207 protein-coding genes, 4 tRNA genes, 1 other RNA gene and 3 pseudogenes (2 of these 215 running past the window's edge) are annotated in these 226085 nt (G+C 73.4%); 98 read left to right on the top strand and 117 right to left on the bottom strand.

Going from position 1 to position 226085, the window contains the following annotated elements:
- Nucleotides 1-1395, bottom strand: partial view of a bifunctional [glutamine synthetase] adenylyltransferase/[glutamine synthetase]-adenylyl-L-tyrosine phosphorylase gene (locus AC0B61_RS11365; protein WP_471740393.1) — the beginning only. The gene continues 1677 nt to the left of window position 1, outside the view; 1395 of the gene's 3072 nt are visible here — the first part of the coding sequence; it begins with the start codon at nt 1393-1395; the stop codon falls past the left edge of the window.
- Between the two features lie 224 nt (nt 1396-1619).
- Here AC0B61_RS11365 and AC0B61_RS11360 point away from each other — a divergent pair, with 224 nt between their 5' ends.
- Entirely contained in the window at nt 1620-2798 is a 1179-nt protein-coding gene (locus AC0B61_RS11360) for an acyltransferase family protein (protein WP_471740392.1), read from the top strand.
- Here the strand turns inward: AC0B61_RS11360 and AC0B61_RS11355 are convergent.
- Together AC0B61_RS11355 and glnA are read right to left on the bottom strand one after the other, a co-directional pair.
- On the bottom strand, nt 2765-3988 hold the full coding sequence (locus tag AC0B61_RS11355) for a hypothetical protein (protein WP_471740391.1): 1224 nt from the start codon (nt 3986-3988) through the stop codon (nt 2765-2767). The genes AC0B61_RS11360 and AC0B61_RS11355 overlap by 34 nt on opposite strands.
- Nucleotides 3989-4177: 189 nt before the next feature.
- Complete coding sequence (gene glnA / locus AC0B61_RS11350) at nt 4178-5539, bottom strand: type I glutamate--ammonia ligase (RefSeq protein WP_471740390.1); 1362 nt, start codon at nt 5537-5539, stop codon at nt 4178-4180.
- Nucleotides 5540-5713: 174 nt separating this feature from the next.
- Between glnA and AC0B61_RS11345 the strand changes: the two genes are divergently transcribed.
- The gene (locus AC0B61_RS11345) at nt 5714-7480 is read left to right on the top strand and encodes an NAD+ synthase (protein WP_471740389.1); all 1767 of its coding nucleotides are present in this window, start codon (nt 5714-5716) and stop codon (nt 7478-7480) included.
- Between the two features lie 21 nt (nt 7481-7501).
- Here the strand turns inward: AC0B61_RS11345 and AC0B61_RS11340 are convergent, their stop codons facing one another.
- The 3 genes from AC0B61_RS11340 to AC0B61_RS11330 all read right to left on the bottom strand — a co-directional run bounded on the left by AC0B61_RS11340 (nt 7502) and on the right by AC0B61_RS11330 (nt 11192).
- Nucleotides 7502-8554, bottom strand: coding sequence for an endonuclease/exonuclease/phosphatase family protein (locus AC0B61_RS11340; RefSeq protein WP_471740388.1), 1053 nt, complete (start codon nt 8552-8554; stop codon nt 7502-7504).
- 202 nt (nt 8555-8756) lie between these two features.
- The gene (locus AC0B61_RS11335; RefSeq protein WP_471740387.1) at nt 8757-9404 is read right to left on the bottom strand and encodes a TetR/AcrR family transcriptional regulator; all 648 of its coding nucleotides are present in this window, start codon (nt 9402-9404) and stop codon (nt 8757-8759) included.
- Nucleotides 9405-9584: 180 nt separating this feature from the next.
- Nucleotides 9585-11192 carry an MFS transporter gene (locus AC0B61_RS11330; RefSeq protein WP_471740386.1) on the bottom strand — a complete coding sequence of 536 codons (1608 nt, stop codon included), beginning with the start codon at nt 11190-11192 and terminating at the stop codon, nt 9585-9587.
- A 304-nt stretch (nt 11193-11496) separates the two neighbouring features.
- Here AC0B61_RS11330 and panB point away from each other — a divergent pair, with 304 nt between their 5' ends.
- From panB to AC0B61_RS11315, 3 genes are all read left to right on the top strand, one after another.
- Entirely contained in the window at nt 11497-12366 is an 870-nt protein-coding gene (panB, locus tag AC0B61_RS11325; protein ID WP_471740385.1) for a 3-methyl-2-oxobutanoate hydroxymethyltransferase, read from the top strand.
- A gap of 160 nt (nt 12367-12526) precedes the next feature.
- Nucleotides 12527-13552, top strand: a complete 1026-nt coding sequence (locus tag AC0B61_RS11320) for an ATP-binding cassette domain-containing protein (RefSeq protein WP_471740384.1) — start codon at nt 12527-12529, stop codon at nt 13550-13552.
- Nucleotides 13549-14364 carry an ABC transporter permease gene (locus AC0B61_RS11315; RefSeq protein WP_471740383.1) on the top strand — a complete coding sequence of 272 codons (816 nt, stop codon included), beginning with the start codon at nt 13549-13551 and terminating at the stop codon, nt 14362-14364. The genes AC0B61_RS11320 and AC0B61_RS11315 overlap by 4 nt, the downstream gene beginning before the upstream one ends.
- A gap of 154 nt (nt 14365-14518) precedes the next feature.
- Here AC0B61_RS11315 and AC0B61_RS11310 read toward each other — a convergent pair whose 3' ends face one another.
- Complete coding sequence (locus tag AC0B61_RS11310; RefSeq protein WP_471740382.1) at nt 14519-17863, bottom strand: ATP-binding protein; 3345 nt, start codon at nt 17861-17863, stop codon at nt 14519-14521.
- A gap of 197 nt (nt 17864-18060) precedes the next feature.
- On the opposite strand from AC0B61_RS11310, the gene AC0B61_RS11305 reads away from it, so the two are divergent.
- Nucleotides 18061-18876 (top strand): site-2 protease family protein, encoded by an 816-nt coding sequence (locus tag AC0B61_RS11305; protein WP_471740381.1) that lies wholly within the window; start codon nt 18061-18063, stop codon nt 18874-18876.
- Nucleotides 18877-18909: 33 nt separating this feature from the next.
- Here the strand turns inward: AC0B61_RS11305 and AC0B61_RS11300 are convergent, their stop codons facing one another.
- Together AC0B61_RS11300 and npdG are read right to left on the bottom strand one after the other, a co-directional pair.
- Nucleotides 18910-19098, bottom strand: a complete 189-nt coding sequence (locus tag AC0B61_RS11300) for a hypothetical protein (protein WP_471740380.1) — start codon at nt 19096-19098, stop codon at nt 18910-18912.
- 122 nt (nt 19099-19220) lie between these two features.
- Nucleotides 19221-19913: an NADPH-dependent F420 reductase gene (gene npdG, locus AC0B61_RS11295; protein ID WP_471740379.1), complete on the bottom strand. Its 693-nt coding sequence runs from the start codon at nt 19911-19913 to the stop codon at nt 19221-19223.
- A 47-nt stretch (nt 19914-19960) separates the two neighbouring features.
- On the opposite strand from npdG, the gene AC0B61_RS11290 reads away from it, so the two are divergent.
- Nucleotides 19961-20566: a hypothetical protein gene (locus tag AC0B61_RS11290; RefSeq protein WP_471740378.1), complete on the top strand. Its 606-nt coding sequence runs from the start codon at nt 19961-19963 to the stop codon at nt 20564-20566.
- Between the two features lie 22 nt (nt 20567-20588).
- On the opposite strand, the gene AC0B61_RS11285 is transcribed toward AC0B61_RS11290, so the two are convergent.
- Entirely contained in the window at nt 20589-20816 is a 228-nt protein-coding gene (locus AC0B61_RS11285; protein ID WP_471740377.1) for a hypothetical protein, read from the bottom strand.
- A 199-nt stretch (nt 20817-21015) separates the two neighbouring features.
- On the opposite strand from AC0B61_RS11285, the gene map reads away from it, so the two are divergent.
- Entirely contained in the window at nt 21016-21861 is an 846-nt protein-coding gene (map, locus tag AC0B61_RS11280; RefSeq protein ID WP_471740376.1) for a type I methionyl aminopeptidase, read from the top strand.
- 39 nt (nt 21862-21900) lie between these two features.
- Here map and AC0B61_RS11275 read toward each other — a convergent pair whose 3' ends face one another.
- Nucleotides 21901-22602 (bottom strand): bifunctional DNA primase/polymerase, encoded by a 702-nt coding sequence (locus AC0B61_RS11275; protein ID WP_471740375.1) that lies wholly within the window; start codon nt 22600-22602, stop codon nt 21901-21903.
- Between the two features lie 500 nt (nt 22603-23102).
- On the opposite strand from AC0B61_RS11275, the gene AC0B61_RS11270 reads away from it, so the two are divergent.
- The 4 genes from AC0B61_RS11270 (at nt 23103) to AC0B61_RS11255 (ending at nt 24402) form a co-directional block, all read left to right on the top strand.
- Entirely contained in the window at nt 23103-23333 is a 231-nt protein-coding gene (locus tag AC0B61_RS11270) for a hypothetical protein (RefSeq protein ID WP_471740374.1), read from the top strand.
- Between the two features lie 40 nt (nt 23334-23373).
- The gene (locus tag AC0B61_RS11265) at nt 23374-23571 is read left to right on the top strand and encodes a hypothetical protein (protein ID WP_471740373.1); all 198 of its coding nucleotides are present in this window, start codon (nt 23374-23376) and stop codon (nt 23569-23571) included.
- Nucleotides 23572-23638: 67 nt separating this feature from the next.
- Nucleotides 23639-24037: an ACT domain-containing protein gene (locus AC0B61_RS11260; protein WP_471740372.1), complete on the top strand. Its 399-nt coding sequence runs from the start codon at nt 23639-23641 to the stop codon at nt 24035-24037.
- Nucleotides 24038-24144: 107 nt separating this feature from the next.
- Nucleotides 24145-24402, top strand: a complete 258-nt coding sequence (locus AC0B61_RS11255; protein WP_471740371.1) for a Prokaryotic metallothionein — start codon at nt 24145-24147, stop codon at nt 24400-24402.
- 38 nt (nt 24403-24440) lie between these two features.
- Here the strand turns inward: AC0B61_RS11255 and rnpB are convergent.
- The 4 genes from rnpB to AC0B61_RS11235 all read right to left on the bottom strand — a co-directional run bounded on the left by rnpB (nt 24441) and on the right by AC0B61_RS11235 (nt 28220).
- An RNA gene (gene rnpB / locus AC0B61_RS11250) (RNase P RNA component class A) lies at nt 24441-24838 on the bottom strand.
- Nucleotides 24839-24851: 13 nt separating this feature from the next.
- Nucleotides 24852-26348, bottom strand: coding sequence for an MFS transporter (locus tag AC0B61_RS11245; RefSeq protein WP_471740370.1), 1497 nt, complete (start codon nt 26346-26348; stop codon nt 24852-24854).
- Between the two features lie 109 nt (nt 26349-26457).
- Nucleotides 26458-27933 (bottom strand): RNB domain-containing ribonuclease, encoded by a 1476-nt coding sequence (locus tag AC0B61_RS11240; RefSeq protein ID WP_471740369.1) that lies wholly within the window; start codon nt 27931-27933, stop codon nt 26458-26460.
- Nucleotides 27934-27974: 41 nt separating this feature from the next.
- Nucleotides 27975-28220 carry a hypothetical protein gene (locus AC0B61_RS11235; RefSeq protein WP_471740368.1) on the bottom strand — a complete coding sequence of 82 codons (246 nt, stop codon included), beginning with the start codon at nt 28218-28220 and terminating at the stop codon, nt 27975-27977.
- Nucleotides 28221-28419: 199 nt separating this feature from the next.
- Between AC0B61_RS11235 and yaaA the strand changes: the two genes are divergently transcribed.
- Nucleotides 28420-29205, top strand: coding sequence for a peroxide stress protein YaaA (gene yaaA / locus AC0B61_RS11230; RefSeq protein ID WP_471740367.1), 786 nt, complete (start codon nt 28420-28422; stop codon nt 29203-29205).
- 12 nt (nt 29206-29217) lie between these two features.
- Here the strand turns inward: yaaA and AC0B61_RS11225 are convergent, their stop codons facing one another.
- Genes AC0B61_RS11225 through AC0B61_RS11215 form a run of 3 tightly spaced genes read right to left on the bottom strand, consistent with a single transcriptional unit; the run spans nt 29218 to nt 31962 of the window.
- Nucleotides 29218-30354 carry a bifunctional RNase H/acid phosphatase gene (locus AC0B61_RS11225; RefSeq protein WP_471740366.1) on the bottom strand — a complete coding sequence of 379 codons (1137 nt, stop codon included), beginning with the start codon at nt 30352-30354 and terminating at the stop codon, nt 29218-29220.
- 4 nt (nt 30355-30358) lie between these two features.
- Nucleotides 30359-31102, bottom strand: coding sequence for a zinc ribbon domain-containing protein (locus tag AC0B61_RS11220; protein ID WP_471740365.1), 744 nt, complete (start codon nt 31100-31102; stop codon nt 30359-30361).
- Nucleotides 31103-31125: 23 nt separating this feature from the next.
- Nucleotides 31126-31962 carry a Nif3-like dinuclear metal center hexameric protein gene (locus AC0B61_RS11215; protein ID WP_471740364.1) on the bottom strand — a complete coding sequence of 279 codons (837 nt, stop codon included), beginning with the start codon at nt 31960-31962 and terminating at the stop codon, nt 31126-31128.
- Between the two features lie 543 nt (nt 31963-32505).
- Between AC0B61_RS11215 and lanL the strand changes: the two genes are divergently transcribed.
- The 5 genes from lanL to AC0B61_RS11190 all read left to right on the top strand — a co-directional run bounded on the left by lanL (nt 32506) and on the right by AC0B61_RS11190 (nt 38577).
- Nucleotides 32506-35481, top strand: coding sequence for a class IV lanthionine synthetase LanL (gene lanL, locus AC0B61_RS11210; protein WP_471740363.1), 2976 nt, complete (start codon nt 32506-32508; stop codon nt 35479-35481).
- The gene (locus AC0B61_RS11205; protein ID WP_471740362.1) at nt 35478-37469 is read left to right on the top strand and encodes a S9 family peptidase; all 1992 of its coding nucleotides are present in this window, start codon (nt 35478-35480) and stop codon (nt 37467-37469) included. The genes lanL and AC0B61_RS11205 overlap by 4 nt, the downstream gene beginning before the upstream one ends.
- A gap of 209 nt (nt 37470-37678) precedes the next feature.
- A complete protein-coding gene (locus tag AC0B61_RS11200) occupies nt 37679-37822 on the top strand; it encodes a VenA family class IV lanthipeptide (protein ID WP_350630852.1) in 144 nt (47 codons plus the stop codon).
- A gap of 242 nt (nt 37823-38064) precedes the next feature.
- Complete coding sequence (locus AC0B61_RS11195; RefSeq protein WP_471740361.1) at nt 38065-38238, top strand: hypothetical protein; 174 nt, start codon at nt 38065-38067, stop codon at nt 38236-38238.
- A gap of 168 nt (nt 38239-38406) precedes the next feature.
- The gene (locus AC0B61_RS11190) at nt 38407-38577 is read left to right on the top strand and encodes a hypothetical protein (RefSeq protein WP_471740360.1); all 171 of its coding nucleotides are present in this window, start codon (nt 38407-38409) and stop codon (nt 38575-38577) included.
- 177 nt (nt 38578-38754) lie between these two features.
- Here AC0B61_RS11190 and AC0B61_RS11185 read toward each other — a convergent pair whose 3' ends face one another.
- Complete coding sequence (locus AC0B61_RS11185; RefSeq protein ID WP_471740359.1) at nt 38755-39837, bottom strand: alcohol dehydrogenase catalytic domain-containing protein; 1083 nt, start codon at nt 39835-39837, stop codon at nt 38755-38757.
- Nucleotides 39838-40003: 166 nt separating this feature from the next.
- On the opposite strand from AC0B61_RS11185, the gene AC0B61_RS11180 reads away from it, so the two are divergent.
- The 5 genes from AC0B61_RS11180 to AC0B61_RS11160 all read left to right on the top strand — a co-directional run bounded on the left by AC0B61_RS11180 (nt 40004) and on the right by AC0B61_RS11160 (nt 45782).
- A complete protein-coding gene (locus AC0B61_RS11180) occupies nt 40004-41401 on the top strand; it encodes a M48 family metalloprotease (protein ID WP_471740358.1) in 1398 nt (465 codons plus the stop codon).
- Between the two features lie 134 nt (nt 41402-41535).
- Nucleotides 41536-42189 carry a class I SAM-dependent methyltransferase gene (locus AC0B61_RS11175; RefSeq protein WP_471740357.1) on the top strand — a complete coding sequence of 218 codons (654 nt, stop codon included), beginning with the start codon at nt 41536-41538 and terminating at the stop codon, nt 42187-42189.
- A 179-nt stretch (nt 42190-42368) separates the two neighbouring features.
- Nucleotides 42369-43637: a hypothetical protein gene (locus tag AC0B61_RS11170; protein ID WP_471740356.1), complete on the top strand. Its 1269-nt coding sequence runs from the start codon at nt 42369-42371 to the stop codon at nt 43635-43637.
- A gap of 7 nt (nt 43638-43644) precedes the next feature.
- Nucleotides 43645-44649 carry an N-acetylmuramoyl-L-alanine amidase gene (locus AC0B61_RS11165; RefSeq protein WP_471740355.1) on the top strand — a complete coding sequence of 335 codons (1005 nt, stop codon included), beginning with the start codon at nt 43645-43647 and terminating at the stop codon, nt 44647-44649.
- Nucleotides 44650-44864: 215 nt separating this feature from the next.
- A complete protein-coding gene (locus AC0B61_RS11160) occupies nt 44865-45782 on the top strand; it encodes a hypothetical protein (protein WP_471740354.1) in 918 nt (305 codons plus the stop codon).
- 111 nt (nt 45783-45893) lie between these two features.
- Here AC0B61_RS11160 and AC0B61_RS11155 read toward each other — a convergent pair whose 3' ends face one another.
- From AC0B61_RS11155 to AC0B61_RS11145, 3 genes are all read right to left on the bottom strand, one after another.
- The gene (locus AC0B61_RS11155) at nt 45894-46955 is read right to left on the bottom strand and encodes a prenyltransferase/squalene oxidase repeat-containing protein (RefSeq protein ID WP_471740353.1); all 1062 of its coding nucleotides are present in this window, start codon (nt 46953-46955) and stop codon (nt 45894-45896) included.
- On the bottom strand, nt 46952-47686 hold the full coding sequence (locus AC0B61_RS11150) for a class I SAM-dependent methyltransferase (protein ID WP_471740352.1): 735 nt from the start codon (nt 47684-47686) through the stop codon (nt 46952-46954). The genes AC0B61_RS11155 and AC0B61_RS11150 overlap by 4 nt, the downstream gene beginning before the upstream one ends.
- 207 nt (nt 47687-47893) lie before the next feature.
- Complete coding sequence (locus tag AC0B61_RS11145) at nt 47894-49204, bottom strand: glycosyltransferase family 4 protein (protein WP_471740351.1); 1311 nt, start codon at nt 49202-49204, stop codon at nt 47894-47896.
- 389 nt (nt 49205-49593) lie between these two features.
- On the opposite strand from AC0B61_RS11145, the gene AC0B61_RS11140 reads away from it, so the two are divergent.
- From AC0B61_RS11140 to AC0B61_RS11110, 7 genes are all read left to right on the top strand, one after another.
- On the top strand, nt 49594-50181 hold the full coding sequence (locus AC0B61_RS11140) for a TetR family transcriptional regulator (protein ID WP_471740350.1): 588 nt from the start codon (nt 49594-49596) through the stop codon (nt 50179-50181).
- Nucleotides 50182-50503: 322 nt separating this feature from the next.
- Entirely contained in the window at nt 50504-51820 is a 1317-nt protein-coding gene (locus AC0B61_RS11135) for a prenyltransferase/squalene oxidase repeat-containing protein (RefSeq protein ID WP_471740349.1), read from the top strand.
- Between the two features lie 77 nt (nt 51821-51897).
- Nucleotides 51898-52572 (top strand): SCO2322 family protein, encoded by a 675-nt coding sequence (locus AC0B61_RS11130; RefSeq protein ID WP_471740425.1) that lies wholly within the window; start codon nt 51898-51900, stop codon nt 52570-52572.
- Nucleotides 52573-52597: 25 nt separating this feature from the next.
- Nucleotides 52598-53704, top strand: a complete 1107-nt coding sequence (locus AC0B61_RS11125; RefSeq protein WP_471740348.1) for an energy-coupling factor transporter transmembrane component T family protein — start codon at nt 52598-52600, stop codon at nt 53702-53704.
- A complete protein-coding gene (locus tag AC0B61_RS11120; protein WP_471740347.1) occupies nt 53701-55338 on the top strand; it encodes an ABC transporter ATP-binding protein in 1638 nt (545 codons plus the stop codon). Before AC0B61_RS11125 ends, AC0B61_RS11120 begins: the two co-directional genes overlap by 4 nt.
- The gene (locus tag AC0B61_RS11115; protein ID WP_471740346.1) at nt 55335-56168 is read left to right on the top strand and encodes an ECF transporter S component; all 834 of its coding nucleotides are present in this window, start codon (nt 55335-55337) and stop codon (nt 56166-56168) included. The genes AC0B61_RS11120 and AC0B61_RS11115 overlap by 4 nt, the downstream gene beginning before the upstream one ends.
- 80 nt (nt 56169-56248) lie before the next feature.
- Nucleotides 56249-57127 (top strand): LysR family transcriptional regulator, encoded by an 879-nt coding sequence (locus AC0B61_RS11110; protein ID WP_471740345.1) that lies wholly within the window; start codon nt 56249-56251, stop codon nt 57125-57127.
- An 88-nt stretch (nt 57128-57215) separates the two neighbouring features.
- Here the strand turns inward: AC0B61_RS11110 and AC0B61_RS11105 are convergent, their stop codons facing one another.
- Nucleotides 57216-57542 (bottom strand): antibiotic biosynthesis monooxygenase family protein, encoded by a 327-nt coding sequence (locus AC0B61_RS11105; protein ID WP_471740344.1) that lies wholly within the window; start codon nt 57540-57542, stop codon nt 57216-57218.
- 87 nt (nt 57543-57629) lie between these two features.
- Nucleotides 57630-58040 (bottom strand): cupin domain-containing protein, encoded by a 411-nt coding sequence (locus AC0B61_RS11100; RefSeq protein ID WP_471740343.1) that lies wholly within the window; start codon nt 58038-58040, stop codon nt 57630-57632.
- A gap of 47 nt (nt 58041-58087) precedes the next feature.
- On the opposite strand from AC0B61_RS11100, the gene AC0B61_RS11095 reads away from it, so the two are divergent.
- The gene (locus tag AC0B61_RS11095; RefSeq protein ID WP_471740342.1) at nt 58088-58603 is read left to right on the top strand and encodes a MarR family winged helix-turn-helix transcriptional regulator; all 516 of its coding nucleotides are present in this window, start codon (nt 58088-58090) and stop codon (nt 58601-58603) included.
- A gap of 105 nt (nt 58604-58708) precedes the next feature.
- Here AC0B61_RS11095 and AC0B61_RS11090 read toward each other — a convergent pair whose 3' ends face one another.
- Nucleotides 58709-59182 carry a CYTH domain-containing protein gene (locus tag AC0B61_RS11090; RefSeq protein ID WP_471740341.1) on the bottom strand — a complete coding sequence of 158 codons (474 nt, stop codon included), beginning with the start codon at nt 59180-59182 and terminating at the stop codon, nt 58709-58711.
- 208 nt (nt 59183-59390) lie between these two features.
- On the bottom strand, nt 59391-61463 hold the full coding sequence (locus tag AC0B61_RS11085; RefSeq protein ID WP_471740340.1) for an MFS transporter: 2073 nt from the start codon (nt 61461-61463) through the stop codon (nt 59391-59393).
- Between the two features lie 336 nt (nt 61464-61799).
- Here AC0B61_RS11085 and AC0B61_RS11080 point away from each other — a divergent pair, with 336 nt between their 5' ends.
- Complete coding sequence (locus AC0B61_RS11080; protein ID WP_471740339.1) at nt 61800-62933, top strand: peptidoglycan-binding domain-containing protein; 1134 nt, start codon at nt 61800-61802, stop codon at nt 62931-62933.
- 61 nt (nt 62934-62994) lie between these two features.
- Here AC0B61_RS11080 and AC0B61_RS11075 read toward each other — a convergent pair whose 3' ends face one another.
- From AC0B61_RS11075 to AC0B61_RS11060, 4 genes are all read right to left on the bottom strand, one after another.
- The gene (locus AC0B61_RS11075; RefSeq protein ID WP_471740424.1) at nt 62995-63582 is read right to left on the bottom strand and encodes a TMEM165/GDT1 family protein; all 588 of its coding nucleotides are present in this window, start codon (nt 63580-63582) and stop codon (nt 62995-62997) included.
- A gap of 262 nt (nt 63583-63844) precedes the next feature.
- Complete coding sequence (locus AC0B61_RS11070) at nt 63845-64606, bottom strand: ABC transporter permease (protein WP_471740423.1); 762 nt, start codon at nt 64604-64606, stop codon at nt 63845-63847.
- The gene (locus tag AC0B61_RS11065; protein ID WP_471740338.1) at nt 64606-66255 is read right to left on the bottom strand and encodes a dolichyl-phosphate-mannose--protein mannosyltransferase; all 1650 of its coding nucleotides are present in this window, start codon (nt 66253-66255) and stop codon (nt 64606-64608) included. Before AC0B61_RS11065 ends, AC0B61_RS11070 begins: the two co-directional genes overlap by 1 nt.
- A 167-nt stretch (nt 66256-66422) precedes the next feature.
- Nucleotides 66423-67727: an MFS transporter gene (locus AC0B61_RS11060; protein WP_471740337.1), complete on the bottom strand. Its 1305-nt coding sequence runs from the start codon at nt 67725-67727 to the stop codon at nt 66423-66425.
- Nucleotides 67728-67871: 144 nt separating this feature from the next.
- Between AC0B61_RS11060 and AC0B61_RS11055 the strand changes: the two genes are divergently transcribed.
- Nucleotides 67872-68453, top strand: coding sequence for a MarR family winged helix-turn-helix transcriptional regulator (locus AC0B61_RS11055; RefSeq protein ID WP_471740336.1), 582 nt, complete (start codon nt 67872-67874; stop codon nt 68451-68453).
- Between the two features lie 162 nt (nt 68454-68615).
- Here the strand turns inward: AC0B61_RS11055 and AC0B61_RS11050 are convergent, their stop codons facing one another.
- The 3 genes from AC0B61_RS11050 to AC0B61_RS11040 all read right to left on the bottom strand — a co-directional run bounded on the left by AC0B61_RS11050 (nt 68616) and on the right by AC0B61_RS11040 (nt 72152).
- Nucleotides 68616-70421: a glycosyl hydrolase family 18 protein gene (locus AC0B61_RS11050; protein ID WP_471740335.1), complete on the bottom strand. Its 1806-nt coding sequence runs from the start codon at nt 70419-70421 to the stop codon at nt 68616-68618.
- Nucleotides 70422-70769: 348 nt separating this feature from the next.
- Entirely contained in the window at nt 70770-71414 is a 645-nt protein-coding gene (locus AC0B61_RS11045; protein WP_471740334.1) for a hypothetical protein, read from the bottom strand.
- A 177-nt stretch (nt 71415-71591) separates the two neighbouring features.
- The gene (locus AC0B61_RS11040) at nt 71592-72152 is read right to left on the bottom strand and encodes a DoxX family protein (RefSeq protein WP_471740333.1); all 561 of its coding nucleotides are present in this window, start codon (nt 72150-72152) and stop codon (nt 71592-71594) included.
- A 270-nt stretch (nt 72153-72422) separates the two neighbouring features.
- Between AC0B61_RS11040 and AC0B61_RS11035 the strand changes: the two genes are divergently transcribed.
- Nucleotides 72423-73055 (top strand): MarC family protein, encoded by a 633-nt coding sequence (locus AC0B61_RS11035; protein ID WP_471740332.1) that lies wholly within the window; start codon nt 72423-72425, stop codon nt 73053-73055.
- Between the two features lie 62 nt (nt 73056-73117).
- Here the strand turns inward: AC0B61_RS11035 and AC0B61_RS11030 are convergent, their stop codons facing one another.
- Nucleotides 73118-73657, bottom strand: coding sequence for an NADPH-dependent FMN reductase (locus AC0B61_RS11030; protein ID WP_471740331.1), 540 nt, complete (start codon nt 73655-73657; stop codon nt 73118-73120).
- A 114-nt stretch (nt 73658-73771) separates the two neighbouring features.
- Nucleotides 73772-74206, bottom strand: coding sequence for an Lrp/AsnC family transcriptional regulator (locus AC0B61_RS11025; protein WP_471740330.1), 435 nt, complete (start codon nt 74204-74206; stop codon nt 73772-73774).
- A 218-nt stretch (nt 74207-74424) separates the two neighbouring features.
- Between AC0B61_RS11025 and AC0B61_RS11020 the strand changes: the two genes are divergently transcribed.
- The 3 genes from AC0B61_RS11020 (at nt 74425) to AC0B61_RS11010 (ending at nt 77215) form a co-directional block, all read left to right on the top strand.
- Nucleotides 74425-75255 carry a tryptophan 2,3-dioxygenase gene (locus AC0B61_RS11020; protein WP_471740329.1) on the top strand — a complete coding sequence of 277 codons (831 nt, stop codon included), beginning with the start codon at nt 74425-74427 and terminating at the stop codon, nt 75253-75255.
- 77 nt (nt 75256-75332) lie between these two features.
- Nucleotides 75333-76559, top strand: a complete 1227-nt coding sequence (kynU, locus tag AC0B61_RS11015) for a kynureninase (protein WP_471740328.1) — start codon at nt 75333-75335, stop codon at nt 76557-76559.
- Nucleotides 76560-76696: 137 nt separating this feature from the next.
- Nucleotides 76697-77215 (top strand): F0F1 ATP synthase subunit B family protein, encoded by a 519-nt coding sequence (locus tag AC0B61_RS11010; RefSeq protein WP_471740327.1) that lies wholly within the window; start codon nt 76697-76699, stop codon nt 77213-77215.
- A gap of 64 nt (nt 77216-77279) precedes the next feature.
- Here the strand turns inward: AC0B61_RS11010 and AC0B61_RS11005 are convergent, their stop codons facing one another.
- A complete protein-coding gene (locus AC0B61_RS11005; protein ID WP_471740326.1) occupies nt 77280-78224 on the bottom strand; it encodes a hypothetical protein in 945 nt (314 codons plus the stop codon).
- A 76-nt stretch (nt 78225-78300) separates the two neighbouring features.
- Here AC0B61_RS11005 and AC0B61_RS11000 point away from each other — a divergent pair, with 76 nt between their 5' ends.
- Nucleotides 78301-78930 carry a TetR family transcriptional regulator gene (locus tag AC0B61_RS11000; protein WP_471740325.1) on the top strand — a complete coding sequence of 210 codons (630 nt, stop codon included), beginning with the start codon at nt 78301-78303 and terminating at the stop codon, nt 78928-78930.
- A gap of 189 nt (nt 78931-79119) precedes the next feature.
- Here AC0B61_RS11000 and AC0B61_RS10995 read toward each other — a convergent pair whose 3' ends face one another.
- The gene (locus AC0B61_RS10995; protein WP_471740324.1) at nt 79120-80559 is read right to left on the bottom strand and encodes a choice-of-anchor A family protein; all 1440 of its coding nucleotides are present in this window, start codon (nt 80557-80559) and stop codon (nt 79120-79122) included.
- A gap of 295 nt (nt 80560-80854) precedes the next feature.
- Here AC0B61_RS10995 and AC0B61_RS10990 point away from each other — a divergent pair, with 295 nt between their 5' ends.
- From AC0B61_RS10990 to AC0B61_RS10980, 3 genes are all read left to right on the top strand, one after another.
- Nucleotides 80855-81562 (top strand): 4'-phosphopantetheinyl transferase family protein, encoded by a 708-nt coding sequence (locus AC0B61_RS10990; RefSeq protein ID WP_471740323.1) that lies wholly within the window; start codon nt 80855-80857, stop codon nt 81560-81562.
- 168 nt (nt 81563-81730) lie between these two features.
- Nucleotides 81731-82213: a hypothetical protein gene (locus AC0B61_RS10985; protein ID WP_471740322.1), complete on the top strand. Its 483-nt coding sequence runs from the start codon at nt 81731-81733 to the stop codon at nt 82211-82213.
- Nucleotides 82214-82653: 440 nt separating this feature from the next.
- Nucleotides 82654-82824, top strand: a complete 171-nt coding sequence (locus AC0B61_RS10980) for a hypothetical protein (RefSeq protein ID WP_471740321.1) — start codon at nt 82654-82656, stop codon at nt 82822-82824.
- Nucleotides 82825-82869: 45 nt separating this feature from the next.
- Here the strand turns inward: AC0B61_RS10980 and AC0B61_RS10975 are convergent, their stop codons facing one another.
- On the bottom strand, nt 82870-83862 hold the full coding sequence (locus AC0B61_RS10975; protein ID WP_471740320.1) for an Lrp/AsnC family transcriptional regulator: 993 nt from the start codon (nt 83860-83862) through the stop codon (nt 82870-82872).
- Nucleotides 83863-83985: 123 nt separating this feature from the next.
- Between AC0B61_RS10975 and AC0B61_RS10970 the strand changes: the two genes are divergently transcribed.
- Complete coding sequence (locus AC0B61_RS10970) at nt 83986-84810, top strand: inositol monophosphatase family protein (RefSeq protein ID WP_471740319.1); 825 nt, start codon at nt 83986-83988, stop codon at nt 84808-84810.
- A gap of 70 nt (nt 84811-84880) precedes the next feature.
- On the opposite strand, the gene AC0B61_RS10965 is transcribed toward AC0B61_RS10970, so the two are convergent.
- The 6 genes from AC0B61_RS10965 to AC0B61_RS10940 form a co-directional block, all read right to left on the bottom strand.
- Entirely contained in the window at nt 84881-85762 is an 882-nt protein-coding gene (locus AC0B61_RS10965) for an amidohydrolase family protein (protein ID WP_471740318.1), read from the bottom strand.
- Complete coding sequence (locus tag AC0B61_RS10960; protein WP_471740317.1) at nt 85759-87444, bottom strand: acyl-CoA dehydrogenase family protein; 1686 nt, start codon at nt 87442-87444, stop codon at nt 85759-85761. The genes AC0B61_RS10965 and AC0B61_RS10960 overlap by 4 nt, the downstream gene beginning before the upstream one ends.
- On the bottom strand, nt 87428-88108 hold the full coding sequence (locus tag AC0B61_RS10955) for a TetR/AcrR family transcriptional regulator (RefSeq protein ID WP_471740316.1): 681 nt from the start codon (nt 88106-88108) through the stop codon (nt 87428-87430). The genes AC0B61_RS10960 and AC0B61_RS10955 overlap by 17 nt, the downstream gene beginning before the upstream one ends.
- 188 nt (nt 88109-88296) lie before the next feature.
- Entirely contained in the window at nt 88297-89790 is a 1494-nt protein-coding gene (locus AC0B61_RS10950) for a S28 family serine protease (RefSeq protein WP_471740315.1), read from the bottom strand.
- 276 nt (nt 89791-90066) lie between these two features.
- The gene (locus AC0B61_RS10945) at nt 90067-90894 is read right to left on the bottom strand and encodes a S1 family peptidase (protein WP_471740314.1); all 828 of its coding nucleotides are present in this window, start codon (nt 90892-90894) and stop codon (nt 90067-90069) included.
- Nucleotides 90895-91047: 153 nt separating this feature from the next.
- Entirely contained in the window at nt 91048-91677 is a 630-nt protein-coding gene (locus AC0B61_RS10940; protein ID WP_471740313.1) for a TetR family transcriptional regulator, read from the bottom strand.
- 242 nt (nt 91678-91919) lie between these two features.
- On the opposite strand from AC0B61_RS10940, the gene AC0B61_RS10935 reads away from it, so the two are divergent.
- The 3 genes from AC0B61_RS10935 to AC0B61_RS10925 all read left to right on the top strand — a co-directional run bounded on the left by AC0B61_RS10935 (nt 91920) and on the right by AC0B61_RS10925 (nt 93437).
- Nucleotides 91920-92075, top strand: a complete 156-nt coding sequence (locus tag AC0B61_RS10935; RefSeq protein ID WP_471740312.1) for a hypothetical protein — start codon at nt 91920-91922, stop codon at nt 92073-92075.
- A 56-nt stretch (nt 92076-92131) separates the two neighbouring features.
- The gene (locus AC0B61_RS10930) at nt 92132-92425 is read left to right on the top strand and encodes a DUF4190 domain-containing protein (protein WP_471740311.1); all 294 of its coding nucleotides are present in this window, start codon (nt 92132-92134) and stop codon (nt 92423-92425) included.
- 127 nt (nt 92426-92552) lie between these two features.
- The gene (locus AC0B61_RS10925; RefSeq protein WP_471740310.1) at nt 92553-93437 is read left to right on the top strand and encodes a metallophosphoesterase family protein; all 885 of its coding nucleotides are present in this window, start codon (nt 92553-92555) and stop codon (nt 93435-93437) included.
- Between the two features lie 93 nt (nt 93438-93530).
- Here the strand turns inward: AC0B61_RS10925 and AC0B61_RS10920 are convergent, their stop codons facing one another.
- From AC0B61_RS10920 to AC0B61_RS10890, 7 genes are all read right to left on the bottom strand, one after another.
- Nucleotides 93531-96104, bottom strand: coding sequence for an ABC transporter permease (locus tag AC0B61_RS10920; RefSeq protein ID WP_471740309.1), 2574 nt, complete (start codon nt 96102-96104; stop codon nt 93531-93533).
- A complete protein-coding gene (locus AC0B61_RS10915) occupies nt 96101-96856 on the bottom strand; it encodes an ABC transporter ATP-binding protein (RefSeq protein ID WP_471740308.1) in 756 nt (251 codons plus the stop codon). Before AC0B61_RS10915 ends, AC0B61_RS10920 begins: the two co-directional genes overlap by 4 nt.
- Nucleotides 96853-97170: an SHOCT domain-containing protein gene (locus AC0B61_RS10910; protein ID WP_471740307.1), complete on the bottom strand. Its 318-nt coding sequence runs from the start codon at nt 97168-97170 to the stop codon at nt 96853-96855. The genes AC0B61_RS10915 and AC0B61_RS10910 overlap by 4 nt, the downstream gene beginning before the upstream one ends.
- Nucleotides 97171-97367: 197 nt before the next feature.
- The gene (locus AC0B61_RS10905; RefSeq protein WP_471740306.1) at nt 97368-98045 is read right to left on the bottom strand and encodes a response regulator; all 678 of its coding nucleotides are present in this window, start codon (nt 98043-98045) and stop codon (nt 97368-97370) included.
- A complete protein-coding gene (locus tag AC0B61_RS10900) occupies nt 98042-99265 on the bottom strand; it encodes a sensor histidine kinase (protein WP_471740305.1) in 1224 nt (407 codons plus the stop codon). Before AC0B61_RS10900 ends, AC0B61_RS10905 begins: the two co-directional genes overlap by 4 nt.
- Before the next feature lie 148 nt (nt 99266-99413).
- Entirely contained in the window at nt 99414-101927 is a 2514-nt protein-coding gene (locus AC0B61_RS10895) for an ATP-dependent Clp protease ATP-binding subunit (RefSeq protein ID WP_471740422.1), read from the bottom strand.
- 109 nt (nt 101928-102036) lie between these two features.
- Nucleotides 102037-102741 carry a VIT1/CCC1 transporter family protein gene (locus AC0B61_RS10890; protein ID WP_471740304.1) on the bottom strand — a complete coding sequence of 235 codons (705 nt, stop codon included), beginning with the start codon at nt 102739-102741 and terminating at the stop codon, nt 102037-102039.
- Nucleotides 102742-103030: 289 nt separating this feature from the next.
- On the opposite strand from AC0B61_RS10890, the gene AC0B61_RS10885 reads away from it, so the two are divergent.
- Nucleotides 103031-104239 (top strand): IS630 family transposase, encoded by a 1209-nt coding sequence (locus AC0B61_RS10885; protein ID WP_471740303.1) that lies wholly within the window; start codon nt 103031-103033, stop codon nt 104237-104239.
- Between the two features lie 431 nt (nt 104240-104670).
- Here the strand turns inward: AC0B61_RS10885 and AC0B61_RS10880 are convergent, their stop codons facing one another.
- Both AC0B61_RS10880 and AC0B61_RS10875 read right to left on the bottom strand, forming a co-directional pair.
- Complete coding sequence (locus tag AC0B61_RS10880; RefSeq protein WP_471740302.1) at nt 104671-105225, bottom strand: hypothetical protein; 555 nt, start codon at nt 105223-105225, stop codon at nt 104671-104673.
- Nucleotides 105226-105343: 118 nt separating this feature from the next.
- Nucleotides 105344-105542: pseudogene (locus AC0B61_RS10875) on the bottom strand (transposase); the annotation flags it as partial.
- A 718-nt stretch (nt 105543-106260) separates the two neighbouring features.
- On the opposite strand from AC0B61_RS10875, the gene AC0B61_RS10870 reads away from it, so the two are divergent.
- Complete coding sequence (locus AC0B61_RS10870) at nt 106261-106956, top strand: hypothetical protein (protein ID WP_471740301.1); 696 nt, start codon at nt 106261-106263, stop codon at nt 106954-106956.
- A 733-nt stretch (nt 106957-107689) separates the two neighbouring features.
- Here AC0B61_RS10870 and AC0B61_RS10865 read toward each other — a convergent pair.
- On the bottom strand, nt 107690-108244 hold the full coding sequence (locus tag AC0B61_RS10865) for a hypothetical protein (protein ID WP_471740300.1): 555 nt from the start codon (nt 108242-108244) through the stop codon (nt 107690-107692).
- 795 nt (nt 108245-109039) lie between these two features.
- Between AC0B61_RS10865 and AC0B61_RS10860 the strand changes: the two genes are divergently transcribed.
- On the top strand, nt 109040-109363 hold the full coding sequence (locus AC0B61_RS10860) for a hypothetical protein (protein WP_471740299.1): 324 nt from the start codon (nt 109040-109042) through the stop codon (nt 109361-109363).
- Nucleotides 109364-109442: 79 nt separating this feature from the next.
- On the opposite strand, the gene AC0B61_RS10855 is transcribed toward AC0B61_RS10860, so the two are convergent.
- A tRNA-Val gene (locus AC0B61_RS10855) sits at nt 109443-109514 on the bottom strand.
- 135 nt (nt 109515-109649) lie between these two features.
- Here AC0B61_RS10855 and AC0B61_RS10850 point away from each other — a divergent pair.
- On the top strand, nt 109650-111059 hold the full coding sequence (locus tag AC0B61_RS10850) for a coiled-coil domain-containing protein (RefSeq protein WP_471740298.1): 1410 nt from the start codon (nt 109650-109652) through the stop codon (nt 111057-111059).
- Between the two features lie 144 nt (nt 111060-111203).
- A complete protein-coding gene (locus tag AC0B61_RS10845) occupies nt 111204-111410 on the top strand; it encodes an FmdB family zinc ribbon protein (protein WP_471740297.1) in 207 nt (68 codons plus the stop codon).
- Nucleotides 111411-111449: 39 nt separating this feature from the next.
- Here the strand turns inward: AC0B61_RS10845 and AC0B61_RS10840 are convergent, their stop codons facing one another.
- The 3 genes from AC0B61_RS10840 to AC0B61_RS10830 all read right to left on the bottom strand — a co-directional run bounded on the left by AC0B61_RS10840 (nt 111450) and on the right by AC0B61_RS10830 (nt 116285).
- The gene (locus AC0B61_RS10840; protein ID WP_471740296.1) at nt 111450-112331 is read right to left on the bottom strand and encodes an HAD family hydrolase; all 882 of its coding nucleotides are present in this window, start codon (nt 112329-112331) and stop codon (nt 111450-111452) included.
- Between the two features lie 5 nt (nt 112332-112336).
- Complete coding sequence (locus tag AC0B61_RS10835; protein WP_471740295.1) at nt 112337-114967, bottom strand: phosphoribosyltransferase; 2631 nt, start codon at nt 114965-114967, stop codon at nt 112337-112339.
- 112 nt (nt 114968-115079) lie between these two features.
- Nucleotides 115080-116285, bottom strand: a complete 1206-nt coding sequence (locus tag AC0B61_RS10830; RefSeq protein ID WP_471740294.1) for an HpcH/HpaI aldolase/citrate lyase family protein — start codon at nt 116283-116285, stop codon at nt 115080-115082.
- A 335-nt stretch (nt 116286-116620) separates the two neighbouring features.
- Here AC0B61_RS10830 and AC0B61_RS10825 point away from each other — a divergent pair, with 335 nt between their 5' ends.
- Nucleotides 116621-117811: a TerD family protein gene (locus AC0B61_RS10825; protein WP_471740293.1), complete on the top strand. Its 1191-nt coding sequence runs from the start codon at nt 116621-116623 to the stop codon at nt 117809-117811.
- A gap of 106 nt (nt 117812-117917) precedes the next feature.
- Here the strand turns inward: AC0B61_RS10825 and AC0B61_RS10820 are convergent, their stop codons facing one another.
- Nucleotides 117918-118664, bottom strand: coding sequence for a Tellurium resistance (locus tag AC0B61_RS10820; protein WP_471740292.1), 747 nt, complete (start codon nt 118662-118664; stop codon nt 117918-117920).
- A 445-nt stretch (nt 118665-119109) separates the two neighbouring features.
- On the opposite strand from AC0B61_RS10820, the gene AC0B61_RS10815 reads away from it, so the two are divergent.
- Nucleotides 119110-120300, top strand: coding sequence for a DUF2637 domain-containing protein (locus tag AC0B61_RS10815; RefSeq protein ID WP_471740291.1), 1191 nt, complete (start codon nt 119110-119112; stop codon nt 120298-120300).
- A gap of 84 nt (nt 120301-120384) precedes the next feature.
- On the opposite strand, the gene AC0B61_RS10810 is transcribed toward AC0B61_RS10815, so the two are convergent.
- The 5 genes from AC0B61_RS10810 to AC0B61_RS10790 form a co-directional block, all read right to left on the bottom strand.
- Nucleotides 120385-121479 carry a DUF475 domain-containing protein gene (locus AC0B61_RS10810; RefSeq protein WP_471740290.1) on the bottom strand — a complete coding sequence of 365 codons (1095 nt, stop codon included), beginning with the start codon at nt 121477-121479 and terminating at the stop codon, nt 120385-120387.
- A gap of 150 nt (nt 121480-121629) precedes the next feature.
- Entirely contained in the window at nt 121630-122208 is a 579-nt protein-coding gene (locus AC0B61_RS10805) for a TerD family protein (protein WP_471740289.1), read from the bottom strand.
- A 270-nt stretch (nt 122209-122478) separates the two neighbouring features.
- Entirely contained in the window at nt 122479-123054 is a 576-nt protein-coding gene (locus AC0B61_RS10800) for a TerD family protein (protein ID WP_471740288.1), read from the bottom strand.
- A gap of 211 nt (nt 123055-123265) precedes the next feature.
- Nucleotides 123266-123724 (bottom strand): peroxiredoxin, encoded by a 459-nt coding sequence (locus AC0B61_RS10795; protein ID WP_471740287.1) that lies wholly within the window; start codon nt 123722-123724, stop codon nt 123266-123268.
- A gap of 350 nt (nt 123725-124074) precedes the next feature.
- Complete coding sequence (locus AC0B61_RS10790; RefSeq protein WP_471740286.1) at nt 124075-124515, bottom strand: DUF3052 domain-containing protein; 441 nt, start codon at nt 124513-124515, stop codon at nt 124075-124077.
- A 518-nt stretch (nt 124516-125033) separates the two neighbouring features.
- On the opposite strand from AC0B61_RS10790, the gene aceE reads away from it, so the two are divergent.
- Complete coding sequence (gene aceE, locus AC0B61_RS10785) at nt 125034-127784, top strand: pyruvate dehydrogenase (acetyl-transferring), homodimeric type (RefSeq protein ID WP_471740285.1); 2751 nt, start codon at nt 125034-125036, stop codon at nt 127782-127784.
- A gap of 195 nt (nt 127785-127979) precedes the next feature.
- Here aceE and AC0B61_RS10780 read toward each other — a convergent pair whose 3' ends face one another.
- Nucleotides 127980-129584: an MFS transporter gene (locus AC0B61_RS10780; RefSeq protein WP_471740284.1), complete on the bottom strand. Its 1605-nt coding sequence runs from the start codon at nt 129582-129584 to the stop codon at nt 127980-127982.
- A 214-nt stretch (nt 129585-129798) separates the two neighbouring features.
- Between AC0B61_RS10780 and AC0B61_RS10775 the strand changes: the two genes are divergently transcribed.
- From AC0B61_RS10775 to AC0B61_RS10735, 9 genes are all read left to right on the top strand, one after another.
- Complete coding sequence (locus AC0B61_RS10775) at nt 129799-130497, top strand: TetR family transcriptional regulator (protein WP_471740283.1); 699 nt, start codon at nt 129799-129801, stop codon at nt 130495-130497.
- A gap of 158 nt (nt 130498-130655) precedes the next feature.
- The gene (locus AC0B61_RS10770) at nt 130656-131960 is read left to right on the top strand and encodes a sensor histidine kinase (protein WP_471740282.1); all 1305 of its coding nucleotides are present in this window, start codon (nt 130656-130658) and stop codon (nt 131958-131960) included.
- Entirely contained in the window at nt 131957-132646 is a 690-nt protein-coding gene (locus AC0B61_RS10765; RefSeq protein WP_471740281.1) for a response regulator, read from the top strand. Before AC0B61_RS10770 ends, AC0B61_RS10765 begins: the two co-directional genes overlap by 4 nt.
- Before the next feature lie 206 nt (nt 132647-132852).
- Nucleotides 132853-133986 carry an alpha/beta hydrolase gene (locus AC0B61_RS10760; protein WP_471740280.1) on the top strand — a complete coding sequence of 378 codons (1134 nt, stop codon included), beginning with the start codon at nt 132853-132855 and terminating at the stop codon, nt 133984-133986.
- A 27-nt stretch (nt 133987-134013) separates the two neighbouring features.
- A complete protein-coding gene (locus AC0B61_RS10755; protein WP_471740279.1) occupies nt 134014-135315 on the top strand; it encodes an acyltransferase family protein in 1302 nt (433 codons plus the stop codon).
- A gap of 177 nt (nt 135316-135492) precedes the next feature.
- On the top strand, nt 135493-137445 hold the full coding sequence (locus AC0B61_RS10750; protein WP_471740278.1) for a galactose oxidase-like domain-containing protein: 1953 nt from the start codon (nt 135493-135495) through the stop codon (nt 137443-137445).
- 30 nt (nt 137446-137475) lie between these two features.
- On the top strand, nt 137476-139872 hold the full coding sequence (locus AC0B61_RS10745) for a Dyp-type peroxidase (protein WP_471740277.1): 2397 nt from the start codon (nt 137476-137478) through the stop codon (nt 139870-139872).
- Nucleotides 139873-139954: 82 nt separating this feature from the next.
- Nucleotides 139955-140290 carry an MmcQ/YjbR family DNA-binding protein gene (locus AC0B61_RS10740; RefSeq protein ID WP_471740276.1) on the top strand — a complete coding sequence of 112 codons (336 nt, stop codon included), beginning with the start codon at nt 139955-139957 and terminating at the stop codon, nt 140288-140290.
- 202 nt (nt 140291-140492) lie between these two features.
- Nucleotides 140493-141707, top strand: coding sequence for an alpha/beta hydrolase (locus AC0B61_RS10735; RefSeq protein WP_471740275.1), 1215 nt, complete (start codon nt 140493-140495; stop codon nt 141705-141707).
- Nucleotides 141708-141749: 42 nt separating this feature from the next.
- Here AC0B61_RS10735 and AC0B61_RS10730 read toward each other — a convergent pair whose 3' ends face one another.
- On the bottom strand, nt 141750-142751 hold the full coding sequence (locus AC0B61_RS10730; RefSeq protein WP_471740274.1) for a helix-turn-helix transcriptional regulator: 1002 nt from the start codon (nt 142749-142751) through the stop codon (nt 141750-141752).
- 101 nt (nt 142752-142852) lie between these two features.
- Between AC0B61_RS10730 and AC0B61_RS10725 the strand changes: the two genes are divergently transcribed.
- Entirely contained in the window at nt 142853-143431 is a 579-nt protein-coding gene (locus tag AC0B61_RS10725; protein ID WP_471740273.1) for a TIGR03086 family metal-binding protein, read from the top strand.
- Nucleotides 143432-143501: 70 nt separating this feature from the next.
- Here the strand turns inward: AC0B61_RS10725 and AC0B61_RS10720 are convergent, their stop codons facing one another.
- Together AC0B61_RS10720 and AC0B61_RS10715 are read right to left on the bottom strand one after the other, a co-directional pair.
- Nucleotides 143502-144515 (bottom strand): aldo/keto reductase, encoded by a 1014-nt coding sequence (locus AC0B61_RS10720; protein WP_471740272.1) that lies wholly within the window; start codon nt 144513-144515, stop codon nt 143502-143504.
- Entirely contained in the window at nt 144512-145015 is a 504-nt protein-coding gene (locus AC0B61_RS10715) for a MerR family transcriptional regulator (RefSeq protein WP_471740271.1), read from the bottom strand. The genes AC0B61_RS10720 and AC0B61_RS10715 overlap by 4 nt, the downstream gene beginning before the upstream one ends.
- A gap of 120 nt (nt 145016-145135) precedes the next feature.
- On the opposite strand from AC0B61_RS10715, the gene AC0B61_RS10710 reads away from it, so the two are divergent.
- Nucleotides 145136-145969: a serine hydrolase domain-containing protein gene (locus AC0B61_RS10710; RefSeq protein WP_471740270.1), complete on the top strand. Its 834-nt coding sequence runs from the start codon at nt 145136-145138 to the stop codon at nt 145967-145969.
- A 76-nt stretch (nt 145970-146045) separates the two neighbouring features.
- On the opposite strand, the gene AC0B61_RS10705 is transcribed toward AC0B61_RS10710, so the two are convergent.
- Nucleotides 146046-146822: a pirin family protein gene (locus tag AC0B61_RS10705; RefSeq protein ID WP_471740269.1), complete on the bottom strand. Its 777-nt coding sequence runs from the start codon at nt 146820-146822 to the stop codon at nt 146046-146048.
- Nucleotides 146823-147076: 254 nt separating this feature from the next.
- Here AC0B61_RS10705 and AC0B61_RS10700 point away from each other — a divergent pair, with 254 nt between their 5' ends.
- The 5 genes from AC0B61_RS10700 to fabF all read left to right on the top strand — a co-directional run bounded on the left by AC0B61_RS10700 (nt 147077) and on the right by fabF (nt 152134).
- Entirely contained in the window at nt 147077-148273 is a 1197-nt protein-coding gene (locus AC0B61_RS10700; RefSeq protein ID WP_471740421.1) for a PucR family transcriptional regulator, read from the top strand.
- 91 nt (nt 148274-148364) lie between these two features.
- Complete coding sequence (locus tag AC0B61_RS10695; protein ID WP_471740268.1) at nt 148365-149315, top strand: ACP S-malonyltransferase; 951 nt, start codon at nt 148365-148367, stop codon at nt 149313-149315.
- Complete coding sequence (locus AC0B61_RS10690; RefSeq protein WP_471740267.1) at nt 149312-150355, top strand: beta-ketoacyl-ACP synthase III; 1044 nt, start codon at nt 149312-149314, stop codon at nt 150353-150355. The genes AC0B61_RS10695 and AC0B61_RS10690 overlap by 4 nt, the downstream gene beginning before the upstream one ends.
- 79 nt (nt 150356-150434) lie before the next feature.
- Nucleotides 150435-150683 (top strand): acyl carrier protein, encoded by a 249-nt coding sequence (locus tag AC0B61_RS10685; protein WP_471740266.1) that lies wholly within the window; start codon nt 150435-150437, stop codon nt 150681-150683.
- Between the two features lie 185 nt (nt 150684-150868).
- A complete protein-coding gene (gene fabF, locus AC0B61_RS10680; protein WP_471740265.1) occupies nt 150869-152134 on the top strand; it encodes a beta-ketoacyl-ACP synthase II in 1266 nt (421 codons plus the stop codon).
- 90 nt (nt 152135-152224) lie between these two features.
- On the opposite strand, the gene AC0B61_RS10675 is transcribed toward fabF, so the two are convergent.
- Together AC0B61_RS10675 and AC0B61_RS10670 are read right to left on the bottom strand one after the other, a co-directional pair.
- Nucleotides 152225-152719, bottom strand: a complete 495-nt coding sequence (locus tag AC0B61_RS10675; RefSeq protein WP_471740264.1) for a DUF3145 domain-containing protein — start codon at nt 152717-152719, stop codon at nt 152225-152227.
- 366 nt (nt 152720-153085) lie between these two features.
- Nucleotides 153086-154111, bottom strand: coding sequence for an NADP-dependent oxidoreductase (locus tag AC0B61_RS10670; RefSeq protein ID WP_471740263.1), 1026 nt, complete (start codon nt 154109-154111; stop codon nt 153086-153088).
- A 114-nt stretch (nt 154112-154225) separates the two neighbouring features.
- Here AC0B61_RS10670 and AC0B61_RS10665 point away from each other — a divergent pair, with 114 nt between their 5' ends.
- The gene (locus tag AC0B61_RS10665) at nt 154226-154690 is read left to right on the top strand and encodes a MarR family winged helix-turn-helix transcriptional regulator (protein WP_471740262.1); all 465 of its coding nucleotides are present in this window, start codon (nt 154226-154228) and stop codon (nt 154688-154690) included.
- Between the two features lie 119 nt (nt 154691-154809).
- Nucleotides 154810-156345 (top strand): LCP family protein, encoded by a 1536-nt coding sequence (locus AC0B61_RS10660; RefSeq protein ID WP_471740261.1) that lies wholly within the window; start codon nt 154810-154812, stop codon nt 156343-156345.
- Nucleotides 156346-156349: 4 nt separating this feature from the next.
- Here AC0B61_RS10660 and AC0B61_RS10655 read toward each other — a convergent pair whose 3' ends face one another.
- The 5 genes from AC0B61_RS10655 to AC0B61_RS10635 form a co-directional block, all read right to left on the bottom strand.
- The gene (locus AC0B61_RS10655; protein ID WP_471740260.1) at nt 156350-157279 is read right to left on the bottom strand and encodes a 1-aminocyclopropane-1-carboxylate deaminase/D-cysteine desulfhydrase; all 930 of its coding nucleotides are present in this window, start codon (nt 157277-157279) and stop codon (nt 156350-156352) included.
- Nucleotides 157280-157355: 76 nt separating this feature from the next.
- Complete coding sequence (locus tag AC0B61_RS10650) at nt 157356-158003, bottom strand: GOLPH3/VPS74 family protein (protein ID WP_471740259.1); 648 nt, start codon at nt 158001-158003, stop codon at nt 157356-157358.
- 38 nt (nt 158004-158041) lie between these two features.
- Nucleotides 158042-158269 (bottom strand): type II toxin-antitoxin system antitoxin, encoded by a 228-nt coding sequence (locus AC0B61_RS10645; protein ID WP_471740258.1) that lies wholly within the window; start codon nt 158267-158269, stop codon nt 158042-158044.
- A 10-nt stretch (nt 158270-158279) separates the two neighbouring features.
- Nucleotides 158280-159227, bottom strand: coding sequence for an SPFH domain-containing protein (locus AC0B61_RS10640; protein WP_471740257.1), 948 nt, complete (start codon nt 159225-159227; stop codon nt 158280-158282).
- 283 nt (nt 159228-159510) lie between these two features.
- A tRNA-Ile gene (locus AC0B61_RS10635) sits at nt 159511-159584 on the bottom strand.
- 186 nt (nt 159585-159770) lie between these two features.
- Here AC0B61_RS10635 and AC0B61_RS10630 point away from each other — a divergent pair.
- Nucleotides 159771-160637 carry a trypsin-like serine peptidase gene (locus AC0B61_RS10630; protein ID WP_471740256.1) on the top strand — a complete coding sequence of 289 codons (867 nt, stop codon included), beginning with the start codon at nt 159771-159773 and terminating at the stop codon, nt 160635-160637.
- A gap of 119 nt (nt 160638-160756) precedes the next feature.
- Nucleotides 160757-161506, top strand: a complete 750-nt coding sequence (locus tag AC0B61_RS10625) for a trypsin-like serine peptidase (protein ID WP_471740255.1) — start codon at nt 160757-160759, stop codon at nt 161504-161506.
- Between the two features lie 145 nt (nt 161507-161651).
- Here the strand turns inward: AC0B61_RS10625 and AC0B61_RS10620 are convergent.
- Together AC0B61_RS10620 and AC0B61_RS10615 are read right to left on the bottom strand one after the other, a co-directional pair.
- Nucleotides 161652-161724 (bottom strand) — tRNA-Asn (locus AC0B61_RS10620).
- A 61-nt stretch (nt 161725-161785) separates the two neighbouring features.
- Nucleotides 161786-161858 (bottom strand) — tRNA-Asn (locus tag AC0B61_RS10615).
- 232 nt (nt 161859-162090) lie between these two features.
- Here AC0B61_RS10615 and AC0B61_RS10610 point away from each other — a divergent pair.
- From AC0B61_RS10610 to AC0B61_RS10595, 4 genes and pseudogenes are all read left to right on the top strand, one after another.
- Nucleotides 162091-162396: a hypothetical protein gene (locus AC0B61_RS10610; RefSeq protein ID WP_471740254.1), complete on the top strand. Its 306-nt coding sequence runs from the start codon at nt 162091-162093 to the stop codon at nt 162394-162396.
- A gap of 165 nt (nt 162397-162561) precedes the next feature.
- Nucleotides 162562-163995 (top strand): FGGY family carbohydrate kinase, encoded by a 1434-nt coding sequence (locus tag AC0B61_RS10605; RefSeq protein WP_471740253.1) that lies wholly within the window; start codon nt 162562-162564, stop codon nt 163993-163995.
- A gap of 101 nt (nt 163996-164096) precedes the next feature.
- A pseudogene (locus AC0B61_RS10600) lies at nt 164097-165050 on the top strand (glutamate decarboxylase); the annotation flags it as partial.
- Nucleotides 165051-165501: 451 nt separating this feature from the next.
- Nucleotides 165502-166593, top strand: coding sequence for a helix-turn-helix domain-containing protein (locus tag AC0B61_RS10595; protein ID WP_471740251.1), 1092 nt, complete (start codon nt 165502-165504; stop codon nt 166591-166593).
- On the opposite strand, the gene AC0B61_RS10590 is transcribed toward AC0B61_RS10595, so the two are convergent.
- From AC0B61_RS10590 to AC0B61_RS10570, 5 genes are all read right to left on the bottom strand, one after another.
- A complete protein-coding gene (locus tag AC0B61_RS10590) occupies nt 166590-167783 on the bottom strand; it encodes an RNA polymerase sigma factor (protein ID WP_471740250.1) in 1194 nt (397 codons plus the stop codon). The genes AC0B61_RS10595 and AC0B61_RS10590 overlap by 4 nt on opposite strands.
- A 112-nt stretch (nt 167784-167895) precedes the next feature.
- Nucleotides 167896-169803: a DNA primase gene (dnaG, locus tag AC0B61_RS10585; RefSeq protein ID WP_471740249.1), complete on the bottom strand. Its 1908-nt coding sequence runs from the start codon at nt 169801-169803 to the stop codon at nt 167896-167898.
- Between the two features lie 111 nt (nt 169804-169914).
- Nucleotides 169915-171222 carry a deoxyguanosinetriphosphate triphosphohydrolase gene (locus AC0B61_RS10580; protein ID WP_471740248.1) on the bottom strand — a complete coding sequence of 436 codons (1308 nt, stop codon included), beginning with the start codon at nt 171220-171222 and terminating at the stop codon, nt 169915-169917.
- Between the two features lie 128 nt (nt 171223-171350).
- The gene (locus AC0B61_RS10575; RefSeq protein ID WP_471740247.1) at nt 171351-172343 is read right to left on the bottom strand and encodes an SGNH/GDSL hydrolase family protein; all 993 of its coding nucleotides are present in this window, start codon (nt 172341-172343) and stop codon (nt 171351-171353) included.
- 203 nt (nt 172344-172546) lie between these two features.
- The gene (locus tag AC0B61_RS10570; protein ID WP_471740246.1) at nt 172547-173491 is read right to left on the bottom strand and encodes a PAC2 family protein; all 945 of its coding nucleotides are present in this window, start codon (nt 173489-173491) and stop codon (nt 172547-172549) included.
- A gap of 645 nt (nt 173492-174136) precedes the next feature.
- Between AC0B61_RS10570 and AC0B61_RS10565 the strand changes: the two genes are divergently transcribed.
- Nucleotides 174137-174871 carry a GNAT family N-acetyltransferase gene (locus AC0B61_RS10565; protein WP_471740245.1) on the top strand — a complete coding sequence of 245 codons (735 nt, stop codon included), beginning with the start codon at nt 174137-174139 and terminating at the stop codon, nt 174869-174871.
- Nucleotide 174872: 1 nt separating this feature from the next.
- On the opposite strand, the gene AC0B61_RS10560 is transcribed toward AC0B61_RS10565, so the two are convergent.
- Both AC0B61_RS10560 and AC0B61_RS10555 read right to left on the bottom strand, forming a co-directional pair.
- Nucleotides 174873-175007, bottom strand: coding sequence for a hypothetical protein (locus AC0B61_RS10560; RefSeq protein ID WP_471740427.1), 135 nt, complete (start codon nt 175005-175007; stop codon nt 174873-174875).
- An 82-nt stretch (nt 175008-175089) separates the two neighbouring features.
- Nucleotides 175090-175407: pseudogene (locus tag AC0B61_RS10555) on the bottom strand (ADP-ribosylglycohydrolase family protein); the annotation flags it as partial.
- Nucleotides 175408-175516: 109 nt separating this feature from the next.
- Here AC0B61_RS10555 and AC0B61_RS10550 point away from each other — a divergent pair.
- Nucleotides 175517-176512, top strand: a complete 996-nt coding sequence (locus AC0B61_RS10550) for a hypothetical protein (RefSeq protein ID WP_471740244.1) — start codon at nt 175517-175519, stop codon at nt 176510-176512.
- Between the two features lie 54 nt (nt 176513-176566).
- Here the strand turns inward: AC0B61_RS10550 and AC0B61_RS10545 are convergent, their stop codons facing one another.
- The 6 genes from AC0B61_RS10545 to AC0B61_RS10520 all read right to left on the bottom strand — a co-directional run bounded on the left by AC0B61_RS10545 (nt 176567) and on the right by AC0B61_RS10520 (nt 184516).
- Nucleotides 176567-177097 (bottom strand): ribonuclease, encoded by a 531-nt coding sequence (locus AC0B61_RS10545; RefSeq protein WP_471740243.1) that lies wholly within the window; start codon nt 177095-177097, stop codon nt 176567-176569.
- A gap of 269 nt (nt 177098-177366) precedes the next feature.
- Complete coding sequence (ppdK, locus tag AC0B61_RS10540; RefSeq protein ID WP_471740242.1) at nt 177367-180075, bottom strand: pyruvate, phosphate dikinase; 2709 nt, start codon at nt 180073-180075, stop codon at nt 177367-177369.
- Nucleotides 180076-180639: 564 nt separating this feature from the next.
- Nucleotides 180640-181809, bottom strand: coding sequence for a tRNA dihydrouridine synthase DusB (dusB, locus tag AC0B61_RS10535; RefSeq protein ID WP_471740241.1), 1170 nt, complete (start codon nt 181807-181809; stop codon nt 180640-180642).
- Between the two features lie 75 nt (nt 181810-181884).
- Complete coding sequence (locus AC0B61_RS10530) at nt 181885-182667, bottom strand: DUF4097 family beta strand repeat-containing protein (RefSeq protein WP_471740240.1); 783 nt, start codon at nt 182665-182667, stop codon at nt 181885-181887.
- A gap of 2 nt (nt 182668-182669) precedes the next feature.
- Nucleotides 182670-183314: a response regulator gene (locus AC0B61_RS10525; protein WP_471740239.1), complete on the bottom strand. Its 645-nt coding sequence runs from the start codon at nt 183312-183314 to the stop codon at nt 182670-182672.
- Nucleotides 183302-184516, bottom strand: a complete 1215-nt coding sequence (locus AC0B61_RS10520; RefSeq protein ID WP_471740238.1) for a sensor histidine kinase — start codon at nt 184514-184516, stop codon at nt 183302-183304. Before AC0B61_RS10520 ends, AC0B61_RS10525 begins: the two co-directional genes overlap by 13 nt.
- A 135-nt stretch (nt 184517-184651) precedes the next feature.
- Here AC0B61_RS10520 and AC0B61_RS10515 point away from each other — a divergent pair, with 135 nt between their 5' ends.
- Nucleotides 184652-185275, top strand: coding sequence for a hypothetical protein (locus tag AC0B61_RS10515; RefSeq protein WP_471740237.1), 624 nt, complete (start codon nt 184652-184654; stop codon nt 185273-185275).
- A complete protein-coding gene (locus AC0B61_RS10510; protein WP_471740236.1) occupies nt 185272-185745 on the top strand; it encodes a hypothetical protein in 474 nt (157 codons plus the stop codon). The genes AC0B61_RS10515 and AC0B61_RS10510 overlap by 4 nt, the downstream gene beginning before the upstream one ends.
- A gap of 6 nt (nt 185746-185751) precedes the next feature.
- Here AC0B61_RS10510 and AC0B61_RS10505 read toward each other — a convergent pair whose 3' ends face one another.
- Nucleotides 185752-186744: a helix-turn-helix transcriptional regulator gene (locus tag AC0B61_RS10505; protein ID WP_471740235.1), complete on the bottom strand. Its 993-nt coding sequence runs from the start codon at nt 186742-186744 to the stop codon at nt 185752-185754.
- A gap of 102 nt (nt 186745-186846) precedes the next feature.
- Here AC0B61_RS10505 and AC0B61_RS10500 point away from each other — a divergent pair, with 102 nt between their 5' ends.
- Nucleotides 186847-188334: an MFS transporter gene (locus tag AC0B61_RS10500; protein WP_471740234.1), complete on the top strand. Its 1488-nt coding sequence runs from the start codon at nt 186847-186849 to the stop codon at nt 188332-188334.
- 212 nt (nt 188335-188546) lie between these two features.
- Here AC0B61_RS10500 and AC0B61_RS10495 read toward each other — a convergent pair whose 3' ends face one another.
- The 3 genes from AC0B61_RS10495 to AC0B61_RS10485 all read right to left on the bottom strand — a co-directional run bounded on the left by AC0B61_RS10495 (nt 188547) and on the right by AC0B61_RS10485 (nt 190879).
- The gene (locus AC0B61_RS10495) at nt 188547-189140 is read right to left on the bottom strand and encodes an alpha/beta hydrolase (RefSeq protein WP_471740233.1); all 594 of its coding nucleotides are present in this window, start codon (nt 189138-189140) and stop codon (nt 188547-188549) included.
- A 39-nt stretch (nt 189141-189179) separates the two neighbouring features.
- Nucleotides 189180-190274, bottom strand: a complete 1095-nt coding sequence (locus AC0B61_RS10490; RefSeq protein ID WP_471740420.1) for a serine hydrolase domain-containing protein — start codon at nt 190272-190274, stop codon at nt 189180-189182.
- A 158-nt stretch (nt 190275-190432) separates the two neighbouring features.
- Nucleotides 190433-190879: an Lrp/AsnC family transcriptional regulator gene (locus AC0B61_RS10485; protein ID WP_471740232.1), complete on the bottom strand. Its 447-nt coding sequence runs from the start codon at nt 190877-190879 to the stop codon at nt 190433-190435.
- Between the two features lie 93 nt (nt 190880-190972).
- On the opposite strand from AC0B61_RS10485, the gene AC0B61_RS10480 reads away from it, so the two are divergent.
- From AC0B61_RS10480 to AC0B61_RS10450, 7 genes are all read left to right on the top strand, one after another.
- The gene (locus tag AC0B61_RS10480) at nt 190973-191788 is read left to right on the top strand and encodes an LLM class flavin-dependent oxidoreductase (RefSeq protein ID WP_471740231.1); all 816 of its coding nucleotides are present in this window, start codon (nt 190973-190975) and stop codon (nt 191786-191788) included.
- Nucleotides 191785-192222, top strand: a complete 438-nt coding sequence (locus tag AC0B61_RS10475) for a nucleoside deaminase (RefSeq protein ID WP_471740230.1) — start codon at nt 191785-191787, stop codon at nt 192220-192222. The genes AC0B61_RS10480 and AC0B61_RS10475 overlap by 4 nt, the downstream gene beginning before the upstream one ends.
- 128 nt (nt 192223-192350) lie before the next feature.
- Nucleotides 192351-192815: a DoxX family protein gene (locus tag AC0B61_RS10470; RefSeq protein WP_471740229.1), complete on the top strand. Its 465-nt coding sequence runs from the start codon at nt 192351-192353 to the stop codon at nt 192813-192815.
- Nucleotides 192816-192932: 117 nt separating this feature from the next.
- Nucleotides 192933-194045 (top strand): threonine aldolase family protein, encoded by a 1113-nt coding sequence (locus AC0B61_RS10465; protein ID WP_471740228.1) that lies wholly within the window; start codon nt 192933-192935, stop codon nt 194043-194045.
- 61 nt (nt 194046-194106) lie between these two features.
- Nucleotides 194107-194703, top strand: a complete 597-nt coding sequence (locus tag AC0B61_RS10460) for an NADAR family protein (RefSeq protein ID WP_471740227.1) — start codon at nt 194107-194109, stop codon at nt 194701-194703.
- Between the two features lie 4 nt (nt 194704-194707).
- Nucleotides 194708-195856, top strand: coding sequence for a hypothetical protein (locus tag AC0B61_RS10455; protein ID WP_471740226.1), 1149 nt, complete (start codon nt 194708-194710; stop codon nt 195854-195856).
- A 68-nt stretch (nt 195857-195924) separates the two neighbouring features.
- On the top strand, nt 195925-197073 hold the full coding sequence (locus tag AC0B61_RS10450; protein ID WP_471740225.1) for a hypothetical protein: 1149 nt from the start codon (nt 195925-195927) through the stop codon (nt 197071-197073).
- Between the two features lie 133 nt (nt 197074-197206).
- Here AC0B61_RS10450 and AC0B61_RS10445 read toward each other — a convergent pair whose 3' ends face one another.
- A complete protein-coding gene (locus AC0B61_RS10445; protein WP_471740224.1) occupies nt 197207-198589 on the bottom strand; it encodes a glycine--tRNA ligase in 1383 nt (460 codons plus the stop codon).
- A 194-nt stretch (nt 198590-198783) separates the two neighbouring features.
- Between AC0B61_RS10445 and AC0B61_RS10440 the strand changes: the two genes are divergently transcribed.
- From AC0B61_RS10440 to AC0B61_RS10425, 4 genes are read left to right on the top strand one after another with little or no spacing between them, the layout of a single operon-like run.
- Nucleotides 198784-199827, top strand: coding sequence for a metal ABC transporter substrate-binding protein (locus AC0B61_RS10440; RefSeq protein ID WP_471740419.1), 1044 nt, complete (start codon nt 198784-198786; stop codon nt 199825-199827).
- Nucleotides 199828-199838: 11 nt separating this feature from the next.
- Nucleotides 199839-200603: a metal ABC transporter ATP-binding protein gene (locus AC0B61_RS10435; protein ID WP_471740223.1), complete on the top strand. Its 765-nt coding sequence runs from the start codon at nt 199839-199841 to the stop codon at nt 200601-200603.
- Complete coding sequence (locus AC0B61_RS10430) at nt 200600-201532, top strand: metal ABC transporter permease (protein ID WP_471740222.1); 933 nt, start codon at nt 200600-200602, stop codon at nt 201530-201532. Before AC0B61_RS10435 ends, AC0B61_RS10430 begins: the two co-directional genes overlap by 4 nt.
- Before the next feature lie 35 nt (nt 201533-201567).
- Nucleotides 201568-201978 carry a Fur family transcriptional regulator gene (locus AC0B61_RS10425; protein ID WP_471740221.1) on the top strand — a complete coding sequence of 137 codons (411 nt, stop codon included), beginning with the start codon at nt 201568-201570 and terminating at the stop codon, nt 201976-201978.
- A gap of 76 nt (nt 201979-202054) precedes the next feature.
- On the opposite strand, the gene AC0B61_RS10420 is transcribed toward AC0B61_RS10425, so the two are convergent.
- The 4 genes from AC0B61_RS10420 to leuA all read right to left on the bottom strand — a co-directional run bounded on the left by AC0B61_RS10420 (nt 202055) and on the right by leuA (nt 206601).
- Nucleotides 202055-202888, bottom strand: a complete 834-nt coding sequence (locus tag AC0B61_RS10420) for an isoprenyl transferase (protein ID WP_471740220.1) — start codon at nt 202886-202888, stop codon at nt 202055-202057.
- A 4-nt stretch (nt 202889-202892) separates the two neighbouring features.
- A complete protein-coding gene (recO, locus tag AC0B61_RS10415) occupies nt 202893-203639 on the bottom strand; it encodes a DNA repair protein RecO (RefSeq protein ID WP_471740219.1) in 747 nt (248 codons plus the stop codon).
- A 219-nt stretch (nt 203640-203858) separates the two neighbouring features.
- Entirely contained in the window at nt 203859-204554 is a 696-nt protein-coding gene (locus tag AC0B61_RS10410) for a TerB family tellurite resistance protein (RefSeq protein ID WP_471740218.1), read from the bottom strand.
- A 250-nt stretch (nt 204555-204804) separates the two neighbouring features.
- The gene (leuA, locus tag AC0B61_RS10405; protein WP_471740217.1) at nt 204805-206601 is read right to left on the bottom strand and encodes a 2-isopropylmalate synthase; all 1797 of its coding nucleotides are present in this window, start codon (nt 206599-206601) and stop codon (nt 204805-204807) included.
- 333 nt (nt 206602-206934) lie between these two features.
- On the opposite strand from leuA, the gene AC0B61_RS10400 reads away from it, so the two are divergent.
- Entirely contained in the window at nt 206935-207957 is a 1023-nt protein-coding gene (locus tag AC0B61_RS10400; protein WP_471740216.1) for a M4 family metallopeptidase, read from the top strand.
- 96 nt (nt 207958-208053) lie between these two features.
- Nucleotides 208054-208320 (top strand): protealysin inhibitor emfourin, encoded by a 267-nt coding sequence (locus AC0B61_RS10395; protein ID WP_471740215.1) that lies wholly within the window; start codon nt 208054-208056, stop codon nt 208318-208320.
- Between the two features lie 95 nt (nt 208321-208415).
- Here the strand turns inward: AC0B61_RS10395 and era are convergent, their stop codons facing one another.
- The 15 genes from era to hrcA form a co-directional block, all read right to left on the bottom strand.
- Nucleotides 208416-209345, bottom strand: coding sequence for a GTPase Era (gene era / locus AC0B61_RS10390; protein WP_471740214.1), 930 nt, complete (start codon nt 209343-209345; stop codon nt 208416-208418).
- A gap of 58 nt (nt 209346-209403) precedes the next feature.
- Nucleotides 209404-209571 carry a hypothetical protein gene (locus tag AC0B61_RS10385; protein WP_471740213.1) on the bottom strand — a complete coding sequence of 56 codons (168 nt, stop codon included), beginning with the start codon at nt 209569-209571 and terminating at the stop codon, nt 209404-209406.
- Nucleotides 209572-209666: 95 nt separating this feature from the next.
- Entirely contained in the window at nt 209667-210020 is a 354-nt protein-coding gene (locus AC0B61_RS10380; RefSeq protein ID WP_471740212.1) for a cytidine deaminase, read from the bottom strand.
- Nucleotides 210021-210048: 28 nt separating this feature from the next.
- Entirely contained in the window at nt 210049-210594 is a 546-nt protein-coding gene (locus AC0B61_RS10375; protein WP_471740211.1) for a DUF4383 domain-containing protein, read from the bottom strand.
- Between the two features lie 26 nt (nt 210595-210620).
- Nucleotides 210621-210857: a hypothetical protein gene (locus AC0B61_RS10370; protein WP_471740210.1), complete on the bottom strand. Its 237-nt coding sequence runs from the start codon at nt 210855-210857 to the stop codon at nt 210621-210623.
- Between the two features lie 33 nt (nt 210858-210890).
- A complete protein-coding gene (locus AC0B61_RS10365; RefSeq protein WP_471740209.1) occupies nt 210891-212216 on the bottom strand; it encodes a hemolysin family protein in 1326 nt (441 codons plus the stop codon).
- Between the two features lie 19 nt (nt 212217-212235).
- Nucleotides 212236-212730: an rRNA maturation RNase YbeY gene (gene ybeY, locus AC0B61_RS10360; protein WP_471740208.1), complete on the bottom strand. Its 495-nt coding sequence runs from the start codon at nt 212728-212730 to the stop codon at nt 212236-212238.
- A gap of 14 nt (nt 212731-212744) precedes the next feature.
- Nucleotides 212745-213878, bottom strand: coding sequence for a PhoH family protein (locus AC0B61_RS10355; RefSeq protein ID WP_471740207.1), 1134 nt, complete (start codon nt 213876-213878; stop codon nt 212745-212747).
- A gap of 188 nt (nt 213879-214066) precedes the next feature.
- On the bottom strand, nt 214067-214990 hold the full coding sequence (locus tag AC0B61_RS10350) for a ribonuclease Z (protein ID WP_471740206.1): 924 nt from the start codon (nt 214988-214990) through the stop codon (nt 214067-214069).
- A 6-nt stretch (nt 214991-214996) separates the two neighbouring features.
- Complete coding sequence (locus AC0B61_RS10345) at nt 214997-215350, bottom strand: histidine triad nucleotide-binding protein (protein WP_471740205.1); 354 nt, start codon at nt 215348-215350, stop codon at nt 214997-214999.
- Between the two features lie 46 nt (nt 215351-215396).
- Nucleotides 215397-216119 carry an RDD family protein gene (locus tag AC0B61_RS10340; protein ID WP_471740204.1) on the bottom strand — a complete coding sequence of 241 codons (723 nt, stop codon included), beginning with the start codon at nt 216117-216119 and terminating at the stop codon, nt 215397-215399.
- Nucleotides 216120-216235: 116 nt separating this feature from the next.
- On the bottom strand, nt 216236-219508 hold the full coding sequence (locus AC0B61_RS10335) for a S41 family peptidase (protein ID WP_471740203.1): 3273 nt from the start codon (nt 219506-219508) through the stop codon (nt 216236-216238).
- 96 nt (nt 219509-219604) lie between these two features.
- Complete coding sequence (locus AC0B61_RS10330) at nt 219605-220354, bottom strand: 16S rRNA (uracil(1498)-N(3))-methyltransferase (RefSeq protein ID WP_471740202.1); 750 nt, start codon at nt 220352-220354, stop codon at nt 219605-219607.
- Between the two features lie 133 nt (nt 220355-220487).
- Complete coding sequence (gene dnaJ, locus AC0B61_RS10325; protein ID WP_471740201.1) at nt 220488-221627, bottom strand: molecular chaperone DnaJ; 1140 nt, start codon at nt 221625-221627, stop codon at nt 220488-220490.
- A gap of 78 nt (nt 221628-221705) precedes the next feature.
- Nucleotides 221706-222740 carry a heat-inducible transcriptional repressor HrcA gene (hrcA, locus tag AC0B61_RS10320; RefSeq protein WP_471740200.1) on the bottom strand — a complete coding sequence of 345 codons (1035 nt, stop codon included), beginning with the start codon at nt 222738-222740 and terminating at the stop codon, nt 221706-221708.
- Between the two features lie 289 nt (nt 222741-223029).
- On the opposite strand from hrcA, the gene htpX reads away from it, so the two are divergent.
- The 3 genes from htpX to AC0B61_RS10305 all read left to right on the top strand — a co-directional run bounded on the left by htpX (nt 223030) and on the right by AC0B61_RS10305 (nt 225462).
- Nucleotides 223030-223950, top strand: a complete 921-nt coding sequence (gene htpX / locus AC0B61_RS10315; protein ID WP_471740199.1) for a zinc metalloprotease HtpX — start codon at nt 223030-223032, stop codon at nt 223948-223950.
- Between the two features lie 62 nt (nt 223951-224012).
- Complete coding sequence (gene pspAB, locus AC0B61_RS10310) at nt 224013-224597, top strand: PspA-associated protein PspAB (protein WP_471740198.1); 585 nt, start codon at nt 224013-224015, stop codon at nt 224595-224597.
- 31 nt (nt 224598-224628) lie between these two features.
- The gene (locus AC0B61_RS10305; protein WP_471740197.1) at nt 224629-225462 is read left to right on the top strand and encodes a DUF3097 domain-containing protein; all 834 of its coding nucleotides are present in this window, start codon (nt 224629-224631) and stop codon (nt 225460-225462) included.
- Here the strand turns inward: AC0B61_RS10305 and AC0B61_RS10300 are convergent.
- Together AC0B61_RS10300 and hemW are read right to left on the bottom strand one after the other, a co-directional pair.
- Entirely contained in the window at nt 225453-226010 is a 558-nt protein-coding gene (locus AC0B61_RS10300; RefSeq protein WP_471740196.1) for a Uma2 family endonuclease, read from the bottom strand. The two genes, AC0B61_RS10305 and AC0B61_RS10300, sit on opposite strands and share 10 nt — an antisense overlap.
- Nucleotides 226011-226051: 41 nt before the next feature.
- Nucleotides 226052-226085, bottom strand: the 3' end of a protein-coding gene (gene hemW / locus AC0B61_RS10295) for a radical SAM family heme chaperone HemW (protein WP_471740195.1). Its footprint extends 1196 nt past the window's final position; only the last 34 of its 1230 coding nucleotides appear in the window; its start codon lies off the right edge, out of view; the stop codon is at nt 226052-226054.

Here is a 226085-nt window from a genome sequence, read left to right as displayed (position 1 = left end):
GTCCTCCGCCGCGGTGGGCATCAGGTGGGTGCGGCGCAGCCGGTACAGCTGGATCCGGTGCTCCAGTGAGCGCAGGAAGCGGTACGCGGTGTCCAGCGAGGCGGCGTCCGCCCGGCCGACGTACCCGCCCCGGGAGAGCGCGGCCAGCGCCTCCAGGGTGTTGCCGCTGCGCAGCGCCGGGTCGGTGCGGCCGTGCACCAGTTGCAGCAGTTGGACGGAGAACTCGACGTCGCGCAGCCCGCCCGGCCCGAGCTTGAGCTGGCGGTCGAGTTCGGTGGCGGGGATGGAGTCGATCACCCGGCGGCGCATCTGCTGCACGTCGGCGACGAAGTTGTCCCGGGCGGCGGCCTGCCAGACCATCGGGGCGAGCGCTTCGACGTACGCGGCGCCGAGTTCGGCGTCCCCAGCGACCGGCCGGGCCTTGAGCAGGGCCTGGAACTCCCAGGTCTTGGCCCAGCGCTGGTAGTAGGCGAGGTGGCTGGCCAGGGTGCGCACCAGCGGCCCGTTGCGGCCCTCGGGCCGCAGGTTGGCGTCCACCGGCCAGATGGTGCCCTCGCCGGTGGTGTCCGCGCAGAGCCGGGTGAGGGCGGCGGCCAGCCGGGTGGCCGCCTTGACGGCCGTCTGCTCGTCGACGCCCTCGCGCGGCTCGGCGACGAAGATCACGTCCACGTCGGAGACGTAGTTGAGCTCGCGGCCGCCGCACTTGCCCATGCCGATGACCGCGAGCCGGCAGGCTGCGGCGGCCTCCGGGTCCTGTTCGGCGGCGAGGTCCAGGGCGGTCTGCAGGGTGGCGCCGGCCAGGTCGGCGAGTTCGGCGGCGGTGCGGGCGAGGTCGGTGGTGCCGGTCAGGTCGCGGGCGGCGATGGCGAGCAGGCAGCGGCGGTAGGCGGCCCGCAGCGCGTCCGCCGGGCTGCGGTCGCCGCCGCGGCCGCCCTGTGCCCGGACGCCCTCGGTCCGTACGGTCTCCGCCCGGACGACCTCGGTCAGCGTGCGGTGGAAGTCCTCCGGCCCCGGGTGCATGTCGCGCAGTTCGAAGGTGACCAGCACGTGCCAGTCGTGCGGGTGCCGGGCCAGGTGGTCGCCGAGCGCGGTCGAGACGCCGAGCACGCCGAGCAGCCGGTCGCGCAGCGGTTTGGAGGTGGTGAGGGTGTCGCGCAGGGTGCGCCGGTCGGCCTCGTCGGCGGCCTCCAGCAGCCGGGCCAGGCCCAGCAGGGCGAGGTCGGGGTCGGCGGTGGCGCCGAGGGCGTCCAGCAGCAGGGGGTCGTCGGCCAGCCCCTCCAGCCCTGGGCCCTCCAACAGCCGCACCGCCCGCGCCGGGTCGCTGAACCCGCGCCGGACCAGCCGGTTCTCCGGCCTGCTGACCCGGCTACCGGCCCGCTGCTCGTCCACCGCCATCGGCCCCTCCATCCGTCCGCCCCAGCAGGTTACGCGCCCGCGCGGCCCACCGCCGGACACGGCCACCGGACGCGGCCCCGAACACGACCGCCGCACACGACCGCCGAACGGACACCGGGTGGACGACGACCCGGGCCGGGCCCCCGGCGTGACCTCGTGCCCGCCGCGCTCGTTCACCCGGGCACCGGTCCCCCGGCTTCCCCCTCCCCCGCTCCGGAGCCCCGATGCCCAGCCGTCTGCCCTCGCTCACCGGGCTGCGCTTCTGGGCCGCCCTGCTGGTGGTGCTCTACCACCTGTCCCGTAAGGCGGGAGAGGTGCCGCTGCTCAGCGCCCTTGCCTGGTACGGGCGTTCGGGCGTGACGTTCTTCTTCGTGCTCTCCGGCTTCGTCCTCGCCTGGACCTACCGGGACTCCCCCACCCCGGCCGCCGTCTTCGCCCGCCGCCGCTTCGCCCGGATCTTTCCGCTGCACGTGCTGACCACCGCGCTCTCCCTGGGCGCGGACGCCGCGATCGGCGCGGCCCTGCCGGTCGTGGCCGCGCTCTGGTCGCTGGCGCTGGTGCACCCGTGGGCGCCGTCCACCGTGTACGGGGGCAACCCGGCGTCCTGGTCGCTGGGCGCCGAGGCGTGGTTCTACCTGCTGTTCCCGTTCCTGCTGCGCCTGCTGGCCCCGCGCCGCCGCACCTGGCTGCCGCTCGCGGCGCTCTGCTCGCTGCTCGGCCCGGCGCTGTGGGCGGCGGGCGCCCTGCTGCCCGCCGACCCGGCGCTGCGCGGCTGGCTGCTGGACTACCTGCCGCTGACCCGGACCCCGCAGTTCGTCCTCGGCGTGGTCACCGGCCTGGCCGTCCGCCGCGGCCTGCTCCCCCGGCCGCGGCTCGCCCCGGCGGCCGCCGCCGTGGTCGCCTGGCACGTCGTGCTGGTCCCGTGGCACGCCGCCGTCCCCGACGCCCTCTGGTACGGCCCGTACAGCGCCGCCCAGTTGCTGCCCGCGCCGCTGTTCGCCGCCCTGCTGGCCGCCGCCGCCGGGCGCGACGCGACCGCGACGGCGCCCCGGCTACTGGCCGGCCGCACGGCCGTACGGCTCGGCGAGTGGTCGTACGCCTGGTACCTGGCGCACGAGATCGGCATCCGCTGCTGGCTCGCCGTGCTGGGCCGCCCGGCGGCGGGCGCCGCGGTGCTCGGTGTCTGGCTGCTGCTGGCCGGCGGTTCGCTGGCCGTCGCGGCCGCCCTCCACCGCTGGGTGGAGCGCCCCTGCGAGCGGCTGCTGCGCGGCGCCCCGCGCGGCCGGGACGCGACGGCGCCGCTGCCGCCCCGCGTGGTGCGGGTGGTGCGGCAGCGGCGCCGTGGCCGCTCGGGTGCGGCGGCGGGCGATCAGCCTTCGGCGGAGCCGTCGAGGTTGATGTAGGCGTAGAAGACGCCGATGTCGTAGCCGTCCTTCTGGGTCTTGTAGATGGCGGTGATGTCGGTGTCGCCGTTGCGCAGGAACGGCGAGACGTCCCAGCGGTTGGAGTCGTAGCCGAAGTTGTTGCGGTTGTACGGGGTGCGGACGAACTGGTCGGCCGGGGTCAGCTCCTCGATGGTGGAGTTGAAGGAGTCGTTCGGGGCGTGGTTGACGTCCTGGAAGACCGTCTGCGGGCCGTTGGTGGACTTGAAGGAGAGGGTGTCCCCGGTCCACTTGAGGTCCCCGTCGTAGACCACCCAGCCGATCTTGCCGCCGACCGGGCCGGACTTCGGCGTGTTCAGCCCGGTGAGCTGGATCCTGCGCTCGGGGCTGTCGGGCAGCTCGACCTGGAAGCCGTCCCACAGGTGGATGTGCCGCATCGGCTTGCAGTCGTTCTCGTACGCGACCACGATCGTCCAGCCGCCCCAGCTGTGCGGCTTCACCACCGAGTCCATGTCGGCGACGGTGTAGGTGCCGTTGCCGGCCTGCCTGACCAGGTCGGTGATGTCGGCGGAGGCCTGGTAGCTGCTCTCCACGTCGGTGGTGATGTAGCCGATGGACGGCTGGTCGTTGGCGATGTTGCGGTACTGGTTCTCGCCCGGGACCTTCAGGTACACCTCGTCGATCTGGTTCTCCGGGAGCACGGTGTCGCCGATGCCGCGGGTGCCGCCCCAGTAGAGGCGGGCGTACTTGACGTTGGAGCCGTCGAGCAGGCCGAGGTCCGCGGAGCTGGCGGAGTAGATCGGGTCACCGAGCGGGCCGACCGCGCCCGGGTCGATGTTGATGTACTTCATCTCGTACTTGTTGTTGATCGGCATGCTGCCGAGGCCCTGGCGGGCGTCCTCGCACGGCGGCTGCGCCGCGTCCAGCGGCGCCTTGGTCTCGTCACAGGTCATCAGCGAGTTGCTGATCCGGGTGATGGAGCCGTGGAAGTCGCCCTCGAAGCGGGTGGTGAACGGCAGCGGGTTCTCGGCGAGGGTCTCGGCCCGCGGCTGCGCGTGCTGCGGGCCCGAGCCGGAGCCGGAGCCCCGGGCATCGGCGAGCGTCGGTGCGGCCAGCAACTGGCCCGCGACGGCGGCGAGGGCGGCGCCCGCGACGCCGATCCGGCGGGCGAGCAGACGGGCGGCAGCGGCACGGCTGACGGAGGAGGTCATGTGATCCTCTCAGGACGGAACGGACGAGAACGCCCATCGGACCACAACGTTCCGTCACAGGATCGTCACATACCGCCACAGGTGAATCGATCCGTCCGAGATCCACTCCTTAGGAGGGCCCGCTGTCGTCCTCCCGAAGGACAGCGGGCCCGGGGCGGTTTGAACGGCCGTCAGCCGGCCGTCACCCGCTCACAGCACCTGGAGGTTCTTCCGCAGCTCGAACGGCGTCACCTCGGAGCGGTACTCCTCCCACTCCTGGCGCTTGTTGCGCAGGAAGAAGTCGAAGACGTGCTCGCCCAGCGTCTCGGCGACGAGTTCGCTGCGCTGCATCAGGTCGATGGCCTCGCCGAGGTTCTGCGGCATCGGCTGGATGCCGAGGGCGCGGCGCTCGGAGTCGGACAGCGCCCACACGTCGTCGTCGGCGCCGGGCGGCAGCTCGTAGCCCTCCTCGATGCCCTTGAGGCCGGCCGCGAGGGTGACGGCGTAGGCGAGGTAGGGGTTGCAGCCGGTGTCGAGGGAGCGGACCTCGATCCGGGTGGAGCCCTGCTTGCCCGGCTTGTACATCGGCACCCGGATCAGCGCGGAGCGGTTGTTGTGGCCCCAGCAGATGTAGGACGGCGCCTCGCCGCCGGCGCCGGCGGTGCGCTGGGAGCCGCCCCAGATCCGCTTGTACGAGTTCACCCACTGGTTGGTGACGGCGGCGATCTCGGCGGCGTGCTTCAGCAGGCCGGCGATGAAGGACCTGCCGACCTTGGACAGCTGGTATTCGGCGCCGGACTCGTGGAAGGCGTTGCGGTCGCCCTCGAACAGCGAGAGGTGGGTGTGCATGCCGCTGCCGGGGTGCTCGGAGAAGGGCTTGGGCATGAAGCTCGCGTGCACGCCCTGCTCCAGCGCGACCTCCTTCATGACCAGCCGGAAGGTCATGATGTTGTCGGCGGTGGACAGCGCGTCGGCGTAGCGCAGGTCGATCTCCTGCTGGCCCGGGGCGCCCTCGTGGTGCGAGAACTCGACCGAGATGCCCATCGACTCCAGCATGGTGATCGCCTGCCGGCGGAAGTCGTGGCCGACGCCGCGCGGGGTGTGGTCGAAGTAGCCGGACTGGTCGGCGGGGATCGGCGGGGTTCCGTCACCGGGCAGGTTCTTCAGCAGGAAGAACTCGATCTCCGGGTGGGTGTAGAACGTGAAGCCCTGCTCGGAGGCCTTCTCCAGGGTCCGCTTGAGCACGAACCGGGGGTCGGCGAAGGACGGCGAGCCGTCCGGCATCAGGATGTCGCAGAACATCCGGGCGGTGCCCGGGGTCTCCGAGCGCCACGGCAGGATCTGGAAGGTGGTCGGGTCCGGCTTGGCGATCATGTCGGACTCGTACACCCGGGCGAAGCCCTCGATCGCGGAGCCGTCGAAGCCGATGCCCTCCTCGAAGGCCTGCTCCAACTCGGCCGGTGCCACCGCGACCGACTTGAGGAACCCGAGCACGTCGGTGAACCACAGCCGGACGAACCGGATGTCACGCTCTTCGAGCGTCCGAAGCACGAACTGCTGCTGCTTGCCCATGGGGACAGTCTCACCTCTGCTCTTTACGCTCGTGTTACGCCCCGGAGGCCTCCGGAGGACCACTGCCCGCGATTGCCCCCATCATGGCCGATCGTCGCCCGGGACGGCAGTGCCGCCCCCGGGTCGGACCCCCTCCCGGGACATCGCGTCAGATAGACGATTACACTCGGGGGCATGCCCAAACTCCGTCTCGCCCTGAGCCAGATCGACCCCTGGGTCGGTGACCTCGCCCGCAACAGCGCTGAGGTGGTGCGCTGGACCAAGCAGGCCGTCGAGGCCGGCGCGCAGCTGGTCGCCTTCCCCGAGATGGCCCTCACCGGGTACCCGGTCGAGGACCTCGCCCTGCGCCGCTCCTTCGTCGAGGCCTCGCGCGAAGCACTGGTGGAGCTGGCCGGCCGGCTGGCGGCCGACGGGCTGGGCGAGGTGCCGGTGGTGGTCGGCTACCTCGGGCGCTCCGAGCACGCCTCGCCGCGGTTCCACCGCCCGGCCGGGTCGCCGCAGAACTGCGCCGCCGTACTGCACCGGGGCGCCGTGGTGACCCGCTTCGCCAAGCACCACCTGCCCAACTACGGCGTGTTCGACGAGTTCCGCTGGTTCGTCCCGGGCGACCAGCTGCCGGTGGTCCGGGTGCACGGGGTGGACGTCGCGCTGGCGATCTGCGAGGACATCTGGCAGGACGGCGGCCGGGTGACGGCGGCCCGCGAGGCCGAGGCCGGGCTGCTGCTGGTCGTCAACGGCTCGCCGTACGAGCGGAACAAGGACGACCAGCGGCTGGAGCTGGTCCGCCGCCGGGCGGCCGAGGCGGGCTGCACCCTGGCGTACGTCAACATGGTCGGCGGCCAGGACGAGCTGGTCTTCGACGGCGACTCGATCGTCGTCGGCGCGGACGGCGAAGTCCTCGCCCGCTCCCCGCAGTTCGAGGAGCACCTGCTGGTGCTGGACCTCGACCTGCCGGCCGCCAGCAGCGACCACACCGACGGCCTGCTGCTGACCGACGGCCTGCACCTGGTCCGCTGCGAGCTGCCGGGCGAGCCGCGGCCCGCGCCCGCCGGGCAGCCGGTCGCCGGGCCGGTCGCCGAGGTCGCGCCGCGGCTGTCCGACGAGGCGGAGATCTGGGCCGCGCTGGTCTCCGGCACCCGGGCGTACGTCGCCAAGAACGGCTTCAGGTCCGTCCTGATCGGCCTGTCCGGCGGCATCGACTCGGCGCTGGTGGCCTCGATCGCGGTGGACGCGATCGGCGCCGACCACGTGTACTGCGTGTCGATGCCGAGCCGCTACTCCTCCGAGCACTCCAAGGAGGACGCGGCCGAGCTGGCCCGCCGCACCGGCCTGCACCTGCGGACCGTCTCCATCGCCCCGATGTTCGACGCCTACCTGGCCGCCACCGAGCTGACCGGCCTGGCCGAGGAGAACCTGCAGTCCCGGCTGCGCGGCACCCTGCTGATGGCGATCTCCAACCAGGAGGGGCACATCGTGCTCGCGCCCGGCAACAAGAGCGAGCTGGCGGTCGGCTACTCGACCCTGTACGGCGACTCGGTGGGCGCGTACGGGCCGATCAAGGACGTCTACAAGTCGCTGGTCTTCCGGCTGGCCCACTGGCGCAACGAGGAGGCCGGGCGGCGCGGCGAGGTGCCGCCGATCCCGGAGAACACCATCACCAAGCCGCCGTCCGCCGAGCTGCGGCCGGACCAGATGGACAGCGACTCGCTGCCGGACTACGACCTGCTGGACAGCGTGCTGGCCCGCTACATCGAGGGCGACGAGGGGCGGGACGCGATCGTGGCGGCCGGCTTCGACCCCGCCGTGGTCGACCGGGTGGTGCGGCTGGTGGACACCGCCGAGTACAAGCGGCGCCAGTACCCGCCGGGCCCGAAGATCTCGGTCAAGAACTTCGGCCGGGACCGGCGCCTGCCGATCACCAACCGGTGGCGCCGGGGCTGACCCGGCGCCGGGGGGCGGCCATTACGCGGAGTACCGGTAGGTGGCGGCCACCGCGAGGTGGTCGCTGCCGTCCTGCGGCAGGGTGCGGGAGTCGACCGGTTCGAGGCCGCCCCGGCTCATGATCTGGTCGATCCGGGCCATCGGGAAGGACGCCGGCCAGCTGAAGCCGAAGCCGTCCCCGGCGGCGCCCTGGGCCGAGCGCATCTGCGAGGTGACGGGCGCGAGGCTGCGGTCGTTCATGGTGCCGTTGAGGTCGCCGAGCAGCAGCACCTTCCGGACCGGCTCGGCCCGGATCGCGTGGCCGAGCGCCTGCGCGCTGAGGTCCCGCTGGTCGACGGTGAAGCCGCCCTCGGCCTTCAGCCGCACCGAGGGCAGGTGCGCGACGTACACCGCGACCGGGCCCTGCGGGGTGCCGACCTCGGCCCGGAACGCCCTGGTCCAGCCCATCCTGAGGTCCACCGGCGCGACCCCGCTGATCGGGTACTTCGACCAGAGCCCGACCGTGCCCTCCACCGAGTGGTACGGGTAGGCCTCGGCGAGCCCGGTCTCGTACGAGCGCATCGCCTTGCCGGCCAGCTCCTGCAGGGCGACGATCTGGGCGCCGGAGGCCACCAGCCCGCGGATGGTGGCCGGCACGTCGGTGTTGGCGGCGGCGACGTTGTGGGTGACCACCGTCAGGTCGCCCTTGCCGCCGCTCTTGTCGGTCAGCAGCCCGCCGAACAGGTTGGCCCAGAGCGCGACGGGCAGCAGCAGGGCGAGCAGCGCGGTGGCGGAGCGGCGCAGCAGCGCGGGCACCAGCAGCACCGGGACGGCCAGGCCCAGCCAGGGCAGGAAGGTCTCCAGCAGGCTGCCGAGGTTGCCGACGCCGTTGGGCACCTCGGCGTGGAAGGCGAGCAGTGCGGCGGTGAGCAGCGCCAGGACGGCGATCACCAGGCCGCGCCGCCAGGTGGTGCTGCCGCGGCCGTCGCGGCCCCAGCCCCGCAGGCCGAGGAAGCCGCCGGCCCGAGCCGCGGGGGCCGGGTCGTCGGCGCCTCCGGGGGCCGCGATCCGTTCGGTCCTGTCCGCCTGCGCCATGCCGTGGCTCCCGTTCGCTCGTGCCGTCCGCCGGTCCGGAGTCCGCCCCGCGGGGTACGGGGGCGGCGCCGGGCGGCTGCCGGTTCGATCGGATTCCCGGCTCAGCCTATGCCGGGACAGACGTCACTCCCCCGGAGCGGGTTGCGGCGCGGCCCGGTTTGGTGAGCCAGGCCACGTCCGGCGAGGTCAGCGGGGTTCGAGGTCAGCGGGGCGCGAGGCCTTCGAGCAGCGAGTCGACCATGGTGCGGGCCAGGTCCGGGTCCTCCAGGTCGGAGTCGTCCCACAGGATGCTGCGGTAGAGGATCGGGCCCATCAGCAGGTCGCCCAGCAGGTCCAGGTCGAGGTCGGCGCGGAGCACGCCCTCGTCCACGGCGCGGCGGATCAGGGCCAGCCCGGCTTCGCGGCGCGGTTTGATCACCCGTTCGCGGTAGGCGTTGTGCAGCTCGGGCAGGCTGTGCATCTGGCCGAAGGCGGCCTTGAGCACCCAGCGGGTGCGCTTGGCGAGGCCGCGCCGGCGCATGTAGTCGACCAGTTCGATCAGGTCGGCCCGCGCGCCGTCGCCGGTCGGCCCCGGCATCGGGACCTCCAGCCGGCTGACCACGTCGACCAGCAGGGCCTCCTTGTTGGGCCAGCGCCGGTAGATGGTGGCCTTGCCGACGCCGGCGGCGGTGGCGATGCCCTCGATGGTGAGCTCCGACATCGCGGTACCGCCCGCCATCAGGTCCTCGACCGCGGCGAAGATGGCCTGTTCGGCGGCCTCGCTGCGCGGGCGGCCGCGGCGGGTGGCGCAGGCCGGCCCGGTGTCGGCGGTCGGGACGGCCGTCCTGGCGGTCGGGGTGTCCGTGTTCATCCCCGCTGTTCTCCTCGCTGTCCCCGGGCGCCCGGGCGCCGTCCGTCTCGTGGGCGGTCCGTGCGACGGGCGGGGGCCCGCCGGACCGAGGCCCTGCCGCCCCGGGTGCACCCGGGGTGGCAGGGCCATTGTCACTCAGTCGTCACCGGCCGTTCGGCCGGTGTCCGGTCCGACCGAAGGTCAGGCCTCCGCGCCGGCGGTCTCCCGGGGCTCGTCCCGGTGCTCGGCGGCCGGAGCGGCCGGGCCGCCGGGGGCGGCCGTGCGGCGCGGGAGCAGGAACCAGGCGACCAGCGCGCCGATCAGCGAGATGCCCACCGAGAGGGCGGCGACCACGTGCATGGCGTGGATGAAGGCGTCGTCCGCCGGGCCGATCAGCGCCTTGCCGCCCGGTATCCGGTCGGCGATGGCCACGGTGGCCTCCAGCGACTCTCCCGCCTTGTCGCGCAGCCCCTCGGGCAGCTGGTCGAGCGTGTCGGACATCCCGTCGCGGTAGACGGTGGAGAGCACCGCGCCGAGCACGGCGACCCCGAGCGAGCCGCCGACCTGGCGGAAGGTGTTGTTGACGGCGGAGCCGGCTCCGGCCTTCTCCCGGGGCAGCGAGCCCATGATCGCGACGGTGACCGGCGGCATGACGTGGGCCATGCCGGCGCCCATCACCAGGCCGAGCACGATCAGCACCCAGATGGGCGTGGTGGTGGTCAGCACGGTGTAGCCGACGAAGCCGATCGCGACCAGCACCATGCCGACCGCGGCGGTGGCGGCGACGCCGAAGCGGTCGACCACCAGCCGGGCCCGCGGCGCGAACACCAGCTGGGCGACCGCCAGCGGCAGCATCAGCAGGCCGGCCTGCAGCGCGCTGTAGCCGCGCACGCTCTGGATGTAGAAGACGCCGAAGAAGGAGACGCCCATCAGGGCGAAGAAGATCACGCCGACGACCACCACGGAGGCGCTGAACACCTTGTTGCGGAACCAGGTGACGTCCAGCGCGGGGAACGGCGTGCGGTGCTCGAACCAGACGAAGGCGACCAGCGCGGCCACGCCGAGCAGGGTCGGCCCCCAGGCCCCGACGGCGGTGAAGTCGGCCAGCTCGCCGCCCTTGATGATGCCGTAGATCAGCGCGACCAGGCCGATGATCGACAGCAGTACGCCGACCGGGTCGAGCTTGCCCGGGTTGGGGTCCTTGGACTCGGGCACCAGGATGGCCATCGCGATCACCGCGACGATCACGATCGGGACGTTGATCAGGAAGACCGAGCCCCACCAGAAGTGCTCGATCAGCAGACCGCCGGTGATCGGGCCGATGGCGATGGCCAGGCCGACGGCGCCGGCCCAGATGCCGATCGCCTTGGGCTGCTCGGAACGCTCGAAGACGTTCATGATGATCGCCAGCGTGGCGGGCATCGCGAGCGCGGCGCCGACGCCCATCAGGGCGCGGAAGCCGATGAGTTCACCGGGCGAGCCCGCCATCGCGGACAGCAGCGAGGCGAGGCCGAAGACCACCATGCCGGCCAGCAGCGCGAGCTTGCGGCCGAAGCGGTCGCCGAGCAGGCCGGAGGTGAAGAGCAGCCCCGCGAACACCAGGGTGTAGGAGTTGATCGACCACTCCAGGTCGCTCTGGGTGGCGCCGAGGCCGACCGGAGCGGGGGTCGCGATGGTCTTCATCGCGACGTTGAGGATCGAGTTGTCGAGCACGACGACGAGCAGGGCGAGCACCAGGGTGCAGAGGATCGCCCAGCGCCGACGGTGGATGGCTTCCGGCACGCGAGGTGGCGCGGCTGCGGTGGTCATTGGTCTTCCCGTCCGTGTTGGCGTGGCACTGGCGGGCAAATTCCGAGTCGGAAACGTCTCGTAACCCCCCGGCACCAGAGTAGCGGCGATTACGATACGAGACGACCCCGTTTCGCAAAAAGGAGGCAAAGCCGGAGGCCTCCCGCGCACCCTCGCGCGCGGCGCCCCGCACGCCCGGTGTGGCGTGGATCGCACCGGGCCGACCGCACCCCTCTTTGCGCCCGCGCCGGGGCGTGCAAGCATGGAGGGGATCCGGGGACGCCGCACGGCGCCACGAGACGACAACCCTTCAGGAGTCCGTTCGATGAACGCTTCTTCGCCTTCGCCTGCCCAGAACCAGGCACCGACCGCCACCCTCTACGGCGGGGTCACCAGCCGCCGCGTCACCGTCCGCGACCTCGCCGCCGCCAAGCAGCGCGGCGAGAAGTGGTCGATGCTCACCGCCTACGACGCCCTCACCGCAGGCGTGTTCGACGAGGCCGGCATCCCGGTGCTGCTGGTCGGCGACTCGGCGGGCAACTGCCACCTCGGCTACGAGACGACCGTGCCGGTGACCATGGATCAGATGGTGATGCTCTCCGCCGCCGTCGTCCGCGGCACCAAGCGCGCGATGATCGTCGCCGACCTGCCGTTCGGCTCGTACCAGGAGTCCCCCGCGCAGGCCATGCACAACGCGGCCCGGCTGATGAAGGAGGCCGGGGTCGGCGCGGTCAAGCTGGAGGGCGGGGAGCGCAGCGCCCGCTCGATCGAGCTGCTGGTCGAGGCCGGTGTCCCGGTGATGGCCCACATCGGCCTCACCCCGCAGTCCGTGCACGCCCTCGGCGGCTACCCCGTCCAGGGCCGCGGCGACGAGGCGGCGCACCAGCTGCTGCGCGACGCCAAGGCCGTCCAGGAGGCGGGCGCCTTCTCCGTGGTGCTGGAGGCGGTGCCGGCCGAGCTGGCCGCCCAGGTCACCGAGCAGCTGGCGATCCCGACCGTCGGCATCGGCGGCGGCCCCGACACGGACGCCCAGGTACTGGTCTGGACCGACATGGCCGGCATGACGGCCGGCCGGGTGCCGAAGTTCGTCAAGCAGTACGCCGACCTGCGGACCGTCCTGGGCGACGCCGCCCGGGCGTTCGCCGACGACGTCCGGGGCGGCGCCTTCCCGGCGGAGGAGCACAGCTTCCACTGACGCCGGCAACCCCCCAGCGCCCCCGCTCCGGAGCCCGGAGCGGGGGCGCTGTCCTCCCCGGACGGCGCTGACAGCGGCGTGACAGTCGCCTGGCAGCGGACCGCCGCGACCGCCGCCGGGCTGACAGGGGACTGACAGCCGGGGCGGGCAGCCTGGCGGCATGACAGGAATCGCGACCGCCCCGAACACGCGGGGAACAGCCGGGAACGCCGTCGAGGTCCACGGCATCGTCAAGCACTTCGGTGACACCAAGGCCCTCGACGGCGTCGACCTCACCGTCCGCGAGGGCACCGTCCGCGCCCTGCTCGGCCCCAACGGCGCCGGCAAGACCACGCTGGTGCGCGTCCTCTCCACACTGCTCAAACCGGACGCCGGCACCGCGTTCGTCGGCGGCTACGACGTTCTGCGCCAGCCCAAGCAACTGCGCCGCACCATCGGCCTGACCGGCCAGTACGCCTCCGTGGACGAGTTGCTCTCCGGGTACGAGAACCTCTACCTGATCGGCCGGCTGCTCGACCTCTCCACCCGCGAAGCCAAGGCCCGGGCCGGCGAGCTGCTGGAGCGCTTCTCGCTCACCGAGGCCGCGAAGCGGCCCGCCAAGACCTACTCCGGCGGCATGCGCCGGCGCCTCGACCTGGCCGCCAGCATGATCGGCCGCCCCCGGGTGCTCTACCTGGACGAGCCCACCACCGGTCTGGACCCGCGCACCCGCAACGAGGTCTGGGACGAGGTGCAGCGGATGGTCTCCGAAGGCAGCACCGTGCTGCTGACCACCCAGTACATGGAGGAGGCGGAGCAGCTCGCGAACGAGCTGACCGTCATCGACCGGGGCCAGGTGATCGCCAACGGCGGCGTCGCCGAGCTCAAGGCCAAGGTCGGCGGCCAGATCCTCCAGGTCCGCCCGGCCCACCCGGCCGAACTGCCGGAGATGGCCCGCTGCCTGCACGCGAGCGGCATCACCACCGCCACCGTCGCCCCCGACGACGGCCTGCTCGCGGTGCCGATCACCGGCGAGGAGCAGCTCACCGCCGTGATCGGGGTGCTCGGCGGCCGCGGCTTCGCCATCGCCGGCATCGACACCAAGGTGCCCAGCCTGGACGAGGTCTTCCTCGCCATCACCGGCAAGCCCACCGCCGACGCGGCCACCGCGCCCGCCGCCGCCCTCGTCAAGGAGCCCGTCGCATGACCACCGCCACGCTCGCCCCCGCCCGGGCCGAGGACACCCGGATCGGCCTGACCGGCACCCTGCGCCACGTCGGCGCGCTGACCCGCCGGAACCTGATGCGGATCAAGGCCGACCCGGAGTCGATGTTCGACGCCGTGCTGATGCCGATCGTCTTCACCGTGCTGTTCGTCTACGTCTTCGGCGGCGCCATGTTCGCCGGGAACCAGGACGCGTACAAGCAGTTCATGATCCCCGGCCTGCTCGGCCAGACCGGCATGACGCTGGCGCTGGCCGTCGGCACCGGCCTGAACAGCGACTTCCAGAGCGGGGTGATGGACCGTTTCCGCACTCTGCCGATCGGCCGGGCGTCGGTCCTGCTGTCCAAGATCGTGGCGGAGACCCTGCGGGCCCTGCTCTCCTCCGCGATCCTGCTGACCTTCGCGTTCATCCTCGGCTTCGAGCTGAAGACCGGCGTGCCGGAGCTGCTGGCCGCGGTCGGCCTGTCGCTGGTGTTCGGCATGTCGATCGTCTGGATCTCGATGCTGCTGGGCATGTCGATGAAGAGCGCCCAGGCCGTCCAGGGCGTCTCCATGCTGGTCCTGATGCCCATGCAGTTCGGCAGCTCGATCTTCGCGCCGACCGACACCATGCCGGGCTGGCTGCAGGCCTTCACCAAGGTCAACCCGCTGTCCGCGCTGGCGGACGCCTCCCGCGCCCTGCTCAACGGCGAGGGGGCGGTGGCCCACCCGGTGATGATCGTGCTGGTCTGGTCGGCGGCCGCCACCGCGATCTTCGCGCCGCTCGCGGTCGCCCGCTTCCGCAAGCGGACCTGATCCCGAGCTCGTCGGCCCTCCGCCGCGGAGGGCCGACGGACGGGACGGCCGGCCGCCCGGGACAGGCACCGGCCGTCGAACGGGCCCGGCGGGCCGGTGACCAGGGGACGGACACCAGCCCGCCGGGCCCACGGCACGCGACGCGAGACCGGGCCTACCCGATCAACTCCGTCAGCAGCGCCTGCGTCTGGTCCTGCGTCATCGCGTCACCGCGGGCGTAGGCCTCCTCGTACGCCTCGTCGCCCAGCAGTTCCCGCAGCGCGGCGGCCGACCGCTCGCGCTCGGCGCGGTCCAGGTAGCCGCCCTTCGGGCCGTTCAGCCCGTTCTGCGCGCCCAGCAGGAGCGCCGCGGTGGCGGCCCGGTCCAGGTCCAGGTCACGTTCGGCGAAGGCCCGCAGGGTGCCGATCACGGCCGGCACCACCATGACCGCCATCTGCTCCACGAAACCGGACGACGTCATGATCGACCGCAGCATCCGCCGGCCCTCGCGGACCAGGTCGAACCCCCGCTCCGGGTCGCCGGCCCGGGCCGTGAGCCAGCCGCGGGAGGAGGTCAGCAGCCCGGAGACGACGCTCGGCGAGAAGAAGTCGAGTTTGGCCCCCTCCAGCCGGTCCAGTTCGGCCAGGGCCTGCGCGTACTCGCCGCGGTGGGCGTGCACGCCGCAGAGCATCAGGTGGCCGAACAGCCACGCGCCGCTGCTGGCCTGGTTCAGGCCCGGGGAGGCGACGTCGGCCAGCGCGGCCCGGATGACCCGCTCGCCCTCCGCCAGGTCCCGCCCCAGCAGGGCGCTGCCCAGGTGCACCCGCAGCATCGGCACCTCCTGCGGCGCCCCCAGCTCCTCGGCCAGCTCGATCGCCCGCTCGTACGCGGCGGCGGCCGCCTCGGCGTCGCCCCGGCCGGCCAGCGACTCGCCCTGGGCCGCCAGCGCCTGGGAGATCCCCCAGAGGTTGCCGGCCTGCCGGTACAGCTCCAGGGAGCGCTCGCCGTCCAGGACGCCCTGCTCCTCCCCGCCCGGCCAGTCGTTCATCATCTTGGCCCGGAGCTGCAGGACGAACGCCATGTCGTTCAGGCTGCCGTGCCGCTCGCAGCCGGCGACGCCGTCGTCGAGCAGGTCCTTCATCAGGTCCAGCCGGCCGGACAGGAAGGCGCCGAAGACCCGCATCAGCCCGGGGAAGCGGTAGGCCTGCGGCAGATCCGGGGTGTAGACCTCCAGCAGCTTCTGGGCGACGCCGACGGCCTGCGGATCGCCGAGCACCTCCAGGTTCCCCTCGAAGAGCCCGATCAGCCGGTACATCGCGAGCAGTCGGCGGGCCTCCTCGGCCACCCCCTCGGGCATCGGCAGGCCGTACGCGAGCACGTGGTGCTCCAGCGGCACCGGCGGCGGGGCGTCCGGGCCGAACGGATCCGGGCCGAGCGCGGCGACCGCGCTGTACCAGGTGCGGGCCTCCAGGCTGTAGTTGCGCAGCGACCAGTACCAGCTCATGCCGAGGGCGAGGGCCAGCGCCTGCTCCTCGTCCCGGAGGTCGATCGCGCGGCGCAGCGCGGCCCGGATGTTGTCCTGCTCGCGCTCCAGCACGGTCAGCCAGTGCAACTGCCGGGGGCCGTGGATCTGCAGGTCGGCGTCGGTGACCACGGAGCGGAAGTGCGCGAGGTGGCGCCCCTCGGTGGCCGCGCGCTCGGCCGCGGACGCGCCGAGGCGCTCCTGCGCGTACTCGTGGATGGTCTCCAGCATCCGGTAGCGCGGCAGGCTGGCGCCGTCCAGGTCGGCGACCAGCAGGGACTTGTCGACCAGCGAGAGCAGCAGGTCGGCGACCTCGCCGGGGGCCACGTCGACGCCGTCGGCGCAGACCGCCTCGGCGTCCTCCAGCTGCCAGCCGCCCGAGAAGACCGAGAGCCGGCGCAGCACCGCCCGTTCCCGCTTGCCCAGCAGGTCCCAGCTCCAGTCGACGACCGCGCGCAGGGTCTGCTGGCGCGGCAGCAGGGTGCGGCTGCCCGCGGTGAGCAGCGTGAACCGGCCGTCCAGCCGGTCGGCTATCTGGCGCGCCGTCATCACCCGCAGCCGGGCGGCGGCCAGTTCGATGGCCAGCGGCAGCCCGTCCAGGCGGCGGCAGATCTCGGCGCAGGCCTCCGGGTCGCCCTGCGGGTCGAAGCCGGGACGGGCGGCGGCGGCGCGCTCGGTGAACAGCCGCAGTGCGACCGGGTCGGGCAGCGGCTCGACCGGCAGCACCGTCTCGCCGGGCACGCCGAGCGGCTCGCGGCTGGTGGCGAGCACCGTCAGCCCCGGGCATTCGGCGAGGAGCACGTCGGCGAGGTCGGCGGCGGCCTGGACCAGGTGCTCGCAGTTGTCCAGGACGAGCAGCATCCGGCGGTGGCCGCAGTGCTCGACCAGCCGGCGCAGCGGGTCCTCGGCGCGCTTCTCGATCACCTCGGTGACGATGCTGGTGCTGTGCAGCACGATCTCGCGCAGGCCCAGGGCGGAGACCACGGCGGCGGGCACCGCGTCCGGGCTCTCCAGCGGGGCGAGTTCGGCCACCCAGACGCCGTCCGGCCAGCTCCCGGCGCCCTGTTCGGCCCGGCCGGCCTCGACCGAGAGGCTGGTCTTGCCGGAGCCACCGGGGCCGGTCAGGGTCACCAGCCGGCGCTGCGTCAACAGCGCGCGCAGCGCGGCGAGATCGGCCTCCCGGCCGACGAAGCTGGTCAGCCGGCCGCGCAGGTTGCTGCCGGCGCGCGGGGGTTGGGGCGCGGGCGCGGCCTTGACGGGGGCCGGCGCCGAGACCTCCGGCACCGTCGGGGCGAGCAACTCGGCGTGGAGGGCGCGGAGTTGCCCGCCCGGGTCGACGCCGAGCTCGTCGGCCAGGGCGCGCCTGGTCCGCTCGTAGTGGCGCAGCGCCTCGGCCGTCCGGCCGCTCTCGTGCAGCGCCCGGATCATCAGCAGCTGCAGCGGCTCGTCCAGCGGCTGCCGCTCGCACAGTTCGGTGAGCTCGGCCACCAGCTCGGCGGCCCGGCCGAGCCCGAGGTCGGCGGTGATCCGGTGGCGGCGGGCCTCCTCGCGCTGGGCCTCCAGCCGGGCGGCCGGGCCGGTGCGGTCCGGCAGGTCGGCGAGGGCGGGGCCGCGCCACAGCGCCAGGGCGGCGCGCAGCCGCTCGGCGGCGGGCGCGTGGTCCCCGGCGTCGAGGGCGCGGCGGCCCTCGGCGGTCAGCCGCTGGAAGTCGGCGAGGTCGGTGGCCGGGCCGGTCAGCCAGTATCCGGCCGGGCCGGAGCCGATCTCGTCCCGGCCGATGGTGCGGCGCAGCCGGCCGACGAGGGTCTGCAGCGCGGCGGAGGAGTCCTGCGGTGGATCGGCCTCCCAGACCTCGTCCACCAGGAGGTCGGCCGGCACGGGGCGGCCCTGCCGCAGGGCCAGCGCGGTCAGCAGCGCCCGCAGCCGGGCGCCGCCGAGCGGTACCGGGGTGCCGTCGTCGTGGTGGGCCGTGGTCGTCCCGAGGATCCCGTAGTGCACCGGACCATTCTGGTCGATCGGCGGGGATCGGGGCGCACAATTGTGCTGACCCCGTGGGCGCGGAGGAACGCGGCCAAGGATCCGGACGTTCATTCGGAGCGGCTTGTCGGTCGCGGGCCCGCCCGGCATGATCGACCCCTGCCCTGTTTCACCCGTCCCGCTGCCCACCTTCCCTCTGCCCACGGAGCACCCCCACCATGACCTTCGCCGCCACGCCGCGCTCCCGCAGCGAGGACCGCCGGATCAGCCCGGTGTTCTGGGTGCTCCTCGCCATACTCGGCACCTCCGGCTGGGCGGTGTACGCGGGCTACGGCAACGCCTCGTTCGGGGTGTTCCTGTTCGTCGTCGCGGGCTGGATGGTGTCGCTCTGCCTGCACGAGTACGCCCACGCGCGCACCGCGCTGCACGGCGGCGACCTCACCGTCGGCGCCAAGGGCTACCTGACGCTCAACCCGCTGAAGTACACCAACGTGCTGCTCAGCTTCGTGCTGCCGATCGTCTTCGTGATCCTCGGCGGCATCGGCCTGCCCGGCGGTTCGGTCTGGATCGAGCGGCACCGGATCCAGGGCCGGCTCAAGCACAGCCTGATCTCGGCGGCCGGTCCGCTGGTGAACCTGGTGATCGCGGCGGCGCTGCTGGTGCCGATCGGCGCGGGCTGGCTGGACGACCCGACGGTGCACGCGTTCTGGAACGGCTACGAGCTGACCATCTCGCCGTTCTCCGGCGCGCTCGGCTTCCTCGGCTTCCTCCAGCTCAGCGCGGCGGTGCTGAACCTGCTGCCGGTGCCCGGCCTGGACGGCTACGGCGTCGTCGAGCCGTGGCTGTCGCACAAGACCCGGCGCGCGGTCGAGCCGTTCGCGCCGTACGGGATGCTCGCGGTGTTCGCGCTGCTGTGGCAGCCCGAGGTGAACTCGTTCTTCTTCGGCATCGTCCACGACCTGATGAACCTCTTCGGCGTGGACCAGGACTACGCGACGCTCGGCCGGTACCTGTTCAGCTTCTGGAAGAACTAGCCCGCGGTAGCCCGCCCTTTTGCCCCGCGGGGGTCAGCCCCGCTCGGCCGCCACTGCCTCGGCGATCTTCGCGCGGCGGCGGTTCAGCCACAGCACGTTGCTGGCCACCCCGGCCAGCGGCAGCCAGACCAGGCCCAGCCAGAAGCCCTGGGTCAGCGAGAAGACGGCGGCGGCCAGCGCGAGGACGACGACGATCAGGGCGAGCAGGGACGTGCGGGGCATGGCGGGAGGCTCCTAGAACGGGTACGGCCGTCCGGATCGCGGCCGCCGTCCATTGTCGCCGACCTCACCCCCGGAGCGGTTCCAGGGGTGAGGCCGACACGGCGGCGGCCGGACCGCACGGCTCACACGTCGGTGATCCGCAGGCCCGCGTGCGCCTTGTAGCGGCGGTTGACCGAGATCAGGTTGGCCACCAGCGCCTCGACCTGGTGGGCGTTGCGCAGCCGGCCCGCGTAGATGCCGCGCATGCCGGGGATCCGGGCGGCCAGGGCGCGCACCACGTCGGTGGCGGCCCGCTCGTCGCCCAGCACCATGACGTCGGTGTCGACGGCCTCCACCGACTCGTCCTGCAGCAGCACCGCCGAGAGGTGGTGGAAGGCGGCGGTGACCCGGGAGTCCGGCAGCAGCGCGGCGGCCTGCTGGGCGGCGCTGCCCTCCTCCGGCTTCAGCGCGTAGGCGCCCTGCTTGTCGAAGCCGAGCGGGTTGACGCAGTCGACGACGATCTTGCCGGCCAGTTCCTCGCGCAGCGCGGCCAGCGTGGCGGCGTGGCCGTCCCACGGGACCGCGACGATCACGACGTCGCTCTCCCGGGCGACGGCGGCGTTGTCGGCGCCGCGCACGCCGAGGCCGATCTCGGCGGCCGAGGCCGCGGCCCGGGCGGCGTCCCGGGAACCGATGATCACCTGCTGGCCCGCCTTGGCCAGCCGCAGGGCCAGGCCGCGCCCCTGGTCGCCGGTGCCACCGAGGACACCGACCACCAGCTGCGAGACGTCCGGCAGTTCGTGGGCCGGGTTTGTCGCTGAATCGAGGGAAGTCATGGGCTGATCCTGCCAAACCCCCGGCCCGGCGCGACATCCTGGCCCGCATGGACGCGGTGAGAGTTTCGGCACTCCGGGAACGGCTGGCGGGCACGGGCTGGCTGGAGCGGGCCGGGAGCTTCGCCGGCTCGCTGCGGCGCTCGGTGGAGCGGCGCGGCGCGGCCGGACTGCTCCTGGTCGGCACCGAGGTGTACGAGCCCTGGCACCTCGCCGCCCACCTGACGGACGAGGCCGCCTGGTCGGCCGTCCCGCGGCTGGCACCGACCCTGCTACGGCACCGCCCGCCCGCCGGCGCCCCGGCCCACCTCGCGCACGACCTACGGCGGTTGACCGAGACCGGGCGCGGCGCCACCGTCCTGGTGGTGGCCCCGGAGGCGGCCGGCGCCCCGCTGCTCGAGCGGGTGCACGACGCCCGGCGGCACGGCGCGACCGTGCTGGCGCTGGACGGCGCCGCCTCCGCCGAACCGGGCGACCTCGGCGGGCTCGCACACGAACGGCTGGCCGTGGGCACCGCCGCCGAGGAGCCCTTCGACCTGGCCCAGCACCTGGTCAGCGCCGCCGCCGGCCAGCCGGCCGCCCGCCGCTCCGCCCTGGACCGGCTCGCCGACCTCGCCGGCCGGCTGGCCTCGGCCCCCGCGCTCAGCCGCTGGTAGAGGCGTCAGGGCTGGTGGGCACCTACTCGGTCGGGTCCTTCGGCTCGTCCCGCCACCGCGGGTCGTTCCGCCACTCCCGGTTGCGCTCGTCCGCGATCCGCAGGGCCTGGCCGGCCTCCTCGCGACTGGCGTACGGGCCGAGGCGGTCCTTCGCCGGGCACTCCGGACCCTCCTCGACCTTGTCGTGCTTGATGCAGTAGAACCACTCACCGGGCTTGCCGGTGGGCTTGCGGTGGAATCCGAGGGGCATGGCGATCTCCCGTTCAGGCACTCGGCGTTCGTTCGGACGGTCGGCGTTCAACTTCGGACGGTCGGCGTTCAACACTGACGTTCAACGCTGGGCGTCAACAGTCGGCGTTCAGAGGTCGGGTCGATACCGATCATTCCCGCGCCTGAGCCCCTCCGCACACCGCCCGACCCGGCGGAGCCCGGCGACTAGACTCGCGGCCATGGCTCTCGTACCCGGCATCCAGTCCCCCACCCGCAAGGTCCCGGCGCACATCGCGCGCCCCGAGTACGTCGGGCGCCCCGCCCCGGCGCCGTACACCGGGCCCGAGGTGCAGACCGCCGAGACGATCGAGAAGATGCGGATCGCGAGCCGGATCGCCGCCCGGGCGATGGAGGAGGCGGCCAAGCTGATCGCCCCCGGCGTCACCACGGACGCGCTGGACGCCGTCGCCCACGCGTACATGTGCGACCACGGCGCCTACCCGTCCGACCTCGGTTACCGGGGCTTCCCCAAGTCCGTCTGCACCTCGATCAACGAGGTGATCTGCCACGGCATCCCGGACTCGACCGTGCTGCAGGACGGCGACATCGTCAACATCGACGCCACCGCGTACATCCACGGCGTGCACGGCGACCTCAACGCCACCTATCTGGTCGGCGACGTGGACGAGGAGTCCCGGCTGCTGGTCGAGCGCACCCGGGAGTCCCTCGCCCGGGCGATCAAGGCGGTCAAGCCGGGCCGTCAGATCAACGTCATCGGACGGGTCATCGAGTCCTACGCCAAGCGCTTCGGCTACGGCGTGGTGCGGGACTTCACCGGGCACGGCATCAACACGTCGTTCCACTCCGGCCTGATCATCCCGCACTACGACAGCGAGCGGGCCACCGAGGTGATCAAGCCGGGCATGACGTTCACCATCGAGCCGATGCTGACCCTGGGCACCTACGACTACGAGATCTGGCCGGACGGCTGGACGGTCGTCACCAAGGACCGCAAGCGCACCGCCCAGTTCGAGCACACCCTGGTGGTCACGGCGGACGGCGCGGAGATCCTCACCCTGCCGTGACCGTGGCCCGGCGACGGGCGCAGTGCTCGGTGCCCGGTGTCAGCCGATGAGCCACTGCTCCTCGGCCACCGCGCCCACCTCGGTGCAGGCGTCGGTCAGCACGTCCAGGACGCGCAGCGGGTCCGGCAGTGGCTGCTCGGGCCCGCGCAGCCACCGCACCCGGGAGCCGTCCGGCAGCGCGGCCGGCGGGAGCAGGGTGTAGGAGCCGCGGCAGTGCCAGCGCAGGCCGGGGTGCTCGGACATGGTGTCCGGGGTGGAGTCGAGCGCGCTGGGCCACCACTCGTCCTCGTCCTGCGGGGTGCCGCGGGTAGCGGTGAAGAACAGGTACCGGTCCTCGCCGACGGCGGCGACCGGGCCCTCGACGCCCAGCGCGGTCAGCCGCTCCAGCGCCAGCCGTCCGGCCTCCGCCGGGACGTCCAGCACGTCGTGCACCCGGCCGGTGGCGGTGATGAAGTTGGCCCGCGGGTCGCGGGAGAGCCAGCGGGAGAGCTGGTCGGGGTCGGTCGTGGCCTGGGTCTGCCAGGCGAAGGAGACCGGGTGCTGGGCCGGGGCCGGACAGGCCACCCGGTCACAGGAACATCGGTAGCCGGTCGGGTGGGCGGCCGGCGCGAGCGGGAAACCGGCGCGCGCCGCGCCGAGCAACTCGTCCAGCCCGCCGGCCGGGCCGTCCGTGCCCCCCACGCGCGTCCGCTGACGATCACGCTTCTGCCACCAGGTCGTCCACTTGCCGCCGGCTTCCATCGGGCCCCTTCCGCGCAACTGCCGTGCCTGGTGCGACACAGCGTTCGACGTACCACTCGACGCAACGCGCGGCGCCCCCGGCTGCTTCCCGAGGGTGCTCGGCCCTGTCGTCCGCGCCCCGCCGACCGCGGCCCGGGATCACCGGACGGCCGACGCCCGGGTCACGGTACGCAGTCGCGGCAGCACGCTGTCCGCGCCGGATCGGCCGGCGGGGCACGTGGATCCGCGCCTCTCCCGGCCCGTACGGGGCCCGCTGACCCGGGTGGAACCCGAGGGCGTAACAGGAAGGATAAGGGTGCGCGGGGCCTCCGGATGACCGGGGGCGGTGCCTCTCCGGTCACACTCCCGCGCGCACCCCGCGCACACTCCCGGCACGCGGCCCTCACGAGGCACTCCCGCCCGCCCGTCCGCCGGCCCAGGCCTTCGCCCTCCCCTCCGGGTGTTCCCGGTCACCCCGGCGGGGCCCGTGGTCACCCGCGCGGAGGTGAGATCCTGGACGGATGAAGAGCGCGGACACCGCATTCGTCGGCGGCCCCCTGGACGGGAAGATCCTCCCGATCCCCCTCGGGCCGATGCTCGGCGTGCCCAAGAAGTACATGGTGCCGGTCCCCGCGCACGGCCAGGCCCCCGCGCGCACACTGGTGTACGTCCGGGCCAAGCAGGTACGGGGCCTGAGCTGGTTCTGGCGCTACGAGTACGACGAGGCGGCCACCGCCAAGGCCTCCGGCTGACGGCCCGCCCGCTCCCCCATCGCCTCCCCGGGAGGTCGGCATGGCCAGGACGGAACGCCACCCCAGGAACCGCCCCGGCGCGGTCGCGCACCACAACCGGCAGGTCGCCGTCGTCACCGGGGCGCTGCTGCCGGTGGTGTGCCTCTACAGCGTCGTCATCGGGCCCGACGGCTGGCTCTGGTTCGGCTGGGCGGTGCTGCTGCTCGTCAGCGTGGCGCTGTTCGTGGTCCGCCCCTGAGCGGCGGCACCGCGCGCCGACCGCCAGGGCCGGGCATGGCCTGCGCCCAGCCGCTACGGTGACGGGCATGGCCGGAGAACGAGATCTTGCGACGCTGCTGCACGGGATGCGCCCGCTGCTCAACCCGGGGCGGTACGTGTACTGCACGCTCCCCGCGAGGGTGCCCGCCGGCATGCGGCCGGTGGTGACCGTCGCCGAACCCGAGGGGGTGACGGTGGTCGTCGCCCAGGAGGAGGCGGACGCGCTCGGACTGCGCTACGAGTACGTGGCGGCCTGGATCACCCTGCAGATCCACTCGGCGCTGGAGGCCGTCGGGCTGACCGCGGCCGTGGCCGGGCGGCTCGCCGAGGAGGGGATCAGTTGCAACGTCGTGGCCGGCTTCCACCACGACCACCTGTTCGTCGCCGCCGACGACGCCGAACGCGCCGTCCGCGCCCTCGAGGAGCTCGCCGCCCGCTCCGCCTGAACCCCGTCCGCCCGACAGTCCCGCCGGGTGGCCGCCTCCGACCGGTCCTTCGACACTGGAACCAGCCGCCCCGCCAGGGGCGGCCCCACCGGAAGGAGACGGCCGCCATGGCCAACTGCGTCACCTGCGGAAACGACTACTGGCTGGCCTTCGAGATCAAGACGGTCACCGGCGACACCTACACCTTCGACAGCTTCGAGTGCGCGATGGAGAAGCTCGCGCCCCGCTGCGAGCAGTGCAACGTCCGCATCGTGGGCCACGGCGTCGAAGTGGCCGGCATGTTCTTCTGCTGCGCCAACTGCGCCCGGGTCAACGGCGGGCTCGGCGAGCAGATCCGCGACGCCGTCGGCGCGCACCCCGCCTAGTCGGCGCGCGCCCCGCCCGGTCACGGGCGGGAAGGGGGCGGAAGAGTCGGCCTGTACGCCGGGTTCTGTCTCCCGGGTTGCTTGCGCGGCCCGGGGAGGCGGCCATCCATCTAGGACTGCCGTTGCCGACAGCCTCGTGCGGTCCACCCGCGGACTCGGGCGAGCAGCCTTCGAACGTCCGCGCACGGCGCCCGAAGGCGCCGATCTTGACCTTGCTCCAGGTGGGGTTTACCTAGCCGGCCGGGTCACCCCGGTCGCTGGTGGTCTCTTACACCACCGTTTCACCCTTACCCACCACGAAAAGCGGTGGGCGGTCTGTTTTCTGTGGCACTGTCCCGCGGGTCACCCCGGGTGGGCGTTACCCACCACCCTGCTCTGTGGAGCCCGGACGTTCCTCGGCGGGTCTGTGACCCGTCGCGACCGCCCGGCCGGCTCTTCCGCCGTAGTGGTCATCGTAGCCGCTCGGGCGGCGCCTCCCGTACACCGGACCGGACGGCCGGCGGCTCGGCGCCGAGGCGGGCGGCCACCCGGGCGGCCGTCCCGCTCGCCCAGGCGGTGGTGGTGGCCAGGCCCAGCGCGAGGATCGCGCCGCCGAGGCCGACCATGATCCACCAGCCGGCGTGGCTGGCCGGGGCGAAGCCGATCGCCACCGGGCCGACCACCGCCGAGGTGACGACCGTGCCGATCACCGCCACGCCCAGCGACTGGCCGACCTGACGGCTGGTCGAGGCCACCGCGGCCGCCACACCCGCCTGGGAGCGCGGCATGCCGGAGACCGCGGAGTTGGTGATCGGCGCGTTGACCATGCCGAAGCCGAAGCCGAACAGCGCGTACGCGACCAGCAGCAGCGCCGGCGGGGAGTCGGCGGTGAGGCGGGTGAGCAGCAGTCCGCTCGCGGCGAGGCCGAGCCCGGCCGCGACCAGCGGCAGGCGCGGGCCCCGGATGCCGACGATCCGGCCGGACAGCGGCGCGCAGACCAGCATCATCCCGGCCATCGGCAGCGTCCACAGACCGGCCTCGACCGGGCCGTAGTGCCGGACGTCCTGCAGGTACAGGGTGTTGAGGAAGAGGAATCCGCCGAGCGCGGCGAAGGCGCAGACCGCGGTGACGGTGGCCCCGGTGAACGGCGCGGCGGCGAAGAACCGCGGGTCCACCAGCGGCTCGGCCACCCGCATCTCCCAGAGCGGGAAGGCCACCAGCGCGGCCACGGCGGTCACGGCGAGGGCGAGGATCAGCGGGGAGGTCCAGCCGTTCGCCGGGCCCTCGATGATCGCGGCGGTGCCGCAGCCGAGCAGCACGACCATCAGCAGCTGCCCCACCGGGTCCAGTCGGCGCGGCCGGGGCGAGCGGGACTCCGGAACGAAACGGGCCGTCAGCAGGATGGCGGCCAGCGCCACCGGCACGTTGATCAGGAAGATCGACGGCCAGCCCGCGCCGTCCACCAGGAAGCCGCCGAGCAGCGGGCCGAGCGCCATCGAGATGCCGACCACACCGCCCCAGACGCCGATCGCCTGGGCCCGCTCCTTCGGATCGGTGAAGGTGTTGGTGATGATCGACATCGCCACCGGGTTGAGCATCGAGCCGCCCACCGCCTGCAGCGCCCGGAACGCCACCAGCCACTCCAGGCTCGGCGCCAGGCTGCAGAGCAGCGAGCCGAGCGCGAAGCACACCAGTCCGGTCAGGAACACCCGGCGGCGGCCGAACCGGTCGGCCACCGAGCCGAACAGCATCAGCAGCGAGGCCAGCACCAGGGTGTAGGCGTCGATGATCCACTGCAGCCCGGACGCCGGCGCGTCCAGGTCCCGCTGGATCGCGGGCAGGGCGATGTTCACCACGGTGTTGTCGAGGCCGACGATGAACAGGCTCAGGCAGCAGATCGCCAGGACGAGGAGACGGCGGCGCCGCCCGGGCGCGGGGGCGGCGGCGGTGGGTTGGGCTTCGGGCACGGACCGATCCTCCCATCGCGGACCGAGGGGCGGGAAGGCCGGACGGACCGTACGAGTGGCGGGCGGGCGGGCGGCAGGCGGACGGCGGCGGGCGGGACGGGCCACCCGGCTACACCGCGGCGAAGCGGACGGTCCGGGTGACCGGGTCGGCCGTCGTCAGCCGGACGTCGATCACCCGGCCGAGCGGCAGCCGGCCGTCAGCCCCGGCGGCCGGGCCGCCGCTCCGGGCGTCGCAGCGGGCCCGGACGGCCGGATCCCGCAGCTGCACCGTGCCGGAGGTGGGCCGCTTCCCGTCCACGTCGACGACCACCGCCGTGAAGTCCTCGCCCTCCCGGCCCGCCAGCAGCTCCGCCTCCACCAGGTCCACGCAGGCGCGCTCGACCTCGCCCGCGCGGCGGTCCCCGGCCGCCATCAGCGCCGGCAGGGTCGGCAGCGCCTCCCGCGCCCAGTCCGGCACGTCCTCCCCCGCCGCCACCGCCGCGCACACCTCCTGCGCGAACCGGTCGCCGAGGCGGCGCAGCGGCGCGGTGCAGTGCGCGTACGGGGCACCGAGCGCGGCGTGGCCGGGCGCGGCGGGCGCGGGCAGGCCGCGGGACTCGTCGAAGGCGTGGTAGCCGGCGCCGCGCAGCAGGCTCGTACAGGCGGTGAGGAAGGCGGCGTTCAACGGGACGTCCGGGTCCAGGGAGCGGATCAGCTCCGGGTACGGGAGCGCCTGCGGCCAGTCCACGTCCAACGCGGCGGCGATCCGGCGCAGCCGCTCGTACGCGGCGGGGGGCGCGGCGGGCAGGGTGCGCAGCAGGCCGACGCCCGCGTCCAGCATCAGTTCGGCCGCGGCCATGCCGGTGAGCAGGGAGATCTGGGCGTTCCAGCCGTCGGCGGGGTTGGGCGCGCGGTAGCCGAGGACGTAGCCGTGCAGGGTCTCCTCGACCTCCTGCTCGGGCACCGGCAGGCTGATCCCGCCGCGGGCGCGTTCCTGTTCCTCGCGCAGCCGGCCGACGGTGGCGAGCAGGGCGAGCTGCTCGTCGGCGCCGCCGAGCTCCACGGCGCGCTGGACGGCGGCGTAGTCGAGGCGGCGGTGCGAGCGGACGAGGGCGCGCCGCAGGTCGGCGAGGACGACGGCGCCGTCGGCGTCCAGGTCGAGCTGCCAGAGCAGGGCGGGCCGGGGCTCGCCGGGCAGCAGACTGGCGGCGTCCTCGGAGATCCGGGTGGGGTGCAGCGGTACCCGGTGGTCGGGGAAGTAGAGGGTCTCGACCCGGCGGCGGGCCTCGGTGTCGATCGCGCCGCCGGGGCGGACGAAGGCGGCGACGTCGGCGATCGCGTAGTGCACCCGGTAGCCGCCGCCGGGGCGGTGGGCGAGGTGCATGGCCTGGTCGAGGTCGCGCGAGCCGGGCGGGTCGACGGTGAACAGCGGCAGGTCGGTGGCGTCGTGCTCGGGCAGCCGGGGGCGCTCGGCCGCCTCCTCCGCCTCGGCGAGCACGGCCTCCGGCCACTCGGTGTGGATCTCCAGAAGGGTGCGGAGTTCGGTCAGCTCGGTGTTGATCCGGGCGGAGTCGGCGGCCTTGACGCGCAGTTTTCGGCGAGGCATGGGGGCAGCGTAGGGCGAATCGGGTGATTCGGGACGGAGGCTCAGCGCCCCAGCAGGGACTTCAGGTCCTTCGCCGCGAGCGCGACCGCGTCGTCGTACCCGCCGGTGGCCAGCCGTGCCTCCCTCACCTGCACCCGCCCGGCCATCACCGCCTGCGCCGCCGCCCGCAGCGCGAACTCCAGCGCCTGCCGGGTCTCCGCCGGCAGCCCAGCGGGCAGGCGCACGGACAGGGACTCCTCCACGGCATCGCCGTCGCCGGGCACCAGGTCCAGGGGTCGCAGGGTCATCTCGCTCACTCTCCTTCGCTGCTCACGGTAGTGGCGGACGCGGGATGTTCCCACCGGTTTCCCCTGCTCCCGCCTCCGCCGCCGAGAGCGGAGCGGGCGGTCGGAGCGGGCGGTCGGAGCGGGCGGCCGGAGCGGGCGGCCGGAGCGGCCGCAGTAGGGTGGCGGGGTTCGTCCGCCACAAACTGTTGAGGAGTCCGCTGTGCTGGTGCTGTTGCCGCCTTCGGAGGGCAAGGCCGGGTCGGGGGACGGCGGGCCCGTGGCGCTGGACGGGCTGTCGCTGCCCGGGCTGACGGCGGCGCGCGGGGTGGTGCTGGACGCGCTGGTCGGCCTCTGCCGGGGTGATGAGGACACCGCCGCCGAGGTGTTGGGCCTCTCCCCCGGTCTGCGGGGCGAGATCGCCAAGAACGCCGGTCTGTTGGCGGCCGGTGCGCGACCGGCGGGCGAGGTGTACACCGGGGTGCTGTTCGACAACCTCGGGCTGGCCACCCTGGACGCCGCCGCGTACGACCGGGCCGAGCGCTCGCTGCTGGTGTTCTCCGGGCTGTGGGGCGCCGTGCGGATCTCCGACCGGATCCCGTCCTACCGGTGCTCGATGGGCGTGAAACTCCCCGGACCGGGGGCGCTCGGGGCGTACTGGCGGAGCGCGACGGCCTCCGTGCTGCCGGAGGTGGCGGACGGGCTGGTGCTGGACCTGCGCAGCTCCGCGTACGCGGCGGCCTGGAAGCCGGCCGGCGAGGTGGCCGCCCGGACCGCCACCGTCCGGGTGCTGCAGGAACGGGACGGCAAGCGCAGCGTCGTCAGCCACTTCAACAAGGCGACCAAGGGCCGCCTGGTGCGGGACCTGCTGGTCGCCGGGGCCGAGCCGAAGACGCCCGGCGAGCTGATGGACGCGCTGCTGGCGCTGGGCCACCGGGTGGAGCTCGCGGCGGAGGGCACGGCTCGCAAGCCGTGGCAGCTGGACGTGGTGGTCACCGAGGTGCACTGAGCCCGGGAGGGGTCAGCGCAGGTGCGAGGTGTCGTTGAGCAGCCGCAGCGAGGCGTTGCCGTCCGCGTAGTACTGGACGGCGCAGATCGAGGCGGCGCTCAGCTCCATCCGGTACATCGAGTCCGGCGGGGCGCCGAGCGCCAGCCGGACCAGCGTCTTGATGGGGCTGACGTGGGAGACCACCAGCACGGTCTTCCCCGCGTACCGGGCGATGATCCTGTCCCGGGTGACGCCGGCCCGGTGGGTGAGGGTGGTGAAGCTCTCGGTGCTGCCGGTCGGCTTGGCCTTGGCGGAGGCGAGCCAGGCCGACAGGTCGTCCGGGTGGCGGTCCTGCACTTCGGCGAAGGTCAGGCCCTCCCAGTCGCCGAAGTCGACCTCGCGCAGCCCGTCCTCGTACCGCACCTCCAGGCCGAGCCTGGCGGCGACGGTCTCGGCGGTCTGCCGGGTGCGGCGCATCGGGGAGGCGACCACGGCCTGGATGCTGCCGCGCGCGGCCAGCGCCTCGGCGGCCCGTTCGGCCTGCCAGCGGCCCTTGTCGGACAGCTCCGGGTCGCTGCCGCCGCTGCCGGAGAAGCGCTTCTCCGGGGTGAGCGGGGTCTCGCCGTGGCGCAGCAGGACGAAGGTGGTGGGGGTGCCGAGGTCGGCCGGGGCGGCCCAGCCGGCCTTGGGGGTGGCGGTCTCCAGGGACGGCTCGTCCGCGGCGGCCGGGGCCTTCGGCTTCGGCTCCCACGGGCGCCCGGCCTTGCCCGCGTCCATCGCCTCGTTGGCCAGCCGGTCGGCGTCCTTGTTCCGCTCGCGCGGGATCCAGGTGTACGTGACCCGGCCGCGCGGGAAGACGGCGCGGGCCTCGGCGGCGAGCGGCTGCATGTCGGGGTGCTTGATCTTCCAGCGCCCGGACATCTGCTCGACGACCAGCTTGGAGTCCATCCGGACGTCCACCGAGGCGTCCGGGTCGAGGTCGCGGGCCGCCTTGAGGCCGGCGATCAGGCCCCTGTACTCGGCCACGTTGTTGGTGGCGTGGCCGATGAACTCGGCGGCTTCGGCGACGATCTGCCCGGTGTCCCCGGCGCGGACCACCGCGCCGTAGCCGGCCGGCCCCGGGTTGCCCCGGGCCCCGCCGTCCGCCTCGACGATGAAGCGCGCCGCCACCGGCTCAGACGCCCGCGTCGGCGGTGCGGACCAGGATCCGCGAGCAGTTCTCGCAGCGGACGACCTTGTCGGCGGGCTCGGCCTTGATGGCGTTCAGCTCGGTGATCGAGAACTCGGTGCGGCAGCCCTCGCAGCGGCGCTGGTAGAGGCGGGCCGCGCCGACGCCGCCCTGCGTCTCGCGCAGCTTGGTGTACAGCTTCAGCAGGTCGGCGGGGATGACGGCGGCGACGGCCTCGCGGTCGCGCTTGACCTTGTCGGCCTCGGTGTCGATCTCGGCGAAGGAGGCGTCGCGGCGGCCCTCGGCGTCGGTGAGGACGACGGTGGAGTGCTCCAGCCGGGCGGACAGCTCCTCGACCCGGGACTTGGCGCTCTCCTGGCGCTCCATGATCTCCAGCACGATGTCCTCCAGGTCGCCCTGGCGCTTGGCAAGCGAGCCGATCTCGTGCTGGAGGTTCTCCAGGTCCTTCGGCGAGGTGATCGCGCCGGAGTCCAGGCGCTGCTGGTTGCGGGCGGCCCGGGCGCGGACCTGCTCGACGTCCTGCTCGGCCTTGGTCAGCTCGCGGGCGGTGTCGCCCTTCTGGGCCTCGGCGGCGACGACGAGGGACTTGAGCGCGGTGTGGTCGGCGGTCGCCTTCTCGATCTCGGCGTGCTCGGGCAGCATCCGGCGCCGGTGAGCCAGCTGGTCGAGCTTGGAGTCGATGGCCTGGAGGTCGAGCAGGCGGATCTGGTCGGCGGGCGCGGCGTTCAAGGGGAGAGCTCCTGTGGATCGGGTCAGGCGGTGAAGGACATGGGGGCGTGCGCGGTCCACGGGTCGGTGACCCGGTGGGAGACCTTGGTCTCCACGGCCCAGCCGCGCTTGTCGGCGGCGGACCGCAGGGCGCGCTCGGCCAGGCCGAGCCAGGGCCACTCGGTGGCCCAGTGGGCGGCGTCGACCAGGGCGACGGGCGCCGTCTCGGCGGCCTCGGAGGCCGGGTGGTGGCGCAGGTCGGCGGTCACGTAGGCGTCCACGCCGGCCGCCCGTACGTCGGCGAGGAAGCCGTCGCCCGAGCCGCCGCACACCGCGACCCGGCTGACCAGCCGGTTCGGGTCACCCGCGACGCGGACGCCGGCGGCGGTGGCGGGCAGGCCCCCGGCGACCCGCGCGGCGAACGCGGACAGCGGCAGCGGGGGCTCCAGCAGGCCGATCCGGCCGGTGCCGCGGCGGCCCAGCGGGTCGGTCGGGTCCGGCACCAGCGGACCGGTCACCCACAGGCCCACCGCCTCGGCCAGCGCGTCCGAGACGCCGGGGTCGGCGTGGTCGGCGTTGGTGTGGGCGACGTGCAGGGCGATGCCGTTGGTGATCAGCGTGTGCACCACCCGGCCCTTGGCGGTGGTGGCGGCGACGCTGGTGGTGCCGCGCAGGTAGAGGGGGTGGTGGGTGACCACCAGGTCGGCGCCCCACTCCACCGCCTCGTCGACGACCGTCCGGACCGGGTCGACGGCGAACAGCACGCGGCGGACCTCGGCCTGAGGGTCTCCGCAGACCAGGCCGACGGCGTCCCAGGACTCCGCCCACTGCGGCGGGTAGACCTCTTCGAGCGCGGTGATGACGTCGGACAGTTTCGGCACCTGTCGAGACTACCGTGCGCGCGGCGGCGGTCGGGCCTCGGCCGTTCGGGGCCCGGCGTTCGAACCGGTCCGGGCGGGGTTCGGACGGGGGTGCCGTGGGCGTACGGATGCGCGTCAACCTGCGACGGAGGCGTCCGGACCGGGCCGCGTCGGCCGTTCGCACCGGTACGCCTGGCGTCCACTGCTCACATCGGAGCTCTCGTACGAATTCGAAACCGCCTCTTGATCACCCTTACGAGTGAAGTGACCGGCTCTGCGTTGAGCGGGCGGCTTGCTCGAAACTAACTTCGCTTCTGCGAACGGGAGTTGCCCCGGTCGCCCCGGCCGACAACCGGGGCGGGCACCCCGTGGGCGGGGCCGGATCCCGCCGGCCCAGGCCTCGTCCTCCTCGACCCCGCAAGGGCGTGCGAGGGGCGTGCGAGGGATGGCGACGAGCACTGGGCACCCATGGGCGGCGGCCGGGACGAAGGGATGTGGTGGCACATGAAGGCGGGCACATCGCTGCGTACGGCCGGCGACCGGGGGTCGGCGGGGAGCGGACCGGTGGGGCGCGGAGCGGAGGCCGCCGGTCCGTGGCCGGAGGCGGCGCGGGCGGCCCTGGCCGGCGCCGGAGGCCGGGGAGGCGACGGCGGCTGGAATGTCACCGTCGGCGGCTTCTGGTGCACGGCCAGGCCGGCCGCGCCCTCGCCCCTGCCCGAGCAGGGCTGGAAGCTGCACGTGAGCGCGGCCTCGGCGGTCGGCGAGGAGGTGCTCGCGGCGGTCGTCCGGGTGCTCGCCGCGGACCCGTGCAGCTTCAAGTTCGCCGCCGCGCAGGAGCGGCTGAGCGAACTCAACTCCCGTAACAGCGACCGTGGTTCGGCTGGCAAGTTCATCACCGTCTACCCGGCGGACGACGCCCAGTTCCAGCGGCTGGCGGCCGAGCTCGACCGGGCCACCGCCGGGCTGCCGGGGCCCGTGGTGCTCTCCGACCGGCCGTACCGGCCCGGCAGCCGGGTGCACTACCGGTACGGCGCGTTCGCACTGCCGGCCGAGCTGGGCAACGACGGCGAGTACCGATCAGTGCTGCGCGGGCCGGGCGGAGAGCGGGCCGAGGACGTCCGCGGGGGCTCGTACCGGGCGCCGGGGTGGGTGCGGGATCCGCTGCGCTCCGAGGCTACTGGCGGCGCACGGCGCAGGGGCGGCGTGCTGCTGGCCGGGCGGTACGCGGTGACGGCCGCCGTGCGGCACGGCGCCAAGGGCGGGGTGTTCCTCGGGCGGGAGGCGTCGAGCGGCGCCGAGGTCGTGGTCAAGCAGGCTCGGGCGCACATCGAGGTCGACCGCGCTGGCACCGACGCCCGGGACGCGCTGCGGCACGAGGCCGCGCTGCTCGACCGCCTGGCCGGGCACGGCCTGGCACCGCGCGCCGTCGAACTGATCGAACAGGACGACTCCGTCTTCCTGGTGCAGGAACGAATCGCCGGACAGCCGCTAGGCAGCTGGGTCGCCGCCCGGCTGCGGCGCGACGGCAGCCCCGACGTCGACTGGGCCGAGGCCGGACCGGTCGCGCACGCCCTCCTCGACCTGGTCGAGCGGGTGCACGCCCACGGGCTGGTCCTGCGCGACCTCTCCCCCGGCAACGTCATGGTCCGCCCCGACGGCACCCTGCGGCTGGTCGACCTCGAACTCGCCGCCGAGACCGGCCGCGCCGCCGGATCGGCCGGCACCCCCGGCTACCGCGCACCCGAACACGGGCCCGGCCGGCTCGCCCTCGCGGGCACCTGCGTCGCCGACCCGGCCGTCGACCTGTACGCCCTCGGCGGCCTGCTCTTCCTCCTGGCCACCGGCCACGACCCGCTGCTGCCGGACGACCTCCCGCAGGGCCGCCCGGTCGCCGAACGACTCGGCCGCTGGCTCGCCCTCGCGGCCCGCACCGGGGCCACGGCACGGCGCCTGGCACCGGCGATCCTCGGGCTGCGGGCCGAAGACCCGCAGCAGAGGTGGGGCCTCGCCCGGGTACGGGAGGCGCTGCGCGACGGCGAGGCGGCGGGGGGCGGTGAGGCGCCGGCGGGCGGCGAGGCGCCGGCGGGCGGCGAGGCACTGCGCGACGGCGGGGGCGGCGTCAGCGCTCGGCAGGCGCGGCCCGGGAGTGCGCAGCCCGCCGCCGTCACGCCCCTCTGGCACGCCACCGCCCGGCAGGGCGCAGGCCCGGCCATCACCCGCGCAGCCACCCGCGCAGCCGCCGCACCGGTGGGCGCCGACGACGCCCCGCCCCTCGACCGCCTCCTCGCCGACGGCCTGCGGCACCTCGCCGCCACCGCCACCCCGGGGCGGCGGGACCGGCTGTGGCCCGTGGTGCCCGCCGGAGAGCGGACGGATCCGTGCAACGTGCAGCACGGGGCCGCCGGCGTGCTGGCCGTGCTGGCCCGGGCGGTCGCGGCCGAGCACCTGCCGGACGAGGTGCGGGCGGAGGCCGCGCGGACGGCCCGGACCGCCGCCGACTGGATCGAACGGCGCATCGCCGCCGAGCCGGTGGTACTGCCCGGGCTGCACTTCGGCCGCTCCGGCACCGCCTGGGCCCTGCTGGACGCCGCCCGGGCCCTCGGCGCCACCGACCTGGCCGACCGGGCCGCCGGGCTCGCCCGCCGGATCGCCGTCGAGTGGCCCAACCCCGACGTCTGCCATGGCGCGGCCGGCTCCGGGTTCACCCAACTCCGGTTCGCCGCCGACCACTTCGCCGGCCCCGGCGCACCCGTCGACGGCTTCGGCAGCTCGGACTTCCTCGACCGCGCCGCCCACGGCGCCCGCACACTGCTCGCCGCCGCCCGCCGCGAACCGTACGGGACGGTCTGGCCGGTGCCCGAGGGCTTCGACTCCGCGCTCGCCGGGATCACCCACCTCGGCTTCGCCCACGGCGTGGCCGGCGTGGGTGCCTTCCTCCTGGCCGCCGCCGGGGCGACCGGCGACCAGGCCCTGCTCACCGGCGCCACCGACGCCGGGCGGACCCTCGCCGCGACCGCCCGGTGGGGCGACGGCCGCCAGAGCGCCTGGTGGCCGCAGAGCGCGGCCGACCCGGAGCACATCCGGCTCTCCCACTGGTGCAGCGGCTCCTCCGGCGCGGGCAGCTTCCTGCTGCGGCTCGCGCGGGCGACCGGCGACGCCGCCACGCTCGACCTGGCCCGCGCCGCCGGACGCGCGGTCCTGGCGGCCCGCTGGCACGGCGGCGTGAGCGCCTGCCACGGGCTGGCCGGCGACGGCGAGTACCTGCTGGACCTCGCCGAGGCCACCGGCGAGCCCGGATTCCGCACCGGCGCCGAGCAGTTGGCCGCCCTCATCGCCGCCCGCGCGGCCCTGCGCGACGGCCTCCTGGTGCTCCCCGACGAGACCGGTACGGGCTGCGCGCCCGCCTACGGCACCGGCACGGCAGGCCCGTTGGCCTTCCTGCTGCGGCTGCGCCACGGCGGCCCACGGCTCTGGCTGGACCCGACACCGCCCACCGTACGCCAACTCCCCTCCGGTACCGGCGGGGTGAGCGGAGCATGAATGTGGCCACCCGGACCATGACCCAGGCCCTGCGCCGGCTGAGCTTCACCTTCGCTGCCGACGGCAGCCATGCCGCCTGCCTCGCCTCGTCCGCCGACAGCGGCTGGTACGTGGAGAGTTGGCGACTGCCGCAGGACGGCGCCCCGGCCGCGCCGCTCGCGCTGCCGCTGTCCGGCAACCGCTCGGAGAGCCTGCGTTCGCAGCTGGTCGCCCTGCCGGACGGCGCGGTGCTGATCTGCCGGCACGACGGCGAGCGGCACGACCTGGTCCGCCTCTCGTACGGCGAGAACGCCGCCGTGGAGCAGCCGTTGGCCTCCCTCCGGATGGCCGGGCTGCGCCTGCTGCCGCTCCCGGTACCGGCGGGCGCCGGCCCCCGGACGCCGGTGGCCGTCGCCCTCGGCACCGACACCCGCCCGGCGACCACCGTCTGGCTGCTGCGCACGGACGGCAGCGCACCGGAACAGGCCGCCGAGATCCCGGGATTGCACGGCGGCGGCGCCTGGCTGGACCACGCGGGCGCGCTGCTCGCGCTGGACCGGGTGAACACCGGCCTGGTGCGCAGCGTGGTGCTCGACCTGCGCAGCGGCGCCACCACCCCGCTGCTGGAGATCGGCGAGCGCAGCAACGACCGCCTGGTGCTGTTCGACCCGGACAGCCGGTTCGCGATGGTGCGCAGCGACGCGCCCGGCACCGACCGGCTCGGCTGGGGCGTCCTCGACGGCGGCGCGCCGCTGCGGTTCCCGGAGTGCCTGCACGTCGCGGGCATGTTCCTGCGGCCGGTCGCGCTGCGGCGGGGGGCGGACGGCCCCCGGGTCGCGGTGCAGATCGACCACGGCGCGGGCTCGGCGCTCGCCGTGTGGCAGCCGTCCGCCGGGCGGCTGGACCCGCTGCCGGTGCCGCCCGGTCGGCTCGGCGCGGTCGGGCACTGGGACGCGGCGGGGCTGCGGATGCCGTACTCCTCGCCCGGCCACCCGGCGGCGCTGGCCACCCTGGACGTGGACGCGCTGCTGGCCCACGGGCCGGTGCCGGCCGCCACCGGCCCGATGCCGCTGCCGCTCCAACTCGCGCCGCTGACCTCCGGACTGCCCGGGCCCTGGCGGGACACCGTACTGCCCTGGCAGCCCGGCGCGGTGCGCCCCGTCCGGACCCCGCCTCCCGGCTGGCGGCTGGACGGCAGCACCCCGCCTGGCGACGGCGGCCGCTGGCACCCCGCCCAGAGCCTCGAACTGGCGGGCCCGGCAGGCCCGTTGGAAGCCGTGGTGTACGGCGGGGACGCCTGGCTGAGCAGCCCGCACCTGGTGCTGGCCCTGCACGGCGGCCCGGCGGACGCCTGGCGGCTGGAGTTCGACCCGGCCCTGCAGCGGATGGCCGCCGAGGGCCTGGCGGTGGTCGCGCCGAACCAGCGCGGCTCCACCGGCTACGGCGTGGCGCACGCGATGGCCATCCGGGGCGCCTGGGGCGGGCCCGACCTGGACGACGTGCTGTACCTGCTGGACGGCATCGCCGGCCAGCGGGCGGCGCTCGGCCTGGAGCCGCCCGCGTTGTTCGGGGTCAGCTACGGCGCGTTCCTGGCGCTGCTGGCCGCCGCGCACGCACCGGCCGAACACGTCGCCCGCTGCGCGGTGGTCGCACCGTTCCTGTCCGGCGCCCGGCTGCTCGCCGAAGCGGCGCCCCCCGTACGGGCGTTGACCACCCGCCTGGGCGGTGGCGAAACGATCGCCGACGCCCGCGGGCCGCGCGACGTGCTGCAGCTGGCGCACCGGCTGACCGCGCCGCTCCTGGTCGTGCACGGCAACCGGGACGAGGTCGTGCCGGTGAGCCAATCCCGCTCGCTGCGGCACGAGTTGCTGCGGATCGGCCGCGTCGAGGGCCAGGACTTCCGGTACGTCGAGGCGGCCGGCTCCGGGCACGAGGTGCTCGCCGAGGAAGGCGCCGCCGTGCTGCACGAACTGCTGGCCGCGTTCCTGCGGACCGGCCGGCCGGGCTGACCTGGCTGGCCGGGCTCGACCGGGCTTGATCCGACTCGATCGGGCTCGATCGGGCTCGATCGGGCTCGACCGCCCGCATTCCCAGACTCCCGGGCTCGCTGAGGCCCGGGGCACACCCCCGGAGCGGTGGATGGAGGCCGCCCGGGGTGCAACACCCTGCGCCCGCAGGCAGATCGCGGCGGGCGTGACCTCAAGGGGAGGAACCGATCATGGAGAACATGGTGGACTTCGAGACCGACCTCGCGGCGCTGCAGGACCTGCCGGAGACCGAGTCCGTCGAGCTGACCGGCCACGGCAACGGCTGCCAGTACACCTGTCTCATCCTGACCTGCCTGCTCTTCACCGTCAGCTGAGCCACCGGCTCGGCCGACCGCTGAGCGGGCGGTAGCAGCCGGGTGCCGTCCCTGCCTGTCCGGACAGGCAGGGACGGCACCCGTCTTCCCGCCCGCGCGCATAACCGGCCCGCTCCTCCGCGTACCTCCGTGTTCCGACTCTCCGACGGGAGCTTCGAGTTGCCCCGCCGCCCCACCGGCTGGACCCTCGCGCTGGGCCTCGCCCTGCGGCCTTCGCCGCCCGGCCGGGGACGCTGGTGGTGGTGGCGCACCGCATCAGTTCCGCGCTGCGGGCGGACCGGGTGCTGCTGTTGGACGGCGGGCGCGGGGTGCTGGCCCGGCACGGCGACCTGCAGGTGCTGTCGCCGCTCTACCGGGAGCTGGTCGGCCACTGGCTCGGTTCGGTGCCCCGGAGCAGCGCCGGACTCGCGTCGTGATCTCGATAGGATCTCGTACGTTCCGGCCGTTATGGTGGCCGGGGCACGGGCCGCGATCACCGGCTACGGGCGCGTACGGAGCGCCCGATCGGGGACCTGACCGCGCGCCACCGGCGCCGGCCGGGCGCCGATGACCTGCAACCCTCAGCACGGAAAAGACGATTTCTCATGTCCGACACCCTCACCGACACCACCGGCCCCGCCACCAAGGGGACCGACGCCGACGAGAAGACGGCCGCATACAGCGCGCACGGCCGCCACCGCGGCCACTCCGCCCCCGACGACAGGCCGGGGTCCGACCCGCACGGCCGCCACCGCGCCGCCGCGGCGCGGGGCTGACCACACCCGCGAGGACGCGACAACGCGAACACGCGGCCGCGAGCACGCACGCAGCACGCACGCGACACGCAGGCAGCACGCCCAGGGCCCGCCGAGGGGGAGCAGCATTCCCCCGGCGGGCCCTCGCCCGTCAAGGCGCCAGAACCGCCCGGACATCGCGGCAGTGCGGCAGTGCGGTCAGTCCATCGTCACGACGGTCCGCAGCGCCTCGCCACTGCGCATCTGCGCGATCGCCTCGTTGACGTCCTTCAGCCCCACCCGGTGGGTGATCATGCCGCCGAGGTCGATCCGCCCGGCCCGCCAGAGGTCGACGACCAGCGCGACGGTGCGGCTCACCGTCGCGCCGCCGTAGAGCGAGGGGAGCAGGCGCTTCTCGTTGAAGAACAGCTCGCCCATGGTGAACTGCGCGAGGTCGTCCTGCGCACCCGCGCCGATGACGACCACGGCGCCGCCGCGGCGGGCCGCGTCGTAGCCGGCCCGGACGGTGGCCGCGCGGCCGACGGCCTCGAAGACGTAGTCGAAGCCGCCGCCGGGCAGCTTCTTGGCGACCGCCTTCAGCTCCTCGGGGGCGATGGCCTCGGTGGCCCCGAAGGCGAGGGCGCGTTCGCGGCGCGAGGCGATCGGGTCGACGACGGTGATCCGGCCCGCGCCGCAGACCCGGGCGCCCTGCACGGTGGCGACGCCGACGCCGCCCGCGCCGATCACCGCGACGGAGGCGCCCGGCTCGACCGCGGCCGTGTGCACCGCGGCGCCGACGCCCGTGGTCACTCCGCAGCCGATCAGCGCGGCGGCCTCGTACGGGAGGTCGGCGGGCACCTTGATGAGGGCGTCGGCGGAGACCACGACCTCGTCGGCGAAGGCTCCGGTGCCGTAGAAGCCGGAGGCGGTCAGGCCGCCCGCCTCGATCCGGAAGCCCGGGGCGCCGAGCCGGCGCAGGCTGGCGACGCACAGGTGGCCGCGGTCCCGCCGGCAGTGGTCGCAGTGGCCGCAGGGGGCCATCCAGCAGAGCACCACGCGGTCGCCGACGGCGAGGCCGGTGACGCCCTCGCCGACCTCCAGGACGTCTCCGGCGCCTTCGTGCCCGGGGACGAAGGGGGCGGGCTGCGGCAGGACGCCGCTCATCGCGGAGAGGTCGGAGTGGCAGAGACTCGCGGCGCGCATCCGGACGCGGACGGCGCCCTTCCCGAAGCCGATCGCGGTCACGTCATCGCGGACGTCGAGGGTGTCCTGGCCGGTCGTGTGCAGGACGGCTGCGCGCATGGGGCTGCTCCCGGGGGCATGGCGTGACGCGGGGTGGGTCCTCGGACGGGCCCGATTGTGACACCGGGGGGCGCGGCCCGACTAGAACGCGTTCCACAACAACCGGGCGGCAGAACTGTGGAAATTCGCTCCCCGTCCACACCCCGCCCACGCGATGATCACCGACGTGCCGATACCCACCCGGACCTCGTCCGACCGCCCCCGCCACGGCGAGCCCTGCCCCCGGTGCGGCGCGGCGCTGACCTCCGACCCGCGCTTCACCGCCTGGTGCCCCGGCTGTGACCGGAACCTGGTCCCCGGTCAGGACGACGCCCCGGCACCCACCCGGCGTGAGCGGGCCGCCGCCGCCCGCTCCGACCGGCTGTTCGAGGAGCAGTCCGAGGGCAGGCCCTCCCCCACCGCCCGGCGCGACTGGGTGCTGGCCTCCGTCGCGGCCGGTCTGATCCACCTCGTGACGCTCGCCCTGTGCTGCCTGGGGGTCTGGCTGCTCGTCACCGGCGGCGCCGTGCAGTGCGGCCTGGGTGCGGTCGTCCTGGTGATCGTCCTCGCCCTCCGGCCGCGACTGGGACGGCTGCCGCGCGGCTGGAACGTCCTCGACCGCACCCGGGCGCCGGTCCTGTACGGGCTGGCCGACCGGGTGGCCGCCGAGATCGGCGCCGCCCCCGCGCACGTCATCGTGATCACCGACGAGTTCAACGCCTCGTACGGGCTCGTCGGACTCCGCCGTCGGCCCGTCCTCACCCTCGGCCTGCCGCTCTGGGAGGCGTTGGACGATCGGCAGCGGATCGCCCTGCTCGGGCACGAGTTCGGCCACCACGTCAACGGCGACCACCGGCGCTCGCTCTGGCTGCACAGCGCGGTCTCGGCGCTCGCGGCCTGGTACGACATGGCGCGCGGAGGCCGGGGCCGCGGCTGGGGCACGTCGGTCGGATCGCAGGAGCCGGGCGGTCCGCGCTTCGATGGCACCCCGTTGCTGGTCAAGCTCGGGGCGATCATCGGCGCGGCCCTGCTCCGGGTCCTCGCCTGGCTGATGTACCAGGGCCTGTTGCTGTTCGACCGGCTCACGTTGCGCGCCGGCCAGCAGGCCGAATACCGGGCGGACGCCCTCGCCGTCCGGGTCGGCGGCAGCGAGGCGGCGCGCGGCATGCTGGCGGTGTTCATGCTCGTCGGTGCGGCGGCGACCGCCGTCGACCGGATCCGCGCCGAGGAGCGCAGGCGCCCCCGGACGGTGCGCCGCGGCCGGGGCCGGACCGCGGGGCAGCCCGAACCGCAGAAGCCGACCGCCCCGGAGCCGTCCGGAGGGCCGGAACTGCTCTGGGAGCGGATGCGGGAGCACCTCGCTTCCGTCCCCGCGACGGAACGGGAGCGTCTGCTCCGGCTGAGCGCCCGCGACCGGGCCGCCGTGGACTCCTCCCACCCACCGACCCACCTGCGGATCGCGCTGGTCCAGCGCGGCGGCCACCGTCCGGCCACCGTCGCCCTCTCCCCGGCCGAAGGCGAGGCGATCGCCGCCGAACTGGCACCGCACCGGGCCCGGATCGCCGCCGACCTGCTCGCGGGCTGAGCCGGGCCGGTACCCGGCAGCCCGGCCTGCCCGGCCGGACGGTCCCCACCGCCACCAGCAGGCCTACCGTCCAGTAGGGTCCGAGCACGTCCGTGAACGTACGTCCGTCGATGCCCGACCCCGAGGAGCACCACATGTCCGACCTGCTGCAGAGCGCCCGCCCGGCGCCCGAGGTGCTGGCGGCGTTCGAGGCGGCCACCGGCTTCATGCCGGTGGACGAGGGGCTGGCGCTGTACGCGGCGGCGGTGTCGGCGGCCCGCGGCACCGGCCTGCCGGTGCTGGAGATCGGCACCTACTGCGGCCGCTCGGCGATCCTGCTGGCGGCGGCGGCCCGGGAGGCCGGGACGGTCGCGCTGACCGTGGACCACCACCGCGGCTCGGAGGAGCAGCAGCCCGGCTGGGAGTACCACGACGCGAGCCTGGTCGACCCCGAGGTCGGCCTGATGGACACCCTGCCGCGGTTCCGCCGCGCCCTGCACGCCGCCGGGCTGGAGGAGCACGTGGTGGCGCTGGTCGGCCGCTCGCCGCGGATCGCCGCGCTGTGGGGGCGCCCGCTCGCCCTGGTGTTCATCGACGGCGGGCACACCGACGAGCACGCGACCGGCGACTACGAGGGCTGGGTGCCGCACCTGGCGCCGGAGGGCCTGCTGGTGGTCCACGACGTCTTCCCGGACCCGGCGGACGGCGGCCAGGCCCCGTACCGGGTGTACCTGCGGGCGCTCGCCGAGGGCTTCGAGGAGGTCGCGGTGACCGGCTCGCTGCGCGTCCTGCGCCGCTCCGCCCGCTGACCCACCCACGGGCGCATCGCGTGGATCCGATGAGCTCCCCGCCCGGCTCCACCGAGCCGCCGCACCGCCCCGCACCGATGCCCTAACGTCGTGCCGGGGCTGTCGTGCTGGGGTTCGACCGGTACGGTGGCCGCCAGCACCAGGCAGAGCATCGGCGGACGGTGGGGGCCAGCAGCGACATGACGGACCAGCAGAACACCGCTCCGGCGGTCTGGGATCCCACGGCGCGCGGCGGCGCCGGCGGCTGGGTGCGCGGCCCGCAGCCCCCGACCGGCGCCGAACCCGCCCCCGAGGCGCCCGCCGCCCCCGCAGCGCCCCGCCCCGGCCCGGTCGCCCCGCCGCCCGGGCCCGGCGCCGTCGGCGACCAGGGCCCGCCGCTGGGCGCCCGCCCGTACCTGGCCACCGCGCCCGGCTACGACCCGCCGACCGCCCCGATCCCCCGCGCCACCGCCCCGCAGCCGCCGGCCGCCTCCCCCTTCCCCTCTTCCCCGCCCGCCGCCGGGCAGCCCCCGGCCGCGCCGTACCCGGCCCCGCACCAGGCGCCGCAGGGCTACGGCTACCCCCAGCCCCCCGCCGCTCCGCCACAGCCCCCGTACGGCGCCCCGCCGCAATCCCCGTACGGCGCCCCACCGCAGCCCCCGTACGGCGCCCAGCCCGACTACCCGAGCGCCTACCCGACCGCCCACGAGGGCGACGACGGGGGCGACGACGGGGACGACGCCGGCCGCCCGGCGAACCGCAAGACCCCGCTGCTGATCGGCTTCGCGGTGCTGCTGGTGCTGGCGATCGGCGGCGGCCTGCTGTTCGCGGCCAGGAGCGGCGACAAGGGCGGCCAGGCCGCGCCGCCCGCGACCGCACCCACCACCGGTACGGGCAATCCGCCGCCCGCTCCGGCGCCCGCCGGCACGGACGCCGCCCCGAGCGGCGCCGCGAGCGCCCCCGCCTCGCCCGCCGGCACGCCGTCCCCGACCGCGACCGGCGCCGGGCCCAACGCCCAGGCCCAGGCCCAGGCGCTGGACGGCCTGCTCACCGAGGGCGAGAACGCGAAGGCCCCGATCGGCAGCGCCGTCGCCAAGGTGACCAGTTGTCCGGCGAAGGCCGACATCGAGAGCGCGGCCCAGGTCTTCGACAACGGTGCCAACCAGCGGACCGCGCTGCTGGCCAAGCTCGCCAACGTGAGCGTCACGGACGTGCCGGGCGGCGCGGACGCGCTGAACTCGCTGAAATCCGCCTGGCAGTTGTCCGCCGAGATCGACAAGGCGTACGCGAGCTGGGCGCGCGCCGTCGCCGCCCAGGGCTGCTCCGGCAAGGCCCCGACCAGCCAGGACAAGAAGCACGCGGACGAGCTCAACCCGCAGGCCACGCAGGCGAAGACGGACTTCATGAACAAGTGGAACCCGATCGCGAACAGCTACGGCCTCACCCCGCGCACCCAGGACAGGATCTGATCCACCCGTGACCGGCACCGACCCCCGCACCCGCCGTTCCACCCCGCTGCGCGTCACCACGGTGGTGGCGGCGGTCGTTCCGCTCTGTACGGCGGGCTGGTTCGGCTGGCGGGCCCTCGACCACTCCGATCCGGCGGGCGCCGCGGTCGCCGTCTCGGCTGCCGCCACGGCGCAGGCCGCCGTCACCCCGGCGGTCACCGCCGACCCCGCCACGGCGCCCGCCGCACCGCCGCCCCCCTCCGACGCTCCGACCGCCTCTCCGAACGCCGCTCCGACCGCCACTCCGACCGCCACTCCGACCGCCACTCCGAACGCCACCCCGAACTCCGCCGGGGCGAACGGCCTGGCCGGCCGCACCGTCCTCCTCGACCCCGGCCACAACCCCGGCAACTCCGCGCACACCACCGAGATCAACCGCCAGGTCGACATCGGCAACGCCCGCAAGGAGTGCGACACCACCGGGACGGAGACCAACGCCGGCTACACCGAGGCCGAGTACACCTTGGACGTCTCCCGCCGGGCCCGCGCCATCCTGGCCGCCCGGGGCGCCACGGTGGTGCTGGTGCAGGACGGCGACCGCCCCTGGGGCCCGTGCATCGACGAGCGCGCCAAGGCCGGTGCCGACGCGCACGCCGACGCCGCGGTCTCGGTGCACGGCGACGGCGGCCCGGCGAGTGGCAGCGGGTTCCACGTGATCATGCCGGCCAAGGTGGTGGCCGGTAAGGCGGACAACTCCGCGATCGTCGAACCCTCGCACCGGCTCGGTCTGCTGCTGCGCGACCAGTTCCGCACCGCGACCGGCGAGCCGTACGCCGACTACGTCGCGAACCAGGGCCTGGACACCCGTTCCGACCTGGGCGGCCTCAACCTGTCCACCGTCCCCAAGGTGTTCATCGAGTGCGGTAACATGCGCAACTCGACGGACGCGAAGCGGATGACGGACCCTCAGTGGCGCCAGCAAGCGGCCCAGGGGATCGCCGACGCGCTGACCGCTTTCCTGACGACGCAATAGCGGATTCGAAGGCCCAGTACGGAAGTTGGACCGCACACCCCGGCGGACGGCCCTGCGCCCGGCCCGCGCGGTTTGCAACGACTTCGCCCCGTTCCCGGTCCCGCCGTGCACCGGCAGGACGGTTGGGCCTAGGCTTCTGGTCCGTTCGGGAGTTTCGACCGGTCAGCCCGACCGCACGAAGCACCGTCCACGACACGTCAACGAGGGGAACGTTAGTGAATCTGCGCGCTCTCACCAGGGGAGACGCCGCCGTCGCAGGCGCGGCCGTCCTGCTCTTCATCGCCTCCTTCCTGCCTTACTGGACCGTGAGCTGCGCCGGCCGGTACTGCGGGCCCAACGCCTCGCAGAACGCGTGGAGCACCGAGCTGTTCCCCATCCTGCCCTCGATCTACCTGCTGGGCATCGCCGCGGCGGTGCTGATCCTGGTGCAGCGCTTCCAGGGCCAGGCGGCGGCCAGCCGCCAGGTGCTCGGCCTGCGGCTGGACCAGTGGGGCATCGCCTTCGCCGTCGCGGCGCTGTGGACCTCGGTGTGGTCGCTGGGCGGCGGTCCGTCCGGCGGCAGCATCAGCCACGGCTTCGGCGCCTGGCTGGGCTTCATCGCGCTGATCGTGCTCGCGGGCGCGGCCGCCGCGAGCCCGCTGGTGCCCGCGCTGAAGGCCCCACTGGTCTCCGACCGCCCGGCCGCCCCGTACCAGGGCGGCTACCCCGTCCCGGGACAGCCCGGCCACCCGGGTGCGCCCGGTCAGCCCGGCCAGTACGGCTACCCGGCGCCGGGCCACGACCCGGCGTTCGGCGCCCAGCCCGGCTACGGCTACCCGGCCCCCGGCCAGCCGCAGCCCGGTCAGCCGGTCCACCCCGGTCAGCCGCAGGACGCCGGTGCGCCGGCCCCGCAGCCGGCCCCGGCCGCGCAGCAGCCGGCCGCCCCGGCGGCGGACTTCCAGCCGTTCTGGTTCGCCGTCCCGGCCCCGCGCCAGCTGGCTCCGAAGGACAACCCGGCCGGCGCCCCGGTCGGCGAGGTCGTGCCCGGTACCTGGTACCTGGCCGTCGAGCAGCGCGGTGCCGCGCTGGTCGCGCAGCTGCCGGACGGCACCCAGGGCGTGCTGTCCGACACCGCGGGCCTGCAGCGCGGCTGACGCCGCGGGCACACGCGGAAGGGCGGGACCGGTCTTCTCCGGTCCCGCCCTTCCGCGTCAGCCGTTGCGCGCAGTCGCTCCGCGCGGCCGCTCCGAGCGCAGCCGCTGCGCTCAGCAGCAGTCCTGGACCACCAGCCCGGCGGGCAGGTGGTCCCCGCCGAAGACCGCGACCGTCGCCGGGTCACCGCCGAGGGCGGCCACCGCGAGCAGCAGCGCCCCGGCCGTCCAGGTGGTGCGCTCCTGCGGCCAGATCGCGTCGTCCTCGAAGACGTACCCGGTCCAGTACGAGCCGTCCTCGTGCCGCAGGTGCTTCTGGATCCAGCGCAGGATGTCCACCGCGCGGTCGGACTGCCCGATCGCCCAGAGCGCGAGGGCCAGTTCGGCGCTCTCGCCGCCGGTCACCCAGGGGCGGTCGCTGACGCAGCGCACGCCGAGGCCGGGGACGACGAAGCGCTCCCAGTCCCGCTCGATCCGGGCCACCGCCGCGTCGCCGCGCAGGCCGGTGCCGAGCACCGGGTAGTACCAGTCCATCGAGTAGCGGCCCTTGTCCAGGAACCGCTCGGGGTGGTGGGCGATGGCGTGCCGCAGCCGGCCGGCCGCGAGCTCCCAGTCGGGCTGCGGCTCCTCCAGGTAGTCGGCGATGGCCAGGCCGCAGCGCAGCGCGTGCAGGATGCTGGACGAGCCGGTGAGCAGTGCCTCGCCGGTGGCGGCGCCGTCGTCGTCGACCCGCCAGGCGATCGGGCCGCCGGGCAGCCGCAGGGCGGTGACGAAGTCCAGGGCGCGCCGGACGACCGGCCAGATCCACTCCAGGAAGGCGTCGTCGCCGGAGCTGAGGTGGTGGTGCCAGATCCCGACCGCCACGTAGGCGCAGAAGTTGCTCTCCTTGGCCCGGTCGGTGACCACGCCGTCGGTGTAGGCGGCGTACCAGGAGCCGTCCGGGTTCTGGTTGGCGGCGAGCCAGCGGTAGGCGGCCTCGGCGGCGGCGTGCTCGCCGGCCGTGTCGAGGGCCATCGCGGCCTCGGTGTGGTCCCACGGGTCCAGGTGGTGGCCGGCGAACCACGGCAGGGCGCCGTCGGGGCGCTGCTCGGCGAGGATGCTGCGGACGGTGTCTGCGGCCTGCTCGGCGTCGAGCACCCCGTCGAGCAGCAGCGAGTCCGGGACGGCGGCGGTCATGCCGTCGCCCGCTGCGGCTTGGCGGCGTACGCGACGAAGCTCTTGCCGATGACCGGGTTGAGCGCCCGCTCGGCGGCCTTGGTGAGGGTGCTGACCACCGGGGTGCCGACGATGTCCCAGACCAGCAGCTGGTGGTAGGCCTTGACCGGCAGCGCCTTGTCGTTGTTCACGCCGACCGCGCACTTGATCCACCAGTACGGCGAGTGCAGCGCGTGCGCGTGGTGGGTGCCGTAGGGCTGCAGGCCCGCGTCCTTGAGCTTGCCGAGCAGTTCGTCGCCCCGGTAGATGCGGATGTGGCCGCCCTCGACCTCGTGGTACTCGTCGGACAGCGCCCAGCAGATCTTCTCGGGCAGCCAGCGCGGCACGGTGACGGCGAGCAGGCCGCCCGGCTTGAGGACGCGGAACATCTCGGCGAGCACGCCCTTGTCGTCGGGGATGTGCTCCATCACCTCGGAGATGATGATCTTGTCGAAGTACTCGTCCTCGAACGGCAGGGCCAGCGCGTTGCCCTGCATCGCGACCGCCGACGCGCCCTCGGGGGCCTCACCGGCCTGCTCCATCGCCGCGAACCACTTCGTGACCTCGGCGATCTCCTCGGCGTTCTGGTCGAGGGCGATCACGTTGGCGCCGCGGCGGTAGCACTCGAACGCGTGCCGGCCCCCGCCGCAGCCCAGGTCGAGCACCCGGTCGCCGGCGGCGAGCGGAAAGCGCGAGAAATCGACGGTCAGCACTGCGGGACTCCCATTCCTATTGCTACCAAGCGTTCTTGACGCTTCGTCACACCTCGTCGGGCTTCGATCGGGCCTGGTCGGGCTTCGTCGGCCTGGTCGGGCTTCGTCGGCCTTCGGTGACCTTCGGTGGAATTCGGCGAGCTTCGCCGGACCACGCGTGCGTCGCGTCGGGCGACGGCTCCGCGTCGGCACACCCGGCCCGGGCCGCTAGGCCACGTACCGCCAGCCGGGCCCCGAGCGGGCCCGGGCGCCGACGCCGGTGGCGATCGCCGCGCGGTACGCGTCGGCGGTCAGCTCGGCGGCCCGCTCCCAGGTGAACCGGGCCAGCACCCGTTCCCGGCCGGCCGCGCCGAGCCTGGCGCGCAGCTCCGGGTCGTCCAGCAGCCGGCCGAGCGCGGCGGCCAGCGTGTCCGCCTCCCCGGGCGGCACCGCCAGGCAGGTCTGCCCGTCCGGCCCGGCCACCTCGGGGATCGCCCCGCCGGTGGTGGCGACCAGCGGGGTGCCGGTGGCCATCGCCTCGGCGGCGGGCAGCGAGAAGCCCTCGTACAGCGACGGGACGCAGGCCACCTCGGCCGAGCGGTAGAGGTCGACCAGCTCCTGGTCGGTCAGACCGCTGCGGAACTCGATGTGCTCCGCCAGCCCGAAGCGGCGCACCGCCTCGGCCACCGGCCCGTCCTCCTTCTGCGGCTTGCCGACCACCACCAGGTGGGCGTCCCGCTCGGTGCGGACCTTGGCGAGCGCCTCGACCAGGAAGACCAGGCCCTTCAGCGGGACGTCCGCGCTGGACGTGGTGACGATCCGGCCGGGCACCCGGCCGACCGCGTCCGAGGGCGACCACAGCCGGGTGTCGGCGCCGATCGGCACCACCGAGATGGCGCCGGGCGCGGCGCCGAGGTGCTCGGCGATCTCGCGCTGCGAGGTGCCGGAGACGGTGATCACGTGGTCCAGCCGGGCGGCGACCCGGCGCTGCATCCGGGTGAAGGCGTACCAGCGGCGCAGCGAGAGCCGCTTGAGCCGGGTGGCGGCCGCGTCCAGCTCCAACTGCCGGTCCACGGTGACCGGGTGGTGGATCGTGGTGACCAGCGGGAAGCCGTGCCGGTGCAGGCCCAGCAGGCCGTAGCCGAGGGTCTGGTTGTCGTGCACCACGTCGTAGCGGCCCTTGTGCGCGGCCAGGTACTGCCGGGCGCGCAGCGAGAAGGTCAGCGGCTCGGGGAAGCCGCCGGTGCGCATGGTCGCGAACTCCAGCACGTCGACCGGGCCGCGGAACTCACCGCGGGCGGGCGTGCGGAACGGGTCGTCCGCGCGGTAGAGGTCCAGGCTGGGCAGCTCGACCAGGCGCACCGAGCCGGGGCCGTCGACCGCGTCCAGCACGGGGAACGGCTGGGCCCCGATCACGTCCACGTGGTGGCCGAGCCTGGCCAGCTCGCGGGAGAGGTGCCGTACGTACACGCCCTGACCGCCACAGAAGGGATCCCCGCGGTACGACAGCAGGGCAATCCGCAGCGGCTGCGCGGTCATCCTGGGCCCTCTTCTCTAGCTGCTGTTCGTGCTGCCGGCCGGTGCTGCCGGTCGCTAAAGTAGATCAGGTTTCAGTGGCCCTGGAACTCGTCATCGACCACGTGAACAATGAGAGACCTCGAAGATACCGGCCCGTAGCTTTTCCTCAGGTGCCAGGGCTGGTGATTCCCGCCACGCCGACCTGCCCACCAGCTGACCTGCCCACCAGCTGACCTGCCGAACAGCTGACGTGCCGAACAGCTGACCTGTGGAGTACGCCGCCACTCTCGCCCCGCCCGGGAGCACCCTTGCCGCCGTTGCCACCCTCATCGCCGCCGCCGTTGCCGCCGTTGCCCTCGTCCCCGTTGCCCTCGTCGCCGGCGGCCGAGCCCGTGCGCCCGGAGCCCGTCGTGCTCCGGACCGCCGAGCTGCCGCTGACCGCACGCCAGGCCGAGCGCCGGCGGCGGATCCTGCGGGCGGCCACCGCGCTGGCGTCGCGGGGCGGGTACGAGGCGGTGCAGATGCGGGAGGTCGCGGAGAGCGCGCAGGTCGCGCTCGGCACCCTGTACCGGTACTTCCCGTCCAAGGTGCACCTGCTGGTCGCGGTGATGCTGGAGCAGTTGCGGGGCCTGCACGAGCACATCCGCCGGCACCCGCCGACCGACGCGGAGCCGGCCCTGCGGGTCGCCGACACGCTCACCCGCGCGTTCCACGCGCTGCAGCGCGAGCCGCTGCTGGCCGAGGCGATGGTCCGGGCGCTGTCCTTCGCGGACCGCTCGGTCGGCACCGAGGTGGACGAGGTCAGCGCGGCCACCGGGCAGCTCATCCTGGACGCCATCGGCCAGTCGGGCCCGCCCAGCGAGAGCCAGCGCGCGGCCGTGCGGGTGATCGAGCACACCTGGCACTCGGCGCTCGTCGCCTGGCTCTCCGGGCGCGCCTCGATCGCCGAGGTCCGGGCCGACCTGCACACCGCGGCCCGGCTGCTCACGCTGCCGTGAGGCCCCGGCCCGGCCGCTCGATCCGCCGCGCGGGCGCGCCCCGACTGGAACCTGTTCCCGCCGCGGCCCGCCGCCGGGTTCGGTCCGGCGGATAGAGTCGACGGGCAGCTCGACTCCATCCCGCTCCTCCCCCGGGGGAAGCCGGTGCGAATCCGGTGCGAATCCGGCGCTGACCCCGCAACCGTGAGCCCGGTGCCACCCCGGCCGCCCGGCGACCGCCCCGGCGGCCGACCCGGACATGTACCGGCCCGGCACCGTCGAGGACCACGGAACGGCGGCCCCGCCCGGGCCACCACCGCTCACCGAAAGGCACAACCGCACCATGCTGACCGCCGCCCGCCTGGGCGCCGCCGCCCTGTCCGCCGCGCTGCTCGCCGGCGTCGCCGCCGGACCGGCCCTGGCCGACAGTCCCGCGCCCACCCCGGCCGCCGTCCCCGACGGCCTGTACGGCAAGAGCGACCCGACGTACGACGGCGTGTGGCGGCAGGCACTGGCCCTCACCGCGCTGACGGCCGCCAAGGTCACCCCGGCCGACTCGGCGGTGGACTGGCTCGCCGGCCAGCAGTGCGAGGACGGCGGCTGGCCCTCCTACCGGGCGGCCGGCACGGCCTGCGACGCCAAGACCGAGGACAGCAACGCCACCGCCGTCGCCATCCAGGCCCTGGTCGCCCTCGGCGGGCACCAGCCCGCCGTCGACCGGGGCGTCGCCTGGCTCCGGGCCAACCAGAACACCGACGGCAGCTGGGCCTACAACCCGGGCAGCCCGGGCGACGCCAACTCCACCGGGCTCGCCGTCAACGCGCTGTTCGCCGCCAGGACCGACCCGGCGAGCGTCGCCAAGGCGGGGAACGGCGGGGCCACTGCCGGTGCTGCTGCCGGTGCCGGTGCCAGTGCCACTGCTGCTGCCGGTGCTGGTGCCGGGAAGAACGCGTTCGACGGGCTCGCCCGCTTCCAGCTCGGCTGCACCGCCCCCGCCGACCAGCGCGGCGCCTTCGCCTACCAGCCGGACGCCGGCACCGGCGCCCTCACCCCCAACGCCCTGGCCAGTGCCCAGGCCGCGCTCGCCGCGGCGGGCGGCCACCTGCCGGTCGCCACCTCGGTCCGCGCCGACGCGGAACCCAAGGCCCTCGTCTGCTCCGACGGCTCCGCCCCCGCCACCATCCCGCACGCCGAGTCAGGCGAGGCCGTCGGCGCCTACCTCACCGCCCAACTCGCGGCGGGCGGCGAGCACCTCACCCTCACCACCCCGGGCGCCGCCCCGAGCCCCGACTACACCGCGACGGCCTGGGCCGCCCTCGCCCTCATCCAGAGCGGCCACCCCGACCAGGCCTCCGGCGCCGTCGACTGGCTCGACCAGCACCAGGACGCCTGGACCAAGAACGGCACCGACGCCGGCGCCACCGCCACCCTCCTCCTGGTCTCCCAGGCGGACCACCGCCCCGCCCCCGACCTCACCGGCAAGCTCACCGCCCTCGGCCCCGCCCCCAAGGCCACCGCCGCCGCCTCGGACGGGGCCACCCCGGCGAGGAAGAAGACCGACGGCATCGGCCAGTACTGGGTCATCGGCATCGGCCTGCTCATCGGCGTCGGCGGCGGGCTCCTCCTCAGCCTCCAGCGCAAGCGCAACCCGAACCTGTGACGCTCCCGACCCGCCACCCGCGCGCCGCCCGGGTGCGCAGCCGTCGCACCGCCCGGGTGCGCAGCCGAGTCGCCGCCATGCTCCTGCCGCTGGTCGGGGCGCTGCTGGTGTTCGCCGGTGCTGCGCCTGCCGAAGCGGCGGGGTACCGGTACTGGTCGTTCTGGCGCGGCGCCGAGGACGGGGGCTGGGCGTACCAGCAGCAGGGGCCGGCCATCGCGGTCCCGCCGGACGGCGCCGTGGACGGGTGGCGGTTCGCGACGAGTCCGGACGGCGGGCAGGACGCCGCGAAGCCGCGCACGGCCGGGAGCTTCGCAGCCGTCTGCGCGGACACGCCCGCGCAGGACGGGCACAAGCGGGTGGCCGTCGTGCTGGACTTCGGGACCGCCGCGGACACCGGATCGACCGCCGGGCCCACCGCCGGGTCGTCTGCCGAACCAGCCGCCGCCTCGGTGCCGCAGCCGCGGACGGCGTGCGCCAGCGTCGCGCCGCGCGCCACCTCCGCCGAGGTGCTGGCCGCCGTCGCCCCGCCGCTGCGGTACGACACCAACGGGCTGCTGTGCGCCATCGCCGGGTACCCCAAGGCGGGCTGCGCCGACCAGGTCGGCGCGGCGGGCGCCGCCGCTGCGGGCAGCGGCAGCACGGCCGCCGACCACGGCGGTGGCCCCGACGTCGGCCTGATCGCCGGGGGCGCGCTGGTCGCCGTCCTCGCCGGGGGCGCCGTCTGGCAGGCCCGCCGCCGCCGTCCCTCCTGACCCCACCCCCTCCAGGAAAGTCCCCGTGAGCAGCACCGCCCGTCGCACCCGACCGCCCACCGGCCCCCGCCAACTGCACCCCGGGGCCTGGTGGTTGTGGGCACTCGGGCTGGGCGCGGCGGCGACCCGCACCACCAATCCGGCGATCCTGCTGCTGCTCGCCACGGTCGCCGGCTACGTGGTCGCGGCCCGGCGCGGCGACGCGCCCTGGTCGCGTTCGTACGGGGCGTTCCTGCGCCTGGGCCTGCTGGTGCTCGGCATCCGGCTGGTGTTCGCCGTCTTCCTCGGCTCACCGATCCCCGGCACCCACGTGCTGTTCACACTGCCCGAAGTACCGCTGCCCACCTGGGCGCAGGGCGTGCGGATCGGCGGCCGGGTCACCGTCGAGGGGCTGCTCGCGGCGCTGTACGACGGGCTCCGCCTGGCGACCCTGCTGGTCTGCGTCGGCGCCGCCAACTCCCTCGCCAGTCCGGCCCGGCTGCTGCGCACCCTGCCCGGGGCGCTCTACGAGGCGGGCGTGGCGGTGGTGGTGGCGATGACCTTCGCGCCGAACCTGGTCGCCGACGTCCGCCGACTGAGCGCCGCGCGGCGACTGCGCGGCCGTACGGACCGGGGGATCGCCGCCGTGTTGAGCGTCGGACTCCCCGTCCTGGAAGGGGCGTTGGAGCGGTCCGTCGCCCTGGCCGCCGCCATGGACACCCGCGGCTTCGGCCGCACCGCCGACATCCCGCGCCGGCTCGCCCGGGCGACGGCCGCGCTCACCCTGGCCGGCCTGCTCGGCATCTGCCTGGCCGCGTACGGGCTGTTGACCGCCGGAGGCGCGGGCTGGGCGCTGCCCGTCCTGCTGCTCGGCGTGGGCGCCGCCTTCGCCGGACTGCTACTGGGCAGCCGACGGTCCGTCAGGACCCGCTACCGGCCCGATCCTTGGGCTGTTCCCGAGTGGCTGACCGCCGGGTCCGGCGCCGCCGTGGCGGCCCTCACCACCTACCTGGCCGCGCAGGACCCGGCCGCCTTCGCCCCCACCGTCGTCCCGCCGACCGTCCCCGCGCTGCCGCTGGCCGCGGTCCTGGCCGTCCTGCTCGGCCTGGTACCGGCGTTCGCCGCCCCGACCCCGCCCCGGAGGGCATCGTGATCACCTTCGAGCAGGTCTCCGTCCGGTACGAGGGCTGCGCCGCGCCCGTGCTGAGCGGGGTCGACCTCACCGTCCCCGAGGGCGAACTCTGCCTGCTGGTGGGCCCGTCGGGCTCCGGCAAGTCCACCCTGCTGGGGACGGTCAGCGCACTGGTACCGCACTTCACCGGCGGCGTCCTGCACGGCCGGGTCACCGTCGGCGGCCGGGACACCCGCGAGCACCGGCCCCGCGAACTCGCCGACCTGGTCGGCACGGTGGGGCAGGACCCGCTGGCGCACTTCGTCACCGACACCGTGGAGGACGAACTCGCCTACGGCATGGAGTCGCTGGGCCTGCCGGGCGACGTCATGCGCCGCCGCGTCGAGGAGACCCTCGACCTGCTCGGCCTCGCCGACCTGCGCGACCGCGCACTGGGCTCCCTCTCCGGGGGCCAGCAGCAGCGCGTCGCGATCGGCTCGGTGCTCACCGCGCACCCGCGGGTACTGGTCCTGGACGAGCCCACCTCGGCCCTCGACCCGGGCGCGGCCGAGGAGGTACTGGCCGTTCTGCAGCGGCTGGTGCACGACCTCGGCACCACCGTGCTGATGGCCGAGCACCGGCTGGAACGGGTCGTCCAGTACGCCGACCGGGTCCTGCTGCTGACCCCGGGCGAACCGCCGGTCCTGGGCGAGCCGGCCGAGGTGATGGCGCACTCGCCGGTGCACCCGCCCGTGGTCGGCCTCGGCCGGCTCGCCGGTTGGCGGCCGCTGCCGCTGTCGGTGCGCGACGCCCGCCGCAAGGCCGCCGGGCTGCGGGAACGCCTCGACGGCCGGACGCCGTCCGCCGTCGCCGCTCCCACCGGCTCCGCCCTGGCCGCACCCGACCGCCTCGCCAACTCCGACCCCCTCGCCGTTTCCGACCGCCTGGCCGTCCGGCGGGGCCCGGTCCACGCGCTGCGCGGGGTCGACCTCCTCCTCCGCTCCGGCGAGATCACCGCCCTGATGGGCCGCAACGGCGCCGGCAAGTCCACCCTGCTGGGCAGCCTCGTCGGCCTGCACGCCCCCACCTCCGGCAGCGTCCGGGTCGGCGGCCGCACCCCGCACCGCACCCGCCCGGCCGAACTGATCCGCGAGGTCGGCCTCGTCCCGCAGGACCCGCGCGACCTGCTGTACGCCGAATCGGTCGCCGCCGAATGCGCCGCGGCGGACACCGACGCGGGCGCCGCACCCGGCACCTGCCGCGCCCTCGTCGAACGCCTGCTGCCCGGTATCGCCGACGCCACCCACCCCCGCGACCTCTCCGAGGGCCAGCGGCTCACCCTCGCACTCGCCGTCGTCCTCACCGCCCGGCCCCCGCTCCTGCTCCTCGACGAACCGACCCGCGGCCTGGACTACGCCGCCAAGTCCCGGCTGGTGGAGATCCTGCGCGACCTCGCCGCCGAAGGGCACGGCGTCCTCCTGGCGACGCACGACGTCGAACTCGCGGCGGAACTCGCCCACCGCACGGTGATCATGGCCGAGGGCGAGATCGTCGCGGACGGACCGACCGCGGAGGTCGTGGTCTCCTCCCCCGCCTTCGCCCCGCAGGTCGCCAAGGTGCTGGCGCCGGGGCCGTGGCTCACCGTGCGGCAGGTCGCGGAGGCGATCGGCGCATGAACCGTCCGGTCCCCCTCGGCCGCCGGTCCGTCGCGGCCCTGCTGCTGGTCTCCCTCGTCGGGGTGACGGCCTTCGGCTGGCCGCTGCTCGCCTCCACCAAGTCCGCGCTGGTCGGCCACTCCACCGACGCGCCATGGCTGTTCGCGCTCCTCCTCCCCCTCCTGCTCGCCGTCGTCATCGCGCAGATCTCCGAGGGCCGGGAGGCGGGCGGCGGGGCGCCCGGGCTGGACGCCAAGTCCGTCGCCCTGCTGGGCGTCCTGGCCGCGGCCGGTGCCGCCCTGCGCCCGCTGGGCGCCGGAACGGCGGGCCTGGAGCCGATGTTCTTCCTGATGGTCCTCTCCGGCCGCGTCCTCGGTCCCGGATTCGGCTTCGCCCTGGGCTCGTTGTCGATGTTCGCCTCCGCGCTGCTCACCGGCGGGGTCGGGCCGTGGCTGCCGTTCCAGATGCTGGCGATGGGCTGGGTCTGCCTCGGCGCAGGGCTGCTCCCGGGGGCCGCCTCGCTGCGCGGACGCCGCGAACTCCTCCTGCTCGCCGGCTACGGGGCTCTGTCCGCCGTCCTCTACGGCACCGTCATGAACCTCCAGGGCTGGCCGTACATCGGCGGACTGGCCGGCTCCGTCTCCTTCGTCCCCGGCGACCCGCTGCCCGCCAACCTGGTCCGCTTCGCGGCCTACTGCCTCACCACCTCGCTGGGCTGGGACCTCCCCCGCGCCGTCCTGACCGTCGTCCTGTGCCTCACCCTCGGCACCCCCGTCCTGCGCGCCCTGCGCCGCGCCACCCGCCGCGCCGCCTTCGACGCGCCGGTCGCCTTCCGCCCGCCGGGCGAGTGAACCGCCACCCCGGCACCGCCCCCTCCACCACCCCGTACGCTGTCCCGCAGCACCGGGAGCGAAGGCGTTCGGGGGAGCCAGTGGAACTACGTCAGTTGCGCGCCTTCGAGGCCGTCGTCGCCCACCGCACCGTCGCCGCCGCGGCCGTGGCCCTCGGACTCGCCCCGTCCTCCCTCACCGAGCAGATCCGCGCCCTCGAACGCAGCCTCGGCACCGAACTGTTCGAGCGGGCACCGCGCGGCACGGCCCTCACCCCCGCCGGAGAACGGCTCCTGCCGTGGTCCCGACGGCTGCTCGGCCAGGCCGAACAGGCGCGGCGGGACGTGGCCGCCACCCGCACCCGCCTGCGACTCGGCGCGCTGAAGGCCATCGCTGCCACCCACGTCCCCGCCGTCCTCGCGCGCCTCGCCGAACACCGGCCCGACGTGGAGATATCCCTGCACACCGACACCGCCCGGGACGGCCTGCTCGGCGGCGTCGCCGCCGGGGCACTGGGGGCCGCGCTGATCCTGGACACCGCCGGCCCGCTCGGCGAACTCGGCTTCTACCTGCCGCCCGCCCCACTCGACCACCTCGACCTGCAGGACGTCCCCCTCGCCCTCGTCGCCGCCCCCGCCCACCCACTCGCCCACGCCACCACCCTCACCCGCGAGGACCTGCGCGGCCGACGACTCCTGGTGAACGCCCCCACCTGCTCCTTCCACCTCGCCGGCGAACGCCTCCTCGGCCACGACGTCGACCGCGTCCCCACCGGCGGCCTCACCGTCACCCGCGCCTGCGCCGAACAAGGCCTCGGCCTGGCCCTCCTCCCCGACTTCGCCGTCCACGCCCAACTCGCCGCCGGCACCCTCGTCCGGCTCCCCCTCACACCCCCGCCCCTCCACCTCCGCCTCATCTGGCGCACCGACCACGAACCCCTCCCCCGCCTCCGCGAAGCCCTCCACCCCACCCCGGCCTGAGCCGCCTCCCCGCGAGACACAGGGGACATACGCAGGCACCTCCGGGGGATCGAGGATCCCCCGGAGGTGCACAAGTACCGCGCAGCGCTCAGCCCTTGGGGCCGGCCGACTGGACGACCTCGAAGGACCACAGGGTGGAGCCGGAGGCGGCGGGCCGCTTCGGCGCCTCGCCACCCTCGCCGCCACCACGGTGGGCGGCCTGCATCGGGCCCTCCATCCAGGCCTTGAAGTCCTCCTCGCTGCGCCAGCGGGTGTAGACCAGGTACTGGTCAGTGCCCTCGACCGGGCGGAGGAGTTCGAACCACTCGAAGCCGTCCGAGTTCTCCACCGCGCCGGCGCGGGAGGCGAAGCGCTGTTCCAGCACCTCGCGCTGCTCGGCCGGCACCGTCAGTACGTTGATCTTGACGACGGACATGCCGCTCCTTACTGGTGGGCCGGGGCCTCGGATGCGGCCGCCGGCTCGGTCACTGCCAGCAGTGTCCTACACCTCACGCGGTGCGGTTCACGCGATCCACGGCGGGAGGAGGCGGTCGGCGTCGCGCGGGGCGAGGGCGCAGGCGTCTTCCGGGGTGATGGCGTCGGGGTTGTAGACGTGGGCCGGGGAGGGGGAGGTGACGATGGCGGTGAAGCCGTCGGCGGTGGTGATCTGGCGGGCGGTGTCGGCGGGGAGGACGAGGGTGTCGCCGGCGGCGAGGGTGAGGGTGTCGCCTGCGTGGTGGACGGTGGCGGTGCCGGTGAGGAAGGTCCAGATCTGTTCGGTGCTCATGGCGTGCAGCGGGCCGTGCTTGCCGGCGGGCATGTCGACGTGCCACAGGGCGAGGGAGGTGGAGCCCTGGGTGGGCGAGGCGTAGGTGGTCATGACGGCGTTCGGGGTCTCGGTGCGGCGGGCTTCGGACCGGCGGATGACAGGCATGGTGGAGGAATCCCCTAAGATGGACAATGGAGTTGTCTATATGGTCAATGAGGTTGTCTATCGTGTCAAGTGAACCCGTGAACGCACCCGCGAGCGAACCCGCCCCACCGGGCTTCGAGCTGCCGCTGCGCCTGCTGCTCGGCTTCCGCACGATCATCGACGAGCTGCACGAGCGCATCGCCCGCGAGGGACACCCGGACCTGCGCCCGATGTACGGCTTCGTCTTCCAGGCGATCGGCCCGCACGGCACCACCGCCGTCGAACTCGGCCGCCGGCTCGGCGTCTCCAAGCAGGCGGCGGGCAAGACCATCGAGAACCTGGAACAACTCGGCTACGTCGAGCGCGGCAGCGACCCGGCCGACGCCCGCCGCAAGGTGGTCCGGCTCACCGCCCGGGGCGTGGACTGCCTGGTCCGCTCCGCCCGGATCTTCGACGAGCTGCGCGCCGAGTGGTCGGCGACCCTCGGCGAGGACCAGCTGCGCCAACTGGAGACCGGCCTGCGCCGACTCGCCCCCGGCGATCCGTTCCGCCTCGACACCCCGCGCTGGTTCGGCGCGCCGTGAGACCGGACAGACGCGCGCCCGGACAGGCACGAACCCGGCCAGGCGTGCGCCCGGACAGCCACGGACCCGGACAGGCGGCCGCGGCGCGCACCTGCCAGGACGGCGTCAGGACGTGGGGAGCCCCCGGACGGCGAGGGTCTGGTTCTTGTACGCCTTCGCCCCGGTGATCTCGGCGCCGAACCAGTCCGGCGGGCGGAACGCCTCCGCCTCGGACTCCGAGGCGAACTCCACCTCGGCGGTCATCAGACCGGCCAACTCGCCCTGGTAGACGTCGGCGTAGACCGTGACGCCGGCCGACTCGAAGGTGTACCGGTCCTTGACCAGCCGGGCACCGGCGGTGGCCGGCCAGAGGTCGGTGAACTCCTGCTCGTCGAGCTCGCGTTCCACCTCGATCCGGACGGGGGGACCGGACTTCCCGCGCTTGACGCCGAGGACGCGGCTGTCGCCGATCCGGCGCAGCCGCACCTCCGTCCCGTCGTCCTTGATCGCGATGTAGCCCTGTTCGATGTGCCGGCGCACCGCCGTCCGCGGCGGCTCGAAGGAGTCCAACAGGAACTTGCGCTCGATCTCGAGCGGCATGCCGCACCCTCCCGTTCTGATCCCGTGCCCTGCTCCGGCTGCGCCCGGATGTCGGTGGGGACGACCGTGCCGTCCCCGGGCAGCCGACGCGGCCGGTACCGGTAGGCGACGATACGTCACCCGACGCCGCCCTGCCGCTTCAGCAACTCCCGTGTCTCCTCGGGGAACCAGCGGCCGGCCGCCGACCAGCCGGCCTGGCGGGCGACCGTCAGAACGATCTCCCCTCGCCCCGGTACGGCGGCTCCGGCCCGACCGGATCGGGCCGGTCCCTCCGGTCGGCACCGAGGCTGGAGCTGAGCCTGGTGAGCAGCTCCGCGAGATCGGCGTACTGCTCCTCGTCCCAGTCCCCCAGCAGGTCGGCGAGTTGGGCGCGCCGGGCGGCGACGAGCCGGAGGGCCGCTTCCTCCCCCGGTTCGGTGAGCCGCAGCGGCAGCCCGCCGGTCCGCCCGGCCAGGCCCCGGCCCTCCACCTCGCGGACGGCCTGCTCGATGACGGCGATCGGCACGATCCGCCGCTCGGCCAGGTCCGCCGGCTCGACCGGACCGTGCTGGTGCATCTGCAGGAGCAGCCAGCTGGAGGCGGGCAGCAGGTCCAGCCCGGCGGCGGCGGTGATCCGCCGGAAGAAGTCGCGCCGGGCTTCGCGGGTGCTCAACGCCGAGAGCGCGCGGGCGATTTCGTCCAGGGAGCTGCGCTCCACCGGGTTGAGTCCGATGGACTCGCTCAGGTCCGGCGCGGTGACGCTGGTGCGCAGTTTCTGTTCGCGCAGGAAGAGCGACAGCACGAAGGCGACGACCGCGACGGGCACCGCGTACAGGAAGACCCGGGTGATCGACTCGGCGTACGCGTGGTAGACCCCGGCCTGGACGGCGGCCGGCAGCCGGGGGATGACCCGCGGGTCGGAGGTGATGACCTCCGACCGGAACCCGGGCGGCAGCGGCACGCCGGCCAGTGCGTCGGCGAGCCGGTCCCGCAGCCCGCTCGCGAAGATCGTTCCGAAGATGGAGACGCCGAAGGAGGCCCCGATGGAGCGGAAGAAGGTCGCGCCCGCGGTGGCGACGCCGAGGTCCTCGTAGCCGACCGAGTTCTGCACGATCAGCACCAGCACCTGCATCACCAGGCCCAGTCCGAGGCCGAAGACGAGGAAGTAGCCGCTCATCTCGGCCGTGCTGCTGTGCTCGTCCAGCCGGGAGAGCAGCAGCAGTCCGATGGTCGTGACCGCCGTCCCGGCGATCGGGAAGAGCCGGTAGCGGCCGGTGCGGGCGACGATCTGGCCGGAGCCGATCGAGGTGAGCAGCATGCCGAGCACCATGGGCAGCATGTGGATGCCGGACGTGGTGGGCGAGACCTGCATGACCACCTGGAGGAAGGTCGGCAGGTAGGTGAGCGCCCCGAACATCGCGAAGCCGATCACGAAGGAGATCACCGCGACCAGGCTGAAGGTCCGGGAGCGGAACAGCCGCAGCGGCAGGACGGGCTCCGCCGCCGTCCGCTCGACGAGGACGAAGGCGAGCAGCAGCACCACGCCGAGCACGCCGAGGCCGACGATCTGCCAGGAGCTCCACGCCCAGGTGGTGCCGCCGAGAGAGGTCATCAGCACCAGGCAGGTGGCGACGGCGGCGATGAGGGCGGTGCCGAGGTAGTCGATCCGGTGCTCGCGCCGCACTTCCCGCCCGTGCAGGACCGCCGCGATCACCACCAGGGCGACGACGCCGACGGGCAGGTTGACGTAGAAGACCCAGCGCCAGCTGAGGTGGTCGACGAACAGGCCGCCGAGCAGCGGCCCGAGCACGCTGGTGACACCGAACACGGCGCCGAACAGGCCCTGGTACCGGCCGCGGTCCCGGGGCGGGACGAGGTCGCCGACGATCGCCTGGGAGAGCACCATCAGCCCGCCGCCGCCCAGGCCCTGCAGCGCCCGGAAGGCGATCAGCTCCCCCATGTTCTGGGCGATTCCGCACAGCACCGAGCCGAGCAGGAAGATCACGATGGAGGCCTGGAAGAAGCGCTTCCGGCCGTACATGTCGCCGAGCTTGCCCCACAGCGGGGTCGCGGCGGTGGACGCCAGCAGGTAGGCGGTGACCACCCAGGAGAGGTGGTCGAGGCCGCCGAGGTCGCTGACGATGGTGGGCAGCGCCGTGGAGACGATGGTCTGGTCGAGGGCGGCGAGCAGCATCGCCAGCAGCAGGGCGCCGATCGGCACCCAGAGGTTGGGGACGGCGGCCGCCGGGGGGCCGGGTTCGCCCGCCGGGCTCCGGTCGGACGCGGCGAGCGGGTCCGTCATGGCGTCTCCGTGGACATGGCGGCTCCGTAGGGTCGCGGCCCCGGCGGGCGGGTCCGTGCGGATGATCACTCCCAGCTCACCATGCTGGCAGATTCGTCCTGTTTTGTTCCGCCGGGTTGAGCCGAACGTAAGCACCGGGGACATCCGCGGCGTCCCGGGCGTTCTCGGAGGAGCCAACCGGCACCAACCGGCACAACACCCCCGCCCGTGGCCGGACGCCCCTGTGCACCCCCCGGGCCGTCCTGCATAATCAGGCGCGATCGTGCGCCCGGGGCCCGCCCCGGAGCCGCCGAGACCGCCCACCAGGCCGACGTGACAACCGAGGAGGACCGGCCGATGCCGGACCAGCACTGCCCGACGTGCGGCACCGCACGCTCAACCGGGTGCGGCTGCGTCCCGGACCCGAGCCTCACCGAGACCGCCGTCCTGCCCCACCTCGAAGGGCCGCCGCTGGTCCGCCCGTACGTCCCGCAGACGGCCGACCAGGTCGCCGACGAGCCGCCGGCGGGCACCCCGGTCGTGGACCCGTTCGCGACCACCGTGCTGCCGCCGGTCCCTCCGGGGCACCCGGGCGGTGCCCCGGTCACTCCTCCGCTCGGGCCGGACGCGGACGCGTACGCCACCACCGTGCTGCCGCCGGTGCCGCCCTCCGGGCCGGGCGCCTACGCGGCGGCGGCGCCGCAGGCCGCCGCAGGGCTCGGCCACGGGACCGGGGCCGGCCACGGGAACGGCCACGGCAACGGCACCGAGGCCCCGGACGAGCCCGGGAGCGAGATCGGACTGTTCCCCTTCGGCCGGACGCCCGCCGAGGCCGGGCCGGAGGCGGTCGGCGGCCGGGCCGCGCGCCGGGCGGCCGAGCAGGCGGCGAAGCACCCGCTCGCCCAGCGCAAGGGGCTGCTCGTAGCGGTCGGCGCCGCACTGGTGGCGCTCACCATCGGCGTCGCGTACGCGGTGACGCCCTCCGCCGCGCCGGAGGCCAAGCAGGCGCAGCCGTTGCCGACCACCACCCTGGCGCCCGTGCCGGTGGACCCGACGGCCGCGGCGGTGCCCGCCCCGGTGGCGCCCCCGACCAGCGAGACGCCGAGTCCGACGCCGACGCCCACCCGCAAGCCGACACCGACACCGACGAAGACGGCCACGCCCACACCGACGCCCACACCGACGCCGACCCCCACTCCGACTCAGGCGCCCACGCCGACCCCCACCCCGACGCCGACGCCCACCCTCAGCCAGGCGCCCACGCCGCGCGTCCTGCAGATGGGGATGACCGGACCGGACGTGAAGGACCTGCAGCAGCGCCTGTACACCGCCGAGTGCGGCTTCGTCGACAAGTCGATCGTCACGGGCACCTTCGACTACTGGACCCGGTCGGTGCTCAGCAGCTACCAGCACGACAACCGCATCAAGGGCGAGGACGGCGTCTACGGTCCCAAGACCCAGGCCGTCCTGACCGCCGACCAGGGCTGCTGACCTCCGTCCGACCGGCCGCCCCTCGCCCGCACTCACGACGGTCGGCGGCCGGTGACGGCCGTCAGCCGGTGATCGCCCCGACGATGCTGACGCCCGCCAGCACCACCATGATCGCCGCCGCCACCCGGATGATCAGCTTCATCGGCACGTACTTGAGCAGCTTCTGCCCGCCCACGATGGCGATCCCGCCGACCGCGCAGAGCGCCAGCCAGGACCCGATGCCGACGGCCAGCGGATCGGCGTACTTGGCGGCCAGGTTGGCGGTCATGATCTGGGTCAGGTCGCCGAACTCGGCGATCGCGACCACCACGAAGCCGGCTCCCGCCACCTTCCAGAAGCTGTTCGAGGACGGCTCCTTGGCCGCGTGCCCGTCCTCGTCCCCGCCGCCGTGGAACAGCAGCATCGCCGCGCCGGCCAGGAAGAGCAGGCCGGTGACGCCCTCCACCCAGCGGTGCGGCAGCAGTGAGAGCAGGTGGCCGGCGACCAGCGCGATGCCCACCTGGAGGGCGAAGGCGGCGGCGATGCCCGCGAACACGTAGCTCGCGCGGTACTTGGTGCCGAGCACCAGGCTGGCCAGCGCGGTCTTGTCCGGCAGTTCGGCCAGGAAGATGATGCCGAAGGTCAACGCGGCAACGGTCAGACTCATCAGGGGGTTTCCTCGGTCGGGGCTGCCCGGCCTCCGCAGCTCCGTCAGGGGAACGCTTCGGCCCGACAGCACTGGTCATGGTCACAGCACTGCGGCCGAAGGTCTCGCCGACAACGCTCCTTCGAGCGGTGCCCCGGGCGCCGGGCCCCTGGGGGCCAGTATGTCGACGGTCCGGTGGAGGGCTACTCCCCTTCAACGCCCCCAAGGGTACCCGACGCCGTCCGGTGCCCCGGCGCCGTCATCAACCGCCCGGCGCCTTCGGCCGTCAGCCGTCAGCCGCCACCAGGCCCCGGCCGACCAGTTCCAGCACCACCACGATCGCCACCGACTCCACCACCAGCAACCCGGTCAGCACGAACACCTGCACCGCCCCCGCCTGGACGGGCGAGGCCCCGCCGAGCAGCATCCCGACGAAGGCCCCGGGCAGGGTGACCAGGCCGACCGTCCGGGTCTGGTCCAGGGCGGGCACCAGCGAGGTCGCCGCGGCCGTCCGGCAGATCTCCAGTCGGGCCTCGCGCTCCTCGAAGCCGAGCGCCAGCGCCGCCTCCACCTCCCCGCGCCGCTGCCGCAGTTCGTCCAGGGCGCGCCGGCCGGCCAGCGAGGTCGCGGTGAGCGCGCCGCCGATCAGGATGCCCGCGACCGGGATCACGGACAGGCCCTTGGGCGGCAGCAGGCCGACGCCCAGCAGCAGGGCCAGCACCGGCAGCACCCCGGCGCCGATCGGGGCGGCCGCCCAGACCCAGCCGGGCCCCGGGGTCATCCGCCGCCCGGAGGTGCGCACCGCGACCGTGAACATCAGCAGCACGAACAGCGTCGACCACCAGAGCGAGCCGACCACCCAGCTGATCACCGCGGCGACGGCGGCCAGCTGCACCACCGCCCGCAGCCCGGCCCGCAGCACCGCGTGCCCGTGGCCGAGCAGGCCGCGCCCGGCCACCGCGACGGCGGCCAGCAGCAGCACGGCGGTGACCACCCCGAGCGTCGGGGTGACCGGCAGCAGCTGGCCGCCGGAGGCCGCAAGGGCCATCAGATCCAGCTGGTGAACCACATCCGGTCCTGCCAGGACGACATGGGGATCACCTCCGCCGTGTACAGCGGGTAGAAGAAGGCGAAGCAGCCGACGATCGCGAGCACGACCGCCCCGGCCCCGATCGCGCCGAGCCGGCGGCGCTCGGGGCTGCAGCCGGCCGGGCCGAGCATCGCGCCGAGCATCTGGGCGACGGCCAGGCACAGGAACGGCACCAGCACGACCATGTAGAAGGAGAAGATCGTCCGCTCCTGGTACCGGAACCAGGGCAGGTAGATCCCGGCCACCGCGCACAGCACCGCGCCCGAGCGCCAGTCCCGGCGGAAGAACCAGCGCCATAGCAGGTAGACCAGCGCGAAGCAGGCCGCCCACCACAGGAACGGGGTGCCCAGGCCCAGGATCTGCGCCGCGCAGCCGCCGGAGGAGGTGCAGCCGCGCGTCCCGTCCGGGACCTGCTCCCAGTACATGGAGACCGGCCGGCCGTCGACCAGCCAGGCGAAGGGGTTGGACTGGTAGGTGTGCGGGGTGCTCAGGCCGGTGTTGAAGTCGTACATCTGCGAGTGGTAGTGCCACAGGCTGCGCAGCGGCGCGGGCACCCAGCTCATGGAGACCTGCGGCAGCCCGACGCCGAGGACGGTGTCCGGGGAGAGCCCGGCGCGGCCGTCGGCCCAGTGCCGGTCGTACCCGCCGCCGTTGGCGCCGCCGGCCAGCCAGCCGGTCCAGGCGCCGACGTACACCACCAGGGCGGAGCCGACCATGGCGAGGAAGGCCGGTACGGCGTCCCGGCGGAGCACGGCGCGCCACGGGTGGCGGGCGCCGGCCGCGCGGCGGCCGGACTGGTCCCACAGGACGGTCAGGACGCCGAAGGCGGCGAGGACCGGGGCGCCGTTCCACTTGACCGCGCAGGCGGCGCCGAGGAGCACGCCGGCGGCGATCCGCCAGGGGCGCGCGCCGAGCCGCACCCGGTCGGCGCCCATTGTTCCCCCTGCGCTCTCGGCGCCCTCTGCGGCCGCCGCCCGGTCGGCCAGTCGGGCGCGGGCGTGGTCGCGGTCGACCAGCAGGCTGCCGAAGGCGGCGAGCACGAAGAACATCTGGATGCCGTCGAGCAGGCCGATCCGGCTCATCACCAGCTGCAGGCCGTCCACCGACATCAGCAGCGCGGCGGTGCAGCCGACCAGGGTGGAGCCGAACAGCCGGCGGCCGATCCGGGCCAGCATCAGCACGGTGACGGTGCCGAGCAGGGCGGTCATGAACCGCCAGCCGAAGGGGTGCAGGCCGAACAACTGCTCGCCGACCGCCATCACCCACTTGCCGAGCGGCGGGTGCGCGATGAACTCGGGGGCGGAACCGAGCGGGACGGACTGCGGGGCAGCCAGGATGTCGGCGTTGGCGTGGTCGGGCCAGGTGCCCTCGTAGCCCTGCTGGAGCAGGGACCAGGCGTCCTTGGGGTAGTACGTCTCGTCGAAGACGAAGGCGTGGGGATAGCCGAGGTTCCAGAACCGCAGAAGGCCTGCGAAGAGCGCGACGCCGATCGGTCCGAGCCAGCCGGAGCGGTCGGCCGCCCAGCGGACCGGGCCGCCGCGCGGGGCCGGTGCGGGGGCGGCGGGGGCCGGGGCCGCCGGGGGGTGCGTGAGCGCCGCTTGCGTCATAGCCTCGCCGATTCGCCTGTCTGCTCTGCCCGGGCCAGGCGCTGCGGCCGGATCCGGGCGGTCAACAGCCTCCGACACTATGTGGAGGTGCCCGTGAAGCCAAGCGAGGACGGCGCCGACCAGGTGACCTGGTCGGCGCCCGTTTCGCGCGCTCTCGCAGGCACGCCTTACGCGGCGGTCTGCAGTTCCCGGACCGGGACGGCGTGGACCACGGCGGGGGCGGCGTTGTCCTGCTCCGGCGTGAGGTGGGGGCGCAGCCGCAGCGCCAGGGCGACGATCAGCAGCGTCGAGCCCGCCATCGCCGCGAGGTAGAGCGGCCAGGTGCCGGAGCCGACCAGCAGCACGCCGACGGCCGGGCCGACCGCGATCGCTATCTGCTTCACCAGGGAGTACCCGGCGTTGTAGGTGCCGAGCAGCCTGGCCGGGGCGAGGTCGGCCACCATCGGGCCCATGGTGGGCGCGAGCAGCGACTCGCCGACACCGAAGAGGGCGTAGATCGAGACGATGGCGACCGTGGCGGCCATGGTCTCGGTCCGGATCAGGCCGGCCAGCAGGGCCATCGCCCAGGCGCCGAGCCAGACCACGCCGGCCGCGGCCATCGCGGTGGTGCGGCGGCGGCGCGCGGTGATGCGCACCATGAACATCTGCAGCACCACGATGGTCAGCGCGTTGGCACCGATCGCGAGGCCCAGGGTGGAGGGCGCGGTGCCGACGGTGTCGGTGGCGAAGGCCGCGACGCCGGACTCGAACTGGCCGTAGCAGGTGAAGAAGATCAGCCCGGCGAGCAGGCAGAGCCGCAGCATCGCCTTGTCGGCGACCAGCGCGCGCAGGCCCGTCGGGCCGTCGGCCTTCCCGTGGACGGCTATCAGGTGGGTCTTGGGCATCCGGGCGGTGCCGGTGACCAGGGCCAGGCCGAGGAAGGTCGCCGCCTCGATGGTGAACAGACGGGTCAGGCTGGCCGGGTCGGAGACGTTCACGATCTGCCCGCCGACCAGCGCGCCGATGCCCATGCCCAGGTTGACGAGGGTGAACTGCAGCGCGAAGGCGTGCGAGCGGGTGGCCGCCGTCGAGCAGCGGACGATCATCGTGGCGAGCGCCGGCTGGCAGGTGGTGACACCCGCGCCGAACAGGAAGGAGGAGACCAGCAGCGCCGGGGTGCCGGCGGCGTGGCCGAAGGCGAACGCGCCGGTGGCGGCGAGCGCCGTGCCGGCCAGCAGCACCGGACGGGGACCGTACTTGTCGATGCCGCGCCCGGTGAACGGCAGGACGGCGAGGGCCGCCAGCGCGAAGACGGTGAACACCATCCCGGCTGCCAGCGAACCCAGCCCGCGCACCTGGTCCACGTACACGAACATGTACGGCATCGTGAACCCGCTGCCGAACGCGCTGAGCGCGTTGCCGATCTGGACGCGGCGCAGCGGGCTGCCCGCTCCCCCTCGCTGCTGCCTCTGCTGCTTCACCGTGCCGGTCACCGTGCACATCCCTTCCTGGCTTCGACTGGATACTCTTAAGTCCAGAAGATTTCAGAGCTAAAGTTTGACGAGATAAAGTCTTAGCACCAGAAGGGTGCGGAGTCAAAGGCTTAAGGGGTGCACGCCCGTGCGACACTGGTCCGCATGACTACGGACAAGCCGGCGCCGGCTGCCGACAAGCCCGCTCCGGCCACCCCCCTGGAACTCGGCATCGCCGAGCAGGTGGCCCTCTACCAGCGGGAATTCCCCACCGTGGACCCTCAGGTGGAGACCATCGTGCAGACCCTCAACCGGGTCTCCCGGCGGATGGGCGTGGCGTACGACCGTCAGCTGACTGTGCTCGGAATCACCTCCGCGGAGTGGGAGGTGCTCAAGGCGCTGGTGGTCGCCGGCAGCCCCTACCGGCTGGGGCCGGGCGAGCTGGCCAAGCGGCTGGGGCTCACCCCGGCGGCGATGACGCACCGGATCGACCGGATGGTGGCCGACGGCCTGGTCACCCGGGACCGGGACGAGTCCAACCGGGTGCGGGTGATCATCGAGCTGACCGAGACCGGCCGCGACAAGTGGCTGGAGTCGATGCGGATGGCGGCGGTGTTCGAGGAGGAGCTGCTCCAGGACGTCGTGGGCGAGGAGCGCACCGCCCTGTCCGGCCTGCTGGCCCGGATGCTGCGGCGGATCGAGGAGAGCCAGCCGGACGCGCTCGGGCGCACGGCCGACCTGGCCTAGCGGCCGCCGGCCCGGCACCCGAGCTGGAGTGGCGGGCACCGAACGAGAACGGACGGGCCTGGGAACGAACGGGTCCGGCCCGCCGGGGGTGCTCCCCCGGCGGGCCGGACTCATGACTTCAGGTGCCGCGGGGCCCGTGGGCCCTCCGGCGGTTCAGGCCCGTCAGCAGGGGCCGTTGTCGGTCCAGACGCCCCACTGGCCGCTGAGACTCGGGTCCTCGCCCTTGGTCCACCACTTGTTGGTGTAGTAGTGGCCCTTCCACGAGACCTTGGTGCCGCCGGCCGCGTAGGTGGCGTTCGCGTCCCAGCTCGGGGCGGCCGAGCAGGTGGCCGGCGTGGTCGGGGTGCCCGTCGGCGTGCCGGTCGGGGTGCCGGTGGGAGTGCCCGTCGGCGTGCCGGTCGGGGTCTGGGTCGGGCTCGGCGTGCCGGTCGGCGGGGCCGGGCAGCCGGCGGCGGAGCCGTTGGTGGCGCTCACCATCTTGTCGAACAGGGCGGTCCTGGTGCCCAGGTCGTAGAGCGAGAAGGCGAAGGAGCCGCCGAGGCCGTTGCAGTGCGCGTAGTCGAGCTTGGCCTGGATCGACTTGGCGTCCTCACCGCTCCAGAAGGTGGTGCCGTCGTAGAAGTACGTGGCCTTGGCGTCGTCGTCCCAGAAGGTCCTGGACGGGTTGTCGACGAAGCCCGCGAGCTCCTTGAACATCTGGATGCCGGGGACGTTGCCGGACATCGCCGCACCGGCCGCCGGGCTGGCGGCGGGCTGGAAGAGGCCGTTCTTGCCGTTGTTCTGGACGCCGGTCCAGCCGCGGTAGTAGAACGGCACGCCCATGTTGATCTTGTTGGCCGGGAAGCCGCCGGGGATGCCGTACTGCGCGTCGCCGACCGTCCACGCCTTGATGGCGTTGTCGATCGAGTACTTGCCGTTGCCCGGCTTGGCCGGGGTCGACGGGTCGTTCGGGCCCGAGTAGAGCGGGGCCTGGTGGTTGGTCGGCCCCTGCGGATCCCAACCGCCGTGCATGTCATAGGTCATGACGTCGAGGAAGGTCAGGTACTGACCGATCTTGTCCGTCTCGACGTTCATGATCTTGTCCTGGCCGGCGCCGACCGCCGCCGACAGGGCGTAGGTCTTGTTGTCGACCTTGCCCTGCGCGTCCAGCTGGGTGCGGAACTCCTTCAGCAGCGCCGTGAAGTTCTGCTTGTCGGCCGGGCTGGAGATGTTGCCGGTGTGGCCGCCGCCGCCCGGGTACTCCCAGTCGATGTCGACGCCGTCGAAGATGCCGGCCGCCGACCCCGCGCCGCCGTAGCCGGCGTCGGTCGGGAGGTTGCCCTTGATGAACATGTCCAGACAGGACGACACCAGGTGCTTGCGCGAGGCGTCCGTGGCGGCCGCCGACGAGAAGTACTTGGAGTAGGTCCAACCGCCCAGCGAGATCAGGATCTTGAGGTTGGGGTTCTTCGCCTTCAGCTTCTTCAGCTGGTTGAAGTTGCCCGCGATCGGCTGGTTCCAGACGTCGCCGACGCCGTCGACCGAGATGTCGGCGCCGAAGCTCTTCTGGTAGTCGGCGAACGCGTCGCCCGCGCCGTCGCCCGCGTTGGGGTTGTTGTCGTTCGTGTCGGCGGCCTTGGTGGCCTCGAAACACCCCAGGTCGCTCGGGTGGATGTTGGCGAAGTCGTAGATCAGGTAGTCCAGTTTCCCGGCCACGCCGGTGTCCTGGATCGTCTTGGGGTAGTAGCCGTTCGCGTAGATCGACCACTGGTCGTAGTAGGCGACCTTGATGCCGCCGCTGGTGGCGGGCGCGCCGCTGCTGTTGGTGGTCGCGGCGTTGGCCGCGCCGCCGCCGGACAGTGCGAGGCCCGCGCCGAGCAGCAGGGAGGCGGTGGTTCCGGCCGCGACGGCGACCAGGCTCTTCGGGCGGCGTCGGCGACCGCCCTGCGGGGCCGGGGCCCCGACCCTTTCGATGCGTGAGCGCAGCATGGGTGCGTGACTCCTGGTTGTGGGGGTTCCCGCCCGCCCCGGGGGGTGCGTCCGGGGTGGGGCCGGACGACCGGGACATGACGGGAATGGGTGGGGAATCGAGCGGATCAGGCCATGACGGACACCGGGATGCGCCGAACCGGCGCCCGCGGCACGAGGCCGTTGACGCCGGTTCAGGGGCTCCCTGCACCTGGGCAATAAAAATGGACTAGACCAACTCGCCCGTCAAGGGGTGCTGTTCGGCCTTGAGCCCCGCTTAAGGTTCCGCCCCCGCGCCGAGCCGGGCGCCGAGGGCCGGGCACCGGCGGCGGACATCAGCAGCGGCCGGGCATCGGTAGCGTCCGCGCGTCAGTAGCGGACGGCGTTGGCCACCTCGGCCTTGACGGTTCCGGATAGGTCCCGGTTGCCGTGCGCGGTGGCCTGGGCGCTCTGCCCGACGGCCACGTCCTGGACGGTCACCGCGGTCGCGTCCAGCACCTTGCCGGACTCGTCGGTGAAGTCCAGCTGGATCACGTACCGGTACGACTGCCGGCCGTGGTTGGTGACGGTCAGCTGCACCTGCGCCTTGCCGTCCGAACCGGTGGTCACCGCCCCGGCGGTGACGTCCCCCTTGGCGTCCAGCCCGCCCTTGATCCCGGCCACGGCCGAGGAGGCCGCCGACACCGCCGCCGAGGCCTGCGCCTCCGCCGAGGCGATCGCCGCCCCCGCCCCGCCGGCTCCCGAGGCCAGCGCCGAGGCGGCGGAGGCCGCGGCGCTCGCGCCCTTCTCCACCGCGGACGCCGCCTCCGAGGCCACGCTGTTCGCGCTCTTGCCGGAGGAGCAGCCCGCCAACGCCGCCGCGCCGACCACCACCGCGGACACCCCCGCCACCAACCGGCGTCGGCGGAGCACCGGCGGCGCGTCCAGGTAACGCGCGGTGACTCGTGCGGTGACTCGTGCGGTGGTTCGTGCGGTGGTCACGGAGGTGGCCCGGGTGAGCGGCTGGCGGTCCATGCGGTCCTCGTTTCCGGTCGGCGCCGGGCTGCCCGGCGCGCCTCCCGGCCCACCCTCCGAGGGCCCGGGGACAGCCGCCAGCAGGGGTACTGCCTCCGGGTGAACGGCCCGTGCACGGCTCCCTGAACCGCTCCACGGACGACTCCGCGAACGATTCCGTGCACGCTCCCGGGCCCGTCAGGACAGCCCCGAGCCCTCCTGCTCGTCCGCCTCCACCGCGGCCCGCTCCTCGCGCAGCCGCACCAGGTGCCGGCGCCGCGCCACCACGCCGTACGCTCCGGCCACGCTGCCGGTGAAGGCCAGCAGGCCGACCCAGGGCCGGTCGAAGACGTGGCCGGTCAGGTGGTCCAGTGAGTACCGTCCGGCGCCGGCCAGACCGATCGCCAGGCCGGTCGCGCCGAGGAAGGCCGGGTACTCGTAGCCGCCGGACATGGCGAAGAAGCCGGCCGGGGCGTGCACGGCCACCGCGCCCGCCATCGTCCCGGCCACCACCGCGCCGGCCGCCGGCGTGGCCAGCCCGGCCACCAGCAGCGCGCCGCCGCCCGCCTCGCCGAGGCCGGCCGCGATCGCGCTCTCCCGGGCCGGCTGGAAGCCCATGTGCTCCATCGCCTGGGTGGTGCCCTCCAGGCCACCGCCCCCGAACCAGCCGAACAGCTTCTGGGTGCCGTGCGCGATCAGCACCCCGCCGACCGCGCTGCGCAGGGCCAGCAGGCCCAGGTCCTTACGGTTCAGGCACATGTCGGTTCCTCGTTTCCGCGGCGGAGTGGTCCCTGCCAGTGGGGACGGCCGGCGCGGCGGGGTCGCTGCGCGGCGGTCCTGCCTCCATAGCAACCGAGAGCGCGCACCCGTTCGAGCCGGGGCCGCCATCCGGGCGAATTCGCCGCCACTCGGGAATGACGGGAACGGACCGCCCGCCGGGAACGGGCCGCGGCCCGGGGGATCCACGCCACGCCCGGCCGCGGGGCGTGGCGGACCGGCCGCCCCGGGGGCCGCGGTCATGCTTGGCCCATGTTCGTCTTCAACCTGAGCAGCGCCTTCATCACCTTCTTCGCCGTGGTCGGCCCGCCCAAGACCCTGTTGGCCTTCGCCCGGCTGGCCACCACCCGCACCACCCGGGAGCTGCGGCGGCTGGCGGCGTGGAGCACGGTCATCTCGGCGGTGATCGGCCTGGTGCTCGGGTTCACGGCGGACGAGGTCAGCACGCTGTTCCACATCAGCGACCAGTCGCTGCAGCTCGCGGGCGGACTGATCTTCTTCGTCTACGCGGTCGCCCTGGTGTTCGGCGTCCACCTCGGGGGCGACGGCGCGGCGGACGAGCACCTGCCGAACCCACTGGTGGACGGCATCCGCGAGCTGCTGCTGCCCTACATCGCCAGCCCGCTCGCGGTGACCGCCGTCCTGGTCGCCTCCCTCAACCAGGACGACTGGGGCTGGAAGGCCACCGTGGCCGGGGCGTACGTGGCCGTCACGGTGATCAACTACGTCTGCGTGGCCCTGCTCGCGCCGCTGATGCAGCGCACCCACCGGACCTCGCTGGAGGTGCTGTCCCGGCTGCTCGGCCTGCTGCTGGCTGCGGTCGGCGTGGAGTTGTTCCTGGAGGGCCTGGCCGGGCTCGGGGTGCACCTGCCCACGGCGCACTGAGCCCGGCCCACGGCGGTCGGGCGGCGGGCACGGTCAGGCGGGACGGCCGACGGCCGGCTGCCTCAGGCGGCGGCCAGCTCGGCCAGCACCGCGCCGATCCGCTCGCGCACCAGCGGGTCGCCGACCAGCCCGTCCGGGCCGACCGCCCCGCGCTCCAGCGGCAGCCGGACGCAGGCCGCGTCCACCACGGCCGCGCCGGTGTAGCCGAGGACGGTGCGCAGGGTGGCCTCGGCTCCGCCGCCGCGCCCCGGGCCGGCCGCGTTGATCCAGGCGGTGGGCTTGTCCGAGATCTCGACCCCGCCGACCGTCCAGTCCAGCAGGTTCTTGAACGCGCCCGGCAGCGTCCCGGCGTACTCGGGGCTGCAGACCAGCAGCGCGTCGGCCGCCCCGATCGCGGCCCGCAGAGCGGCCACCGGCTCCGGCAGCGGGTCGGTGTCCAGGTCCGGGTTGAAGTGCGGCAGCGCGGCCAGCCCGGTGTAGTAGGTGGTCCGCAGGCCCGGGGTGGCGGCGGCCACGGCGGCCGCGGTGCGCAGCACGGTCTCGTTGGTGGAGCCGGCCCGCAGGCTCCCCGGCAGCAGCAGGATGTGGCGCTCGTTCGGCATGACGGGGAACCTACTCCTTGACGTGCGCGTCAAGGCCAGCGGCCTCCGCCCCGCGCTCCCGGCCGGCACGGCCGCTCAGCAGTCCTGGTCAGCCCTCGCGCCCCGCGCTCCCGGTCAGCGGGGCGCCAGCGGCCGCCACGGCACCGGGCTGGAGAGGATCATCGAGCTGGACGGCTGGCCGTAGCCGCCGAGCCGGTCGCACAGCGCCTCGAACTCGGCCATCGTCGGCACCGCGACCAGCAGCACGCAGCAGGCGCCGCCGGTGACCCGGTGCAGTTGGAGCACCTCCGGCCAGGTCGGCACGTCGGGGTCGCGCAGCACGCAGCGGGGGCCGTAGCACTGGATCTGCACCAGCGCGGTGATCGGCAGCCCGGCCCGGGCGGGTTCCACGTGGGCGTGGTAGCCGCTGATCACCCCCTCGGCTTCCAGGCGGCGGACCCGTTCGGCCACCGCGGGTGCGGACAGGCTGACCCGGCGCGAGAGTTCGTTGTACGAGAGCCGGGCGTCGGCCTGCAGCTCGGCCAGCAGGCGGCGGTCGACGGCGTCCATGGCGACTCCCCGGGTGGTCGGGATCAAGGGATTTTCGTTCGTAAAGCGAATCGACCGAACACCTCGCGAACAGAACATCAAACGGCGGTTGCGGTGTCCGCCGACCATTCAAGCGGGGGGCACCACCGCCGCACAATGGGCACGCGGTGGAACCGGGCAGTCCGTCTGGTTCACCGCAGCGGGCGGCGGGGCGTCCGGACGGATCAGGAGGGATCGGGATGGGGCACGACACGGTGGAGACACCCAACCTGTCGTTCGGTCGGGACGGGGCGCCGGGTCGGAGCACCCCGTACGCCCAGTACGCGCGCCTGGACGAGCTGCACGCGCTGCAGCACCCGCGCAGCAAGGAGCCGGCCGAACTGTCGTTCATCATCACCACCCAGGTGATGGAGCTGCTCTTCGACCTGCTGCGGCACGAGTGGACGCTCGCCGGGCAGGCCCTGCGCGAGGACGACCTGCCCGCCGCGCTGGCCGCTCTGCGCCGGGGCACCCACACCCAGGACGTGCTGGCGGAGTCCTGGGGCCTGCTGGCCACCATGACGCCGCAGGAGTTCAACTCCTTCCGCTCGCTGTTCGGCGAGGCCTCCGGCTTCCAGTCCGCGGCCTTCCTGCACCTGGAGTTCCTGCTCGGCAACAAGAACGCCGCACTGCTGAAGATGTACGACGGCATGCCGCGCACGCAGCACGAGCTGACCGAGGCGCTGCGCTCCCCCGGCCTGTACGACGAGGCGCTGGCGCTGCTGGCACGGCGCGGCCTGGCGGTGCGCCCGGAGGTCTCCGAGCAGCGCTACCGCCCGTCCGAGGAGGTCGCGGCGGCCTGGCGGCGGGTGTACACCGAGCCGGAGTTCGCCGCGCTGCAGCCGCTCGGCGAGGCCCTGCTGGACGTCGCCGAGCGGGTCACCCGCTGGCGCCAGCGGCACCTCAGCACGGTCAAGCGGACCATGGGCGGCAAGCCCGGCTCGGGCGGCTCCAGCGGGCTGACCTGGCTGCGCAAGTCGGCCGAGCAGGACGTGTTCCCGGAGCTGTGGACGATCCGGGACGCGCTGTGACGGGAAGAACCGAGACGGAGCCGGCCGGATCGGGCCGGACCGGGCAGGGCCGGGAACGAGGGGACCGAGGAATGGGCATGACCACGCGCGACGAGTGCGCGGCGCTGGACGCCGTCGACCCGCTGGCGGCGTTCCGCAAGGAGTTCGCCCTGCCGGACGGGGTGATCTACCTGGACGGCAACTCGCTGGGCGCGCTGCCGGTGCGCACTTCGGAGCGAGTGCGCCAGGTGGTCGAGGAGGAGTGGGGCCGGGAACTGATCCGCAGCTGGAACGACGCCGGCTGGTTCGAGCAGCCGTACCGGCTGGGGCGGCGGATCGCGCCGCTGGTCGGGGCCGACGCGGCGGAGGTGGTCGTCTGCGACACCACCTCGGTGAACCTGTTCAAGGTGCTGTCGGCCGCGCTGCGGCTGCGCCCGGGCCGCCGCACGGTGCTCGGCGACGCCGAGGCCTTCCCGACCGACCTGTACATCGCCGAGGGCGTCACCGGCCTGGTCGAGGGCGCGCGCAGCGCGCTGATCCGGCCGGAGGAGCTGGACCGGCACCTGGACGGGGACGTCGCCGCGGTCGTCCTCTCCCTCGTGGACTACCGCACCGGCGAGCTGCTGGACCTGCCCGGGATCACCGCCCGGGTGCAGGCCGCGGGCGCGCTGATGATCTGGGACGTGTGCCACGCGGTCGGCGCGCTGCCGGTCGAACTCGGCGCCGCGAACGTCGACTTCGCGATCGGCTGCACCTACAAGTACCTGAACGGCGGCCCCGGCTCGCCGGCCTTCCTGTACGTCGCCGAGCGGCACCTGGCGGCCGGTCCGCTGCAGCCGCTCAGCGGCTGGTTCGGCCACGCCCGCCCGTTCGCCTTCGAGCCCGGGTACGAGCCCAAGCCGGGCATCGGCCGCTTCCTGACCAGCTCGCCGTCCCTGCTCGGCCAGGCCGCCCTCGGCGCCTCGCTGGACGTCTGGGAGCGGGTCGACCTCGCGGCGGTGCGCGCCAAGAGCCTGGCGCTGACCGACCTGTTCATCGAGCTGACCGGGGGCCTGGACGGCATCGAGGTGGTGACCCCGCGCGACCACGCCCGGCGCGGCAGCCAGGTCGCCCTGCGGCACGCCGACGGCTACCCGGTGGTGCAGGCGCTGATCGAGCGCGGGGTGATCGGCGACTTCCGCGCGCCGGACCTGATGCGCTTCGGCTTCACGCCGCTCTACCTCTCGTACACCGAGGTCTGGGACGCCGCCCGGCAGCTGGCCGAGGTGCTGGACAGCGGCGAGTGGAGCGCGGAGCGCTTCTCCCGCCGGGGCGAGGTGACGTGAGCCGGACGTTGCGCGACGGGGTGGTGGCACCGCCGGGAACGTGACGTGACGGAGGTCATGTCGAGCAGGCGTTCGATCGCCATCTCCCCTGGGGATCCTCCTTCTTGACCAGCCGTCAACTCAAGGGGAGGTTGCTCGTGAACATCGAACTCGGCCCGCTCAAGCCCGATCCCTCCCTGACAGCCCTCGGCCTGGCCCAGCTCTTCCTGATGATGTGGGCACTCGGCTCCCGCCTGCTCCCGCGCATCGAGCGGGTGCAGACGGAACGGCGGGAGGCGATCGACGGCCCGCTCGAACGCGCGGAGGCGGTCCGCGCCGAGGCCGAGGCCGTCCGGGACGCCGCCCAGCAGGAGATCGACGCGGCCCGGCACGAGGCGGCCCGAGTCCGGCAGGAGTACGCCGCACAGGGCACGGCGGCGATCGCGGCGGCCCGCGAGGAGGGCGTCCGCGACCGCGAACGGCTGCTCACCGCCGGCCACGCCCGGATCGCCGCCGACCGGGCCGAGGCCGCCGACCGGCTCCGGCAGGACGTCGGCGGCCTGGCCGTCGCCCTGGCCGGCCGGGTGGTCGGCGAGCCGGTCCACGCCGTCGCCGCCCGGCGCCGGACGGTGGAACGCTTCTTCGAGGCGAACCGGCCCTCCCAGGGCCCGTCCTGACGGGGCAGTCCCGCTTGGGGACAGTTCTGCTTAGCGGGACAATCCGTTTAGCGGGACAATCCGTTCAGCGGGACAGTTCCGCCACCAGGCGCCGATAGGTGCCGAAGGCGGGCTTGCGCGAGTAGTCGTCGCGCAGCAGGCCGAAGCGGTGGAACGGCCCCGCGCCGGCGCTGTCGGCGTCCCGCAGGGCGAAGAACGCGTAGCCGGTGACGGTGAGTTCGGCGGCGAGCCCGGCGACCGTCCGGATCACCTCCTCCACCACCTCGGCCTGCCGCTCCTCGCTCCGCCCAGGGCCGGTGGGCCAGCCGTTCTCGCAGATCCGCACCGGGACGGCGGGCCCGATCCCGGCCTTGGGCAGCGCGTCCCGGCGGAATCCGGTGACCACCGCCCGCACCGCGTCCACGAGTCGGCCGGGCGGCACCGGGCGGAAGACGTCCGGGAAGAAGTCCAGGCCGACGTAGTCCAGGGCGCGGTGGAAGCGATCGTCGGCGAGCCGTCCGAGCTCGGGCCAGAAGGTGTCCGCGGGATCGAAGGTCGGCACCGCGTTGAACCCGACGGCCAACTCGCCGTGACCGCAGGCCAGCGCCTCCTCCTTGGCCGCGATGACGCCTTCGACCACCGCCCGGCGGACGTTCGGGATGCCACCGTCCACGGGCGGGAGGTCGAGGTTGGGCTCCTCGCAGATCTGGAGGAGGGCGATCCGGTGCCCCTCCGTCCGGACCGTCCGCCGGACGAAGTCCAGCCAACCCGCCAACTCCCCGCTGCGCTCCCGGAACTGGAGCACCAGGTCCAGCTTCCGCCCCTCCACGGCGTACTGCTCGGGCCGCTGCGGAGTGTGTGCACCGTCCGGGTACAGGCGGTAGGAGCGGACGAGGAACTCGGCTGCGCCGCCCTGGAGTTCCCGCAGGGCGGCGGTGATCTGCGCGGGGTCGTCGGGGCGGACGGGCTCGATCAGGCCGGTGTCGTCACCGAGCAGTCCGCCGAGGTAGATGCCGAAGGTGAAGGCCATGCCGCCACCGTATCCGATATTTTTGGTGTCACTGCAAGTTTGATGCGACAACATGTTTTGGTCCTAGGATTCCGCCATGGGACTTCGCGAACTCAAGAAGCAGCAGACCCGGGAGCTCCTGGCAGACACCGCCATGGGCCTGTTCGCCGAGCGCGGGTTCGACCAGGTCACGGTGGTCGAGGTGGCCCGCGCCGCCGGGGTCTCGCCCAACACGGTCTTCAACTACTTCCCGACCAAGGAGGACCTGTTCTTCGACCGGCAGGACACGGTGGTCGCCCACCTGGCCTCGGTGGTCCGGCACCGCCCCGCCGGCAGCTCCGCCGTGGACGCCGTCCGGACCGACCTGCTGGCCGCGGTCGCGGACGGGGAGCCGACGGTCGAACTCAGTCCGCGGATGGCGGCGTTCTGGCGGATCGTCACGGACAGCCCCGCGCTGCGGGCCCGACTGCTCGAACTCGGCGAGCAGGCCGAGGCGGCACTGGCCGCCGTCCTCGCCGAGGAGTCGGGGGCCGCCCCGGACGACCCGCTCCCCCACGTGGTGGCCGGAGCCGTCGCGGGAGCCCACCGGGCGGTCCTCGGCGAGATCCGGCGGGCCATGGTGGCCGGGGAGCCGGCCGAGACGGTGCGGACGCGGGTCGAGACGGCGGTGGAACGGGCCTTCGGCCTGCTCGGCTCGGGGCTCGCGGACTACCCGGCGGCGACGTAGGGGCCACTGCGCGCCGCCGGCCGGCTCCGGCGGGGTGCACGGCGCAGGCCGCCCGCGACGCGTCGTCACGGGCGGCCTGCGCCGCTGATCAGCTGTTCTGATGTGCAGATGTTCGAAGATTCGGCGGTTCGGAGGTTCGGCGGTGCAGAGGTACGGAGGTTCAGCCGTTCCGCTGTCCGGTGTGAGCCGTCAGCTGTGGCGGCCGCGCCGGCGGGCGGCCATCACGGCCAGGCCGCCGAGACCGAGCAGACCGATGCCCGCCAGGCCGAAGACCACCGGGGCGTTGCCCGCTCCGGTGGAGGGCAACTCGCCGCCGCCACCGGGGTGGTGGCTGCTCGGGCGCCCGGTCGGGTGGTGGCTGGTCGGCGCCGGGTGCGCGCTCGACGTCGACGCGCTGGCGGTCGGTGAGGTGGGGCTCGCGGTCGGGGAGGTGGGCGACGGGAAGGTCGGACTCGGCGAGGTCGGCGACGGGGACGTCGGCGACGGCGAGGTGGGGGTCACGGTCGGCGACGTGGGCGAGGGGGACGGCGACGGGGAGGACGAGGTCGGCGACGGGCTCGGCGTCACCGTGCAGTCCGGCAGGTCCCCGTCGAACGGGTAGCTGTGGATCTCGTAGCCGCCGGTGCCGGTGTGGATCAGGTTGCCCGCCAGGTACACCCGGCCGTTCATGCCCGGCTGGGCGATGGTCGTGGTGCCGCCCGGGTTCCCGGCCAGGACCGAGCCCTGGAACTGGGCGCTGCCGAGGATCCGGGCCGAGGTCGCGGTCGGGAAGTTGTAGATCAGCTTCGAGCGCATGGCGGTGGTCTGGTCGCCCGCCAGACCGGTGCCCGTGTAGGTGTTGATGATCGGGCTGTCCCCGAGCATGTTGACCACGACGGTGGCGCCGGCCGGGATGTTCGCGAAGACCAGGCCGATCTGCCCGCCGCTCGGCGAGGCGAGGTTCCGGGTGACGTTGAAGACCTGCTTGGCGCTGGTCCCGTCGCCGGTGAGGGTCGCCTGGCTGGAGGAGACGTCGACCGTGCCGGTCGCGGTGGCTCGCCCGACGCAGTCGGAGACCTCCTCGATCCGGGTCAGCACCGTCTGGTACGGCGCGGCGGCGTCCGGGTCCTGGATCGACTGCCCGGTCGGGTCGATGTTGACGGTGCCGGTCACGCTGCCCGCGTGGCGGAGGTTGCCGAAGGCCTGGCCGTGCGAGTCCCTGCCGCCGATCAGGATGCGGTTGCCGGTCTTGACGTCGACGTTGCCGCCGGTGGTCACGAAGTCGCTGCCGTTGGGAGGGGCGACGCGCGAGCCGACGCCGACGACGCCCATGTTGTAAGCGCCGCCGCCGTTCTTGTCGACGGTCAGGTTCCCCAGCGTGACGATCTTGCCCTCGGCCTCGGCGGCGCGACCGGTCACGGTGTAGTCGCCACCGGTGAAGACGTTGATGTTGGCGTCCCGCCCCGTGAAGTCGCCGTTGTTCGGCGGCGGCCAGGTCGCGGGGCAGGCCGGTCCGGCACACGCACCCAGCGGCGGGGCCAGCGGCGCGGCCGAACCGACCGTCAGCACCGCGGCCAGCGGCAGGGCGGCGACGGCGGTCGCCACCGCCACCCGGACGGCCCTGCGGCTCCGGGTGGCGGGCGTTCTCACGGCGGTCGTTCTGTGATCCGGCGAACCGGTGGCCTGACCCATCGACAATTCCTCCGCGCAGAGAAAAGGGCAGGTTCGGACGACCTGCCTCGGTCCGTGTGATCTGCTGGCAATCCCACAGATCCGTGACATCCAACCTCATATCGGACTATTCGCACCCTGTGGAGCCTTCAGGTCGGATTCGAAACGATTCGAAACTCGCCCGAACTCCGTAGCGGGCTCCCCGGCCCGCCCCCCTCGCACCTCCTCGCACTCCCCCGCCGTCGAGGCCCCGGGGTGGAGCTAGGTTGGGGGCATGACCACCGAGGCCCACGACCAGGCCGCGCCACTCGTCGCCGTGGCGTCCGCCGACGCCGTGCTGCGGCACCCCGGGGCGGGCGAGCACCTGCTGACCGCACTCGAACGGGAACGCGCCGCACGCTTCCGGCACGAGTCCGGGCGGAGCGACTTCACCGCCGGGCACCTGCTGGTCCGGCTCTGCGCCGCCCGGCTGCTCGACGTCCCGGTGAACGGCCTGGTCCTCGCGCAGCAGTGCCCGGACTGCGGGCTCGCCGACCATGGCAAGCCGTACCTGCCCGACCACCCGGGGGTGCACGTGAGCCTGTCGCACACCCGGGGCGTGGTCGCCGCGGGCGCCGGGTACCGGCCGATCGGCGTGGACGTCGAGCTGGCCGCCCGGAGCGGCTCGCTGGGCGCGGTCGCCCGCCGGGTGCTCACCCCGGCCGAGCTGGCCGCGGTCGAGGCGGACCCGGAGCCGGGCCGGGCGTTCCTGCGGCAGTGGGTGCGCAAGGAGTCACTGATCAAGATCGGGCGGGCCACCCTGGACACCCTCGACCGGATCGACCTGTCCGCCCTGCCGCTGGCCGTGCCGCCCGGCGCCCCGCTGCACAGCCGGTACGAGGACCTGCACCTGGTCGACTGGACCGATCCGGAGCACGGCGCCGCCGTCGCGGCGGTCAGCACCGCCCCGCCGCGGATCGTGGAGCTGACGGCCGCGGGCTGATCGGGGGCTGAGGGGGCAGGAGCGGGAGCGGGGAGAGAGGGGTGGGAGGCGGCCCCGGGGCCGGGCCCTGGCCTGTGGATAAGCGGTGTTAGCGTGCCTGGTCGTGGACGCGCCGACCACGCGCGCCCGCCGTCCCAGCTGCCCACCGGATCAAGAGGGTGCCCCGCCATGGCCAAGTTCCTGCTGAGCCTGCATGTCCTCGTGTCGGTCCTGTTCATAGGCCCGGTCGCGGTGGCCGTCAGCATGTTCCCCCGCCGGGCGAAGGCCGCCCTGGCCGGCGGCCCCGACCAGGCCTCGGACGCGGGCGTACTGCGCGTCCTGCACCGGATCACCCAGATCTACGCGCTGCTTGGCGTCGCGGTGCCGGTCCTGGGCATCGGCCTGGCCCAGGTGATGGACGTGATGGGCCAGTCCTGGCTGATCGTCTCGATGGTGCTGACCGCCGTCGCCGCACTCGTACTGCTGCTCTTCGTGCTGCCCGGCCAGCAGGCCGCCGTGGACGCGCTCGGCCTCGACCCGGCGGAGGCGCAGCACACCAAGGCCGTCAGCGGCCTGCGCCTGCTGCCGATGACGGCCGGGGTGTTCAACCTGCTGTGGGCCGTCGTCGTGGTGATCATGGTCATCCGTCCGGGCTCCAGCACCGGCGTCTGATCCCCGCTCCCCCGCCCCGCCCCTCCGCCTCCCTCTCCCCCGTCCCCCCTCTCTCGCGGACCGGGCCCGTTCGAGTACCGTCCTGGGCCATGACGATCATGGCGGGCATGGGCAGCCCGACGGGAACCGGAGTCGGCCCGCTGCTGCTGCAGCCCGCCGCTCAACGCGATCCGGGCCACCCTCCACCCGGACGGGCTGGCGCCGCGCATCGTCAACCTGCGGCAGTGGCGGCAGCACCGGTTGGAGCGGATGGAGCGCCGACTGGAGCTGGGGTGCGCCGAATCGCTGCGCCGGCTGTACGAGGAGGTCCGCGGCTACCCCGAGCCGGCCGACGGCCCGGCGGGCGCGGCAGAGCAGACGGGCGCGGCGGGCTTCGCGGACGGCCCGGCCGGCCGCCCGGCGGGCGGCCTACCGAGGGAGGGTTCCCGTTCGCGCTGCCGGTGCGGATCCGGCACGAGGGGCGGGTGCTCTCCTTCCTCTCCACCATCGCGACCTTCAACACGCCGCTGGACGTGACCGTCTCCGAGTTGGCCCTGGAGACCTTCCTCCCGGCCGATGCGGAGACGGCGCGGTTCCTGCAGTCCACGGTCGGGCCGGAGCGTCGGCCGTAGCGACCAGCGCCCCCTCCAGCACGGGGGCGGGGCCCCGGGCCGTGGTCACGGCCTCCGGGGCGGCTGCCGGAGCAGGACGCCCGCCCGTTTCACCGCGCGGGCGGTGATCGTGGTCTCGACGCGGGCGGCCCCGAGCGGGCCGAGGGTGTCGGTGAGGAAGCGGTACAGGCCGCCGTAGTCCGCGCAGAACAGGGTGGCCAGCAGGTTGGTCGGGCCGCTGGTGGCGAAGACGCCGTGGACCTGCGGGTGGCGGGCCAGCGCCGCGCCGACCTCGGCGAGCCGGCCCGGCGGCACGTCCAGCCAGAGGTTGGCGTCCACGGCCATGCCGAGCAGCCTCGGGTCGACGGTGGCGTGGGTGCGCAGCAGGCCGAGCCCGTCCAGGCGCTGCAGTCGGCGGCGCACGGTCGACTCCGGCGCGCCGACGGCCGCGGCCAGGGCCGCGTGGGACTGCCGGGCGTCCTCGCCCAGCCGCTCCAGCAGGACCCGGTCGAGGGGGTCCAGGGCCGGGGGTGCGGCGGGGCGCGGGACGGCGGGCCGGGCGAGCGCGGCGGTCTCCTCGTCGGTCAGGTGGCCGGCCCGCCACTGCCCGGCGTCGGCGAAGGCGTGCAGCACGGCATGGGTGGCGGTCTCGGTGACGGCGCCGGTCGCGGGCAGTTGCCCGTACAGCAGGCGGTCGCGGGCCCCGGCGTCGGTCAGCATGACGGCGCCGACCTCGTGGCCGCCGAGCATCACGTCGACGAAGGGGACGTCCGGACGGTCGGCCAGCGCCCGCGCGATCGCGTCGACCCGGCCGCTCAGCACCCGGACCCGCAGCAGCAGCGCGCCCACGGCGGCGTCCTCGACGTCGGGCAACCGGACCACCCGCAGCACGTCGGCCTGCCGCATCCGGGCCAGTCGGCGGGTGACCGTGCGGGGCGAGACGCCCAGCACCTCGGCGATCCGGCCGGGTTCGGCCCGTCCGTCGACCTGGAGGGCGCAGACCAGGCGGCGGTCGAGGGCGTCCAGGACGGTGTCCGGATCAGTCGTACTGAGGTCCATGCTGTCCGATCCCCGTCGTTGTGCGCTGCTGGAGCGACCCGTTCGGCAGCCTCGACGGTACTCCTTGTCCTCGGAAGCCGGAGCGGACCAGCCCGGCCGGCCCGCAACGAGGAGGAAACCGCTGTGACGACCGAGACGACCGCGACGACCGGACTGTGGGCGCTGGTGGAGGGCGTGGAGCGCGCGGTGCGCGAGGTCGGCGCGAAGCTGGCGGCGCACCGGTCCACCGAACCCACGACGGCCCGGACCCTCGCGGAGGCGGGGGCCCGCTTCGCGGAGCTGGACGGCCCGGCCGCCGCCGAGCTGCGGGAGCGGCTGACCGCGCTGCGCCCGCAGGCCGGCTGGGTGCCGGAGGAGTTGGACGGCTCGGTGCCCGCCGAGGGCGAGTGGTGGCTGTGCGACGCGACCGACGGCGCGGTGCAGTACCTGCTCGGCCATCCGCACTGGGCGGTCACCGCCGTACTGGTGCGGGACGGCGCCGCGGTGCTGGCCGTGGTGCACGCCCCGCAGCTGGACGGCGGGCGGACCTACCGGGCGGTGCTGGGCGGCGGCGCCGAGCTGGACGGGCGGCCGATCACGCCGATGGAGCGCGACCTGGCGGCCACCGTCGCCGCCACCAGCCAGCCGCCCCTGGTGGCCGACGACCCGGTGGCGCTGCGCAGGGCGGGCGAGTCGCTGTCCGCGATGGCGGGCGCGGTACTGGCGGTGCGCAACCTGGGCCCGACCGCGCTGCAGGTGGCGCAGGTCGGCTCCGGGCACCTGGCACTGTTCTGGCAGTACGGGCCGGACGCGGGCAACCTCCTGCCCGGCGCGCTCATCGCGAGCGAGGCGGGCGCGGCGGTGACGGACGCCACCGGGGCGGCCTGGACGGCCGGCTCCGACAGCTTCCTCGCCGCCGCGCCCGGGCTGCACGCGGACGCGCTCGGGGTGCTGCGGGCGGTGCGGTGATCAGCCCAGCCCGATCAGCTCACCCCCATCGGTTCACCCTGATCAGTTCACCCTGATCAGTTCACCCCGATCAGTTCACCCCGAACAGGGCTGCGGCGTTGTCGTGGCAGACGGCGCGCAGCCACTCCTCCCCCAGGCCCAGCCCGGCCAGCACCTCCAGTTGGTGGACGTACCGGTACGGGATGTTGGGGAAGTCGCTGCCGAGCAGGACGCGGTCCTGCAGCCCTCGCAGGCGCGGCAGTTCGGCGCGCGGGAACGGGTCCTCGGCCTCGACGAAGTCGGTGAACGCCATGGTGGTGTCCAGCCGGACGGACGGGTGGCGCTCGGCGAGGTCGAGGAAGTCGCGGTACTCGGACATGCCGAGGTGCGCGACCACCAGGACCAGCCCGGGGTGCCGGTCCAGCACCTCGCCGATCGGGCCGGGCCCGGTGAACTTGCCCGCCACCGGCCCGGATCCGCAGTGGCTGACCACCGGGATGCCGGTCTCGGCGAGCAGCCCCCAGACGTCGTCCAGCCGCCGGTCCGTCGGGTCGTAGCCGCCGACCTGCAGGTGGGCCTTGAACACCCGGGCGCCGCCCTCGACCGCCCGGGCCACGTAGCCGGGCGCCTCGGGTTCGGCGAAGAAGGTCGCGGTGTGCAGGCAGTCCGGGGTCCGGGCGGCGAAGTCGGCGGCCCAGGCGTTCAGCCAGGCGGCCATGCCCGGCTTGTGCGGGTAGAGCATGGACGTGAACGCCCGCACCCCGAACTCCCGCAGCCGATCGACGCGTTCGGCCTCGGCCTCGCGGTAGGTGATCGGCCAGGGCCGGCCGATGAGCGGGCCGGCCGCGTCGAAGTACGCCCACACCTTGTCGAGGACGCTCTTCGGCATGAAGTGGGTGTGCACGTCGATCAGGCCGGGCAACCCGAGGGCCTGCCAGAACGCGCGGACGTCCGCCGCGTCCCGGGCGCTCACGCGGGCACCGGACGGGCACGGTCGATGATCGCCCCGGTGTCGACCCCGGACGGCAGGGTGCCGAAGGCCGCCCCGTGGTCGCCGCCCAGCCGACTGGCGCAGAACGCGTCCGCCACCGCCGGGCTGCCGTACCGGACCAGCAACGAGCCCTGGAAGGCCAGCGCCATCGACTCGACCAGCCGGCGGGTGCGGAACTCCAGCTCGGTCAGGTCGGTGAGCTGCTTGCGCAGCGCGGCGACGGCCGCGTCCAGCCGGCGGTCCGCCCCGGCGGCGGCGTCGAGTTCGCCGAGGAAGGCCTCGACGCTCTCCGGGCGCTTCGCCATGGCCCGCAGCGCGTCCAGGGCGGCGACGTTGCCGGAGCCCTCCCAGATCGACACCAGCGGCGCCTCCCGGTAGAGCCGGGGCATCCCGGACTCCTCCACGTAGCCGTTGCCGCCCAGGCACTCCAGCGCCTCGGCGGAGTGCGCCGGACCGCGCTTGCACACCCAGTACTTGGCCACCGCCAGGCCCAACCGCCGCACCAGCGCCTCGGTTTCACTCTCGGCGGCGGTGCGCCCGACGGCCTGGGCGAGGTCGGTGGACCGGGCGAGGTGGGCCTGGGCGAGGTCGGTGGACCGGGCGAGCCGCATCGCGACGATCGTGGCCGCCTCGGACTCCACCACCAGGTCGGCGAGCACGTTGCGCATCAGCGGCTGGTCGACCAGCGCCCTCCCGAACGCCCGCCGGTGCAGGGCGTGGTGGACGGCCCGGGTGGCACCGTAGCGCATCCCGGAGGCGGCGCCGATGGTGCAGTCCAGGCGGGTCGTGTTGACCATCTCGATGATGGTCGGCACCCCGCGGCCCTCCTCCCCGACCAGCCAGCCGACCGCGTCGTCGTACTCCAGCTCGGCGGAGGCGTTGGACTTGTTGCCGAGCTTGTCCTTGAGCCGCATCAGGTGGAGGCGGTTGCGGCTGCCGTCGGGGAGGATGCGCGGCAGCACGAAGCAGCTGAGACCGCCCGGAGCCTGCGCGAGCGTCAGGAACAGGTCCGACATCGGCGCCGAGGTGAACCACTTGTGGCCCGTGATCCGGTAGGTGCCGTCCGGCTGCGGGGCCGCGGTGGTGGTGTTGGCGCGGACGTCCGAGCCGCCCTGCTTCTCGGTCATCGACATGCCGGCGATCAGCCCGCGCTTGGTGCGCGGCTCGCGCAGCCCGTAGTCGTACTCCTTGGCAGCCAGCAGCGGCTCCAACTCGGCGGCCAGGGCCGGGTTGGCGCGCAACGCCGGAACAGCGGCGTAGGTCATCGAGATCGGGCAGGTGTGGCCGGCCTCGACCTGGCTCCAGACCAGGAACTTCGCCGCACGGGCGGAGTGGGCGCCGGGCCGCTCGTCCCGCCAGGGCGCGGCGTGCAGACCGTACGTGACGGCGGTGCGCATCAACTCGTGCCAGTACGGATGGAACTCGACCTCGTCGACGCGGTGGCCGAAGCGGTCATGGGTGCGCAGCACGGGCGGGTTCTCGTTGGCCAGCCGGCCCCACTCGGCGGCCTGCTCGGAGCCGGCCAGTCGGCCCAGCTCGCGCAACTCCGGCTCGGCCCAGCCGGCGCCGGCCCGGTCCAGGGCGGCGAGCAGGGTCGGGTCGGCGGCGGCGTCGTGTCCGTACGGCAGAGGTACCTGGTTGGTGACCTCATGCGTCGCTGTCATCGCGTCCTCCCATGGCACGCAGGGTGAAGGAGACCAGGGCGGGAACCACCGTGGTGTTGTCGCTGTGCTGGTTGTCGCTGTGTCGGTTGTCGCTGTGTCGGTTGTCGCCGAGGTGGTCGTCACTCGGGTGGGGGGCCGCCGCGAGCGGGCCGGCCAGGGCCTCGCCGACCGCGCCGACCAGGGCCGCGGCCGTCAGCACCGGGTCCTGTTCGGGCAGTTCGCCGCTCGCCACCGCGCGGGCGATCTCGGTGGCGATCACGTCCCGGAACGCCCGCCGGAACACCAGGCGCTCGCGGTCCACCACCGCGTCGGCCGGCTCGACCAGCAGCGCGTACGCCAGCCGGCGCGCTCGCAGGGCGCGGGTGGCGAAGGTCTCGACGACGGCGGCGATCCGCTGCTGCGGGGAGTCCCGCTGGGCGACGGCCGCGTTGACCGCGTCGATCTCGCGGGTGACCACCCGGCGGAACAACTGCACCGACAGCTCGGCCTTGTTGGCGAAGTGCTGGTAGAGGCTCCCGGTGGCGATCCCGGCGCGGTCCGCCACGGCGGCCATCGTGCAGCCGCCGTAGCCGCGCTCGGCGAGCAGGAGGGCGGCCGACTGCAGTACCGCTTCGCGCTGGGCGTCCAGGCGGGCTTGTACGGCGGGCGTGCGTCGGTAGGCCATGGAAATAGTGAAGCACTGATTCAGTGCTTCGGACAGGGTCGGGGCGGGCGGGGAGGGAAGAACGGCAGGAGGCCGCCCCGGGCAGGGGCGGCCTCCTGGTACGTGGGGACCTTGTTCGCTCAAGCGTGCTCGGTGTACTCGGCGTGCTCGGCGTAACTGGGAGTGCTCGGCGCTCGCTCAGCCGCTGGTTACAGCGGGCGGCGCTCCTGCTCCAGCCGCTGGCCCTCCACGTCGAGCGGACCGAAGGACGGGATCAGCTGCGGCGACTTGGCCAGCGAACGGGCGGCGTCCTGGTCACCCAGACCGGCCCACTCCAGCACCTTGGCGGTGGCCTCCGCCGACTGCTCGGCCGGCAGCTTGCCGATGTTGGAGCCGTGGTTGCCGCCGGGCACGGTGTAGACGTAGCTGTCCTCGCTGCCCCGGCCGAGACGGAAGGGCTTGGCGCCCCACGGGTCGTTGCCGCCGTAGACGTACATGATCCGCTCGCCGTCGCGCTTCACCCACCGGTCGATGTCGGGCATCGCGTACGGGTTGAAGACGGTCGGGATCTCCTTCGGCACGTAGGAGCGGGCCGAGTACAGCTCCTTGTAGTCGTAGTGCAGCTGGTCCTTGAGGTACGAGACGTCGAAGAACGGCGCGCCCAGCTCGGTCGCGGCCTGGTAGTAGTACGCGGTGTACTTCGCCAGCGACTGGTCGCTGTTGCCCGTGATGCCCGACTGCGCGTCGAACCACGCGTACAGCTCGTCGTCGGTCGCGGTGGCGGCCACCGGCACCTTGGCGCAGTCCGACTCCAGGCTGTACTGCCAGAACGCCCAGACCACGTCCAGCACGCCCGCCTCGTACGCGCGGTCCGGGGTGCCGAGGGTGCTGAAGGTGGAACCGGCCGCCTGGTTGTCGGCGACGTAACGGGCCTCCAGGCGGTCACGACGCACCAGCAGCTCGCGCTGGGCGGCGTTCAGCTTGGCACGGCACTCGGGGGTGCCGACGGTGCGGAAGAACTCGGTGTAGGCCGAGTAGTCGTTGACGTCCGTGTTGTTCGGCGCGACGTAGGCGATCGTGCCCGCCACGTCGTCCGGGTAGAACCGGCGGTAGAAGGTGGAGGACATCCCGCCCTTGCTGGCGCCGGTGGAGAGCCACTCCTGCTGGTAGATCCGCTTGAGCGCGGTCACCAGCTTGTGCGAGTCGGCGGCCTGCTGGCGGATGCCGGCCTTGGACCAGTCGGCCGGCTCGGGGCGGGAGGGGGTGAAGTAGCGGTACTCGATGGACACCTGGTTGCCGTCCACCAGACGGGTGGGCTCGGTCCGGGACGGATTGGTGCCCAGGGTGTAGCCGTTGGTGTAGAAGACCGTCGGGCGGTCGTACCCGCGGTGCAGCAGGCTGAAGCGCTGCTGGAAGCTGCCCAGCCAGGGGCGGGCGTGGTCGATCGGCTGGGTGTAGGTGGCGATGAAGTAGCGGTGACCGGTGGTGGTCGGCTTCTCCTCGGTGATGGTCACCCCGGGGATCGCCGCCAGGCGGTCCTTGATGTCGGCGTTCGGGTCGTCGGCGGGGCTCCGGCCGTGGGCGGACCCGGCCCCCTGCGCCCCCTGGGCGTCCGCGGCCGACGCCGGGGCCGCCAGGGCACCGAACGCGAGCAGCGGTATCAGCAGGGTGGAAACCAGCAGCCTTCTCAACGCGGTGGTCATCAACTCTCCATGTGATCAATGGACATGGCTGCCGCCCGTCCTGGCGGCTCTGCCGTGCAGGTGGTGTGGGCGGTGCGGGCAGTGCGGGCAGTGCGGGCAGTACGGACGGTGCGGGCAGTACGGGCGGTGCGAGTGGCGCCGGCGGTGCGGGTGGTGCGGGCGGTGCGATGGCCGCCCGGTGGACGGCCGAATGGGCCATCCGCCGTCGGCGGATGGCCCATCGGGGTAAAGGTGCTGGTCAGCGGGGCTCCCTCGCCCGGTCTGCCGGGTGCTCGGTTACGGGCGGGGCAACGCGCAACCGGGGAGTGTGAGGTCGAACCGGTTGCCGGCCGCGAAGCAGGCCGGGATCCCGTACGTCTCCTGGGCGTAGCCGATGCCCTGGCGCACCGTCACGCCGCCGTTCTGGTCCACCTCGCAGGGGTTGTCCAGGGTGCAGCTCTCGCCGCTCTCGTTGATCGTGTTGTTGACGGCGACCACCTGGCCGGACGAGGCGTCGACCACCGGCGAGCCGGAGGTGCCGCCGATCACGTCGCAGGCCGAGGTGTAGCGGACCGAGTCCTTGAAGGTCCAGTCGGCCTCCTTCAGCCGGTAGGCGAAGCCGTCGACCGAGCAGGAGTAGATCTTCTTCCAGTAGCTGGAGACGACCCGGATCGAGGTGCCCTGGACGGGGTGGGTGGCGGCGACGGTCAGCGGGGCGATCCCGTACCGCGACTGGATCGAGGAGTAGCTGGTGTTCAGCTGGTAGATCGACACGTCGGTGTCGGTCATCGCGCCGTAGACCACCTTGGTCGCGCGCAGGGTGGCGAGCCGGCCGCCGGTGGCGCTGAGCAGCGTGAAGGACCGGCTGGAGGGCTGGTTGAGGACCACCTCACCGGGGCCGGGCATGCCGGTCTCCAGGCAGTGGCCGTTGGACAGCACGAGGGCCGGGTCGCTCGCGGCCGAGCCGGGCATCCGAACCAGCGAGCCGGAACAGTTGCTGAGCCCGACCGTCCCGGCGAAGTTGACGGTGGCCGTGGGGGCGGCCTGGACCGGGGCGGCTCCGGCGAGGGCAGTGGCACCTGCGATCAGGAGCGTGGCGAGCATGCCTATGAGCGGCTTCTTCATGAGAGACCTCTCGGTGTGGGGGGTCCACCAAAACTGTCGCGGACATGACCCCCTGTCAAGAGTCAAAGCATGACCAAGAAACCCTCCCGACGGCAATGGCCGGTTAGCAACCCCGCCCACGGCCGGAGGCCCCCGGCCCCCACCCCGCCAGGGTCAACTCCCTTGCCAGTGGCGCCGCCCCAGGCTGATCAGGCGCAGCTGCAGGCGCGCGGTGGCGGCGATCCGCCGCTCCCGGGCCGGGTCCGCCTCCTGTGCCTCCAGGAAGGCGGAGGCCGTGGACACCATGTGGTCCACGTACAACTCGGCTAGCATCCGCAGGTCCTGCTCGCTCCACCCCCGCGACACCGGCTGCAGCGCCAACGCGGCCCCCACCTCGGTGGCGAAGCGGCCGAGTTCGGCGTCGATCGCCTCGCGTACCTGCCGGACCCCACCGTGCCGCTCACGCGACAGGAAGCGGACGTGCGGGCGATGCTCACGGACATGCCGCTCGATCACATCCACCGCACGGTCGATCAGCTCCTCGGTGCCGCCGGCCTCGGCGAGCACGGAGCGGATCATGACGTGCAGGCTGGCCAGCGACTCCTCGACCAGCGCGACACCGAGGGCGGCGAGGTCCGGGAAGTGCCGGTAGAACGCAGCCGGGGAGAGCCCGGCCTCCCGGGTGACCTCACGGACACCCAGGCTGGCCAGGTTCTGCTCGGCCAGCAGGTGCAATCCGGCGTCCAGCAGGGCCCGCCGACTCTGCTGCTTCTGGGCCTGTCTGGCCCCTACGGTGTGACTCACGCCATTCAGTAAACAGTCGTTTGCCGAACTTGGCCAGTCGGCGTACAGTGGGACCGAAGTCAGCGAACACTTGTCAACCGAAACCGATTCGGTCTCGCCGGACGCCCTCCGAGCCCAGGCCCGAGCCAGAGCCCGGACCTGATCCCGAGTCCGAGTCCGAGTCCGAGTCCGAGCGACAGTCACAGCCCCAACCGCAGCCAAAGCGCGAGCCACAGCCCGAGCCACAACCGAAGGAGCCAGCCGTGATCCTGCTCTCCGCCCTCGTCGCCATGGGCGTCCTGATCGGCGCCGCCGCCCACACCTCGCTCCCGGTCTTCCTCGCCGCTTCCGCCGCCATCACCGCGTGGCTGCTCGCCTTCGGCGCCCGCGAGGGCATCTCCCGCCTGCGCCACCGCTGATCCGACGCTCCCCGGACCGCACCCGCGTCCGCTCCCCAGAGAGGACCCGCACCGCCATGAGCACCGTCACCAACCACCAGGACGTCAACCGTCAGCGCGTCAGCCGGCCGGACACCGCCGATGCCGACGGCATGGCCATCGCCTCCTTCCTCCTCGGCCTCCCGGGCCTGTTGCTGTTCAACATCGTCCTGGGCCCGATCGCCATCACCCTCGCCACCCTGGCCCTGGTGCGCGGCACCAGCCGGCGCGGCCGCGCCGTCCTCGGCCTGGTGCTCGGCATCGCCTCGCTGGTGATCCTGGCCATCACCACCGCCACCTCCCACGGTGTGCTCATGGACTTCAGCTCCTGATCAGTCCTCAACTCCTTCCGGCCTCTCCTGCGGCCGTCGAACAACTGATCCCCTCCAACCCGCCCCGCTCGCCCGGCCCGCCACGTAGGGTGGCCCTGCATCGGCCGAGCGACCCCAGGGGGCAGGAGTGACTACGGAGAACCGCAGCGACGCGGGGTCGGCGGGGCCCGCCCCGACTGGCGGACGACTGCTCGCCGTGAGCGATCTGCACATCTCCTACCAGGAGAACCGCGACCTGGTGGAGAAGCTGCAGCCCGCTCACCCCGACGACTGGCTGCTCGTCGCCGGTGACGTCGCCGAGCTCACCACCAGCATCGAGTGGGCCCTCGGCCTGCTCGCCGAGCGCTTCGCCCGAGTGGTGTGGGCGCCCGGCAACCACGAGCTGTGGACCCACCCCGAGGACCCGGTCCAGCTGCGCGGCGTGGCCCGCTACGAGCACCTGGTGGAGCTCTGCCGCGGCCTCGGCGTGCTGACCCCCGAGGACCCGTACCCGATCTGGGAGGGCGCCGACGGACCGGTCCGGATCGCCCCGCTCTTCCTCCTCTACGACTACTCCTTCCGTGCACCGGGCACGGCCACCAAGGAGGAGTCCCTGGCGGCCGCCTACGAGAGCGGCATCGTCTGCGCGGACGAGCGGATGCTCTACCCCGACCCGTTCCCGGACCGCGACTCCTGGTGCCGCGAACGCGTCCGGCTGACCGAGCAGCGGCTGGCGGCCTGCGACCCGGACGTCCCGCTCGTGCTGGTCAACCACTACCCGCTGGTCCGCCACCCCACCGAGATCCTCTGGTACCCCGAGTTCGCCCAGTGGTGCGGCACCGAGCTGACCGCCGACTGGCACCGCCGCTTCAACACCGCAGCGATGATCTACGGCCATCTGCACATCCCCCGCAGCACCAGCTACGACGGCGTCCCCTTCCAGGAGGTCTCACTGGGCTACCCGCGCGAGTGGCGCAAGCGCGGCCTGCCGAACCCGTTGCTGCGCGAGGTGTTTCCGCAGACCACGGGCTGACCCTCCGCCCCGGCTGGCCCTGCCCTCTCCGGACCCCGCCCCCTTCTACTCCGTCCTTAATCCGTCCCATTCCGTCCTCCGCCCTGTCCCGTCCTACTCCGCCGCGATCGCCCGCAGGATGTCCAGCCGTGCCGCCCGGCCCGCCGGGCGGAGGCCGGCCACCGCACCCGCCAGCAGTCCGGCCGCCAGGACGAGGGCCAGCTGCCCGGGCGGTATCGCGAACGAGCCCGTCCCGGCGCTGTCCGAGGCCCGCACCAGGGCCCAGCCGAGGAAGGCCCCGAGCCCCAGCCCGCCGACCGTGCCGAAGGCCGCCACCAGCACCGACTCCCAGCGCACCATGCCGCGCAGCTGAGCCCTGGTCTGGCCGACCGCCCGCAACAGCCCCAGCTCCCTGGTCCGCTCGTGCACCGCGAGGGTCAGCGTGTTGGCGATGCCCAGCAGCGCGATCAGCACCGCCAGTGCCAGCAGCGCGTAGACCACCGAGAGCATCGTGTCGACCCCGGAGGCCGCGCTCTTCGCGTACTCGGCCCGGTCCTGCACCTGCGGACTGCCGAAGGGAACCAGCGCCCGGGTGAGGGCCGCCTTGCCGGCGCCCGGCGAAACGCCGTCGCGCAGCCCGACCGCGACCATGGTGTCGGCCTCCTGCCCCCGGTGCGGGGCCCAGGCCTGCCTGGTTATCAGGTAGTCCCCGGCGAGCCCGCCGCCCTCGTACAGCGCGCGGATGGTGAACGGACCGCCGGCGCCGTCGGTGAAGCCGACGGTGACGGTCTGTCCGAGCCGCCACCCGTGCTGCTGCGCCTCGCTGCGGGAGACGGCCAGCCCGTCCGTGCCGAGCGCGGCCAACGAACCGTCGACCCGGCCGAGGTCGACGATCCCGGGCAGCCGGGCCGGGTCGGTGACGTCCAGCGTCCGGCCGTGCCCGTCGATCCGGGCAACGCCCCGGCCGAGCCCGACCGCCTGCCGCACCTCGGGCAGCCCGGCCAGGGTGTCCGCCACCTTGGGGCTGATCCCGCTGCCGCCGGCCCCGAACGAAGCGGTGGTGACGGCGAGGTCTCCCGCGAAGGACTTGCTCACCGTGGTGTCCAGGGTGGCCTTGATCGACGCACCGAACACGGTGAACAGCGTGACCACCGCGACCCCGATCATCAGCGCGCTCGCGGTGGCCGCCGTCCGCCGCGGGTTGCGGGCCGCGTTGCGCCGGGCCAGCACCCCGGAGACCCCGCGCAGCCTGGGCAGCGGCGCGCCCAGCGTCCGGACCGCGAAGGCGGCGGCGACCGGTCCGAGCACCACCGTGCCCGCCAGCACCGCCAGCGCCCCGACCGCCGTGAGCAGGACGGACGGGCCGTCGGTCGCGCCGAGGACGGCCACCGGCACGCCCCCGGCCGCCAGGAGCGCGCCGATCACCAGCCGAGCGGTGCCCGCGCGCCCCTGCGCGGCCCGGTCGACGCCGGTCTCCCGCAGGGCCGCCAGCGGGGCCGTCCGCCCGGCCCGGACGGCCGGCAGCAGCGCCGAGCCCACCGCGACCGACGTTCCGACCAACAGCGGCAGAACGACGGCGGTCACGCTGATCACCATGCCGCCGGTCGGCAGGGCGAAGCCGAACGCCGAGAACAGCGCCTTGAGCCCGGCGGCCACCCCGATCCCGCCCAGCAGCCCGCCGAGCGAGGCCAGCAGACCCACCGTCAGCGCCTCTGCCAGCGTCGCCCCGAGCACCTGGGCGCGCGCCGCGCCGAGCGCCCGCAGCAGCGCGTTCTCCCTGGTGCGCTGGGCGACCACGATGGCGAAGGTGTTGTGGATGGTGAACGTGGCCACCAGCAGCGCGATCCCGGCGAAGACCAGCAGCAGCGTGGTGAACATGGTCAGGAACCGCCCGGACAGCAGCTGGGTGGACTCCTGGGTGGCAGCCGTGCCGGTGATCGCCTGGACGCCGGAGGGCAGCTGCGGGGTGATCCGGTCGACCAGCTCCCGCTGGGAGACCCCGCCGGCCGCGCGGACCTGGATCGAGCCGGCCTGCCCCGCGCCCCGGGGCGTGAGGTGGTGCTCGGCGTCCGCGAAGGTCATCGCGGTGAAGGTGCTCGGCCCCATGCCGTCCGCGCTCGCCCCGAAGGTGGCGATGCCGACGACGGTGACCGGCAGCGGATCGGGGGTGCGCAGCACGGTGGTGGAGCCGAGGCGCAGCCCGCCCGCCTTCGCCGCGCCCCGGTTCACCACGACCTCGCCCGGGGCGGCCGGTGCCCGGCCCTCGGCCAGCCGGTAGGGGTTGAGCCGGCCGTCGGTGAGCCAGTTGCCCGCCAGGGTGGGCGGCCCCTGGCCGCCGATCGGCTTGCCGTCGCTGCCGATGAGCTGGCCCGCGCCCTGGACGGACGGCTCGGCGGCCGCCACGCCGGGGACCGTGCGCAGCCGGTCGGCGAGCGCCGCGTCCACCGGAGCCCGTACTCCGCCGGCCGTGCCCGGGGAGTCCAGGACGTCGGCGCTGCGGACCACGACGTCGGTGCCCGCGTTGGCGTCGGCGAAGAGGGTGTCGAAGTTGGCCCGCAGGGTGTCGCCCAGAACCATCGTGCCGGTCAGGAAACTCACCCCGAGCAGGATGGACAGCAGGGTGCCGGCCAGCCGCCGCTTGTGGGCGCGCAGCGAGCGCAGGCTGAGCCGGACGGGCGCGGCGTTCATGACCGCCCCCGTTCGAAGGCCTTCATCCGGTCCAGCACCAGCCCGGCGCTGGGCCGTTCCATCCGGTCCACCAGCCGGCCGTCGGCGAGGAACAGCGCCTCGTCGGCCCAGCCGGCGGCCGTCGGGTCGTGGGTGACCATGACCACGGCCTGCCCCATCTCGTCCACCGCCCGGCGCAGCAGGCCGAGCACCTCGCCGCCGGTGCGGGAGTCGAGGTTGCCGGTCGGCTCGTCGGCGAAGACCACCTGCGGCCGCCCGGCCAGGGCCCGGGCCACCGCGACCCGCTGCTGCTGGCCACCGGAGAGCTCGCTCGGGCGGTGCTGCAGCCGGTCGCCGAGGCCGACGACGTCGATCAGCGCCGTCAGCCAGGCGTGGTCGGGGGCGGCCCCGGCCAGGTCGAGCGGCAGGGTGATGTTCTCCCGGACGGTGAGCGCGGGCACCAGGTTGAAGGCCTGGAACACGAAGCCGATCCGCTCCCGGCGCAGCAGTGTGAGCCGCCGGTCATTGAGCGAGCCGAGTTCGGTGTCGCCGATCCAGGCGGTGCCGGCGGTGAGGGTGTCCAGCCCGGCCGCGCAGTGCATCAGGGTGGACTTGCCCGATCCGGAGGGCCCCATGATCGCGGTGAACCGCCCGGCCGGGAACTCCACCGTCACGTGGTTCAGCGCCCGGACCTCGGTGCCGCCGACGCCGTGGATCTTCACGGCGTCGGCGACCCGGGCGGCGGTGCCGCGTACGACATCGAGGGTGGTCACCTGGTGTCCCCTTCCCGGTCGTCGTCCCGGTGGGGCTCGCTGAGGACGGCCCGCTTGGCGCGGTACTCCTCCGCGTCGATGTCGCCCTCGGCGTAGCGGCGGCCCAGGACGGCCAGCGGGTGCTCCGCAGCGGATCCGCCCCCGGACCAGACCCCGGACCCGGCCCCGTACGCGTGCCCGAAGCCGCAGCCGCGACGCCGCCAGACCGTCCGGCGCAGCAGCAGGATCACCAGGAACACCACGGCGATCCAGACCAGGGGAACCAGCAGGATCCAGGGGCCGGGGCCGTGCCAGTCGGCCAGCTGCGTATACATGGTCGTTCAACTCCTCGGTGGTGGGCCTCCACGACCTCGGGTGGTTCCCGAGGTGTCTAGAGCGTCCCGCCGAGGGGTCTCATCACGCGTCCTACCAGCAGCGGCAGTTGGGATACTCCCGGGAGAGTACGGATGCCCCGCGCCACGCCGGGCCGGAAGTAGGCCCTGCCCCTGCCCCTCACCCCGGACGGCAGCCCTCAGCCCAGCCAGCCCGGCCGCACCAGCCCCGACTCGTACGCCAGCACCACCAACTGCGCCCGGTCGCGCGCACCGACCTTCACCATCGCCCGGCTGACGTGCGTCTTCGCCGTCAGCGGGCTGACCACCAACCGCCGGGCGATCTCCTCGTTGGACAGCCCCATCCCGACCAGGGCCAGCACCTCGCGCTCCCGCTCGGTCAGCATCGAGACGTCCGAGAGTCCCTGCGCCGCCGCCTCGGGTGCCTTCGACCGGGCCGCGAACTCGCCGATCAGCCGCCTGGTCACCCCCGGCGAGAGCAGCGCGTCCCCCGCCACCGCGACCCGGATCGCCCGCAGCAGGTCGGCCGGTTCGGTGTCCTTGACCAGGAAGCCCGCCGCCCCCGAGCGCAACGCCTCGAAGACGTACTCGTCCAGCTCGAAGGTGGTCAGCACGACCACCCGCACGGAGGACAGCGCCGGGTCTTCGGCGATCCTCCTGGTCGCCTCCAGGCCGTCCATCCGGGGCATCCGGATGTCCATCAGCACGACGTCCGGCAGGAGGTCGCGGGCGAGCCGCAGCGCCGCCTCGCCGTCGTCCGCCTCGCCGACCACCGTGAGGTCGTCCTGGAGGTCCAGCAGGGCCCGGAAGCCCGCCCGGACCAGCAGTTGGTCATCCGCCAGCAGTACCCGAATCACTCGTTCTCCACCTTCGGCGTCGGCAGCTCCGCCCGGACCCGGAAGCCGCCGTCGGGCAGCGGCCCCGCCGTGATGGTGCCACCGAACGCGGCCGCGCGTTCGCGCATCCCGACCAGCCCGCTGCCCGATCCGCCGGCGTCGCCGAGCACGGCCGGCCCCGGGTCCTCGACCCGGACGACCAGCACGGCGGGATCCCTCCAGTCGAGCACCACGGCCGCCTGCCGGGCCGCCGAGTGCCGGACGACGTTGGTGAGCGCCTCCTGGACGATCCGGAAGGCGGTGAGGTCGACGGCGGCGGACAACGCGCGCCTCGCGCCGTGCTCGTGGACCTCCGTCTCCAGGCCCACCCGGTCGGCCTGCTCGGTGAGCTCGTCCAGCCGGTCCAGACCCGGGGCCGGCCCGCGCGGCGCCGCCCCGGGCCCGCGCAGCGTCGCGAGCACCTGGCGGACCTCGCCGAGCGCCTCCTTGCTGGCCGACTTGATGGTGACCAGCGCGGTGCGGGCCTCCTCCGGCCGGCGGTCGAGCAGGGCGAGCGCCACCCCCGCCTGGATGTTGATCAGCGACAGGCTGTGCGCCAGGATGTCGTGCAACTCCCGGGCCATCTTGAGCCGTTCCTCGTTGGCCCGGCGTTCCTCCAGCTGCTGCCGGTAGGCCCGGTGGGCGGCGATCCGCTCACGCCGGAACCGCACCAGTTCGGCTGCCGCCATGATGAGCAACAGCCAGGCCAGCAGGCCGAGTTCCGGCAGCCAGGGGGAGCCGGCGGGCGGGGCCGCGCGCTGCCAGCCGGCGGGCAGCGCGAAGGTGACCAGCACGTGCACCAGGTAGACCCCGCCCAGACCGGCCCAGGCCGCCCGGCGGTGCCCGGCGGCGATCGCGGCGCAGCAGGCGACCAGCCAGCTCACGAAGACCGGCCCGTACGGGTACCCGGCGGCCAGGTACCCGGCGGTGACCAGCGAGGTGCCGGCCGCCGCGGCGACCGGGCGGCGTACGCGCAGCACCAGCAGGGCCGGGCCGATCACCAGCAGGAGGTAGCCGAACACGTCCAGCGGGGCCCGCCCGTGCTGGTTGTGCGCGGCGAAGGTCGAGCCGACCACCTGGACCACGGCGACCGCCACCGCAAGCCCCAGCGGCAGGCCCGCCTTGGCCGCGCGCACCCACGGGGGGCGCCACGGCTCGGGCGGCTCCTCCGCGGACGCGGACGGCTCCGGCGGCTGCGACATGGGCGGCATCATGCCCACAAGCTAGACCCGCGCCCCGTCCCCCCGCGTCCTCCACCAGTGGCGTCCGGGCGTACTCCCGCCGGAGTACGCCCGCGCCCGCACCCGAGACCGCAGCCGCCTACGCACCCGCCCCCGAGACCGCAGCCGCCTACGCCTCCCCCTCCGCTGCCCCGAAGGCCGCCGCGGCCTCCGCCCGTGCCAGGGTCACCACCAGCTCGCCGTCGCTCACGTCCGCGACCAGCGTGTCCCCCTCCCGCACCGACCCGTCCAGCAGCAGGTTGGAGACCCGGTTGTCCAGCTCCGACTGGATCGTCCGGCGCAGCGGCCGGGCCCCGAACTCCGGCTGGTACCCGCGGTTGACCAGGTACTCCTTGGCCGCGTCGGTCACCTCCAGCCGGACGCCCTGCGCCCGCAGCCGGCGCCGGCTGCGCTCCAGCAGCAGGTCCACCACCGACAGCAGGTCCTTCCGGGTGAGCGCGTGGAAGACGATCACGTCGTCGATCCGGTTGAGGAACTCCGGCCGGAAGTGCCGCCGCAGGTCGCGCATCAGGTCGTCCCGGATCTCATCCACGTTCCCCGCGTGGTCCAGGATCCGCTGCGAGCCGATGTTGCTGGTCATGATCACCACGGTGTTGCGGAAGTCGACCGTACGCCCCTGGGCGTCGGTCAGCCGCCCGTCGTCCAACACCTGGAGCAGCAGGTTGAAGACGTCCGGGTGCGCCTTCTCCACCTCGTCGAAGAGCAGCACGCTGTACGGCTTGCGGCGCACCGCCTCGGTCAGCTGCCCGGCCTCGTCGTAGCCGACGTACCCGGGCGGGGAGCCGACCAGCCGGGAGACGGTGTGCTTCTCCTGGAACTCGCTCATGTCGAAGCGGATCATCCGGTCCGGGTCGCCGAACAGCAGCTCGGCGAGTGCCTTCGCCAGCTCGGTCTTGCCGACGCCGGTCGGCCCGAGGAAGAGGAAGGAGCCGGTCGGCCGCTCCGGGTCGCCCATCCCGGCCCGGCCGCGGCGCACCGCCTGGGAGACGGCGGTGACCGCCTCGTCCTGGCCGATCACCTTCTCGTGCAGGTGGTGCTCCAGTTTGAGCAGCCGTTCCTTCTCGGTCGCGTTCAACTCCGCGACCGGGATGCCGGTCCGGGAGGACAGCACCTGCGCGATGTCGTCGGCCGTCACGTCGACGACCTCCTCGCGGGAGTCGGCGATCGCCGCCAGCTCGTCCTCGGTCTGCCGCAGCTCGGTCTTCAGGTTGGCCGCCCGGACGAACTCCTCGTCCGCGACGGCCTCCTCCAACTCCCGCTTCAGCTTGGTGATCCGGTCCTGCACGCCGGTCGCCTCGGTGGACCCGCTCAGGCTGCGCAGCCGCACCCGCGCACCGGCCTGGTCCAGCAGGTCGATCGCCTTGTCGGGCAGGAAGCGGTCACTGACGTACCGGTCGGAGAGCGTCGCCGCCGCGTCCAGCGCCTCGTCGGTGAACCGCACCTGGTGGTGCGCCTCGTAGGCGTCGCGCAGTCCCTGCAGGATCTCGATGGTCTCCTCGACGGTCGGTTCCGGCACCAGCACCGGCTGGAAGCGGCGCTCCAGCGCGGCGTCCTTCTCCACGTGCTTGCGGTACTCGTCCAGCGTGGTCGCGCCGACCACGCTCAACTCGCCGCGCGCGAGCGCGGGTTTGAGGATGTTGCCGGCGTCCATCGAGCCTTCGCCGCCACCGCCCGCACCGACCACGGTGTGGAGTTCGTCCAGGAACAGGATCACGCTCTTCTCGGCCGCCGTGACCTCGTCGATCACGTTCTTCAGCCGCTCCTCGAACTCGCCCCGGTACTTGGAACCGGCCACCAGCGCGGTCAGGTCGAGGGAGACCACCCGCTTCTCCCGGAGGCTCCGCGGCACGTCCCCGGAGACGATCCGCTGGGCCAGGCCCTCGACGATCGCGGTCTTGCCGACGCCCGGCTCGCCGATCAGCACCGGATTGTTCTTGGTCCGCCGGGAGAGGATCTCGACGGTCTGCTCGATCTCCTCGGCCCGCCCGACCACCGGGTCCAGCCGCCCCGAGCGCGCCTCCTCGGTGAGGTCGCGCCCGTACTCGTCCAACGTCGGCGTCTCGCTCGGCTGCGCGCCCGTACCGCCGCGCTCACCACCGCTGCCGCGCTCCTCCAGCACCGACTTCAGCGCCTCCTGCGAGGGCGCCGCATTGCGCAGCGCCACGCCCGCGCCGGACCGCTCCTGGTCCAGCAGGGCGCCGAGGATGTGCTCCGGCCCGATGTACGAGGCGCCGGCCGCCTGCGAACGGGCGTGCGCGGCGAGCAGGACGCGCTTGGCGGACGGGGTGAGCGCCGGCTGCCCGTCCACCCCGTCGGTAGTGCCGGACGGCAGGGTCTGCTCCAGGTCGTCGGACAGCCGGTCCGGGTCGATGCCCGCGCGCTCCAGCATCCGGCGCGAGGGATCCACCCGGGTGGCCGCCCAGGCCAGGTGGGCGGTGTCCAGGTCGCTGGAACCGTCCTCCGCCGCACGCCGCGCGGCCAGCGCGAGCAGTTCCTGCGAGGACTCGCTGAGCAGCCGCCCGATCGGCACCCGCTGCACGGCGGGCGGGGAGGCCAGCGGACTCATCCCGAAGAACCGGCTGAGCAGGTCGGAGAACGGGTCGTTCGATCCGAACGGGGGCATGGTCACAGCACTTCACCTCTCCGAAGCGGTTGCAGCCACACAAACACAGGCCGTACCGCCCCGCCTGTCGAGCCGGAAGGCACCGCGCCCCGCCCGCGACGGCTCGCCGTCAACCGGTGAAGTGGTCCAACAGCACGCCGCCGCAGTACGTCACAGCCATCGCCAGCAGCCCGCCCGTCACGTTGCGCCCCACCGCCCGCGCCGGCCCGGCCCCGCCCGTCCGGGCACTCGCCCAACCCGACAGCGTGAGCGCGGCCACCACCGACACCACCGTCACCGGCAGCCGCCACGACTCCGGCGGCAGCAGCACCGCCAACAGCGGCACCAGCGCCCCCAGCGTGAACGCGGCCGCACTGGCCAGCGCCGCCTCCCACGGACTGGTCAACGCCTCGGGGTCGATGCCCAGTTCGGTCTGCGCATGCGCCGCGAGCGCATCCCGCTCGGTCAGCGCCACCGCCACATCCCGGGCCAGGTCGTCCGCCAGCCCGCTGCCCCGGTAGTAGTCGGTCAACTCGTCGAGCTCCCCCTGCGGATCCTCCGCCAGCTCCCGCCGCTCCTTCGCCAACGCCGCCCGCTCGGTGTCCCGCTGGGTACTGACCGACACGTACTCGCCGGCCGCCATCGACATCGCACCCGCCAACAGACCGGCCACCCCCGCCGCGAGCAGCGCCGCCCGGGAACCCGTCGCCCCGGCCACCCCGGTCACGATGCCCGCCGTCGACACCACACCGTCATTCGCCCCCAGCACCGCCGCCCGCAGCCAGTTCAGGCGCGACGACAGCTCCGCCCGCGACTCCCCGACCTGCTCAGCCACCGTCCACCACTCCCAGGCACCCGACCGGTCCCCCGATCCTCACCCACCCCCTCTACCCCCGCCACCCACAACCACGTCTCCCGCCCCACCACGACATCCACCGGCCGCCCCGGCCGCCACGGCCATCCCGTTCAGCAGCCGCCCGAGGCAGAACTGCCGAGGGCCGGTCCAGGAGGCGTGTACCTCCTGGACCGGCCCTCGGGTGGTGGTGGGCGCGGACGGTTTCGAACCGCCGACATCTTAGTGGTCGGCTTCGGAAGTCCTTCGGGGGTTGACCTTGGAGCTGGTTGTGCGTGTCGGCTCGTCCGAGGTCTGGGGCGGGGAGTGGAGTTATCTCGTGTGCGGCCGCCCGATATTCCCGACCGCTGCCGAGCGCGAGCGGTTGAAGAAGATGGCCTACGGCCACAAGACCGAGTACCGGCTGCGGGTGCGCGCGCAGGTCGTCCTGGACGCGGCGCGGGGGCGCTCCAACGCGCGCATCGCCCGCGAGACGGGCCTGCACCTGGACACGGTTCGCGCCTGGCGGGGCCGGTTCGCCGACGGCGGACTGCCGGCCCTGGCCGACCGCAAACGCTCCGGACGCCCCTGCCGCTTCACCCCCGTGCAGGTCGCCGAAGCCAAGGCGCTGGCCTGCCAGTTACCCGCCGAGACCGGTACGCCCCTGTCGCACTGGTCCTGCCCGGAGCTGGCCGCCGAACTGACCGCGCGCGGGATCACCGGCAGCGTCTCCGCGTCCACCGTGCGCCGCTGGCTGCGCGAAGACGCGCTCAAGCCCTGGCAGTACCGGTCCTGGATCTTCATCCGCGACCCCAACTTCCGCGCCAAGGCCCAGCGTGTCCTGGACCTCTACGCCCGCACGTTCGAGGGCGTCCCGCTGGGCGAGGACGAGTACGTCCTCCCCAGCGACGAGAAGACCTCCGTCCAGGCCCGCTGCCGCTGCCATCCGACCCTGGCCCCGGGCCGGGCCCGGGCGATGCGCGTCAACCACGAGTACGGCCGCGGCGGCGCGCTGGCCTACCTGGCCGCCTACGATATCCACCGCGCGAAGGTCTTCGGCCGCTGCGAGCCCAAGACCGGCATCATGCCGTTCATGGCCCTGGTCGAGCAGGTCATGACCCAGGAGCCCTACGCCAGCGCCAAACGCGTCTTCTGGATCGTCGACAACGGCTCCTCTCACCGCGGCCAGCGGGCTATCGACCGCCTGGCCAGCAGGTTTCCGAACGCGGTGATGATCCACACCCCCGTGCACGCCTCCTGGCTGAACCAGGTGGAGATCTACTTCTCCGTCGTCCAGCGCAAGGTCGTCTCACCTAACGACTTCACGGACCTGACCCAGGTCGGGGACCGGCTCCGAGCATTCGAACACCGCTACAACGCCACGGCACAGCCGTTCCAGTGGAAGTTCACCACCTCCGACCTGGACGACCTGCTGGCCCGGCTCGACCGACACACACCCGCCGACCGACAAGAAGAATCCTCCGTCGCCCTGGCTGCCTGATCAACCCCCGAAGGACCTCCGGAGCCGACCACTTAGGAACGGTGGGCGCGCCTGACACCAAGCGCACTATGAGCTTCCTCAGTCGCCATATCGACTTGCACTGCCAGATAAACTCCCGGACTATCCTGGCGCTGGTTTCGCACCGGAGCGCCGCTGACTCTTGCCGGAGGAGGCGGCGCTTCGGTCTTGTTCGGGGCCTGGAAGCGAGATCCGGCGCGTCCCGGTCGGCGTTCGCCGCCGGCGCGTCAGCCGTCGGACGCGACCTGCAAGTTCCGGATCGGTGCTGATCTGCCGACCGTCATGATGCCAAGCTGGCGGAGCGGCGGCGCGCTCGGGAACCGGCCAGCCGTCGTTCCACCGGGTCTTGTCCTCGTACGGGCGCACGCTGACGCGGGGCTCCCCGCGCCAACCTCACCAGGGGCACTGACACCTCAGAGCTCGCCCTCATCACCCCGGTCGACTTCGTGCGGCATCTCGCCGAACCGCTCCAGCGCCTCCTCCGGCCCGCATCCGAAGGCGCGGCCGATGTACTCCCAGGTCATCAGGTTGCTGCGGGCCTTTCGGCCGGCCAGCAGCGCGGTCGAACCGGCGGCGCGCTCGAACCGGGCGGCCGCACGGGCGGCGGTGTACGGCTTGCTCTCCGTCAGGTCACAGATCCGGTCTACCAGTGCCGCGACCAGCTCCTCGACCTCGCGCGGCACGACGCCCTCAGCCAGGTCGACGTGCCACTCCCAGTCCGCGAACGGCCCGGTGGCCTCGCCCACCGCCTCGGTCGTTTCGTCGTCACCGAAATCCAACAGATGCGCCCGCTCACCCCGCCAGCCGCAGCTGCAACCACCGCGCACCGCAACGGCCCGAGGACCGTCCGCACCGTTGTAGAGCCACCAGGTGGTACGCCCGTCCGGCAACGGCGCCGGCTCGCTGCCGTCCCCCAACACCGCCGCCGGGAAACCCTGGTGGCGCCCGCTCTCGTCAACCCATGGCATGCCGTGTCCCTCGCGTCCCTGGAGTACAACACCAGGGTTCTCAGCCTGTGACGCCATGTCAAGGCTTCGCCACAACCGGTACGGACCCGCAGCTCAAGGGGGCGCGCACCAGCCTCCAGGCGAATCGCTCGTGGACGGTCTGCCACGGCCCGTACCGTTCCGGGAGATCACGCCGCGGTGACCCTGTCCGCAATCGCCGCAGCACACCGTTGACCACCTGCCGGTGATCACGCCACGGACTGCCGCGCCGTCCACCTGCGCGACAAGGGCGCTATCCGCTGCCACGCCGCATCCGTCAACTCACCTCTACCAGCCACAAGATCAATTCTCAGACAGGCCTTAGCACTCCCGAACGCGACGACCAACTCGGATCCGAGGTCATCGTGGCGTAGCGATGTCCGAGGGGGCCGGAGCGGGTCCGCTCCGGCCCCCTTCCACCTGCTGTTCACCCACCACACAAGCCAGGCGAACACGACGTTGCCCAGCGCACGGCCGGAGCTCGGTGCCACGCCACACTAGAACCGCCGCAAGCTGCGCCTACCCACCGCCAGGCGCTGGCGTCCGACCAGTACCAAGCCCGTGCCCCCCTGTCCTCAACTCTCCCCCACAGAACCGCCTTGGCTCTCCCGCTCGGCTTCGCGGCCGGTCTGTGCGGCCGCTGAACCCAGGAGACCAGGCGACCCACTCCCGGCTTCCGAGAGACCTCGGGGGGTCTACGCCCAGCACACCGACAGTGGCCCGAACCGTCCGAGGTCAGGCCTCGAGCAACGCCATGTACAGACCTCAACCACGCTGTCGCCAAACGGCCTTGAATGTCTGTCAAACTCTCTTCCCTATCCAGGCTTCATCTCAGGAGCGGACACGAACCCACCCAGCGCCCCGAAGCCGCCACGCAGGCGCCGGCAACCGCCCCAGCCAAGTGCGGGCAACCACCCAGCAGGCTCACCACCGTCCCCGGGCCGCCTCCGCGCCCGGCTCTCGGAGCGCGGCGTTCACTTCGACGCTCCGGACACCCCGGAGAATCGACGCCTTGCGGTGATGTTCCTCGTCGGCTTCGTGGTCGTGGCGGCCCTCGCGGCGCTTTCAGCGACCATCACCGCCCTTTCCTCCCATGATGATTCGTCGAGCACTAAGGCCGCACCGCCGCCCACTTCCGTACCTTCCGCTCAACCGCCATCGCCATCGCCATCGCCGGAGGCCCGTACATCACTGCCCGCACCACCAGTCGTCGCCAGCAGCCCTCCCACCACCGCCATCGTGCCGCCGCCGAAGGCCCGCAGCGTCTCGCTACGCATCGCTCGGGTGAAGGACGGCTACCAGCTAGTCGACTTGGACGCCCCAGAGACGAAGCCGGTATCCATGCTGGTCACAGCCGACGACTGGGACGCCATGACGCCGAAGGAGCGAACGGCTGCGGAGATCGTGGTGCACGACGTCGGCGCCCCAACCGTGATCTTCGGCAACCTGGCCGCCGCACTGCCCCCTGGAGCAGAGGTCAAGGAGCAGACATGCCGAGAAGCCGCTCGAACCGGGAGCATCAAGGAGTTCACCAACGACACGGGTCACAAGGAAGCGACCCGCTCGATGGGCATTCGCACCGGGGCGACCCTCTGCATGATGACGAGCAGCGGAGCAGTCACTTCCGCGAAGATCATCGACTTCTCGTACCCCGACTACATCTACGGCGTTCTAAGCCTCGAAGTGACGACATGGCCCGCCAAGGCCGTCTGAGCGGCGACCCAGCGCTGCCGCTGGCTGGTCAAGCAGTGTGCCGCCATAGTGCGAACGCCGCCTTGCCCAGCGGACCAGCAGCTGATCCAGTTCCACTCGGCGAGACTACCTGCGTCCACGAACCATGATCCTTGCCGCTGATCGCATTCGGCTCGAAGAGGAGCACGGTCCCGTTCCCGCTCCGGCAGTCGACGCACGTGAACATGGCACAACCCCGGTCCAGGATCGGCAGGGCACCCTTGGGCCACGACCACCAAGTGTCCGCATCCTCAGGCGGGATCCTCCCCAGATAGCCTTCGGCCACTGCTTCCTCTCCCGCCGGATTCGACCCACCCGTCAGAGGCAGCAGCGAGTCCATGGGGCCGAACCCGCCATCCCACCTCCAGATACAGCGCGGCCAGAAGCGGGTGCAGTCGGAACCCCAGTCTCTGCTCGGCCTCGTCCAGAACCTCCGCTGAGACCGAGGGCTGTAGCCGCTCACTTTCGGCCGCCTTGGCCGCGACCCGACCGACCAACTGCTCCAAGCTGTTCACGGCGACATTCTCGCGGACAGGTCCGACAGGCCCTCGGCAGGGCGAGACGGTGGCCTTCACGCGGATCCGGTCAGAGCCGTTTTCAGAGAGCCTCAGCCTCGCCAACGCCTGAGATCGCCAAGGTTCCGCCAGTCGTACGGGGCGTACCCACGTACCCCTATTGCGGGCCCAGCCAATGCGTCCCCAGCGGAGTTCACCGGTCAGCACTTCAGGTGGGCAGTGGTGGTTGCCTGATTGTTCCCCTGGAGGTCGTTGATCCAGAATTGCACGTCGGATTCGGAGGGATGGCCCGTGCCGCAGCTCTGGTTGAACGGATAGTCGATCGACCCGCCAGTGCTGGTCAGGTGCACGCGACCGTAGGACGGGCTGTCGAATGAATGCTTCTCGTAGGCCCAATGAGAACTCTTGATCCCGACGAAGGAGAACCCTCTGGCCTGATTGGGAAGGTCACGGAACTCGACAGTGAGAAACACCAGGGGACCTTCGGTGTGGATCCGGGTCCCGGTGATCTGGATCCGGCAGAGATCCGCGACGGCGGGGACCGCCGCAAGGGGAGTGGTGCAAATCTGGGCGAGCCACGCGCGGGCGACGCCCACCTCCCCGTGGAAGCAGTTCACGATGACCGTCCAGCTACCGGCGTTGGCTACGGCGCAGGCCTCCTCGGGCGTCTGGGAGGGGGCTTGTGCAACCACGCTTGGCCCCGATTCGAGTGTGGCGGTCTGTGCGACGGCCGCTCCTGCGGTCTGGAGGCCCATCAGTGCCACAATGCAGGCTGCGGGCAACGCGGGAGATCGCCAGGGGCGAGGAATTTTCATCGCAAGTTCCTCCAATCATGCATGTTAAATCATGGTGAAGCCCCGACTTCGCTCAAGAATTCCTCACTCTCCGTCAGGATGAGACTTTGTATAGAAACCACGCTAGCGGCTCAACTATGGAGTGGCAATTGCGGAAGATTCAACAGAGCCGCACCACGACGTCATCGGTTGCCGCCCCTGGCGTTCCGGCTGCACAGGCCGTCCCGGTGGCATGGGCGACTCCGGCATCGCGTTCGCCGAAGCCGCCGGTGCCACGGGCGGCGATGGCGGCTTCGGCGGGCGGCTTAACGCGCCAACCTCGGGCTCATAGAGTGCCGATGTGAACATCCCATCGACCCCTCGACCGAGAATCCTGGCTCCTGGCACAGAAACAGGTGGTGGCTAGCATCGTGTCAGGTCCGGAGGTGGTCCGCGGCTGGCCGTTCGCCCGGAAGAAATGCCCTATCAGCGGACGGGTGGGATGCCCAACCTACTCGTTACTCGCCGTGCCAGCAGACGACATCACCGTCTAACTTCGCGGCACAGTCCGGGCTGTCGCCAGCGAGGACCTTCAGTGCCGCATGTCAATGACCGTGCGCGACTTAAGCAGTACCAAGTTCTGTTCTCCGTGCCCCAGGATGTGCTGCGGGCAGCCACGGTCAACGAACGGATCGGTCTGGATACCAAGGATGCCGACCAGGGGAACTCCCAAGCCCTGCCGTGGGACGTGCTGTTCAGCTCCAGTCACTCTCACCCGTGGGACCACCGCAGCGGGAGGTCATTTTCCGTGGTCGCGCTGGCTACGTCGAGTGGATCATGCCTGCGCCACACCAACTGACGATCCAGGCGGGTATAAAACTGCCGGACGATGTTGGCCACAAGACCGCGACCCTGACGCTGGACACGTACCGTCACCTTTGGCCGGACCGCCTGGATGAGGTGTCGGACCGGCTCGACCGCCAGCGGTCGAAGGTGCTCGCGCTGGCGAAGAAGAAGGCCGAGAAGGCGCAGAAGAAGGCGGCCAAGCTCGCCGCCGAAGTCACTGACTTGGAGGCAGCTGTCGACGCCGCTGCGGCATGATGTGTTCTCAATGTGTTTCGGGCCGTGGCGCCAGCTCCTTCGAGCTGGCACCACGGCCCTCTGACCTGCATGTTTGCTGTGGGCGCGGACGGTTTCGAACCGCCGACATCTGCTTTGTAAGAGCAGCGCTCTACCACTGAGCTACGCGCCCCCGGTCGTGGCCCGGTGGGCGCACGACGAGAGCCTAGGGTACCTGGTCCCGGGAGTGGTGTGGGTCCGGGCGCGGGGAGGGGGTGGGGCGGGTGGGGTGGGAGGGGGTGACGGGTGGGTGGGGGGATCGGGGAGAATGGGGGCCGGATCAGCGGGTCGGAGCAGGGAGCGCGCAGTGACGGTGGCCGGCGGGAGCGGGCGGGGGCGGCGGCGGGCGGGGAGTGCGCTGGCGGACGCGCTGGTGTTGCCGGTGGTGCTGGCGGGTGCGCTGGGGGCGGTCGGTCTGGCGTCGGCCGGGAGCAGTGGCTGGTGGGGTCGGCGGGGCGGCGGCGAGGGTGTTCGGGCGGGGGCGAGGGAGGCCCGGGCCGCGGCGCAGGAGGCGTTCTTCGAATTGGAGGAGACGCAGCGCGAGGTGCAGCTGGCGGTGGAGACCGTCCGCGCGGCGGAGGACGGGGCGACGGCGCAGCGTTCGCTGGCCGAGCTGGCGGCCATCTCGGGCCGGGTCGACCAGGTCACCGTGAACTACCTGGGTGCCCTTGACGCCCACAACCTGGACAGCGAGGCCCTGGACGCGGGTGCGGCCGCGCAGGCCAGGCGCCAGTTGGAGGACGTGAAGGGGCAGCTCGGTTCGGCACGGGCGGAGCTGAACGACTTCCTGCGCCGCCTGCAGCCGACCCTGCAGCACGCCGAGCAGCAGCTCATGCGGGTCACGCCGGCAGTCGAGCAGGCCAAGCGGGCGCTGCTCGTGGCCTCCAACGCGCTGGACGGGGCGCGCGGCGCGGGCCTGCGGGCGGACGATCTGGCGGCCCGGCTGGCCGAGCTGGCACCGGAGCTGGGGCGGCTGAACGAGGGCCCGGCCCGACACGGGGTGGCGGGCACCCTGCAGCGCGCGGACGATGTGAAGCAGCGTGCCGAGGCGATCGCCGCCGACGCCGCGCAGTTGCCGGAACGGGCGCGGGAGATCGACCGGCGGGTGGCGAGCCTGCGGACCCGGATCCAGGCGCTGGAGACCAAGGCCGCGACGGTCGAGCCCGCGCTGAGCGAGCTGCGCCGCCGGTTCAGCTCCGCGTGCTGGCAGGACCTGCAGCGGGTGCCGGACCAGGTCGCGGAGACCGGACGGACCGCCGAACGCAGGCTCGCCGAGGCCGCCGGGGCCCGGGACGAGCAGCGCTGGGCGGACGCCACCGCCGCGATCGGTACGGTCCGGGCGCTGCTGGACACCGCGGACGGCTCGGTCGCGGCGGTGAACGACCGGCTGCGCCAGCTGAACGAGGTGCAGCACGACCCGCACCGGGAGGTCGAGCGCGCCCGCTTCGCCATCCGGGACGCGCAGCGGCTGGCGATGGCGGGGCGCAGCGCCCCGGACCCGCGGCACGCCGCCCCGCTGGACGAGGCGGTGGCCCGGCTGGACCGTGCGGTGGCCACGCTGGAGGCGGCCGGCCGCCACCCCGACTACTGGTACTTCCTCACCGAGTTGGCGGCGGTGCGGGAGTCGGCGGCGCAGGTGATCGGGCTGATCCGCGGCGACCTGGGCGGGCACCGGTAGACACGGCGGCCGGGTAGAGCGAGCAGCCCGGTGGGCCCGGCGGCCGGTGGGCCCGGCGGCCGGTAGATCCGTCGACTGCTGGTCCCCGGCCGCACCGGAGCACAGCGGTCACCATCGGCAGGACGCCCTCGGTACCCTGCCGGTATGCCACGCTACGACTTCCGCTGCCGCTCCTGCGGAGCAACGTTCGAGCTCCGCCGTCCGATGGCGCAGGCCAACGACCCCGCCGTCTGCCCGCAGGGCCACGAGGACACCGTGAAGCTGCTGTCCGCCGTCGCCGTCACCGGCGGGGCCGCCACGCAGGCCCCCTCCGGCGGGGGTGGCTGCTGCGGCGGCGGCTGCTGCGGCTGACGGACCGACCGTGGCGGACCTACCGCGGCTGACCGGCCGCTACCCGGCGGCGGCCACCTCCGCCACCACCGACGCCCCCACCGCCGACGCACCCTCACCCCTACCCGCACCCGCACCCGCCAGGAAGCGCCGGACGATCTCCTCCCCCGCCGTCACCCCCACCTCGTCGAGGGCGGTGACGCCGGGGGCCGTCCAGCCGCTGTCCGCGAGTTCGCCGTGCCCCGGCCGCCAGCCCGCGTCCGCCGCGAGCAGCAGGTCCGCGTCGAGCAGGGAGTCCCCGGCCGCGAGCACGGTGGTCGGGCCGGCCCGTCGGACGACTTCGGCGAGCGCTGCGCTCTTGGTGAGCGGCGCCGGGACGGCGTACACCTTGCGGCCCTGCAGTGAGACGGTCCACCCGTGCTCGGCGCACCACCCGGTCAGCTCCGCCAGCCAGCCGGCCGGCAGGGCGGCGCGGTCGACGACCAGGTAGGCGAACAGTTCGTCGGCGACGCGCCGTTTGTGTGTCCACTCCGGGGCGGCGCAGAGCGCGAGCCGCCGGACCACCTGCTCCAGCGGGGCCGATCCGGCGGCGATCCGCGCGGTGATCTCGGCGCGCCAGTCCCGGTCGGACACGCCGTCCACCAGCAGCCGGCCGCCGTTGGCGCAGATCGCGTACGCGGGGGTCCAGTCAGGTGTCGGGCCGGGCAGTCTGACCCGCCCGTACTGCTCCGGCGTGCGGGTGGTGGCGGGCACGAAGCAGGCCTGCCGGGCGAGGTCGGCGAGCAGTCCGGCGGCCTGTTCGGTCATGAAGGACAGCGGCCGCCCCTGGTACACCTCGACGCAGAGCAGCCGCGGCGCGAGCCGGTCGGGGACGTCCAGGGCGAGGGCCCGGTCGGAGTAGATCAGCGTCCGGTCGAGGTCGCTGGCCACCAGTGCGCCCACGCCCATCAGGATTCCCCTCCCGGAGCTTCCGGCGTCCCGGTCACGGACCGCCCGTCGGCCCCGCTCGCCCCACGACTGTAGCGGGGGTGGATCAGGCCGACGCAGGTGTACGGCAGCCCGTCCACGTCCTCGATCTCGACGCCGCGCTGGGCGGCGAGCAGTCGGACGTGGTCCAGGTCGGCGCCGGCGCCGCGCCGGGCGAGGATCCGCCAGGGGACGCGGCGCAGCAGCACCCGGGTGGTCTCGCCGACGCCGGGCTTGACCAGGTTGACGCTGTCGATGCCGTACTCGGCGCTGATCCGCTCCACGGCGGCCCAGCCGGCCCAGTCGGGCGCCCGGTCCCGGTCGGTGGAGAGCCGGTCGGCGCCGTCGGCGGCGAGGTCGCGCACCGCGTCGAAGTGTGCGGCCACGGTGTCCAGGAAGGCCGCCGAGACATCGCCTCCGGCGAGCTCGGTGTAGTGCTTGGCGCCGTGGAAGTCGTCCGGCCCGATCAGCCCGGCCCGCAGTACGGTGCGCGAAACCAGCCCGGACACCGTCGAGTTGAGGCAGGCGGAGGGGATCAGGAAGTCGTCCCGGGTGCCGTACGTGCGCACGCAGCGGCCCGGGTCGGCGAGCACCGCGAGGTCCGGGTCGAAGCCGGTGCCGGCCAGGGCGTCGGCGAGTTCGCGGGTGATGGCGCCCTTGCCGGTCCAGCCGTCCACGAACACGACGTCCTGCGCGCGGTGGTGGGCGGCCAGGTAACGCAGCGCGACCGGGTCGATGCCGCGGCCCCGCACGATCGAGACCGCGTAGTGCGGCACGGTCAGGCCGTGAGCGAAGGCCAGCCACCGGCGGATCAGGATGCCGACGGGCGTACCGGCCCGGGCCAGCGAGGCGAGCACCAGCCGGGGGCCGCGCTCGCGCAGCAGCGTCTCGGCGACGGTGCCGACGGCGAGGGCGATCCGGCGGGCCGAGCCGCGCAGCGCCTGGTGGAACAGCTCCTGGTACTGGGGGCTGGGCTGGTACTCGACCGGCAGCGACTCGGCGTAGTGCGCGCCGCCGTTCTGGACGGCCTCCTCGCGCTCCTCGGCGGGCGCTTCGAGCGCGACTCCGGAGAGGTCCTTGAGCAGCCAGGCCACCTCGTCGGCCCGGTACGAGGAGAACGCCGGGCCGTACAGCGGCTCCGGCAGCACCCCGGCAGGAAGCACCCCGGCAGGCGGCATCGCCGACGCAGCCGCCAACGGGGAAGGCGCCGCCGACGCTGCCTCCGTCGATGGATCCACCACCGGCCGGTGTGAGGGCACCACCGCCAGCACCACCCGGTCCGTGACCTGCCGCAGTTGGCCGAGCAGTGCCCGCTCGCCCCGGTGCAGGGCCGGGGTGTCGGCGACGTCGTCCACCACCAGCACGACGGCGTCGAAGCGCCGTTCGGGGTCGTTGCCGGGGGCGACGTTGTACGCGTAGCGCTCGCGCGAGGCGTCGTCCTGCGGGTCGTCGTGGGCGGGGAAGGCCAGTCGGGTGCGGATGGCGTAGCCGGGGTCGTCCACGGCCAGGACGGGCGAGCGGGTGGTGGTGGAGTACCGGACGCGGTCGCCGCCGAGCCGCTCGGCGAGCGCGTCGGCCAGGCGCAGCGGCGTGTACATCAGCTCCTCGAAGCCGAGCACCAGCACCCGCCGCGCCCCGCCGACCGTGGCCCCGGAGGGCAAGATGTCGCCGGTCAGGGCCCCGCCGGCCTGGGCCCCGCCGGCCAGCGCTTCGGCGATCTGCGCGGTGAGCCGGGGCAGGGCCGCGTCGAGCCGGGCGCGGTCGTGGGCGGTGAAGCCGTGCCGGCCGCCGTCCGGGAGCCCGGCGGGCCAGTCCAGACCGACCCGGACCAGCGGCGCGGGCTCGACCGCCGGGAGCAGCGGGGCCGGGGCCGCGTCGGCGATCAGCTGCTCGGCCCGCGCCAGGACGTCCTCGGGCAGCGAGACGGCGCCGCTGGCGGTGGCCACCAGGTCGAGCCGGGCGCCGAGTTCGGCGGCGGTGTCGGCGAGCCGGTTCCGGTCGGCGGCGGAGCGCAGGTCGACGAGGGAGACCACGACGTAGTGGTCGCGGGGGTGGCGGGCGTGCAGTTCGCGAATGGTGTTGAGCACGGTGCGGCCGGTCGAGAACTCGTCGTCCACCAGCACCAGCGGCCCGTCGCCGGCGAGGAGTCCGGGGTCGGCCGGGAGCAGCAGGTGCGCGGTGGCGTGCGAGTGCTCCTCCTCGAAGCCGCCGAGCGCGCGTATGCCGGGCACCGGGCGGCGGGTGGAGTGCAGGTAGGGGGCGTCGAGGCCGTCGGCGACGCTGTGGCCGAGGCCGGTGGCGGTCTCCGCGTAGCCGAGCACGACGGCCCGCCCGGCCGCCGGCTCGCCGAGCAGTTCGCGGACTCTGCGGCCGAGTTCGAGTCCGGCGCCGTGGACCACCGAGGGGCGCTGCGGCACGTGCTTGCCGAGCACGTTGGAGACCAGCAGGTGGGCTCGTTTGCCGTTCTCCCGCAGGGCCAGGCCCACGAGTTCGGGGAGGCACTCGGAGCCGGTCAGCGCGATGCCCGCCCGGTCGGCGACCCAACGGCCGGTCCATGTCTGCGGTGTTGCTGTCACTGCTGGTCCTGCCTTCGATGGTGCGGGTGCGCGCATTCCGCGCATTCGCGCGGTCACACGTTCACGCGTTCGTACGTTCGTCATATCCGTCCGGGAACGGCCCGGCCTCAGCCGCACAAATCAGCCGCACCACATCAGCCGCACCACATCAGCTGCACAAAGCGGCCGACAGCAGCTCGGCGAAGCTCACGTCCTCGCGGGCCACCCCGAACACCTCCGCACGCAGCAGTACGCGCTCCGCCCAGGCCCGGTGCGGCCGGGCCTCGTTCATCTTGTTGGTGTACGCCGAGCGCAGTACCCCGCCGCCGTCCTGCTCCTGCCGGAGGATGTCGCGGGCGTCGCAGTACTCCTCGTGCGTGACCACGGAGAGGGCGTGCACGGCGGGCACGTGGCTGGGGTGGATGCAGGTCTTGCCGAGCAGGCCGTTGGCCCGGTCGAGTTCGACCTCCCGAATCAGCCCGTCGAGGTCGTGCTCGATGATCCGCCGGCGGATCTCCTCGCCGCTGGCCCGGGCCGTCCCGGGGGCGGTGAAGGAGGCCTCGGTGAACGGGGTGCGGCGCAGCTGCGGCTTGAACATCCGTTCCTGGACCGGGAAGTACTCCCAGACCGGCCCGGTGACGGTGTACCCGGTGCCGTCCGCGCGGCCGAGCACGTTGACCACGTCCCCGATCACCGCCGCGACCAGCGCGACGTCGTACGCGGTGAGGTCGGGCGAGCGCCGCAGGCCGTACGCGGAGCAGAGGTCGGTGACGCCGAGCCGGACGGCCAGCACCCGGTCCCGGTGCCCGGCGAGGAGGTCGGCGATGCCGAAGAGCCGGCCGCGCCGGGTCTCCAGGTGGGCGAGTTCGGGCGACTCGAGGACGGGCATGGCGAACAGCCGCCGCCCGGTCGCGGCCTCGGCGGCGGCGAGCGCGGCCAGGTACTCGCCGCCGTTGTCGGGGGTGAACTTGGGCAGCACGAAGCCGCTGAGCAGCTCGACGGCCGGGCCGAGCCGCTCGGCCAGGTCGAGGATCTGGGTGGCGGCTCGGACTCTGATGAAGAGCAGCGGGTGACTCTGTGCACAGTCGGTGAAATCCTTGACCAGGTCATTCAGCTGCTCGACCAGGTTGCGCTCCCCGGCGTCCACCTCGTGGTCCGCGATCGCGTCCTCCAGGCAGAGCACCATCGACACCACGCCCCGAGCAGCCTGTTTGCGGATGTCGGCGGCCAGTGCGGGCCTGGTGGCGGGGCTGTAGAGGGTGCCGCCGAGCGCCGTGGCGAGCACCCCGGGCTCGCTCTGCGCGGTGAACGCGCGCGGCTGCTCCAGGAAGAGCCGGCCGCGTACGTCCTCGGCGAGGTGGCCGAAATGGCGCAAGGTGCTCTCCTCCAGGAAGTGGGCCGGCCCCCGGCCCGTTGCCGACGACACCCTGGTCAACCGGCCGACCGGGCGCCGTGGTTCCCCGGACGCGCCACCGGTGGACGTTTCTCCGTCGAATCCCCGGGGGTCCTTCGACCGCCCATCGTACGGACAGGATCCGGCCGCTCCCGGTTTCCCGGCACTGAACTCCCGGAACATCCCGATCCGCTTGGACGATCATGGGGTCGAGGCGGCAAACCCCGGAAAGCGCAAGTCTTGGCAAAGTCCGGCCCAGCACGGACCGGTCCGGTCACGTTGTCCGAAGGGGTGGCGAACAGGCAGGATGGTCGGCTATGACGCACGTGATGGCCAAGGGCGCCAACATCGCACTGCCGGCGGCGGCGGTCCGCGCCGTGCTGCGCTGGAGCGCCACGCCCGGTGCGCCGGACGTGGACGCGTCCGCGCTGCTGCTCGGCGCCAACGGCAGGGTCCGTTCGGACGCCGACTTCGTCTTCTACAACCAGCCGCGCCACCCCTCCGGCACGGTCCGCCACCTGCCCAAGCAGCAGACCTCCGGCGGCGCCGAGATCATCGACACGGTCGAGGTCGAGCTCGGCAAGCTGCCGGCCGACGTGGACCGCGTGGTGCTGGCCGGCTCGTCCGAGGGCGGGTCGTTCCGCGCGGTGCCGGGCCTGCGGCTTCTGCTGTTCGACGCCACGGCCGGTGAGGCCGCGCCCGCGCTCGCCGAGTTCGAGATCAGCGACGCCGAGAGCGTCACCGCCATGGTCGCGGGCGAGCTGTACCGCCGGTCCGGGTCCTGGAAGTTCCGGGCGGTCGGCCAGGGCTACACCTCCGGGCTGATCGGCCTGGCCACCGACTTCGGCATCACCGTCGAGGACGAGGCGGCGGGCGCCGCGCCCGACCCGGCACCGGTACCGACCCCGGCGCACGTCCCCACCGCCACGCCGACCGGCGCGGTCGACCCGCGCAGCACTCCGCTGCCGGCCCCGCGCTCTACCGCCCCCGAGCCCGGCACCTTCACCCTGGCCCCGGCCGTGCCCCAGCAGCACAACCCGGCAGCCCCCGCCCCGGTAGCCGTCCCGGCCGCCGCCGCAGGCGCGCCGACGAGCGCTCCGCCCGCCGCGCCGGCCACCCCGCCGCCGCCCACGGCCCCACCCACCATGCCCCCGGCCATCCCGCCGGCCCCGCCCACCCCGCCGCCGGTCCACCCGCCGGGCACGGGCTACGGCTACCCGCAGCAGCAGCCCGGCACGGGGTACGGCTACCCCCAGCAGCCCGGAACCGGCTACGGCTACCCGCAGCCCGCCCAGCCGTACCAACAGCAGCCGGGCACCGGTTACGGCTACCCCCAGCCCAACCAGCCCGTCCCGCCGCAGCCCAACCCGGGTGGGTACGGCTACCCGCAGGCCGGCACCGGGCAGCAGCCGCCCGTCCCGCCGCAGCCACCGACGGCCCAGCCCCCGGCGCCCACCGGCGAGGAGTTCGCGCTGCCGCCGCAGGGCCCGCAGTTCCAGCCCCGCTGAGGCGCGCCCTCGTCGACCCGGTGCGCCCGTACCCGAGCTGAACCGGTGCGCCCCCACGCCCGAGCCGAACCGGCACCCCCGGGCGGGGCCGGCCGGCGGCGGCCCCTCAGCCCCCCAACTGGCCCTTGTACCCCCGCTGCCACTGCATCCCGAACCCGTACAGCCGGTCGATGTCCGACTGGAACCCGTTGATGTACCGCACCTCTCGGCGCACCGTCAGCTGGTTGTCCCCCGAGTTCTCGATCAGCACCACGGCGCAGGAGCGCGCGGCCCGCGCCCGCTCCTCCAGCTTGATCTCGATCCGGGGCCCGGTCTGCGGCACGATCGTCACCACCGCCTGCGACTGCTCGAAGGCCGGCGTGCCGTCGTAGATGTAGACGAAGATCAGCAGTCGTTTGAACTTGTCCTTCTTCTCCAGGTTGACGTACATCGTCTCGCCGGAGGGCGCCCCGTACTGGTCGTCGCCGCTGAGCTTGACGTACGGCGGGTTCCGGAGGTCGCCGAACAGCCCGCCGAGCGGCTGCACCACACCCGTCGACCCGTCGGAGAGTTCGTACATGCAGGCCAGGTCGAGGTCGACGTTCGTCGGCTCGTTGCCCTGCGGCGAGTCGGGCTCCCGCGGGCTGAGGATCCGCGGGCTGAAGAACCGCCGGACCGTGTCCCGGGTGCTCGGCCGGGTGGCGCCGGCCCGCATCGACCAGTGCAGGTTGACGTAGAGGTAGCCGGTGGTGGCGGCCGCCCCGGTGATCGCGTGCTGCGGGGTCGCCTTGGTGAGTGTGACCTTGTGCTGACCGCCCGGGTTGTCGAAGTTGTAGCTCTTCTCCCCGCGCAGGTACTCCCAGATCGAGACCATCCCGTCCTCTCCCCCTGCTCCCGCCAGGCGATCTGACGTCCCGCCGACCAATGATCGGGCATCGGCCCGGCCGCCGGATACCCCGTCCCGCCCTGCCTTGTCCCCGGCCCGCCCCCGTCCTACCCTTCCCCCGCCCCGCCCGGCCATCCACCGGGCACGGCGGCGCCAACCCGCAGGTCCAACCCACAGGTCCACCCCACAGATCCAACCGGCGGGTCCAACCGGCGGGTCGATTGGCCGGAGCAAGCCCCCCTCCCGTAACATGCCGCCCCTTCGGACGCGATATCGTCTAGCCGCACAGGTGTCCCGTCCGCCCCTGCGCGGGCGCGGTGGGCACGCCGTGCGGCGACGAACGAAGCGTCAGGCGATGCCCGCGCCACGGGACCTGATTGCCTGTGTCGCACCGTGAACCTGTCCCCTGCGGAAACCCGAGGCCCGACCCGCAATGAACCTGACCTCCATACAGCTGGTCTGGACCGTCGTCGGCGGCGCAGCCCTGCTGTTCGTCGCCGTCCTGATGGCGACGCTGCGTTTCAAGAGCTCGAAGAAGGACGAGTCCACCGACTCCTGGGAGCGCAGCGAGGAGCGCCGCCGCCGCAAGGAGATGGTCTACGGCATCTCCTCGTACACGCTGCTGTTCTGCTGTGCCGGTGTCGCCGCCGCGTTGTCCTTCCACGGGCTGGTCGGCTTCGGCACGGAGAACCTGGGCCTGTCCGGCGGCTGGGAGTACCTCGTCCCGTTCGGCCTGGACGGCGCCGCGATGTTCTGCTCGGTGCTCGCCGTCCGCGAGGCCAGCCACGGTGACGCGGCGCTCGGTTCGCGCCTGCTGGTCTGGGTGTTCGCGATCGCCTCGGCCTGGTTCAACTGGGTGCACGCCCCGCGCGGCTTCGGCCACGCCGGCGCCCCGCAGTTCTTCTCCGGCATGTCGATCTCGGCGGCGATCCTGTTCGACCGGGCGCTGAAGCAGACCCGCAAGGCCGCGCTGCGCGAGCAGGGCCTGGTGCCCCGCCCGCTGCCGCAGATCCGCATCGTCCGCTGGCTGCGCGCCCCGCGCGAGACCTACGCGGCCTGGTCGCTGATGCTGCTGGAGAACGTCCGCAGCCTGGACGAGGCGGTCGACGAGGTGCGCGAGGAGCGCCAGGCGAAGCTGGACGCCAAGGTCCGTGCCCGGAGCGCCGACCGCCGCGAGCGCGCCGAGCTGAAGGCCATCTCCCGCCAGGGCGGCGGCATGCTGTCCCGGGGCCGCGGTGGCCGCCAGGTGCCCGCGCTCACGGCTGCCGGAGACGGCCCGAGCGCTACGGAGCCTGCCCTAGCCGCGGAATCCGACGCCACCACCTCGACCTCCTCGCCGGAGCACGCCGCCCTGGACGCCGGCCGCCGCCCCCGCGCCGCCGTCGCGTCGTCCTACTCGTCCTCGCCGTCCGGTTCGTCCTCGTACTCGGGCTCGTCCTCGTTGTCCGGGTCCTCCTCGTACTCGGGCTCGTCCTCGCTGTCCGGGTCCTCCTCGTACTCCGGCTCGTCCTCGTCCTACCGCAGCTCGACGGTCGACCTGACGGCCGACGACGACACCCTGTCGATGCCGAAGCTGGACTCGCTGGAGCGCAAGCTGCGCGCGATCGAGCAGCAGCTCGGCTGATCCCGACCCCCGGCTCCCTCGGGAGCAACGCGAACGGCCGCCCCCGGGAGATCCCGGTGGCGGCCGTTTCGCGTGCCCGGCGGGCTACTTGCCGCTGCCGACCAGTTCCGGCTCCTCGTCCGCGCCCTCGCGCCGGTTGCGCAGGATCGACGAGCCGAGCGCCAGTCCGATGAAGGCGACGCCGATCAGGCCGGTGACGATCTCCGGGATGTGGTACTTGATCCCGACCATGAGGATCACCGCCAGCGCGCCGATCGCGTAGTGCGCGCCGTGCTCCAGGTAGACGTAGTCGTCCAGGGTGCCCTTGCGGACCAGGAAGACGGTCAGCGAGCGGATGTACATCGCGCCGATGCCGAGGCCCAGGGTGATCTGGAAGATGTCACTGGAGATGGCGAACGCGCCGACCACGCCGTCGAAGGAGAACGACGCGTCCAGGACCTCCAGGTAGAGGAACAGGAAGAACGCGGCCTTGCCGGCGACCTGGACGACCGACTTGCCGGACTTCTCGGCCTCCTCCTCGCGCTCGGCCTCGTCCTCCAGCCCCGATTCGAAGATCGAGGAGAGGCCGCCGACCACGAGGTAGGTGATCAGGCCGAGGACACCGGCGAGCAGAACGGTTTCGGCGTGCTCGGCGGCGAACACGCGGGAGGCCACCACCAGCGCGACCAGGGCGACGATGCTGGACAGCGCGTCCAGCTTGCCGACCTTCTCCAGCGGGCGCTCCAGCCAGCTCAGCCAGGTGTGCTCCTTCTCCTCGAACACGAAGTCCAGGAAGATCATGAGCAGGAAGATGCCGCCGAAGGCGGCGATGGCCGGGTTGGCCGCCTCCAGGTACTGGCCGTACGTGAGGCCGTCGTGGGTCTTGTCGGTGTGCAGCGCGAGGTCGACGACCGTGGCGGGGTTGAGCTTCGCGGTGAGGCCGACGACCAGCAGCGGGAAGACCAGGCGCATGCCGAAGACGGCGATGAGCACGCCGACGGTCAGGAAGATCTTCTGCCAGTACGGGTTCATCCGCTTCAACACCGTGGCGTTGACCACCGCGTTGTCGAACGACAGGGAGATCTCCAGGATGGAGAGGATCAGCACGATGCCGAAGCCTTGGGCTCCCCAGAGCAGTCCGGCCGCGACCAGGCCGATGGCTGTGATCGCGAACGACCAGCCGAATGTGCGGAGGAACACGGGAGTTGGCTACCTTTCGGGTTCTGGCCGTGCGGCGGCCTCGTCCCGGGACGCCCTGGCCGGGCCGGGCCCGGTCAGGTCACCCCCGCACTGCCCTCTGTTCTCATGATCAGATCGGGCGTAATAAGACCGATAGTCCGGTTTCCGCCCTCACTGTACGTTCACGCCGAAGTCGAGCGCGATCCCGCGCAGACCGGAGGCGTAGCCCTGGCCCACCGCGCGGAACTTCCACTCGCCCGCGTAGCGGTACAGCTCGCCGAAGATCATCGCGGTCTCGTCGGACGCGTCCTCGGACAGGTCGTAGCGGGCGATCTCCTGCCCGTCGACCGAGTTGACGACCCGGATGTAGGCGTTGCGGACCTGCCCGAAGTTCTGCAGCCGCACCTCGGCGTCGTAGATCGACACCGCGAAGACCACCTTGTCCGCCTGCGCCGGGACCAGGTCCAGGTTGACCAGGACCACCTCGTCGTCACCCGTGTCGTCGCCGCCGGTGAGATTGTCGCCCTGGTGCTCCACCGAGCCCTCGGGGCTCTTGAGGTTGTTGTAGAAGACGAAGTACTCGTCACCGAGCACTCGCCCGCCACCGCAGAGCAGGGCGCTCGCGTCGAGGTCGAACGGGGCGCCCGTGGTCGAACGGGCTGACCAGCCGAGACCGATCTGGACCTGCGTCAGGTTCGGCGCGGCTTTGGTGAGCGAGACGTTCCCACCCTTGGCGAGCGTGACCACCATGACGTTCTTCCTCCCTTGCTTCTCCCGGGGCGCCTTCCAGGTGTAGTCCCCCGCGCCCCCGGCCGACCGGCTTTGGTCGGCTGAACTTCCTGAACTCACATCCTCGCAGCGCGGCGGACCGCCGCGGCACGGGGCCGGACGAAACCGGGGCGGCCCCGGACCACGGAGGTCCGGGGCCGCCCCGGGAACGTCGCGAAGCCCGCGCCGCAGGGCTGCGCCGACGATGGCTCAGACGGTGCGACTCGGACGGTGCGACTCAGGCGTTGTGACTCAGACGTTGACGCCGAAGTCCTGCGCGATGCCGCGCAGGCCGGAGGCGTAGCCCTGGCCGATGGCGCGGAACTTCCACTCGGCGCCGTTGCGGTACAGCTCGCCGAAGACCATCGCCGTCTCCGTGGAGGCGTCCTCGGAGAGGTCGTAGCGGGCCAGCTCCGTGTTGTCGGCCTGGTTCACGACGCGGATGAACGCGTTGCGCACCTGGCCGAAGTTCTGGCCGCGGTTCTCGGCGTCGTAGATCGACACCGGGAAGACGATCTTCTCCACGTCCACCGGAACGCCGGCCAGGTTGACCTTGATCGCCTCGTCGTCGCCCTCGCCCTCACCGGTGCGGTTGTCGCCGGTGTGCTCGACGGAGCCGTCCGCGCTCTTCAGGTTGTTGAAGAAGACGAAGTTGCCGTCCGAGGCGACCCTGCCCTGGGCGTTGCAGAGCAGTGCGCTGGCGTCCAGGTCGAAGTCCGTCCCGGTGGTGGTCCGGACATCCCAGCCCAGGCCGACGACCACGGCCGTGAGCCCAGGGGCCTCCTTGGTGAGCGAGACGTTGCCGCCCTTGCTGAGGCTGACTCCCACGTGTCCTCCAAGAATCAGGAGGCACGCCCTGTGGTGGTGCCCCCGGTGGTGCGGTCCGGGGCCCCGGGAGCGCACCGGCTCCCGCACCCCACCCCGCCAACGGCCCGAGCGTAGTACGCGGTTCCCGCAGGCAGCGCGGTTGCGGCCGGACACGACGTCCGCCACCCGGCCGGACGGGTGGCGGCCCGCTCCGGACGGCCGCAGCGGGGCCTCAGAGCGCGGCGACGGCCTTCAGGTACTCCTGCTCGTCCCGGGCGTCCGGGAGGCCGTTGACGACGCTCCAGCGCACCGTGCCGGCCCTGTCGATCACGAAGGTGCCGCGCAGCGGGCAGCCGCGCTCCCCATCGAGCACGCCGTACGCCCGGGCGACCTCGCCGTGCGGCCAGAAGTCGGCCAGCAGCGGGAACTCCAGGCCCTCCCGGTCGGCGAGGACGCGCTGGGAGAACTGCGAGTCGCAGGAGAGGCCGAGGACCTGGACGTCGTCGTTCTGCAACGCCGCCAGCTCGCGCTGGATCGCGCCCAGCTCGCCGGTGCAGACGCCGGTGAAGGCGAACGGGTAGAAGACCAGGACGACGTTCTTCTCGCCACGGAAGTCGGCCAGGCGGACCGTCTCCCCGTGCTGGTTGCTGAGCTCGAAGTCCGGGGCCTGGGTGCCGACCTCGATGGCCATGAACGGGACCTTTCTGATCCGACTCCGGTCCGACGCTGATCCGACTCCGGTCCGACTCGGGTCCGGTTCGGGTCCGATTCCGGTCCGGTTCGGGTCCGACCGCGCCGCGCGGCGGGCGCGGCAGGCCACATCCTCGCATTCGTTCACGGCCGTTCGGCCGAACGGATGACGCGGCCCGGACCGGCACCCCTCCCCTTTCGCCCTGGGCGAACGCCGCGCCACCCGCCCCGACAGGGCACCGAGGAAGACCGAAGCGCCGCGGACGACCGAGGCGACCGGGACGCCGGAAAGGCAGGGGCCCCGCCGGAGTGTTCCTCCGACGGGGCCCGGTGCGGGGCTTCAGAACCCGCTCAGCGCTTGCCGCCCGGCTTCGCCGTGGACTTGGTCGCGAGCCGGGTGGCCGCCCAGTCCTTGGCGATGTTGATCGAGCTGGTCTGCGAGAGGCCGGCGGTGCGGGCCGCCTCGTTGATGTCGGAGGCCTCGATGTGGCCGTCCCGCCCGGTCTTGGGCGTCAGCAGCCAGATCACGCCGCCTTCGGCCAGGTACTCCAGAGCGTCGACGAGGGCGTCGGTGAGGTCCCCGTCGTCGTCGCGGTGCCACAGGAGGACGGCGTCCGCGACGTCGTCGTAGTCCTCGGCGACGAGATCCGTCCCGGCGATCTCCTCGATTCCCTCGCGGAGATCCTGGTCAGTGTCTTCGTCGTACCCCAGCTCCTGGATGATCTGGCCTTCTTCGAAGCCGAGACGGGTCGCCGGGTTGGACTTGTCCGCGGGGTCCGCGGTCGCGCTCACGGGAATAACCTCCAGTATTCGGCTCGGCATCCATGCCGAGGCTGTGGCCGTAGTCCACACGGGCGCGGCGGTTCGCGCAAGTACCCGACCCCCGATCCCCTCCAAAGGTTGACGTGGCACACCGGGGATACGCCGCTCGACGTGTCGGGAATCACACCGATTTGCCCTTCTCTGCGTGGGACAAGGATGCTTCGGGTGGTCCCGGCCCAACAGGCCGTACGTGTGCCCGAGATGCGAACGGCATTCGGGGTCCGCGCGTGCGCGGGCGTAGAGTCTCCTGTTGGCCCTCACCCCGGCCGCCCGCCATCGGGCGGACGGGACACCAGGTCGGACCACCTCTTTTCGTAACACCCGGGGGTGTGCGGAGCGGACGAAGAGCCCGCGCCGCGCGCCGCCAGACCGGCCCGCCCACCAGGCGGAACGGTTACCGATCGGTAGAGATGACGGATCTCCGAGCGCGGTAGCACGATGGAGGCGGCGCGACACACCTCAGTTTCGACCGACAGTGAAGGAACAGCGTGGCTTCCGGATCCGATCGCAACCCGATCATCATTGGCGGCCTTCCGAGTCAGGTCCCGGACTTCGATCCCGAGGAGACCGCGGAATGGCTGGAGTCGCTCGATGCGGCCATCGACGAGCGGGGGCGTGAGCGTGCCCGTTACCTGATGCTGCGCCTGATCGAGCGCGCCCGCGAGAAGCGTGTCGCCGTGCCCGAGATGCGCAGCACGGACTACGTCAACACCATCGCCACCAAGGACGAGCCGTTCTTCCCCGGCAACGAGGAGATCGAGCGCAAGATCCTCAACGCGACGCGATGGAACGCGGCCGTCATGGTCTCCCGGGCGCAGCGCCCGGGCATCGGCGTCGGTGGCCACATCGCCACCTTCGCCTCCTCCGCGTCGCTCTACGACGTCGGCTTCAACTACTTCTTCCGCGGCAAGGACGCCGAGGGCGAGTCCGGCGACCAGATCTTCTTCCAGGGCCACGCCTCCCCCGGCATCTACGCCCGCGCCTTCCTCCTGGACCGGCTCACCGAGCAGCAGCTCGACGCGTTCCGCCAGGAGAAGTCGAAGGCCCCGTACGGCCTGTCCAGCTACCCGCACCCGCGGCTGATGCCGGACTTCTGGGAGTTCCCGACCGTCTCGATGGGCCTCGGCCCGCTCGGCGCGATCTACCAGGCGCGGATGAACCGCTACCTGGAGCACCGCGGCATCAAGGACACCTCCGACTCGCAGGTGTACGCCTTCCTCGGCGACGGCGAGATGGACGAGCCCGAGTCGCTCGGCCAGCTGTCCCTGGCCGCCCGTGAGGGCCTGGACAACCTGACCTTCGTGGTCAACTGCAACCTGCAGCGCCTCGACGGCCCGGTCCGCGGCAACGGCAAGATCATCCAGGAGCTGGAGTCCCAGTTCCGGGGCGCCGGCTGGAACGTGATCAAGCTGGTCTGGGACCGCAGCTGGGATCCGCTGCTCGCCCAGGACCGCGACGGCGTCCTGGTCAACAAGCTGAACACCACGGTGGACGGCCAGTTCCAGACCTACGCCACCGAGACCGGCGCGTACATCCGCGAGCACTTCTTCGGCAGCGACCTGCGGCTGCGCAAGATGGTCGAGTCGATGACCGACCAGCAGATCCAGCACCTGGGCCGCGGCGGCCACGACCACGCCAAGGTGTACGCGGCGTTCAAGGCAGCCCGCGAGCACAAGGGCCAGCCGACGGTCATCCTCGCCCAGACCGTCAAGGGCTGGACGCTGGGCCCCAACTTCGAGGGCCGCAACGCCACCCACCAGATGAAGAAGCTGACGGTCGAGGACCTGAAGCGCTTCCGCGACCGGCTGCACCTGCCGATCACGGACAAGCAGCTCGACGAGGGCTACCCGCCCTACTACCACCCGGGCCGCGACTCCGAAGAGATCCAGTACATGCACGACCGGCGCAAGGAGCTGGGCGGCTACGTGCCGACCCGCAAGGTGCGCCCGCGCAAGCTGGAACTGCCCGGCGACGACGCGTACAAGGCGGTCAAGAAGGGGTCCGGCAACCAGACCATCGCCACCACCATGGCGTTCGTCCGGGTGCTCAAGGACCTGATGCGGGACAAGGGCATCGGCAACCGCTTCGTGCCGATCGCGCCCGACGAGTACCGCACCTTCGGCATGGACTCGCTCTTCCCGTCGGCGAAGATCTACAACCCGCTCGGCCAGACCTACGAGTCGGTCGACCGTGACCTGCTGCTCGCCTACAAGGAGTCGCCGACCGGCCAGATGCTGCACGACGGCATCTCCGAGGCCGGCTGCACCGCCTCGCTGATCGCCGCCGGCTCCTCGTACGCCACCCACGGCGAGCCGCTGATCCCGGTGTACGTCTTCTACTCGATGTTCGGGTTCCAGCGCACCGGCGACCAGTTCTGGCAGATGGCCGACCAGCTGGCCCGCGGCTTCGTGATCGGCGCCACCGCCGGCCGCACCACGCTGACCGGCGAGGGCTTGCAGCACGCCGACGGCCACTCGCACCTGCTGGCCTCGACCAACCCCGGCGTCGTCGCGTACGACCCGGCGTACGGCTTCGAGATCGCGCACATCGTCCAGGACGGTCTGCGGCGGATGTACGGCTCCAGCGAGCAGCACCCGCACGGTGAAGACGTGTTCTACTACATGACCGTCTACAACGAGCCGATCAGGATGCCGGCCGAGCCCGAGAACGTGGACGTCGAGGGCATCCTCAAGGGTCTGCACAGGTACGCGCCGGCCACCGCCGGCCAGATCCCGGCCCAGATCCTCGCCTCCGGCGTGGCCGTGCCGTGGGCCCTGGAGGCCCAGCGCATCCTCGCCGAGGAGTGGAACGTCAAGGCCGACGTCTGGTCCGCGACCTCCTGGAACGAGCTGCGCCGCGACGCGGTGGAGGCCGAGGAGTTCAACCTGCTGCACCCCGAGGAGCCGCAGCGCGTGCCGTACGTCACCCAGAAGCTCCAGGGTGCCGAGGGCCCGGTCGTCGCGGTGTCCGACTGGATGCGCGCGGTGCCGGACCAGATCTCCCGCTGGGTGCCGGGCCAGTACCAGTCGCTGGGCGCCGACGGCTTCGGCTTCGCCGACACCCGTGGCGCGGCCCGTCGCTTCTTCCACATCGACGCGCAGTCGGTCGTCCTGGGGGTGCTCACCGAGCTCGCCAAGCAGGGCAAGGTCGACCGCTCGGCGCTGAAGGACGCGATCGACCGCTACCAGCTGCTGGACGTGGCCGCGGCCGACCCGGGCGCCGCCGGCGGCGAGGCCTGATCGCCCGCCAGGCACTGAGCTGAAGGGGTCGGACCTCCACCGAGGTCCGGCCCCTTCGGCGTTCCCGGGCCGCCACCGGTGCGAGCCGCCACCGGCCTGAGCGGCCACGGCCTGATAGCGAACAGCACGACGGCCCCGGACTCCGCCGAGTCCGGGGCCGTCGCGTAGAAGGGCCGTCGCGTACGGGGGCGCGGGTCAGATGTGCACGGCCGGGCCCGCGTCGGTGGTGCCGCGGCGGGTGAGCAGGCCGAGCACCGCGGCGGCGAAGGCCACCACGGAGGCGACCGCGAAGGCCAGCGACATGCCGCTGACGAAGGACTCGTGGACGGCGCCGGCCATCGCGTCCACCGCCTGCTGCGGCATGCCGGGCTGCGCGGGCGGGGCGATACCCAGCTGGGCGCCCTGCTTGAGGAGTTCGGCTTGCTGCGGGTCGGCGACCGGCGGCAGGCCGGCCTTCGCCCAGTTGCCGGGCAGCACGTCGCCGACCCTGGCGGCCATCAGCGCGCCCAGCACCGCGGTGCCGAGGCTGCCGCCGACCTGCATCGCGGCCTGCTGGAGGCCGCCGGCCACGCCGGACAGCTCCAGCGGGGCGTTGCCGACGATGACCTCGGTGGCGCCGACCATGACCGGGCTGATGCCGAGGCCCATCAGGACGAACCAGAGCGACATGACGCCGGTGCCGGAACCGCTGTCCAGGGTGGACATGCCGAACATCGCGGTGGTGGTGATCAGCATGCCGGCCACGATCGGGATCCGCGGGCCCAGCCTGCCGATCGCGAGGCCGGCCAGCGGCGCACCGACGATCATCATGCCGGTCATCGGCAGCAGGTGGACGCCGGCCTCGACCGGCTTCATCCCGTGCACGTTCTGCAGGTAGAAGGTGACGAAGAAGATCGCGCCGAAGAACGCGAAGGCCATCAGCACCATCAGCAGGACGCCCGCCGACAGCGGCACCGAGCGGAACAGGCCGAGCGGGACCAGCGGCTCGCGCGCCTTGCCCTGCCAGAGCGCGAACAGCACCATCAGCACCACCGCGCCGCCCAGGAACAGCAGCGTCCGCAGGTCGCCCCAGCCCCACTCGGGGGCCTTGATGATGCCGAAGACCAGCGCGAACATCCCGACCGACAGCAGCGCGATGCCGGGCACGTCGAAGGACTTCGCGGCGTTCTCGGCCCGGACGTCCTTGAGGATCCACAGGCCGAGCGCCAGCGCGATGAGGCCGACCGGGATGTTGATGAAGAACACCGACTCCCAGTTGACGTGTTCGACCAGCAGGCCGCCGACGATCGGGCCGGCGGCGGTGGAGGCGCCGATCACGCCGCCCCAGATGCCGATCGCCATGTTGAGCCGGTCGGCCGGGAAGGCCCCGCGCAGCAGGCCGAGCGCGGCCGGCTGGAGCAGCGCGCCGAAGAGGCCCTGCAGCACGCGGAAGGCGATCACGGTCTGGATGTTGCCGGCGAAGCCGATCGCGGCCGAGGTCGCGGCGAAGCCGACCGCGCCGACCAGGAAGGTGGTCTTGTGGCCGAACCGGTCGCCGATCTTGCCGGCCGTGATCAGGAAGACCGCCAGGGCGAGCAGGTAGCCGCTGGTGACCCACTGGATCTCGGAGGGCGCCGCGTGCAGCTTCTCCTGGATGACGGGGTTGGCGATGGCGACGATCGTGCCGTCCAGCGCGACCATCATCACGCCGACCGCGACGGTCAGCAGGGTCAGCCAGGGGTGGCCCTTGAGGCCGCCCCCGGACGGTGGCGTCGGCGGCGGGGCGTCCGCCTCGGAGTTCTTGACGACGGACTGGCTCATCTGGGCCCTCCGGGGGCGTGGCTCGTTCGGAACGTGGTCGTGGCGCCCCGGCCCACCCGTCCCCACAGGTGCCCCGGCCCGACGGGCGCCACTCGCCGCAGATTATGTCAGCTGCTGACATTCGGCAAACAGTGACTTCTGGCCGTTGCTGACATTTGTCAGAACGCTAAGGTTGTGCTCCCACCCGCCACCCCGCGCTCCGGAAGGCCCCGCCATGGCCGCTCGCACCCCTCGTCCCGCCGAGACCCCGGAGGACGCCGGGCGGGCACCCGGGCTGCGGGAGCGCAAGAAGCAGCAGACCCGGTACGCCCTGGTCCAGGCCGCCCACGAGCTCTTCCTCGGCCAGGGCTTCGCCCGCACCACCGTCGACGAGATCGCCTCCGCCGTCGACGTCTCCCAGCGCACCTTCTTCCGCTACTTCGCCAACAAGGACGAGGTCGCGCTCGCCGTGATGGCCGAGGCCGAGGACTACTTCATCGAGTGCCTGCGCCACCGCCCGGCCGGCGAGGCCCCGCTCCAGGCCCTGCGCGCCTCGATCGTCAAGGCCTGGCGCGACCTCGGGAACGCCAAGGCCGCCGGACCCGGCTCGATCACCAGCGCCCTCGAACTCATGCGGATGATCGAGGACGCGCCCACCCTGCTCGCCGCCCACCTGCGCCGGGTCACCGAGCAGGAGCGGATCGTGGCCCAGGTACTCGCCGAACGCGAGGGACTGGACCCGCGCGAGGACCTGCGCCCCACCGTGCTCGCCGCAGTCTTCGGCAGCGTGCTGCGCGCCGCCCACCTGTCCTGGACGGCCGACCGCGAACCCGACGGCCCGGAGGGCATGATCGCCCTGATCGAGCGTCACTTCGACCAGCTCGGCCCGGCCCTGGCCGGCCACTGGCGCACCCCCGCGCAGCGCCCCGCGTAACAGCCCGCCCGGCACCCCGCACCACACAGCACCCCGCCGAGTACCCCGTCCAGCACCCCCGTGTCATACCGGGGTATCACCCGATACCCCGGTGGCACCCGGAAGTTCGCGCTCCAGTGCGACGCCCCGCGGGCCCCGCCCTCCTAGGCTGGCCCGCGATGAAGAACCTCACCCCCGCAGACCTCCGCCAGTACGCCCTGCGTCAGCTGCGCTCGCTCTGGCACCACCTCACCACCCCGGACGCCGGCCACACCCCGCTGCTCGCGGAGTCGCCCCGGCCCTGGCTGCGCCGGCTCCCCTACGCGGCCGCGCTGATCATGCTGGCCTCGCTGATCCCCACCGGGATCGCCAACCTGGTCGGTTACTACGGCGTGGTGCTCCCGGTGGCCGCCGCGCTCACCGTCGCCCAGACCATGCCGCTGCTGCTCGCCATCACCCGGCCGCTGGCCGCCTGGTGGATCAGCGCGGGCACCCTGGTCACCACCGCCACCATCACCGCCCGGTACGACCAGCACGGCGGCACCTGGCCGTGGACCGCGCCGATGATCCTCTCGTACCTCTTCCTGCTGATCGCCCTGGCACTGCGGGAGAGCCGGCCCACCCTGGTCTCGGTCTGGCTCGCCACCGTCCTGCTCACCGCGCTCACCACCACCCTCGGCCTGCCCCGCTCCGGCGACGGCACCACCATGCTGCTGATCGCGCTCAGCGGCGCCGCGCTGCTGCTCGGCTGGGCCGTCCGGGACCGCGCCGAGGCCCGCCGGCTGCTCAGCGAGCAGGAGCACATCAGCGGGGTCGAGCGCGAACGGCGCACCCTGCTGGAGGAACGCGCCCGGATCGCAGGGGAGTTGCACGACGTGGTGGCCCACCACATGTCGGTGATCGCGGTGCAGGCCGCCAGTGCGCCGTACCGGATAGCCGACGTGCCGGCCGAGGCCGCCGAGGAGTTCGGCACGATCGCCGGCACCGCCCGCGAGTCGCTCGCCGAGATGCGCCGACTGCTCGGCGTGCTGCGCAGCGAGGAGTCCGGCGGGGAGACGGCCCCGCAGCCCGGAGTGGGCCAACTCGCCCAGCTGGTCGAGACGGTGGGACGGGCCGGTGTGCCGGCCGAGCTGACGGCCGATCCCGGGCTGGCGGAGACGGTGCCGCAGGCCGTCGGCCTCTCCGCGTACCGGATCGTCCAGGAGGCACTGGCCAACGTGGTGCGGCACGCCCCTGGTGCGCGGACCTGGGTGTCGCTGTCCGCCGACGGCCCGGCCCTGCTGGTGACCGTGGTCAACGCGCCCCCGCCGGAGCGCACCGAGTCGTTGGAGGCGTCGGTCGAGGGCACCGGGCAGGGCCTGGTCGGAATGCGCGAACGCGTCCGGCTGGTCGATGGCAGGCTGGACACCGGCCCGCTGCCGGACGGCGGCTTCAAGGTGGCCGCCGTCCTGCCCCTCGACCTCCCCCAGGAGACCGCCGCATGACCATCCGCGTGATCATCGTCGACGACCAGGCCATGGTGCGCGCGGGCTTCGCGGCCCTGCTCAACGCCCAGAGCGACATCGACGTGGTGGGGGACGCGGCGGACGGCGCCCAGGCCCTGGAGACAGCCGGACGCACCCACCCGGACGTGGTGCTGATGGACGTCCGAATGCCCGTCATGGACGGCCTGGAGGCGGCCCGGCGACTGCTCGACCCGGCCGCCGGCGGTCGCACCGGGGGCAGCGTGCACCGGCCCAAGGTGCTGATGCTGACCACCTTCGACGTCGACGACTACGTGTACGAGGCGCTGCGCGCCGGGGCCAGCGGCTTCCTGCTCAAGGACGCCCCGCCGGCCGACCTGATCGCCGCGGTCCGGGTGGTCGCGGCCGGCGAGGCGCTGCTCGCCCCCTCGGTGACCCGCCGGCTGATCGAGGACTTCGCCCGCACCCGCCCGGCCCGGCGCCGCGACCCCAAGGTGCGGCTCAACGGCCTGACCCCGCGCGAGACCGAGGTGCTGGAGCTGATCGCCCGGGGCCTGTCCAACCAGGAGATAGCCGCGCGGCTGGTGCTCGCCGAACAGACCGTCAAGACGCACATCGGGCGCATCCTCGCCAAGCTCGACCTGCGCGACCGCGCCCAGGCGGTGGTGCTGGCCTACGAGTCGGGCCTCGTCGCACCGGGCCAGTAGGCCCCTCCGTCGGCGGCTCGACCCCTCCCCCTGGTCGGCAGCTCGACCCCTCCCCTCCCTTTCGGCACCGGCGCGCCCTTCGACCAGGGCGGGCCTGATACCCGGGTAGCACCCGGGAGTTGGCCCCGCGGTGTGACGTCCGCGGGGCCGTCGCATTCCTACCTTCCTCTCCGTCGGAAGCCGAACGGACGAGGGAGAGCTGGGACATGCGCAGATTTCGGGCCAGGCGGGCCGGGCGGGCGATCGCCGCCGCCGCGATGGTGCTGGCGGCGGTACTCGGTGCGGGTGGCTGGTCCGCCGACACCCAGACGGCCGTCACCGGTCCGCCGCCCGGCAGCGCCGCCTGGACGGCCGACACCTCGATCGGCCTGCCGCTGCCCGACCCGGCCACCGCCACCCCGGCCCATATCGCCGCGTTCTTCGCCGAGTTGGCCCCGGGCCGGCAGGACGCCCTGGCCGTCCGGCACCCGCTGGTGGTCGGCAACCTGGACGGTGTGCCGGTCGCACTGCGCTACCGGGCCAACGCCCTGGCCCTCGCCGTCGAGCGCACCCGCGAACTCGCCCGGGCCGCCGACCCCGCCCTCCCCCCGCAGGACCACGAAGCCGCCCGCACCCGCGCCGAGCGCTACCGCACCCTGCTGGACGGCGACCGGCAGATCCTCGCCTTCGACCCGCGCGGCCGCGGCCAGGTCGCGGAGGTGTACGGCGACCTCACCGCCGCCCGCCGCACCGCCGTGATCGTCCCCGGCTCGGACGTCGACCTGCTCGGCTTCGACCGCGCCGCCGACCCGTACGGCGCCCCCGCCGGCATGGCCCGCGCCCTGTACCAGGCCACCGACCGGCAGACCGCCGTGATCGCCTGGGCCGGGTACACCACCCCGGTCGGCCTCGGCCCGGACGCCGCCACCGAGGACCTCGCCCGGGCCGGCGCCACCCGCCTGGCCCGGCTGCTCGACGGACTCGCCGTCAGCACCCGCCCGCAGGCCCCGACCACGGTGTTCTGCCACAGCTACGGCTCGGTGGTCTGCGGCCTGGCCCGCCCCACCCCGGCGCAGGCCTCCGGCCTGGTGGTGCTCGGCTCGCCCGGCATGGGCGTCGACTCCGCCGCCGACCTCGACCCCGGCGTCCCGCTCTGGGCCACCGCCCGCAACGGCTCCGACTGGATCGGCGACGTGCCCAACGTCCGGCTGCTCGGCCTCGGCCACGGCGCCGACCCGACCGCCCCCGGCTTCGGCGCCCGACCGCTGCCCGCCACCGGATCCCACGGACACACCGGCTACTTCGCCCCCGGCACCGCCTCCCTCGCCGCCTACGCCGCCGTCGCCGCCGGCCGCGCCTGACCCGCCCGCACCGGAAGGAGCCCCACCATGGCCCGCCTCACCGCCCCGCCCCGCACCGCCCCTGCGCGCACCCCATCCCCCCGCACCGCCCCTGCGCGCACCCCCTCCCCCCTCACCGCCCTGCGCCGCGCCGCCCGGCAGGTCGACGCGAAGACCCCCGCCACCCGCGACCGCGCCCTCGACGGGCTGCGCGCCCTCGCCCTGCTCGCCGTCCCGGTCGGACACTGGATGCTCGGCGGCTTCACCCGCTCCGCCGACGGCGCCCTGCACAACGCCAGCCCGCTCTCCTCGCTCGGCTCGCTCGCCCCGATCAGCTGGGGCCTCCAGATGCTCGGGGTGTTCTTCCTGGTCGGCGGCCACTCCTCGGTCCGCTCACTGGAACGGGCCCGGGCCCGGGGCGGGACGTACGGCGGCTGGCTGCGCGCCCGTACGGTCCGGCTGCTGCGCCCGGTGCTCGGGGTCACCGCGGTGTGGGCCCTGCTGATCCCACTGCTGCCCGCGCTGGGCGTCCCCGCCGACACGGTGCGCACCGGCGCGACGCTGGTGGTGCAGCCGCTCTGGTACATCGGGGTCTACCTGGGGCTGACCGCGCTCACCCCGCTCTGCGTGGCCGCCGGGCGCCGGCTGGGCGGCTGGTCGGCGGGCCTGCTGGTGGCCTCGGTCGCCGCCGTCGACCTGCTGCGGTACGGGCCGTGGGCGGAGGCGGTGCCGTCCTGGATCGCGCTGCTGAACATCCTGCCGGGCTGGCTGTTCGGCTACCAGCTGGGCGTGCTGTGGGCGCAGGGCCGGCTCGGCCGCCCGACGGCCCGGGTGCTGCTGGCCGGCGGCGGCGCGCTGTTCGCGGTGCTGCTGCTGGCGTTCCACTACCCGGCCAGCATGGTCGGCGTGCCCGGGGCCGAGCGCACCAACTCGCACCCGCCGTCCCTGCTGGTGCTCGCCCTGGCGGCGTTCCAGTGCGGCGCCGCGGTGCTGCTGCGGGAGCGGCTGGGCCGGCTGCTGACGCGCCGTCCGCTGCTGTGGCTGCCGGTGGTGGTGGTCAACCTGTCGGCGATGACGATCTTCTGCTGGCACCAGAGCGCGATGCTCGCGGTGGCGGTGCCCGGCGCGGCCGGCCTGGGCGCCGTCCAGGGGCTGACCACCGCACCGGACTCGGTCGGCTGGGTGGCCGCCCGGCTGGCGCTGCTGCCGCTGTTCGGAGCCGTCCTGGTGGCGGTCGGGTGGTTCACCCGGCGGTTCGACGGGCCGTGGACGTCCTTCTCCCGGGCCGGGAAGGCGGCGGCCGGCGCCGCTGCGGCGCTGTTCGCGGCGTACGCGCTGGGCGTGGTGTGAGCGGCGGCGGCCGGTGACGCGCGCGGAGCGGCGCGGGGCCACCGGGGATGCGCCCGCATGCGAACCACCACTGCGCGTGATGTCCTGTGACGGTCGGCGACCATCGCAGGACCGCGCCCGCCCACGGCCCGTCTCTCGCATTCGCCCGCCCCCGACACCCCGCTCCCTAGGAGTCCCATGTCCACGCCCTCATCACGCCCCCAGCCGCGGCGCCGGGCCCGCCACCGGCTGCCGGGCACCGCCGTGGTCCTCGCGGTGACCGCCTGCACCCTGCTGGGCACCGTCGCCCCGGCCGTCGCCCACGGCGGACCGGCCGCCCCAGGACCGTCCTCCCCCGGGGCGGACGCCCCCGCCCCGCACATCGACTCCCCCCGGGTGATGGCCGAGCTACGGGAGGACGAGGTCGCGGCCCTCGGCCCGGAGCACGCCGAGGAGCACGCCCGGATGCGGGCCGCCATCCGCGGCATCGGCGACTACCCGCAGACCACCCGCACCAACCGGTACAACGCGCTGACGGCCTCCCAGGCCGACCACAACAAGGCCTTCGACCCGGCGACCTTCGGCGCGTTCAAGGAGTACTTCCCCTCCCCCGACTTCGGCGACCACGTCGCGCTGCTGCCCACCGGCAAGGTGCTGCTGTTCTCCTTCGAGCGGATCGAGAGCAACCCGGAGAAGGAGCCCGCCCCGACCCAGACCACCGGCCGGGAGAACGCCGGGCGGGCCTTCCTCTGGGATCCCGCCAAGGGCACCGGCCCGGACGCCTTCAAGCAGGTCAACCCGCCGGTCTCGGACATGCCGGACGGCCTGAACGAGCCCCGCCCGGTCCCGTTCTTCTGCTCCGGCCACTCCTTCCTGCCCAACGGGATGCTCGGCGTCTTCGGCGGCAACCTCGGCGGCAACGGCGGCACCGGCGCCAAGCTCTCCCTGGTCTTCGACCCGTGGACGGAGACCTGGACCCGCAACCCCGACATGTCGGTCGGCCGCTGGTACCCCTCGGTGGTGACCGGCGCCGACGGCCGCCAGCTGATCATGTCCGGCCAGTCCGAACTGGGTTACGGCACCCCCACGCCGGTGGTCGAGCGCTTCCCCGCCAAGGCCTTCTCGGTGCCGGCGCGGAAGACCGACGTCCCCCGGGACACCCCGGTGGACCGGTTCAAGGTGGACGCCCCGTTCACCACCGACTACCCGCACCTGTTCTCGCTCAACGACGGCAACGTCTACGGCTTCGGCCGCCAGGCCGCCGAGCAGTGGAAGTTCGACCCGGTCGCCGAGTCCCGCACCGACCTGACCGCCCGCCCGGACGGCCGCAAGCGCAACTACGGCTCCGCCGTGATGCTGCCCGGCGGCGTCAACGGCCCGGACTCCGCGCTGGTCCTCGGCGGCGACCGGGACAACCCGAGCACCCTGCGCTTCTCCAACGGCAGTTGGACCGCCGAGAAGTCCCGCGCCTTCGGCCGCACCCAGGACGACACCGTCCTGCTGCCCAACGGCCGGCTGATGACCGTCAACGGCGCCTACGACATCCGCGACTACGGCAACGGCCCGTACAACCCCAACGCAGACCTCAAGTACCGCCAGATCGAGCTGCGCGACGACCAGGGCAACTGGCAGCTGGGCCCGGTCCAGCGGCTGCCGCGCGGCTACCACTCCAACGCGGTGGTGCTGCCCGACGGACGCGTCATGGTGACCGGCGACGAGCTCCAGCAGCTGGCCAACAACACGGACGTCAACGGCACGGTGATGGGCATCTCCGGCACCACCGCGCCGACCACCATGAACGGCACCATCGAGATCTACGAGCCGCCCTACCTGCACCAGGGCGACCGGCCCGCGCTCGCCAACGCCCCCACCGCACCGGTCGGTTACGACCGGAAGTTCACCGTCACCAGCACCACCCCGGGCCTCGCCGCCAGGGCCGTCCTGCTGGCGCCGACCACCTCCACCCACGCGGTCAACACCAGCCAGCGCCACATCGACCTGCGGCTCACCAGCCGGGCCGGCAACCGGCTGGAGTTCCAGGCCCCGCCGGACGCCAAGGCCGCTCCGCCCGGCTGGTACCTGCTCTTCCTGCTCAGCGACAAGGGCGTGCCCAGCGTCGCGCAGTGGGTCCAGCTCAGCTCCTCGGCCTGACCCCCACCCCGGAAAGGACATTCCCCCCCCATGGCAACGGACCTGAGCCTGCGCGACAGCGAGGACATCCAGGGCGACATCCTCGCCGGCTTCAAGAAGGACAACGTCAGCGTGCTGTTCCTCAAGTTCGAGGACGCCGCCCGGGCCCGCGACTGGCTCCGCAAGCTGACCCCGCAGATCTCCACCACCCGCCAGGTCGCCGCGTTCAACGAGGCGTTCAGCGAGGCCAGGCAGGCCTCCGGCGGCGACGACCCCAAGTCGTTGACCGCCACCTGGCTGGGCGTCAGCTTCACCTACGAGGGCCTGCGGATGCTCGCCTCGGCCGACCCGTTCGCGACCGCCCCGCCGGTCGGCAGCGGCCTGGAGGCGTTCAAGGAGGGCTCGGCCAGGCGGGCCGGAGCGCTCGGCGACACCGGTGACAACTCCCCGGAGAACTGGCTCTTCGGCAACGGCGTGACCCAGTCGGTCCACGCCGTGCTGAAGATCTCCGCCGACACCGAGCGGGACCTGCAGGCGGCCGTCGAGGCCCAGCGGATCGCCGCCGCCGAGTGCCGGGTCCTGATCGCCTACCAGCAGAACGCCCGGACCCTGCTGGGCAGCCGCCGCGGCAAGGAGCACTTCGGCTTCAAGGACGGCATCAGCGAGCCCGGCATCAAGGGCTTCGACCGGCCCGACCCGGCCCGGCCGGGCGAGGTGGACGGCCACCCGGGCACCCGGCTCATCCCGGCCGGCGAGTTCGTCTGCGGGCTGGAGAACGACCAGTTCAGCTTCCCCCGGGACCAGTACCCCGAGTGGTCGCGCAACGGCTCCTTCCAGGTGGTCCGCCGGCTCGCCCAGGACGTCCCCGGCTGGTGGTCGCAGGTCTCGGTCAGGCTCGCCGAGCTCCGGCAGGCCAAGGCCGTCCCGGACACCGCCACCACCGAGTGGCTGGCCGCCCGGATGGTCGGCCGCTGGCGCTCGGGCGCCCCGGTCTGCAAGCACCAGTCCACCGACGTCCCGAACAACCCCGGCGCCGCCTCGGACAACGACTTCGACTTCCGGGACGACCCGGAGGGCCTGGTCACCCCGCTCTGGTCGCACCTGCGCAAGACCAGCCCGCGGGCCGGCCTGCAGGAGAGCCCGGACAAGGCGCCGTTCGACGCCGGGGTCCTCGACGGCCGGCGGATCATGCGCCGCGGCACCCCGTACGGCGCCCCGTTCGACCCGGCCTCCGAAGGCCCCGGCGGCCCCGACGACCCGCGCGGCCTGCTGTTCGTCTGCTACCAGGCCGACCTCCAGCGGCAGTTCGAGTTCATCCAGGCCGACTGGATGGACCAGCCGAACTTCCCGCCGAACCGGGACAGCGGCGGCACCGTCCCGCCCGGGCACGCCAACCCCCGGCCGGTGCCCGGCAAGGACCCGGTCACCCAGGAGGCCCCGGACGTCGACTTCGAGAGCCGGGACGAGGGCGGCCTGATCAAGCACACTCCGGTGAGCTTCCAGCAGTTCGTCCGGACCACCGGCTCGGTGTACGCGTTCATGCCCTCCTTGAGCGTCCTGCGGGGGCTCTGCGAGGGCCGGCTCACCCCGGTCGGCGGCCAGACCAGCGGTCAGACCGGCGGTCAGCCCAGTGGCCAGACCGGCAGCCAGACCAGCGGCCAGACCACCGGCCAGCAGCAGCCGCAGCCGCAGCCGGCGAAGGCGTACCCCTGCGACGAGTTCGTCCCCGTCCCGGACCAGTACCGCCGCGGCGGGCAGAGCCAGTACTGGGCCTTCCACGGCGACCGCTGCCGGCTGGTCTCGGTCGCCGACGGCTCCGCCCACACCGACCGCAAGGTCGAGGACGACACCTGGCTGAGCACCTGGTCCTGTCTGCAGGGCGTCGGCCGGGTCGACTGCGTGCTGCCCGTACCGGACCAGCAGGACCCGGCCGGCAAGAGCGTCTACTGGGTGTTCCACAGCACCGTCGGCCGCCGGCAGTACCGGCTGGTCTCGATCACCTGCGGCGGCGGCCGCTACACCACGGCGCTCGAACGCTCCGACCGCGACCTCACCGCCTGGGGCTCGCTCGGCGGCGTCGACCAGGTGGACTGCTGGCTGCCGGTGCCCGACCAGCAGCGGGTCGGCGGCAAGAGCTGGTACTGGTGCTTCCACACCACCGCCGGCCGCCAGCAGTACCGGCTGGTCTCGATCGCCGACGGCCCCGCGCACACCGACGTCCGGGAGCGCACCGACCGCGAACTCTCCCAGTGGGGCTCGCTGAACGGCCTGAGCCGGGTGGACTGCTTCCTGCCCGTCCCGGACCGCCGGCGGGTCGGCGGGATCAGCGAGTACTGGGTGTTCTCCGGCCGGGACTACCGCCGGATCTCGATCGCGGACGGCAGCGGCCACCCCGACCGGCTGGTCTTCGGTGACCGCTCCTGCGACGCCTGGGCCTCGCTGTCCTGACCCGACGTCGGCGGCCCGCGCCCCCGGTGCGCCACGTGCGCGCCGGGGGCGCGTTGTCGGTGCCCTGCTCTAACCTGCCGCCATGGTGACGTTCGACGAGTTCCGCGCGATGGCGCTGGCCCTGCCGGAGGCGGCCCAGGAGCCGACCTGGGAGATCGAGACGCTGCGGGTCCGCAGCCGGATCTTCGCGATGGGCGCGCCCGACGGCGAACGGGTCACCGTCAAGGCCTCCCCCGAGGACCAGGCCGAACTCCTCGCCGCCGAGCCCGAGGTGTTCTCGGCCGCCCCCTACGTCGGCCGGCACGGCTGGGTGAGCGTCCGGCTGGACCTGGTCGACCGGGACGAACTGCGCGACCTGGTCACCGAGGCCTGGCGCAGGACGGCACCGAAGCGGCTGGTACGGGAGTTCGACGCGTGAGCGGAAGGCCGTACGGACCACGGGCCGAACCTCCGGGAGACGTCGGCAGGACACCCCCGGTTCATGTGATCCATCCCACAGTTTGGGCGTGCCCGACACCCCTTCGGGCGCCCTAGGCTTGCGCAGGGAAGTCAGCAGTCCACAATCGCACCCTCCGGGCACCGCCCGCGAAACGGTGACGGGCCCCAAGGGAGTTGGTGCGGTGCGCAACCGTCGACGCTGGAAGCGGGTACTGATCGGGGCGTTCGCGGGCTGCGCCGTGCTCGCCGACGCCGGAGCCTCGGCCGCCGCCGCCGCGGTCTCCTCCGAGCAGCTGGCGATCTCCACGCCTCCCGCCGGCAGCGCCGCCTGGGCCCAGGACCACTCCTTCGGCCGCTCCCTGCCCGACCCGGCCACCGCCACCCCGGCCGCCGCCGCCGAGTTCTTCGCCTCGCTCGCACCCACCGAGCTCGACCGGCTGATCCAGGACTACCCGCTGGTCGTCGGCAACTACGACGGCGCCCCGCTCGACCTGCGCTACCGCGCCAACCGGATCGCGCTGGCCGCCGAGCGCGACCAGGCCCGACTCCGCGCCGCCGACCCGAAGCTCGACGCCGACACCCGCGCGCTGGCCGTCTCCCGCGCCAACGACGTCGAGCACCTGCTCGCCCCCGGCCGCCAGATCCTGGCCTTCGACCCGCGCGGCCGCGGCCTGGTCACCGAGGTGTGGGGCGACCTCGCCGACGCCGAGCGGATCTCCGTCGTCATCCCCGGCTCGGACGCCGACCTCGGCCACTTCGACCAGGCGGCCGAGCCGCTGCGCTCCCCGGCCGGCATGGCCCGCGCCCTCTACGCCGAGGAGCAGCGCCAGGCCCCGGCCACCCGCACCGCGGTGGTGTCCTGGACGGGCTACGTCACCCCCTCCGGCCTCGGCCCGGACGCGGCCACCTCGCGGCTCGCCGACGTCGGCGCGCCGCGGCTCCAGCGGCTGCTCGCCGGGCTCAAGGAGACCACCCGGCCGGACGCGCCGCCGTCACTGCTCTGCCACTCCTACGGCACGGTGGTCTGCGGCACCGCCGCCCCCGAGATCCCGCGCGCGGCCGCCTCACCGTCCGACACCTCGGGCATCACCGACATGATGGTGTTCGGCAGCCCCGGCATGGGCGTGCAGAGCACCACCGAGCTGGGCAACGGCGTGCACGTCTGGGCCACCCGCAACCCCAGCGACTGGATCGGCAACGTGCCGTTCCTGGAGGTCGGCGGACTCGGCCACGGCGCCGACCCGACCGCGAGCGGCTTCGGCGCCGAACAGATCTCCTCGGCCCGGGCGGTCGGCCACACCGGGTACTTCACCGAGGGCACCGACAGCCTGCACAACTTCGCGGCGATCTCGCTCGGCCACTACCAGGACGTGGTCCGGACGAACTCCGGCTCCTGACGCCCGCGGCGGCCCCCGGCGCCACGCCTGCCCGCCGCCGGCTCAGGCCGGCTGGTCCTGGTACAGCCGCAGGGCATCCGCCGCCGCCCGGGCCAACTCCCGCCGGGCGGCCGGCGGGGCCAGCACCTCGACGTCCGCGCCCAGCGCCAGCAGTGAGCGGACGGCCGCCGGCGCGGGGAAGGCCATCGCCACCTCCACCCAGTCCTCGGCCGGGCCGGCGCCCCGGTGGTCCGGGCCCGCGTCCGGCGGCGCGGTGATCCGGCCGCCGTGCAGGCGCAGGAACATGTCCAGCCGCCCGCGCCGGACCCGCGCCCGGACCGGCACCTCCCTGGGCAGCCGCTCCACCTGCTCGCGCAGCACCGCCCAGGCGTCCCCGAGCCCCACCCCGGCCCGGCGGCGGACCACCTCCTCGGCGGTCTCGGCGGCCAGCACCCGGTCGGCCCGGAACAGCCGCGGCTCGCCGTGCAGGTCGGCCACCAGGTACCAGACCCCGGCCTTGCTCACCAGCCCGTACGGGTCGACGGTGTACTCCACCGGCGCGGGCGTGCCGCCGTGCCGGTAGCGCAGCCGCAGCCGCCGGTCGGCGAAGACCGCGTACTGCAGCTCGCCGAGGTCCGGGCCGGGCGCGGCAGCGGCCGAGGCGCCCCGCATCCACCGCGCCGGGTCGACCAGGATCCGCTCGCTGACCCGCTCGGCGCCCGGTCGGTGGGGGGCCGGCAGCGCCGCCATCACCTTGCGCAGCGCCGAGCCGAGCGCGCCGTCCAGCCCGAGGTCGCTGTGGGCGCCCCGGGTGGAGAGGACGAACAGCGCCCTGGCCTCGTCCGCGGTCAGGCCGGTGACGTCGGTGCGGTAGCCGGGCAGCAGCGCGATGCCGCCGTGCCGCCCGCGTTCGGTGAACACCGGCACCCCGGCGGCGGAGAGCGAGTCCACGTCGCGGTAGATGGTGCGGACGGACACCTCCAGCCGCTCGGCGAGTTCGGTGGCGGACACCCGGCCGCGGGTCTGGAGCAGCAGGAGGATCGAGAGCAGGCGGTCGGCCTTCATGTGCCAAGAATCCCAGGAATCCTGACGGTTCTTGTCAGGTTTTACCGGGAGATTGCGTTCCGAGCCCGAAAGACCGCCCGACACCACGGAGTTGACCGCACATGAGCGCCGTCCAGGACGTCCGTCCGCAGTACCTGCTCGCCCTCGACCAGTTGGAGAAGCTGTTCGTCACGATCACCCCGGCCGACCTCGACCGGCCCACCCCGTGCGCCGAGTTCACGCTGCGCCGGCTGCTGAACCACGTCGTCGGCGGCATCCACCGCTTCGCGTACATGGGCGAGGGCGGGCGCGCCCAGGACGTCGTGGCCGCCATCGAGGACCCGGCGGACGACGCCTGGCCGGCCGCGCTGGGCCGGGCCCGCGCCCGGGCCGCCGCCGCCTGGGCGGACGACGCCAAGCTCGGCCGTCCGACCGCCGCGCCCTGGGGCGAGGTGCCCGGCGGCGCCGCGGTCGGCGGCTACCTGATGGAGGTGGTGACCCACACCTGGGACATCGCCACCAGCCTCGGCAGCGGCTTCGCGCTGGACGACGCCCTGGCGCACACCGCGCTGGGCGTCGCCCAGGCCGTCCTGCCGGCCGCGCAGCGCGGCGAGGGCGGCCCGTTCGGCGACGCCCGGCCGGTCGCCGACGGCGCCGACGTCCACGCCCGGCTGGCCGCCTGGCTGGGCCGCACGGCCTGAGCCGCCGACCGGACGGGCCGCCCGGCCCGTCCGGTCACTGCCGCTGCTTCCCCTGTGCCCGCCGCTCCCGTTACTCCCGCCCGGCCGAGGTGAAGCTCATGTCCGCGTAGCGCGGCCCCGCCACCCGGTCGGCCACCGGCTCCAGCAGCGCCAGTTCCGCCGCGGTGAGCCGCAGCGTCGCCGCCGCGGTGTTCTCGGCGAGCCGGCTGCGCTTGCGGGTGCCCGGGATCGGCACCACGGTCAGCCCGTGCACCTCGGCCCGCTGGTGCACCCAGGCCAGCGCGACCTGGGCGAGCGTCACGCCGTGGGCCTGCGCGATCTCCCGCAGCGGGTCGAGCAGTTCGCCGTTGGCGGCCGCGTTGTCGCCGGAGAAGCGCGGGTGGCTGCGCCGGAAGTCGTTCTCCGAGAGCTGCGCACCGTCCTGGAACGCGCCGGTCAGGAAGCCCCGACCGAGCGGCGAGTACGGCACGAAGGCGACGCCGAGCTCCGCCGCGGCCGGCACCGCCGAACGCTCGACGTCGCGGGCGAACACCGACCACTCGGACTGCAGCGCGGCGATCGGGTGGACGGCGTGCGCCTCGCGCAGCTCGGCCCCGGTCACCTCGGACAGCCCGAGGTGACGCACCTTGCCGGCCCGGACCAGCTCCGCCATCGCGCCGACCGACTCGGCCAGCGGCACGGCCGGGTTGCGGCGGTGCATGTAGTAGAGGTCGATCTCGTCGACGCCGAGGCGGCGCAGCGAGGCGTCCACGGCGGACCGGATGTAGGCCGGGTCGTTGCGCACGGCGCGCCGGGTCGGGTCGTCCTCCGAGCGCTCGATGGCGAACTTGGTGGCGATCACCACCCGGTCCCGGTTGGCCCGGACGAAGGGGCCGACGAACTCCTCGTTGCGGCCGAAGCCGTACATGTCGGCGGTGTCGAACAGGGTGACGCCGGCCTCCAGCGCGGCGTTCAGGGTGGCGAGCGCCTCGTCGGAGTCGGTCGGTCCGTAGAACTCGCTCATGCCCATGCAGCCGAGGCCCTGGACGCCCACGAGCGGGCCGCCGGTACCGAGTTCGACGGTGGGAAGGATCGGGTGAGTCATGCGCTCTGCTCTTCCTCTTCAGGGTGGTGCTGGCATTGGACCGGGGCGCCGGCGCTGTCGGCCACCTTCCCGGCATAGAGATCGATCTTGTAGTCGAGGACGGCGAGGGTGGCCTGGAGGTCGACGATCCGCTGCCGGACCTCCTCGCGCTGGGCCACCAGCAGCAGGCGCCTTCCCTCGTAGGTCCGTTCGCCCTGCCGGGCCATGTCCACGTACTTGAGCATGTCCGCGACGGACATGCCGGTCAGCCGCAGCCGGCCCAGGAAGGCCAGCCGGTGCAGGTCGGCGTCGCAGTAGCGGCGCTGGCCGCCGACCGCGCGGTCGACCGGGTCCAGCAGGCCGATCCGCTCGTACCAGCGCAGGGTGTGGGCGGTCAGCCCGCTCGCGGCGGCGACCTCGCTGATGGTGTGCCGCGGTGTCCGGTCCGGATCGCCCACCGGGCTGCCGAACACCTCGGAGCAGCTGCGCAGGTCCACCTCGATGCGTGCGGGTACGGCCATGGATCTTTCCCCCTGTCCTGTGCGACGTGAAAAACGCTACCGAGTTGGAGTGCACTCCAAGCAAGCCCGGCAGCCGGGTGCCCCCGCCACCAGTCTCCGGCCCGCACTAGAGTCGGGCCCATGGAGAGCTTGCGGATGATCGAGGACTGGCCCGTGCCCCATGCCGCGGCGGCGGTGGTCCGGGGGGCGGACGGCGCGGTGCTGGGGGCGCACGGACCGCAGCAGCACCTGTTCCCCCTGGCGTCGGTGACCAAGCTGCTCACCTCGTACGCGGCCCTGGTCGCGGTCGAGGAGGGCGTGTTCGAGCTGGACGACCCGGCCGGCCCGCCCGGGGCGACCGTCCGCCACCTGCTCGCGCACACCTCCGGCCTGGGCTTCGACGAGGACCGGGTGTTCGCCGAGCCCGGCAACCGCCGGCTCTACTCCAACGCGGGCTTCAACGCGCTGGCGCGGGCCCTGTCCGAGGCCGCCGGGATCGAGTTCTCCCGCTACGCCGCCGAGGCGGTGTTCGAGCCGCTCGGCATGACCGACACCCTGATCAACACCGCGTCCAAGTCGCCCGCCGGAGCCGGCGGCCTGTCCACCGTCGCCGACCTCGCCCGGTTCGCCGCCGAGCTGCAGGCCCCCAAGCTGCTGGACCCGTCCACCGTCCTGCGGGCCACCCGCCAGGTCGCCTTCCCCGGCACCAGCGGCGTACTGCCCGGCTACGGCCACCGCCGCCCGAACGACTGGGGCCTCGGCTTCGAGATCCGCGACGGCAAGAGCCCGCACTGGACCGGTACCGCCAACTCCCCCGTCACCTTCGGCCACTTCGGCCAGACCGGCACCTTCCTGTGGGTCGACCCGGAGGCGGACGCGGCCTGCGTCGCCCTCACCGACCTGGACTTCGGGCCCTGGGCCGCCGAGGCCTGGCCGGCCTTCTCGGACGCGGTCCTCGCCGAACTGAAGGGCTGAACGGGCCCGTCCGCGGGGCCCGGCGCCCCAAGGCCGGCCCAAGGCCAAGACCAAGGCCAAGACCAAGGCCAGGGCCCTAGCCGTACGAGACCGGCGAGTGCATCTCCCACAGCAGGAGGTCCGCGCCGGTCTCACCCGCCGTCGGGTCGGCGAAGGCATCGCCGGTGATCCGCACGCTGTCGCCCGGGGCCATCGAGCGCCCGCCGCCCTTGGGCCCCGGGATCGTCCGGTAGCCCAGCGAGCCGGCCGTCAGGTGCGCGTAGCGCCAGGCGGCGGCGGGCAGTTCGGGCAGCGGCTGCCACGGCCCGGCGGTCGCCCGCCAGAGCGCGGCGTCACCGCGGCGCAGCCGCAGGGCGCCGGTGCCGGCGTCGCGCTCCAGTCCGGAGGCGAGCAGCGTCAACCCGCCGTCCGCCGGTTCCACCCTGCGCAGCCCGTAGGCCGGGGCGGCGCCGAACTCGTCGGGCTGGAGCCACATCTGGACGAAGCGGACCGGGCCGGCGGCGCCACCGACGTTGCGTTCGGTGTGGGTGACGCCGGAGCCGGCGCTGAGGTGCTGGATCATCCCGGGGCGGACCACCCCGCTGTGCCCGTGGGAGTCCCGGTGGGCCAGCGCGCCCTCCAGCACCCAGGTGAGGATCTCGGTGTCCCGGTGCTTGTGCTCCTCGAATCCGGCGCCGGGGGCGAGGAGTTCCTCGTTGCACGCGAGCAGTGCGCCGAAGTGCGTGTTCCTCGGGTCGTAGTGGCCGGAGAAGGAGAACGCGTGTCGGGTCTCGATGCCCTCGGCCGGGGTGGAGCGGTAGCGCTCGGCGGTGCGGCGCAGGTCGGCGCGGGGGCGGTCAGCGGCGGCGGTCACGCGCCTTACCGTACCCCCGCCGACCGGCTCGTTGGCGGGCGCCGGGGCGCCCGGCGCCTGGCGCGTGCAACCCCTGCCAGGGTGCCGCACGACCGGGGGGTGTGCGCGAGCAGTCACTCGCGTGAGGCAGTCTTGTCCTTGTGCCAGCCGCTTCCGCGAACTCCCAGAGCGAACCCAGTCCCGTACCCGAACCGTCCGGGAAGAGCCCGGCTCCCCGGGCGGGCCGCGACCGTCCCGGCCGCGCGGCGCCCCGCCTGACGGCTCAGGAGCGCAGAAACGCCGCCGAGCGCGCGGAGCGCCGGGCGGCGACACTCAAGCGGCTGGAGAAGTCCGCGGGCAAGCTGGCCACCGCCGCGATCGCGCGGATGGACGACCAGCTGGGCTGGTACCGGCGGATGCCGCCGGAGCACCGGTCCTGGATCGGCCTGGTCGCCCAGGCCGGTATCGCCGCCTTCACCGAGTGGTACCGCCACCCCGAGGCCGCCAAGGCGATCTCCACCGACGTCTTCGGCACCGCCCCGCGCGAGCTCACCAGGGCGATCACCCTGCGCCAGACCGTCGAGCTGATCCGCACCACGATCGAGGTGATGGAGGAGGCGATCGAGGAGGTGGCCGCCCCCGGCGACGAGGCGGACATGCGCGAGTCGGTGCTGGTCTACGCCCGGGAGATCGCCTTCGCGACGGCCCAGGTGTACGCGCAGGCGGCCGAGGCGCGCGGCGCCTGGGACGCCCGGCTGGAGGCGCTGGTGGTCAACTCGCTGCTGTCCGGGGACGCGGACGAGGGTGTGCTGTCCCGCGCCGCCGCGCTCGGCTGGGGCCAGCCCAGCCAGATCCGGGTGGTGGTGGGCAGCGCTCCGGACGGCGACAGCGAGCTGGTGGTCGAGGCGATCCGCCGGGCCGCCCGGTACGCCAAGCTGCACGTGCTGACGGGTGTGCTGGGCAAGCGCCTGGTGGTCGTGGTCGGCGGCGAGAAGGAGCCGGTGCAGGCGGCCAGGGCGCTGATCGGCCAGTTCGCGCCGGGCCCGGTGGTGGTCGGTCCGACGGTGCCCGACCTGCTCTCGGCGACCCGCTCGGCCCACGCGGCCGCGGCCGGCCTGCGGGCGTGCGCCGCCTGGCCGGACGCCCCCCGCCCGGTGCTGGCCGACGACCTGCTGCCCGAGCGGGCGCTGGCCGGCGACCAGGCCGCCCGCCGCCAGCTGGTGGAGGAGATCTACACACCGCTGGACGAGGCGGGCTCCGCGCTGCTGGAGACGCTGAGCGTCTACCTGGAGCAGGCCTCCTCCCTGGAGGGCGCGGCCCGGATGCTCTTCGTCCACCCCAACACGGTGCGCTACCGGCTACGACGTGTGACCGACGTCACGGGGTACGCCCCCTCCGACGTACGTTCGGCGTTCACCCTGCGGATCGCGCTGGCCCTCGGCCGGCTGACCGCCCACGGGGAGCCCGGCTGAGCCGGAGTGTAGGGACCATACAATCCCGGATGGTTTTCTTCGTTACCGTCGCCTACCCGCCCCTGGGCGCCTGGCGAGAGAGGGTTGAACCGTGCTCGTAATCGTCGCCCCTGGACAGGGTGCCCAGTCCCCCGGTTTCCTCAGCCCCTGGCTGGAGCTCGACGGCGTCGCCGACCGCCTGCGCGGCTGGTCGGAGGTCGCCGGGCTCGACCTGGTGCACGCCGGCACCGAGGCGTCCGCCGAGGACATCAAGGACACCGCCGTCGCCCAGCCCCTGCTGGTCGCGGCCGGCCTGGTGACCGCCCGTGCCCTCTTCCCGGACGAGGAGCTCGCCCGCAAGCAGGTCGGCGCGGTGGCCGGCCACAGCGTCGGCGAGATCACCGCCGCCGCCGGCGCCGGAGTGCTCGGCGCCCACGACGCGCTGACCTTCGTCCGTGAGCGCGGCCGGGCCATGGCCGCGGCCGCCACCGTCACCGAGACCGGCATGACCGCCGTGCTCGGCGGCGACCCGGAGGCCGTCGCGGCGAAGCTGGCCGAGCACGGCCTGACCGCGGCCAACAACAACGGCGGCGGCCAGATCGTCGCCGCCGGCACGCTGGCCCAGCTGGAGGCGCTGAAGGCGGATCCGCCGGCCGGCGCCAAGCTGATCGCCCTGAAGGTGGCCGGTGCGTTCCACACCGAGCACATGGCCCCGGGCGTCGAGCGGCTGGCCGAGCTGGCCCCGACCCTGACCGCGGCCGACCCGCAGGTCCGCTACGTCTCCAACAAGGACGGCGGGGTCGTGGACTCCGGCGCCGAGGTGCTCGCGCGCCTGGTGTCGCAGGTCTCCAACCCGGTCCGCTGGGACCTCTGCATGGAGACCCTCGGCCGGCTGGGCGCGACGGCCGTGATCGAGCTCTCTCCCGCGGGCACCCTCACCGGGCTGCTCAAGCGCAACCTCAAGGGTGTGGCCACGCTCGCCCTCAAGACCCCCGCCGACCTGGACAGGGCCCGCGAGCTCGTCGCGGAGCACGGCGGTCAGGACCAGGAGATCCAGGCATGACCAAGCCCCAGATCCGCCCCGCCAGCGGTGCGCAGTACTCGCGCATCCTCGGCGTCGGCGGCTACCGCCCGGTCCGGGTGATTCCCAATGCCGAGGTCCTGGAGTGGATCGACTCCTCGGACGAGTGGATCCGCACCCGCAGCGGGATCGCCGAGCGCCGCTGGGCCGGCCCGGAGGAGACCGTCACCGAGATGTCGGTGCAGGCCGCCGGCAAGGCCATCGCGCAGGCCGGGATCTCCGCCGACCGGATCGGCGGCGTGATCGTCGCGACCGTCTCGCACTTCAAGCAGACCCCGGCGGTCGCCACCGAGATCGCCGAGCGGCTCGGCTGCGGCACCGCCCCGGCCTTCGACATCTCGGCCGCCTGCGCCGGCTTCGGCTACGGCCTGGGCCTGGCCGACGGCATGATCCGCGGCGGCAACGCCGAGTACGTGCTGGTGATCGGCGTCGAGCGGCTCAGCGACCTGACCGACCGGTCGGACCGCTCGACCGCCTTCATCTTCGGCGACGGCGCCGGCGCCGCGATCGTCGGCCCGTCCGACGTTCCCGGCATCGGCAAGCTGATCTGGGGCTCGGACGGCTCGCAGGCCGACCTGATCACCCAGACCGAGTCCTGGGACACCGCCTTCGCCAAGCCGGACGCCGTCAACGGCGCGAGCGAGCACCCGGAGCAGGGCGTCAAGTGGCCGGCCCTGCGGATGGACGGCCAGCCGGTCTTCCGCTGGGCGGTCTGGGAGATGGCCAAGGTGGCCCAGCAGGCGCTGGACGCCGCCGGGGTGAGCGCCGACCAGCTCGGCGCGTTCATCCCGCACCAGGCCAACATGCGGATCACCGACGCCATGATCAAGGCGCTCAAGCTGCCCGAGTCGGTGCCGGTCGCCCGGGACATCGCCGAGACCGGCAACACCTCCGCCGCCTCCATCCCGCTGGCGATGGAGCGCATGCTGGAGGCCGGCGAGGCCCACAGCGGCGACCTGGCGCTGATCATCGGGTTCGGGGCGGGTCTCGTGTACGCCGCGGCAGTCGTTACGCTCCCCTAGGCGCGTTTCGCCCACTCATCCCCAAACCTGTGTCCGGCCGCCGGTCGGACGCGTTCAACACTGCAGAGGAGCAGCCAGTATGGCTACCAAGGACGATGTCCTGTCCGGTCTCGCCGACATTGTCAACGAGATCGCCGGCATCCCGGTCGAGGACGTCGCGGTCGACAAGTCGTTCACCGACGACCTGGACGTCGACTCGCTGTCCATGGTCGAGGTCGTCGTGGCCGCCGAGGAGCGCTTCGACGTCAAGATCCCGGACGACGAGGTCAAGAACCTGAAGACCGTCGGCGACGCCGTGGACTACATCCTCGCCAACGCCAGCGCCTGAACGATCGACTCGTTCGCCTCGGCCAGCCCGTCCGGCGTTCCACACGCCTCCGCCGGCTGACCTGTCGGCCCGGCTCATCCGAGCCAGGCCGATCCTCCGGCCGGGACGCCCCACCGGGGCGCCCGGCCGGGCCCGTCCTCGGCTCCCGCCGACCCCCCGCACAAACGTGAGAGAAGAAGAAACCAGTGACCGCTGAAAACCGCACCGTGGTCGTCACGGGTATCGGCGCCTTCACGCCGCTGGGCGCCGACGCCGCCAGCACCTGGGAGAGCCTGGTCGCCGGGAAGTCCGGTGTGGCGGCCCTGACCGAGGAGTGGGCCGAAGAGCTGCCGGTCCGGATCGGCGCGCGCACCGCCGTCGAGCCCGGCGAGATCCTGCCCCGTCCGTTGGCCCGCAAGCTGGACCGCTCGGCCCAGTTCGCCGTGATCGCGGCCCGCGAGGCCTGGGCCGACGCCGGCTACGAGACCCCCGCCACCGACGAGTCCTCCAAGCTCGCCCCCGAGCGCCTGGGCACCGTCGTCGCCTCCGGCATCGGCGGCGTGACCACCCTCCTCGACCAGTACGACGTACTGAAGGAGAAGGGTGCCCGCAAGGTCTCCCCGCACACCGTCCCGATGCTGATGCCCAACTCCCCGGCGGCCAACGTCGGTCTGGAGGTCGGCGCCCGCGCGGGCGTGCACACCCCCGTCTCCGCCTGCGCCTCCGGTGCCGAGGCGATCGGCTACGCGATCGAGATGATCCGTACCGGCCGCGCCGACGTCGTGGTGGCCGGCGGCACCGAGGCGGCGATCCACCCGCTGCCGATCGCCGCGTTCGCCAGCATGATGGCGATGTCCAAGAACAACGACGACCCCCAGCACGCCTCCCGCCCGTACGACAAGGCCCGGGACGGCTTCGTGCTGGGCGAGGGCGCCGGCGTGGTGGTGCTGGAGTCGATCGAGCACGCCGAGGCGCGCGGCGCCCGGATCTACTGCGAGGCCGTGGGCCAGGGCCTGTCCTCGGACGCCCACCACATCGCCCAGCCCGAGCCCACCGGTGCCGGCGTGGCCCGCGCGCTGGCCGACCTGTTCGAGCGCAACGAGCTGGACAAGGCCGAGATCGTGCACGTCAACGCGCACGCCACCTCGACCCCGCAGGGCGACACCGCGGAGCTGAAGGCCCTGCGCAAGGAGCTCGGCGACGACCTCGACCACATCGCCATCTCGGCCACCAAGTCGATGACCGGCCACCTGCTGGGGGGCGCCGGCGGCGTCGAGACCGTCGCCACCGTGCTGGCCCTGCACCACCGCCTGGCCCCGCCGACCATCAACGTTGACGAGCTGGACGACGACGTGGACGCCGACATCGTGCGCGGCGAGGCCCGCAAGCTGCCCGAGGGCCGGATCGCCGCGCTGAACAACTCGTTCGGCTTCGGCGGCCACAACGTGGTGCTGGCCTTCCGCACCCGCTGACGCCCATGACGAAGGGGCCGGCGCTCTCCGCGAGCGCCGGCCCCTTCGTCATGCCTGCCGACCCGTGCCGTCGGCCCGTGTCTGCCGGTCTCAGACCACCTGGTGCAGCCAGCGCACCGGCGCGCCCTCGCCCGCGTACCGGAACGGCTCCAACTCGTCGTCCCAGGGCTTGCCGAGCAGCCGGGCGATCTCGTCCTCCAGGTCGGCCCCTTCGCTGCGGGCGCGCAGCAGGACGGCCCGCAGCCGGTCCTCGGGAATCAGGATGTCGCCGTGGATGCCCGTGACAGCGTGGAAGATGCCGAGCGAGGGCGTGCTGCTGTAGCGCTCGCCCTCCGCAGTGGCGCAGGGCTCGCTGGTCACCTCGTACCGCATCAGCTGCCAGCCGCGCAGTGCGGAGGCGAGCTTCGAGGCCGTACCGGGCTCCCCCTGCCAGGAGAGCTCGGCACGCCAATGGCCGGGTGAGGCCGGCTGGCGGATCCAGTCCAGGCTCACCCGCACACCGAGCACCCCCGCGACGGCCCACTCGACGTGCGGGCACAGCGCGCGGGGCGCGGAGTGGATGTACAGAACTCCACGGGTCGTCACCGGGACCTCCAGGCTGTGGACGAGGGTCGCCTTCCCCAGCTGCCTCGTGCCTGCAGTTGATCCACAGTTACCCACGTTAGCCGACATTAAGCCACTAAATTGAGCAAAACGGACAGGCTTTCGCTCAATGCTAGTCGAATCCTCAACGAGGTCTACCCCTCGGCCGGATCTCTCCCCCGAACGGCCCCATCGCCAGGCTGGACCACCGTACCGCGCCGTCCCGCCCGATGGATGACGCACTTTCGGATCCGGCCGGAATGCGGTAGTGCGGCCCCGCTCCCTGCGCCCGACCGCGAACCTTCCGACAGCGAACCGCCCCGCGCGCCCGGTCGGGGCGGCGGGGCGGTTCGACCACCCGACGCTGCGTCAGCTGTCCAGGCGGACGACCATCTTGCCGGTGTTGACGCCGCGCAGCAGGTCGAGGAAGGCGTCGGCGGTGTTCTCGAAGCCGTCGACCACGGTCTCCTCGTGGCGCAGTTCGCCGGACTCCAGCCAGCCGGCCACCTCGGCGACGAACTGCGGCCGCAGCGCGGCGTGGTCGCCGACCAGCATGCCCTCCAGGCGCAGCCGCTTGCCGATGGCGAGCGCGAGGTTGCGCGGGGCGGACGGTGCGGTGGTCTCGTTGTACTGGGCGATCGCGCCGCAGAGCACCGCGCGGCCGTGGACGCCGAGGGCGCCGATCGCGGCCTCCAGGTGGTCGCCGCCGACGTTGTCGAAGTAGAGGTCGATGCCGTCCGGGGCGGCCTCGGCGAGCTGCTCGCGGACCGGGGCGTCCTTGTAGTTGAAGGCGGCGTCGAAGCCGTACTCGTCCACCAGCTTGGCGACCTTCTCGGCCGAGCCGGCCGAACCGACCACCAGGGCGGCGCCCTTGAGCCTGGCGATCTGGCCGACCATCGAGCCGACCGCGCCGGCCGCGCCGGAGACGAAGACCTTGTCGCCCTCCTTGAGGCCGCCGACGGCGAGCAGGCCGGCGTAGGCGGTCAGGCCGGTCATGCCGAGCACGCCGAGGTAGGCGGGGAGGGGGGCGGCAGCCGGGTCGACCTTCACCGCGTGCCGGGCGTCCAGGGTGGCGTACTCGCGCCAGCCGAGCCCGTGCAGCACCGCGTCGCCCGGGGCGAAGCCCTCGGCCTCCGAGGCCACCACGTAGCCGACGGCGCCGCCGTCCATCGGCTTGCCGAGCTGGAACGGGGGGACGTACGAGGCGACGTCGTTCATCCGGCCGCGCATGTACGGGTCCACCGAGAGGTAGGCGTTGCGGACCAGGATCTCGCCCTGGCCGGGGGTGCGGACCGGGGCCTCGGCGAGGGCGAAGTCGGTCGGTACGGGCCAGCCCTGCGGACGGGCGGCGAGGTGCCATTCGCGGGCGGTCGCGGGGGCGGCCTGCTCTGCCATGGGTGGTGCTCCTTGCGGTTCAGGTGCGGTTCAGGTGCATGAAAGGTTGAGAAACTTAAGTAACGATGGACATGAAAGGTTCACCTTGTCAACTTTTCAGGTAGACTCTGGACCATGGACACTCAGCCGGTCCGGGACGCCACGCCGCAGCCCGACGAGATCACCCGCGAGGTCGTCGACCTGATGGCCAACCTGGTCGCGCTCTTCCACCGCGAGTACGAGGAGGCCGCCGCCGCCCGCTCGCTCACCGGCGCCCAGGCCAAGGTCCTCGCCCTGCTGCGGCGCGGCCCGATGCCGATGCGCCAGATCGCCCAGACGCTGAGCTGCGAACCGTCCAACATCACCGGCATCGTCGACCGGCTGGAGTCCCGCGGCTTCGTGACCCGCGAGGCCGACCGGCAGGACCGCCGGGTCAAGCTGGTCGCCGCCACCGCCACCGGCTCGGCCGCCTCCGAGGAACTGCGCGAGTCGCTGAACTTCGCCCGCGAGCCACTGGCCGCGCTCGGCTCGCAGGAGCGGACCGTCCTGCGCGACCTGCTCCGGCGGATGCTCACGGGCGCCGCCGGGCCCGGCGCGTGACCAGCATCACAGGCCCGACGGGCAAACCGTTCGCCCGTCGGAGGTAACCGAACGGCCCTCCGGAACGTCTAACGTTCGAACATCGAACGCGAGAGACCTGAGGACGGGGGGCACGGAGGATGAGCACCAGCACGCGCCGACGCCGCTACCTGCGGACCGCCATCGGCCTGGCCGCCGTTCTGGTGCTGTCGGTCGTGGGTGCGGGAGCCTGGTTCTACCACCGGCTGGACCACAACATCACCACCTTCGACGCGGGCGGCGTCGCCACCGAGCGCCCGCCGGCCCCCGTCCCGGCCAGCCCGGGCGCCTCCGTCCCGGTCAACGTGCTGCTGCTCGGCTCGGACACCCGCGACAACGGCAACGACTCGCTGGGCGGCGGCGACGAGGGCGTCGGCCACTCGGACACCGCGATCGTGGTGCACGTCTACGCCGACCACAAGCACGCCGTCGGCGTCTCCATCCCGCGCGACACCCTGCTCACCGTGCCGTCCTGCAAGCTGCAGAACGGCTCCTGGACGACCCCGAAGACCGACCAGATGTTCAACTCCGCCTTCACGGTCGGCGACTACCCCCAGGGCAACCCGGCCTGCACGCAGAACACCGTGGAGAAGCTCACCGGGCTGCGGATCGACCACACCGTCGTGGTCGACTTCAAGGGCGCCGCCGCGATGGCGGACGCCGTGGGCGGCGTGGAGGCCTGCGTGCCCAACGACGTCAACCAGTTCGGCATCCACCTCAAGAAGGGCCTGCAGAAGCTCTCCGGGCAGTCCGCGGTGGACTACCTCCGGGCGCGCCACGGCATCGGCGACAACTCCGACATAGGCCGGATGAAGCGCCAGCAGGCGTTCCTCTCCTCGATGGTCAAGAAGGTCCAGAGCCAGGGCTTCTCCCTGCCCACCCTGCTGCCGCTGGCCGACGCGGCCACCAAGTCCCTCACCGTGGACGAGGGGCTGGGCACCGCGATGAAGCTGGTGGAGTTCGCCCGCTCGATGCAGGACATCAAACTCTCCGACGTCACCTTCGTCACCGCGCCCTGGCGCTTCGCCGGCGAGCGGGTGCGGCTGGTCCAGCCGGACGCCGACGCGCTCTGGAAGCTGCTGCGCGAGGACCGCACCCTGGACGGGCAGAGCACCACCGGGACGGGCCAGGCCGCCTCCTCCCCCACCGCCGGCCCGGGCACGACGGCCGGCACCGACACCCCGCTCGGCCCCGAGCAGGCCGCGGCACCGATCACCGTGGTCAACGGGGTCGGCACCGCCGGACTGGCCGGCTCCGGCGCGGAGGCGCTCAAGGGCCGGGGCTTCCGGAACGTCACGCTCGGCGCCAACGAACCGGGGCACCAGACCACCCTGATCTCCTACGACCCCGCACTGAAGGCCACCGCCGACCAGGTCACGGCGCTCTTCCCCGGCACCCGGACGGTCGAGGAGCCCGGCTCGGGATCGATCACCGTCACCCTCGGCGCCGACTACCACGCGGCGGGCACCCGGATCGACTCGGCGTCCTCCCCGAGCCCGGAACCCGGCACCGCGGCCGGCAGCACGCCCGGCGCCACCCAGCCCGGCGCCGCCCAGCCCGGCAGCGTCCCCACCGGCATAGCGGAGAACACCCGCAACGCCGACACCGACCCCTGCGCCAACCTGACCTTCGGCTGAGGCCCTATTCGGGATCCGGCAGCCCGGTGACGACGGCGGTGAGGCGGGTGCCGGGCGGGAAGGTGCCCGCCGCCGCCAGGTCGGCCAGCGCCGCGAGCAGCTTGGCGACGTAGCGGCGCTCCAGCGGGATGCCGTGCCGGCGCTCGAACCGCTCGGCGAAGTGGGCCAAGTCGGCGCCGACCCTGCCGTAGCCGCCGCCGTGGTGCCCGTGGTCGATCCGCCAGTTCCCGAACTCGCGTCCGTACGCGGCCCGGTGGAGCCGGGCGACCTCCGCCTCCAGATAGCCCTCGCCGCCGCGCAGCACGGCCACGCCGAGCGCCCGCGCGCCCGGCGGCAGGCCCGCCGCGATGCCTGCCAGGGTGCCGCCGGTGCCGACCGGGCAGCAGACCACGTCGCGCTCGCCCAGGTCGGGCAGTTCGGCCGGGATCGCGGCCGCGCCGACGGCGGCCAGGGCGTTGGAGCCGCCCTCCGGGAGCACCAGGCAGGGGCCCCAGCGGCGCTGCAGGGCCTCCGCCGTACCGCGCCCGTCCGTACGGTCCTGGCCGTCGGCCCGGCCGGTGGCCTCCCGGTAGGCGGCCCGGGTCAGGAACTCCAGCCGCATGCCGGCGGCTTCGGCGGCCCGCAGCGACCAGTTGCGCGGCCGGTCGGCCAGTTCCTCGCCGCGGACCAGCCCGACGCTCTCCAGCCCGAGCGCCCCGGCGGCGACCGCGACGGCCCGCAGGTGGGTCGAGTACGCCCCGCCGAAGGTCAGCAGCCGGGTGTGGCCCCGCTCGACGGCGGCGGCCAGGTTGGGTGCGAGCTTGCGCCACTTGTTGCCGGGGACGCTCGGGTGCAGCAGGTCGTCCCGCTTGAGCCGCAGCTCCACCCCGGCCCGGGCGAAGGCTTCGTCGGTGCAGTCCACCAGCGGGGTCGGCAGCAGGGCGGGTTCGAGCACCCGGCCAGCTTACGGGGCCGCGGACGGCGGTGGCCCGGCCGCCGGATCGGCGGCCGGGCCTTCGGGAGCGGGCTGGTCAGCCCCCCGCCGCCCCGTCGGCGCGCCCGGCGCTGACGGCCCGGCGCAGGGCGCGCGGGACGGGGCCGGCGGCGGGGGCGAGCTTGCCGATCCGGGTACGGAACTCGCGCCGCTGGCGCCAGGTCAGCACCGAGCCCAGCCGGGCCGCGTCGACCAGGGCGACCAGGGCGGCGTCCGCCGGGTCGACCCTGCTGAGCGGCCCTGTCAGGGCCGAACCGACCGACGCCACGACCGCCTTGCGCAGCCGGGGCTCCGCCAGGGTGACCCGGGAGCAGGGGAACAGTCCGAGCGCCCGGCGCCGCTCGATCCGGATCCGGCCGGTCGCCGCGAGGCCGTCCCGGACCACGCGCGTGGCATGGGAGGTGGGGCCCCGGTTCCGGCCGACCCAGCTCTGCCAGCCGCGCCGCCGCTCCTGCCGGATCTGCTCCAGCAGGGCGGCGGTGAGCGGGTCGAGGCCTTCGGTCGGTCCGCCGTCGACGGCGGCCGGGTGCCGGCCGTCCTCGCGGATCAGTCCGCGCCGCAGGAGTTCGGCGAGCGCCGCCGCCCGCAGCGGCATGTCGAGCGTGGCGCCGCCGGGGACGCGCTCGCGCCGCGGGTCGTAGGCGAGCAGGTAGAGCTTCTCGGGGAGGGTGGCGGGCAGGTCCATGTCGGTCTCCGAAAGGTCTTCGCACGCCCGGTCACCGGTCAGCTCTCGTCGGAGCCGCCGTCCTCCGGGCTCTCCTTGGGCGGGCGTCCGCGCCGGGGAAGCCGGTTCGCGCCGCCGGGCATCCGGCCCGCGTCGCCGAGGGCGCGGCGGAGCAGGAACTCGATCTGCGCGTTGGTGCTGCGCAGGTCGTCCGCAGCCCATCTGGCGAGTGCGTCGTGAACTGAAGGGTCCAGTCGCAGCAGGATCTTCTTCCGTTCCGTCGCCACTGCCGCGCCTTTACTGGTAGAGGGAGCCGGTGTTCACGACGGGCTGGGTGCCGCGGTCGCCACAGAGCACCACCAGGAGGTTGCTCACCATGGCGGCCTTGCGTTCCTCGTCGAGCTCGACCACGTCGCGCTCGGCGAGGCGGTCCAGCGCCTCCTCGACCATACCGACGGCGCCCTCGACGATCAGCCTGCGCGCCGCCACCACGGCCCCGGCCTGCTGGCGCTGGAGCATCACCTGGGCGACCTCCGGCGCGTAGGCGAGCCGGGTGATCCGGGACTCGACGACCCGCACGCCGGCCGAGGCGACGCGTTCGGCGATCTCGGCGGAGAGCTTGCGGGCGATCTCGTCCGCGCCGTCGCGCAGCGACAACTGGCCCTCGTGGTGGGCGTCGTACGGGTAGCTGGTGGCGATGTGCCGGACGGCCGTCTCGGTCTGGATGGCGACGAAGTCGGTGTAGTCGTCCACCTCGAACACGGCCATCGCGGTGTCCTCGACCTGCCAGACCACCACGGCGGCGATCTCGATCGGGTTGCCGTCCGCGTCGTTGACCTTGGTGGTCTCGGTCTCGTGGTTGCGGATCCGCAGGGAGATGTGCCGGCGGCTGGTGAACGGGTTCATCCAGGTCAGCCCCTCGGCGCGGATGGTGCCCCGGTAGCGCCCGAGCAGCTGGACCACCCGGGCCTGGCCGGGCGAGACGACCGTCAGGCCGCCCAGCAGCACCAGCGAGGTCACCACCAGCACCGGCCCGGCCACCATCAGCACGGCCCCCAACCCCTTCTGCCCGTCGGCCAGTTGGAGCGCTCCGGCGATGATCGACCCGACCCCCGCGACCAGGCCGAACAGTATGCCGAAGAGCACCGGCAGCCCAGCGGCCCCGGTGATGACCCGTTCGGTGATCTTGGGGACCGGCAGGTCCAGAACAGCACCGTCCTCGACGGCGTAACGCGGTGTGGCCATGAGCCCGACTCCTCCAGCGAGTGTCCGCATCCGATGGCAAAGTGATATCACTTTTTTCGCGCACCGCGCCAGGGGTCGGCAGCGAGGGACACCCGGGGGGTGCGGAGGCGGGGAGCCGTCAGGAGAGCGCCGGGGCCGATGCCCACGGGCGGGTGAATTCCGGCGCGCCACACGGGACAGGGGATGGCCGCGCCCTAGACTCTGCGTCGTCGCAGGCGGCCGAGCTCCAGCTCAGGGGCCTGCCCGCGGACGGTCGGACGACTCTCGTCGCCCATCGAGAAGGTGGGGCGGGTGGGACTCGAACCCACGACCAAGGGATTATGAGTCCCCTGCTCTAACCGGCTGAGCTACCGCCCCGGTTCGCCGTGCGCCGGTCTCGGCCACGGCAGCAGCAGACGGCCCCAGCGAGGCCGTCCCGGGCAGCATAGCCGGTCGATCACCCGTGGTGCGCGCCGGGGGCGCACCCGGGTACGGGAGGGCGCGCGCCTCCGGGCGGTGCAGCCCGGGTGGCGGCGGGGCGCCCGTCCGGGGCAGCCTGGACGGATGACGAGACGCAGGGAGGGGGCCGCGGCCGGGGTGCTCGCGCTGGCGCTGGCCGCGGCGGGCTGCACCACCTCGGCCGGGCCCGGCGGGGGCGTGCCCACGGTCACCTCGGCACCGGCCGCGGCCGCCTCGGCGTCGGCCTCCCCGGGCGGCGCCCACGGCTGGAACCGGCAGCGGTTCAAGGGCGCGGCCGGCCGGCGCACCGGGGTCACCCGCACCGCCAAGCCCACCGTGCTCAACGGACTGGTCGGCGCGGTCTTCACCCGCAACGCCGACGGCGACCACTTCTGCACCGCCAGCGTCATCGACAGCGCCGGACTCAACCTCATCGTCACCGCCGCCCACTGCGTCTGGGATCCCAAGCTCGGCCGGCGCAGCGACCTGGTCTTCGTCCCCGGCTACCGGGACGGCGACACCCCCAGCGGCGTCTGGCCGCTGCTGGCCGTCACCGTGGACGACGCCTGGAAGGACCACGCCGACCCGGACGTGGACGTCGCCTTCGCGGTCGTCCAGGCCCAGAACGGGCAGCAGGTCCAGCAGGTGCTCGGCGCCAACCGACTGGGCGTCAACCGCGGTTACCGCCTCCCGGTGAAGGTCACCGGCTACCCGGGCAGCAGCGAGGTGCCGATCACCTGCTCCAACACCACCTCCGAGCAGAGCCCCACCCAACTGCGGATCGACTGCCCCGACTACACCGGCGGCACCAGCGGCAGCCCGTGGGTCACCGACTTCGACCCGGCGACCAGGACCGGCACCGCGGTCGGCGTGATCGGCGGCTACCAGGAGGGCGGCGACAGCCCCGGCACCTCGTACAGCAGCTACTTCGGCGACCGCGTCCAGGCGTTGTACGACCGCGCCACCGGCTGACCTCGGACGGGGCCAGGGGCGCGGCGGTGGCGCTGCCGGGCACGGCCTGGTAGATCTTCCTCACGAACGGCGGAACGCACGGCCCGGTGCCCGCCCCCGAGGAACGAGACGGAGCCCCGATGGCGCCCCGCCAGGTACGGCCCGCGCACCCGGCACGAACGGCCGCGCTGGCCGTCCTGCTGCTCGCCGCCGGCACCGCGTGCGGCGGCCAGCAGGACGGGGCGCCGACCGCCGAGGTCGCGCGGCAGAGCGCCGAACGGGACCGGATCGGCACCCTCGCCATCCACTCCGCGCAGGGCCCCCGGGCCTGCACCGCGAGCGTCGTGCAGAGCCCCCGGCACAACCTGCTGGTCACCGCGGCGCACTGCGTGCAGAGCCGCCGGATCGGCCTGCTGGGAGGCCTGGTCTTCACCCCGGGGTACCGCAACGGGACTGCCCCGTACGGGTCCTGGCCGGTGCGGACGGTCACCGTCGACCCGCGCTGGGCGGCCGGCGACGACCCCGAGTACGACGTGGCCTTCGTCACCGTGGGCCCGGTCGACGGCCGTCAGGTCGAGGAGGCGGTGGGCGGCAACCCGCTCGGCACCGGCCAGGGCTTCGGGCTGCCGGTCTCGGTGACCGGCTACCCGAACGAGAGCGACGAGCCGATCACCTGCGCGGTCCGGACCAGCTCGCAGAGCGCCACCCAGGAGCGCTTCGACTGCGGCGGCTACACCGACGGCACCAGCGGCAGCCCGTGGGTGACCGGGAACGGCTCCGTGGTCGGCGTGATCGGCGGCTACGAGGAGGGCGGCAGCACGCCGGGCACCTCGTACAGCGTCACCTTCGACCAGCGGGTCACCGACCTCTACCGGCAGGCGACCGCCTGATCCGGGCCCCTCGGGGCGGGCGGTGCGGCCGCCCCTCCCGGGCCTCGTGGCGTGACGCACCCGACACCGCGCGGGGACAACACGAAGGCCCCCCGGTGACCGAGGGGCCTTCGCTCTGAGCAGTCACCGGGCGGGCCCGGTGCAGCTCCCGCAATTGGACTCGAACCAATAACCTGCCGATTAACAGTCGGCTGCTCTGCCAATTGAGCTATGCGGGATCGCGGTACTCGACTTCGGCACCACGGACGGGAACGGAGCCCGGAGGGGCCTCGTCCCGAGCTCCCCCAATTGGACTCGAACCAATAACCTGCCGATTAACAGTCGGCTGCTCTGCCAATTGAGCTATGGGGGATCGGCTTCCGCCCCGGCCCCGGTTTCCCGGACTCCGCGGCGCTCGCTGCGGGACATACATTAGCGCACTCGGGGGGGTGGTCCGCCAATCGCTTTCGGCGGCCGCCACCCGGGGTCGCCGCCCGGCGTGCCCCGCGCGCGGCCGGCGCCGTGCGCGGCGATGCTGGGGGCGCGGGACGGTTCACCGCCCCGACGGACGGGTAGGGCAATGCGGCAAAGGCCGCCAGGAGAGGGTGGATCCGATCATGTGGAAGCTGTCGTTGGCCGCGGGCTTCGCGGCCGGCTACGTCCTGGGCTCGCGGGCCGGGCGCCGGCGCTACGAACAGATCGCCAAGGTCACCCGGCAGATCGCCCAGAACCCCACGGTGCAGGGCGCGACCGACCGGGCCCGGCAGCAGGCCGGCGCGGTCGCCGGCAAGGCCGCGGACGCGGTCGCGGACCGCGTCGGCGGCCGGCTGCCGACGGCCGTCACCGACCGGGTGCCGTACTTCAACCGGCCACGGCCGGAGGACGACGGCTGGGGCACCTTCCGCCCGTGACGGGGCGGTGACGCGCAGGGCCCGCCGTCGGGCTCCCGCCGCTCCTCGCGGACGGGAGCCCGACGGCGGGCCCCCGGCAAAGCGCGTCCCAACCGGCGGTCGCGAACCGGCAACGGCCCGCCCGGCCCGGACGCGTCCCGGGCCGGGCTGAGGCATGATCTCGACATGGCCATCGTCGCGGGGATAGACAGCTCGACCAGCCGCACCAGGATCGTCGCGTGCGACACGGACACCGGCGCCGTCCTGCGCTCCGGCAAGGCACCCCACCCCGTCCCCGAGGACCAGGACCTGCGCCCCGGCGAGGCCGACCCGCAGGTCTGGCTGCACTCGCTCGGCGACGCCGCGGCCGGGGGCCTGCTGGAGGGTGTCCGGGCGATCGGCGTCAGTGCCCAGCAGCACGGCATGATCGGCCTGGACGCGGGCGGGGTGCAGGTCCGCCCGGCGATCCTGTGGAACGACCCGCGCTCCAGCGGCGCCGCCGCCAAACTGCTGGACGCCCTCGGCGGCCCGGCCGCCTGGACCGCCGCGATCGGCGCGGTGCCCGCCCCGACGTACACCATCGCCAAACTGCGCTGGCTGGCCGAGTTCGAGCCGGCCAACGCCCGCCGGGTCGCCGAGGTGCTGCTGCCGCACGACTGGCTGGTCTGGCAGCTGCTCGGCCACCCCAGGCGCCGCACCACCGACCGCGGCGACGCCTCCGGCACCGGCTACTGGTCGCCGATCACCGGCGAGTACCGCCAGGACCTCGTCGAGCTGGCGCTCGGCCACGAACTCCGGCTGCCCGACGTCCTTCCCCCCGCCGAGCCCGCCGGGCACACCCCCGAAGGGCTGCTGATCTCGGCCGGCACCGGCGACAACATGGCCGCCGCACTGGGCCTGGGCCTCGGCCCCGGCGACGCGGTGGTCTCCCTCGGCAGCGCCGGGACGATCTTCGCGGTGCACGAGCACGCCGTCGTGGACGCCTCCGGCCTGGTCTCCTCCTTCGCCGACGCCAGCGGCCGGCACCTGCCGATGGTCGCCACCCTCAACGCCGCCCAGGTCCTGCGCTCCACCGCCGCGCTGCTCGGCCGCGACCTGGAAGGCCTGAGCGACCTCGCCCTGCACTCCTCCCCCGGCGCGTACGGGCTGGTGCTGCTGCCGTACCTGGACGGCGAGCGGACGCCCGCGCTGCCGCACGCGGCGGGCACCCTGACCGGCCTGCGGGCCGAGGCGATGACCCCGCAGCACCTCGCCCGGGCCGCCGTCGAGGGCATGCTGTGCAACATCGCGGACGCCCTGGACGTGCTGCGCGCCCAGGGGGTCGAGGTGAAGCGGGTGTTCCTGCTCGGCACCGCCGGGCGGCTGCCCGCCGTCCGGCACGCCGCCCCGATGCTGTTCGGCGTCCCGGTCGTGGTGCCGCCGCCCGGCGCGCACGCCGCCCGCGGGGCCGCCCGGCAGGCCGCCTGGGCCCTGGCGGGCACCCCGGAGCCGCCGGAGTGGGACCTGCCGGACGCCGAGACCGTCGAGCCCGACGGGGAGCAGGACCTGGCGATCGGCTCGGCGGTGCGCCAGCAGTACCGGGCCGCCCGCGACCAGGTCCACCCGGAGGCCGCGGCCTGACCGCCCGGCCGCGGTGCCCCGTGAGGATGCGTCACCCGGCGCCCGATGGCAGCGTGGGACGGGACACGGCCACCGACGCGAAGGGCGGCAGGACTCCATGGCGCTACGCGGCCGGGGCCCGGCCCAACCTGGTGATGGGCGTCAACGTGCAGGTGTGCTGGGAGAAGTTCTGCACCTTCTGGGAGATCGAGCCGCGCACCGCACCGATGGAGGGCGAGCGCTTCCACCTCGACGCCGAGCAGGCGGTCGCCCTGTGCGACGAGGACACCGTCGGCGTGGTCGGCATCCTCGGCTCCACCTTCGACGGCTCCTACGAGCCGATCGCCGAGATCTGCGCCGCCCTGGACGCGTTCCAGGAACGCACCGGCATCGACGTCCCGGTGCACGTGGACGGCGCCTCCGGCGCCATGGTGGCGCCCTTCCTCGACCCCGGGCTGGTCTGGGACTTCCGGCTCCCCCGGGTCGCCTCGATCAACACCTCCGGCCACAAGTACGGCCTGGTCTACCCGGGCGTGGGCTGGGCGCTGTGGCGCGACCGGGTGGCGCTGCCGGAGGAACTGGTCTTCCGGGTCAACTACCTCGGCGGCGATATGCCGACCTTCGCGCTCAACTTCTCCCGGCCCGGCGCCGAGGTGATCGCCCAGTACTACGTCCTCCTGCGCCTCGGCTGGGACGGCTTCCGGGCCGTCCAGGGCGCCTGCCGCGAGGTCGCCACCTACCTTGACGGGGAGATCGGCGAACTGGACGGCTTCCGGCTGCTGACCAACGGCGACCAGGTACCGGTGTTCGCCTTCACCACCGACGGGGACGTCCCGTTCGACGTGTTCGACGTCTCGCGGCGGCTGCGCGAGCGCGGCTGGCAAGTGCCCGCGTACAGGTTCCCCGCGAACCGGGAGGACCTGTCGGTGCTCCGGGTGGTGTGCCGCAACGGCTTCTCCCGGGACCTCGCGGACCTGCTGCTGGCCGACCTCCGCCGGCTGCTGCCGGAGCTGCGGCGCCAGCCCGTCCCGCTCAAGGAGCTCGGGGTGCCGATCCGGTCGGGCTTCCACCACTGAGCCTGCCGGGCGTCCCGCCACTGAGGACGTCCACGGCCGAGAACCGCCCGGCCGCAGCCGCCGTCACGACGGGAGGGTGCGGTGAAGCACCCTCCCGTCGGGTGTCCCGGACGGTCGGGGCAGCCTCCCCCCGCGAGGCTGCCGCGACCCGTGGGGGAAATCCGGGACGGGATGCCGGACCCGGCGACTGAACCGGCCGGGTCCGAACGAGGCGGCCGGCGGCAAAACGCACCGGCCGGGCAACTCTGCACGACGAACGCATGACTGTTCGAGGGTTCCCGGGGGTTGTGAGACACTTCCGTCCGTCTCAACGCCATGACCTGGGATTTGAGAGGCCGCTCCACCGGGGTTGGAGAAGGGGGAGACACCGAACGGCCCGGGTCGGGCCCCCGTCACTCGCCCGCCCCCTGTCCCCGTCCCCCGTCCCCGTTCGTGACTTTGGAGCGCCGCAGTGGGTTCCGCCTGGAAGCAGCTGCCCGAGGAACTGTCCGAACCGGCCCGACGCCTGACGGAAGAGCTCCGGGCCATCAAGGACACCGCCGGGCTCTCGCTGTCCGAGCTGGCCGCGCGCACCCACTACAGCCGGGCCTCCTGGGAACGCTGGCTGAACGGCAAGCGGGTGGTCACCGAGCAGGCGCTGGAGGCGCTGATCCGGACGGTGGACTGCGACGCGGCGGAGCTGCGGCGGCGGTGGCGGCAGGCGGTGGAGCCGGCCGTCGAGTCGGCCGGTGAGCCGGCCGGTGCCGAAGCAGCGCCCTCCGACGAGTCCGACGAGGCCGCCCCGGAGGAGGCCGCCCCGGTGGATGCCGCCTCCGCGGAGTCCGGGCCCGACGGACCGATCGCCGAGGAAGCCCCGGGGCGCGCCCGCGTCGCCTGGTGGCGGCGTCCGGCCGCACTGTTGTCCGTGGCGGCGGTACTGGCGCTCCTGCTGGTCCTGGCCGGCCTGCTGACCTCCCGGCACGACGGGCAGGCGTCGGCGGCCGACGAGCCCTCCCCGACCGCCGAGGCCACCCCCGGCGCCAAGCCCGCTCCGGCCGACCCGGCCTGCCAGGCCGTCGGCTGCGCCCACAAGGACCCGAAGACCACCGGCTGCGGCAAGGACGCCCGGACGCTGCAGACCCAGGTGATCGGCAAGGTCGTCGTCTACCTCCGGTACAGCCAGACCTGCCGGGCAGCCTGGGCGGCGATCACCGAGGGCGAGCCGAAGGACTACGCGACGATCACCGACGGCACCGGCGAGAGCGAGACGGCGCTCATCCACTGGGGCTACGACAACTACTCGCCGATGCTGAACGCGGCGAACCCGGCCGCCACCTTCCAGGTCTGCGGCTACCAGCCGGCCGGGCACGACTGCACCGGGACCGTCGCCGACCTGGCCTCGGTGGTGGCCTCCACCCCCATCCCGATCGGCCCCGCCTCACCGCCGCCGGGCACCGGCACGGGGGCGGCGACGACCGCGCCGACGACCACGGCGCCCGCACCGGCCACGACGGCCACAGCGCCCGCACCGGCCGCGGCCACCGGCACGCCGGGGCCGTCCTAGTCGAGGTAGCCGCGCAGCTGCTCGGCGAAGGCGTGGTCGCGGAGCTTGACCAGGGTCTTCGACTCGATCTGCCGGATCCGCTCCCGCGTCACGCCGAACACCGCGCCGATCTCCTCCAGCGTCCGCGGGCGGCCGTCGTCCAGCCCGTAGCGGAGCTGGACGACCTGGCGCTCCCGCTCGCCCAGGGTGGCCAGCACCGCGTCCAGGTGCCGGCGCAGCAGCAGGAACGTCGCGGACTCGGCGGGTGAGGCCGCGTCGGCGTCCTCGATCAGGTCGCCGAGCGCGACGTCGTCCTCCTCGCCCACCGGGGTGTGCAGCGAGATGGGCTCCTGGGCCAGCCGGAGCAGTTCCCGCACCCGCTCCTCGGTCAGTTCCAGGACCGCGGCGATCTCGGCCGCCGTCGGCTTCAGGCCGCGCTCCTGCAGCAGGCCCCGCTGGACCCGGACCACCCGGTTGATCAGCTCGACCACGTGCACCGGCACCCGGATCGTCCGGGCCTGGTCGGCCAGCGCCCGGCTCATCGACTGCCGGATCCACCAGGTCGCGTACGTGGAGAACTTGTAGCCGCGGGTGTAGTCGAACTTCTCCACCGCGCGGATCAGGCCCAGGTTGCCCTCCTGGACCAGGTCCAGCAGGGTCAGCCCGCGGCCGACGTAGCGTTTGGCGACGGAGACGACGAGGCGCAGGTTGGCCTCGATCAGCCGGCGTTTGGCGATCCGGCCCCGCACCACCAGCGTGTCCAGGTCGGCGACGAGGGGGTCGGGCGGCGCCGGGTGGCCGTTCAACCGCTCCTCGGCGAACAGTCCGGCCTCGATCCGGCGGGCCAGCTCGACCTCCTCGGCGGCGGTGAGCAGCCGGATCCGGCCGATCTCGCGCAGGTACTGGCGCAGCAGGTCGGCGGGCGGCCCGCCCTCGCCCGGGGCGCGGCGCTCGTCCGCCGCGTCGGGGTCGGTATCGGTGTCCGCCTCGGTGGCGGCGTCGAGGTCGGTGGCGGTGTCGGGGTCGGTGGCGGTGTCGGGCTCCGGTCTGTCCGGATGGCCCTCGGGCAGGCCCTGGACGGGGATCCGCGCACCGTCCGGGGGCGCTGCCCCGGCCCGGCCGTGGTCGGTCTCCTGCTCCCCGGCCGGTCCGGCGGGTTCCGCTCTCGTACTGGTGGTGGTCGCTGCGGCGAGGCCTTGCTCCACGGGCATCCCCTCGGGGCGGGCGCGACTCTGGCGGACCCGCGCTGGTGGGAGGTGGGACGCCTTCCAGTGTGCGGTACGCCACGCTCCGTGGCCGAGACTCGTGCGCCGACTTTCTTCGCTACAGCGCCGCGGCGCCCCGGCTGCGCAGCTCCTGCCCGTACTGCTGGAGCTGCCACAGCTCGGTCTGCACCGCGTGCAGCTGAGCGGCGTCGGCCCGGGGGCCGAGCCGCTGGAGGTAGCCGCGGACCTCGGTGACCCGCCGGTCGACGGCCAGCAGGCGCAGCTTGACCAGGAACTCGCCCGCGTAGATCGCGTCCGCCTTGCGGCGCGAGCGGACCGGCTCGACGGTCAGCTCGGTGACCAGCGAGCGCACCTGGTCGTCCGGGGACGCCTCGCGCACCACGCTGGTGAAGTCCGGCAGGGTCGCCCCGTAGGCGGCGCCGCCGGCCTTGGCGATGGCCTGGCGGACGGCGGCGTACGGCGGGGTCGGGAACTCGTCGTCCCCGTAGTGGTCGAAGGCCGGGCTGACCAGGTCCGGGTGCTGCAGCGCCAGCTTGAGCAGTTCGCGCTCGACGAACTGGGCCGGGTCGCGCGGGTTGAGCCGGAAGGCGGGCTGGGCGGGGCGCGCCTGCTGCGCCGGCTCGGGGCGGCGCTGGGCGGCGGCACCGCGCGGGTTCTGCTGGCGTTCGCGGTCCCAGCGGGCCAGCTGGGAGATCCGGCGGACGACGAACTGCTCGTCCAGGATGCCGAGCATGCCGGCCAGCCGGACGGCGTACTCGTGCTGGATCGAGCGGTCCTTGATCCTGGCGACGATCGGGGCCGCCTCCTCCAGCGCCGCCGAACGGCCCTCCGGGGTGTCCACCCGGTGCCGGGCCACCGCCGAGGTCAGCGCGAACTCGAACAGCGGGACGGGGTTGTCGATCAGCAGCCGGACCGCGTCGTCCCCCTGGGCGAGGCGCAGGTCGCACGGGTCCATGCCGCCCGGGCTGACCGCGATGGAGGTCTTGGCCGCGAACTTCTGGTCGTCCTCGAAGGCGCGCAGGGCGGCCTTCTGGCCGGCCGCGTCGCCGTCGAAGGTGAAGACCGTCTCGCCCCGGTACTGGGAGGTGTCCATCAGCAGCCGGCGGATGATCTTGATGTGGTCCTCGGCGAAGGCGGTGCCGCAGGTGGCCACCGCCGAGGTGACCCCGGCCAGGTGGCAGGCCATCACGTCGGTGTAGCCCTCGACCACCACCGCCCGGCCCGACTTGGCGATCTCCTTCTTCGCCAGGTCGATGCCGTACAGCACGTGGGACTTCTTGTAGATCGGCGTCTCGGGGGTGTTCAGGTACTTCGGGCCGTTGTCGTCCTCGCGCAGGCGGCGGGCGCCGAAGCCGACCACCTCGCCCGCGATGTCCCGGATCGGCCAGACCAGCCGGCCCCGGAAGCGGTCGATCAGGCCGCCGCGCTGGCCCTGCGAGGCCAGGCCGCCGAGCAGGATCTCCTTGTCGGTGAAGCCCTTGCCGCGCAGGAAGCGGACCAGGTGCTCCCAGCCGACCGGGGCGTAGCCGACGCCGAAGGTCCTGGCCGCCTCCTCGTCGAAGCCGCGCTCGGCCAGGAAGCGGCGGCCGATCTCCGCCTCCGCCGAGGCCAGCTGCTCCTGGTAGTAGGCGGCGGCCACCTTGTGCGCCTCGACCAGGCGGGTGCGCTCGCCCTGCTGGTGGCGGGGGCTGTAGCCGCCCTCCTCGTAGCGCAGGGTGATGCCCGCCTGGGCGGCCATCCGCTCGACGGCCTCGGCGAAGGTGAAGTGCTCGATCTTCATCAGGAAGGCGATGGTGTCGCCGTTCTCCTGGCAGCCGAAGCAGTGGAACACGCCCTTGGCGGGGTTCACGTAGAAGGAGGCGGACTTCTCGTCGTGGAAGGGGCAGACCCCCTTGTACTCGCCGCCACCGCCATTGGTCAGCTGTACGTAGTCGCCGACCACCGCGTCGATCGGCAGTGCGCTTCGCACCGCCTGTACGTCTTCGTCCCTGATCCGCCCGGCCACCCCGGAAGTCTACTGGGACGGCCGGGCTTTCCGACGGGGCGTGGGATCCGGGGTGTATCCGAGGGTGTATCCGAGGGTGTGTCCGGGGACGCCGCCGCCACCGCTCCCCGGCTACGCCCAGGCCGCGCCGACCAGCTTGGCGTGCAGGGCCAGGGCCGAGGCGTCGGTCAGGGTGGCGATCTGGTCGATGACCGTGCGCAGGGCGGCACGGTCGTCCTCGGCCTCGCGGTACATGTCGGCGAACACCGGGTCCAGCCCGTCCGGGGCGCGCTGGTTGAGCACGTACGCCAGCTCGGCGATCACGATCCGCTGGCGGGCCCGCAGCTGGGCCTGCTCGTCGCGCTGCATGACGAACCGGACGGCGACCGCCTTGAGCACCGCGCACTCCAGCCGCACCTCGCGCGGCACCACCAGCTCCGCCGCGTACCGGGTGAGCCGGCCGGGGCCGTAACGGGCGCGGGTGGCCTGCTCGGCGGCCAGGCAGAAGCGGCCGATCAGCTGGCTGGTGAGGTCCTTGAGCCCGGCGCGGGCGCGCGCGGTGCCGTCGTACGAGTGGGGCCACCACTCCTGGCCGAGCAGCCGGTCCAGGGCGGCGGCCAGCTCCTGCGGATCGGCGTCGCGGGCGTAGCGCTCGGCGACCTTGAAGAGTTCGGCGCGCTCGCTCGGGGCGCGCAGCGCGGCCGGGTCGAGGTGGCCGGCCTGGAGGCCGTCCTCGACGTCGTGGGTGGAGTAGGCCACGTCGTCGGACCAGTCCATCACGGTGGCCTCGAAGCACTTGCGCCCGGCCGGGGAGCCGGCCCGCAGCCAGCGGAACACCGGCAGGTCGTCGGCGTGGACGCCGTACTTGGGCGACTGCGGGTCGGCCGGGTGGCCGCCCTTGGTCCACGGGTACTTGGTGGCGGCGTCGAGCGCGGCGCGGGTCAGGTTGAGGCCGACGCTGCGGCCGGGCCAGGGGGCGAGCCGGGTCGAGGGCTCCTCCTGCGGGGCGAAGCGCTTGGGTTCGAGCCGGGTGAGGATGCGCAGCGACTGGGCGTTGCCCTCGAAGCCGCCGCACGCCTCGGCGGCCTGGTCGAGGGCCTCCTCGCCGGTGTGGCCGAAGGGCGGGTGGCCGATGTCGTGGGCCAGGCAGGCGGTCTCCACCAGATCCGGGTCGCAGCCCAGGGCCGCGCCCAACTCCCGGCCGACCTGGGCGCATTCGAGGGAGTGGGTGAGCCTGGTCCGCGGGAAGTCGGCGCGCATCGGGGCGACCACCTGGGTGGTGCCGGCCAGCCGGCGCAGCGCCGCCGAGTGCAGCACCCGGGCGCGGTCGCGCTGGAACGCCGTACGGCCCGGGCGCTTGTCGGGTTCGGGCACCCAGCGGGCCTCGGCGGCGTGGTCGTACGGGATCGGGGCGGCGAGGCGGTGCGCGGTGTCATCCATATGGTCCTCACGGTACGCCGCGGCCCTGACACGGGAGGTGTGCCGCGCGCGAAGGGGCCCGGGCCAGGGCGTGAACGCCGCGCGGCGCGCGGGTGCCCGCCCCGGTGGGTCCGCCTCGCCCGGACGGCTCAGCCCCGGACCGCCTTGAGGACGACGCCGGCCATCGCCTCCTGCCCCTTGGCGTTGGGGTGGATCGGCGCCAGGCCCCGGCCCGGGAACGGCGGCTCGATCCAGCGCTCGGCCTCGCCCGCGCACATGTCGTGCCCGGCCGAGGCGCCGGCCGTGTCCACGAACACCGCGCCGGCGGCCTGCGCCCGCTTCCTGAGCATGCCGTTGAGCTGCTGCTCCTTCTCGGTGAGGAAGCCGAGGTCAGGCCCGGCCACGGTCGTGCCGAGCACCGGCAGGCAGCTCGACGGGTCGGCCGGGAGCAGGGTCGGGTACCCGATCACGTACACCCGGGCCTTCGGGGAGCGGTGCTTGATGTCCTGGAGGACCCGGCCGAGCCGGTCGCCGGCCGCGTCCACCTTGTGCTGGACCTCGTCGGTGCCGTCGCCGGAGGAGTAGTGGTCACGGCAGGGCGAGGGGGCGCGGGTCTGCTTGACCGCGCCCTTCACCGCGTCCACCAGGTTGTCCCTGGCGCACTCGACCATGACGTTCATGAAGCCGGCGTCGTTGCCGCCGATCCCGACGGTGACCAGCCCGGTGTCCGGGGTCAGCGCCTCCAGCTGGGCCGGGTTGGTGCCGCTGCCGGTGTCCTGCGGCGCCGTCAGGTCCACGGTGCGGGCGCCGGAGCAGCTGACGTCCCGGAACTGCGCGGCGGCCAGGCCGAGCTCCTTGGCCACCAGGGACGGGTAGTTGACCCCGGAGCGGGAGCAGCCGCGCGGCTCTCCGGTCAGCGGGGGGATCTGCAGGCCGGCCGTGTACGAGTCGCCGAGCGCGACGTACGGTCCGGCGGGTGGCGGTGCGGGGGTCGGCGCTGTGGGGCTCGGCGCTGCGGGAGTCGGCGACGAGGCCGCGCCGGCCTGGGCCCGGCCGGGGCCCGCCGCACCGGTGCAGCCGGCCAGCAGCAGCGCGGCCAGCCCGGCCGTCAGGGCGACGGTCGGGTGTGTGGTCCTGGGCATGGCATCCCCCCGGGGGTACGACGAGCACGGTCGGCTCCTTGCGGCGGCCCGCCGCCCCGGGCACCTCCGGCTCCAACGAACGGACTGCGGCGATGGCTCCCGATCCGGAACGACCGCCGGGGAAACCTTTCGGGAAACCTGTCGGAAACCTCAGCAGAAGGATCCGCGCGGGCCACCCGCGCCCGCGGCGCCACTGCGCGCCGCTACTCCGCGCCGCGCTCGTGCTCGGCCAGGAACTGCTCGAAGCGTCGGCCCAGTTCGTCCGCCGAGGGCAGGTCCGTCGGCTCGGCCAGCAGGCTCTCCCGGCTCTCCGCGCCCGCCACCGCGTCGTACTGGCCCTCCATGCCGCGGATCGCCGAGCGCAGCTCGCCGTCGCCCTGCGTCAACTGCTCCTCGATGTCGGCGTAGACCTCGCCGACCCGCTCGCGCAGCCGGGTGCCGGGCAGCACCAGCCCGGTGGCGGACTGCACCGCCTCCAGGATCAGCACGGCCGCCGCCGGATACTCCGAGCGGGCCACGTAGTGCGGGACGTGCACGGCGAAGCCCAGCACGTCGTGCCCGGCCTCGGCCAGCCGGTACTCCAGCAGCGCCTGGGCGCTGCCCGGGACCTGGGCCTGCTCGAACCACTGCGGGTACCCCGGCGCGAGGTCGAGCCGGTTGCCGTGCGGCGTCAGACCGACCGGGCGGGTGTGCGGCACACCCATCGGGATGCCGTGGAAGTCGACCGAGAGCCGGACCTCGAAGCGCTCCACCAGCGCGCGGACGGCGCGCGCGAAGCGCTCCCACTCCACGTCCGGCTCGGGGCCGGTGAGCAGCAGGAACGGCGCACCGGCGGCGTCGTGGACGAGCTGGAGCAGGATCTCCGGCGGGTCGTAGGACGTCCAGTGGTCTCGGTCGAAGAGCATCGCCGGGCGGCGCGCCCGGTAGTCGACCAGCCGGTCGTGGTCGAAACGGGCCACCACCTGCGGCGATCCCGTCTCCAGCAGGTGGGCCACCACCTGGCCGCCGGCGTCCCCGGCGTCCATGAAGCCCTCGAAGTGCTGGAGCAGCACCAGGCCGGCACCGGTGTCGCGCAACTGCGCGTTGGCCGTGGCCACCGCGGCCACGCCCTGCTGATCCAGCTCGTACAACGCCTGGAAGTCACGCACCGCGCACCCAACCCCGTTCCCTGCTCGTCCCGGCCGACCGGCTTCTCGACTTGTGCAGCGTGCCGGGCGCCGCCGGAATTCCCGCCACGCCGGACGAGCCGTCCGGCGGCCGCCTCCGCAGCCTCCGGACCATGATCGCACCCGGCGGCGAAGTGCCTGGTCACAGGCCCGAGCGGACTCGGTCCCGGACCCTGCGAAACGGCCCGCGCGGCCATTCGCGTGCCGCGAAGTGACGCACCGCCTTCTGGCGGGTATCGTCCTCTCGCTGCCTCGCATCGTCGCGTCGTCGTCACGTCGTTCGTCACGTCGTCGGCCACGTCCCGGTCCGGTGCTCGGCCAGTCACCCACGACGCACCTTGCCTTCACCTGGCCGCCTGCTTCCCTTCGCGCTCTCGTTTCCTCCTCGGCCATTTCGCGGACGCACACTGTCCCCTCGCTCTTCCCGCCGGACCGGTCCGAGGATCCGTGTCCGTTCCGGCACCCGCGCCGCCCGTTCCGGGCCGCCGCCCCCCGCCCAGCCCGACCGGACCTCCGGCGTGCGCGGCCACCCGGCGGACGGATCCGGACCGGGGCGAAGTCCCCGCACCCCGTGCCGCACCACCGGCATGGGAGGCACCCTCCGACCGATGAAGGACCGAAGGTTCCGTGCCCGTACCTGTCATCCTCACCGGCCGCACCGTGCGGCTGGAGCCCCTCGCCGCGCACCACGCCGAGGCCATCGCCAAGGCCGGCGCCGAGGACCGTACGACTTACGCCTTCACCCCCGTCCCCCACGGCCTGGAAGCGGCCCGCGACTACATCGCGCGGGCCCTCGCCGACCAGGCCGCAGGACGGTCGCTGCCGTTCGCGACGGTGAACGTCGCCGACGGCCGGGTGGTCGGCTCGACCCGGTTCCTCGAACTGGACTACTGGCGGGGCCCGATGGTGTGGCCGCCGGTGCCCGGCGTGCCGTTCGGCGATCCGGCCACGGCCGTCCCGGACGCCGCCGAGATCGGCAACACCTGGCTCTCGCCGCGCGCCCAGGGCACCGGCATCAACACCGAGGCCAAGCTGCTGATGCTGCGCCACGCCTTCGAGACCTGGGGCGTGCAGCGGATCTCGCTGCGCGCGGACGCCCGCAACCAGCGCTCGCGCGCCGCCATCGAGCGGCTGGGAGCGACGGCCGAGGGCGTGCGCCGGGCCCACTCGCGCGGCCTGGACGGGGTGGTGCGCTCCACCGCGTTCTACTCGATCCTCGACGACGAATGGCCGGCCGTCCGGGACATCATCGAGCTGCGGATCGCCGCCGCCACCTCGCCGAGCGCCCCGGATCCGGCGATCAACCAGGAGTGCCTTAGACAGGGCGGCAGCGGCGCCGGGCAGCTGATGACCACGGTCTGAGCTACGACCGGTCGCCGTCCCCGGCCAGCCGGCGGAGAAGGGCTTCGGGGACCTGGTGTCCGCCCGTGTAGTGCTCGGGGTGCGCCTCGACCAGCGCGGACACGGGCCGCCAGCCGCCGCCCTTCACCGGGGCCACCCGGACGTTCCAGACCGCCCGGCCCGTCCAGCCGCGGTGCAGGTGCAGGACGCCCTCCGAGGTGTGGAACTCCGGCGGCCAGCCGCTTCGCGTCGCCGCCCTCGCGGACCAGCCGCAGCATCCGGTTGGCGGCCGGGCCGTAGCCGCGGTCGAAGTCGTGGCGGCGGGCGAAGGCGTGGGTGAGGTCGAAGGTGTCGATCGCGCCGCGCTCGGTGTGCGCGGCGTACACCGAGCAGGCCATCTCGGTGTCGTCGGTCCACGGCCACGGGCCGGGCGGGTCGGTGCGGGCGGCGAGGTGGGTACGGGCCGTCCCGGGGACGAAGAACTGGGCGCCGAGGGCGTCGCCGACGGAGAGGCCCTGGAGCGCGTCGAGCGCGGGGCCCGGGTGTGGAGTCGTCATGTGGGCACCAGCTCAGCCGCTCGGCCGCCGGTTCGTCAACACGTTTGCCGGTGAGCCCCCGACGGGGGATGTTCCGCATACACCCGATCCGGGCGGGCAGCACCCTGGCATGACCCGCGCGAACCCGCTCGACCCGGTCGCCCTGCTCGGCGCCGACCAGCAGCACATCGCCACCCGGGCGCAGCTGCGCCGGCTCGGGGTGCCCTCCGGCACCATCGCTCACCGGCTGCGCCCGGCCGGGCCCTGGCGGCAGGTGCTGCCCCGGGTGATCTGCCTGCAGAACGGGATGTTGACGGCCCATCAGCGGCTGCGGGCCGCACTGGCGTACGCGAGCCCGAAGGGGCGTGAGCCGCGCGCCGGGGAGGTGCTGCTGACCGGCTTCGCGGTGCTGTCCGACGCCGGGCTGCCGAGCGCCGGGCACCCCGCCGACCTCGACGCGGTGGACGTCCTGATCCCGCACCAACGCCGCGTCGGAGAGCGGGAGTTCGTCCGGATCCACCGGTCGGCGGGGGCGATGCCGGGCGGGTTCGAGCGGGACGACGGGCTGTGGAGCACCACGGTCGCGCGGGCCCTGGCGGACCTCGCGCCACGGGAGAGCGGGCAGCGCCGGTTCCGGGCGCTGTGCGCGGAGGCCGTCCAGCGGCGGCACTGCGAACTGGGCGAACTGCTCGACCAGTTGCTGACCAGGCCCGGCGCGCTCGGGCAGCCGCACGTGGCCCGGGTGGTGGAGGACCTGACCGCCGGGGTGCGCTCGGTGGTCGAGGGCGAGGCCCGCGAACTGCTGGCGCACGCGGGCCTGCCCGAACCGCTGTGGAACCCGGTGCTCTTCCTCGACGGCCGCTTCCTCGCCGTCCCGGACGCCTACTGGCCGCACGCCGGCGTGGCGCTGGAGATCGACTCGCGGGCCTGGCACCTGCGCCCGGCCGAGCACGAACGCGGCCTGTCCCGTGCCAACCGGTTCACCGCCGCGGGCCTCCCGGTGGTCCGCACCACGCCGGTCCAGCTCCGCCGCGATCCGGCGCCGGTCCTGCACGAGCTGACCGCCCTGGTGACCACCGGCCCGCACGGCCCGCACGCCCGGATCACCTGGCGCCGGGCGCGGTGAGCGCGCCCCGCGTACGGCGGCCGAGGCTGGCGGCCGGGGCCGCACGGCGGGGGCTCAGCAGCGGGGGTCGATCTCCTGGAAGGTGACGTAGTGGTCCGCGGACCAGTACTGCTCGCCGGAGTCGCCGGTGACCACCCGACGGGTGCCGCGGTCGTTCGAGCCCGGGGTGAGCACGGTGTACTCGTGGTAGTAGCCGCCGGCCTTCCGGGGGAGGCGGCTCTCGCGGTTCTCGAAGACGATGCCGTCGCGGTTGTAGGGGTAGGGGCCGCCCTTGGCGATCAGGCCGATGGTGTCCTGGGCCTGGCTGGGGAGCTTGGTGCGGCAGACGTCGGCCAGTGCGGGGTCGGCCGGGGTCCAGGTGCCGGCCGGGGCGGACGGGCCGCCGCTCGGCGGGGACGGCTTGGGGGCCGACGGCTTTGGCGCCGAGGAGCCGGACGTCGAGGGGCCTGCGGTGGCGGCCGCCGTGGGGCTCGCGGCGGCCTTGGGGTGGCTGCTCCCCTTGTTCGCGAGGAGGTACCCGGCCCCGGCCAGGACCGCCAGGATCAGCACGGCCACGACGACGAGCGGGTTTTTGCGACTGGTCATGCGCTCCAGCTTGGCAGGCGGCCGGGCCCGGGCCGGCGAGCCACCCGCGTGGTCACGGCCACACCCGCCCGTGCGCAGACGCACGGCCGGGCGCAGACGCACGTCCGTGGGAGGACGTACGGCCGGGCGGGGACGGACGCCGTTGTCCGTCCCCGCCCGGCCGTGTCACGTACGCCGGTTCTCCTGCGCCGAGCTCCGGTGTACGCCCTCCCGGTGGGAGGGAGCGGTCAGTCGTACCCGCGCGTGAGGGAGGGGATGCCTTCCCTCACTCAGCGCGAGTCGCTGCCCGCCGTCTCGATGGCGGCGCGGCCGGCCTCCAGGCGCGCCACCGGGATCCGGAAGGGGGAGCAGGAGACGTAGTCCAGCCCCACCTCGTGGAAGAAGTGGACCGAGTCCGGGTCGCCGCCGTGCTCGCCGCAGACGCCGAGCTTGAGGTCGGGGCGGGTGGCCCGGCCGGCCTCTACGGCGTGCTTGACCAGGGAGCCGACGCCGTCGCGGTCGATGGTCTCGAACGGGGAGACCCCGAAGATGCCCTTCTCCAGGTAGGCGGTGAAGAACGAGGCCTCCACGTCGTCCCGGGAGAAGCCCCAGACCGTCTGGGTGAGGTCGTTGGTGCCGAAGGAGAAGAACTCGGCGGCCTCGGCGATCTGGCCCGCGGTGACCGCGGCGCGCGGCAGCTCGATCATGGTGCCGAGCTTGATGTCCAGCTGGACGCCGGTGGACTGGGCGACCTCGGCGAGCACGCGCTCGCACTCGTCGCGGACCAGCTCCAGCTCCTGGACGGTGCCGACCAGCGGGATCATCACCTCGGGGCGCGGGTCTCCGCCGGCCAGCTTGCGCTCGGCTGCGGCCTCGGCGATGGCCCGGACCTGCATGCCGAACAGGCCGGGGATGACGAGGCCGAGGCGGACGCCGCGCAGGCCGAGCATCGGGTTCTGCTCGTGCAGCTTGTGCACCGCCTGGAGCAGGCGCAGGTCGTTCTCGTTCGGGTCCTTGCGGGCCTCGGCGAGGGCGACGCGCACCGACAGCTCGGTGATGTCCGGCAGGAACTCGTGCAGCGGCGGGTCGAGCAGCCGGACGGTGACCGGCAGGCCGTCCATCGCCTGGAAGAGCTCCAGGAAGTCGCCCTTCTGCATCGGCAGCAGCGTGGTGAGGGCGAGCTCGCGGTCCTTGTCGTTGTCCGCCAGGATCAGGTGCTCGACCTCCTTGCGGCGCTCCTCGCCGAGGAACATGTGCTCGGTGCGGCACAGGCCGATGCCCTGGGCGCCGTAGCGGCGGGCGCGCGAGCCGTCCTCGGCGTTGTCGGCGTTGGCGCGCACGGCGAGGCGGCGGCGGCCGTCGGCGTGCGACATCAGCCGGTGGACGGCCTGGACCAGCCCGCCCTGGACGTCGGCGCCGGCGTGCAGGGTGCCCTCGAAGTACTCGACCACGGGGGACGGCAGGACGGGTACCTCGCCGAGGTAGACCTTGCCGGTGGCGCCGTCGATCGAGACGACGTCGCCCTCGTGGATCACCTGGCCGCCGGCGGTGGTGAAGCGGCGGCCCTTGGTGTCGACCTCCAGCTCCTCGGCGCCGCAGACACAGGTCTTGCCCATGCCGCGGGCGACCACGGCCGCGTGGGAGGTCTTGCCGCCGCGCGAGGTGAGGATGCCCTCGGCGGCGATCATGCCGTCCAGGTCGTCCGGGTTGGTCTCGCGGCGGACCAGGATGACCTTCTCGCCGGAGCGGGACCACTTGACGGCGGTGTACGAGTCGAAGACGACCCTGCCGATCGCGGCGCCGGGCGAGGCGGCGAGGCCCCAGGCGATCTGCTGCGACTCGGCGTTGGGGGCGAAGCGCGGGAACATCAGCTGGGAGAGCTGGCCGCCGGTGACCCGCATCAGGGCCTCGTCCAGGTCGATCAGGCCCTGGTCGACCAGCTGGACGGCGATCCGGAAGGCGGCCGCGGCGGTGCGCTTGCCGACGCGGGTCTGCAGCATCCACAGCTTGCCGCGCTCGATGGTGAACTCGATGTCGCAGAGGTCGCGGTAGTGGGTCTCGAGCTTGTGCATGATCGCCATCAGCTCGTCGTACGACTTCTTGTCGAGCTTCTCCAGCTCGGCCAGCGGCAGGGTGTTGCGGATGCCGGCGACGACGTCCTCGCCCTGGGCGTTGGACAGGTAGTCGCCGTAGACGCCCTGGGTGCCCGTGGAGGGGTCGCGGGTGAAGGCGACGCCGGTGCCGGAGTCCTCGCCGAGGTTGCCGAAGACCATGCTGCAGACGTTGACCGCGGTGCCGAGGTCGTTCGGGATGCGCTCCTGGCGGCGGTACAGCCGGGCGCGGTCGCCGTTCCAGGAGTGGAAGACCGCGTGGATGGCGAGGTCCATCTGCTCGCGCGGGTCCTGCGGGAAGGCCCGGCCGGTCTCGCGCTCGACGATGCCCTTGAACACCTCGACGAGTGCCCGGAGGTCGGCGGCGTCCAGGTCGAGGTCGTTGACGGTGCCCTTGGCGTGCTTGGCCTCGTCCAGGGCCTCCTCGAACAGCTCGCCGTCGACGCCCAGCACGGTCTTGCCGAACATCTGGACCAGGCGGCGGTAGGAGTCCCAGGCGAAGCGCTCGTTGCCGGACTGGGCGACGAGGCCGACCACCGAGGCGTCGGAGAGGCCGATGTTGAGGACGGTGTCCATCATGCCGGGCATGGAGAACTTGGCGCCGGAGCGCACCGAGACCAGGAGGGGGTTGTCGGCCTGGCCGAGCTTCTTCCCCATCTCCTGCTCGAGGGCCTCCAGGTGGGCGCTGATCTCCTCGTGCAGGGAGGAGGGCTCGCTGCCGGTCTCCAGGAAGACCTTGCAGGCCTCGGTGGTGATGGTGAAGCCCGGCGGCACGGGGAGGCCCAGATTCGTCATCTCGGCCAGGTTCGCGCCCTTACCGCCAAGAAGATCCTTGAGGTCCTTGTTTCCTTCGGTGAAGGAGTAAACAAACTTCTGCTGGGACGGCACGGGTCGGTCTCCTCGTACGCGGTTGCCCTGACGCCGGAGAACATACCCATTTCGAAGGCTCTTCTCTGCCCTGAATAGGCCACCCGAGGCCGGTACCGAGAGGTAACCCGCTAGATCGAATGCACATAAAGGCGTTCACCTCTGTTGGTGAAATCGTCCGGCTGACGCTAGCAAGCCTTCAACTCTTGAAGGCAATGAAACCCGAAGATCACACGATTCGGACGCTGGGTAGCGGGCGTGGGTCCACCGCGTTGCCCCGGCTTGATTTCCTGCACCCCGATCGGCCGATCACCGGCCGGGCGGCTTCGGGAAGCGATCCACCACCGACCTGTCCATTTCGTCCACTGACCCGCCGTCAGCCGCCACCGCGTGTGGCAAGCGTCACCAGCGGATCTCACCGGCCGAACGTAGACCGCCTCCGCCGATCGTCGCACAGCGTCCAGGAACGTGCCCGTTCCGTGACGTTCGGCCGCCGAAAAGGAGCCCTCCTGTCCAGAATGGACAAGAGGGCTGCTACCTAGTGGCAGCCGGGCCGAGAAGGCCCGTTTTGCCGATCCGTACAGATCATCCGCCGGAGGTGTCCGATTCGGCATCAACACCCGGCCGGGCGCAGTCGTACGGATCGTCCAACCACCCCTCCGGCAGGACCACCCGGTTGTTGCCGCTGGTACGCCCCCGCGGGCCGTCCGCGCCGGCCGGCCAGCCCTGGGTCTGCTCGACCTCCGCGAGGGTTTCGGCCAGTTCGGCCAACGAGGAGGAGTTGGCGAGCCGCACCCGCAGCTCGGAGCCGACCGAGAAGCCCTTGGTGTACCAGGCGACGTGCTTGCGGAAGTCGATCACGCCGCGCGTCTCGTCGCCGATCCACTCGCCGAGCAGCTGCGCGTGGCGCACCATCGCCCGCGCCACGTAGCCGAAGTCGGGGCGGGCGTAGTCGACGTCGCCCTCGAAGATCGCGACCAGGTCCTTGAACAGCCACGGCCGGCCCAGGCAGCCGCGACCCACCACGACGCCGTCGCAGCCCGTCCCGCGCATCATCCGCAGCGCGTCGTCGGCCGACCAGATGTCCCCGTTGCCCAGCACCGGGACGTGCGCCGGCACGGCCTCGCGCAGCCGCGCGATCGCCGACCAGTCGGCCGTCCCGCCGTAGTGCTGGGCGGCGGTGCGCCCGTGCAGGGCGATCGCGGCCACGCCCTCCTCCGCGCCGATCCGGCCGGCGTCCAGGAAGGTGAGGTGGTCGTCGTCGATGCCCTTGCGCATCTTCATGGTCACCGGCAGGTCACCCGCGTTGGCGACGGCCTCGCGCAGGATCGCGCGGAGCAGATTGCGCTTGTACGGCAGCGCCGAGCCGCCCCCCTTGCGGGTCACCTTCGGGACGGGACAGCCGAAGTTGAGGTCGATGTGGTCGGCCAGGCCCTCGTCCGCGATCATCCGGGCGGCCTTGCCGACGGTCTGCGGGTCCACCCCGTACAACTGGATCGACCGCGGCTTCTCGCTCGGGTCGAACGTGATCAGCTGCATGGTCTTGGCGTTGCGCTCGACCAGCGCCCGGGTGGTGATCATCTCCGAGACGTACAGGCCCTTGCCGCCGCTCTGCTCGCGGCACAGGGTGCGGAACGGAGCGTTGGTGATGCCGGCCATCGGTGCCAGCACGACGGGTGGCCACACCCGGATCGGGCCGATGTCGAGCGGCGCGAACTCGGTGTCGGACGCGGTGGGTGCGGACGTGGCTGTCATGCGCGGCTGACCTCGGGTAAGGGGACGGGACTCTCCATTGTCCCCCACCCGGGTGAGCGGCTTCCGCGGGCCGGGCTACGACGGCTTGGACGGAGTGACGGAGATCGACCCCGAGGCGACCGAGACGTGGATGCGGTTCGGGCTGTCCGGGTCCGCCAGCTGCGGGTCGATCCCGCCGCTGCCGGAGCCGACCTCGCTGGAGAAGGCGTAGCGGCTGCTCCCCGGCAGGGTCATCGCCACCGACCCGGAGACGGCCCTGGTGGTCACCTCCTGCGGGGCGTTGGCGAAGTTCAGGTCCATCGCGCCCGAGGTGGTCTGCGCCTCCACCCGCCGCGCGCTCAGGTTGTCGCCCTGGATGTGCCCGGACGTGGCGTGCACGGACACGTCCCCGGAGGTGTCGGCCAGCAGCAGCTCGCCGGAGGTGAGGTCCAGCCGCACGCTCCCGCTCAGGCCCTCCAGCCGGACCGATCCGGAACCCACCGACCCCGACACCTCGGTCGAGGCCGGCACCTCCACCTCGATCTCGGCACCGCAGCCGAAGTCCACGACCGGCAGGACCTGCCGGCAGTGCATCCCGACGGTGACCAGGTCGCCGACGATGACGGTCGACACCACCGGCTTGCGCACCGTCCAGTCCAGTCGCTGGTGGACCACCACGTGGCCCTCCCGGCCGGGCCGCACCCGGACCGACGCGCTTCCGGTCTCCAGCCGCAGCCGGTGGACCGCGACGCCGTCGTACGACCGCGCCGTGCTCGTGTGCTGCTGCGCCACCACCGACCAGGCCTGCAGCGCGCCGCCGAGCACGACCAGGACGGTCACCAGCGTCCCGGTGACCTGCCAGGACTTCGCCACCCCCACGGTTACCCGACCTCCAGGAACCGCAGGACCGCCAGGACCCGGCGGTGGCTGTCCTCGGCCGGCGGCAGGTCGAGCTTGGTGAGGATCGAGTTGATGTGCTTGGCCACCGCGCTGTCGCTGACCACCAGCGACGCCGCGATCGCGGCGTTCGAGCGGCCCTCCGCCATCAGGCCGAGCACGTCCCGCTCGCGCGGGGTCAGCTTCTCCAGCGGATCCCGGTGGCGGCGCACCAGCAGCTGGGCGACCACCTCCGGATCCAGCGCGGTGCCGCCCTCGGCGACCCGCTGCAGCGCCTCGACGAAGTCGTCCACGTTGGCCACCCGCTGCTTGAGCAGGTAGCCGACCCCGCTGGTGTTGGTCGCCAGCAGGTCGGCGGCGTAGCGCTCCTCCACGAACTGGGAGAGCAGCAGGACGGCCGTCTCCGGCCACTGCCGGCGGATCACCATCGCGGCCTTCACGCCCTCGTCGTGGAAGCCCGGCGGCATCCGGACGTCGGCGACCACCACCTTCGGGCGGTGCTCCTCGACGGCGGCCAGCAGTTCGGTGGCGTCCCCGACGGCGGCCACGACCTCGAAGCCCACCGCCTCCAGGACCTTGACCAGGCCGACCCTCAGCAGGACCGAGTCCTCGGCGATCACAGCGCGCACGGCAACTCCACGGTGATGGTGGTGGGGCCCCCGAGGGGGCTGAGAACGGACAGCGTGCCGTCGACCGAGGCGGCGCGCTTGCGCAGACCGGTGAGCCCGGTGCCGCGCGAGGGGTCCGCACCGCCCACGCCGTCGTCGCTGATGACCAGGAGCAGCCGGCCGCCGGCCGTGCGCACCGAGAGGTCGACCCGGGCGGCCCGGGCGTGCTTGGCCACGTTGGTGAGCGCCTCGGAGACGGTGAAGTAGGCGACCGCCTCGACGGTCGGGGCGATCGGCTCGGTCAGATCGACGTCCAGGCGCACCGGCAGCGGGGCGCGGGCGGCGACGCCGGACAGCGCCGCGTCCAGGCCGCGGTCCTCCAGGACCGCCGGATGCAGGCCGCGGACCAGGTCGCGCAGCTCGTCGATGGCCGCCTGGGCCTCCTCGTGCGCGTCGACGATCACCTGCATGACCTCCGGAGGGACGTCCTTGAGGGTGCGCCGGGCCAGGCCCAGGTTCATCGCCAGCGAGGTGAGGCGCTGCTGGGCGCCGTCGTGCAGGTCGCGCTCGATCCGGCGGCGCTCGGTGTCCACCGCGTCGACCAGCCCGGCCCGGCTCTCCGCGATCTCCTCGACCCGCCGCTCCAGGGCCTCCGCCCGGTCCGGGCCGAGCAGCAGCCGCGCCGCCCGCACCTCCACCCAGGCCATCAGCGCCGCCGCCCACGGCAGCGCGACCAGCAGCAGCACCCCGGCGGCCGTCAGCCCGACGTCCAGCCCGGCCAGGTCCGAGCGCAGCGCGGTGCCGGCGGGCATCAGCCAGATCCAGCCGTACACGGTGGCCAGCACCAGGGCGGCGCCCCAGGCGTACACCACCCCCAGCGCGCCCGCCGCCAGCAGCGGTCCCACCAGCAGGTGGTGGAGGACCTGGCGCCAGGTCAGGCCCAGCAGCAGGATCCGGCGCCCGGCGAGCGGCCGCGGCGGCGGCACCTCCACCCCGTGCAGGGCGCGCAGGCGGCCGCGGTGCAGGGCGGTCAGCGGACGGGTGCAGACCAGGACGGCGGCGAGCACCGGGAAGAGCAGCTTGGACTCGGTGACGGCCAGCCAGACCGGCAGGGCCGGCGGGATCCCGGCGGCTATGAAGCGGGTGTCCCGCCAGGCGCCGGGCGACCACGGTGGGCGCCGGAGGCTCCTGACGAGCGCTCGGCGCAACGTGGTGGAGGACATGCCGGACAGCGTAGGGCCCGGTGATCACCGACCACCATGAAGGGGGGTGCCCGGTGGGGGTGTAGCCAGGTACACCCCCGATTCGGTCCGGAGGACCACCGACAGGAGGGGGTGTCCGGCGGAAAGCTTGCGGACATGACGAGCACCGCATCGCACTCCGCCACTCCGCCGCACGGGCGGCCCGTCCCCGGGAGCCACGGGGGTGTTCCCGGGGACGCGCTCCGCCCGGCGCCGGAGCCGGCGGGGGCGGCGCCCGTCGGAGGTGGGCCCTGGTCGGTCCGCAGCGTCGGATCCGGCCGCGGCCGGGTCGCGCTGGAGCTGTACCAGCACGGCGAGTTGGCCGACGTCCTGGTCGCCGCCCGGCTCACCCCGCAGCTGCTGCGCGGGGCTCGGCGCAGCCCGGCCGTCGGGCGGGCCTGGCAGGTGCTCGCCTGGGGCCGGCTGGCGGCCGACGGTACGGCGCCCTCGGTGGTGTTCACCGGGCGGCGGCCGTTGCGGGCGGCGCTGCCGTTCCGGTCGGGGTGGTCGGGCGGGGCGGTGCTGCCGTTCCGGTCCAGCCGGTCCGGCCGGTCCGGCCGACCCGCCGTCGCGGCCGAACTGGCCACGGTGGCCGGGGAGTTCTGGCTCGCCTGGGCCGAAGGGCCGTTCGACGCGGTGCTGGTCGAACACCCGGCAGGCGGGCCTGCCGAGCGGCTGCCGCTGGAGCGGGTCCGGGTCCGGGTCCGGGTCCGGGAGCACCGCGCCGGGGGCGCCGCATGAGCACCGTCGCCCTCTCCGCCCGCACCGTGCCGGCCGCCCGCACTCTCCTGTCCGCCCGCTCCATGCCTGCGTTCGTCCTGCCCGAGCGCTTCGCCCGGGTGCCGGCCATGGCGGCGGTCGCCCTGCTGCCCTGGCTGGCGATCCTGGCCGTCAACCACGAAACCCCGTGGGTGGTACTCGACCTGATCGAGTTCTCCGCCCTGCTCTCGCTGGACGCGGGGCTGCGCCGGCGCAGCCCCGCCGCACTGTGGGCGGGCGCCGCCGCGGCCCTGCTGCTCACCGGGGACGCGCTGGCCGACATCGCCCTCGCCGGCCCGGGCCACGCGGTGCTCGCGGCGCTGGTCATGGCGGCCTGCATCGAGCTGCCGCTCGCGGTCGTGTGCCTGCTGCTCGGGCGGGACGCGGCTACCGGGGCGGCTCCGGCTGGTCCGGCTGGTCCGGCTGGTCCGGCTGCGGCGGTTCCGGCGTAGGGCGGGTCAGGACACCTGGGCCGCGGTGGGCAGTTCGGCCATCAGCGCGCGGGTCTCCTCGTCCAGCGGGGTGTAGGTGATCATCCGGCTGCCGTGCCGGGGGCCGAGCCAGAAATTGGTGTACTCGCAGCTCAGCAGCCCGACGCCGGGCACCTGGAAGCGCTTGATGCCGTTGCCCGGCCGCATCACGTCGTGCCGCTGCCAGAGCTCCGCGAAGTCCGGCGAGGCCTTGAGCACCCGTGCCAGCAACGCCTTCCAGGCCGGCTCCGAACTGTGGTCGGCCATCGCCGCGCGGAACCGGGCGACCATGCCGAGGCGTTCGGTGCGGTAGTCGATCAGCACGTCGCGGAACCGCGACGGTGTGAACGCCATCCACATCAGGTTCCGGTCCTCGGGCGCCATCGCGGCGAGGTCGCCGACGATGCCGGTGTACTGCGCGTTGTACGCCAGCACGTCGTAGCGGGAGTTGACCACCACGGCCGGGTACGGGGCCATCTGCTCCAGCACCAGCCGCACGCCCGGGGTCACCGAGGGGCACTCCTTGACCGGTGCCGGATCGTCCGCGCCGGCCAGGGTGAACAGGTGCGCGCGTTCGCTCGGGTCCAGCAGCAGCGCCCGGGCCACCGCGTCCAGCACCTGGGCGGACACCTGGATGTCCCGGCCCTGCTCCAGCCACGTGTACCAGGTCACCCCGACCGCGGCGAGCTGCGCGACCTCCTCCCGGCGCAGCCCCGGCGTCCGGCGGCGGCCGGTCAACGGCAGGCCCACCTGCTCGGGCGCGATGCGCTCGCGGCGGCTGCGCAGGAACGCCGCCAGCTCGTGCCGGCGGGCGTCGTCGGGGGTGACCGGGTGCTGGCCGGCCGCACCGGTGCGGCCCTGCGCGGCGGGAGCCGTACGGGCGTGGGGGGCGGCGGCCGTACGGGCGTGGGGGGCGGCGGCCGTGCGGGCTTGCGGGGTGGAAGCCGTACGGGCTTGCGCGGCGGGGGTGGCGAGGCTCATGCTCCCCAGCATGCGGCAGCCGTCAGCCTGTTGCCAGGTACTTCTTATACCTGGATAACCACACTCTGGTACCAGGGTAAGGCGCGGCGGATCGTATGACCCGTGACCCAACAACTCGCCGTCGCTCCCACCCCGAGCCGCACCGCCACCGCCCCCGGCACCGCGGCCCCCCACACCTCCTCCACCGGCACCCCCACCACCGGCACTCCCGCCGCCCTCGGCACCGCGGGGCTGGTCACCGTCCTGCTCGGGGCCTTCCTGCCGATGCTCGACTTCTTCATCGTCAACGTCGCCCTGCCCACCATCGACAAGGACCTGGCCGCCGGGCCCGCCGTCCTCGAACTGGTCGCCGCCGGCTACGGCATCGCCTTCGCCGTGCTGCTCGTCCTCGGCGGCCGCCTCGGCGACATCTTCGGCCGCCGCCGGCTGTTCGTCGCCGGCGCCGTCACCTTCGCCCTCACCTCGCTGGCCTGCGGCCTCGCCCCCGACGCGTGGTCCCTGGTCGCCGCCCGGGCCGCCCAAGGCGCCTCGGCCGCACTGCTGATCCCGCAGGTACTGGGCACCATCACCGCCGCCACCGACGGCGCCCGGCGCGGCCGCGCACTCAGCGTCTACGGCGCGGTCGGCGGCATCGCGGTCGTGATCGGGCAGGTGCTCGGCGGGATGCTGGTCGCCGCCGACCTGTTCGGCACCGGCTGGCGCTCCGTGTTCCTGCTCAACGTGCCGTTCGCGCTGCTCGCCGTGGTGATGGCGGTCCGCTTCGTCCCGGAGAGCCGCGCCCCGCAGGCCGCCCGGGTCGACGTGCCCGGCACCGCCCTGCTCACCGCCACCCTGCTCGCCCTGCTCATCCCGCTGATGGAGGGCCGCGCCGCCGGCTGGCCGCTCTGGTCCTGGGTGCTGCTCGGGCTGTTCCCCGTCCTGGCCGCCGCCTTCGCCGTCGTCGAGCGGCGCGCCGAGCAGCGCGGGGACACCCCGCTGGTGCCGCCGAGCCTGCTGCGCATCCCGGAGATGCGGCGCGGACTCGGCATCGCCCTCCCCTACTTCGCGGGCTTCGGCGGCTTCATGTTCGTCATCGCGGTCGCCCTGCAGCAGGGCCTGAAGCTCGGCCCGGTCGCGGCCGGCTGGGCACTCGTCCCGATGGCCGTCGGCTACTTCAGCGCCTCGCTCGCCGGCCCGCGCCTGATCGGCCGCTGGGGCAGCCGGGTGCTCAGCGCCGGCGCCGTCGTCCAGGCCGCCGGCCTCACCACCCTCGCCGTGACCGTGCTCGCCTCCGGTGCGCACTTCTCCCCGCTGCGGATGGCCCCGGGCGTCGCCCTCGCGGGCATCGGGCAGGGCCTGATCGGCACCCCGCTGTTCCGGGTCGTCCTCGCCAAGGTGCCCGCCGCGCGGGCCGGCGTCGGCAGCGGCGTCCTCGCCACCGGCCAGCAGTCCAGCCTCGCCCTGGGCGTCGCCACCCTCGGCAGCCTGTACCTGGCGCTCGCGCCCGGCCTCGGCATGGACCGGGCGCTCGCCCTCTGCCTGGGCATCCAGCTCCTCGGCTCGTTCACCATCTTCTACCTGACCACCCGGCTCCCCCGGTCCATCGGCTGACCGACCGGGCCTGCGGGCCCACCGGCGACGGCAACGGCCCCGCGATCGCACGTCGATCGCGGGGCCGTCGGCGTCGCGCCCGGATTCCCGCCGGCCAACTCCGGCAACTCCGGCAGCTCACAGGCGAGTCGGCCGACCGGGTCGCGGCCGGCAGGCGCATCGGCATCACCCGCATCGGCCGGCCGAGCTGCGGGCGGAACGGCCGCGGACGCTCAGTGGGCTTCCAGCGAGCCGACGAAGCGGTCCAGACGGGAGACGACCTGCCGCAGGACGTCGATCGAACCGAGTGCGTCGTCCGGGATTTCGAGGCCGTGGTGGGCGAACGGCACTTCCAGGACCTCGTGGCCGGTCGACGCGGCGATCCGGCCGTCCCACATCCCGTCGGCGGTGCCGCCGACGAGGAGCGTGGGTGCCGTGGTGCGGCGGAGGGAGCGGGCGACCTGCTCGAAGGTCAGGGCGGGAGTGAGCCAGGCTGCGGCGAGGTTCCGGTCGGCGGCGAGGCCGCCGGCGAAGGAGGCCAGGGACTTGCCGACGAGCAGGCGGCAGGCGCCGCCCTCGGCGTCGACGGCTTCGGTGACCTGCCGCTCGACCCAGGCGATCCGCTCCTCCGGCTCGAACTCGCCGAATTCGTCCGGGATCTGCCACCACAGCTCCTGGACCGTCCAACCGTGCTGGAGGAGCACCGAGCGAGCGAAGTGGAGCAACGGCCTGGCCGGGGTGTACCCGACGCCCGGGATGACGAGCGCGACGCGGTCGGGGGCGCCTTCGAAGCGGGTGGGGATGGCGAGCGGGGAGGGTTTCGGCATGGCCGCAGGCTATCTGCGCGGTTTCCGGGGCGGCCCGGATCAGCGGCACAGGGCTGTGTCGACGACGGTTTCGAGGTGCCGGGTGACGTCGTAGTCGGTCGGGACGGTGGTCACCGCGATGTTGACAGCACGACCGTCGTCGGTGACACCGCCGCGGGTCTCGTACCCCGGGATGTCGCCGCCGTGCCCCCAGTAGACCCCGCCGCAGGAGAGCGGCCTGCTGAAGATCCCCAGCCCGGCGCCCGCACCGGTGTCCCCGACCGGGACGGTGGTGCGCATCTGGGCGAGTTGGGCCGGCGGGAGGAGGCGTCCGGCGAGCAGCGCGGCGAAGAACCGGTTGAGGTCGGAGTCGGTGGAGATCATCTGCCCGGCCGCCCAGCCCGCCGAGGGGTCCATCTCGGTGAAGTCGAGCAGCGGCCCGTCGGCGGAGTCCCTGCGGTAGCCCCTGGGGTGGGGCTCGCGGATGGTCCGGTCGCCCGCGGCGGGGAAGTAGGTGTGCCGCAGCCCGATTGCCCGGACGATGCGCCGGTCGATCTCCTCGGCGAGCGGCCGGCCGGTGACCTTCTGGACGATCAGTCCGGCCAGCACGTAATTGGTGCTGCTGTAGCTGAACTTGGGCTCGGTGGCGAGCTCGCGCTTCTGCCGGAAGGCGATGTCCAGGAGTTCGCGGGGCTCGAAGTACCGGTACCGGAGGGACGCTTCGTCGAGGAGTCCTTCGTAGTCGGGCAATCCGCTGGTGTGCTGCAGGAGTTGGCGGACGGTGATGAGCCCGCCGTCGATTCCCTCGCCGCGGACCAGGCCGGGAAGGTAGGTGTCGACCGAGGCGTCGAGGTCGACCTTCCCCTCCCCGACCAGCTGCAGGACGACGACGGCGGTGAAAGTCTTGGTGTTGCTGCCGATCCGCACCTGCCCGTCGACCGGCACCTTCGCCCCGCCGGCCAGGTCCCCCACTCCTGCGGTGTAGTGACGGGCCCGGCCGTCCCGGCCCTGCACCGTCGCCAGTGCGGCGGGCACTCCGTCCGTCCGCACCAGCGCGTCCAGCCCCTGCTGGACGGGGTTCGGCCTGGTGCCGGCCGTGGCGGTGGACGGCATCAGCGCACCGACGGCGATGGCGGCCGAGAGCGCGAGCGCCATGTGGCGGATCTTCCTACGCACGAGTCAACTCCTCTGCGATCGTCGGGAGTAGAACCTCCCTGGTGACGATCGCCAGTCTGGTCGCGCGGTTCGCAGGCGACCTCCCCCGATCGAGGGAGCGTCTTCGCCCACGGGTCAAAACCGGGCAGGCCCGCGGGTCAGGGCCGGGCGGGCCCGCGTGCGGGTAGCGTCCGGCTGTAGACGACGCTCGTGGTGGTGCTGCCGAAGCCGGCCAGCTCGTCCACGAGGGTTTCCAGGTGTTCCATGGAGGTCGCCGCCACCTTCAGGGTGTAGCAGTCGTCGCCGGTGGTGCGCAGGCATTCCAGGAGCTCCCGCCGCTCGGCGAGCATTCGGCGCAGCGGCTCGTGGCGGTTGCCGGGGTACTTCAGCCGGACGACGGCGAGCACCGGGTAGCCGACCTTGGCCAGGTCCACTGCGGCGTGGTAGCCGGTGATGACGCCCAGCGATTCCAGGTTCCGCACCCGTTCGGTGGTCGCCGACGGGCTGAGGCTCACTCGCCGCCCCAGCTCGCTGAGGGAGATGCGGGCCTCCTGTTGCAGCTGTTCGATGATCGCCCAGTCGGTGTCGTCAAGATTCACGGCCATGGCGCGATTTTACCGGGAGAACCACGGAAAACCACCGCTCGTGGCGGGAAGGCTCCGTTCCGTTCGCCATGATCACGGGGATAGCCTCGATGCATGCAATTTGGCGTCAACGTACCGAACTTCGGACCGGGAACCGACCCGGGTGTGCTGCGCGACTGGGCCCGGACCGTGGAGGGGCTCGGCTTCGACCTCCTCATGGTCTCGGACCATGTGGCGATCACCCCGGACGTGGCCCAGCGGTATCCGGAGCCGTTCTACGAGCCGTTCACCACGCTGTCCTGGCTGGCCGGAATCACCACCGGCCTGCGGCTGGGCACGACCGTGCTCATCCTGCCGTACCGGAACCCGCTGCTGGTGGCGCGGATGGCCGGCAGCCTCGACCGGCTCAGCGGCGGCCGGTTCGTCCTCGGGGTGGGGGTCGGCTGGGCCCGCCAGGAGTTCGACGCGCTCGGCGTGCCGTTCGGCGCGCGCGGCAGGCTGACCGACGAGTACCTGGGCACGCTGCGGGAGGCACGGCCCACGGACGGCGAAGGCGGAGCGGTACCGGTCTGGGTCGGCGGCCACAGCGAGGCGGCACTCCGGCGGACCGTCCGCTTCGGCGACGCCTGGCACCCCCTGCGGCTCCCCCTCGACCGGATGCGGTCCGTGCTGGCCGAACACCCGGTGCCCGGGTTCGCGCCCCGCATCGCCCTGCGGCTGACGACCACGCCGGTCGACGGTCCCGAGCGGCCGGCCGGCGTCGGCACCATCGATCAAGTCCTCGACGATCTCCGGCAGTTGCGCGATCTCGGCGCCGAGACCGTCGTGTTCGACCCCTACCACGGGGATCCGGAGGAGACCCGCCGGCCGCAGACGGCCTGGCAGGACCTCACCACCGTGGCCACCCAGTGGAAGGCAGCGACATCGTGATCACCGAAGCCGACGAGATGCTCCTGCGCCATGCCGTCGCCATCGCGGCCCGCGCGGTCGCCCTGGGCGACGCCCCCTACGGCTCCCTGCTGGCCGGCCCGGACGGCGAAATCCTCTCCGAGGCCCACAACACCGTGCGCCGCGACGACGACATCACCGCCCACCCCGAGCTGAAGCTCGCCCGCTGGGCGGCCCGCGAACTCGACCCGGACACGGCCGCGCGCACCACGATGTACACCAGTTGCCAACCGTGCGGGATGTGTGGCGGCGGCATCGTCCGGTCGGGCATCGGCCGGGTCGTGTACGCGCTGTCGACGGACCAACTCGTCGCCCTCAACCCCCAGTCGGGCGCCTGGCCGACAGTGGCGGAGGACGGACCGGCGCTGTACGCGGAGGCCCGCATCCCCATCGAGGCGTACTACCGGCCGCGTTGAGGGGTTCCGGGTCCGGGCCGCCCGCATCGAGGCGGTCAAAAAGAGTTTTTCTCCTGAGACCGATGAGTCCAGGCGGTGGCGGCGGTCAAACCCAGGAAAGCAACCACAGCCGACCAGGGAGACCTGAAATGTCCAGCACCGCCACCAGCCCCAGCACCGCCACCGCCACCGCCACCGCCACCGCCACCGCCTCCAGCTCCAGCTCCAGCTCCAGCTCCAGCAAGACCGTGATCCGGGTGGTCTGGGCGCTGCGGATCCTGCTCGCGCTCTTCTTCGCCGTGGCCAGCGCGCTGCCCAAGCTGCTCGCGCTCCCCGCCGCCACGACCGTCTTCGACGCCATCGGTGTGGGCCACTGGTTCATGTACCTGACCGGACTGGTGGAGTTGGCCGGAGCGGTCGGCCTGCTGGTCCGCCGGCTGGCCGGGCCGGCCGCGACGGCGCTGATCGTCTTCCTGGCGTTCGCGTTCGTCACCCAGCTCACCGCGATGCACGGCGAGAACGCCGGAACCCCGTTCATCTTCATGGTGCCGCTGGCCGTCATCGCCTGGAACCGGCGCGCCGAGACCGCCGAGCTGCTCGGCCGCCGGCGCTGACCCGATGCGCCCCGCCGCATCACCCCGCGCATTCCCGCCGCCTGGATCCCCGACCGCCCCGCCCTCCGTCGGGAAATGCAGTTGGTCCGACCTGGTCATCAGTCCGACAATCACCGGATGACCGATGACCAGAGCGAGTTCCACCGGCGCCGCGCGGCCCGCATGGCCTGCAAGCAGTTCCTCTCCGGCGACCGCATCATCAGCATCCGCGACCGCCTCACCCAACTCGCCGCCCTGGACGGGCTGGACGTCTGTCCCGACTTCTACGGCAGCGACGGTCCGGTACGGCAGTTGGAGGAGCGGACCGCCGCGCTGCTCGGGAAGGAGGACGCGGTCTTCTTCCCCACCGGCACCATGGCGCAGCAGGTCGCCCTCCGCTACCACGCGGAGCGCACCGGCAACCCGGCTGTCGCCCTGCACCCGCTCAGCCACATCGAGCGGCACGAGCGCCACGCCCACACCCAGCTCACCGGCCTGCGCGGCCTCTGGCCCACCACCGAGCACCGCCAGCCGACGCCGGCGGAACTCGCCGCGCTCGGGGAGCCGTTCGGCAGCCTGGTGGTCGAACTGCCGCTGCGCGACCCCGGTTACCTCCTCCCCAGCTGGGACGAACTGGCCGAACTCGTCGCCACGGCCCGCGAAGCCGGCGCCCGGGTGCACTTCGACGGTGCCCGCCTCTGGAACACCACGGTCCACTTCGGCAAGCGGCTCGACGAGATCTCCGCCCTCGCCGACAGCGTCTACGTCTCCTTCTACAAGGACCTGGGCGGCATGAGCGGGGCCGCCCTCGCCGGCGACGCCGCCCTCACCGCCCACGCCCGCACCTGGCGCCACCGCTACGGCGGCCAGCTCTTCCAGCAGTGGCCGGCCGCGCTCGCCGCCCTCCACGGCCTGGATGCCGTCCTTCCCCGCATCCCCGGGTACACCCGCCACGCCGCCACCCTCGCCCCCGCCCTGGCCGCGCTCCCCGGTGCCCGGCTGTACCCGGAGACGCCGCCCACCCACGAGTTCCAGCTCTGGCTCCCCCACCCGGCGAAGGCGTTGAACGCCGCCCACCTCGCGCTCGCCGAGCAGGAGGGCACCTGGTTCGTCTCCCACTGGAAGGACGCCGCCCCCGGCCTCGCCATGGCCGAGGTCAGCCTCGCCGGGCCGGCCGGGTCCTGGACGGCGGACGAGGTCACGGAGGTCGGGCTGCGTTTCCTCGCCCTGGCCGCCTCCCCGGCGGGGTGACCCGGAGCCCGGAACCCGAAACCCGTTAGGCCACCCCCAGGCTTTGTGTCACTATGACGATATGAGCGAGATGCACGTGGCGGACCCTGCCGCCGTCCGCAGCCGCGAGGAGCTGGCGGCGCTGATGGCGGACGGGGTGCACCCGAAGTGGGTGATGTTCTGGGGGCACACGGCGCGCAAGAGCGGCGGCACCCGGCAGGAGTGCCTGAGCCAGTGGTGGCCGGGCGAGTTCACCGTCGAGGGGGTGACGTACGCCTCCGCCGAACACTGGATGATGGCCGGCAAGGCCCGGATGTTCGGGGACGAGGCGATCGAGCAGCGGATGCTGGCCGCCCGGACGCCCGCCGAGGCGAAGCAGCTGGGCCGGCTGGTCAAGGGCTTCGACGACGAGACCTGGGCGGCGGGGCGGTTCGAGCTGGTCGTGGCGGGCAACGTCGCGAAGTTCGGGCAGGACGAGGCGCTGCGCGCGTACCTGCTGGGCACGGGCAGCCGGGTGCTGGTCGAGGCCAGCCCGGTGGACCGGATCTGGGGCATCGGGCTCGCGGCCGACGACATCCGGGCGCAGCGGCCCACCGAGTGGCGCGGGCTGAACCTGCTCGGCTTCGCGCTGATGGAGGCGCGGGCGCGGCTCAGCGCACGGGCCGACCTGAGCGTGTGAGCACGTGAGCGCGGTCACGCCGCTGCTGGACGGGACGGTGGTGGCTTCGGCCGCCGCCGCCCTGGTCCTGGCCCCGAAGGCGGTGCGGACCGAGGCCCGGCCCGGCCGCGGGGGCGCGATCGGGCCGGAGGCGGCGCTGGCGGCGGTCGTCGTGCTCATCTGCCTCAACCAGGTGCTGGTCGCCGTGTACGTGAACCGCGTCCACGGCGGGGATCCGTCCTTCATCGCCCGCTACCTGCCCCCGGGCTGGTTCGACGTCCCCCGGTTCGACGCCCGTACACCCCTCGGCGCCCTCGCCGCGCGCTTCCCGGCACCGGGGCTGCTGGCCCCGTCCGTCCTCCGGGTGCAGGCGTTCCTCGAACTGCCGCTCGTGCTGCTGGCGTTCGTCGCGGTCGTCCGGCGGCTGGACCGCGACCTGTACGTCCGGCTGGCCCGCTCGGCGTTGGTCCCGCTGGCCGCCGTCTCGTACACCGTGGCGTTCTGCGCGGTCGAGTGGGACCTGCGGAATCCGTACACTGTGGACGACCTCGTCCTGCGCGTGCTCTCCGCCGCCGTGACGCCGTCGCTGATCGCCTGGACGGCCCGGCGCGAACCGGCCCCCGCCCGCCCCGCCCGCCCCACCCGCCCCGCCCGCGCCAATCCGCTGCTCTTCGCGCTCGACCTGTGGGCGTACGGGCAGCTGATGCTGGCGCTGTACGACACCGCGCTGCTCTACAACCTCGCCCGGGTCGGCGGCCATCTCCTCGCCGTGGCCGCCGCGTTGACGGTCCTCGCCGCCACCCGGACCGTCGCGCCCCGGATGCCGGCCCCCGACGGCCCCCGCACCACCGCCCTCACCGAGACGATCGGCCGGGCGCTCGCCCTCTTCCTCGTCCCTGCCCTGTCGATCCGGTACGCGGAGACCTTCGGCACACCCGAACTGGCCACCGCTGCCGGGCTCCTGGTGATCGGAGCGGCGGTCCGGCGGGATACCCTGCGCCTCCTCCTGCCCGCCGCCGCAGGCGCAGCGGTCGGGTACGCCGTCGCCGTCCTCGCCCCCGGCCCGTACTACGAGGCGACCCTCCTCCGGAGCGCGACCGGCGCACTTCTCGCAACGACCGCCCTCTGCGCGCTCCTTGACACCACTCGGGCACGACTGGTCGTGCGCCCTTAACTCTCCCGCCACATACCGACGCCAGGATGTCCTGCAGTCAGGGTCTGGATGGACAGGTTGGGGCGATCATGCGCATGCGGCCGACGACACAATCCGCAGGCCGGCAGCCGGGGGGCGAGCACCAGGCCGATGAACTCCGCGCGGAGCTGGACGAGTTGCTCCGTGCGAGCCGCTACGCGAGTCAGCGCGAACGGCGACTGGACGAGGCCCTTCGGGCGAGCCCGGGCCGCCGCCGGCCCGACGGGGACCTGCTGCGGCAGCTCGCCCAGGCCCGCACCCTCCGCGAGGGGCTGGGCGCCCGCTGCCTTCAACTCAGCGACCAGTTGGAGGCATTGGAGACCCGGCTCAGACACGAGCAGCAGGAGCCACCACAGCAGCGCCACCCAGAGCCAGAACCAGAACCGGAACCGCAGCCGCAGCCGCAGCCACAGCCGGAACCGTCTCCCGAGCAGCCCCCACCACCCCCCGTCCGCCCCGACATCGGCGCCCTCACCGAGCGGATCACCGCCCTCCACCGCAACGGCGCCCGCCCCGGGGCCACCGAGCTGATCGACCAGGCCGCCACTCGCCTCACCCCCGCCGACGCCGCCCTGCTGGCCGGGATGCTCGCCCGGTACGGTCCGACCGGCGCCTCGCTCCAGCTGGCCCGCAGTGCCGCGCAGTCGCCCCCCGAACACGCCGTCGCCGTCCTGGCGGAGCTGCGCGACCTGGGCCTGGCCGAGGAGGCCGCCGAGCTGTTCCACGCCTTCTGGGCCTACCCGGCCGCCTCCGTCCCCGGGCTCCTCTCGGCGCTGGAGCAGGCGGGGCAGCACGCCGACGGCGCGACGCTCCTGTGGGAGTGGGGTTCGGCACCGACGTCCGAGCTGACGTCGCTCGCCGCCTGCCTCCAGCAGCACGGCCGCCCCGGCGACGTCCGGACCCTGCTGCGCCAGGCCGCCGGCCGTCCGACCGCCGACCTCACCACCCTCGCCGCCGAGTTACCGCCGGCGCTCGCCACCGCCCTGCTGCACGAGCTGGCGGCGCTCCGCCCGCCCGTCGAACTGGTCCGGCTGGCAGCCGCGTTGGACGGCGCCGGCGACCGGAACCTGTACGGCGAGCTGCTGGGCGCCCTCCTCGCCGACGGGCCCCGCCACCGCACCACCCTCGCCGCCCTCCGCTCGGCCGGCCTGCCGACCGCCCCGCCCACGGCGCCCCGCTCCCGCTGGGGGCGGCGGTGACGGCCGACGCCCGCACACCACCCAGAACCACCCCGAACGACCCTGGACGTCCCGCACACCCCCCCGGACAGCAAGGAGCCCCCGCCCGCCCCGACCAGGGCGAACGGGGGCTCCGCGAGCGGGCGGGCCCGAGCTAGCAGCCGATCAGGCGCGCCGCGAGGTACGCCTTGACCTGGTCCAGCGAGACGCGCTCCTGCGACATGGTGTCGCGGTCGCGGACGGTCACCGCATTGTCCTCGAGGGTGTCGAAGTCGACCGTGACGCAGAACGGCGTGCCGATCTCGTCCTGGCGGCGGTAGCGCTTGCCGATCGCGCCGGCGTCGTCGAACTCGACGTTCCACGCGGTGCGCAGGTCGGCGGCCAGGCCGCGGGCCTTCGGGGAGAGGTCGGAGTTACGCGACAGCGGCAGGACGGCGACCTTGACCGGGGCCAGGCGCGGGTCGAGCCGCATGCCGACGCGCTTCTCCATGACGCCCTTGGCGTTCGGCGCCTCGTCCTCGAAGTAGGCGTCGATCAGGAAGGCCAGCATGGCGCGGTTGAGGCCGGCCGCCGGCTCGATGACGTACGGGAAGTAGCGCTCGCCGGATTCCTGGTCGAAGTACTTCAGGTCCTGGCCGGACGCCTCGCTGTGCACCCGCAGGTCGTAGTCCGTGCGGTTGGCGACGCCCTCCAGCTCGGAGAACTCGGAGCCGCCGAAGTTGAAGCGGTACTCGATGTCCACGGTGCGCTTGGCGTAGTGGGAGAGCTTCTCCTTCGGGTGCTCGAAGAAGCGCATGTTCTCGGTGCGCAGGCCGAGGTCAACGTACCAGTCCCAGCGCTGCTGGAGCCAGTACTCGTGCCACTGCTCGTCCTCGCCCGGCTTGACGAAGAACTCCATCTCCATCTGCTCGAACTCGCGGGTGCGGAAGATGAAGTTGCCGGGGGTGATCTCGTTGCGGAAGCTCTTGCCGGTCTGGGCGATGCCGAACGGCGGCTTCTTGCGCGAGGTGGTCTGGACGGCCTTGAAGTTGGTGAAGATGCCCTGGGCGGTCTCCGGGCGCAGGAACGCCAGGCCGCTGGCCTCCTCGGTGACACCGAGGTGGGTCTTCAGCATGCCCGAGAAATCCTTGGGCTCGGTGAACTGGCCCTTGGTGCCGCAGTCGGGGCAGTTGACGTCCTGGAGGCCGTTCGGCGGCGGGAAGCCGTGCTTGGCCTCGTACTTCTCCTCCAGGTGGTCGGCCCGGTGGCGCTTGTGGCAGGAGAGGCACTCGGTCAGCGGGTCGTTGAAGGTGGCGACGTGGCCGGAGGCCTCCCAGACCTCGCGGGCGAGGATGACCGACGAGTCGAGTCCGACGACGTCCTCACGGGCCTGGACCATCGCGCGCCACCACTGGCGCTTGATGTTCTCCTTGAGCTCGACACCCAGCGGACCGTAGTCCCAGGCGGCACGGGTGCCGCCGTAGATCTCGCTGCAGGGGTAGACGAAGCCACGGCGCTTGCTCAGGCTGACGATCGTGTCGATCTTGTCGGCGGCCACAGTGCTCTCTTCAGTACGTACGGCACGGTCAGGGCACGGCTGGTTGCGCGTACCCGAATACCTCAGGTTACCGGCCATACGGGTACGTGATTCAAATCGGTATCGTCCGGCCGCCCCCGGCCATCGCCACCTGACGTTCACCCATTCGAGTGAGTTGACAATCATTTCCATCTGAGATGAGAATGATTGTCATGATGATCGGACGACGCACCCGCAGCTCCATAGCCCTCGCCGCCACCGCCCTCGCCGCCTCCCTCGTCCTGACCGCCTGCGGTGGCAGCAGCAGCGCCCAGAGCGCCGACGGCAAGCTGAAGGTCGTCGCCTCCTTCTACCCGATGGAGTACGTCGCCCAGCAGATCGGCAAGGAGCACGTCGCAGTCACCGACCTCACCGCCGCCGGCGTCGAGCCGCACGACCTGGAGCTCACCGCCAAGCAGGTCGGCACCGTCCAGAAGGCCGACGCGATCCTCTACCTCAAGGGCCTGCAGCCCACCGTCGACCAGGCCGTCGCGCAGTCGTCCAGCACGCACAAGATCGACGCCACCGCCGCCAGCCCGCTGGTCGACCACCACCTCGACGAGGGCACCGCGGGCACGGGCCCCGGGGCCGACGGCCACCAGCACGAGGGCCCGGCCGGCGACCCGCACATCTGGCTCGACCCGACCCGCTACGCGGCGATCGCCAAGAGCGTCGGTGCCGAGTTCGCCAAGGCCGACCCGGCGCACGCCGAGGACTACCGGAAGAACACCGACGACCTGGTCACCAGGCTCACGGCGCTCGACCAGGACTTCCGGACCGGACTGAAGGACACCAGGACCAAGACCTTCGTCACCAGCCACGCCGCCTTCGGCTACCTCGCCGACCACTACGGCCTCACCCAGGTCGCCATCAACGGCGTCGACCCGGAGTCCGAGCCCACCCCGGCCCGTCTCGCCGAGGTGCAGAAGGCCGCCAAGGACAACGGCGTCACCACGATCTTCTTCGAGACCCTGGTCAGCCCCAAGCTCGCCGACACCGTCGCCAAGGACCTCGGCCTCAGGACCGCCGTCCTGGACCCGCTGGAGGGCGTCAAGGACCCGGCCAAGGACGACTACCTCACCGTCATGAAGCAGAACCTGGCCAACCTCCAGGCCGCCCTCGGCGCGACCGCCGCCCCCGCGGGCGCTGCCCCCACCACCGACGTCCCCGCCACCGACACCCCCACGACCAGCGCCACCACCCCTGCCGCCACCAGCTGACGGGAAGCACCATGAACCACCCGATACCCCCGGCCGTCCGCCTCCGGGACGCCGTCGCCTCGCGCGGCGGCCGGCCGGTGCTGCGCGGCGTCGACGTCACCGTCCGGCCCGGCGAGGTCGTCGCCCTGCTCGGCGCCAACGGCTCCGGCAAGTCGACCACCGTGAAGACCGTGATCGGCTCCGTCCCGATGGAACAGGGCACCCTGGAGCTGTTCGGCACCCCGTACCGCTCCTTCCGCGCCTGGCACCGCATCGGGTACGTCCCGCAGCGCACCACCGCCGCCTCCGGCGTCCCGGCCACCGTGCGCGAGGTGGTCTCCACCGGACGGCTGCCGCAGCACCGGCTGCTGCCCTTCCGCCGCAAGGACCGCACGGCGGTGGACCGCGCGCTGGCCGCCGTCGGCATGCTGGAGCGGGCCGGGGACGGCGTGGCCGACCTGTCCGGCGGCCAGCAGCAGCGGGTGCTGATCGCCCGCGCCCTGGTCGGCTCCCCCGACCTGCTGATCATGGACGAGCCGATGGCCGGGGTGGACGCCGGCAGCCAGCAGGTGCTCGCCGACACCCTGCGCGCCGAGGTCGGCCGCGGCGCCGCCGTCCTCCTCGTCCTGCACGAACTCGGGCCGCTGGAGCCGCTGATCGACCGCACCGTGGTGCTGCGGGACGGCTGCGTCGCCCACGACGGCCCGCCCGTGCCCAACACCGGCCTGCACGCGCTGCCCGGCCACGACCACGTCCACCCGCACGCCGATCTGACCCCGCCGAGGCTGCTCGCATGACCGAGATGCTGTCCTACGACTTCATGCAGCGCGCCCTGCTCGCCGCCGTCCTGGTCGGGATCACCGCCCCGGCCGTCGGCATCTACCTGGTGCAGCGCCGCCAGGCCCTGATGGGCGACGGCATGGGCCACGTCGCGATGACCGGTGTCGGCCTCGGCTTCATCTTCCAGACCAGCCCGGTCTGGATGGCCGTGCTGGTCTGCGTGCTCGGCGCCGTCACCATGGAGCTGGTCCGCTCGCGCGGCAACCAGCGCGGCGACATCGCCCTCGCGATGCTCTTCTACGGCGGCATGGCCTGCGGCAAGCTGCTGGTCTCGCTCTCCGCCCAGGCCGGATCCGGCTCGCTGGAGAGCTACCTGTGGGGTTCGATCCTCACCGTCGCCCCCGCCGACCTGGCCGCCATCGCGGTGCTCGGCGCGGTGGTCATCGCGGTCACCGTCGGCCTGCGCCGCCAGCTGTTCGCGATCTGCCAGGACGAGGACTTCGCCCGGGTCACCGGCCTGCCGGTGCGCACCCTCAACCTGCTGCTCGCGGTGATGGCCGCGGTCACCGTCACCGTCGCCATGCGGGTGGTCGGCCTGCTGCTGGTCAGCGCCCTGATGGTGGTTCCGGTGGTCGCCGCCCAGCAGCTCACCCGTTCCTTCGCCGCCACCCAGGCCGCCTCGATCGCGATCGGCGTGGTGGTCTCGCTGGCCGGCGTCACCGGCTCGTACCAGCTCGACGTGCCGTCCGGGCCGGCCATCGTGCTGCTCGCCATCGCGGTCTTCGCGGTGTTCGGCGTGATCGCCGCGCCGCTCGCCCGGCGGCGCCACCGCGCCGGCGCCGAGCAGGGGCCGACGGTCTGCGACGTGCGGCTGCCGTTCCAGTCGCCGGAGCGGACTTCCTCCGACGCGACCGCTCCTGAGCGGGGGGCCGGGCTGGCACAATGATGTGCGAGACGCCCACGACCCCAGGAGGACCCACGGTGACCACCGCAGGCCCGTCGCCGCGCGCCCGATCCACTCGGCAGCGTGCCGCCGTCTCGGCTGCCCTGGACGAGATCGCGGATTTCCGCAGCGCGCAGGAGCTCCACGACCTGCTCAAGCACCGCGGGGACTCCGTCGGTCTGACCACGGTCTACCGCACCCTGCAGTCGCTCGCGGACGCCGGTGAGGTGGACGTGCTGCGCACCGCCGACGGCGAGGCCGTCTACCGCCGGTGCAGCAGCGGGCACCACCACCACCTGGTCTGCCGGCACTGCGGCGCCACCGTCGAGGTGGAGGGCCCCGCGGTGGAGCGCTGGGCCAACTCGGTCGCCGCCGAGCACGGTTTCAGCGACATCGCGCACACGCTGGAGATCTTCGGCACCTGCGCGGAGTGCGCCAAGAACGCCTGACCGGGCCGCGAACGACCGGAGGACCCGCCGATCCCGGCGGGTCCTCCTCCGTTGAGCGCGGCCGGCTGGACGGGCGTCAGCGCTGGGACGGCACCGGCGCGGGGAGCTCGTTGGGGATCGCCCCGCCGAAGCGCCGGTCGCGCATCGCGTACTGCTCGCAGGCGCGCCACAGGTCGCGGCGGTCGAAGTCCGGCCAGAGCACGTCCTGGAACACGAACTCGGCGTAAGCCGACTGCCAGAGCAGGAAGTTGGAGGTGCGCTGCTCGCCGCTGGGGCGCAGGAAGAGGTCCACGTCCGGCATGTCCGGGTGGTACATGTACCGGGCCAGCGTCTTCTCGTTGACCTTCTTCGGGTCGAGCTTCCCGGCCGCGACGTCCCGCGCGATCGCCTGGGCGGCGTCGGCCAGTTCGGCCCGGCCGCCGTAGTTGACGCACATGTAGAGCGTGACGGCGTCGTTGCCCTTGGTCTGCTCCTCGGCGACCTGCAGTTCCTGGACGACGCTCTTCCACAGCTTGGGCATCCGGCCGGCCCAGCGGATCCGTACGCCCATCGCGTCCATCTCGTCGCGGCGGCGGCGGATGACGTCCCGGTTGAAGTTCATCAGGAACTTCACCTCGTCGGGCGAGCGCTTCCAGTTCTCGGTGGAGAACGCGTACAGCGAGATGTTCTTGACCCCGAGCTCGATGGCACCCCTGAGGACGTCCAGCACCACGGCCTCGCCGACCTTGTGGCCCTCGGTGCGGGGCAGTCCGCGCTCCTTGGCCCAGCGGCCGTTGCCGTCCATCACGATGGCGACGTGGTCGGGGACCAGCTCGCCGGGGATCTTCGGGGGCTTTGCGCCGCTGGGGTGCGGGGTCGGAGGAGCGTACTCCCGTTGCTTGCCACCGCCGAAGAGCCGTCGCGCTGCCATGTGCTCACTTCTCCACGTATCTCATCGAGCGGATGCCCCGCTCCAGGTGCCACTGCAGATAGGCCGCGACCAGGCCGCTGCCCTCCCGCCAGTACCGCGGCTCGCAGGTGTCGGCCGTCCGCCAGTCCCCTGACAGCAGCGCCCCGAGCAGTACCAGTGTCTCAGGGGAGGGTACGGCACATCCGGGCACTCGGCAGTCCGCGCAGAGCACCCCGCCCGCGGGGAGCGAGAAGAAACGGTTCGGCCCTTCCAGGCCGCATTTGGCGCAGTCGGTGAAGCTCGCGCCGTACCCGTTCACCGCGAGCGAGCGCAGCAGGAAGGCGTCCAGGACCAGGTGTGATTCGTGCACCCCGGCGGCCAGCGTGCGCAGCCCGCCCACCAGCAACAGGTACTGCTGGACGGCGGGCTCGCCCTCGTTCTCGGCGAAGCGCTCGGCCGTCTCCAGCATCGCGGTGCCGGCGGTGTAGCGGCCGTAGTCGGTGACGATCGAACCGCCGAACGGCGCGATGGTCTCGACCTGGGTGCACAGCGGCAACCCGCGGCCGATCAGCTCACTCCCCCGGCTGAAGAACTGCACGTCCACGTGGGAGAAGGGCTCCAGGCGGGCGCCGAACTTGGACTTGGTCTTGCGCACCCCGCGCGCCACCGCCCGCACCTTGCCGTGTTGGCGGGTCAGCAGGGTGATGATCCGATCGGCCTCGCCGAGCTTCTGCGCCCGCAACACGACGCCGTCGTCCCGGAAAAGGCTCATGCGGACCATTCTCCCCCAGCCGCGGACAGTCGCGGCCACCCGCGGCCACCCGCCGACAGCGGCGAACTGCCCCAGAGAGGGACGGACAGCCGTGGTGCCCGCACCGGGGCCGTGGGGGAGGACCACTGCGGTGCGGGTCACGGCGGGCCCGGAGGGGGGTTCGGGCCCGTTTGTGGGGGATTCGGAGTGGTCCCGTGGCTGGGGCGGCGCCGGGCCCGGCTACTGGTACGGCGTCCGGGTCGCCGCCTCCAGCAGCGCCCCGACCCGCGCCTGCGGCAGGTCCAGGCAGCGCCCGACGGCGGCCAGCGCCTCCCGCTCCTGCGGCAGGTAGCGCCCGTCGGCCAGGGCGATCGCCGCGCCCTGCAGCAGCAGCCGCTCGCGGCCCTGGTGGGCGAGGTGCGGGGTGAGCGGTTCGAGGACCGCGTGCAGTTCCACGGCGAGGCCGCCGGCCTCGCCCAGGTGCCGGCCGGGGGGCGCCTGCAGTCCGTGGGCCTCGTGGAGTTCGCCGCCGAGCCCGGAGAGCGCGGCGAGCGCGGCCAGGACCTGGGCCTCGCCGCAGTCGTCGAACCCGGCCTCGCGCACCGCCGCGCAGGCCGCCTCGCGGGCCGCCCGGTGGGCGGTGCCGCCGGCCGCGAGCAGGACCAGGGCGACGGTGTACTGGGCGTCCCGCAGCATGGCGCCGAGGCGCACGCACGTCGGCTGTTCGAGGCTCTCGACGCCGTACCGGCCGTGGCAGCTGGTGCACTGCACGCTGCCGATCACCGGTCCGAGCGGGACCACCGGCGTGCCCAGCAGCCGCAGCCACCGCCGGCCGTGCTGCCGGCGGTAGTTGCGGTCCCCGCCGCAGCCCGGGCAGAAGAAGTCACCGAGAACGTCAGTCCGCCACCTCGGGCGAACACCCCACAACCTGGTCACGGCGCCACTCCCCAGACATGGCAGGCGGCCTGCTCGACAGTGGGCAGGTCACGCGACCGGACGCCGAGCCGTCCCACCGACCCGGCTTTCCGGTGGATCGATGTTGCCATGGTTACCGGCACGTGTCAGTACCTCGAACGGCTTCCGCTCCCAAAAAATGTGGCGCAGGACACAGCGCCCCGGCCGGGGGCCGCAGGCACGGCCGAGGGCCGCCCCGCAGGACGGCCCCGCCGCGTGCCACTCGTACGAACTACCCGCGCTGCGACCGGTTGACGGCGCTGATCATCGCCTTCAGCGAGGCCAGCACGGTGTTGCCGTCGATGCCCACGCCCCACAGCACCTTGCCGTCCACGGCGCACTCGACGTACGCGGCGGCCTGGGCGTCGCCGCCCTCGCTCAGCGCGTGCTCGGCGTAGTCCAGGACGCGGACGTCCACGCCGATCCGGGCCAGCGCGTCCGCGAAGGCCGAGACCGGGCCGTTGCCGGTACCGGTCAGGGTGACCGGCACGCCCTCCACCAGGGCCTCGGCGGTCAGCGCGTCCCGGCCGTCCTCGGTGGTCAGGGTGCGCGAGCCGCTCAGCGCGATCCGGCCCCACGGGTTGTCGGTGGTCGGCAGGTACTCGTCCTCGAAGACCCGCCAGATCTCGACCGGGGTGACCTCGCCGCCCTCGGCGTCGGTCTTGGCCTGGATGATCCGGGAGAACTCGATCTGCATCCGGCGCGGCAGGTCCAGCTTGTGGTCGTTCTTCAGCACGTACGCCACGCCGCCCTTGCCGGACTGGCTGTTGACCCGGATGACCGCCTCGTAGGTGCGGCCGACGTCCTTCGGGTCGATCGGCAGGTACGGCACGCCCCAGGTGTGCTCCTCCACCGGCACGCCCGCCGCCTTCGCGTCTGCCTCCAGGGTGTCGAAGCCCTTCTTGATGGCGTCCTGGTGCGAGCCGGAGAAGGAGGTGTACACCAGGTCGCCGGCGTACGGGTGGCGCGGGTGCACCTCCATCTGGTTGCAGTACTCGGCGGTGCGGCGCACCTCGTCGATGTCGGAGAAGTCGATCTGCGGGTCGATGCCCTGCGAGAACAGGTTCATCCCCAGCGTCACCAGGTCGACGTTGCCGGTTCGCTCGCCCTGGCCGAACAGGCACCCCTCGATGCGGTCGGCGCCCGCCATGTAGGCCAGTTCGGCGGAGGCGACGGCGGTACCCCGGTCGTTGTGCGGGTGCACCGACAGGCAGACGAACTCGCGGCGCGACAGGTGGCGCGACATCCATTCGAACTGGTCGGCCTGCACGTTGGGGGTGGCCCGCTCGACGGTGGCCGGCAGGTTCAGGATGATCTCGCGGCCCTCGCCCGGCTGCCAGACGTCCATGACCGCCTCGCAGACCTCCAGCGCGAAGTCCAGCTCGGTGTCGACGAAGATCTCCGGCGAGTACTGGTAGCCGAAGACGGTGTCGTCTCCCAGCAGCTTGTCGGCGTACTCCATCACCAGCCGGGTGCCCTCGGTGGCGATCGCCTTGGTCGCCGCCCGGTCGTTGCGGAACACCACCCGCCGGAACAGCGGCGCGGTCGCGTTGTACAGGTGGACGGTCGCCCGCGGGGCGCCGACCAGCGACTCGACGGTCTTCTCGATCAGCTCTTCGCGGGCCTGCGTCAGCACCGAGATGGTGACGTCCTCGGGGATCGCCCCCTCCTCGATCAGCGACCGCACGAAGGCGTGGTCGGTGGCCCCGGAGGACGGGAAGCCGACCTCGATCTCCTTGTAGCCCATCGCGACCAGCAGGTCGAACATCTTGCGCTTGCGGGCCGGGGACATCGGGTCGATCAGCGCCTGGTTGCCGTCCCGCAGGTCGGTCGACAGCCAGCGCGGCGCCTTGGTGATCACCGTGCCCGGCCAGGTGCGGTCCGGCAGGTCGACGGCGCCGAACGGCAGGTAGCGCCCGTACCGCATGCCGGAGGACCGCTGGCGCACGGAGGCCGCGGTGATCGGGGTGGGCCGGTCGACGAAGGCGCGGGCGGCGGGGACGGACGCGGCGGAGGTCTGCTCGGTCATGGAGGTGACTCTCGGCTTCCTGTGGATGCGTGGTGCGGGCGGTCGGGAGGGATCTACACCGACTGGCCGGCCTCTGCTGTCGCTCGCGGTCCGCCGTCGGACCGCCGAATCCGCGCACAGCTCGTTCCCCGCGGCGAGGGAGCCGGCCCGGTGGACTACAGGCCCTCGACGCGGCAGCTAAGAAGAAGCAGCCCGTTGCGCATGATGGAACCCAGCGTAACCCAGGGCCACGCGCCCCCGAAGTGATCCGGGCTCCCGTTCCACCCCTTGAGACGGCGGCCAGTGTCGGCAAGGGTGGTGACATCCGGTCATCGAGGCCTCACCCTGGGCCGCATGACTGCAGCAGTACCGATCTGCGCGATCGTCCCGCCGTACGTCCTGGACCGCCTCGCCGAGGCCGGTCACGAAGCCGCCGTCCACTCCCTCGCGCTCGACGCCGCGCACCGCGCGGCCCGCCTCTCCCCGCCCCCGCCCACCGGCGGCGCCCCGGGCCTGAACCGGGTGGTCTGCGACGCGGGCCACGCCCAGCGGCTGCCCGGCCGGACCGTGCGCACCGAGGGCCAGGCCGCCTCCTCCGACGCCTCCGTCAACCACGCCTACGACGGCCTCGGCGCCACCTTCGCGCTCTACGCCGACGCGTTCGGCCGGCACTCGATCGACGACCACGACCTGCGGCTGGACGCCAGCGTCCACTACGGCCGCAACTACGACAACGCCTTCTGGAACGGCCACCAGATGGTCTTCGGCGACGGCGACGGCCAGATCTTCGGCGACTTCACCGCCTGCATCGACGTCATCGGCCACGAACTCACCCACGGCGTCACCCAGTTCACCGCCGGACTGGACTACCAGGACCAGCCCGGCGCGCTCAACGAGTCGGTCTCCGACGTCTTCGGCTCGATGGTCAAGCAGTACGCGCTGCACCAGGGCGCCGCCGACGCCGACTGGCTGATCGGCGCCGGGCTGCTCGCCCCCGGCGTGCAGGGCGTCGCGCTGCGCTCGATGAAGGCGCCCGGCACCGCCTACGACGACCCCCGGCTCGGCAAGGACCCGCAGCCCGCGCACATGCGGGACTACGTCCACACCGCCGACGACAACGGTGGGGTGCACATCAACTCCGGCATCCCCAACCACGCGTTCTACCTGCTGGCCACCGCCCTCGGCGGCTCGTCCTGGGAGCGCGCCGGGCGGATCTGGTACGACGCGCTGACCGGGCGCACGGTGCCCGCGAACGCCGACTTCACCGCCTTCGCCCGGGCCACCGTGGCCGCCGCGAAGGCCCGCTACCCGGACCAGCCCTCGGTCGCGGACACCGTCACCGCCTCCTGGGCGCAGGTCGGGGTCAGCCCGGGGTGACCGGGCGGCCGGTCCGGCGGCCGGGTCGCGGGGGTGCAAGGTCACGGTCCGGGAAAAACCCGGCAAACCCCCTCCCCGGGTAGCACCATGGACACCATGCGCATCCAGGTGACCCGGACCGGCGGCTTCGCGGGAATCGTCCGCCACGCGGAGCTCGACACCGTCGACCGCACGGACGCCCCGCACGTGCACGCACTCGCCCGCGAGGCCGTCGCGGGCGGGCTGCGCGCCCCCTCGTACGGCGTGCCGGACGGCTTCCACTACGAGATCACCGTCGACGGCCGGACGGTGCACTGCGCCGACCCTAAGCTCACCGACTCCCAGCGCGAGCTGGTCTCCCTGGTGCTGCGCGAGGGCGCGTAGCACCAGGGCGGGGGCGGCCGCTCAGCGCACCACGGTGCCGCCGTCCGGCCGGGCCCCGGCGTTCCCGGCGTTCCCGGTGGGGCAGGACCCCCGGGTCAGAAGCCCAGCTTGCGCAGCTGCTTGGGGTCGCGCTGCCAGTCCTTGGCGACCTTGACGTGCAGGTCCAGGTAGACGGGCGTGCCGAGCAGCGCCTCGATGTGCTTGCGGGCGGTGGTGCCGACGTGCTTGAGCCGCGCGCCCTTGGCGCCGATCACGATCGCCTTCTGGCTCTGGCGCTCGATGTAGACGTTGGCGTGGATGTCCAGCAGCGGCCGGTCCGCCGGGCGGCCCTCGCGCGGGAGCATCTCCTCGACGACGACGGCCAGCGAGTGCGGCAGTTCGTCCCGCACGCCCTCCAGGGCGGCCTCGCGGATCAGCTCGGCGACCATGACCTGCTCGGGCTCGTCGGTGAGGTCGCCGTCGGGGTAGAGCTGACCGCCCTCCGGAAGCAGCTTGGTGAGCAGGTCGGCGGCCAGCTCGACCTGCTTGTCGCCGACCGCGGAGACCGGGATGATCTCGGCCCACTCGAAGCCCAGCTCGACGCCGAGCTGCTGGACGGCGATCAGCTGCTCGGCCAGGCGCTTGGAGTCGACCAGGTCGGTCTTGGTGACGACGGCGACCTTCGGGGTCTTCTTGATCCCGGCGATCTCCTTGGCGATGAACTTGTCGCCGGGGCCGATCTTCTGGTCGGCGGGCAGGCAGAAGCCGATCACGTCGACCTCGGCCCAGGTGGAGCGGACGAGGTCGTTGAGGCGCTCGCCGAGCAGGGTGCGCGGCTTGTGCAGGCCGGGGGTGTCGACCAGGACGAGCTGGGCGTTCGGGCGGTGCACGATGCCGCGCACGGTGTGCCGGGTGGTCTGCGGTCGGTCGGAGGTGATCGCGACCTTCGTCCCCACCAGGGCGTTGGTCAGGGTCGACTTGCCCGCGTTGGGCCGGCCGACGAAGCACGCGAACCCGGAGCGGTACGAGGAGGAAGGGGCATTCATGGGCTCCATTCTCCCTGATCACCGGAGCTCCGCCGTCCGGGGTCGCTTTCGGGCGCGCTCAGCCCTTTTTTCCGCCCTTACCGCTGCCCGGGACCAGCGACACCACCACCAGGACCAGCAGGAAGCCCAGCGAACCCCACAGCCAGAACGGCGAACCGCTCTCCTGCCACTTGCCGAGCCCCATCACGAACAGCAGCAGCCCGGCGAAGAACGCCACCGCCCCCATGTCCCAGCCCCCTCACCGCGTCCACTCCCCCGGTGAGATTATCCGAGAAGCCATGGAGGACCCGCCAAAGCCCCCTCAGGGGCCCAGGCGACCCCTCAGCGCGCCTCGACGGACGCCCGCGGCGCCCCGTCCGGACCGGCCAGCAGCACGGGCGTCCCGGCCCCGCCCAGGTCCCGCACGGCCGCCAGGTCCGCCTCGGCCGGCTGCTCCGCCTCGCTCACCACGGCCGCCGCCTCCAGCGACGTGGCGCCGCCGGCCACCGCCATCGCCACCGCCGTCTGCAGCGCGCTCAGCCGCAGCGACTCCAGAGCGACCGTCCCGGCCACGTAGGTGCGGCCGGTCTCGTCACGCACCGCGGCCCCCTCGGGGACGCCGTTGCGGGCGCGGACCGAGCGGGCCAGGGTGATGATCTTCTTGTCTTCGGGGTCCAGCTCGACGATGTCACTCATGCCGCCGAGCATAGGCACCCCCCGCGGCTCAGTGGCCGACCGGGTGCGTCCGGCCGCGGTTCGGGTTGATGACCTTGACGAAGGTCTTCGGCCCCGAGGGCAGCGGCTCCTCGCGCTCGGTGCGCTCGCGCCAGAACGGGTTGTCGTGCGGCAGGTGACTGCTCACCCGGCCGTACATGCCGAAGGTGGTCAGGACGACCCCGAAGACGAACGCGAACAGCACGTTCGACATCCGGAAGTTGAGGATGTTGGCGTCCGGGCGCCCGAGCACCGTCAGACCGTAGAAACCGGACAGGACGAACAGCACGCCCGCCACCATGTTGAGGTTGGACGCGAAGTTCCCGCCGATCACCGCCCCGAGCACCAGGACCGCGCCCACCACGATGGACAGGATGCTCAGCGCGCCGTTGGTCGACAGCCCGGCGATCCGGTCACCGTGGGTGGCCAGGAAGCCGGAGTGGTCGGCCAGCCCCAGGCACCCGAACACGATCAGGAAGATCCCTCCGAGCCCCGCCCCGATCCGCCACACCAGGGCGAGCCGGTTGTCGACGGGCAGTTCGTCTTGCAGCTTCATGGCGACCTCCAGAGCCCCACCACGGCCTAGCTGTACGGATGGCTTCCCTGCATGTGCGGCACCTCGTGCATGTAGAGCGAGCCGCACTGCTGGCAGCAGCGCAGCCCGGTGCCCCAGTCCTGCTCGGGCCGCGTCTCGGAGTCCTCGGACATGATGCGGCCGCAGAGCGCCACCGACGGGTCCTCGTCCCGCACCACGTGCCAGGACTTGACTCCGCCAGCCGCCCCCTGCGGGCCGTATTCCGCGCGAAGTTTGTGCGTCATGCCCTCCATGGTCGCTCGGCGACCGCACACCCGCTACTCGCCCGGACCGTCCTCGGGGTCGTCGGCCCCGCGGACCGGGGCGGCGACCATCGAGCCGATCCGGTTGCGGCGGCCGGCCGAGGACTCGGCGGTCAGCAGGATGCCGGTCAGGCCGTCCCCGGCCGGCTCCGGCAGCGGGATCTCGCAGGCCGAGCCGGGGATCGGCACCCGGCCGAGGTGCTTGGCCAGCAGGCCGCCGACGGTCTCGACGTCCTCGTCCTCCAGTCCGATGCCGAACAGCTCGCCCAGGTCCTCCACCAGCAGCCGGGCGGTGATCCGGTACGAGCCGTCGCCGAGGTCCTCGATCGGCGCGATCTCCCGGTCGTACTCGTCGGTGATCTCGCCGACGATCTCCTCCAGGACGTCCTCGATGGTGACCAGGCCGGCCGTGCCGCCGTACTCGTCGATCACGATCGCGACGTGCGAGCGGCGCTGCTGCATCTCGCGCAGCAGGTCGCCGGCCGGCTTGGAGTCCGGGACGAACACGGCCGGGCGCATCACCGCGCCGACCTCCTCGGCCTCCGCCTCCCGGTTGATGTGGGTGCGGCGCACCAGGTCCTTGAGGTAGACGATGCCGACCACGTCGTCCTCGCTGTCGCCGACCACCGGGATCCGCGAGAAGCCCGAGCGCAGCGCCAGGGTGAGCGCCTGCCGGACGGTCTTGTGCCGCTCGATCATCACCAGGTCGGTGCGCGGCACCATCACCTCGCGCACGATGGTGTCGCCCAGCTCGAAGACCGAGTGCACCATCCGGCGCTCCTCGTCCTCGATCAGGTCGTCCTTCTCGGCGAGGTCCACCAGGGCCCGCAGCTCCGCCTCGGAGGCGAACGGCCCCTCCCGGTAGCCCTTGCCCGGGGTCAGCGCGTTGCCGAGCAGGATCAGCAGCCGCGGGATCGGTCCGAGCACCGCGGCCAGCGGCAGCAGCACGAAGGAGGCCGCGGTCGCGGTGGTCAGCGGGTGCTGGCGCCCGATCGTGCGCGGCGAGACCCCCACCGCGACGAAGGACACCAGCACCATCACGCCGAACGCCAGCAGGACGGCCTGCCAGGTCGGGGTCAGGTTGCGCACGCACACCACGGTGACCAGGACGGCCGCCGCCATCTCGCTGGCGACCCGGATCAGGGTCGCCAGGTTGAGGTAGCGGATCGGGTCGGCGGCGAGCGTCAGCAGCCGCGCCGAGCCGCGCCGCCCGACCCGCACGGCCTCCTCCGCCCGGAACCGGGAGACCCGGGAGATGCCCGCTTCGGCGCACGCGGCCAGCCAGCCGAGGACGACGAGCAGCACGGCACCGAGGATGAAGCTCGTACTCTCACCACTCACAGGGGTTCGGGCTCCGTGCTCAGTGGGTGGTGGGGGCCGGGGAGATGCCGCCGAGGCCCCGGCCCGCCCGCCAGTCGTCCAGGATGCGCTTCTGGAGGGCGAACATCTCCTCCTCCTCCTCGGGCTCCTCGTGGTCGTAGCCGAGGACGTGCAGCACACCGTGCACGGTGAGCAGCTGCAGCTCCTCGTCCATCGAGTGCTTCGAGGGGGCGGCCTTGCCCTGCTGCTCGGCGACCTCGGGGCAGAGCACGATGTCGCCGAGCAGGCCCTGCGGCAGCTCGTCGCCCTCCTTGCCGGGACGCAGCTCGTCCATCGGGAAGGACATCACGTCCGTCGGCCCGGGCAGGTCCATCCACTGGATGTGCAGCTCCTCCATCGCCGCTCCGTCCACCAGGATCACGGACAGTTCGGACTGCGGGTGGATCCGCATCTTGTCCAGGGCGAAGCGGGCGACGTCGAGGATGGCTTCCTCATCGGCGTCCCAACCGGACTCGTTGGCGATGTCGATCGACATGACGGGCTGTGTGCTCAGCTTTCGGTGCGATGGGACTGTCGGGGTGCGCGGGGCGCCGTCGCCTTGCCCGGGCGCCGCTGGGCGGCCTTTCGGGCGGTCGTGGGGGCCTCGTCGGCCTCCTGCTGGGCGTCCCAGCGCTCGTAGGCGTCCACGATCCGGCCGACCAGCTTGTGGCGGACCACGTCGGTGCTGGTGAGGACGGAGAAGTGGATGTCGGGCACGTCGGCCAGGATCTCCTGGACGACCTTGAGACCGCTGCGGGTGCCGCCCGGGAGGTCGATCTGGCTGGTGTCGCCGGTGACCACCACCCGGGAGTTGAACCCGAGGCGGGTGAGGAACATCTTCATCTGCTCGGGCGAGGTGTTCTGGGCCTCGTCCAGGATGATGAAGGCGTCGTTGAGGGTGCGGCCGCGCATGTACGCGAGCGGGGCGACCTCGATGGTGCCGGCCGCCATCAGGCGCGGGATGGAGTCCGGGTCCATCATGTCGTGCAGCGCGTCGTAGAGAGGGCGCAGGTACGGGTCGATCTTCTCGTAGAGGGTGCCGGGCAGGAAGCCCAGCCGCTCCCCCGCCTCGACCGCCGGGCGGGTCAGGATGATCCGGTTGACCTCCTTGGCCTGCAGGGCCTGGACGGCCTTGGCCATCGCCAGGTAGGTCTTGCCGGTACCGGCCGGGCCGAGGCCGAAGACGATCGTGTGCCGGTCGATCGCCTCGACGTAGCGCTGCTGGTTGAGGGTCTTGGGGCGGATCGTCCGGCCCCGGTTGGACAGGATGTTCGCGGTGAACACCTGGGACGGCGCCGGGCTGTCCGGGTCCTCCGCCTGGCTTCGGAGCATGGCGATGGAGCGCTCCACGGAGTCCTCCGTCAGGGGCTGGCCGGTGCGCAGCACCAGCATCATCTCGCTGAAGAGCTTCTGCACGAGGGCGACCTCGGCGCGGGCCCCGGTAGCGGTCACCTCGTTGCCGCGGACGTGGATGTCGGCGGCGGGGAAGCCCTGCTCGATCACCCGCAGCAGCGAATCCGCGGTGCCGAGCAGGGTGACCATCGGGTGCTTCTCGGGGATGACGATCCTGGCGCTGACGCGGCCGTCATCGGCCGGTTCGGAGCGCGACTGTCCGTTCGTACGGGTCTGCGATGTGTCACTCATAGGTCGGCGCTGGGGCCTGCCTCATCCCATCCGTGGTGTCGTGTGCCGCGCGGTCTCCGGGGCACCAGGGTACGCCGCGAGCGTGATCGCTGCGGCGGGCGGCGGGGCCGCACCCGTCGATGCTGCGGCAGTTCGGGGCACGGCGCGAGCCCTTTTTCCGTCCGCCGCCGTTCGCCGCTGCCCGCCGGTCACGGCTGACGGCGGGCGGGCACGGGCACCCGGGTCAGGTCGGCGGCCAGCACCAGCTCCCCGTCGAAGTGCTTGCGGGCGTCGGCCAGGTGCTGGCCCAGGTCCGGGTAGCGCTGGGAGAAGTGGGTCAGCACCAGGGTGCGCACCCCGGCCTCGGCGGCGGCCTTGGCGGCCTGCCCGGCGGTGAGGTGGCCGTGCTCCTCGGCGAGGCGCGCGTCGGCGTCGGAGAAGGTGGCCTCGACCACCAGCAGGTCGGCGCCCTCGGCGAGGGCGTACACGCCGTCGCAGAGCCGGGTGTCCATCACGAAAGCGAACCGCTGGCCGGGCCGGGGCTCGCTGACCTCCTCCAGGGTGACCCGGCGGCCGTCCGCCTCGATCGCGCCCTCGTGCTGCAGCCGGCCCACCGCCGGGCCGGACACGCCGAGCGCGGCGAGCCGTTCGGGCACCAGGCGCCGGCCGTCCGGCTCCGACAGCCGGTAGCCGAAGGACTCCACGGGGTGGTCCAGGCGCACGGCGTCCAGCGCGAAGCGGGCACCGGGCGCGGGCAGCGGGCCCGGCTCGTCGATCGGCCGGGGCCGCAGCACGGCGGTCTCGTGGTAGGCGGTGGCGTGCCGCAGCCGCTCGAAGTAGACGTCGCCGGAGGCCGGGAAGTAGACGTCCACCGGGTGCGGGACGCGGTCCAGGTTGATCCGCTGGATCACCCCGGCGAGGCCCAGGCAGTGGTCGCCGTGGAAGTGCGTGACCGCGATCCGGGTGATCTGGGTGGCCGTGACCCCGGCCTGCAGCATCTGGCGCTGGGTGCCCTCGCCCGGGTCGAACAGCAGGCCCTCGCCGTCCCAGCGCAGCAGGTAGCCGTTGTGGTTGCGGTGCCGGGTGGGCACCTGGCTGGCGGTGCCGAGGACGACGAGTTCGCGCTGGGACACCTGGGATCAGACCATGCTCTCGGTCAGGTGGGTGCCGCCGAGCACGTGGACGTGCGCGTGGAAGACGGTCTGCCCGGCGCCCGCACCGGTGTTGAAGATCAGCCGGTAGTCCGCGATGCCCTCGTCCTCGGCCACCCGGCCCGCCTCGGCGAGCAGTTCGCCGGCGATCTCCGGCTCGGCGGCGGCCAGCGCGGCGGCGTTCGGGTAGTGGACGTGCGGGATGACCAGGACGTGCACGGGGGCCTTGGGGGCGATGTCGCGGAACGCGAGGGTGCGGTCGGTCTTGCGCACCACCGTCGCCGGGATCTCGCCCGCCACGATCTTGCAGAACAGGCAGTCGGACTGCGGCTCGCCGGCCATCGGCTTCTCCTCGGGATCGGTGTCGGTGGGGCCGTACGGGCGCAGCCTAGCCGAGCGCGGCCACGGCCCGGCGGTAGTCCCGCAGGTGCTTCCAGCGCACCGCGCGCATGCCGACGATGTCGCCGTCGTCGGTGTCGAAGTCCTCGGTGAGGAACGAGATCGCGAGGATGACGAAGCCGAGCAGCCAGCGCCTGGTGAGCCGCCAGGTGTTCGGGCGCATCACGCCCTTGCGGCGCACCACCCGCATCGCCAGGATCCCCTTGCCGACGCTGAAGCCGACGAGGCGGGCGAGCACCACCTGGTTGAGGAAGGACGCGAGGAGGCCGACACCGACCAGCACCACCAAGTACGGCACCACCGAGCCGCCGGCGGCGTGCGCCGCGTGGCCGGCCGCGTGCGACACCGGCTTCGGACGGTCCGCGGCGTTGGAGGCGGCGAAGCCGAGGCCGACGGCGAGGAAGCAGTCGAGCACGATCGCCAGGAAGCGCCGCCCGCCGCCCGCCTCCTTGGGGCACGGCGGCAGCGCCGCGGCGGGCCGCGGCTGCGGCTGCGGCTGCGCGTACTGCTGCTGGTCGAACTGCGGCTGCCCGTACGGTTCCTGGCCGTACGGCTGCGGCGCGGGTGCGTACCCCTGCGGCGGGTACGGCTGCGGCGGGTAGGGCTGCGCCGGGTAGGGCTGCGGCTGCTGCTGGTAGGGCGGGTACGGCTGCGCCTGCGGTTGTGCGTAAGGGTTCTGGCCGTACTGCGGCGGCGGATAGCCCTGTGCCATGTGCTCCCCCGTGAGCTGTCGATCAAGTTCGCGATCAAGAACAGCCCCGCATCCTACTCACCCGCCGGAGCGGGAAGTCGGGCCGCCCGACTTCCCGCTCCGGCCCGGGGTGCCCGCTACTGCCAGGGCAGCGGCGGCGCCGTGCGGGCCGGGGTCTCGGCGAGCGCGGCCAGCGCGATCCGGACGCCCTCGGCCAGCTGCGGGTCCTCGCCGGCCGCCCACTGGTGGGGGGCGATCGGCACCTCGACGTCCGGGTCGACGCCGTGGTTCTCCACGCCCCAGCCGTAGTTCTCCAGCCAGAACGCGTACTTGGGCTGGGTGACCAGGGTGCCGTCGACCAGCCGGTAGCGGCTGTCGATGCCGATCACCCCGCCCCAGGTGCGGGTGCCGACCACCGGGCCGATGCCCAGCGCCTGGATGGCGGCGTTGACGATGTCGCCGTCCGACCCGGAGTCCTGGTCGGCGAGCGCGACGACCGGCCCGCGCGGGGCGTCGCCCGGGTACGGGACGGGGTGGTCGGTGTCCCGGCTGACGTTCCAGCCGACGATCCGGCGGGCGAGCTTCTCGATCACCAGCTGCGAGGTGTGGCCGCCCCGGTTCTCCCGGATGTCGACGATCACGCCCTCCTTGGCCATCTCGGAGCGCAGGTCGCGGTGGATCTGGGCCCAGCCGGTGGTCTGCATGTCGGGGACGTGCAGGTAGCCGAGCCGCCCGCCGGACAGCTCGCGCACCGCGGCCCGCCGCCCGGCCACCCAGTCGTGGTAGCGCAGCGCCTCCTCGTCGGCGAGCGGGACGACCACCGGGTGGCGCTGGTCGGTGCCGTCCTTGCCGGCCACGGTCAGCTCGACGGGCTGTCCGGCGGTGCCGGCCAGCAGCGGGGCCGGGCCGGTGACCGGGTCCACCGGACGGCCGTTGACGGCCAGGACCGCGTCGCCCGGGCGGATCGCCGCGCCGGGCGCGGCCAGCGGCGAGCGGGCCCGCGGGTCGGAGGACTCGCCGGGCAGGATCCGGGCGATCCGCCACTGCCCGCCGTCCTTCACGAGGTCGGCGCCGAGCAGGCCCTGGCGCCGGGCGGGCTCGGTGTGCGGACCGTACGGGACGACGTAGGCGTGCGAGGTGCCCAGTTCGCCGTGCACCTCCCAGAGCAGGTCGATCAGGTCGTCGTGCGAGCCGACCCGGTCCACCAGCGGCCGGTAGCGCGCCAGGACGCCGGCCCAGTCGACGCCGGCGAGGTCGGGGCGCCAGAAGTTGTCGCGCATCAGCCGGCCGGTCTCGTCGAACATCTGCCGCCACTCGGCGGCCGGGTCGACGGTGACCCGCAGCCGGGTGAGGTCGACGGTGGTCTCGTCGTCCTCGCCGGCCGCCTTGTGGTCGGCCGGGACGATCCGCAGCTCGCCCTCGTCCAGCACGGCCACCCGGGCGCCGTCCCCGCTGACCGCGAAGCCGTCGACGTCGTGCACCAGCTGCTCGACCCGGCGCTTCTTCAGGTCGAACCGCTCCAGCCCCGGCCGGGGCCGCTCGTCCTCCAACGAGGCCGCCTCGTCGCCGAGTTCGCCGATCAGCGGGGCCCTGGTCCACAGCACGCCGTCTCGGGCGGCCCGCAGGGAGCCGAACAGCCCGCCCTCGACCGGGAACGGGACGATCCGGTCGGCGATGCCGTCCAGGTCCACCCTGGTCACCGGCGCGGCCTCGGCACCGCCCTCCTCACCGTCCGCCTTCTTGGCCCGCGGCTCGTCCTCCTCCCCGCCGAGCGGACGCCCGGCCCGCTGCGGCCCGAACGGGGACGGCGTGTCGGCGGCCAGCGTGATCAGGTACGGGCGGCAGCCGTTGGGGAAGGACAGGTCGAAGACGTGTGAGTCGTAGACCGGGTCGAAGTTGCGCACCGACAGGAAGGCCAGGTAGCGGCCGTCCGCGGTGAAGGCCGGCGAGGTGTCGATGAAGCGCTGCTGGGTGGCCTCGCTCACCGTCCGGGTCGCCAGGTTGGCCAGCACGATCTGGCGCAGCGAGTACGGCCCCAGCCCCGGCACCGGGCGCGACCAGGCCAGCCAGGCCGAGTCCGGGCTGAAGGCGAGCCCGCTGACCTGGCCGTCGGTGCTGCGGTCCAGCTCGTGGACGGTGCCGTCGGCGAGCGTCACCAGCAGCACCCGGCCGTCGTGCGCGCCGAGCACGGCCTGCTTGCCGTCGGGGGAGACGGCCAGCGCGTCGACCCGGCCGAGCTGTCCGGCGGCCAGCCGGCGGCGCTCGGCGCCGTGCACGGCGGGGGCGAACTCCAGGGCGTCCTCGCCCTCCGCGTCGGAGACCCAGAGCACGCCCTGCCCTCCGTCCTCGCCCGGCACCACCCGGGCCAGGCGCCCGCGCACGCCCGGCGTCTCGTCCAGCACCCGGGCCGGGCCCTCGCGGTGGGTCAGCCAGTGCACGCTGCCGCGCACCACGACGGCGCCGGCCCGGCCGGTGCGGTCGGGGGCGACGGACTCCAGCCAGTGCGCGGCGTGCACCGGGCGGGGGCGGCGGCCGCTGCGCGGCCCGGCCAGCCGGACGTCCAGGCGGCGCGGCTCGACGCCCTCGGCCAGGCTCTCCAGCAGCCACAGGTCGCCGGCCCGGTGGAACACCACCCGGGTGCCGTCGGTGGTGGCGTCCCGGGCGTAGAAGCCGTCCGGGCCGGTGGTGTGGCGGCGCAGGTCGGAGCCGTCCGGGAGGCTGGACCACAGCTCGCCGACGCCCTCGTGGTCGGACAGGAAGGCGATCCTGCCGCCGCCCGGCCCGTCCTCGGGCGAGAGCCGCCCGGCCACCCACAGCGGCGAGGACAGCTGGCCGTCCAGCCCCTCGTGGATCCGGGCGAACTCCTCCCGGCCGATCCACAGCTTGCCCGCCCGGCCGCCGCGGTAGCGCTTCCACCAGGCCGGCTCGCGGATCGCAGCGCTGGCCAGCAGCACCCGGTCGCCGCCCGGCTCGACGGCGATCCCGCCGACCGGCCCGTACGGCAGCCGCACCGGCTCGCCGCCGTCCAGCGGTACGGCGTGCGCCCAGGTGCGGAGCGTGGTGGCCTGGCCGGCGGCGGTGGTGGCGATCGGCCGGCCGTCGGCCGTCCAGCCCTGCATCCGGGTCTGGCCGCTGCCCCAGTGGGTGAGCCGGCGGGCCGGGCCGCCGTCCGCCGGCACCACGTGCACCTCGGGCGCGCCGTCCCGGGTGGAGGTGAAGGCGATGTGCCGCCCGTCCGGGGAGAACCGGGGGTCGCGGACGGGCTGGTGATCGGCCGTCAGCCGCCAGGCCCGGCCGCCCTCCAGCGGGGCGAGCCAGATGTCGTTCTCGGCGACGAAGGTGACCAGGTCGCCGTGCAGGTGCGGGTGGCGCAGGTAAGCGCCGGCGGGGGTGCTCAGGGAGTCCGTCACGCGGCCAGCGTAAGCACGTACGCGCACGAGCCGCCCGCCTTTCGGCAGACTCGGGGCGCCCTGGCGGGCCCGCCGTACCCTGCCGCACGCCGGGGCCTACGACCAGCGGCCGGTGCGCCCCAGCAGCAGCGCGCCGGCGGCCACCCCGGCGGTGGAGGTGCGCAGCACCGAGGGGCCCAGCCGGTACGGCTTCGCGCCCGCCCCGGCGAAGGCGGCCAGCTCCTCCGGGGAGACCCCGCCCTCCGGGCCGACCACCAGCACGAGGTCGCCGCCCAGCGGCAGCGCGGCGTGCGCCAGCGGCTCGGCGCCCTCCTCGTGCAGCACGGCGGCGAAGGCGGCCGCCGCCAGGACGGGGACCAGCTGCTTCGTGGTCACCGCCTCGCGCACCTCGGGGAAGCGCAGCCGGCGGGACTGCTTGCCGGCCTCCCGGGCGGTGGCCCGCCACTTGGCGAGCGCCTTGACGCCGCGCTCGCCCTTCCACTGGGTGATGCAGCGCGAGGCCGCCCACGGGATCACCACGTCGACACCGACCTCGGTCATGGTCTCCACGGCCAGCTCGCCGCGGTCGCCCTTGGGCAGCGCCTGGACGACGACGATCCGCGGCGCCGGCTCGGGCTCCCGGCGCACGGCGGTGACCGCGACGTCGATCGCGTCCTTGCCGAGCACCCCGGCGACCGTCCCGTCCACGCCGAGGCCCAGCCCGTCGGCGAGGGTCAGCGCCTCGCCGGGCTGCAGCCGCTTCACCGCGGCCGCGTGCCGCCCCTCCGGGCCGTCCAGGCGCACCAGGGCCCCGGGCGCGGCGGCGGCGATCCGCTCGGTCTCGACGACGAAAACGGGCGCGGTCATGCGGGGGCCTTTCCGGGGTGGGGCCTACGGTCCGAGGGGTCTGCGGGGTCTGCCGGGTCTGAGGGGTGTGCGGGCCGTGGGGACGCGAAAGGGGTGCCGGGGGATCGAGCCCCCGGCACCCCCGCGCGGACGGCTACCGGCCGTTGAAGGCGTCCTTCAGCCGGGAGAACAGGCCCTGCTGCCCCGGCGCGAACTGGCCGGACGGCCGCTCCTCGCCGCGCAGCACCGCGAGGCGGCGCAGCAGGTCCTCCTGCTCGGCGTCGAGCTTGCTGGGCGTCTTCACCTCGACGTGCACTATCAGGTCGCCCCGGCCGCCCCCGCGCAGGTGGGTGATGCCGCGGCCGTGCAGCGGGATCGACTGGCCGGACTGGGTGCCGGGCCGGATGTCGATCTCCTCCAGGCCGTCCAGGGTCTGCAGCGGCACCTGGGTGCCGAGCGAGGCCGCCGTCATCGGGATGGTGACGGTGCAGTGCAGATCGTCCCCGCGCCGCTGGAAGATGGTGTGGCTGGTCTCGGCGATCTCGACGTACAGGTCGCCGGCCGGGCCGCCGCCGGGGCCGACCTCGCCCTCGCCGGCCAGCTGGATCCGGGTGCCGTTGTCGACACCGGCCGGGATCTTGACGGTCAGGGTGCGTCGGGCGCGGACCCGGCCGTCGCCGGCGCACTCGGGGCACGGCGTCGGCACGACGGTGCCGAAGCCCTGGCACTGCGGGCAGGGCCGGGAGGTCATGACCTGGCCCAGGAAGGACCGGGTGACCTGGGAGACCTCGCCCTTGCCGCGGCACATGTCGCAGGTCTGCGCGGAGGTGCCGGGGGCCGCGCCCTCGCCGCTGCACGTGGTGCAGGTGACGGCGGTGTCGACCTGGAGCTCCTTGGTGGTGCCGAAGGCGGCCTCCTCCAGGGTGATCTCCAGCCGGATCATGGCGTCCTGGCCGCGGCGGGTGCGCGAGCGCGGGCCGCGCTGGCCGGCCGCGGCGCCGAAGAAGGCGTCCATGATGTCGGAGAAGCCGAAGCCCGCCGCGCCGGCGCCGAAGCCGCCCGCGCCACCGCCGCCCGGCGACAGCGGGTCACCGCCGAGGTCGTAGACCTGGCGCTTCTGCGGATCGGAGAGCACCTCGTAGGCGGCGTTGATCTCCTTGAACCGCTCCTGCGTCTTCGGGTCCGGGTTGACGTCCGGGTGCAGTTCGCGTGCCAGGCGCCGGAACGCCTTCTTGATCTCGTCCTGCCCCGCATCCCGTCGGACGCCGAGTACCGCGTAGTAGTCCGTGGCCACCAAATGCTCCGCTTGTTCCGCCTGTAGTAGTGCTGCGACTGGTCACCGCGCGTCACCTATCTGACGAGCGGCCGTTTGCTACGACTCGGCCAGGATCTGGCCCACGTACCGCGCCACCGCCCGCACCGCCCCCATTGTGCCCGGGTAGTCCATCCGGGTCGGACCGATCACGCCCAGTTTGGCCACGCTCTCCTCGCCCGAACCGTAGCCGACCGACACGACCGAGGTGGAATTCAGCCCCTCGTAGGCGTTCTCCCGCCCGATCCGGACCGTCATCGCGGCGTCCCCGGTCTCACCCAGGAGGCGGAGCAGGATGACCTGCTCCTCCAGGGCCTCCAGCACCGGCTGGATGGTGAGCGGGAAGTCGTGGCCGAAGCGGGTCAGGTTGGCCGTGCCGGCCAGCATGATCCGCTCCTCGTTCTGCTCCGCGAGCGTCTCGAACAGCGTCGCCAGGACCGTGGTCACGGTCGGCCGGTCGGCCTGTTCGAACATCGCCGGAAGCTCCTCCAGCAGGCCCGGCACCTCCGGGAGGCGCCGGCCGGTGGCTCTGCTGTTGATCACGGTCCGCAGGTCCGCCAGGACCGTTTCGCCGACCGTGCCCGGGCAGTCGACCATCCGCTGCTCGACCCGGCCGGTGTTGGTGATCAGCACCAGCATCACCTTGGCCGGGGCCAGGGCCACCAGCTCGATGTGCCGGACGGTGGAACGCGACAGCGAGGGGTACTGCACCACCGCGACCTGCCGGGTCAGCTGGGCGAGCAGCCGCACGGTGCGGGCGACCACGTCGTCCAGGTCGACCGCGCCGTCCAGGAAGTGCCGGATCGCCCGGCGCTCGGGGGCGCTCATCGGCTTGACCTCGGCGAGCCGGTCGACGAAGAGGCGGTACCCCTTGTCGGTCGGGATGCGCCCGGCACTGGTGTGCGGCTGGTGGATGTAGCCCTCCTCCTCCAGCGCCGCCATGTCGTTGCGGACGGTCGCCGGCGAGACACCGAGGTTGTGCCGCTCCACCAGGGCCTTGGAGCCGACCGGCTCCTCGGTGCCCACGTAGTCCTGCACGATCGCGCGGAGCACGGCGAGCTTGCGGTCGTCCAGCTGGCGGACCTCACCGGCCATGGGGCACGCACCTCCGTCTTCGCACGTTGTCGTCTGTGTCCCTCTGAGCTGCCTCGGGGCTCCGGGAGGCCCCACCCCTGGCACTCTGAACGCGCGAGTGCCAGAACCGTACCTGCCAGTGTAAGGCCCGGGTCCTACGGCAGGAACGGCCCGACCGGCGTGATCCTTCCCGCAGTTCCGGGAACGGCCCGCGGCATGCCGACCGTTCACGGTTCCCGGCGCGGGGGTGGTGCCCCGCGGCCGTCCGGGTGGCAGCATCGAAAGCGACGGCGAATTGGAGGACCAAACGATGTCGAGCTCGGGCCAGCACACCCGCTTCGCGCCCGACCGCGGCCTGACCGGCCGCATGGTCGCGACGATGTTCGTGATCGGGCTGTTGTACGTCGGTTTCACCGGCCTGCTGATCGCGCTGCTGCGCGGCGCCTGGCCACTGATCGTCCTGATCTCCGGCGGGCTGTTCGTGGCCCAGTTCTGGTTCAGCGACAAGATCACCGAACGGGCGATGGGCGCCCGCCCGGTCTCCCCGGAGGAGTTCCCCCAACTGCACGGCACGATCGACCGGCTCTGCGCGCTGGCCGACATGCCCAAACCGCGCGTGGCGGTCGCCACCAACGACATGCCGAACGCCTTCGCCACCGGCCGCAACCCGCAGAACGCGGTCGTCTGCGTCACCACCGGCCTGCTGCGCCGGCTGGAGCCGGAGGAACTGGAGGGCGTCCTCGCCCACGAGCTGTCCCACGTCGCCCACCGCGACGTCGCCGTGATGACGATCGCCGGCTTCCTCGGCGTCCTCGCCGGCGCGATGACCCGGATCGCCATGTACGGCGGGTTCATGGGCGGCAGCCGCAACAGCAACGACCAGAACGCGGCCATCGCGGCCCTGGTCATCCCGCTGGTCTCGGTGGTCGTCTACGCGATCAGCTTCCTGCTCACCCGGCTGCTCTCCCGCTACCGCGAACTCGCCGCCGACCGCGCCGCCGCCCAGCTCACCGGACGGCCCAGCGCACTCGCCTCCGCGCTCACCAAGGTGACCGGGCAGATCGCGGCCATCCCCACCGAGGACCTGCGCAGGTCCCAGCCCTACAACGCGTTCTACTTCGCCCCCGCGCTGAACGCCCGGGAGACCGCCTCCCAGCTGTTCTCCACCCACCCGACGCTGGAGAAGCGACTGGCCGAACTGGCGAAGATCTCCGAGCAACTCGGCCGCTGATCCCGCCCGCATCCGCTCACCCGTCCCGCCCGTCCCGCCCGTTCCCATCCGAGAGGACTGCCGTGGGTTTCCTGGACACCCTGTTCGGCCGCACCAAGCCGGTCAAACCCGACCTCGACCAGCTGTTCGGCGTGCCGTCCGCCGCACTGACCCTGGAGGCCGGGGCCGGGTTCCTGCCCACCGGGCTCGGCTCGGTCTGCTTCGCGGCCGTCGAGGGCGCGGCGTTCGTCCAGGTGGAGCAGCAGGTCCGGGCCCTGCTGGACGCCGACACCGAGCGCGGCGGCGTCCCGGTGGAGGCCTCCAAGGACGGCTACGGCTACTCCTGGCTGCTCGCCCGGCACACGCCCGAGGAACTGCCGGAGCTGGTCAACGACCTGCACGCGGTCAACAGCGAGCTGGAGGCGAACGGCTTCGGCCCGCAGCTGCTCTGCTCGCTGGTGGGCTTCCGCGATCCGCAGGGCCGGTCCCTGGCCCTGGTGTACCTCTACAAGCGCGGCACCTTCTACCCCTTCGCCCCGGTGCCCGGCGGCGGCGAGAAGCGCGACAGCCCGCTGGAACTGCAGGTCAACGCGATGCTGGGCAACGACCTGCGGCTGGAGAAGGACCTCAGCCGCTGGTTCCCGGTCTGGGGCGCGCCGGGCCTCTGACGGCCCGTCCGCCGTCCCTATGATCACCCGTATGCGCAGCCACCGCTACGGACCCGACCTCACCCCGCCCTGGAAGAAGCAGCAGCCCGCCCCGGAGGTGCCAGCCGAGCCGGAGCTGGTGGTCGAGGAAGCGGCCACCGGCTTCTGCGGGGCGGTGGTGCGCTGCGAAAAGACGGCCGAGGGCTTCACCGTCACCCTGGAGGACCGTTTCGGCAAGCACCGGGTGTTCCCGATGGTCCCGCGCGGCTTCCTGCTGGAGGGCCGGGTCGTCACCCTGGTCCGCCCGACCGGCCCGGCCCCCGTCCGGACGCCGGGGCGTACGGCCTCCGGCTCGATCGCCGTCCCCGGCGCCCGCGCCCGGGTCGCCCGCGAGTCGCGGATCTACGTCGAGGGCCGGCACGACGCCGAACTGGTCGAGCGGGTCTGGGGCGACGACCTGCGCATCGAGGGCGTCGTCGTCGAGTACCTGCGGGGCATCGACGACCTGCCCGCGATCGCCGCCGACTTCGCCCCCGGGCCCGGCCGCCGCCTCGGCGTCCTGGTCGACCACCTGCTGCCGGGCACCAAGGAGCACCGCATCGCCGCCCGGGTCACCGGCGAGTCCGTCCTGGTCGTGGGCCACCCCTACATCGACATCTGGCAGGCCGTGAAGCCCTCGTCGGTCGGCATCCCCGGCTGGCCCGCCGTTCCGAGGGGGGAGGACTGGAAGGAGGGCACCTGCCGCCGCCTCGGGTGGCCGGTGGACACCCCGGCGGCCTGGAAGCACATCGTGTCGAAGGTCGACAGCTACAAGGACCTGGAGCCCGAACTCCTGGGCAGGGTCGAGGAATTGATCGACTTCGTGACACTGCCGGATCAGGCGTAGGTCTGGAACTCCGAGGTGTCGAGCGTGATGCCGAGCAACTCGACCTGAATCGGGTCACCGAATTTGGTGGTCCGCTCGGACCAGTAGACCGGTGTACCCGAAGGCGTGTCTGTGGTCAGATCCGTGAGGAGCACGCACACGCCCTTGAGCGGATCGACGATGAGGTACGCCGGAATCCCACCCTGGGCGTACATCTCGCGCTTGGTCCGGTAGTCCCGATGCACGCTGGTCCTGGAAACCACCTCGACCACGACGGTCACTGCGGAGGCGGCCAGCAACCGGCCCGCCTCCGGGACTACGCCGCGCTCGAAGATGACCAGGTCCGGTTGGGGTTCACTCGCCTCGCCGGAGATGATCAGATCCTGGGTCTGAAGCGCCCGCCACTGGTCGTACGGGGTCTGGTGCTGGATCGCCGAGACGATGAGGTTGTGGACCATGTCAGGCCCGGCCATCATCACGATTTCCCCCCTGATGAGTTCGGCCTTGACGCCTTCCGGCACCTCCAGGTTCTCGAAGATCCCGGTCATCCGGTCATCGATGGCGGTCATCGCACGCTCCCTCTGACGGCTGACACCCACGTTAACGAATGTCAGTCCACCAGGTCACGCACGATCGCGTCCGCG

It is taken from the genome of Kitasatospora sp. NPDC023385 (assembly GCF_055664045.1).
This window is presented reverse-complemented; position numbering and strand designations above follow the sequence as displayed.

Bases quoted from the DNA above. Each gene is read 5' to 3' on its own strand.
- AC0B61_RS10795 (WP_471740287.1), bottom strand. From the start codon at position 123,724: ATGGCCATCGAGGTCGGCACCCAGGCCCCGGACTTCGAGCTCAGCAAC.
- AC0B61_RS10605 (WP_471740253.1), top strand. From the start codon at position 162,562: ATGGCCATCGTCGCGGGGATAGACAGCTCGACCAGCCGCACCAGGATC.
- AC0B61_RS10745 (WP_471740277.1), top strand. From the start codon at position 137,476: ATGGCAACGGACCTGAGCCTGCGCGACAGCGAGGACATCCAGGGCGAC.
- AC0B61_RS11020 (WP_471740329.1), top strand. From the start codon at position 74,425: ATGGGGCACGACACGGTGGAGACACCCAACCTGTCGTTCGGTCGGGAC.
- AC0B61_RS11135 (WP_471740349.1), top strand. From the start codon at position 50,504: ATGCTGACCGCCGCCCGCCTGGGCGCCGCCGCCCTGTCCGCCGCGCTG.
- AC0B61_RS11145 (WP_471740351.1), bottom strand. From the start codon at position 49,204: ATGACCGCGCAGCCGCTGCGGATTGCCCTGCTGTCGTACCGCGGGGAT.
- AC0B61_RS10650 (WP_471740259.1), bottom strand. From the start codon at position 158,003: ATGGACCTGCCCGCCACCCTCCCCGAGAAGCTCTACCTGCTCGCCTAC.
- htpX (WP_471740199.1), top strand. From the start codon at position 223,030: ATGTCGAGCTCGGGCCAGCACACCCGCTTCGCGCCCGACCGCGGCCTG.
- AC0B61_RS10590 (WP_471740250.1), bottom strand. From the start codon at position 167,783: ATGCCCGTGGAGCAAGGCCTCGCCGCAGCGACCACCACCAGTACGAGA.
- AC0B61_RS10355 (WP_471740207.1), bottom strand. From the start codon at position 213,878: ATGAGTGACACATCGCAGACCCGTACGAACGGACAGTCGCGCTCCGAA.
- AC0B61_RS11055 (WP_471740336.1), top strand. From the start codon at position 67,872: ATGACTACGGACAAGCCGGCGCCGGCTGCCGACAAGCCCGCTCCGGCC.
- AC0B61_RS10950 (WP_471740315.1), bottom strand. From the start codon at position 89,790: ATGACCACCGCGTTGAGAAGGCTGCTGGTTTCCACCCTGCTGATACCG.
- AC0B61_RS10690 (WP_471740267.1), top strand. From the start codon at position 149,312: ATGACCAAGCCCCAGATCCGCCCCGCCAGCGGTGCGCAGTACTCGCGC.
- AC0B61_RS10685 (WP_471740266.1), top strand. From the start codon at position 150,435: ATGGCTACCAAGGACGATGTCCTGTCCGGTCTCGCCGACATTGTCAAC.
- AC0B61_RS10780 (WP_471740284.1), bottom strand. From the start codon at position 129,584: ATGAGCCAGTCCGTCGTCAAGAACTCCGAGGCGGACGCCCCGCCGCCG.
- AC0B61_RS11105 (WP_471740344.1), bottom strand. From the start codon at position 57,542: ATGTCCGTCGTCAAGATCAACGTACTGACGGTGCCGGCCGAGCAGCGC.
- AC0B61_RS11080 (WP_471740339.1), top strand. From the start codon at position 61,800: ATGCCGGACCAGCACTGCCCGACGTGCGGCACCGCACGCTCAACCGGG.
- AC0B61_RS10715 (WP_471740271.1), bottom strand. From the start codon at position 145,015: ATGGCCGTACCCGCACGCATCGAGGTGGACCTGCGCAGCTGCTCCGAG.
- AC0B61_RS10385 (WP_471740213.1), bottom strand. From the start codon at position 209,571: ATGGGGGCGGTGGCGTTCTTCGCCGGGCTGCTGCTGTTCGTGATGGGG.
- AC0B61_RS10740 (WP_471740276.1), top strand. From the start codon at position 139,955: ATGGTGACGTTCGACGAGTTCCGCGCGATGGCGCTGGCCCTGCCGGAG.
- AC0B61_RS10465 (WP_471740228.1), top strand. From the start codon at position 192,933: ATGACCGATGACCAGAGCGAGTTCCACCGGCGCCGCGCGGCCCGCATG.
- AC0B61_RS10825 (WP_471740293.1), top strand. From the start codon at position 116,621: ATGACGCACGTGATGGCCAAGGGCGCCAACATCGCACTGCCGGCGGCG.
- AC0B61_RS11335 (WP_471740387.1), bottom strand. From the start codon at position 9,404: ATGAACACGGACACCCCGACCGCCAGGACGGCCGTCCCGACCGCCGAC.
- AC0B61_RS11330 (WP_471740386.1), bottom strand. From the start codon at position 11,192: ATGACCACCGCAGCCGCGCCACCTCGCGTGCCGGAAGCCATCCACCGT.
- AC0B61_RS10945 (WP_471740314.1), bottom strand. From the start codon at position 90,894: ATGAAGAAGCCGCTCATAGGCATGCTCGCCACGCTCCTGATCGCAGGT.
- AC0B61_RS10865 (WP_471740300.1), bottom strand. From the start codon at position 108,244: ATGGGCCTCCAGACCGCAGGAGCGGCCGTCGCACAGACCGCCACACTC.
- AC0B61_RS10450 (WP_471740225.1), top strand. From the start codon at position 195,925: ATGCGCATGCGGCCGACGACACAATCCGCAGGCCGGCAGCCGGGGGGC.
- AC0B61_RS10850 (WP_471740298.1), top strand. From the start codon at position 109,650: ATGGGGGCCGGATCAGCGGGTCGGAGCAGGGAGCGCGCAGTGACGGTG.
- AC0B61_RS10300 (WP_471740196.1), bottom strand. From the start codon at position 226,010: ATGACCGCCATCGATGACCGGATGACCGGGATCTTCGAGAACCTGGAG.
- recO (WP_471740219.1), bottom strand. From the start codon at position 203,639: ATGAGCCTTTTCCGGGACGACGGCGTCGTGTTGCGGGCGCAGAAGCTC.
- AC0B61_RS10820 (WP_471740292.1), bottom strand. From the start codon at position 118,664: ATGGTCTCGATCTGGGAGTACCTGCGCGGGGAGAAGAGCTACAACTTC.
- AC0B61_RS10640 (WP_471740257.1), bottom strand. From the start codon at position 159,227: ATGGCCACACCGCGTTACGCCGTCGAGGACGGTGCTGTTCTGGACCTG.
- AC0B61_RS10630 (WP_471740256.1), top strand. From the start codon at position 159,771: ATGACGAGACGCAGGGAGGGGGCCGCGGCCGGGGTGCTCGCGCTGGCG.
- AC0B61_RS11170 (WP_471740356.1), top strand. From the start codon at position 42,369: ATGACGGACCAGCAGAACACCGCTCCGGCGGTCTGGGATCCCACGGCG.
- AC0B61_RS10750 (WP_471740278.1), top strand. From the start codon at position 135,493: ATGTCCACGCCCTCATCACGCCCCCAGCCGCGGCGCCGGGCCCGCCAC.
- AC0B61_RS11115 (WP_471740346.1), top strand. From the start codon at position 55,335: ATGAACCGTCCGGTCCCCCTCGGCCGCCGGTCCGTCGCGGCCCTGCTG.
- AC0B61_RS10370 (WP_471740210.1), bottom strand. From the start codon at position 210,857: ATGACGCACAAACTTCGCGCGGAATACGGCCCGCAGGGGGCGGCTGGC.
- AC0B61_RS10815 (WP_471740291.1), top strand. From the start codon at position 119,110: ATGAACCTGACCTCCATACAGCTGGTCTGGACCGTCGTCGGCGGCGCA.
- AC0B61_RS10495 (WP_471740233.1), bottom strand. From the start codon at position 189,140: ATGCCGAAACCCTCCCCGCTCGCCATCCCCACCCGCTTCGAAGGCGCC.
- AC0B61_RS10910 (WP_471740307.1), bottom strand. From the start codon at position 97,170: ATGTATACGCAGCTGGCCGACTGGCACGGCCCCGGCCCCTGGATCCTG.
- AC0B61_RS10900 (WP_471740305.1), bottom strand. From the start codon at position 99,265: ATGTCGCAGCCGCCGGAGCCGTCCGCGTCCGCGGAGGAGCCGCCCGAG.
- AC0B61_RS11240 (WP_471740369.1), bottom strand. From the start codon at position 27,933: ATGCCTCGCCGAAAACTGCGCGTCAAGGCCGCCGACTCCGCCCGGATC.
- AC0B61_RS10550 (WP_471740244.1), top strand. From the start codon at position 175,517: ATGACCCGCGCGAACCCGCTCGACCCGGTCGCCCTGCTCGGCGCCGAC.
- AC0B61_RS10505 (WP_471740235.1), bottom strand. From the start codon at position 186,744: ATGAGCCTCGCCACCCCCGCCGCGCAAGCCCGTACGGCTTCCACCCCG.
- AC0B61_RS10670 (WP_471740263.1), bottom strand. From the start codon at position 154,111: ATGGCAGAGCAGGCCGCCCCCGCGACCGCCCGCGAATGGCACCTCGCC.
- AC0B61_RS11320 (WP_471740384.1), top strand. From the start codon at position 12,527: ATGACAGGAATCGCGACCGCCCCGAACACGCGGGGAACAGCCGGGAAC.
- AC0B61_RS11005 (WP_471740326.1), bottom strand. From the start codon at position 78,224: ATGGCCTTCACCTTCGGCATCTACCTCGGCGGACTGCTCGGTGACGAC.
- AC0B61_RS10435 (WP_471740223.1), top strand. From the start codon at position 199,839: ATGAACCACCCGATACCCCCGGCCGTCCGCCTCCGGGACGCCGTCGCC.
- AC0B61_RS11205 (WP_471740362.1), top strand. From the start codon at position 35,478: ATGAATGTGGCCACCCGGACCATGACCCAGGCCCTGCGCCGGCTGAGC.
- AC0B61_RS11355 (WP_471740391.1), bottom strand. From the start codon at position 3,988: ATGACCTCCTCCGTCAGCCGTGCCGCTGCCGCCCGTCTGCTCGCCCGC.
- AC0B61_RS11065 (WP_471740338.1), bottom strand. From the start codon at position 66,255: ATGACGCAAGCGGCGCTCACGCACCCCCCGGCGGCCCCGGCCCCCGCC.
- AC0B61_RS11270 (WP_471740374.1), top strand. From the start codon at position 23,103: ATGAAGAGCGCGGACACCGCATTCGTCGGCGGCCCCCTGGACGGGAAG.
- AC0B61_RS11175 (WP_471740357.1), top strand. From the start codon at position 41,536: ATGTCCGACCTGCTGCAGAGCGCCCGCCCGGCGCCCGAGGTGCTGGCG.
- AC0B61_RS10920 (WP_471740309.1), bottom strand. From the start codon at position 96,104: ATGAACGCCGCGCCCGTCCGGCTCAGCCTGCGCTCGCTGCGCGCCCAC.
- AC0B61_RS10440 (WP_471740419.1), top strand. From the start codon at position 198,784: ATGATCGGACGACGCACCCGCAGCTCCATAGCCCTCGCCGCCACCGCC.
- AC0B61_RS11045 (WP_471740334.1), bottom strand. From the start codon at position 71,414: ATGGACCGCCAGCCGCTCACCCGGGCCACCTCCGTGACCACCGCACGA.
- AC0B61_RS10730 (WP_471740274.1), bottom strand. From the start codon at position 142,751: ATGAAGGCCGACCGCCTGCTCTCGATCCTCCTGCTGCTCCAGACCCGC.
- AC0B61_RS10710 (WP_471740270.1), top strand. From the start codon at position 145,136: ATGGAGAGCTTGCGGATGATCGAGGACTGGCCCGTGCCCCATGCCGCG.
- AC0B61_RS10575 (WP_471740247.1), bottom strand. From the start codon at position 172,343: ATGCCCAGGACCACACACCCGACCGTCGCCCTGACGGCCGGGCTGGCC.
- kynU (WP_471740328.1), top strand. From the start codon at position 75,333: ATGACCACGCGCGACGAGTGCGCGGCGCTGGACGCCGTCGACCCGCTG.
- AC0B61_RS10485 (WP_471740232.1), bottom strand. From the start codon at position 190,879: ATGGCCGTGAATCTTGACGACACCGACTGGGCGATCATCGAACAGCTG.
- AC0B61_RS11285 (WP_471740377.1), bottom strand. From the start codon at position 20,816: ATGCCCCTCGGATTCCACCGCAAGCCCACCGGCAAGCCCGGTGAGTGG.
- AC0B61_RS10835 (WP_471740295.1), bottom strand. From the start codon at position 114,967: ATGCGCGCACCCGCACCATCGAAGGCAGGACCAGCAGTGACAGCAACA.
- AC0B61_RS10975 (WP_471740320.1), bottom strand. From the start codon at position 83,862: ATGGACCTCAGTACGACTGATCCGGACACCGTCCTGGACGCCCTCGAC.
- AC0B61_RS10955 (WP_471740316.1), bottom strand. From the start codon at position 88,108: ATGGCCTACCGACGCACGCCCGCCGTACAAGCCCGCCTGGACGCCCAG.
- AC0B61_RS10545 (WP_471740243.1), bottom strand. From the start codon at position 177,097: ATGACCAGTCGCAAAAACCCGCTCGTCGTCGTGGCCGTGCTGATCCTG.
- hrcA (WP_471740200.1), bottom strand. From the start codon at position 222,740: ATGGCCGGTGAGGTCCGCCAGCTGGACGACCGCAAGCTCGCCGTGCTC.
- AC0B61_RS10805 (WP_471740289.1), bottom strand. From the start codon at position 122,208: ATGGTGGTCACGCTCGCCAAGGGTGGGAACGTCTCGCTCACCAAAGCC.
- AC0B61_RS11260 (WP_471740372.1), top strand. From the start codon at position 23,639: ATGGCCGGAGAACGAGATCTTGCGACGCTGCTGCACGGGATGCGCCCG.
- AC0B61_RS10895 (WP_471740422.1), bottom strand. From the start codon at position 101,927: ATGCCCCCGTTCGGATCGAACGACCCGTTCTCCGACCTGCTCAGCCGG.
- AC0B61_RS11155 (WP_471740353.1), bottom strand. From the start codon at position 46,955: ATGACCGCCGCCGTCCCGGACTCGCTGCTGCTCGACGGGGTGCTCGAC.
- AC0B61_RS11265 (WP_471740373.1), top strand. From the start codon at position 23,374: ATGGCCAGGACGGAACGCCACCCCAGGAACCGCCCCGGCGCGGTCGCG.
- AC0B61_RS11360 (WP_471740392.1), top strand. From the start codon at position 1,620: ATGCCCAGCCGTCTGCCCTCGCTCACCGGGCTGCGCTTCTGGGCCGCC.
- leuA (WP_471740217.1), bottom strand. From the start codon at position 206,601: ATGACCGAGCAGACCTCCGCCGCGTCCGTCCCCGCCGCCCGCGCCTTC.
- AC0B61_RS10480 (WP_471740231.1), top strand. From the start codon at position 190,973: ATGCAATTTGGCGTCAACGTACCGAACTTCGGACCGGGAACCGACCCG.
- AC0B61_RS10930 (WP_471740311.1), top strand. From the start codon at position 92,132: ATGAGCACCGTCACCAACCACCAGGACGTCAACCGTCAGCGCGTCAGC.
- AC0B61_RS10960 (WP_471740317.1), bottom strand. From the start codon at position 87,444: ATGACAGCGACGCATGAGGTCACCAACCAGGTACCTCTGCCGTACGGA.
- AC0B61_RS10380 (WP_471740212.1), bottom strand. From the start codon at position 210,020: ATGAGTGACATCGTCGAGCTGGACCCCGAAGACAAGAAGATCATCACC.
- dusB (WP_471740241.1), bottom strand. From the start codon at position 181,809: ATGACAGCCACGTCCGCACCCACCGCGTCCGACACCGAGTTCGCGCCG.
- AC0B61_RS10340 (WP_471740204.1), bottom strand. From the start codon at position 216,119: ATGGCACAGGGCTATCCGCCGCCGCAGTACGGCCAGAACCCTTACGCA.
- AC0B61_RS10625 (WP_471740255.1), top strand. From the start codon at position 160,757: ATGGCGCCCCGCCAGGTACGGCCCGCGCACCCGGCACGAACGGCCGCG.
- AC0B61_RS11040 (WP_471740333.1), bottom strand. From the start codon at position 72,152: ATGTGCCTGAACCGTAAGGACCTGGGCCTGCTGGCCCTGCGCAGCGCG.
- AC0B61_RS11000 (WP_471740325.1), top strand. From the start codon at position 78,301: ATGGGACTTCGCGAACTCAAGAAGCAGCAGACCCGGGAGCTCCTGGCA.
- AC0B61_RS11345 (WP_471740389.1), top strand. From the start codon at position 5,714: ATGCCCAAACTCCGTCTCGCCCTGAGCCAGATCGACCCCTGGGTCGGT.
- AC0B61_RS10660 (WP_471740261.1), top strand. From the start codon at position 154,810: ATGAGCACCAGCACGCGCCGACGCCGCTACCTGCGGACCGCCATCGGC.
- AC0B61_RS10510 (WP_471740236.1), top strand. From the start codon at position 185,272: ATGAGCACCGTCGCCCTCTCCGCCCGCACCGTGCCGGCCGCCCGCACT.
- AC0B61_RS11085 (WP_471740340.1), bottom strand. From the start codon at position 61,463: ATGACGGACCCGCTCGCCGCGTCCGACCGGAGCCCGGCGGGCGAACCC.
- AC0B61_RS10330 (WP_471740202.1), bottom strand. From the start codon at position 220,354: ATGACCGCGCCCGTTTTCGTCGTCGAGACCGAGCGGATCGCCGCCGCC.
- ybeY (WP_471740208.1), bottom strand. From the start codon at position 212,730: ATGTCGATCGACATCGCCAACGAGTCCGGTTGGGACGCCGATGAGGAA.
- AC0B61_RS10345 (WP_471740205.1), bottom strand. From the start codon at position 215,350: ATGGCCGGCGAGCCGCAGTCCGACTGCCTGTTCTGCAAGATCGTGGCG.
- AC0B61_RS10990 (WP_471740323.1), top strand. From the start codon at position 80,855: ATGACCACCGAGGCCCACGACCAGGCCGCGCCACTCGTCGCCGTGGCG.
- AC0B61_RS11200 (WP_350630852.1), top strand. From the start codon at position 37,679: ATGGAGAACATGGTGGACTTCGAGACCGACCTCGCGGCGCTGCAGGAC.
- AC0B61_RS10305 (WP_471740197.1), top strand. From the start codon at position 224,629: ATGCGCAGCCACCGCTACGGACCCGACCTCACCCCGCCCTGGAAGAAG.
- AC0B61_RS11315 (WP_471740383.1), top strand. From the start codon at position 13,549: ATGACCACCGCCACGCTCGCCCCCGCCCGGGCCGAGGACACCCGGATC.
- AC0B61_RS11090 (WP_471740341.1), bottom strand. From the start codon at position 59,182: ATGCCGCTCGAGATCGAGCGCAAGTTCCTGTTGGACTCCTTCGAGCCG.
- AC0B61_RS11255 (WP_471740371.1), top strand. From the start codon at position 24,145: ATGGCCAACTGCGTCACCTGCGGAAACGACTACTGGCTGGCCTTCGAG.
- AC0B61_RS10460 (WP_471740227.1), top strand. From the start codon at position 194,107: ATGAGCGAGATGCACGTGGCGGACCCTGCCGCCGTCCGCAGCCGCGAG.
- AC0B61_RS11095 (WP_471740342.1), top strand. From the start codon at position 58,088: ATGAGGTTGTCTATCGTGTCAAGTGAACCCGTGAACGCACCCGCGAGC.
- AC0B61_RS10470 (WP_471740229.1), top strand. From the start codon at position 192,351: ATGTCCAGCACCGCCACCAGCCCCAGCACCGCCACCGCCACCGCCACC.
- AC0B61_RS10765 (WP_471740281.1), top strand. From the start codon at position 131,957: ATGACCATCCGCGTGATCATCGTCGACGACCAGGCCATGGTGCGCGCG.
- AC0B61_RS10725 (WP_471740273.1), top strand. From the start codon at position 142,853: ATGAGCGCCGTCCAGGACGTCCGTCCGCAGTACCTGCTCGCCCTCGAC.
- AC0B61_RS10775 (WP_471740283.1), top strand. From the start codon at position 129,799: ATGGCCGCTCGCACCCCTCGTCCCGCCGAGACCCCGGAGGACGCCGGG.
- AC0B61_RS11070 (WP_471740423.1), bottom strand. From the start codon at position 64,606: ATGGCCCTTGCGGCCTCCGGCGGCCAGCTGCTGCCGGTCACCCCGACG.
- glnA (WP_471740390.1), bottom strand. From the start codon at position 5,539: ATGGGCAAGCAGCAGCAGTTCGTGCTTCGGACGCTCGAAGAGCGTGAC.
- AC0B61_RS10755 (WP_471740279.1), top strand. From the start codon at position 134,014: ATGGCCCGCCTCACCGCCCCGCCCCGCACCGCCCCTGCGCGCACCCCA.
- AC0B61_RS10420 (WP_471740220.1), bottom strand. From the start codon at position 202,888: ATGGCAGCGCGACGGCTCTTCGGCGGTGGCAAGCAACGGGAGTACGCT.
- AC0B61_RS11050 (WP_471740335.1), bottom strand. From the start codon at position 70,421: ATGCTGCGCTCACGCATCGAAAGGGTCGGGGCCCCGGCCCCGCAGGGC.
- AC0B61_RS10985 (WP_471740322.1), top strand. From the start codon at position 81,731: ATGGCCAAGTTCCTGCTGAGCCTGCATGTCCTCGTGTCGGTCCTGTTC.
- AC0B61_RS10395 (WP_471740215.1), top strand. From the start codon at position 208,054: ATGCGCATCCAGGTGACCCGGACCGGCGGCTTCGCGGGAATCGTCCGC.
- AC0B61_RS10770 (WP_471740282.1), top strand. From the start codon at position 130,656: ATGAAGAACCTCACCCCCGCAGACCTCCGCCAGTACGCCCTGCGTCAG.
- AC0B61_RS10400 (WP_471740216.1), top strand. From the start codon at position 206,935: ATGACTGCAGCAGTACCGATCTGCGCGATCGTCCCGCCGTACGTCCTG.
- AC0B61_RS10720 (WP_471740272.1), bottom strand. From the start codon at position 144,515: ATGACTCACCCGATCCTTCCCACCGTCGAACTCGGTACCGGCGGCCCG.
- AC0B61_RS11185 (WP_471740359.1), bottom strand. From the start codon at position 39,837: ATGCGCGCAGCCGTCCTGCACACGACCGGCCAGGACACCCTCGACGTC.
- AC0B61_RS11130 (WP_471740425.1), top strand. From the start codon at position 51,898: ATGCTCCTGCCGCTGGTCGGGGCGCTGCTGGTGTTCGCCGGTGCTGCG.
- AC0B61_RS10520 (WP_471740238.1), bottom strand. From the start codon at position 184,516: ATGTCCTCCACCACGTTGCGCCGAGCGCTCGTCAGGAGCCTCCGGCGC.
- AC0B61_RS11290 (WP_471740378.1), top strand. From the start codon at position 19,961: ATGGACGCGGTGAGAGTTTCGGCACTCCGGGAACGGCTGGCGGGCACG.
- AC0B61_RS10375 (WP_471740211.1), bottom strand. From the start codon at position 210,594: ATGAAGCTGCAAGACGAACTGCCCGTCGACAACCGGCTCGCCCTGGTG.
- AC0B61_RS11100 (WP_471740343.1), bottom strand. From the start codon at position 58,040: ATGCCTGTCATCCGCCGGTCCGAAGCCCGCCGCACCGAGACCCCGAAC.
- AC0B61_RS10430 (WP_471740222.1), top strand. From the start codon at position 200,600: ATGACCGAGATGCTGTCCTACGACTTCATGCAGCGCGCCCTGCTCGCC.
- AC0B61_RS11235 (WP_471740368.1), bottom strand. From the start codon at position 28,220: ATGACCCTGCGACCCCTGGACCTGGTGCCCGGCGACGGCGATGCCGTG.
- AC0B61_RS10490 (WP_471740420.1), bottom strand. From the start codon at position 190,274: ATGGCGCTCGCGCTCTCGGCCGCCATCGCCGTCGGTGCGCTGATGCCG.
- AC0B61_RS11030 (WP_471740331.1), bottom strand. From the start codon at position 73,657: ATGCCGAACGAGCGCCACATCCTGCTGCTGCCGGGGAGCCTGCGGGCC.
- npdG (WP_471740379.1), bottom strand. From the start codon at position 19,913: ATGACTTCCCTCGATTCAGCGACAAACCCGGCCCACGAACTGCCGGAC.
- AC0B61_RS11340 (WP_471740388.1), bottom strand. From the start codon at position 8,554: ATGGCGCAGGCGGACAGGACCGAACGGATCGCGGCCCCCGGAGGCGCC.
- panB (WP_471740385.1), top strand. From the start codon at position 11,497: ATGAACGCTTCTTCGCCTTCGCCTGCCCAGAACCAGGCACCGACCGCC.
- AC0B61_RS10760 (WP_471740280.1), top strand. From the start codon at position 132,853: ATGCGCAGATTTCGGGCCAGGCGGGCCGGGCGGGCGATCGCCGCCGCC.
- AC0B61_RS10580 (WP_471740248.1), bottom strand. From the start codon at position 171,222: ATGGATGACACCGCGCACCGCCTCGCCGCCCCGATCCCGTACGACCAC.
- AC0B61_RS10515 (WP_471740237.1), top strand. From the start codon at position 184,652: ATGACGAGCACCGCATCGCACTCCGCCACTCCGCCGCACGGGCGGCCC.
- AC0B61_RS11275 (WP_471740375.1), bottom strand. From the start codon at position 22,602: ATGGAAGCCGGCGGCAAGTGGACGACCTGGTGGCAGAAGCGTGATCGT.
- AC0B61_RS11300 (WP_471740380.1), bottom strand. From the start codon at position 19,098: ATGCCCCGCACGTCCCTGCTCGCCCTGATCGTCGTCGTCCTCGCGCTG.
- AC0B61_RS11305 (WP_471740381.1), top strand. From the start codon at position 18,061: ATGACCTTCGCCGCCACGCCGCGCTCCCGCAGCGAGGACCGCCGGATC.
- AC0B61_RS11190 (WP_471740360.1), top strand. From the start codon at position 38,407: ATGTCCGACACCCTCACCGACACCACCGGCCCCGCCACCAAGGGGACC.
- era (WP_471740214.1), bottom strand. From the start codon at position 209,345: ATGAATGCCCCTTCCTCCTCGTACCGCTCCGGGTTCGCGTGCTTCGTC.
- AC0B61_RS10665 (WP_471740262.1), top strand. From the start codon at position 154,226: ATGGACACTCAGCCGGTCCGGGACGCCACGCCGCAGCCCGACGAGATC.
- AC0B61_RS11025 (WP_471740330.1), bottom strand. From the start codon at position 74,206: ATGGACGCCGTCGACCGCCGCCTGCTGGCCGAGCTGCAGGCCGACGCC.
- AC0B61_RS11035 (WP_471740332.1), top strand. From the start codon at position 72,423: ATGTTCGTCTTCAACCTGAGCAGCGCCTTCATCACCTTCTTCGCCGTG.
- AC0B61_RS10845 (WP_471740297.1), top strand. From the start codon at position 111,204: ATGCCACGCTACGACTTCCGCTGCCGCTCCTGCGGAGCAACGTTCGAG.
- map (WP_471740376.1), top strand. From the start codon at position 21,016: ATGGCTCTCGTACCCGGCATCCAGTCCCCCACCCGCAAGGTCCCGGCG.
- AC0B61_RS10880 (WP_471740302.1), bottom strand. From the start codon at position 105,225: ATGCCATGGGTTGACGAGAGCGGGCGCCACCAGGGTTTCCCGGCGGCG.